This is a genomic window from Halovulum marinum, from assembly GCF_009697225.1.
Lineage (GTDB): Bacteria > Pseudomonadota > Alphaproteobacteria > Rhodobacterales > Rhodobacteraceae > Halovulum > Halovulum marinum.
In genome coordinates this window covers 1-227,853 of record NZ_WIND01000003.1, presented here as the reverse complement: position 1 = coordinate 227,853, position 227,853 = coordinate 1, and the positions used below count along the sequence as shown (strand labels likewise).

204 protein-coding genes, 2 tRNA genes and 3 pseudogenes (1 of these 209 only partly in view) are annotated in these 227,853 nt (G+C 69.3%); 121 read left to right on the top strand and 88 right to left on the bottom strand.

The genetic code is table 11. The features are described from left to right. From GE300_RS06715 to GE300_RS06655, 13 genes are all read left to right on the top strand, one after another. Positions 1-292, top strand: the 3' portion of a protein-coding gene (locus GE300_RS06715; protein ID WP_154445784.1) for an FGGY-family carbohydrate kinase. 1,214 nt of this gene lie to the left of the window's left edge; the window shows 292 of its 1,506 coding nt (coding positions 1,215-1,506); its start codon lies beyond the left edge, outside the window; it ends in the stop codon at positions 290-292. Further along, positions 289-1,350, top strand: coding sequence for a zinc-binding dehydrogenase (locus tag GE300_RS06710; RefSeq protein WP_154445783.1), 1,062 nt, complete (start codon positions 289-291; stop codon positions 1,348-1,350). Before GE300_RS06715 ends, GE300_RS06710 begins: the two co-directional genes overlap by 4 nt. Beyond that, positions 1,343-2,008 carry a class II aldolase/adducin family protein gene (locus GE300_RS06705; protein WP_154445782.1) on the top strand — a complete coding sequence of 222 codons (666 nt, stop codon included), beginning with the start codon at positions 1,343-1,345 and terminating at the stop codon, positions 2,006-2,008. Before GE300_RS06710 ends, GE300_RS06705 begins: the two co-directional genes overlap by 8 nt. 1 nt (position 2,009) lies before the next feature. Beyond that, entirely contained in the window at positions 2,010-2,993 is a 984-nt protein-coding gene (locus GE300_RS06700; protein WP_154445781.1) for a sugar-binding transcriptional regulator, read from the top strand. 225 nt (positions 2,994-3,218) lie between these two features. Next, on the top strand, positions 3,219-4,253 hold the full coding sequence (locus GE300_RS06695; RefSeq protein WP_154445780.1) for an ABC transporter substrate-binding protein: 1,035 nt from the start codon (positions 3,219-3,221) through the stop codon (positions 4,251-4,253). Between the two features lie 53 nt (positions 4,254-4,306). Continuing rightward, complete coding sequence (locus GE300_RS06690; RefSeq protein WP_233416827.1) at positions 4,307-5,035, top strand: ABC transporter permease; 729 nt, start codon at positions 4,307-4,309, stop codon at positions 5,033-5,035. Then, positions 5,035-5,790, top strand: coding sequence for an ABC transporter ATP-binding protein (locus tag GE300_RS06685; RefSeq protein ID WP_154445778.1), 756 nt, complete (start codon positions 5,035-5,037; stop codon positions 5,788-5,790). Before GE300_RS06690 ends, GE300_RS06685 begins: the two co-directional genes overlap by 1 nt. Before the next feature lie 336 nt (positions 5,791-6,126). After that, entirely contained in the window at positions 6,127-7,158 is a 1,032-nt protein-coding gene (locus tag GE300_RS06680; RefSeq protein ID WP_154445777.1) for a LacI family DNA-binding transcriptional regulator, read from the top strand. Positions 7,159-7,274: 116 nt separating this feature from the next. Continuing rightward, positions 7,275-8,576 (top strand): ABC transporter substrate-binding protein, encoded by a 1,302-nt coding sequence (locus GE300_RS06675; protein ID WP_154445776.1) that lies wholly within the window; start codon positions 7,275-7,277, stop codon positions 8,574-8,576. Positions 8,577-8,699: 123 nt separating this feature from the next. Continuing rightward, positions 8,700-9,566 carry a carbohydrate ABC transporter permease gene (locus tag GE300_RS06670; RefSeq protein WP_154445775.1) on the top strand — a complete coding sequence of 289 codons (867 nt, stop codon included), beginning with the start codon at positions 8,700-8,702 and terminating at the stop codon, positions 9,564-9,566. Between the two features lie 12 nt (positions 9,567-9,578). Continuing rightward, the gene (locus GE300_RS06665; RefSeq protein ID WP_154445774.1) at positions 9,579-10,409 is read left to right on the top strand and encodes a carbohydrate ABC transporter permease; all 831 of its coding nucleotides are present in this window, start codon (positions 9,579-9,581) and stop codon (positions 10,407-10,409) included. Between the two features lie 11 nt (positions 10,410-10,420). Continuing rightward, the gene (locus GE300_RS06660; protein WP_154445773.1) at positions 10,421-11,425 is read left to right on the top strand and encodes an ABC transporter ATP-binding protein; all 1,005 of its coding nucleotides are present in this window, start codon (positions 10,421-10,423) and stop codon (positions 11,423-11,425) included. A 75-nt stretch (positions 11,426-11,500) separates the two neighbouring features. Further along, complete coding sequence (locus GE300_RS06655; protein ID WP_154445772.1) at positions 11,501-13,015, top strand: mannitol dehydrogenase family protein; 1,515 nt, start codon at positions 11,501-11,503, stop codon at positions 13,013-13,015. Positions 13,016-13,131: 116 nt separating this feature from the next. On the opposite strand, the gene GE300_RS06650 is transcribed toward GE300_RS06655, so the two are convergent. The 8 genes from GE300_RS06650 to GE300_RS06615 form a co-directional block, all read right to left on the bottom strand. Next, on the bottom strand, positions 13,132-13,302 hold the full coding sequence (locus tag GE300_RS06650) for a hypothetical protein (RefSeq protein WP_154445771.1): 171 nt from the start codon (positions 13,300-13,302) through the stop codon (positions 13,132-13,134). Positions 13,303-13,523: 221 nt separating this feature from the next. Next, the gene (locus tag GE300_RS06645; RefSeq protein WP_154445770.1) at positions 13,524-14,675 is read right to left on the bottom strand and encodes a c-type cytochrome; all 1,152 of its coding nucleotides are present in this window, start codon (positions 14,673-14,675) and stop codon (positions 13,524-13,526) included. Beyond that, entirely contained in the window at positions 14,672-15,244 is a 573-nt protein-coding gene (locus tag GE300_RS06640) for a cytochrome c oxidase assembly protein (RefSeq protein WP_154445769.1), read from the bottom strand. Before GE300_RS06640 ends, GE300_RS06645 begins: the two co-directional genes overlap by 4 nt. Continuing rightward, on the bottom strand, positions 15,241-15,570 hold the full coding sequence (locus tag GE300_RS06635) for a hypothetical protein (protein ID WP_233416826.1): 330 nt from the start codon (positions 15,568-15,570) through the stop codon (positions 15,241-15,243). Before GE300_RS06635 ends, GE300_RS06640 begins: the two co-directional genes overlap by 4 nt. Before the next feature lie 38 nt (positions 15,571-15,608). After that, complete coding sequence (ctaD, locus tag GE300_RS06630; RefSeq protein ID WP_154445767.1) at positions 15,609-18,215, bottom strand: cytochrome c oxidase subunit I; 2,607 nt, start codon at positions 18,213-18,215, stop codon at positions 15,609-15,611. Continuing rightward, positions 18,212-19,189, bottom strand: a complete 978-nt coding sequence (locus tag GE300_RS06625) for a cytochrome c oxidase subunit II (protein WP_154445766.1) — start codon at positions 19,187-19,189, stop codon at positions 18,212-18,214. The genes ctaD and GE300_RS06625 overlap by 4 nt, the downstream gene beginning before the upstream one ends. After that, positions 19,189-19,779, bottom strand: a complete 591-nt coding sequence (locus GE300_RS06620) for an exopolysaccharide biosynthesis protein (RefSeq protein ID WP_154445765.1) — start codon at positions 19,777-19,779, stop codon at positions 19,189-19,191. The genes GE300_RS06625 and GE300_RS06620 overlap by 1 nt, the downstream gene beginning before the upstream one ends. A gap of 268 nt (positions 19,780-20,047) precedes the next feature. After that, complete coding sequence (locus tag GE300_RS06615; RefSeq protein WP_154445764.1) at positions 20,048-21,772, bottom strand: dihydroxy-acid dehydratase; 1,725 nt, start codon at positions 21,770-21,772, stop codon at positions 20,048-20,050. Positions 21,773-22,328: 556 nt separating this feature from the next. Here GE300_RS06615 and coxB point away from each other — a divergent pair. The 9 genes from coxB to GE300_RS06570 all read left to right on the top strand — a co-directional run bounded on the left by coxB (position 22,329) and on the right by GE300_RS06570 (position 31,546). After that, a complete protein-coding gene (gene coxB / locus GE300_RS06610) occupies positions 22,329-23,168 on the top strand; it encodes a cytochrome c oxidase subunit II (protein ID WP_154445763.1) in 840 nt (279 codons plus the stop codon). Between the two features lie 87 nt (positions 23,169-23,255). Further along, positions 23,256-25,043: a cbb3-type cytochrome c oxidase subunit I gene (locus GE300_RS06605; RefSeq protein ID WP_154445762.1), complete on the top strand. Its 1,788-nt coding sequence runs from the start codon at positions 23,256-23,258 to the stop codon at positions 25,041-25,043. Positions 25,044-25,048: 5 nt separating this feature from the next. Then, the gene (locus GE300_RS06600) at positions 25,049-25,738 is read left to right on the top strand and encodes a cytochrome c oxidase subunit 3 (protein WP_154445886.1); all 690 of its coding nucleotides are present in this window, start codon (positions 25,049-25,051) and stop codon (positions 25,736-25,738) included. Positions 25,739-25,748: 10 nt separating this feature from the next. Next, positions 25,749-26,465: a heme-copper oxidase subunit III family protein gene (locus GE300_RS06595; protein ID WP_154445761.1), complete on the top strand. Its 717-nt coding sequence runs from the start codon at positions 25,749-25,751 to the stop codon at positions 26,463-26,465. A gap of 24 nt (positions 26,466-26,489) precedes the next feature. Continuing rightward, positions 26,490-26,843 (top strand): cytochrome C oxidase subunit IV family protein, encoded by a 354-nt coding sequence (locus tag GE300_RS06590; RefSeq protein WP_154445760.1) that lies wholly within the window; start codon positions 26,490-26,492, stop codon positions 26,841-26,843. 403 nt (positions 26,844-27,246) lie between these two features. Further along, complete coding sequence (gene pdhA / locus GE300_RS06585) at positions 27,247-28,329, top strand: pyruvate dehydrogenase (acetyl-transferring) E1 component subunit alpha (protein ID WP_154445759.1); 1,083 nt, start codon at positions 27,247-27,249, stop codon at positions 28,327-28,329. After that, the gene (locus GE300_RS06580; protein WP_154445758.1) at positions 28,322-29,305 is read left to right on the top strand and encodes an alpha-ketoacid dehydrogenase subunit beta; all 984 of its coding nucleotides are present in this window, start codon (positions 28,322-28,324) and stop codon (positions 29,303-29,305) included. Before pdhA ends, GE300_RS06580 begins: the two co-directional genes overlap by 8 nt. Then, positions 29,302-30,378, top strand: coding sequence for a dihydrolipoamide acetyltransferase family protein (locus tag GE300_RS06575; RefSeq protein WP_154445757.1), 1,077 nt, complete (start codon positions 29,302-29,304; stop codon positions 30,376-30,378). The genes GE300_RS06580 and GE300_RS06575 overlap by 4 nt, the downstream gene beginning before the upstream one ends. Positions 30,379-30,406: 28 nt before the next feature. Next, a complete protein-coding gene (locus GE300_RS06570; protein ID WP_154445756.1) occupies positions 30,407-31,546 on the top strand; it encodes a Leu/Phe/Val dehydrogenase in 1,140 nt (379 codons plus the stop codon). A 35-nt stretch (positions 31,547-31,581) separates the two neighbouring features. On the opposite strand, the gene GE300_RS06565 is transcribed toward GE300_RS06570, so the two are convergent. Further along, positions 31,582-31,655: transfer RNA gene (locus GE300_RS06565), tRNA-Gln, on the bottom strand. Positions 31,656-31,891: 236 nt separating this feature from the next. Between GE300_RS06565 and GE300_RS06560 the strand changes: the two genes are divergently transcribed. Next, complete coding sequence (locus tag GE300_RS06560) at positions 31,892-32,488, top strand: outer membrane protein (protein ID WP_154445755.1); 597 nt, start codon at positions 31,892-31,894, stop codon at positions 32,486-32,488. 40 nt (positions 32,489-32,528) lie between these two features. Here the strand turns inward: GE300_RS06560 and GE300_RS06555 are convergent, their stop codons facing one another. Then, entirely contained in the window at positions 32,529-33,350 is an 822-nt protein-coding gene (locus GE300_RS06555; RefSeq protein WP_154445754.1) for an isocitrate lyase/PEP mutase family protein, read from the bottom strand. Between the two features lie 221 nt (positions 33,351-33,571). On the opposite strand from GE300_RS06555, the gene cysS reads away from it, so the two are divergent. The 3 genes from cysS (at position 33,572) to GE300_RS06540 (ending at position 37,587) form a co-directional block, all read left to right on the top strand. Continuing rightward, entirely contained in the window at positions 33,572-35,032 is a 1,461-nt protein-coding gene (gene cysS / locus GE300_RS06550) for a cysteine--tRNA ligase (protein ID WP_154445753.1), read from the top strand. A 144-nt stretch (positions 35,033-35,176) separates the two neighbouring features. After that, positions 35,177-36,811 carry a citramalate synthase gene (cimA, locus tag GE300_RS06545; RefSeq protein ID WP_154445752.1) on the top strand — a complete coding sequence of 545 codons (1,635 nt, stop codon included), beginning with the start codon at positions 35,177-35,179 and terminating at the stop codon, positions 36,809-36,811. Beyond that, positions 36,808-37,587, top strand: a complete 780-nt coding sequence (locus GE300_RS06540; protein ID WP_154445751.1) for a squalene/phytoene synthase family protein — start codon at positions 36,808-36,810, stop codon at positions 37,585-37,587. The genes cimA and GE300_RS06540 overlap by 4 nt, the downstream gene beginning before the upstream one ends. 181 nt (positions 37,588-37,768) lie before the next feature. Here GE300_RS06540 and GE300_RS06535 read toward each other — a convergent pair whose 3' ends face one another. Continuing rightward, positions 37,769-38,014 carry a hypothetical protein gene (locus tag GE300_RS06535; RefSeq protein WP_233416825.1) on the bottom strand — a complete coding sequence of 82 codons (246 nt, stop codon included), beginning with the start codon at positions 38,012-38,014 and terminating at the stop codon, positions 37,769-37,771. Between the two features lie 92 nt (positions 38,015-38,106). Here GE300_RS06535 and GE300_RS06530 point away from each other — a divergent pair, with 92 nt between their 5' ends. Both GE300_RS06530 and GE300_RS06525 read left to right on the top strand, forming a co-directional pair. Further along, the gene (locus GE300_RS06530) at positions 38,107-38,745 is read left to right on the top strand and encodes a DNA-3-methyladenine glycosylase family protein (protein ID WP_154445749.1); all 639 of its coding nucleotides are present in this window, start codon (positions 38,107-38,109) and stop codon (positions 38,743-38,745) included. Further along, positions 38,742-39,404, top strand: coding sequence for an alpha/beta hydrolase (locus tag GE300_RS06525; protein ID WP_154445748.1), 663 nt, complete (start codon positions 38,742-38,744; stop codon positions 39,402-39,404). The genes GE300_RS06530 and GE300_RS06525 overlap by 4 nt, the downstream gene beginning before the upstream one ends. On the opposite strand, the gene GE300_RS06520 is transcribed toward GE300_RS06525, so the two are convergent. Continuing rightward, positions 39,373-39,828: a VOC family protein gene (locus GE300_RS06520; protein WP_154445747.1), complete on the bottom strand. Its 456-nt coding sequence runs from the start codon at positions 39,826-39,828 to the stop codon at positions 39,373-39,375. The two genes, GE300_RS06525 and GE300_RS06520, sit on opposite strands and share 32 nt — an antisense overlap. Before the next feature lie 213 nt (positions 39,829-40,041). Here GE300_RS06520 and GE300_RS06515 point away from each other — a divergent pair, with 213 nt between their 5' ends. Further along, positions 40,042-40,674, top strand: a complete 633-nt coding sequence (locus GE300_RS06515) for an HNH endonuclease (RefSeq protein ID WP_154445746.1) — start codon at positions 40,042-40,044, stop codon at positions 40,672-40,674. Positions 40,675-40,748: 74 nt separating this feature from the next. Then, positions 40,749-41,414 carry a D-lyxose/D-mannose family sugar isomerase gene (locus GE300_RS06510; protein ID WP_154445745.1) on the top strand — a complete coding sequence of 222 codons (666 nt, stop codon included), beginning with the start codon at positions 40,749-40,751 and terminating at the stop codon, positions 41,412-41,414. A gap of 76 nt (positions 41,415-41,490) precedes the next feature. Here the strand turns inward: GE300_RS06510 and GE300_RS06505 are convergent, their stop codons facing one another. The 9 genes from GE300_RS06505 to GE300_RS06465 all read right to left on the bottom strand — a co-directional run bounded on the left by GE300_RS06505 (position 41,491) and on the right by GE300_RS06465 (position 49,311). Further along, the gene (locus GE300_RS06505) at positions 41,491-41,895 is read right to left on the bottom strand and encodes a hypothetical protein (protein WP_154445744.1); all 405 of its coding nucleotides are present in this window, start codon (positions 41,893-41,895) and stop codon (positions 41,491-41,493) included. Next, complete coding sequence (locus GE300_RS06500; protein WP_154445743.1) at positions 41,870-42,313, bottom strand: helix-turn-helix domain-containing protein; 444 nt, start codon at positions 42,311-42,313, stop codon at positions 41,870-41,872. The genes GE300_RS06505 and GE300_RS06500 overlap by 26 nt, the downstream gene beginning before the upstream one ends. Before the next feature lie 673 nt (positions 42,314-42,986). Continuing rightward, positions 42,987-43,148, bottom strand: a complete 162-nt coding sequence (locus GE300_RS06495; RefSeq protein ID WP_154445742.1) for a hypothetical protein — start codon at positions 43,146-43,148, stop codon at positions 42,987-42,989. A gap of 157 nt (positions 43,149-43,305) precedes the next feature. Continuing rightward, the gene (locus tag GE300_RS06490) at positions 43,306-44,358 is read right to left on the bottom strand and encodes an ABC transporter ATP-binding protein (RefSeq protein WP_154445741.1); all 1,053 of its coding nucleotides are present in this window, start codon (positions 44,356-44,358) and stop codon (positions 43,306-43,308) included. A 3-nt stretch (positions 44,359-44,361) separates the two neighbouring features. Continuing rightward, positions 44,362-45,204 (bottom strand): carbohydrate ABC transporter permease, encoded by an 843-nt coding sequence (locus GE300_RS06485; protein WP_154445740.1) that lies wholly within the window; start codon positions 45,202-45,204, stop codon positions 44,362-44,364. Continuing rightward, positions 45,204-46,139 (bottom strand): carbohydrate ABC transporter permease, encoded by a 936-nt coding sequence (locus tag GE300_RS06480; RefSeq protein ID WP_154445739.1) that lies wholly within the window; start codon positions 46,137-46,139, stop codon positions 45,204-45,206. Before GE300_RS06480 ends, GE300_RS06485 begins: the two co-directional genes overlap by 1 nt. Beyond that, a complete protein-coding gene (locus GE300_RS06475; RefSeq protein ID WP_154445738.1) occupies positions 46,136-47,392 on the bottom strand; it encodes an ABC transporter substrate-binding protein in 1,257 nt (418 codons plus the stop codon). The genes GE300_RS06480 and GE300_RS06475 overlap by 4 nt, the downstream gene beginning before the upstream one ends. Positions 47,393-47,455: 63 nt before the next feature. After that, positions 47,456-48,610: a PLP-dependent transferase gene (locus GE300_RS06470; RefSeq protein WP_154445737.1), complete on the bottom strand. Its 1,155-nt coding sequence runs from the start codon at positions 48,608-48,610 to the stop codon at positions 47,456-47,458. Beyond that, positions 48,607-49,311, bottom strand: a complete 705-nt coding sequence (locus GE300_RS06465) for a FadR/GntR family transcriptional regulator (RefSeq protein ID WP_233416824.1) — start codon at positions 49,309-49,311, stop codon at positions 48,607-48,609. The genes GE300_RS06470 and GE300_RS06465 overlap by 4 nt, the downstream gene beginning before the upstream one ends. A gap of 315 nt (positions 49,312-49,626) precedes the next feature. On the opposite strand from GE300_RS06465, the gene GE300_RS06460 reads away from it, so the two are divergent. From GE300_RS06460 to GE300_RS06445, 4 genes are all read left to right on the top strand, one after another. Next, positions 49,627-50,184, top strand: coding sequence for a helix-turn-helix domain-containing protein (locus GE300_RS06460; protein WP_154445735.1), 558 nt, complete (start codon positions 49,627-49,629; stop codon positions 50,182-50,184). 9 nt (positions 50,185-50,193) lie between these two features. Continuing rightward, entirely contained in the window at positions 50,194-52,635 is a 2,442-nt protein-coding gene (locus GE300_RS06455; RefSeq protein ID WP_154445734.1) for a GcvT family protein, read from the top strand. Between the two features lie 25 nt (positions 52,636-52,660). Next, on the top strand, positions 52,661-55,105 hold the full coding sequence (locus GE300_RS06450; protein ID WP_154445733.1) for a GcvT family protein: 2,445 nt from the start codon (positions 52,661-52,663) through the stop codon (positions 55,103-55,105). Positions 55,106-55,166: 61 nt separating this feature from the next. After that, positions 55,167-55,844 (top strand): hypothetical protein, encoded by a 678-nt coding sequence (locus GE300_RS06445; protein ID WP_325063132.1) that lies wholly within the window; start codon positions 55,167-55,169, stop codon positions 55,842-55,844. Positions 55,845-55,944: 100 nt separating this feature from the next. Here the strand turns inward: GE300_RS06445 and GE300_RS06440 are convergent, their stop codons facing one another. The 3 genes from GE300_RS06440 to GE300_RS06430 all read right to left on the bottom strand — a co-directional run bounded on the left by GE300_RS06440 (position 55,945) and on the right by GE300_RS06430 (position 59,151). After that, complete coding sequence (locus GE300_RS06440; protein ID WP_325063139.1) at positions 55,945-57,210, bottom strand: ABC transporter permease; 1,266 nt, start codon at positions 57,208-57,210, stop codon at positions 55,945-55,947. Positions 57,211-57,215: 5 nt separating this feature from the next. After that, on the bottom strand, positions 57,216-58,022 hold the full coding sequence (locus GE300_RS06435) for an ABC transporter ATP-binding protein (protein ID WP_154445731.1): 807 nt from the start codon (positions 58,020-58,022) through the stop codon (positions 57,216-57,218). A gap of 124 nt (positions 58,023-58,146) precedes the next feature. After that, positions 58,147-59,151, bottom strand: coding sequence for a taurine ABC transporter substrate-binding protein (locus GE300_RS06430; RefSeq protein ID WP_154445730.1), 1,005 nt, complete (start codon positions 59,149-59,151; stop codon positions 58,147-58,149). 87 nt (positions 59,152-59,238) lie between these two features. Here GE300_RS06430 and GE300_RS06425 point away from each other — a divergent pair, with 87 nt between their 5' ends. The 7 genes from GE300_RS06425 to GE300_RS06395 all read left to right on the top strand — a co-directional run bounded on the left by GE300_RS06425 (position 59,239) and on the right by GE300_RS06395 (position 70,325). Then, positions 59,239-60,324, top strand: a complete 1,086-nt coding sequence (locus GE300_RS06425; RefSeq protein WP_233416821.1) for a LysR family transcriptional regulator — start codon at positions 59,239-59,241, stop codon at positions 60,322-60,324. Between the two features lie 145 nt (positions 60,325-60,469). Next, complete coding sequence (locus GE300_RS06420; RefSeq protein ID WP_154445729.1) at positions 60,470-62,905, top strand: GcvT family protein; 2,436 nt, start codon at positions 60,470-60,472, stop codon at positions 62,903-62,905. A gap of 158 nt (positions 62,906-63,063) precedes the next feature. Beyond that, positions 63,064-64,275: a DegT/DnrJ/EryC1/StrS family aminotransferase gene (locus GE300_RS06415; protein WP_233416851.1), complete on the top strand. Its 1,212-nt coding sequence runs from the start codon at positions 63,064-63,066 to the stop codon at positions 64,273-64,275. A 170-nt stretch (positions 64,276-64,445) separates the two neighbouring features. Continuing rightward, positions 64,446-65,828: an aminotransferase family protein gene (locus tag GE300_RS06410; protein WP_154445727.1), complete on the top strand. Its 1,383-nt coding sequence runs from the start codon at positions 64,446-64,448 to the stop codon at positions 65,826-65,828. Positions 65,829-65,896: 68 nt separating this feature from the next. Beyond that, positions 65,897-67,375: a MocR-like pyridoxine biosynthesis transcription factor PdxR gene (gene pdxR, locus GE300_RS06405; RefSeq protein WP_154445726.1), complete on the top strand. Its 1,479-nt coding sequence runs from the start codon at positions 65,897-65,899 to the stop codon at positions 67,373-67,375. A gap of 97 nt (positions 67,376-67,472) precedes the next feature. Continuing rightward, positions 67,473-69,242 (top strand): sulfoacetaldehyde acetyltransferase, encoded by a 1,770-nt coding sequence (gene xsc, locus GE300_RS06400; protein WP_154445725.1) that lies wholly within the window; start codon positions 67,473-67,475, stop codon positions 69,240-69,242. A gap of 15 nt (positions 69,243-69,257) precedes the next feature. Next, complete coding sequence (locus tag GE300_RS06395) at positions 69,258-70,325, top strand: acetate/propionate family kinase (protein ID WP_154445724.1); 1,068 nt, start codon at positions 69,258-69,260, stop codon at positions 70,323-70,325. 318 nt (positions 70,326-70,643) lie between these two features. Here GE300_RS06395 and GE300_RS06390 read toward each other — a convergent pair whose 3' ends face one another. The 3 genes from GE300_RS06390 to GE300_RS06380 are packed head-to-tail and all read right to left on the bottom strand — an operon-like array spanning position 70,644 to position 74,042. Next, positions 70,644-71,045, bottom strand: coding sequence for a response regulator (locus GE300_RS06390; RefSeq protein WP_154445723.1), 402 nt, complete (start codon positions 71,043-71,045; stop codon positions 70,644-70,646). Between the two features lie 16 nt (positions 71,046-71,061). Further along, positions 71,062-72,528, bottom strand: coding sequence for a sensor histidine kinase (locus GE300_RS06385; protein ID WP_154445722.1), 1,467 nt, complete (start codon positions 72,526-72,528; stop codon positions 71,062-71,064). Beyond that, on the bottom strand, positions 72,525-74,042 hold the full coding sequence (locus GE300_RS06380; protein WP_325063131.1) for an ATPase domain-containing protein: 1,518 nt from the start codon (positions 74,040-74,042) through the stop codon (positions 72,525-72,527). Before GE300_RS06380 ends, GE300_RS06385 begins: the two co-directional genes overlap by 4 nt. A gap of 189 nt (positions 74,043-74,231) precedes the next feature. Here GE300_RS06380 and GE300_RS06375 point away from each other — a divergent pair, with 189 nt between their 5' ends. After that, positions 74,232-74,387, top strand: a complete 156-nt coding sequence (locus GE300_RS06375; RefSeq protein WP_154445721.1) for a hypothetical protein — start codon at positions 74,232-74,234, stop codon at positions 74,385-74,387. Positions 74,388-74,427: 40 nt separating this feature from the next. Here the strand turns inward: GE300_RS06375 and GE300_RS06370 are convergent, their stop codons facing one another. From GE300_RS06370 to GE300_RS06355, 4 genes are all read right to left on the bottom strand, one after another. Further along, positions 74,428-74,538, bottom strand: a complete 111-nt coding sequence (locus GE300_RS06370; protein WP_154445720.1) for a DUF2474 family protein — start codon at positions 74,536-74,538, stop codon at positions 74,428-74,430. Beyond that, the gene (gene cydB, locus GE300_RS06365; protein WP_154445719.1) at positions 74,538-75,542 is read right to left on the bottom strand and encodes a cytochrome d ubiquinol oxidase subunit II; all 1,005 of its coding nucleotides are present in this window, start codon (positions 75,540-75,542) and stop codon (positions 74,538-74,540) included. The genes GE300_RS06370 and cydB overlap by 1 nt, the downstream gene beginning before the upstream one ends. Positions 75,543-75,553: 11 nt before the next feature. Further along, positions 75,554-76,963 (bottom strand): cytochrome ubiquinol oxidase subunit I, encoded by a 1,410-nt coding sequence (locus tag GE300_RS06360; protein WP_154445718.1) that lies wholly within the window; start codon positions 76,961-76,963, stop codon positions 75,554-75,556. A gap of 1,161 nt (positions 76,964-78,124) precedes the next feature. Then, positions 78,125-79,090 carry a LacI family DNA-binding transcriptional regulator gene (locus GE300_RS06355; RefSeq protein WP_233416820.1) on the bottom strand — a complete coding sequence of 322 codons (966 nt, stop codon included), beginning with the start codon at positions 79,088-79,090 and terminating at the stop codon, positions 78,125-78,127. 146 nt (positions 79,091-79,236) lie between these two features. Between GE300_RS06355 and GE300_RS06350 the strand changes: the two genes are divergently transcribed. Continuing rightward, complete coding sequence (locus tag GE300_RS06350; protein ID WP_233416819.1) at positions 79,237-80,214, top strand: phosphotransferase; 978 nt, start codon at positions 79,237-79,239, stop codon at positions 80,212-80,214. Continuing rightward, positions 80,211-81,521, top strand: coding sequence for a phosphopyruvate hydratase (gene eno, locus GE300_RS06345; protein WP_154445716.1), 1,311 nt, complete (start codon positions 80,211-80,213; stop codon positions 81,519-81,521). Before GE300_RS06350 ends, eno begins: the two co-directional genes overlap by 4 nt. 156 nt (positions 81,522-81,677) lie before the next feature. Here eno and GE300_RS06340 read toward each other — a convergent pair whose 3' ends face one another. From GE300_RS06340 to GE300_RS06310, 7 genes are all read right to left on the bottom strand, one after another. After that, positions 81,678-83,174: a tripartite tricarboxylate transporter permease gene (locus tag GE300_RS06340; RefSeq protein ID WP_154445715.1), complete on the bottom strand. Its 1,497-nt coding sequence runs from the start codon at positions 83,172-83,174 to the stop codon at positions 81,678-81,680. Between the two features lie 21 nt (positions 83,175-83,195). Next, positions 83,196-83,666, bottom strand: a complete 471-nt coding sequence (locus GE300_RS06335) for a tripartite tricarboxylate transporter TctB family protein (RefSeq protein ID WP_154445714.1) — start codon at positions 83,664-83,666, stop codon at positions 83,196-83,198. A 55-nt stretch (positions 83,667-83,721) separates the two neighbouring features. After that, positions 83,722-84,693: a Bug family tripartite tricarboxylate transporter substrate binding protein gene (locus GE300_RS06330; RefSeq protein WP_233416818.1), complete on the bottom strand. Its 972-nt coding sequence runs from the start codon at positions 84,691-84,693 to the stop codon at positions 83,722-83,724. Positions 84,694-84,905: 212 nt separating this feature from the next. Beyond that, on the bottom strand, positions 84,906-85,289 hold the full coding sequence (locus tag GE300_RS06325) for a RidA family protein (RefSeq protein WP_154445712.1): 384 nt from the start codon (positions 85,287-85,289) through the stop codon (positions 84,906-84,908). Positions 85,290-85,357: 68 nt separating this feature from the next. Beyond that, complete coding sequence (locus GE300_RS06320; RefSeq protein ID WP_154445711.1) at positions 85,358-86,551, bottom strand: aminotransferase class V-fold PLP-dependent enzyme; 1,194 nt, start codon at positions 86,549-86,551, stop codon at positions 85,358-85,360. 10 nt (positions 86,552-86,561) lie between these two features. Further along, positions 86,562-87,662 (bottom strand): alanine racemase, encoded by a 1,101-nt coding sequence (locus GE300_RS06315; RefSeq protein ID WP_154445710.1) that lies wholly within the window; start codon positions 87,660-87,662, stop codon positions 86,562-86,564. Positions 87,663-87,759: 97 nt separating this feature from the next. Next, positions 87,760-88,707, bottom strand: coding sequence for a MurR/RpiR family transcriptional regulator (locus GE300_RS06310; RefSeq protein ID WP_233416817.1), 948 nt, complete (start codon positions 88,705-88,707; stop codon positions 87,760-87,762). Positions 88,708-89,006: 299 nt separating this feature from the next. Here GE300_RS06310 and GE300_RS06305 point away from each other — a divergent pair, with 299 nt between their 5' ends. From GE300_RS06305 to GE300_RS06275, 7 genes are all read left to right on the top strand, one after another. Beyond that, on the top strand, positions 89,007-90,137 hold the full coding sequence (locus GE300_RS06305) for an amidohydrolase/deacetylase family metallohydrolase (RefSeq protein WP_154445708.1): 1,131 nt from the start codon (positions 89,007-89,009) through the stop codon (positions 90,135-90,137). A 216-nt stretch (positions 90,138-90,353) separates the two neighbouring features. Further along, on the top strand, positions 90,354-91,877 hold the full coding sequence (locus GE300_RS06300; RefSeq protein ID WP_154445707.1) for an ABC transporter substrate-binding protein: 1,524 nt from the start codon (positions 90,354-90,356) through the stop codon (positions 91,875-91,877). A gap of 10 nt (positions 91,878-91,887) precedes the next feature. Next, complete coding sequence (locus GE300_RS06295) at positions 91,888-92,835, top strand: ABC transporter permease (RefSeq protein ID WP_325063130.1); 948 nt, start codon at positions 91,888-91,890, stop codon at positions 92,833-92,835. Further along, positions 92,832-93,683: an ABC transporter permease gene (locus tag GE300_RS06290; RefSeq protein ID WP_154445706.1), complete on the top strand. Its 852-nt coding sequence runs from the start codon at positions 92,832-92,834 to the stop codon at positions 93,681-93,683. The genes GE300_RS06295 and GE300_RS06290 overlap by 4 nt, the downstream gene beginning before the upstream one ends. Before the next feature lie 7 nt (positions 93,684-93,690). Beyond that, positions 93,691-94,647 carry an ABC transporter ATP-binding protein gene (locus GE300_RS06285; RefSeq protein ID WP_154445705.1) on the top strand — a complete coding sequence of 319 codons (957 nt, stop codon included), beginning with the start codon at positions 93,691-93,693 and terminating at the stop codon, positions 94,645-94,647. Further along, entirely contained in the window at positions 94,611-95,630 is a 1,020-nt protein-coding gene (locus GE300_RS06280; RefSeq protein ID WP_325063129.1) for an ABC transporter ATP-binding protein, read from the top strand. Before GE300_RS06285 ends, GE300_RS06280 begins: the two co-directional genes overlap by 37 nt. 109 nt (positions 95,631-95,739) lie before the next feature. Beyond that, the gene (locus tag GE300_RS06275) at positions 95,740-96,009 is read left to right on the top strand and encodes a hypothetical protein (protein WP_154445704.1); all 270 of its coding nucleotides are present in this window, start codon (positions 95,740-95,742) and stop codon (positions 96,007-96,009) included. A gap of 270 nt (positions 96,010-96,279) precedes the next feature. Here GE300_RS06275 and GE300_RS22875 read toward each other — a convergent pair whose 3' ends face one another. After that, on the bottom strand, positions 96,280-96,840 hold the full coding sequence (locus tag GE300_RS22875) for a response regulator (protein WP_233416816.1): 561 nt from the start codon (positions 96,838-96,840) through the stop codon (positions 96,280-96,282). 280 nt (positions 96,841-97,120) lie between these two features. On the opposite strand from GE300_RS22875, the gene GE300_RS06265 reads away from it, so the two are divergent. Then, on the top strand, positions 97,121-100,228 hold the full coding sequence (locus GE300_RS06265) for a CheR family methyltransferase (protein ID WP_154445703.1): 3,108 nt from the start codon (positions 97,121-97,123) through the stop codon (positions 100,226-100,228). Here GE300_RS06265 and GE300_RS06260 read toward each other — a convergent pair whose 3' ends face one another. Further along, the gene (locus GE300_RS06260; protein WP_233416815.1) at positions 100,229-101,407 is read right to left on the bottom strand and encodes a DNA topoisomerase IB; all 1,179 of its coding nucleotides are present in this window, start codon (positions 101,405-101,407) and stop codon (positions 100,229-100,231) included. It abuts the gene before it with no gap. A 185-nt stretch (positions 101,408-101,592) separates the two neighbouring features. On the opposite strand from GE300_RS06260, the gene GE300_RS06255 reads away from it, so the two are divergent. Continuing rightward, the gene (locus tag GE300_RS06255; protein ID WP_154445702.1) at positions 101,593-102,096 is read left to right on the top strand and encodes a YciE/YciF ferroxidase family protein; all 504 of its coding nucleotides are present in this window, start codon (positions 101,593-101,595) and stop codon (positions 102,094-102,096) included. Between the two features lie 234 nt (positions 102,097-102,330). Beyond that, positions 102,331-102,498 carry a hypothetical protein gene (locus GE300_RS06250; protein WP_154445701.1) on the top strand — a complete coding sequence of 56 codons (168 nt, stop codon included), beginning with the start codon at positions 102,331-102,333 and terminating at the stop codon, positions 102,496-102,498. Between the two features lie 33 nt (positions 102,499-102,531). On the opposite strand, the gene GE300_RS06245 is transcribed toward GE300_RS06250, so the two are convergent. From GE300_RS06245 to GE300_RS06210, 8 genes are read right to left on the bottom strand one after another with little or no spacing between them, the layout of a single operon-like run. Beyond that, positions 102,532-103,293 (bottom strand): TIGR04290 family methyltransferase, encoded by a 762-nt coding sequence (locus GE300_RS06245; RefSeq protein WP_154445700.1) that lies wholly within the window; start codon positions 103,291-103,293, stop codon positions 102,532-102,534. After that, positions 103,290-104,294, bottom strand: a complete 1,005-nt coding sequence (locus tag GE300_RS06240; RefSeq protein ID WP_154445699.1) for a UDP-glucuronic acid decarboxylase family protein — start codon at positions 104,292-104,294, stop codon at positions 103,290-103,292. The genes GE300_RS06245 and GE300_RS06240 overlap by 4 nt, the downstream gene beginning before the upstream one ends. Before the next feature lie 22 nt (positions 104,295-104,316). After that, positions 104,317-105,402 carry a CgeB family protein gene (locus tag GE300_RS06235; protein WP_154445698.1) on the bottom strand — a complete coding sequence of 362 codons (1,086 nt, stop codon included), beginning with the start codon at positions 105,400-105,402 and terminating at the stop codon, positions 104,317-104,319. Then, entirely contained in the window at positions 105,399-106,490 is a 1,092-nt protein-coding gene (locus GE300_RS06230; protein WP_154445697.1) for a CgeB family protein, read from the bottom strand. Before GE300_RS06230 ends, GE300_RS06235 begins: the two co-directional genes overlap by 4 nt. Continuing rightward, positions 106,487-107,602 carry a CgeB family protein gene (locus tag GE300_RS06225; RefSeq protein ID WP_154445696.1) on the bottom strand — a complete coding sequence of 372 codons (1,116 nt, stop codon included), beginning with the start codon at positions 107,600-107,602 and terminating at the stop codon, positions 106,487-106,489. The genes GE300_RS06230 and GE300_RS06225 overlap by 4 nt, the downstream gene beginning before the upstream one ends. A gap of 3 nt (positions 107,603-107,605) precedes the next feature. Then, a complete protein-coding gene (locus tag GE300_RS06220; RefSeq protein WP_154445695.1) occupies positions 107,606-108,712 on the bottom strand; it encodes a glycosyltransferase family 4 protein in 1,107 nt (368 codons plus the stop codon). Then, positions 108,709-110,700 (bottom strand): NAD-dependent epimerase/dehydratase family protein, encoded by a 1,992-nt coding sequence (locus tag GE300_RS06215; protein WP_154445694.1) that lies wholly within the window; start codon positions 110,698-110,700, stop codon positions 108,709-108,711. Before GE300_RS06215 ends, GE300_RS06220 begins: the two co-directional genes overlap by 4 nt. Continuing rightward, positions 110,697-111,800: an NAD-dependent epimerase/dehydratase family protein gene (locus tag GE300_RS06210; protein WP_154445693.1), complete on the bottom strand. Its 1,104-nt coding sequence runs from the start codon at positions 111,798-111,800 to the stop codon at positions 110,697-110,699. The genes GE300_RS06215 and GE300_RS06210 overlap by 4 nt, the downstream gene beginning before the upstream one ends. A gap of 345 nt (positions 111,801-112,145) precedes the next feature. On the opposite strand from GE300_RS06210, the gene GE300_RS06205 reads away from it, so the two are divergent. Together GE300_RS06205 and GE300_RS06200 are read left to right on the top strand one after the other, a co-directional pair. After that, positions 112,146-113,084 carry an MDR/zinc-dependent alcohol dehydrogenase-like family protein gene (locus GE300_RS06205; protein WP_233416847.1) on the top strand — a complete coding sequence of 313 codons (939 nt, stop codon included), beginning with the start codon at positions 112,146-112,148 and terminating at the stop codon, positions 113,082-113,084. Continuing rightward, entirely contained in the window at positions 113,075-114,106 is a 1,032-nt protein-coding gene (locus GE300_RS06200; protein WP_154445691.1) for a Gfo/Idh/MocA family protein, read from the top strand. The genes GE300_RS06205 and GE300_RS06200 overlap by 10 nt, the downstream gene beginning before the upstream one ends. 189 nt (positions 114,107-114,295) lie before the next feature. Here the strand turns inward: GE300_RS06200 and GE300_RS23845 are convergent, their stop codons facing one another. Beyond that, complete coding sequence (locus GE300_RS23845; RefSeq protein WP_407647687.1) at positions 114,296-114,580, bottom strand: catalase; 285 nt, start codon at positions 114,578-114,580, stop codon at positions 114,296-114,298. Between GE300_RS23845 and GE300_RS06190 the strand changes: the two genes are divergently transcribed. After that, the gene (locus GE300_RS06190; RefSeq protein WP_154445690.1) at positions 114,558-115,094 is read left to right on the top strand and encodes a sigma-70 family RNA polymerase sigma factor; all 537 of its coding nucleotides are present in this window, start codon (positions 114,558-114,560) and stop codon (positions 115,092-115,094) included. The genes GE300_RS23845 and GE300_RS06190 overlap by 23 nt on opposite strands. Positions 115,095-115,185: 91 nt before the next feature. On the opposite strand, the gene GE300_RS06185 is transcribed toward GE300_RS06190, so the two are convergent. Further along, positions 115,186-116,370 carry an NAD(P)/FAD-dependent oxidoreductase gene (locus GE300_RS06185; protein ID WP_154445689.1) on the bottom strand — a complete coding sequence of 395 codons (1,185 nt, stop codon included), beginning with the start codon at positions 116,368-116,370 and terminating at the stop codon, positions 115,186-115,188. A 55-nt stretch (positions 116,371-116,425) separates the two neighbouring features. Then, positions 116,426-117,052, bottom strand: a complete 627-nt coding sequence (locus GE300_RS06180) for a hypothetical protein (protein ID WP_233416814.1) — start codon at positions 117,050-117,052, stop codon at positions 116,426-116,428. Between the two features lie 172 nt (positions 117,053-117,224). On the opposite strand from GE300_RS06180, the gene GE300_RS06175 reads away from it, so the two are divergent. After that, positions 117,225-118,202: a LysR family transcriptional regulator gene (locus GE300_RS06175; RefSeq protein WP_154445688.1), complete on the top strand. Its 978-nt coding sequence runs from the start codon at positions 117,225-117,227 to the stop codon at positions 118,200-118,202. A 52-nt stretch (positions 118,203-118,254) separates the two neighbouring features. On the opposite strand, the gene GE300_RS06170 is transcribed toward GE300_RS06175, so the two are convergent. Then, positions 118,255-119,151, bottom strand: coding sequence for a phytanoyl-CoA dioxygenase family protein (locus GE300_RS06170; protein WP_154445687.1), 897 nt, complete (start codon positions 119,149-119,151; stop codon positions 118,255-118,257). Between the two features lie 122 nt (positions 119,152-119,273). On the opposite strand from GE300_RS06170, the gene GE300_RS06165 reads away from it, so the two are divergent. Next, a complete protein-coding gene (locus tag GE300_RS06165; protein WP_325063128.1) occupies positions 119,274-120,281 on the top strand; it encodes a LacI family DNA-binding transcriptional regulator in 1,008 nt (335 codons plus the stop codon). Positions 120,282-120,395: 114 nt separating this feature from the next. Here the strand turns inward: GE300_RS06165 and GE300_RS06160 are convergent, their stop codons facing one another. From GE300_RS06160 to GE300_RS06115, 9 genes are all read right to left on the bottom strand, one after another. Further along, positions 120,396-121,751 (bottom strand): NADH-quinone oxidoreductase subunit N, encoded by a 1,356-nt coding sequence (locus GE300_RS06160; protein WP_154445685.1) that lies wholly within the window; start codon positions 121,749-121,751, stop codon positions 120,396-120,398. Continuing rightward, positions 121,751-123,211: a complex I subunit 4 family protein gene (locus GE300_RS06155; RefSeq protein WP_154445684.1), complete on the bottom strand. Its 1,461-nt coding sequence runs from the start codon at positions 123,209-123,211 to the stop codon at positions 121,751-121,753. The genes GE300_RS06160 and GE300_RS06155 overlap by 1 nt, the downstream gene beginning before the upstream one ends. A 9-nt stretch (positions 123,212-123,220) precedes the next feature. Further along, complete coding sequence (locus tag GE300_RS06150; protein ID WP_154445683.1) at positions 123,221-125,119, bottom strand: NADH-quinone oxidoreductase subunit 5 family protein; 1,899 nt, start codon at positions 125,117-125,119, stop codon at positions 123,221-123,223. Next, positions 125,116-125,427 (bottom strand): NADH-quinone oxidoreductase subunit NuoK, encoded by a 312-nt coding sequence (gene nuoK / locus GE300_RS06145; RefSeq protein ID WP_154445682.1) that lies wholly within the window; start codon positions 125,425-125,427, stop codon positions 125,116-125,118. Before nuoK ends, GE300_RS06150 begins: the two co-directional genes overlap by 4 nt. Further along, positions 125,424-125,942, bottom strand: a complete 519-nt coding sequence (locus tag GE300_RS06140; RefSeq protein WP_154445681.1) for an NADH-quinone oxidoreductase subunit J family protein — start codon at positions 125,940-125,942, stop codon at positions 125,424-125,426. Before GE300_RS06140 ends, nuoK begins: the two co-directional genes overlap by 4 nt. Continuing rightward, positions 125,939-126,838 (bottom strand): complex I subunit 1/NuoH family protein, encoded by a 900-nt coding sequence (locus tag GE300_RS06135; protein WP_154445680.1) that lies wholly within the window; start codon positions 126,836-126,838, stop codon positions 125,939-125,941. The genes GE300_RS06140 and GE300_RS06135 overlap by 4 nt, the downstream gene beginning before the upstream one ends. Further along, positions 126,835-128,892 (bottom strand): heavy metal-binding domain-containing protein, encoded by a 2,058-nt coding sequence (locus GE300_RS22870; RefSeq protein ID WP_233416813.1) that lies wholly within the window; start codon positions 128,890-128,892, stop codon positions 126,835-126,837. The genes GE300_RS06135 and GE300_RS22870 overlap by 4 nt, the downstream gene beginning before the upstream one ends. Then, positions 128,889-129,251: an NADH-quinone oxidoreductase subunit A gene (locus GE300_RS06120; protein WP_154445679.1), complete on the bottom strand. Its 363-nt coding sequence runs from the start codon at positions 129,249-129,251 to the stop codon at positions 128,889-128,891. The genes GE300_RS22870 and GE300_RS06120 overlap by 4 nt, the downstream gene beginning before the upstream one ends. Positions 129,252-129,513: 262 nt before the next feature. Further along, positions 129,514-130,197, bottom strand: coding sequence for an SDR family oxidoreductase (locus GE300_RS06115; RefSeq protein WP_154445678.1), 684 nt, complete (start codon positions 130,195-130,197; stop codon positions 129,514-129,516). A 169-nt stretch (positions 130,198-130,366) separates the two neighbouring features. On the opposite strand from GE300_RS06115, the gene nrdR reads away from it, so the two are divergent. Next, complete coding sequence (gene nrdR / locus GE300_RS06110; RefSeq protein WP_154445677.1) at positions 130,367-130,846, top strand: transcriptional regulator NrdR; 480 nt, start codon at positions 130,367-130,369, stop codon at positions 130,844-130,846. A 5-nt stretch (positions 130,847-130,851) separates the two neighbouring features. Beyond that, complete coding sequence (gene ribD, locus GE300_RS06105; protein ID WP_233416812.1) at positions 130,852-131,982, top strand: bifunctional diaminohydroxyphosphoribosylaminopyrimidine deaminase/5-amino-6-(5-phosphoribosylamino)uracil reductase RibD; 1,131 nt, start codon at positions 130,852-130,854, stop codon at positions 131,980-131,982. A gap of 9 nt (positions 131,983-131,991) precedes the next feature. On the opposite strand, the gene GE300_RS06100 is transcribed toward ribD, so the two are convergent. Together GE300_RS06100 and GE300_RS06095 are read right to left on the bottom strand one after the other, a co-directional pair. Beyond that, positions 131,992-132,771: an SseB family protein gene (locus GE300_RS06100; protein ID WP_154445676.1), complete on the bottom strand. Its 780-nt coding sequence runs from the start codon at positions 132,769-132,771 to the stop codon at positions 131,992-131,994. Further along, positions 132,768-133,361, bottom strand: a complete 594-nt coding sequence (locus GE300_RS06095) for a uracil-DNA glycosylase family protein (RefSeq protein WP_154445675.1) — start codon at positions 133,359-133,361, stop codon at positions 132,768-132,770. Before GE300_RS06095 ends, GE300_RS06100 begins: the two co-directional genes overlap by 4 nt. Positions 133,362-133,475: 114 nt before the next feature. Between GE300_RS06095 and GE300_RS06090 the strand changes: the two genes are divergently transcribed. The 10 genes from GE300_RS06090 to GE300_RS06045 all read left to right on the top strand — a co-directional run bounded on the left by GE300_RS06090 (position 133,476) and on the right by GE300_RS06045 (position 145,198). Further along, positions 133,476-134,774 carry a Na+/H+ antiporter NhaA gene (locus GE300_RS06090; RefSeq protein WP_154445674.1) on the top strand — a complete coding sequence of 433 codons (1,299 nt, stop codon included), beginning with the start codon at positions 133,476-133,478 and terminating at the stop codon, positions 134,772-134,774. 147 nt (positions 134,775-134,921) lie between these two features. Continuing rightward, positions 134,922-135,575 (top strand): ABC transporter ATP-binding protein, encoded by a 654-nt coding sequence (locus tag GE300_RS06085; protein WP_154445673.1) that lies wholly within the window; start codon positions 134,922-134,924, stop codon positions 135,573-135,575. 44 nt (positions 135,576-135,619) lie between these two features. Beyond that, positions 135,620-137,233, top strand: coding sequence for a capsule biosynthesis protein (locus GE300_RS06080; protein WP_154445672.1), 1,614 nt, complete (start codon positions 135,620-135,622; stop codon positions 137,231-137,233). After that, entirely contained in the window at positions 137,230-138,084 is an 855-nt protein-coding gene (kdsA, locus tag GE300_RS06075) for a 3-deoxy-8-phosphooctulonate synthase (protein ID WP_154445671.1), read from the top strand. The genes GE300_RS06080 and kdsA overlap by 4 nt, the downstream gene beginning before the upstream one ends. 55 nt (positions 138,085-138,139) lie before the next feature. Next, positions 138,140-138,214: transfer RNA gene (locus GE300_RS06070), tRNA-Gln, on the top strand. A 415-nt stretch (positions 138,215-138,629) separates the two neighbouring features. After that, positions 138,630-138,917 carry a hypothetical protein gene (locus GE300_RS06065; protein ID WP_154445670.1) on the top strand — a complete coding sequence of 96 codons (288 nt, stop codon included), beginning with the start codon at positions 138,630-138,632 and terminating at the stop codon, positions 138,915-138,917. Between the two features lie 16 nt (positions 138,918-138,933). Next, positions 138,934-139,926 carry a TAXI family TRAP transporter solute-binding subunit gene (locus GE300_RS06060; RefSeq protein WP_154445669.1) on the top strand — a complete coding sequence of 331 codons (993 nt, stop codon included), beginning with the start codon at positions 138,934-138,936 and terminating at the stop codon, positions 139,924-139,926. 4 nt (positions 139,927-139,930) lie between these two features. Continuing rightward, positions 139,931-142,309, top strand: coding sequence for an ATP-binding protein (locus GE300_RS06055; protein WP_154445668.1), 2,379 nt, complete (start codon positions 139,931-139,933; stop codon positions 142,307-142,309). A 25-nt stretch (positions 142,310-142,334) separates the two neighbouring features. Then, the gene (locus GE300_RS06050; protein WP_154445667.1) at positions 142,335-142,709 is read left to right on the top strand and encodes a response regulator transcription factor; all 375 of its coding nucleotides are present in this window, start codon (positions 142,335-142,337) and stop codon (positions 142,707-142,709) included. Between the two features lie 2 nt (positions 142,710-142,711). Then, positions 142,712-145,198, top strand: a complete 2,487-nt coding sequence (locus tag GE300_RS06045) for a solute carrier family 23 protein (RefSeq protein WP_154445666.1) — start codon at positions 142,712-142,714, stop codon at positions 145,196-145,198. 107 nt (positions 145,199-145,305) lie between these two features. Here the strand turns inward: GE300_RS06045 and GE300_RS06040 are convergent, their stop codons facing one another. Beyond that, the gene (locus GE300_RS06040) at positions 145,306-146,931 is read right to left on the bottom strand and encodes a winged helix-turn-helix domain-containing protein (RefSeq protein ID WP_154445665.1); all 1,626 of its coding nucleotides are present in this window, start codon (positions 146,929-146,931) and stop codon (positions 145,306-145,308) included. A gap of 322 nt (positions 146,932-147,253) precedes the next feature. Continuing rightward, complete coding sequence (locus tag GE300_RS06035) at positions 147,254-149,161, bottom strand: PhoX family protein (protein WP_154445664.1); 1,908 nt, start codon at positions 149,159-149,161, stop codon at positions 147,254-147,256. A 496-nt stretch (positions 149,162-149,657) separates the two neighbouring features. Between GE300_RS06035 and aroQ the strand changes: the two genes are divergently transcribed. Then, positions 149,658-150,098 (top strand): type II 3-dehydroquinate dehydratase, encoded by a 441-nt coding sequence (aroQ, locus tag GE300_RS06030; RefSeq protein ID WP_233416811.1) that lies wholly within the window; start codon positions 149,658-149,660, stop codon positions 150,096-150,098. A gap of 102 nt (positions 150,099-150,200) precedes the next feature. Here the strand turns inward: aroQ and GE300_RS06025 are convergent, their stop codons facing one another. Further along, positions 150,201-150,593 carry a RidA family protein gene (locus GE300_RS06025; RefSeq protein WP_325063127.1) on the bottom strand — a complete coding sequence of 131 codons (393 nt, stop codon included), beginning with the start codon at positions 150,591-150,593 and terminating at the stop codon, positions 150,201-150,203. Between the two features lie 264 nt (positions 150,594-150,857). On the opposite strand from GE300_RS06025, the gene GE300_RS06020 reads away from it, so the two are divergent. Genes GE300_RS06020 through GE300_RS05975 form a run of 10 tightly spaced genes read left to right on the top strand, consistent with a single transcriptional unit; the run spans position 150,858 to position 160,895 of the window. Continuing rightward, positions 150,858-151,871, top strand: a complete 1,014-nt coding sequence (locus tag GE300_RS06020) for an ABC transporter substrate-binding protein (RefSeq protein ID WP_154445661.1) — start codon at positions 150,858-150,860, stop codon at positions 151,869-151,871. 53 nt (positions 151,872-151,924) lie between these two features. Further along, positions 151,925-152,662: an ABC transporter ATP-binding protein gene (locus tag GE300_RS06015; RefSeq protein WP_154445875.1), complete on the top strand. Its 738-nt coding sequence runs from the start codon at positions 151,925-151,927 to the stop codon at positions 152,660-152,662. Then, a complete protein-coding gene (locus GE300_RS06010; protein WP_233416810.1) occupies positions 152,659-153,555 on the top strand; it encodes an ABC transporter permease in 897 nt (298 codons plus the stop codon). Before GE300_RS06015 ends, GE300_RS06010 begins: the two co-directional genes overlap by 4 nt. A 1-nt stretch (position 153,556) precedes the next feature. Then, entirely contained in the window at positions 153,557-154,852 is a 1,296-nt protein-coding gene (locus GE300_RS06005) for a cytosine deaminase (protein WP_233416809.1), read from the top strand. Further along, a complete protein-coding gene (locus tag GE300_RS06000) occupies positions 154,825-156,222 on the top strand; it encodes an FAD-binding oxidoreductase (RefSeq protein WP_154445659.1) in 1,398 nt (465 codons plus the stop codon). The genes GE300_RS06005 and GE300_RS06000 overlap by 28 nt, the downstream gene beginning before the upstream one ends. Beyond that, entirely contained in the window at positions 156,219-156,803 is a 585-nt protein-coding gene (locus GE300_RS05995; protein ID WP_154445658.1) for an NAD(P)H-dependent oxidoreductase, read from the top strand. Before GE300_RS06000 ends, GE300_RS05995 begins: the two co-directional genes overlap by 4 nt. A gap of 3 nt (positions 156,804-156,806) precedes the next feature. After that, on the top strand, positions 156,807-157,448 hold the full coding sequence (locus GE300_RS05990) for an NAD(P)H-dependent oxidoreductase (protein ID WP_154445657.1): 642 nt from the start codon (positions 156,807-156,809) through the stop codon (positions 157,446-157,448). Between the two features lie 24 nt (positions 157,449-157,472). Then, positions 157,473-158,264, top strand: a complete 792-nt coding sequence (locus tag GE300_RS05985) for a creatininase family protein (protein WP_154445656.1) — start codon at positions 157,473-157,475, stop codon at positions 158,262-158,264. Positions 158,265-158,301: 37 nt separating this feature from the next. Next, a complete protein-coding gene (locus tag GE300_RS05980) occupies positions 158,302-159,312 on the top strand; it encodes a ligase-associated DNA damage response exonuclease (RefSeq protein WP_154445655.1) in 1,011 nt (336 codons plus the stop codon). Beyond that, entirely contained in the window at positions 159,309-160,895 is a 1,587-nt protein-coding gene (locus GE300_RS05975; RefSeq protein ID WP_154445654.1) for a cisplatin damage response ATP-dependent DNA ligase, read from the top strand. The genes GE300_RS05980 and GE300_RS05975 overlap by 4 nt, the downstream gene beginning before the upstream one ends. A gap of 3 nt (positions 160,896-160,898) precedes the next feature. Here GE300_RS05975 and GE300_RS05970 read toward each other — a convergent pair whose 3' ends face one another. The 4 genes from GE300_RS05970 to kynU form a co-directional block, all read right to left on the bottom strand. Continuing rightward, a complete protein-coding gene (locus GE300_RS05970) occupies positions 160,899-162,260 on the bottom strand; it encodes an alpha,alpha-trehalose-phosphate synthase (UDP-forming) (RefSeq protein ID WP_154445653.1) in 1,362 nt (453 codons plus the stop codon). Between the two features lie 16 nt (positions 162,261-162,276). After that, positions 162,277-162,996 (bottom strand): trehalose-phosphatase, encoded by a 720-nt coding sequence (gene otsB, locus GE300_RS05965; protein WP_154445652.1) that lies wholly within the window; start codon positions 162,994-162,996, stop codon positions 162,277-162,279. A gap of 2 nt (positions 162,997-162,998) precedes the next feature. Further along, complete coding sequence (locus GE300_RS05960; RefSeq protein ID WP_154445651.1) at positions 162,999-163,235, bottom strand: Lrp/AsnC ligand binding domain-containing protein; 237 nt, start codon at positions 163,233-163,235, stop codon at positions 162,999-163,001. 106 nt (positions 163,236-163,341) lie between these two features. After that, positions 163,342-164,535, bottom strand: coding sequence for a kynureninase (gene kynU, locus GE300_RS05955; RefSeq protein WP_154445650.1), 1,194 nt, complete (start codon positions 164,533-164,535; stop codon positions 163,342-163,344). A gap of 95 nt (positions 164,536-164,630) precedes the next feature. Here kynU and GE300_RS05950 point away from each other — a divergent pair, with 95 nt between their 5' ends. Beyond that, the gene (locus GE300_RS05950; protein ID WP_154445649.1) at positions 164,631-164,936 is read left to right on the top strand and encodes a hypothetical protein; all 306 of its coding nucleotides are present in this window, start codon (positions 164,631-164,633) and stop codon (positions 164,934-164,936) included. Here the strand turns inward: GE300_RS05950 and GE300_RS05945 are convergent. Beyond that, positions 164,933-165,451: a hypothetical protein gene (locus tag GE300_RS05945; RefSeq protein WP_154445648.1), complete on the bottom strand. Its 519-nt coding sequence runs from the start codon at positions 165,449-165,451 to the stop codon at positions 164,933-164,935. The genes GE300_RS05950 and GE300_RS05945 overlap by 4 nt on opposite strands. A 353-nt stretch (positions 165,452-165,804) precedes the next feature. On the opposite strand from GE300_RS05945, the pseudogene GE300_RS05940 reads away from it, so the two are divergent. From GE300_RS05940 to GE300_RS05890, 11 genes and pseudogenes are all read left to right on the top strand, one after another. Beyond that, positions 165,805-166,836: pseudogene (locus GE300_RS05940) on the top strand (TRAP transporter substrate-binding protein). A gap of 73 nt (positions 166,837-166,909) precedes the next feature. Continuing rightward, positions 166,910-167,683 (top strand): TRAP transporter small permease subunit, encoded by a 774-nt coding sequence (locus GE300_RS05935; protein WP_154445647.1) that lies wholly within the window; start codon positions 166,910-166,912, stop codon positions 167,681-167,683. Positions 167,684-167,686: 3 nt separating this feature from the next. Further along, positions 167,687-169,135, top strand: coding sequence for a TRAP transporter large permease (locus GE300_RS05930; protein ID WP_154445646.1), 1,449 nt, complete (start codon positions 167,687-167,689; stop codon positions 169,133-169,135). After that, on the top strand, positions 169,125-170,036 hold the full coding sequence (locus GE300_RS05925) for a hypothetical protein (protein ID WP_154445645.1): 912 nt from the start codon (positions 169,125-169,127) through the stop codon (positions 170,034-170,036). The genes GE300_RS05930 and GE300_RS05925 overlap by 11 nt, the downstream gene beginning before the upstream one ends. Positions 170,037-170,071: 35 nt before the next feature. Then, positions 170,072-170,959: a hypothetical protein gene (locus GE300_RS05920; RefSeq protein WP_154445644.1), complete on the top strand. Its 888-nt coding sequence runs from the start codon at positions 170,072-170,074 to the stop codon at positions 170,957-170,959. Between the two features lie 98 nt (positions 170,960-171,057). Further along, entirely contained in the window at positions 171,058-172,062 is a 1,005-nt protein-coding gene (locus tag GE300_RS05915; RefSeq protein ID WP_154445643.1) for an ABC transporter ATP-binding protein, read from the top strand. Beyond that, positions 172,055-173,059 (top strand): ABC transporter ATP-binding protein, encoded by a 1,005-nt coding sequence (locus tag GE300_RS05910; protein WP_154445642.1) that lies wholly within the window; start codon positions 172,055-172,057, stop codon positions 173,057-173,059. Before GE300_RS05915 ends, GE300_RS05910 begins: the two co-directional genes overlap by 8 nt. Positions 173,060-173,129: 70 nt before the next feature. Then, complete coding sequence (locus GE300_RS05905) at positions 173,130-174,827, top strand: peptide ABC transporter substrate-binding protein (protein ID WP_154445641.1); 1,698 nt, start codon at positions 173,130-173,132, stop codon at positions 174,825-174,827. A 67-nt stretch (positions 174,828-174,894) separates the two neighbouring features. Further along, positions 174,895-175,908 carry an ABC transporter permease gene (locus GE300_RS05900; protein ID WP_154445640.1) on the top strand — a complete coding sequence of 338 codons (1,014 nt, stop codon included), beginning with the start codon at positions 174,895-174,897 and terminating at the stop codon, positions 175,906-175,908. Further along, positions 175,901-176,908 (top strand): ABC transporter permease, encoded by a 1,008-nt coding sequence (locus GE300_RS05895; RefSeq protein WP_154445639.1) that lies wholly within the window; start codon positions 175,901-175,903, stop codon positions 176,906-176,908. Before GE300_RS05900 ends, GE300_RS05895 begins: the two co-directional genes overlap by 8 nt. 1 nt (position 176,909) lies before the next feature. Next, positions 176,910-177,107 (top strand): CsbD family protein, encoded by a 198-nt coding sequence (locus GE300_RS05890; RefSeq protein ID WP_154445638.1) that lies wholly within the window; start codon positions 176,910-176,912, stop codon positions 177,105-177,107. Positions 177,108-177,572: 465 nt separating this feature from the next. Here GE300_RS05890 and moaA read toward each other — a convergent pair whose 3' ends face one another. Further along, on the bottom strand, positions 177,573-178,580 hold the full coding sequence (moaA, locus tag GE300_RS05885; RefSeq protein ID WP_154445637.1) for a GTP 3',8-cyclase MoaA: 1,008 nt from the start codon (positions 178,578-178,580) through the stop codon (positions 177,573-177,575). Between the two features lie 235 nt (positions 178,581-178,815). Between moaA and GE300_RS05880 the strand changes: the two genes are divergently transcribed. The 3 genes from GE300_RS05880 to GE300_RS05870 all read left to right on the top strand — a co-directional run bounded on the left by GE300_RS05880 (position 178,816) and on the right by GE300_RS05870 (position 182,964). Further along, a complete protein-coding gene (locus GE300_RS05880; RefSeq protein WP_154445873.1) occupies positions 178,816-180,402 on the top strand; it encodes an AMP-binding protein in 1,587 nt (528 codons plus the stop codon). Then, positions 180,399-181,046, top strand: a complete 648-nt coding sequence (locus tag GE300_RS05875; RefSeq protein WP_154445636.1) for a YdcF family protein — start codon at positions 180,399-180,401, stop codon at positions 181,044-181,046. The genes GE300_RS05880 and GE300_RS05875 overlap by 4 nt, the downstream gene beginning before the upstream one ends. 94 nt (positions 181,047-181,140) lie before the next feature. Beyond that, on the top strand, positions 181,141-182,964 hold the full coding sequence (locus tag GE300_RS05870) for a cation:proton antiporter (RefSeq protein WP_154445635.1): 1,824 nt from the start codon (positions 181,141-181,143) through the stop codon (positions 182,962-182,964). A 65-nt stretch (positions 182,965-183,029) separates the two neighbouring features. Here the strand turns inward: GE300_RS05870 and glmS are convergent, their stop codons facing one another. Together glmS and glmU are read right to left on the bottom strand one after the other, a co-directional pair. Continuing rightward, complete coding sequence (gene glmS, locus GE300_RS05865) at positions 183,030-184,853, bottom strand: glutamine--fructose-6-phosphate transaminase (isomerizing) (RefSeq protein ID WP_154445634.1); 1,824 nt, start codon at positions 184,851-184,853, stop codon at positions 183,030-183,032. Further along, on the bottom strand, positions 184,853-186,205 hold the full coding sequence (glmU, locus tag GE300_RS05860; RefSeq protein WP_154445633.1) for a bifunctional UDP-N-acetylglucosamine diphosphorylase/glucosamine-1-phosphate N-acetyltransferase GlmU: 1,353 nt from the start codon (positions 186,203-186,205) through the stop codon (positions 184,853-184,855). Before glmU ends, glmS begins: the two co-directional genes overlap by 1 nt. A 126-nt stretch (positions 186,206-186,331) precedes the next feature. On the opposite strand from glmU, the gene GE300_RS05855 reads away from it, so the two are divergent. From GE300_RS05855 to GE300_RS05800, 12 genes are all read left to right on the top strand, one after another. Beyond that, positions 186,332-186,991, top strand: a complete 660-nt coding sequence (locus GE300_RS05855) for an HAD-IA family hydrolase (RefSeq protein ID WP_154445632.1) — start codon at positions 186,332-186,334, stop codon at positions 186,989-186,991. A 175-nt stretch (positions 186,992-187,166) separates the two neighbouring features. Beyond that, entirely contained in the window at positions 187,167-188,003 is an 837-nt protein-coding gene (locus GE300_RS05850) for a transporter substrate-binding domain-containing protein (RefSeq protein WP_154445631.1), read from the top strand. Positions 188,004-188,073: 70 nt separating this feature from the next. Beyond that, positions 188,074-188,874, top strand: coding sequence for an amino acid ABC transporter ATP-binding protein (locus GE300_RS05845; protein ID WP_154445630.1), 801 nt, complete (start codon positions 188,074-188,076; stop codon positions 188,872-188,874). A 3-nt stretch (positions 188,875-188,877) separates the two neighbouring features. Further along, a complete protein-coding gene (locus GE300_RS05840) occupies positions 188,878-189,561 on the top strand; it encodes an amino acid ABC transporter permease (protein WP_154445629.1) in 684 nt (227 codons plus the stop codon). A gap of 1 nt (position 189,562) precedes the next feature. Beyond that, a complete protein-coding gene (locus GE300_RS05835; RefSeq protein ID WP_154445628.1) occupies positions 189,563-190,228 on the top strand; it encodes an amino acid ABC transporter permease in 666 nt (221 codons plus the stop codon). A 17-nt stretch (positions 190,229-190,245) separates the two neighbouring features. Then, entirely contained in the window at positions 190,246-191,175 is a 930-nt protein-coding gene (locus tag GE300_RS05830) for an N-carbamoyl-D-amino-acid hydrolase (protein WP_154445627.1), read from the top strand. 1 nt (position 191,176) lies between these two features. Continuing rightward, complete coding sequence (locus tag GE300_RS05825; protein ID WP_154445626.1) at positions 191,177-191,791, top strand: flavin reductase family protein; 615 nt, start codon at positions 191,177-191,179, stop codon at positions 191,789-191,791. Positions 191,792-191,807: 16 nt separating this feature from the next. Further along, positions 191,808-192,743: a dihydrodipicolinate synthase family protein gene (locus tag GE300_RS05820; RefSeq protein ID WP_154445625.1), complete on the top strand. Its 936-nt coding sequence runs from the start codon at positions 191,808-191,810 to the stop codon at positions 192,741-192,743. Continuing rightward, positions 192,743-193,528, top strand: a complete 786-nt coding sequence (locus GE300_RS05815) for an SDR family oxidoreductase (protein WP_154445624.1) — start codon at positions 192,743-192,745, stop codon at positions 193,526-193,528. The genes GE300_RS05820 and GE300_RS05815 overlap by 1 nt, the downstream gene beginning before the upstream one ends. 10 nt (positions 193,529-193,538) lie before the next feature. Next, complete coding sequence (hydA, locus tag GE300_RS05810) at positions 193,539-195,011, top strand: dihydropyrimidinase (RefSeq protein ID WP_154445623.1); 1,473 nt, start codon at positions 193,539-193,541, stop codon at positions 195,009-195,011. Beyond that, on the top strand, positions 195,008-195,661 hold the full coding sequence (locus GE300_RS05805; RefSeq protein WP_154445622.1) for an aspartate/glutamate racemase family protein: 654 nt from the start codon (positions 195,008-195,010) through the stop codon (positions 195,659-195,661). Before hydA ends, GE300_RS05805 begins: the two co-directional genes overlap by 4 nt. Next, entirely contained in the window at positions 195,661-196,581 is a 921-nt protein-coding gene (locus GE300_RS05800) for a LysR substrate-binding domain-containing protein (RefSeq protein ID WP_154445621.1), read from the top strand. The genes GE300_RS05805 and GE300_RS05800 overlap by 1 nt, the downstream gene beginning before the upstream one ends. Before the next feature lie 16 nt (positions 196,582-196,597). Here GE300_RS05800 and GE300_RS05795 read toward each other — a convergent pair whose 3' ends face one another. Continuing rightward, complete coding sequence (locus tag GE300_RS05795) at positions 196,598-198,217, bottom strand: acyl-CoA dehydrogenase family protein (RefSeq protein ID WP_154445620.1); 1,620 nt, start codon at positions 198,215-198,217, stop codon at positions 196,598-196,600. 129 nt (positions 198,218-198,346) lie between these two features. Between GE300_RS05795 and GE300_RS05790 the strand changes: the two genes are divergently transcribed. The 4 genes from GE300_RS05790 to choV are packed head-to-tail and all read left to right on the top strand — an operon-like array spanning position 198,347 to position 201,603. Beyond that, positions 198,347-199,273 carry a choline ABC transporter substrate-binding protein gene (locus GE300_RS05790; protein WP_154445619.1) on the top strand — a complete coding sequence of 309 codons (927 nt, stop codon included), beginning with the start codon at positions 198,347-198,349 and terminating at the stop codon, positions 199,271-199,273. Positions 199,274-199,325: 52 nt separating this feature from the next. Beyond that, positions 199,326-200,159, top strand: coding sequence for a choline ABC transporter permease subunit (gene choW, locus GE300_RS05785; protein ID WP_154445618.1), 834 nt, complete (start codon positions 199,326-199,328; stop codon positions 200,157-200,159). Further along, the gene (locus GE300_RS05780; protein WP_154445617.1) at positions 200,156-200,566 is read left to right on the top strand and encodes a GFA family protein; all 411 of its coding nucleotides are present in this window, start codon (positions 200,156-200,158) and stop codon (positions 200,564-200,566) included. Before choW ends, GE300_RS05780 begins: the two co-directional genes overlap by 4 nt. Then, positions 200,563-201,603 (top strand): choline ABC transporter ATP-binding protein, encoded by a 1,041-nt coding sequence (gene choV, locus GE300_RS05775; protein WP_154445616.1) that lies wholly within the window; start codon positions 200,563-200,565, stop codon positions 201,601-201,603. Before GE300_RS05780 ends, choV begins: the two co-directional genes overlap by 4 nt. A gap of 97 nt (positions 201,604-201,700) precedes the next feature. Here the strand turns inward: choV and GE300_RS05770 are convergent. The 6 genes and pseudogenes from GE300_RS05770 to GE300_RS05730 all read right to left on the bottom strand — a co-directional run. After that, positions 201,701-201,991: pseudogene (locus GE300_RS05770) on the bottom strand (transposase); the annotation flags it as partial. A gap of 188 nt (positions 201,992-202,179) precedes the next feature. Further along, on the bottom strand, positions 202,180-202,554 hold the full coding sequence (locus tag GE300_RS05765) for a response regulator (protein WP_154445615.1): 375 nt from the start codon (positions 202,552-202,554) through the stop codon (positions 202,180-202,182). A gap of 25 nt (positions 202,555-202,579) precedes the next feature. Next, positions 202,580-207,742 carry a PAS domain S-box protein gene (locus tag GE300_RS22865; RefSeq protein ID WP_325063125.1) on the bottom strand — a complete coding sequence of 1,721 codons (5,163 nt, stop codon included), beginning with the start codon at positions 207,740-207,742 and terminating at the stop codon, positions 202,580-202,582. Between the two features lie 219 nt (positions 207,743-207,961). After that, complete coding sequence (locus GE300_RS05740; protein ID WP_154445614.1) at positions 207,962-209,305, bottom strand: nickel pincer cofactor-dependent isomerase, group 22; 1,344 nt, start codon at positions 209,303-209,305, stop codon at positions 207,962-207,964. 3 nt (positions 209,306-209,308) lie between these two features. After that, a complete protein-coding gene (locus GE300_RS05735; protein WP_154445613.1) occupies positions 209,309-210,043 on the bottom strand; it encodes a FadR/GntR family transcriptional regulator in 735 nt (244 codons plus the stop codon). Next, a complete protein-coding gene (locus GE300_RS05730; RefSeq protein ID WP_154445612.1) occupies positions 210,040-210,795 on the bottom strand; it encodes a FadR/GntR family transcriptional regulator in 756 nt (251 codons plus the stop codon). The genes GE300_RS05735 and GE300_RS05730 overlap by 4 nt, the downstream gene beginning before the upstream one ends. Positions 210,796-211,090: 295 nt before the next feature. Here GE300_RS05730 and GE300_RS05725 point away from each other — a divergent pair, with 295 nt between their 5' ends. The 3 genes from GE300_RS05725 to GE300_RS05715 all read left to right on the top strand — a co-directional run bounded on the left by GE300_RS05725 (position 211,091) and on the right by GE300_RS05715 (position 215,727). Beyond that, the gene (locus GE300_RS05725) at positions 211,091-212,044 is read left to right on the top strand and encodes a TAXI family TRAP transporter solute-binding subunit (protein ID WP_154445611.1); all 954 of its coding nucleotides are present in this window, start codon (positions 211,091-211,093) and stop codon (positions 212,042-212,044) included. 99 nt (positions 212,045-212,143) lie between these two features. Further along, the gene (locus GE300_RS05720; protein WP_154445610.1) at positions 212,144-214,012 is read left to right on the top strand and encodes a TRAP transporter permease; all 1,869 of its coding nucleotides are present in this window, start codon (positions 212,144-212,146) and stop codon (positions 214,010-214,012) included. A 23-nt stretch (positions 214,013-214,035) separates the two neighbouring features. After that, positions 214,036-215,727, top strand: coding sequence for a thiamine pyrophosphate-binding protein (locus GE300_RS05715; protein WP_154445609.1), 1,692 nt, complete (start codon positions 214,036-214,038; stop codon positions 215,725-215,727). 29 nt (positions 215,728-215,756) lie between these two features. Here GE300_RS05715 and GE300_RS05710 read toward each other — a convergent pair whose 3' ends face one another. From GE300_RS05710 to GE300_RS05690, 5 genes are all read right to left on the bottom strand, one after another. Beyond that, complete coding sequence (locus tag GE300_RS05710; RefSeq protein ID WP_325063124.1) at positions 215,757-216,410, bottom strand: SDR family NAD(P)-dependent oxidoreductase; 654 nt, start codon at positions 216,408-216,410, stop codon at positions 215,757-215,759. Between the two features lie 104 nt (positions 216,411-216,514). Beyond that, positions 216,515-217,345: a sugar phosphate isomerase/epimerase family protein gene (locus GE300_RS05705; protein WP_154445608.1), complete on the bottom strand. Its 831-nt coding sequence runs from the start codon at positions 217,343-217,345 to the stop codon at positions 216,515-216,517. Between the two features lie 19 nt (positions 217,346-217,364). Beyond that, positions 217,365-218,225 carry a carbohydrate ABC transporter permease gene (locus GE300_RS05700; RefSeq protein WP_154445607.1) on the bottom strand — a complete coding sequence of 287 codons (861 nt, stop codon included), beginning with the start codon at positions 218,223-218,225 and terminating at the stop codon, positions 217,365-217,367. Next, the gene (locus GE300_RS05695) at positions 218,209-219,162 is read right to left on the bottom strand and encodes a carbohydrate ABC transporter permease (protein ID WP_154445606.1); all 954 of its coding nucleotides are present in this window, start codon (positions 219,160-219,162) and stop codon (positions 218,209-218,211) included. Before GE300_RS05695 ends, GE300_RS05700 begins: the two co-directional genes overlap by 17 nt. A gap of 62 nt (positions 219,163-219,224) precedes the next feature. Next, complete coding sequence (locus GE300_RS05690; protein WP_233416808.1) at positions 219,225-220,511, bottom strand: ABC transporter substrate-binding protein; 1,287 nt, start codon at positions 220,509-220,511, stop codon at positions 219,225-219,227. A 173-nt stretch (positions 220,512-220,684) separates the two neighbouring features. Between GE300_RS05690 and GE300_RS05685 the strand changes: the two genes are divergently transcribed. The 4 genes from GE300_RS05685 to GE300_RS05670 are packed head-to-tail and all read left to right on the top strand — an operon-like array spanning position 220,685 to position 224,619. Beyond that, complete coding sequence (locus GE300_RS05685; RefSeq protein WP_154445604.1) at positions 220,685-221,755, top strand: LacI family DNA-binding transcriptional regulator; 1,071 nt, start codon at positions 220,685-220,687, stop codon at positions 221,753-221,755. Between the two features lie 2 nt (positions 221,756-221,757). Then, on the top strand, positions 221,758-222,495 hold the full coding sequence (locus GE300_RS05680; RefSeq protein WP_154445603.1) for an SDR family oxidoreductase: 738 nt from the start codon (positions 221,758-221,760) through the stop codon (positions 222,493-222,495). A 17-nt stretch (positions 222,496-222,512) separates the two neighbouring features. Further along, a complete protein-coding gene (locus GE300_RS05675; RefSeq protein ID WP_154445602.1) occupies positions 222,513-223,514 on the top strand; it encodes a hydroxyacid dehydrogenase in 1,002 nt (333 codons plus the stop codon). Between the two features lie 31 nt (positions 223,515-223,545). Continuing rightward, complete coding sequence (locus GE300_RS05670) at positions 223,546-224,619, top strand: ABC transporter ATP-binding protein (RefSeq protein WP_154445601.1); 1,074 nt, start codon at positions 223,546-223,548, stop codon at positions 224,617-224,619. An 81-nt stretch (positions 224,620-224,700) separates the two neighbouring features. On the opposite strand, the gene GE300_RS05665 is transcribed toward GE300_RS05670, so the two are convergent. Continuing rightward, the gene (locus tag GE300_RS05665; protein WP_154445600.1) at positions 224,701-226,221 is read right to left on the bottom strand and encodes an AMP-binding protein; all 1,521 of its coding nucleotides are present in this window, start codon (positions 226,219-226,221) and stop codon (positions 224,701-224,703) included. Continuing rightward, positions 226,218-227,501, bottom strand: a complete 1,284-nt coding sequence (locus tag GE300_RS05660) for a malonyl-CoA decarboxylase (protein ID WP_154445599.1) — start codon at positions 227,499-227,501, stop codon at positions 226,218-226,220. Before GE300_RS05660 ends, GE300_RS05665 begins: the two co-directional genes overlap by 4 nt. A 122-nt stretch (positions 227,502-227,623) precedes the next feature. Between GE300_RS05660 and GE300_RS05655 the strand changes: the two are divergent. Beyond that, positions 227,624-227,853: pseudogene (locus tag GE300_RS05655) on the top strand (fumarylacetoacetate hydrolase family protein); the annotation flags it as partial.

The following is a 227,853-nucleotide window of genomic DNA, read 5'->3' as shown; positions in this document are numbered from 1 at the left end:
GACGGGTGGCGGCGCGCGCAACGCGCTCTGGTGCCAGATCATCGCCGACGTGATGCAGGTGCCGATCCTCGTCGCCGAGGCTTCGGATCACGGGCTTTGGGGCGCGGCCTGCCTTGGCGCCGCGGCGGCGGGGCAGGGCGATGCCTGCCAACTGGCGCGGCGCGACGAGGCGACGCTGCGCTACGACCCGGACCCGGCGACTTCCGCCGCCTGTGACGCGGCTTTCGCCCGCTATCGCACGTTGTCCGACGCCTGCCGGGCGCTGTGGACCCAGCAAGAGGAAAATTCATGACCGCAACCATGAAGGCCGCCGTTTATCACGCGCTCGACGATATCCGGCTGGAGGAACGCCCGGTGCCGCAGATCGGCCCGGACGAGATCCTGCTGAAAACCCTGGCCTGCGGCCTGTGCGGCGGCGAGACCATGGCCTGGTACAAGAAGGCCGAACCGAAGGTGCTGGGGCACGAGCCGATCGGCGAGGTGGTCGAGGTCGGCGCGCAGATCACCGACTACAAGATCGGCGACCGGCTGTTCATCAACCACCATGTCGGCCGCGTCGACAGCCACCTGTCGCGGCGCGGGCATTTCACCCGCGATCCGTTCTATTCCTCGATGAAGCTGGATCCGGGCGGGGTGTGCGAATACTACCGGGTGACCGCGCAGCACCTGGCGATGGATGCGCACAAGCTGCCCGACAGCATCTCGACCGAGGCCGCCGTGACCATCGAGCCGTGGTCCTGCGTGATGTCCGGGCTGAAGGTCTGCAACATCCAGCCCGGCGATACCGTGGCCGTGGTCGGCGCCGGCTTCATGGGGCAGGGCTTCGTGCACCTGGCGCCGCTGTTCGGGGCGGGCAAGGTGATCGCGCTGGATTTCTCGGACTGGCGGCTGGAAAGGGCGCGCGAGTTCGGCGCGACGCACACGATCAACCCGAAGACCGAGGATGCGGTCGCGGCGCTGCGCGCCGCCAACAACGGCCGGCTGGCCGATACGGTGATAGTGATCGCGCCCTTCCCGCAGGCCTGGGCGCAGGCCGAGGACCTGGTCGAGGTCGGCGGCACGCTGCACCTGGGCGCGCCGCTGGCGCCGGGCACCGACTGGGTGCGCGACGGGGCGAGGGCCTATTTCGACCAGATCACCGTGACCTCGCGCTATTCCTCGGACCATACCGACACCTACAGCTATATCCGCCTGCTGGAGGCCGGCCGGATCAGGGCCGACGCGGCGATCTCGCACCGGTTCGACATCGCCGAGTCGGCGCGGGCGTTCGAGATGCTGCGCGCGGCCGAGAAGTCGTTGAAGATCGTCGTCTATCCCCACGGAATACCGAAGGAAAAAGCCCATGCTTGAGGCGTTGAAAAAAGAGGTCTGCGAGCAGAACCACGAGCTGCCGGCGAACGGGCTGGTCGTCGGCTCGGGCGGCAACGTTTCGGGGCGCGACCCGGAAACCGGGCTGGTCGTGATCAAGCCCTCGGGGGTGAAGTTCAAGAAGCTGACGCCGCAGACGATGGTGGTCGTCGACATGGACGGCACCGTCATCGAGGGGCAAATGAAGCCCTCGGTCGATACCGGGCTGCACCTCTACATCTATGCGGCGCGGCCGGACGTGTTCGGCATTGCCCACACCCATTCGCCCTATGCCAGCAGTTTTGCCGCGCGGGGCGAGCGGATCCCGGCGGTGCTGACGCCGATCACCCACATGCTGGGCCGCGACGTGCCGTGCTCGCGCTATGCCACGCCCGGCGAGGTCGATACGGGGCAGGCCGTTGTCGAGGCCGCGGACGGTGGCTATGCTGCGCTGGTCAAGGCGCATGGGGTCTTCACCATGGGCAAGTCGGCGGCCGAGGCGACCTCGTTCGCGATGTACCTGGAGGAAGCGGCCATGACCACGCACCTGGCGATGACCCGCGGCCCGGTCGACGAGCTTCCGCAGGAGGAAATCGACCGCTGCTTCAACTGGTTCCGGCAGAACTACGGCCAGTCGGGGCAGAAGAAGGTGACCGCCTGACATGGCCCGCGACGACAGCCCCGCGACCCCGTTCAGCGACAAGGACGCGCTGCTGGCCAACGTCGCGCTGCTCTACTACGGCGAGGGCCTGACGCAGAGCGAGATCGCCAAGCGGCTGGGGGTGTCGCGCCCGACCGTTGTGAACATGCTGCGCGAGAGCCGAGACCGCGGCATCGTCGAGATCCGCGTCGACGGCGAGGTGCTGGCCGCCTCGACCCTGTCGCGGCGACTGTGCGCGAAATACGGCCTGCAGGACGCCTACGTCTCGCGCTCGCGCGCCGGATCCGCGCAGGCGCCGGACCGGGCGGAGTCGCTGGCGCAGCTGGCCCGCGTCGCCGCGATGGCGGTGCTCGACGTGGTGCGCCCCGGCGATACCGTCGGCGTCGCCTGGGGCGAGACGATCAAGGCCGTCGCCGGCGCGATGCCGCGCCAGCCGGTGCCCGACGTCACCGTCTGCCAGCTGATCGGCTCGATGGTGTCGGACCGGGTCGCGGCGTCCGAGGATTGCGCGATCAGAATCGCCAACAACCTGAACGCCGATTGCTACACGCTGCACGCGCCGGCGGTGCTGTCCTCGGCGGCGCTGGCCGACAGCCTGCGGGCCGAGCCGACGATTGCCGCGCAGCTCGAGCGGCTGGAATGTCTGGATGTGGCGATCTACTCGATCGGCAACACCAACCCCGACACCCACCTGATCGCCGCCGGCATCGCCAGCGAGGCGCAGGTGGCCGAGGCGGTGCAGGCCGGCGCCAGGGGCATCGTCTGCTGTCGCTACATCGACGGGCGGGGCGCGGCCATCGACCTGCCACCCAACGACCGCGTCATCGCGGTCGAGGTCGAGCAGCTGCGCCGCGCCGACCGCAAGCTGGTGGTCATCGCCGGCAAGGACCGTCTGGACGCGGCGCTGGCGATCCTGCGCGGCGGGCTGGCGACGCACCTGTGCGTCGACGAGCCGCTGGCCGAGGAACTTCTGGCCCAAGACTGAAGGCCGGCGCGTGCGGGCCCGGTTTTACCCGAACCGGGGCGGCCGCCGGGCGTTTCCGTGGCTGCCGCATCGTTCAATTCCCTGTTCGCGCTCCGAAACACAGGCGGATAGATAAAAGACAAAATATTTGACAATTGTAAAAAACCGGCGATACTTGCACCGACAAGAAAGCGGGCGCGGGTCCGCAGGCCGGGATGAACCCGGCCCCACCAGAGGAGGAACACGATGTCCAATCCGAGCCGCACCAACCTTTCGCGCCGCGGCCTGCTGAAGGGCGGCGCCGCCGCCGCCACCGCGCTGGCCGCGCCGAACTTCTTCATCGGCAAGGCCCATGCCGCGAACGAGAAGCTGCGCGTCGGCATCATCCCGGCCTATTCCTTCGGGATCTACTGGCTGGTGCAGGATCAGGGTTTCGCGCCCGGCGTGGACATGGAATTCAGCGTCTTTCCCTCGGGCCCGCCGGCGATCGAGGCGATGGTCGGCGGATCGGTCGACGCGATCACCGTCGGCTCGGTCCCGCCGCTGGCGGCGATGGCCCGCAAGGTCGCCGACTTCCGCGAGATATCGGTTTGCGGCGATGCCTCGGGTCTGTTCACCATCGTCGGCCAGCCGGGGATGACCGAGCTTGCCGATCTCGAGGGCAAGCGCGTGGCCGTCACCTCGGGCTCGAACTTCGATTTCTTCCTCGACACGGTGCTGAAGTCGCGGGGGCTTCAGAACATGCCCATGAAGCGCATCAACATGGAGCCGATCGACGCCCAGGCCGCGCTGATCGCCGGCGCGGTGGATGCGACCGTGCCGCTGGCCACATCGCGTCAGCTGATCTTCGACAAGCTGCCCGGCGCGGCGATGCTGGCCGAGGGCGCGGCGATGCCGATCGACAAGCGGCCCAGCATCATGGACGTGTTCATGACCACGCAGCAGACGCTGGACGCCAAGGAAGAGGCCCTGCGCCTTGCCGTCGCCGCGTTCCACGACCAGGGCGTCGGCATGCTGCGCGAGGACAACGCCGCCGTGGTCGACCGCATGGTCGCCTGGCAGAAGACCATCGGTCGCGCCAGCGTCACGCCGGCCGAGGTCGAGCCGCTGCTGAACAACTACTTCTATTTCGACACCGCCGAGATCAAGGACGTCTATGCCAAGGGCATCCTGAACGAGTCGCTGCGCGTGCAGTCCGAATTCCTGGTCGCCAACGACAAGATCTCGGGCGTGCCCGATCTCGATGCGCTGGTCTCGGACCAGATCGTCAAGCAGATCTGAGCCCCATGCCGACCTGGAACACACTCGGCTCAAGACGCCTGCTTCTAGGCGTCTTGTCCGTCGCCACGGTCTTCGCGGCCTACGTCTGGGTGACCAACCTGCCGGACAACAACCCCGCGCTGCTGCCGCCGATCCGGGACATCGTGACGTCGTTCTTCACCAACCTCACGGACGGCAACCTGATCACGGCGCTGGGCGCCAGCCTGTTCCGCATCGGCATGGGGTTCCTGATCGGCACCACGCTGGCGCTGGTGCTGGGATGCCTGATCGGCTGGTACCAGACGATGGAGTACATCTTCGATCCGCTGATCGAGGCGGTGCGCCCGATCCCGCCGCTGGCCTATATCCCGATCATCATCATCTGGTTCGGCATCGGCGAGTTCAGCCGCGTGCTGATCATCACCATCGCCTGCTTCATGGTCTGCGTGGTCAACGTGATCGCCGGCATGAAGAACGTGCCGCAGGTCTACGTCGACGCCGCCTCGACCATGGGCGCGACCCGGTTCCAGGTGTTCCGCACCGTGGCGGTGCCGGCGGCGACGCCGTTCATCATCACCGGATACCGGATCGCGCTGGCCGCCGCCTGGACGACGCTGGTCGCCTCGGAACTGCTGGCGGCGCAGAACGGCCTCGGCTTCCTGCTGCAGGAGGGGCGGCGCTATTTCCTGACCGACCAGGTGATGATGATCATCATCATCATCGGCGCCTGCGCGTTCATCATGGATCGCATCTTCCGCAAGATCCAGGCGCGGCTGATGCAGTGGTCGGAGGCACGCGAGTAATGCCCGAAATCATCGTCGATCACCTGACCCACACCTTCGGCAAGGGCACGCCCGACGCGTTGACCGTGCTGGACGACATCAACCTGACGTTCGAGTCCGGCAGCTTCAACGCCATCGTCGGCACCTCGGGCTGCGGCAAGTCCACGCTGCTCAAGATGATGGCCGGGCTGTTCGACCCGTCCGACGGGCGGATGACGCTGGACGGCGACGTGATCCGCGGCACCGACCGGCGGCGCGGCATGGTGTTCCAGCAGGACGCGGTGTTCCCGTGGATGACCGTGGCCAAGAACATCAGCTATGGCCCCCGCCTGCGCGGCGCCGGCAGGGCCGAGCAGCGCGAGATCGAGGCGAAGTGGACCGAGATGGTCGGCCTGAAGGGCTTCGAGGACCGCTGGCCGCGCGAGCTGTCGGGCGGGATGCGCAAGCGCGTCGACATCGGCCGGGTCTATGCCAACGATCCCGACGTGCTGCTGATGGACGAGCCGTTCGGCGCGCTCGACGCCCAGACCAAGGAGCGGATGCAGTCCGACCTGCTGGCGGCGTGGGCGCAGTCGCGCAAGACCGTCGTCTTCGTCACCCACGACCTGGAGGAGGCGATCTTCCTCGCCGACCGGATCGTGGTGATGTCCGCCCGCCCCGGCCGCATCCGCCACATCGAGCAGGTGAGCCTGCCGCGTCCGCGCACCGACGAGATGCGCCTGACCGACGAGTTCATCCAGGTGAAACGCCGGCTGTGGGAAATGCTCGACCACTGACCGGGCCGTGGCGCCGGCGGCTTCCGGCGCGCCGCGCGTGCCTCGGGCGGCGTGCAGGGGCATCGACACTCGCGCGAAAGGCGGCGGGCCAGCCGCCGGCGCGATCCCCGCGCCGGCCGTCCGCTGGCGTCGTCCCTCACATTGCGTCGATTCTTCCCCGACCGCTGGCATCGCCGGCGGCGCATCGGTATGACGCGCCGGCTGCCGGCGCGAACCGTGATCGTTGACGCGGGCGTGTCCCGGAGGCTACGCTGCAAATTGCGCGCGTAAAGCTTGACGCCGGTCTCGACCGCCGTCCGCGCGTCCGGATCCGGCGGCAACTGGAGAGTCGAGGGGATGAAGCTGGAAAAGATCAGGACCATGGAAGAGTTCGCCGCAGTCAGCGGCATCTCCCGCCCCACCCTGTCCAAGTATTTCAACGACCCGGGCAGCGTGCGGTCCTCGACCCGCGAGCGCATCGAGGCGGCGCTCGACCGCTACGACTACCGGCCGAACATCTATGCCGTGAACCAGAACCGGCAGATGACGCGGAACATCGGCATCGTCGTGCCCTATCTCGCCGACCCGTTCTTCGCCGAGGTCGCCCGCAATCTCGAGCCGCTGTGCGCCGAGGCCGGGTTCCGGCCGATCCTGCTCAGCTCGCACGGCGATCCGGCGCAGGAAATCGAGAACCTCGAAAGCTTGCGCGCGATCAAGCCGGCGGGCGTCCTGCTGGCGCCGCTCGGGCGGCGGTCGCACCATGAGGAAGTGCGCGATTTCTGCCGCGACGTTCCGACCGTCCTGTTCGACTGCGACATTCCGGGCGCCGGCGACGCGTTCATCGGCTCGGACAACGAGCAGAGCATCCGGCTGATCGTGGAATACCTGTGCCGCACCGGCGAGCCGCCGGCGTTCTTCGAGATGACCACGCCGCCCAATCCCAACGCCAACAAGCGCCACGCGGCCTACGAGGCGGCGATGCTGGCGCTTGGCCACACGCCGCGGTTCCTCGGCGCCGAGGGCGAGGGGTGGTCGTTCGAGGAAATCGGCTACCGTGAGGGCATGCGCATGCTCGACGGGCGCGAGCTGCCGACAGACACGGTCCTGTGCAGCAACGATCGCCTGGCCATCGGTGTTCTCGCGGCGGCCTACGAGAAGGGGCTGCGCGTCGGGCTGGGACACGGCAGCGCGCTGCGGGTGGCGGGGCACGACGACCATCCCTATGCGCGCTACACCTGCCCGCAGCTGACCACCGTCGCGCAGGACTACAAAGAGATCTCCAGCCGCAGCATCGGCGAGATTCTCTCGATCATCGAATCGGGAATCCGCCGCAAGACGCGGCTGACGAAACTTTACGAGGGAACGCTGGTCATGCGGCGGTCGGCCTAATGCCCTGGTATCGTTCCAACATGTCAAAATTATTGACGCGCGTAAAATTAAGGTTGGACGCGATGTGAATTAATTGTTATTGTTTCAGGGCTTCATCCAGCACAGGGAGGAAACGGATGTACCTGAAGACGCTTCTGGGCGCTTCCAGCGCGCTCGCGCTCATCGCCACGGCGACCAGCGCCGAAACCATCACGATCGCAACCGTGAACAACGGCGACATGATCCGCATGCAGGGTCTGTCCGACGAGTTCACCAAGGCTTACCCCGACATCGAGCTCGAGTGGGTCACCCTCGAGGAGAACGTGCTGCGCTCCCGTGTGACGCAGGACGTGGCAGCCAAGGGCGGCCAGTTCGACGTGATGACCATCGGCACCTACGAGGTTCCGATCTGGGGCAAGAACGGCTGGCTGGTGTCGCTGAACGACCTGCCGGCCGAGTGGGACGCCGACGATCTGCTGCCCGCGATCCGTGGCGGCCTGACCGTCGACGGCGAGCTGTACGCCGCGCCGTTCTACGGCGAATCGTCGATGGTCATGTACCGCAAGGACCTGATGCAGGCCGCCGGGCTGGAGATGCCCGAGGCGCCAACCTGGGACTTCATAAAGGAAGCCGCGGCGGCGATGACCGACGAGGCCAGCGAGGTCTACGGCATCTGCCTGCGCGGCAAGGCCGGCTGGGGCGAGAACATGGCGTTCCTGACCGCGATGTCCAACAGCTTCGGCGCGAAGTGGTTCGACGAGGACTGGACGCCGCAGTTCGACAGCGAGCCGTGGAAGGAGACGCTGACCTTCTACATGGACCTGATGACCAACTACGGTCCTCCGGGCGCCTCGACCAACGGCTTCAACGAGAACCTGTCGCTGTTCCAGCAGGGCAAGTGCGGCATGTGGATCGACGCCACCGTCGCCGCGTCGTTCGTAACCAACCCGAACGACTCGACCGTCGCGGACCAGGTCGGCTTCGCGCTGGCGCCGGACAACGGCATGGGCAAGCGCGGCAACTGGCTGTGGGCGTGGTCGCTGGCGATCCCCGCCGGTTCTGACGCCGTCGATGCCGCCAAGACCTTCGTCGCCTGGGCGACCTCGAAGGAGTACACCGAGCTGGTCGCCTCGACCGAGGGTTGGGCCAACGTGCCGCCGGGCACCCGCACCTCGCTCTACGAGAACCCGGAGTACGCCAAGGTTCCGTTCGCCGAGATGACACTGGAATCGATCAACGCCGCCGATCCGACCAACCCGTCGGTGGATCCGGTGCCTTACACCGGCGTCCAGTTCGTCGCGATCCCCGAGTTCGCCGGCATCGCCAGCCAGGTGGGCCAGGAGTTCTCGGCCGCGCTGGCCGGGCAGCAGTCCGTCGACGAGGCGCTCGAGAAGGCGCAGATGATCACTGCCGAAGAGATGGAAGCCGCAGGTTACTGAGGCTCCTCCCAGGCCGGGCGGCGGCGCAGACCGCCCCCGGCCACCCCATGCCACCAATAATACGAAAAAGTTGCCGAAATGCGCCTCGCCGGTCATCGTGGCCGGAGCGAGAGGAGAAAAGTCATGGCCACCCAGCATTCCCGATCCGCCGCCCGCCTGATGATGGGCCCCGCCGTGGTCCTGCTTCTGGGATGGATGCTCGTCCCGTTGCTGATGACCCTGTACTTCTCGTTCAAGAGCTATCTGCCGCTGCGCGGCGGTGATCTGGGCTGGATCGGGTTCGACAACTACGTCCGGTTCGTCACCTCCAGCGCGTTCTGGCCCAGCGTGTCGGCCACGCTGATCATCGTCGGCGGCGTGCTGCTGATCACCGTGGTGCTGGGCGTGCTGCTGGCGATCCTGCTGGATCAGCCGATGTGGGGCCAGGGGATCGTGCGCATCCTGGTCATCGCCCCGTTCTTCGTCATGCCCACCGTTTCGGCGCTGGTGTGGAAGAACATGTTCATGGACCCGGTGAACGGGCTGTTCGCGCACCTGTGGAAATTCTTCGGCGCGCAGCCGGTCGAATGGCTCAGCGACGCCTCGCTGTTCTCGATCGTGCTGATCGTCTCGTGGCAATGGCTGCCGTTCGCCACGCTGATCCTGCTGACCGCGATCCAGTCGCTGGACAGCGAGCAGCTCGAGGCGGCCGAGATGGACGGCGCGCCGCCGCCGAAGCGCTTCGTCTTCATCATCCTGCCGCACCTCGGCCGGGCCATCACCATCGTGGTGCTGATCCAGACGATCTTCCTGCTGTCGATCTTCGCCGAGATCTTCGTGACCACCGGCGGCGCATTCGGCTCTCGCACGCTGACCTACCTGATCTTCCAGCGCGTGCTGGAAAGCCAGAACGTCGGCCTGGGCTCCGCGGGCGGGGTCTACGCCATCATCCTGGCCAATATCGTCGCGCTGTTCCTGATGCGCATCGTCGGCAAGAACCTGGACGCGTGAGGAGGAACTGACATGGCGCGTGCCGTCACAACGAACCGCAAGGTCATCAATACCGCCTTCGCCTGGGGAATCGGCCTGCTGATCTTCTTCCCGATCCTGTGGACGATCCTGACCAGCTTCAAGACCGAGGCCACCGCCATTGCCGATCCGCCGGTGTTCCTGTTCTTCGACTGGACGCTGGAGAACTACCAGGTCGTGCAGGAGCGCTCGAACTATGCGCGCTTCCTGTGGAACTCGGTGATCATCGCCGGCGGCTCGACCGTGCTGGGCATCATCATCGCGATCCCCGCGGCCTGGTCGATGGCATTCGTTCCGTCGCGTCGGACCAAGGACATCCTGCTGTGGATGCTGTCGACGAAGATGCTGCCGGCGGTCGGGGTCCTGTACCCGATCTACCTGATCTTCATCGAGCTCGGCCTGCTGGATACCCGCATTGGCCTGGTGATCGTGCTGATGCTGATCAACCTGCCGATCATCGTCTGGATGCTGTACACCTACTTCCGCGAAATTCCGGGCGAGATCCTGGAAGCGTCGCGGATGGACGGCGCCAGCCTGCGCGACGAGATCCTCTACGTGCTCACGCCGATGGCGGTGCCCGGGATCGCCTCGACCCTGCTGCTGAACTTCATCCTGGCGTGGAACGAGGCGTTCTGGACCCTGAACCTGACCGCCGCCAAGGCCGCGCCGCTGACCGCCTTCATCGCCAGCTACTCCAGCCCCGAAGGCCTGTTCTATGCCAAGCTCAGCGCGGCCTCGACCATGGCCATCGCCCCGATCCTGATCCTCGGCTGGTTCAGCCAGAAACAACTCGTCCGCGGCCTGACCTTCGGCGCCGTAAAGTAAGGAGCTCCGACATGGGACAAATCAAGCTTGAAAAAGTGACCAAGAGCTTCGGCGACGTCGAGGTCATCCCGCCACTGGACCTGACCATCGGCGAAGGCGAGTTCACGGTCTTCGTCGGCCCGTCGGGCTGCGGCAAGTCCACGCTGCTGCGGCTGATCGCCGGGCTCGAGGACATCAGCTCGGGCCAGATCACGATCGACGGCCAGGACGCCACCAACGTGCCGCCCGCCAAGCGCCGGCTTGCGATGGTGTTCCAGTCCTATGCACTGTATCCGCACATGAGCGTGCGCAAGAACATCGCGTTCCCGCTGCGCATGGCCAAGCTCGACCAGGCCGAGCAGGACAAACGGGTCGAGCAGGCGGCCTCGGTGCTGAACCTGACCGACTATCTCGACCGGCGTCCGGGCCAGCTGTCCGGCGGCCAGCGCCAGCGCGTCGCCATCGGCCGCGCCATCGTGCGCGAGCCGGCGGCATTCCTGTTCGACGAGCCGCTGTCCAACCTCGACGCCGCGCTGCGCGTCGGCATGCGGCTTGAGATCAGCGAGCTGCACAAGCGGCTGGCGACGACGATGATCTACGTCACCCACGACCAGGTCGAGGCGATGACCATGGCCGACAAGATCGTCGTGCTGCGGGCGGGCCATATCGAGCAGGTCGGCTCGCCGCTGGAGCTGTACCGGACCCCGCGCAACCTGTTCGTGGCCGGCTTCATCGGCTCGCCCAAGATGAACCATATCGACGGCGCCGAGGCGGCCAAGCACAGCGCCAAGACCATCGGCGTGCGCCCCGAGCACATCGACGTGGTGGACGGCGAGGGCGTGTGGCAGGGCACCGTGGGCGTGGCCGAGCACCTGGGCTCGGACACCTTCTTCCATATCCACGGCACCGGCATCGCCGAGACGCTGACCGTCCGCGCCACCGGCGAGGTCGACTTCCGCCACGGCGACCGGATCGGGCTGGTGCCGCGCGCGGACCAGATCCACCGGTTCGACGATCAGGGCCTCAGGATGCCGTGATGCGGCCGGCGGGGGCCGCGCGCCCCCGCCGACCGCGGCCTTCGTCAGACGACGCAGCAGAATGGATGGCGGACCATGGATGAACGTGACGACACCACTGGGCGGACCCCGGTCCGTCTGAGCCTGGCGACCCTCGGCGATCTGCCGGCCGACATCGCCACCCCCGGCTACCGGCGCGCGGACCTGTCCGCGGGCATCGTCCACATCGGGCTTGGCAACTTCCACCGCGCCCACCAGGCCTGGTATCTGCACCGGCTGATGCAGCAGGGCCGGGCGGTGGACTGGGCGATCGTCGGCGCCGGCGTCCGGGCCGGCGACGCGGCGATGCGCGACCGGCTGCTGGCGCAGGACTGCCTGACCACGCTGATCGAGCTGGACCCCTCCGGCATCTCGGCCGAGGTCTGCGGCGCGATGATCGATTTCCTGCCGGTCGAGGAAGGCAACGCGGCGCTTGTCGCGCGGATGGCCGATCCGGCGATCCGCATCGTGTCGCTGACGGTGACCGAAGGCGGCTACTATATCGATCCGGCGACCGGCGCCTTCGACACCGGGCACGAAGACATCCGCCATGATGCCGCGCACCCGGACCGGCCGCGCACCGCGTTCGGCGCGATGGTCGCGGCGCTGCGCCGCCGGCGCGCGGCGGGCGAGCTGCCGTTCACCGGGCTGAGCTGCGACAACCTGCAGGGCAACGGCGCGATCCTGCGGCAGGCCGTGGTCTCGCTGGCGCGGATGACCGACGGCGACCTGGCGGACTGGATCGACAGCGCCGGCGCCTTCCCCAACTCCATGGTCGACTGCATCGTTCCCGCCACCGGCCCGGCGGAGCTGGCGCTGGCGCGCGAGCTGGGGGTCGAGGACGCCGCACCCGTCACCCACGAGAATTTCCGCCAGTGGGTGATCGAGGACGTGTTCTGCGCCGGCCGCCCGCCCTGGGACGAGGCCGGGGCGACGCTGTCGGGCAGCGTGCACGACTACGAGGCGATGAAGCTGCGAATCCTCAACGGCGGCCACCAGATCATCGCCGCGCCGGGCGATATCCTGGGCATCCAGGCGATCGCCGACACCATGGCGCACCCGCTGATCAAGGCCCTGCTGCGCAAGGTCGCGACCGCCGAGATCGCCCCCCATGTCCGCCCCGTGCCGGGAATGGACCCGCTGAGCTATCTCGACCTGGTCGACCGCCGGTTCTCGAACCCGCGGATCAAGGACACCACCCGGCGCGTCGCCTTCGACGGCTCCAGCCGGCAGCCGGGCTTCATCCTGCCCTCGGTGCACGACGGGCTGCGCGCCGGCACCCCCGTCGACGGGCTGGCGCTGGTCTCGGCGTTGTGGGCACGGTACTGCACCGGCGTACGCGAGGATGGCACCGAGATCGCGCCGAACGATCCGCGCTGGGAGTCGCTGCGGCCCACCGCGCAGGCGGCGCAGGACGACCCCGGCGTGTGGCTTGCGATGCGCGACATCTACGGCGATCTGGGGGACAACCCGGTCTTCGCGCGGGCGTTCGCGCACCGGCTGGGCATGGTGCATGCGGACGGGGTCGAGGCCGCGATCCGCGACTACGTGGACACCTCGCCGGACAGCTGACGCGTCGCCTGGCGGCGGCCCGCGCCGACCGCCGGTCCGCGCCCGGGCAGACCGGGATCGAGCGGTTCAGCCACCACGGCGGCGCGGAGGAAAGGCAGCTCCGGACCGCGGCGGCGTCAGTCATCGCCGCCGGTGGTACGCACCCCGATCAGGAAGATGCCGACGCCGACCAGCAGGACCAGGTGCGCCGGCATCGTGCGCGCCGTGCCCCCGACATGCCCGGCCGGCGCCGGGCGCCGGGCGAGCAGCGCGGCCAGCGGCGCCAGACCGAACACCGGGCCCGGCACGGGCGCTAGCGTGCGGCGATGACCTCTCCGGCAAGCTGGAACGAGAACAGCACCGCGATCTTGCCGAGCATCTGACCGCCCCGGTCGCACGGCACGGCCGCATCCTGATCGGCGACTGCCGGAAATCTCGTCCGGCGCCGGTTTTCCCCCAGCTGCCGCGGGCGATGGGCGGCAGCCGGACGGGTCGGCGGGGCGTTCGGACCGGTGGCCCTCGCGCCGCATCACGGATCGTCGGCGCCGTCCCCTGGCCGCGCCTGCGCGTCCGACGGCTCCTTCGCCGGCGCCAGCGCCGCGTAGTACGCGGCCAGCGCGGCGATGTCCTCGTCGGTCAGCTCGCGCGACGCCTGGCGCATCAGCTCGGCCGCGGGACCGCCGCCGCGCTGCTCGTCGCGCCACAGCCTCAGCTGCTGCCGCAGGTAGGGCGCGTATTGCCCGGCAAGCGACGGGAACAGCGCGTTGCGCGGCTCGGGCCAGGGTCCGTGACAGGCCCGGCAGGCCGGCACGTCGGCCGCGGGATCGGCGGCATAGGCCAGATCGCGCCCGCGGGCGGCGGTCTCGGTCAGCGCGGCGCCGTCCCCTTCCGGCGTGTTCCGGGCGAAGTACGCGGCCAGCCCGGCGATCTCGGCTTCGTCGACCAGCGACATGGCTTGCTCCATGATCCCGCTGTCGCGCGCGCCGCTGCGATAGGCCAGAAGACTGCGCAGGATGTATTCCTCGGACAGGATGTCGAGACGCGGGATCCGCGGATTGTCCGACACGCCGTCGCTGTTGTGGCAGACCGTGCAGAACGCGCCGCCGCGCCCGTCGGCATCGGCAAGCTCGTCCGCGCCGGCGGGCGCGGCGGTCAGCGCCCGGTAGTCCTCCGCCGTCATCGCGTCGACCTCGAGCAGGAAGGCGACCACCGGCCAGACCTCGTCGGCCCGGTCCGAGGGCCAGCCCGGCATTCCGGTCATCTTGACCCCCTCGCGCACGATCCAGTGCAGTTCGGCGGCGTTCCACCCCTTGACCGCCTCGACGATGTGCGGCGGCTCCGGTTTCATCTCCCGCACGGTTGCGCTGCGATCCTGACCGGGGGCGGCGTGGCAGGGGGTGCAGGCCGTGGCGTAATGCCCGGCACCCAGCGCGACCATCTCGGCGCTGCGCAGGTCCGCCGGCGGCGGGTCCCCGCCCGCGCGCAACCTGACCGAGTTCTCGAAGGTCGTGGCCAGCATCCAGCTCACTCCCGGCAGGTGCCCGCGATGCGCCGAGACGTTGTAGAGGCCCAGGCCGACCACCGCCGCCGCGCCGAGCACGCCCAGCACGGCCAGCGCCGCCAGCGTCACCACCGCCGTACGCGGGTGCAGGCGCGCAATATGCCGACGCACCCACCTCATGCCGGCCGGCTCCCGAGCGCGCGCGCGACCAGTGCCAGCCCGCCGGCAAGGTAGGCCGGAGTGCCGATCGCCAGCATCAGCAGACCGCCCGCCTGCTGCCCGGCCAGATCGGCCGGGCGACCGGCCGCGGCGGCGTACAGATCGCGCGGCGCCAGCACCAGCAGCGCCCCCAGCAGGGTCATGTGCATCGAGGTCAGCAGCAGCCCGCCGGCCCCGGCCAGCGGCTCGCGCGCGGCAAGCGCGCCGGCCCAGACCAGCAGCCCGGCGGCAAGGAACATCGTCTGCTCGGCCACGAACACCGGCACGCTGCCCTGCGCGCCGGTGTGCAGCCGGGGCAGGTGCCAGCCCCATACCACCAGGAATTCGATCAGCGCCCCGGCCAGCACCGGCACCGCCGCCGCCCGCGCCAGTCCCGGCGCGGCAAGCACCAGCGCCGGGGCGGCGATCGCGACCAGGATCATGTGCCGCGCCATGAACGCCGGGAACGGCCCCGCGATCGCGCCCCAGGGCGTCAGCCACGCCGCGGCGAGGGCGAGCACGGCGACGGCGCTGGCCAGGCCCCGGGTCATCGGCAGGTCTCCACGAACACCGCCGGCAGCGTGACGTAGATCACGCCTATCGTCGAAACCAGCGACAGCAGGAAGCCGACGTGGCCGAGGAAGCGGCGGCGGTGGTTGTCGGTCGGCCGATCGTGGATGTCGTCCCAGCCGTCCAGGTAGTCCCACTGCCGCCAGGCCCCCCGGCCGACGGCGACGATCAGCGTCAGCGCCACCGCGGTCGAGGCAAAGATCGTCAGCCGGGCCAGATCCGCCGCGTCCCACTTCGCGCACAGCACCGCGGTGACGCCGTAGACCAGCACGAAGTGCAGCGCCCAGATCGTCGGCGCGAGGATCATGTGCCACAGGCTTCGGTCTCTCGGTTGCCGCCAGAACATCACAGCGCCCTCGGCAGCAGGCCGACGACCGCGGCGGTCACCAGGCAGGTGACGACGAGGAAGTGCCAGAACAGCGTCGTGTTCCACAGGTCCGCGTCGTGACGGGGGGTGAGCCTGCCGGCGAAGCTGCCGGCCAGGCAGTAAAGCTGCATGATCAGCCCGGCGCCGATGTGCGCGACGGTCCAGACCACGAGCGCCCACATGATCGCCGGGTAGACGTGGGATGTCGGGTCCATCTCCGGCAGCCGCACCGCCAGGATCAGCGCCGCGATGCCTGCCGCCGCCAGCGCCGCGCCGGCGCCCAGCAGGATGCGCGCCGCGCGGCGCAGCGTCCGGCGGTTCAGTTCGCGCGCGCCCAGCGTCGTCGCCCAGGCAAGCGTCAGCGCGGCGGCGGCGGCGGCGACCGCGCGCAGGTCGGCATGCTCGGCCCCGGCCGGCGGAAAATCCGGGCGTGCTGTCCAGTAGAAGAACACGCCGAACACCAGGCTGGCGAAGGCCGTCGCGTCGCCGAGCATGGTGATGAACACCGCCCACCACCCCGGCGCCTTCGGGCCCGAGACGTAGGTTGGCAGCCGCAGGCCCAGCCCGGCGTCCTTGGTCGGCGCCTCGGGCACCCGTGCGGTCGCGGTCCACAGCCAGTAGATCACCGTCGCAACGGCGAACGCGCCGGAGATCCCGGCCGCCAGGTACCATTTGAACGTCGGGAAGATGAACGCGCCGCCGGTGAACACCGCCGCCACCATCGGGCTCCAGCTCGGCCCGGTGATCCGCGCCACATGTTGCGGCCGCGCGTCGATCGCCGAGGTGACGATCGTCTCGCGCAGGCCCTCGGGCGCGTCGGGGATGTAGAACCGCCCGGCGTCGAGCCGCTCGAGGAAACCCGGATCGTCCCACAGCGGATAGCGCGAGCGCACATACGGCACCGAGCGCACGCCCCAGGCCTGCGCCGGCACGTCGTGCGACCATTCCAGCGTGCCGCCGTTCCAGGGGTTGCGCGCGGCCAGCGGCTGGTGGCCTTTCGGGCGTACCAGATCCCAGGCGAACACCAGGATGCCGGCGGCGACCACGAAGGCGCCCAGCGTCGAGACCAGGTTCAGCCAGTCCCAGCCGATGTCTCCCGGATAGGTGAAGACCCGCCGCGGCATGCCCTTCAGCCCGGTCAGGTGCATCGGCAGGAAGGTGATGTTGAAGCCGGTGAAGGTCAGCCAGAACGACCAGCGCCCCAGCCGCTCGGACAGCTTCTTCTTCCTGATCGACGGGTAGAAGTAGTAGACGCCGCCGATGATCGGGAACACCATGCCGCCGAACAGGGTGTAGTGCAGGTGCGCGACGATGAAGTAGGTGTCGTGGACCTGCCAGTTGAACGGCGCCAGCGCCAGCATCACCCCGGTCAGCCCGCCGGCGGTGAAGACCGCCAGCGCGCCGGCGATCCACAGCATCGGCAGGATGATCTTCACCCGGCCGACGATCAGCGTCGCCACGAACGCGAACAGCTGCACCCCGGTCGGGATCACCACCGCCTCGGAGGCAGCCGAGAAGAAGCCCAGCGACAGCATCGGCAGCCCGGTGGTGAACATGTGGTGCACCCACAGCCCGAAGCTCAGAAAGCCGGTGCCCACCGCCGACAGCACGATCCACGAATACCCCATGATCGGCCGCCGCGCGGCGGTCGGCACGATCATCGCCGCCACCGCGATCGACGGCAGGAAGATGATGTAGACCTCGGGGTGGCCGAAGATCCAGAACAGGTGCTGCCAAAGCAGCGGGTCGCCGCCGCGCTCGGGGTCGAAGAACGGCCAGTCGAACGAGCGCTGCAGCTCGAACAGGAAGTCGCCCGCGATCAGCGGCGGGAACGCGAACAGGATCATCCCGCCCACCACCAGCACGTACCAGGCATAGAGCGGCATCAGGTTGATCCGCATCCCCGGCGGCCGGCACTTCACGGTGCCGACGATCAGCTCCACCGCGGCGGCGATCGAGGCGACCTCGATGAACGACAGCCCCAGCAGCCAGATGTCCGGCCCGAGACCCTCGGCCTCGGTCGACAGCGGCGGGTACATGAACCAGCCGCCTTCGGGCGCGACGCCGAACAGCACCGAGCCCAGCACGAAGAAGCCGCCGATCAGGAAGCACCAGTAGCCATAGGCCGACAGCCGCGGGAACGGCATGTCGCGTGCGCCCAGAAGGGCGGGCAGCAGCAGGATCGAGATCGCCTCGAACATCGGCACGGCGAACAGGAACATCATCGCCGAGCCGTGCATGGTGAAGAACTGGTTGAACCGCTCGGCCGACAGGAAGTCGTTTTCCGGCACCGCCAGCTGGACTCGCATCAGCAGCGCCAGCACCCCCGCCGCCAGCATGAAGCCGAAGGCGGTCATCGAATACCACACGCCGACCTCGGTGTTGTTCACCGCCGACAGATAGCGCCAGCCCTGCGGCGTGTGCCAGGCCTGCTTCAGCCGGTCCGCCTGTTCCCGCGACAGCGCCGGGTCGACCGGCACGGCTAGCATTTCGTCGGTCGGCGGGAACGGGCCCACGGGCTCGGGCTGGGTGACCGCCTCGGGCAGCCGGCGCGCCAGGCCCGCGTCGCGGGAATGATCGGTCATTCGAGGCCCTCCAGGTAGGCGGCCAGCAGGTCCAGCCGGGCGTCGCCCAGGTGGTCGAAGCCGGGCATCCGCGCGCCGGGCTTGATCGCCCGCGGGTCGGCGATCCAGCGCTTCAGCGCATCGGCGGTCATCGGCAGGACCCCCGCCGCCAGCGTGGTGCGGCCGGCAAGGTGCGTCAGGTCAGGCCCGATCGTGCCGTCCGCCGGCGTGCCGCGCACCGTGTGGCACGAGCCGCAGCCTTCGGCCAGGAACACCGCGCGGCCGGCGCGCGCGGCTTCGGTGGCGGGCGGCGCGGCGTCGGTCGCCTCGTGCTCCAGCCACTCGCGGAAGGCCTCGGGTTCCATGACCACGGCGCCGAAGGCCATCAGCGCGTGGCTGTCGCCGCAGAACTCGGCGCATTGCCCGCGGTACTCGCCCGGCTCCAGCGGCTCCAGCGACATCCGCGTCTCGCGGCCCGGGATCATGTCGGTCTTGCCGCCCAGCGCCGGCACCCAGAACGAGTGGATCACCTCGTTCGCCCCCAGCCGCAGCTCGCTGCGGCTTCCGGCGGGCAGGCGCAGCTCGTTGGCGCTGATCACCGGCGTCTCGGCACCCTCGGGGAGGTACTCCATCCGCCACCACCACAACTCGCCGGTGACGCGGACGCTGAGCCCGGTGCCCGGCGCCAGCTGCCGGGGCATTTCCGACAGACCGTAGGACAGCAGCACGGCCAGCAGCACCGTCGGGAACACGATGCCGCCGCCGACCACCAGCAGGGTGGCGGCGCGCACCGACAGGGCGTCGCGATTGAGCCGGCTGACATAGACCATCAGCCCGTTGACCAGCAGCCACAGGATCACCGCGCCGCCCAGCATCCACCAGAACAGCTCGGCCATGACCGCGGCATCGCGCCCGGCGGGATCCAGCACCGACTGGCGCCCCTCGCACGCGGCCAGCGCGGGCACGAGCGCAAGGCAGGCGAGGCCGGCCCGCATCAGGCGAGTCTCAGCGCGACGAACAGCGCACCGCCATAGGGAACGATCGCCAGCAGCAAGAACAGCCCGTCGCGAGTCAGCAGCGCGATCGCCAGCAGCGAGACGCCGGTCGCCAGGATCGACGAGGTGAAGGGGATGAACTCGAGGAACGGCATCGCCAGACCGGACAGCAGGCAGATCACCTTGGGCAGGTAGACCATCGGTCGATGGAACATCCACGACAGGCGGCTGTGGGTGTGGCGGTCGAACCAGGCGATCACCGGCTGCGCCTTTGCCAGCGCGCGCCGCAGCGCGTCGGCGTCGATCGAACTGCGCTTCAGCCGGCGTGGCACATAGGCCTCGTCATAGCTCATCAGCATCTCGAACGAGATCAGCGCGATCAGCAGCCCGGCGACGATGGACACGCCGGGGATGCCCGACAGCGGCGTGGCGGCGATCAGCGCCGGCACCAGCAGCAGCGGCACGAAGCTGCGCGGGCCGAGCGCCTCCAGCAACTCGCCGACCGAGACCTTGTCGTCCCGGGCGGCTTCGCGGATCCGGTTCGCGACGGCTCCGAGGCTTTCCAGACTGCGCTCCGTCGTCGCCACCATTCCGGCTTCCAGTTGCCCTGCGTCCCCGGGTCCAACGCACACCGTGGCCGATGGTTCCGGACCGCCCGGCGCGGGGCGTCGCCCGCGCCGGGCGAACAATGTGGTGCACGGTAACGCGGTCCTGAATGCGCGCCACGCGCAGCCGCCGCCGGGCAGGGCGCGTCCGGGATCGCGGCGCGCGCGGACCTGTTGTGCCTCCCGGCCGCGGCCGCCGCACAGGCGGGTATCGCGCCCGGCACCCGGCCCGGCTATTCGCCGTGCGGCGGGCTCAGCCGGTACCCTTCAGGAAACCGAAATCGCAGCCCTCGTCGGCCTGCAGGATCTGCTCCTGGTAGAGCCGCGAATAGCCGCGAGCCGGCGTCGCCGCGGCCCCGGCCCCCGGGCCGGATGCCGGCGCGGCCGCGCGGCGCGCCAGCTCGGCCGCGTCGACCAGCAGCTCGAGCTTCCGGTCCTCGACGCTCAGCCGGATCCGGTCGCCGTCGCGCACCAGCCCGAACGGCCCGCCCGAGGCCGCGTCCGGCGCCACGTGCAGCACGATGGTGCCGTAGGCGGTGCCGCTCATCCGCGCGTCCGAGATCCGGATCATGTCCCGGACCCCGGCGCGCGCCAGCTTCGCCGGGATCGGCAGATAGCCGGCCTCGGGCATGGCGGCGGCGCTGGTCGGGCCGGCGTTCTGCAGGATCAGGAAATCCTCTTCCGTCACGTCCAGGTCCGGATCGTCGATCCGCGCCGCCAGATCCTCGAGCGAGGTGAACACCACCGCCCGGCCCTCGCGCTCGAACAGCGCCGGATCGGCGGCCGAGCGCTTCAGGATCGCGCCGCGCGGCGCGATGTTGCCGAACAGCGCGACCAGCCCGCCGGTCTCGCGCACCGGTTCGGCGAACGGCCGGATGAAGGCGCGGTCCACCCAGGGGTCGGCGGCCGCGATCCGGTCGCCCAGCGTCTCGCCGGTGACGGTCAGGCAGTCGAGGTGCAGCAGGTGCCGCAGCTCGCGCAGGATCGCCGGCATGCCGCCGGCGGCGTGCAGGTCCTCCATGTAGCCGGCGCCGGTCGGCTTCAGGTCGACCAGTACCGGCGTGCTGTCGGACAGCGCGTTCAGCCGCGCCAGATCGACCGGGATGTCCAGCCGCCCGGCGATCGCGGTCAGGTGGATGATCGCGTTGGTCGACCCGCCCAGCGCCAGCAGCACGCGCAGCGCGTTCTCGACCGCCTCGGGGGTCATGATCCGGCTGGGGCGGCGGTCGGCAGCGCCGATCAGCCCGACCGCGATCCGCCCGGTCTGCTCGGCCATGCGCAGCCGGTCGGAGTCGACCGCCGGAATCGCCGCAGCGCCGGCGGGCATCATCCCCAGCGTCTCGGCCAGCGCCGCCATGGTCGAGGCGGTTCCCATGACCGCGCAGGTGCCGGCGGTCGAGGCCAGCCGCTGCTCGACCGCGCCGATCTCCTCGGCGTCGATCTGCCCGGCGCGGAACTTCGCCCAGAACCGCCGGCAGTCGGTGCATGCGCCCAGCCGCTCGCCCCGGTGCCGGCCGGTGGACATCGGCCCCGCCACCAGCTGGATCGCCGGGATGTCGGCCGAGGCCGCGCCCATCAGCTGCGCCGGCACCGTCTTGTCGCAGCCGCCCAGCAGCACCAGCGCGTCGATCGGCTGGGCGCGGGCCATCTCCTCGACGTCCATCGACATCAGGTTGCGGTATTTCAGGCTGGTCGGGCTCAGGAACACCTCGCCCAGCGAGATCGTCGGGAACTCGATCGGCAGCGCACCGGCCGCCAGCACGCCGCGCTTCACCGCCTCGATCAGCTCGGGAAAATGCCGGTGGCAGTTGTTGAAACCGCTGGCCGAATGGCAGATGCCGACGATCGGCTTGTCCAGCATTTCCGAGCCGTAGCCCATCGAGCTGGCGAACGAGCGGCGCAGATAGGCGCTGAACTCGCGGTCGCCGTAGTTGGTCAGGCCGCGCCGCAGCCCCGTCTCGCCGTCATCGCTGGTCATCTGTGCCCCTTCGCCGCCCGGGCGGCGCGCAGTGCCTCGTTTCCCGGTGTGCCGCATCCTTCCTCAGCGGATCGCGCGAGACAAGGCCGATCTGGACCGCTGCCGCCGCATCCGGAGCCGCGCCGCAGGACGCCGATCCCTTCAAGGCTGCCGCCTGTCGCCGCGACAACGGCGGCACCGCTTGCGCCGGGGATGCCGGCGGCAGGGACGTGCGCCGCCCGGCCGCGCGGCGCGGTGGTCGCGGGACCCGGGAACGGGCGCGACAAGGCAGATACTGGTCCGGCACCACGCGGTCAGGCACTCGCCCCGAGCGCGAGCGACCGGACGTCCTTTCGCAAAGAAATCGGGCGGTTCAACGTCTTGCGATCATTGCCCGAATTCCGGGGCGACTACTTGCTGGCCGCGCCGGGTCGCCGGGCGTGACATTCCGATACAGCTTTACGGCCCGGTAAGGACACTTGATTTCTTGCCCATTTTTCAATTACTTTGTCCGAACGTATCCTGCCCGCAGCTGCTGCGTTTCTGCAAACGGTCGTGAGTTCGGGGTGGTTCTGACATGCGTATGGCGCTCGTCCTGGTCCTGATTGTCGTCGCTTCGGTGGCGTTCCACCTTGTCAGCCCGTGGTGGTGGACGCCGATCGCGTCGGACTGGGACTACATCGACAACACACTGGTCATCACCTTCTGGATCACCGGTCTGGTGTTCGCTGCGGTGGTGCTGTTCATGGCCTACTGCGTGTTCCGCTTCCGTCACCGCGAGGGCCGGAAGGCCGAGTTCAACCCCGAGAACCGGCGGCTCGAGATCTGGCTTTCCGTCGCCACCGGGATCGGCGTGGCGGCGATGCTGGTGCCGGGGCTGTTCGTGTGGAAGCAGTTCATCACCGTGCCCGACGACGCGGTCGAGGTCGAGGTCTTCGCCCAGCAGTGGTACTGGAGCTACCGGCTGCCCGGCGAGGACGGCCAGCTCGGCACCTCGGACCCGGAATACGTCTCGGCCGACAACCCTCTCGGCGTCAACCCGCACGACCGGTTCGGCGCGGACGACGTCATCGTCGAGGGCGATCTCTATCTGAACCTGAACCAGCCGGTGAAGGTGCTGCTGCGCTCGATCGACGTGCTGCACAATTTCTATGTGCCCGAGTTCCGCGCCAAGATGGACATGGTTCCGGGGATGGTCACCTACTACTGGTTCGAGCCGATCCGGACCGGCGAGTTCGAGGTGCTGTGCGCCGAATACTGCGGCATCTCGCACAGCTTCATGCGCGGCTTCGTGCGCGTGGTGGAGCAGGACGAATACGACGCGTGGCTGCAGGGTCAGCCCACGTTCGCGGAATATGCGGGCGCCGTGCCCGACCCGGCGCGGGCCACACGCGTGGCCGACCGCCCCGAGCCCTGAGCCCCGGGCCCGGGACGCCGCGCGCGGCGCACGCAAAAGGGCCGGCGGCCCGACCGTCGCCGGCGTCTGTGCAACAGGAGTGTGAGAATGGCAGATATCCCGCACGAGGCCGAGGCCGACCTTCCGCCGCTCGAGGTCCCCGATGTCATGCCGCCGCATGCCCACAGCTGGCTGGGCAAATGGGTGTTCTCGCAGGACGCGAAGTACATCGCCATCCAGTATTCGGGAACCGCGGTGGCGATCGGGCTGGTGGCGCTGGTGCTGTCCTGGCTGATGCGGCTGCAACTCGGCTTTCCCGGCACCTTCGACTTCATCACCCCCGAGGCGTACTACCAGTTCATCACCATGCACGGCATGATCATGGTGATCTACCTGCTGACCGCGATCTTCCTCGGCGGCTTCGGCAACTACCTGATCCCGCTGATGGTCGGCGCGCGCGACATGGTGTTCCCGTTCGTCAACATGCTCAGCTACTGGGTCTACCTGGCGGCGGTGCTGGTGCTGGTGTCCAGCTTCTTCGCGCCGGGCGGGCCGACCGGCGCCGGCTGGACGCTGTACCCGCCGCAGGCGATCATGTCGGGCACCCCGGGCGGGGCGCAGGCCGGCATCCTGCTGATGCTGCTGTCGCTGATCCTGTTCATCATCGGCTTCACCATGGGCGGGCTGAACTACGTCGTTACCGTGCTGCAGGCGCGCACCCGCGGCATGACGATGATGCGGCTGCCGCTGACCGTCTGGGGCATCTTCACCGCGACGGTGATGGCGCTGCTGGCGTTCCCGGCACTGTTCGTGGCCTGCGTGATGATGATGTTCGACCGGCTGCTGGGCACCAGCTTCTTCATGCCCGCGCTGGTCGAGTTCGGCGAGCAGCTCAACTACGGCGGCGGCACCCCGATCGCCTTCCAGCACCTGTTCTGGTTCTTCGGCCACCCCGAGGTGTACATCGTCGCGCTGCCCGCCTTCGGCATCGTCTCGGACCTGATCGCGGTGCATGCGCGCAAGAACATCTTCGGCTACCGGATGATGGTCTGGGCGATCGTGATCATCGGCGGGCTCAGCTTCATCGTCTGGGCGCACCACATGTACGTCAGCGGCATGCACCCGTGGTTCGGCTTCTTCTTCGCCACGACCACGCTGATCATCGCCGTGCCGACCGCGATCAAGGTCTACAACTGGGTGCTGACGCTGTGGCGCGGCGACATCCACCTGACGCTGCCGATGCTGTTCGCGCTGGGCTTCATCGTCACCTTCGTCAACGGCGGGCTGACCGGGCTGTTTCTTGGCAACGTGGTGGTCGACGTGCCGCTGTCGGACACGATGTTCGTGGTCGCGCACTTTCACATGGTGATGGGGGTGGCGCCGATCATGGTGATCTTCGGCGCGATCTATCACTGGTATCCGCTGATCACCGGGCGGATGCTGAACGAGACGCTGGGCCAGATCCACTTCTGGGTCACCTTCATCGGCGCCTACGCGATCTTCTTCCCGATGCACTACGTCGGGCTGGTCGGCGTGCCGCGGCGCTATTACGAGCTGGGCGAGGCATCGTTCCTGACCACGCCGGTCGACGGGCTGAACGCGTTCATCACGGTGGCGGCGCTGGTGGTCGGCGCGGCGCAGATGCTGTTCCTGTTCAACCTGGGCTGGAGCATCCGCCGGGGCCGCGATGCCGGTCACAACCCGTGGCGCGCGACCTCGCTCGAGTGGCAGACGCCCGATGTGCCGCCGCGGCACGGCAACTGGGGCGACCGGCTGCCGCCGGTCTACCGCTGGGCCTACGACTATTCGGTGCCCGGCGCGCCGGACGACTTCATCGCCCAGAACGATCCGGCCACGCCCGACCCGCAGGCCGTGCCGCACGGGGTGCGCCCGTGAGCGTGATGATCGTCTTCCTGCTGGTGCTGGCGACGATCATCGGCCTGTGGCTGTCGCGGCAGCGCCTGGCGTCCAAGCCCTGGCTCGAGACCGGCGCGCCGCCGGCCCGGGCCGAGGCGGTGGCGGTGGCCCCGGCCCGGTTGGGACTGGCGGTGTTCCTGGCGGTGGTCGGCGGGCTGTTCGCGATGCTGGGCTCGGCGTTCGTGATGCAGATCGACGAATACCCCTGGCAGCTGGTGCCGCTGCCGCGGATGATCTGGTTCAGCACCGCGGCGCTGGTGGCGGCCAGCCTGGCCCTGCACCGCGCCGCCGGCGCCGCGCGGCGGGCCGAGCCCGGCCGCCGCGACGCCGCGCTGGCCGCGGCGACGCTGGCGACACTGGCGTTTCTGGCCGGGCAGGGGCTCGTGTGGCGGGCGCTCGGCGACGGCGGCGTGGTGCTGTCGGGAACGCCGGCGGGCAGCCTCGTCTATCTGATCACTGGGCTGCACGGGCTGCATGTGCTGGGCGGGCTGGTGGCGCTGGGTCGGGTCTGGCTGCGGCAGGCGCAGCGGCCGGGTTCGGCGCAGGCGCGGGCGGCGATCGCGCTCTGCGCGATCTACTGGCATGCGCTGCTGTTCGTCTGGCTGGCCCTGATCGCGCTGTTCTCGGGCCTGGCCAACGAGGTTCTGGCGCTTTTTGGCGCCCTGCTGACATGAGGTTGCAGCGATGAGCGACGCACGAACGGGCCATGCGCCACCGGACAGCGGCGAGGGACTATCCGGGTTCGTCGCCGACTGGAGCTCGGACCAGCGCGCCTTCAAGCGCGTGTCCTGGGGCAAGGCGATGATGTGGATCCTGCTGCTCAGCGACACGTTCATCTTCGGCGTGTTCCTGGTCGCCTACATGACCGCGCGCAGTTCCACCCCCGAAGCCTGGCCGAATGCCAGCGAGGTGTTCTCGCTGCACATCGGCGACACCAACCTGCCGCTGCTGCTGATCGCGATCATGACCTTCGTGCTGATCTCGTCGTCCGGGACGATGGCGATGGCGGTCAACAGCGCCTACCGCAAGGCGCGCCGCCCGACCGCGCTGCTGATGCTGGCCACCGCACTGCTGGGCGCGACCTTCGTCGGCATGCAGGCGTTCGAGTGGACCAAGCTGATCTCCGAGGGCGTCCGGCCCTGGGGCAACCCCTGGGGGGCCGAGCAGTTCGGCGCCAGCTTCTTCATGATCACCGGCTTTCACGGCACGCATGTGTCGATCGGGGTGATCTTCCTGCTGCTGGTCGCCTGGAAGGTCTGGCGCGGCGAATTCGACCAGGACCGGCGCACCTGGCTGTGCAGCGGCAAGGGCGACTACGAGGCGGTCGAGATCCTCGGGCTGTACTGGCACTTCGTCGACCTGGTCTGGGTCTTCATCTTCGCATTCTTCTATCTGTGGTAGGGGGCGGTCGTGACGCAAACTTCGATGACGGACCAGCACGCGGCGGCGCGGCCGGCTTCGGCCCACGCCGAGGGGCAGCAGCATCCGATCAAGCTCTACCTGCTGGTCTGGGGCCTGCTGTTCGTGCTCAGCGCCGCGTCCTACATGGTCGACTACGCCGGTTTCCAGGGCTTGCTGCGCTGGGGGCTGATCCTGGCCTTCATGATGCTGAAGGCGGGGCTGATCATCGCCGTGTTCATGCACATGGCGTGGGAGCGGCTGGCGCTCAGCTACGCCATCCTGCTGCCGCCGCTGGCGGTGCTGGTGCTGGTGGCGATCATGGCGGTCGAGTCCGACTACACCGTGCTGACCCGCCAGAGCGAGTTCGCCACCCAGTAGAGGTTGGCCGGGCCCCCGCATCCGGCGCGCCTGCGGGGCGCCGGTTCCGGGTCTTCGCCCGGCCCGCGCCGCCGGCCGGATGAAGCGCGCACCAGGCGACCGTCGGCAGCGGTAGCCGGATCATCACCTCCCTCACCGATTCCGTGACCGTGTCCGCCACCCGGCGCGCGGCACGGGCGGATTCGGATCATGTCGCCTATCGGCCAGTAATCGAAACTTTATATTGCGAAAATGCCGATTTGTTTAATTTAATTACTAATCACGACCACTTAAAGAATCTTTGAAAACTTGCTTTCTGCACACGAATAGCTATATTATCAAGTGCAGAGTCATCGGTTACTGGCCCGTCGTGGCCGGCGGCCCGGCCTGTGTCGATCGCGCTCCGAAGGCAGGAGGTCAGACGATGCCCGGCACCGTCGAAACCGTCGCCAGCTTCAGCATCCGCCGCACCGCCTGTCTCGATGCGGACGGTAGGCCGCTGGGGCCGCTGCCCGAGTTCGCCGCCGACACCGATTTCCTCGCCCGGCTCTACCGCGGCATGGTGCTGACCCGGATCTTCGACGAGAAGGCGGTGGCGCTGCAGCGCACCGGGCGGCTGGGCACCTTCGCCTCGTCGCTGGGGCAGGAGGCGGTGGCCGTCGGCGCCGCCAGCGCGATGCGCCCCGAGGACGTGCTGCTGCCGTCCTTCCGCGACCAGGGCGCGCAGTTCTGGCGCGGCGGCACCCCCGAGGAATGCCTGCTCTACTGGGGCGGCAGCGAACGCGGCAGCCGCTCGGCGGCGGCGCCCGAGGATTTCCCGATCTGCATTCCCGTCGGCACCCAGTTCCCGCACGCGGTCGGCGTGGCGACGGCCTTCGCGCTGCGCCGCCAGCCGCGGGTCGCGCTGGTGATGGGCGGCGACGGCGCCACCTCGCGCGGCGATTTCGCCGAGGCGCTGGTGTTCGCCGGGGTCTGGACCCTGCCGGTGGTGTTCGTGATCGCCAACAACCAGTGGGCGATCTCGGTTCCGCGCAGCCAGCAGTGCGCCGCGCAGACGCTGGCGCAGAAGGCCATCGCCGCCGGGATCGAGGGCGCGCAGGTCGACGGCAACGACGTGATCGCGGTGCACCACGCCTGCGACCGCGCGCTTGACCGCGCCCGCCGCGGCGGCGGCGCGACGCTGATCGAGGCGGTGACCTACCGCATCACCGACCACACCACCGCCGACGACGCCCGGCGCTACCGCGACGATGCCGAGGTCTCGGCCAGTTGGAAGCGCGAGCCGGTGGCGCGGCTGCGCAATTACCTGGTGGCGCAGGGCGCCTGGGCGAAACCCGACGAGGAGCGCGTGCTGGCCGAGTGCCGCGCCACCGTCGAGGCCGCCGCCGAGGCCTACCTGGCGGCCGAGCCGGAACCGGCGACGGCGATGTTCGACGATCTCTACGCCGCGCTGCCCGAGGACCTGCAGGCGCAGCGCGCCGCGGTCCGGGAGCGCGCCGATGGGTGAGCTGACCATGGTCGAGGCGGTGGCGATGGCGCTGGCCCGCGCGCTGGACGAGGATCCGGACGTCGTGCTGCTGGGCGAGGACATCGGCCGCGACGGCGGCGTGTTCCGCGCCACCGCCGGCCTGCTCGACCGGTTCGGCGCCGACCGGGTCCGCGACACGCCGCTGGCGGAATCGGCGATCGCCGGGGTCTCGGTCGGGATGGCGGCGCAGGGCCTGCGCCCGGTGTGCGAGATCCAGTTCATGGGCTTCGTCTACCCGGCGCTCGACCAGATGCTCAGCCACGCCGCGCGGCTGCGCAACCGCACCCGCGGCCGGCTGTCCTGCCCGATGGTGCTGCGCGCGCCCTACGGCGGCGGCATCCACGCCCCCGAACACCATTCCGAAAGCACCGAGGCGCTGTTCGCCCACATCCCCGGCCTGCGGGTGGTGATCCCGTCCTCGCCGGTGCGCGCCTACGGGCTGCTGCTGGCGGCGATCCGCGATCCGGACCCGGTGGTGTTCCTGGAGCCGAAGCGGATCTACCGGGCAGTGCGCGAGGAGGTCGCCGACGACGGCGCGGCGCTGCCGCTCGACCGCTGCGCGGTGCTGTGCCGCGGCAGCGACGTCACCCTGGTGTCCTGGGGCGCGATGCTGACCGAGACGCTGGACGCCGCCGATGCGCTGTCCGCCGAGGACGGGATCGAGGCCGAGGTGATCGACGTCTGCACGCTGAAGCCGCTGGACGCGGCGACGATCCGCGCCTCGGTCGAGCGCACCGGGCGCTGCGTGATCGTGCACGAGGCCGCCCGCACCGGCGGCTTCGGCGCCGAGATCGCCGCGCGGCTGGCCGAGACCGCGCTGGTCTCGCTGCTGGCGCCGGTGGTGCGGGTGACCGCGCCCGACACCGTGGTGCCGCTGCTGAAACTGGAACGCCACTACATGCCGGCCGCCGCGGACATCGTCGCCGCCGTGCGCCGGACGATGGAGTACGCATGACCACGTTTCATCTTCCCGACCTCGGCGAGGGTCTGCAGGAGGCCGAGATCGTCTCCTGGCACGTCTCGCCGGGCGATCACGTCGTCGCCGACCAGCCGCTGCTGTCGGTCGAGACCGACAAGGCGGTGGTCGAGGTGCCGGCGCCGTGGTCCGGCACGGTCACCGCGCTGCTGGCGGACGCGGGCGAGATCGCCGCCATCGGCGCGCCGCTGGCCGAGATCGACACCGGCCCGTCGGCGGATACCGGCGCGATCGTGGGCACGCTGCCGGGCGCCGGCGGACGGGCCAGGGCCGCGCCGGCGGTGCGCCGGCTGGCGGCCGAGCGGGGCGTCGATCTGGCCGCGCTCGACGGCAGCGGCCCGGACGGCGCGATCACCCGCGCCGACGTCGAGGCCGCCGCGGACGCGGGCGGCGGCGGCGGCACCACCGCCGCCTGGCAGCCGCTGCGCGGCGTGCGCCGGGCAATGGCGCGCAACATGTCGGCGGCGCGCGACAGCGTCGCGACCACGGCGATCTTCGACGAGGCCGACATCACCGGCTGGGCCGAGGGCGCCGACATCACCATCCGCCTGGCGCGCGCGATCGCCGCCGGCTGCGCCGCCGAACCGGCGCTGAACGCCTGGTTCGACGACGCCCGCATGGCCCGGCACCTGCACCGCACGGTGGATCTGGGCATCGCCGTGGACACCGCCGACGGCCTGTTCGTGCCGGTGCTGCGCGATGTCGGCAACCGCGCCGCGGAGGATCTGCGCGCCGGGCTGCAGCGGATGCGCGCCGACATCGAGGCCCGCGCCATCCCGCGCGACGAGATGCGCGGCCAGACCATCACCCTGTCTAACTTCGGCATGATCGGCGGCCGTCACGCATTGATGACGGTGATCCCGCCGCAGGTGGCGATCGTCGGCGCCGGCCGCATCGGCGACGCGCCGGGCATCGTCGACGGCAGGGTGGCGCCGCGGCGAAAGCTGCCGGTGTCGCTGACCTTCGATCACCGCATCGTCACCGGCGCCGAGGCGGCCCGGTTCCTGACCACAATGATCCGCACCCTCGAACACGGCACCGACGGCGCCTGAGCGCCGCAGACACCGGGAGACATACCGCATGGCCCTGACCGACTTTCCCGACGACCGCGCTGCCGACGGCGCTGGCCGGCTGCAGCTGCGCGACATCACCGCCGAGGCGCGCCGGCTCGCCGCCTGGGACGGGCACGAGCGGATCGTGCTGGGCACCGACACGGGCCGCGGCCTGCGCGCCATCGTCGCGATCCACGACAGCCGCCTTGGGCCGGCGCTGGGCGGCACGCGGGTATGGCCGCACCCGACGCTCGAGGCGGCGCTGACCGACGCGCTGCGCCTGTCGCGCGGCATGACCTACAAGGCCGCCATCGCCGGGGTGCCGTTCGGCGGCGGCAAGGCGGTGATCATGGCCGACCCGGCGCGCGGCAAGACCCCGGCGATGCTCGACGCCTACGCCGAGATGCTGGCGCAGCTGCAGGACAGCTACGTCACCGCCGAGGATGTCGGGCTGACGCTGGCCGATGCCGACTACCTCAAGGCGCGGACCCCGAACGTCGTCGGCACCACCGCCGGCGGCTCGGGCAACCCGTCGCCGGTCACCGCGCACGGCGTGTTCCTCGGCCTGTGCGCCGCTGTGCGTCACCGGCTGCAGCGCGGCGATCTCTCCGGGCTGCGGGTCGCGGTGCAGGGGCTGGGCGCGGTCGGCGGCGCGCTGTGCGAGCGGCTGCACGCCGCCGGCGCCGAACTGGTCGTCGCCGACATCGATCCGGCGCGCACGCGGGCGGTGGCGACGCGCCTTGGCGCCCGCGCGGCCGATCCGCAAACCGTGCTGAGCGCGGCGGTCGACGTCGCCGCACCCTGCGCGCTGGGCGCGGTGCTGTCGCGGGCGACGATCCCGGCGTTGCGGGCGAAGGTGGTCGCCGGCGCGGCGAACAACCAGCTGGCCGAGCGCGATGACGCCGCGGCGCTTCGCGAGCGCGGCATCCTCTACGCGCCGGACTTCGTGCTCAACGCCGGCGGCCTGATCAACGTCGCCGCCGAACTGGCGCCCGGCGGCTGCGACCGCGCCGCCGTGCTGGAGCGTCTGGCGACGATACCGCAGGTGCTGTCCGAGATCTTCCGCCGCGCCGAGCGCACCGGCCGGCCGACGAATCGCATCGCCCACGCCATGGCCGAAGAGCGGCTGCGCGCCGCCGCGCCCCGCACGGCGCGGCGCGGCGCCTAGCCGCCCGGGGCGATTCGTTCCGATCTGAGGAGGGCTGGCTGGGGAACCTGGATTCGAACCAGGACCGACGGAGTCAGAGTCCGCTGTTCTACCGTTAAACTATTCCCCAACGGCTGGCGCGATCTAGACTCTCCGTCTGGCGGGCGCAACCCCCGCCGCCGCACTTCGGTGCATTTTTTTGCCGACTGTGGCCGATGCCTCGGCAGACCGCCGCCGAGACTGAGCGGGGATTTGCCGATGCAATTCATGTGACCGGTTATGTCGGCAATGTTACCCTGTTTGGGGGTGGCGTCCGGTAACGGTTCGGCTACATGAGCCTCACCCTACAACCAAGGGAGAAAGAGAATGAAACGTCATCTGATTGCACTTTCTGCAGTTTTCGCCGCCGCCACCCCCGCGTTCGCGGGCGGTCTGGCGCCGGCGCCCATCGATCAGCCGGTCATCGCGCCGGCCCCGGTCCCCGTCGCCCCGCTGGGCGTCGACTGGACCGGCCCGTATGTCGGTGCGCAGCTGGGCTACGGCTTCGGCGACGCTGACGGCACCGACTTCGACGGTGTCCTGGGCGGCGCGCAGGCCGGCTACAACTACGACCTCGGCAAATGGGTCGTCGGTGCCGAACTGGACTACAACTTCGCCAACCTCGAACTGGACGGCTCCAGCGACACGATCGACCAGATCGGCCGCCTGAAGGCGAAAGCCGGTTACGAGATCGGCAAGGCGCTGCTCTACGGTACTGCCGGTGGAGCCTACGCTGAAGCCGACGTCGGCGGCAGCACCCTCAGCGACTTCGGCTGGGTTGCCGGTGCCGGTGTCGACTACATGGTCACCGACAACATCATCGCCGGTGTCGAGTACCTGTACCACAGCTTCGACGATTTCGACGACAGCGGCGTGGACGTCGACGCCAACACCGTCGCGGCGAAAGTCTCGTTCAAGTTCTGATCCCCGGATCGGACCGTCCCGGGCCCCGTGCGGGCCCGGGTCACTGACGCGCGCCGTCCCGCAGCAGCGCGTCCACCGCGTCCCCGGCGATGCCGCCGAGGCCGGCAAACTCTCCCTTGTCGAACATCGCCCGCGCCGTCTCGGCGATTACCCGGTGCGTGGCCCGCGCCAGCGCCGAGCCCAGCGAGATACGCGCCACTCCGGCGGCGGCGAACTCGGCGCGCGTGCGGCGCGCGAAGCTGCCCGCCGCCAGCGCGTTCACCGGCACCGGCACCGCCCGGCACAGCGCCGCCAGCGCCGCCATGTCCGGCGGCAGCGGCACGTAGACCGCGTCGGCGCCGGCCGCGGCGAAGGCCAGCGCGCGCACCTGCGCCTCGTCCATGCCGTAGGCGCCGGTCATCACCCCGTCGGCGCGCGCCAGCAGCACGAAGTCGCGGGGCAGGGCGCGGGCGGCGGCGGCGGCGGCGCGGATCCGCTCGACCGCGTCGGCACGGTCATAGGCGCCGCTGCCGGGCAGGTCGGTGTCCTCGATCGAGCATCCCGCCAGACCCGCCGCGCAGGCCAGGCGCACGGTCTCGGCCACCACCTCCGGCGCGGCGCCATAGCCGTTCTCCAGATCCCCCGACACCGGCAGCGGCGTCGCCGTCACCAGCGCCTCGGCATGGGCCAGCGCCTCGTCGCGGCTGACGTGGCCCATGTCGGGCCGGCCCAGGGTGAAGGCGTGCCCGGCCGAGGTGGTGCCGATCGCCTCCGCCCCCAGCGCCGCCAGCATCCGCGCCGAGCCGGCGTCCCAGGCGTTGGCCAGGATGAACGGATCGCCCGGGCGGTGAAGGGCGCGGAAGGCGGGGCCGGGATCGTGCATGGCGGCTCTCCTGATTGCTGCCGGCAGCCTGCGCCCGGCACCGGGCGATTACAACTTGCGTTTCGGCGCCCATAGGGGCATGGTCCCGGCCCATGACGAGCCGCGCCCGCACCATCGCCGAGATCTGCATTATCCGCTGACATCCGTCCGCGGCGCGTCGTCCTTTTCTTCCCGAAGACTGGCAGGCCGCCGCGGGCCCGAACCCGCCCGGACCCCGCGCCATGACCGAGATCCAGCTTCACAACACGCTGACCCGCCGCAAGGAGGCGTTCCGCCCGCTCGACCCGGCGAACGTGCGGCTCTACCAGTGCGGGCCGACGGTCTACGACCGCGCGCACCTGGGCAATGCGCGCCCGGTGGTGGTCTACGACGTACTCTACCGCCTGCTGCGGCAGGCTTACGGCGCGGGCCATGTGACCTTCGTGCGCAACTTCACCGACGTCGACGACAAGATCAACGCGCGGGCGCGCGAGATGCAGGCGGCGGGCGATGCGCGGCCGCTGACCGCGATCGTGCGCGCGCTGACCGACCAGACGATCGGCTGGTATCACGACGACATGGACGCGCTGGGCGCGCTGCGGCCGACGCACGAGCCGCGCGCCACCGACTACATCGGCCAGATGGTCGCGATGATCGGGGAGCTGATCGCGCAGGGCTGCGCCTATGCGGCCGAAGGGCACGTGCTGTTCGAGGTTTCCAAATACCCCGGCTACGGGCGGCTCTCGGGCCGCAGCCTCGACGACATGATCGCCGGCGCGCGGGTCGAGGTCGCGCCCTACAAGCGCGATCCGATGGACTTCGTGCTGTGGAAACCCTCGGACGACGAGACCCCGGGCTGGGACAGCCCCTGGGGCCGCGGCCGGCCCGGCTGGCACATCGAATGCTCGGCGATGGCGCGCGCGATCCTGGGCGAGAGCTTCGACATCCACGCCGGCGGCATCGATCTGCAGTTTCCGCACCACGAGAACGAAATCGCCCAGTCCACCTGCGCCTGCGGCGACGGCACCTTCGCGCGCACCTGGCTGCACAACGAGATGCTGCAGGTCGAGGGCAGGAAGATGTCGAAGAGCCTGGGCAACTTCTTCACCGTCCGCGACCTGCTGGACCAGGACATCCCGGGCGAGGTGATCCGCTTCGTGCTGCTTATGACGCACTATCGTAAGCCCATGGATTGGACTAACGAAAAGGCGCAAATTGCCCGAAATCACCTAAAGCGCTGGTGGTCGCTAGTTGGGCCGCCCGAAAGTCACAATAGGAATGTGGCCGCCCCGCAAGAAGTGATCAAACACTTGGCCAATGACCTCGATACGCCAGGTGCTATGGGAGTCCTGTTCGAACTTGAAAAAGCGGGACGTATAGACGAACTGGTTTGCGGCGCGAACCTGCTCGGCCTGCTAGCGCACCAGGCAGATTATGATGCTCTCTTTGATCTGCCGTGGCTTTCCAGCGATGCTCGCGATGCGATCTATGAGGCGGTTTTCAAGTGGAGTGAAGAGAGAAGCCGGCGGAACTATGAGGCGGCCGATAAAATTCGTTCCGTGCTGCACAGCTTGGGAGTTCAGCCACTATCGAATGATCCTAACGGAGAGACTTGGAAGTTTACAAACCCGGACTTTGCGACCGATGAAGCAAATGATCGTATCATTCGCGAGATCAACGAAGCTCTAAGCGAATGGGAGTAGTGGTATCAATATCTTGCCTAGTGCTTCACTTCGATCCGGCCAAGCTCGAGGCGCTGCAATGAGCCCCCCTTCCACCGTCTCCAAATATCCCCGCCGGAGGCATCCGACGCCTGCCCCGTGCGCCTGCTTCCGAAAGGCCGCGCCATGACCCGCGAACGCCTGTACCTCTTCGACACCACGCTGCGCGACGGCCAGCAGACCCAGGGCGTCGACTTCTCGCTCGAGGACAAGACCCGCATCGCCAAGGCCCTGGACGCGCTGGGGCTCGACTATATCGAGGGCGGCTGGCCCGGCGCGAACCCCACCGACAGCGACTTCTTCGCCCAGGCGCCGCGGACCCGCGCCACCTTCACCGCCTTCGGCATGACCAAGCGCGCCGGCCGGTCGGCCGCCAACGACGAGGTGTTGGCGGCGGTGATGAACGCCGGCACGCCCGCGGTCTGCCTGGTCGGCAAGACCCACGACTTCCACGTCGAGACCGCGCTGGGCATCGGCCTGGACGAGAACCTCGAGAACATCCGCGCCTCGATCGCCCATATCGTCGCCGAGGGCCGCGAGGCGCTGTTCGACGCCGAGCATTTCTTCGACGGCCTCAGGGCCAACCCGGACTACGCGCTGGCCTGCGTCAAGGCCGCCTTCGAGGCCGGCGCGCGCTGGGTGGTGCTGTGCGACACCAATGGCGGCGCGCTGCCGCACGACGTGCGCAAGGGCGTCATGCAGGTGATCGAGGCCGGCGTGCCCGGCGAGCGCCTCGGCATCCACACCCACAACGACACCGAGAACGCGGTCGCCAACTCGCTGGTCGCCGTCGCCGCCGGGGCGCGGCAGGTCCAGGGCACGCTCAACGGACTGGGCGAGCGCTGCGGCAACGCCAACCTCGTTTCGCTGATCCCGACGCTGCTGCTGAAGGAGCCCTACGCCAGCCGGTTCGAGATCGGCGTCGATGCGGCGGCGCTGGCCAGCCTGACCCGCACCTCGCGGCTGCTGGACGACATCCTGAACCGGGTGCCGAACCGCGCCGCGCCCTATGTCGGCGCCTCCGCGTTCACCCACAAGGCCGGGCTGCACGCCTCGGCGATCCTGAAGGACCCGACCACCTACGAGCACATCCCGCCCGAGCGGGTCGGCAACGTGCGCAACGTGCCGATGTCGAACCAGGCCGGGCAGTCCAACCTGCGCGAGCGGCTCGAGGCCGCCGGGCTGCCGGTCGCGAAGGGCGATCCGCGCCTCGCCGCGATCCTGACCGACGTGAAGCAGCGCGAGGACCGCGGCTACGCCTACGACAGCGCCGAGGCCTCGTTCGATCTGGTCGCCCGCCGCCACCTCGGCCAGCTGCCGCGCTTCTTCGAGGTCGAGCGCTACCGCGTCACCGTCGACCGCCGCTACAACGCCCTGCACGAGATGATCACCGTCTCCGAGGCGGTGGTGGTGGTCAACATCGGCGACGAGCGGCTGATGTCGGTGTCGGACTCGGTCGACGAGACCGGCTCGGACCAGGGCCCGGTGAACGCGCTGTCGCGGGCGCTGGCCAAGGATCTCGGCCCGTACCAGGCGGCGATCGAGGACCTGCACCTGGTCGACTTCCGGGTGCGCATCACCAACGGCGGCACCGAGGCGGTGACCCGCGTGCTGGTCGACAGCGAGGACGCGCAGGGCCGCCGTTGGTCCACCGTCGGCGTTTCGGCCAACATCGTCGACGCCTCGTTCCAGGCGCTGGTTGATGCGATCACCTGGAAGCTGATCCGCGACGGCGTGCAGCCGGTGGCCGCGCCGCGATGAGCCTCGATCTCTGCGCGCAGCATGTCGCGCGCGCCGACTCGGACCGCTTCGCCGCGGCGATGACCGCGCCGCCCGACCGGCGCGGCGCGCTGCTGGCGCTTTATGCCTTCAACCTCGAGGTCGCCCGCGCCCCCTGGGTCACCGCCGAGCCGACGATCGCCGCCATGCGCCTGCAGTGGTGGACCGACGCCATCGCCGAGATCTACGAGGGCCGGCCGCCGCGCCGGCACGAGGTGGTCACGCCGCTGGCCGAGGCGATCGCCACGCACGACCTGCCGCGCGCGCCGTTCGACGCAGCGATCGCCGCGCGGCACCGCGACATCGCGCCCGAACCGCACGCGGACGACGACGCGCTCTGGGCCTGGCTGGATGCGACCGGCGGCGGGCTGACCTGGCTCGCGGCCCGGGCGCTGGGCGCGGACCCCGGCCTGCAGCCGCTTGCGCGCGCTCACGGCACCGCCGCCGCCGCCGCCAGCCTGATCGCCGCGCTGCCGGCGCTGATCGCCGCCCACGCCCAGCCGCTGCCGCCGCCGGGCGGCGCGGACGCGGTGCGAGCCTTGGCCGACAAGGCGCTGGAAACGCTGAAACATACGCGTAGCCAGCGCGGCACGGTGCCGGCGGCGGTACGGCCCGCCTTCCTCGCCGGCTGGCAGGCCGGCGCGACCCTCAGGGCCGCCCGCAACCGGCCCGAGGCGGTCCTGAAGGCGCCGCCCGCGCGCTCGGAATTCCGCCGCCGCGCGACGCTGCTATGGGCCGCGACCACCGGCCGCTGGTAGCTCGGGCCGAGCGCCGCACCGGGGCGAGCGCCAGCTGCGCGCCCCCTGACAGCGCGACCACGCCGGCGCAGCCCGGCAGCCGCAGCCCGGCAGCAGCAGGCCGGCAGCTGCAGGCCGGCGGCGATGGTCCGCCCGGCGCCGAACCGGGCGATCAGATGACCGGTGAAGAACGACGGCACGATCATCGCCAGCACATGCGCCGGGACCGCGCCGGCGCGCCGAACCCCGTGCCCATGATGAAGCCGAACTGCCGCCCGCGCCGCTGCATCGGCGCCGACGCCGCGGGGGCGGCGATCATCGTCGCCAGCATCGTCACCGAAGTCGGCAGCGCGGCCCGGCATTTTCTCGGGGCTCGGCAGTTGCCCGGACAGCCCGCCAGCACGAAATGCATCGGCATCTGCGCGCCCGGCACCGTCTGCGCGCCCACCAGTACGGCGACATTGCGCCGGGCGCGGCGATCTGATTGGCTCGGTCTCAATTCTTCGAACAATGCCCCTTGTCGTAAAGTTCCGCGCGCCGATGTCCGTCCCGCCCCGCATCCTGACCTGCGACGCCGAGGTCGCCCGCGGCGTCGCCTGGCTGGCGGCGCGCGAGCCGGCGCTGGCGCGCGCCGCCGAAATCGCCGGCCCGGTGCGCATCCGGCGCCGCGCCGGCGGCTTCGGCGCGCTGTTCTCGGCGATCGTCTCGCAGCAGGTCTCGGTGGCGTCGGCCGACGCGGTCTGGGCGCGGCTGTGCGACGCGGCGCTGATCACGCCGGGCGCGGTGTCGGCAGGGGGCGAGGCCGCGCTGCGGGCCTGCGGCCTATCGCGGCAGAAGATCCGCTACGCGCTGGCGCTGGCCGGCAGCGGCCTCGACTTCGAGACGCTGCACGGCCTGCCCGACGCGCAGATGGTGGCCGAGCTGACCCGCGTGCCCGGCATCGGCACCTGGACCGCCGAGATCTACGGCATGTTCTCGCTCGGCCGTCCGGACCTGTTCGCGGCGGGCGATCTGGCCCTGCAGGAGGCCGCCCGCAGCGCCTTCGGGCTCGACGCGCGGCCGTCCGAGAAGGCCCTGCGCGCGATGGCCGCGGACTGGTCGCCCTGGCGCACCGTTGCAGCCACGCTGCTTTGGCAATACTACGCGGCCCTCAGGCAACGCGAAGGAGTACGGACATGACGTTGAACGGGCCGGAACGGCGCGCGGTCTCGGGGCAGGCCGGCTCGCTGGTGATCTTCCTGCACGGCTACGGCGCCGACGGCAACGACCTGATCGGGCTGGCCGAACCGCTGGCCGAGCATCTGCCCGACACCATGTTCCTCGCGCCCGACGCGCCGCAGCCCTGCGTCGCCAATCCGTTCGGCCGGCAGTGGTTCCCGATCCCCTATCTCGACGGCTCGTCCCAGGAGCAGGCGATGAGCGGCATGGCGGCCTCGGTCTCGGCGCTGAACGACTGGCTGGACGCGGCCGAGCGGCGCACCGGCATCGGCCCCGAGCGCACGGTGCTGGTCGGCTTCTCGCAGGGCACGATGATGGCCCTGCACGTCGCCCCGCGCCGCGCCCGCGCGCTCGCCGGCGTGGTCGGCTTCTCCGGCCGGCTGCTGGCGCCCGAGCGGCTGGCGCCGGACGCCAGGACGCACCCGCCGGTGCTTCTGATCCACGGCGATCTCGACGAGGTGGTGCCGCCCTCCAGCCTGCCCGAGGCCGCCGAGGCGCTGCGCGCCGCCGGGTTCGAGGTCGGCACCCATGTCTCCAAAGGCATGGCGCACGGCATCGCCCCCGACGGTCTGGGCCTGGCGCTGGAGTTCATCCGGCGGGTGCTGCCGGCGGCAGGGTGATGCCCCACAGCCGCGGCTCGGCGAACTCGACCGAGTTGCCGGCCGGGTCGCGCACGTAGATCGAGCGCGCGCCGTTCGGCCATTCGAAATCGTCCTCGATGGCGACGCCGGCGGCCTGCAGATGTGCGCGCCAGCGGTCCAGCGCGTCGCCCGTGGCGGCGAAGCAGACATGCCCCGGCCCCTCGGCGCCATGCGCCAGATGGCCGGGCCGCGCCGGGTCGCCCGAGACCCGCGTCGCCGCCGCCCGGAACACCAGCAGCATCCCCGTGGGCAGCCGGAAAAACACGTGCCGGCCGGGCTTTGCGACCAGAACCTCGAGTCCCAGCAGATCCCGGTAGAACCGCGTCGCGGCGTCCAGATCGTCGGCATAGATCCCGGTCTCCAGGATGCCGGGGCACGGCGGGGGCTTGGTCTCGGTGCTCATGCGGCGCAGTATAGCAAGCGGGCCGTGGTCGCGCACGGCGTCACGAAACCGTCAGCGGCCCCGCCTATGGTGCCGGCAACAGTCGGCCACCCGCATCATCTGGGGGCTTGCGCGGCGTCCGGGCCGAGATATAGTCAGACTATCAGGGACGGGCGCGTCCCGTCCGCCGCAGCGTCTGATCGGGGCACGGGCAGGACAGGGAAACGACTCGCCATGCAGACCACCAACCACGCGGCCAGCCACACGGCCGGCCGGACGGGGGCCACACCGGGGGCCACACCGGAGTTCATCCGACAACCGGCGGGGGCCCGCGACCACCCGGCGCTGGTGCTGAACGCCGACTTCCGCCCGCTCAGCTACCTGCCGCTGTCGCTGTGGCCCTGGCAGGAGGCGGTGAAGGCCGCCTTCCTCGACCGCGTGACGGTGATCTCGGAATACGAGCAGGTGGTGCGCTCGCCGTCGATGACGCTGCGCATCCCCTCGGTGGTGGTGCTCAAGGACTTCGTGCGCCCCGCGCGCACCGCCGCCTTCACCCGCTTCAACCTGTTCCTGCGCGACGAGTTCCGCTGCCAGTACTGCGGCGCGCGCGGCGAGATGACCTTCGACCACGTGATCCCCCGCGCCCGCGGCGGCCGCACCACGTGGGAGAACGTGGTCGCCGCCTGCGGCCCCTGCAACCTGCGCAAGGGCGCGCGCACGCTGCGCCAGGCCCACATGTCGCTGCGCAAGCCCCCGCGCGAGCCGCGCCCCGGAGAGCTGCAGAACACCGGCCGCAAGTTCCCGCCGAACCACCTGCACGAAAGCTGGATGGACTACCTCTACTGGGATGCCGAGCTGGAGGCCTGATCGCACTGGCGTCCGCCGCCGCGCTCTCGTAAAACCGGGCCAGCACCCCCAGGTCACGCGAAGGACGCAGCCCCATGAAACGCTCGCAGATCAACCGGATCCTCACCGAGGGCGATGCCTTCATCCGCAGCTTCGGCCACATCCTGCCGCCGTTCGCCTACTGGACGCCCGAGCAGATCCGCGCCGACGACGCCGGGATGATCCGCGAGCGCGGGCTGGGCTGGGACATCACCGATTACGGCCAGGGCCGCTTCGACGAGATGGGGCTGTTCCTGTTCACCACCCGCAACGGCACGCTGGGCGATCTGGGCAAGGGCAAAGGCATGCTCTACGCCGAGAAGATCATGATCTCGCGCCGGCACCAGCTGTCGCCGATGCACCGCCACGACATCAAGGCCGAGGACATCATCAACCGCGGCGGCGCCGACCTGATCATCGAGCTTTACGCCCCGGCCGGGGACGGCGGCATCGACCGCCAGTCCGACGTGACCGTGCCCTGCGACGGCGTGCCGAGGACAGTGCAGGCGGGCGGGCGGATCAAGCTGAAACCCGGCGAATCCGTCACCCTGATGCCCGGCATCTGGCACGCCTTCTGGCCCGAGGACGGCGACACCCTGATCGGCGAGGTCTCGACGGTGAACGACGACAAGACCGACAACGTGTTCGAACAGCCCATCGGCCGGTTCGCCGACGTCGAGGAAGACGAGGCGGCGGTCCGGTTGCTGGTGTCGGATTATTGAGGGGGTGTATGTATTGCGATCTGATTTGATTGAAGTCTTGAAGATCTGATCGTCTGATGAAGACATTTCCGCGATGTTACTCTTTGGCGGGGGGCTGTGGTTCTCTAACCAACAGTTCGCCAGCGTCTATGTTCTTCCCGGAAATATAAAGTTGTGCCTTGATGAGACCTGCCTCCTTTACCACCGCGGGAATTCCTGCGGCGAACAACGATGTGGGGACATTAGGATCACTGATATCAACTTCGCCTGGCCACTCAAATTTGTGCCCGCCAGGGAAGTCTATTTCTACTTTAAACGGATGATTTCCTGATGAAATTCCAAAAAATTTGGTCCAAATACTTAGTGAAAACCGTGAGGGAAGTGTGCTAGGGATCATGTCTTCGACATACACACCTATCAAGATAGCCTTCCCGGTGTCTTCCCGGCGGATATCGTCGCAAAAAACAGTAGTTGCGCTAATTTGCAACTCTAACCCTTTCATTCCGAGGTGCGCCAGATATTGTAGATGCGGTGTTTGGCGCGCTATGCAGCGTAACTCTGTTAGATAGCGTGCTGCGAGAAATTGGCGTGGTTATATTATTGTTATGTGGTGCTGAAGTGATTGCGGGGGAGTTTGCGCCTGCGCCAGCAGGCTCTTCTACCTTGGTAAAAGTAATATCCGGACGGAGTCCAAGCGCCCAGGATAAATCACCAATGGTTTTCAGTGTCAGATTTCCTCGCCCATTCAATATTCTAGAAAGGGTCGATTTATCAATTTCCATAAGAGCGGCGATCTCCGATTGGGTTAATTTGCGTTCCTTTCTAGCCTGTGTTACAGCATTCAAAAGCGCGCGGTTCACACGGCTCTTGAACCGACCCGTCATTTTTTCTTTGGCACTGATATTTAGGCTAAAGGACATCACTAAGTTTCCCGTTAATAAACGCAGGTTCGTCTAAACCAAGGGTAGCTCGATCTTTAACGCATTGATCCCGGTACCCCGGATACAGATTGTATCGCTTGCAGCGATCTGCTTGGTCGACAGCAGAAATAACGAAGATACCTTTACGCCAGAACCACCCAAAGAAACGTAAATCCGCAGTTCGCAGTTCCCAAACTCCGCGTTCTGCGGGGCACATCACGTGTGGAGGCCATTCATTCGCAAGGTCGTCTCCAGATATAAACGCATAGAACAGGTCATCGGCTTGTTGCAGCGGTGATGGAGCATTCTCATAAAAGCCATCCGCCTCGAGCCGCTCTAGATTCGCTTGCATCCAAGCTACGCATCGCGGAACCGCAAAAAGTAATCTTTCTTCCTGTTCATGGGCCTCAAGGACGCCTACGATTTTCTGGAGTAACCCGCTAACAGCAGCGTCTCTCGGGGTTGGCATATATGTCAATCTCAAATCATCTTCAAATCACAATTTTGCATCTGCGATGAAATCTCACAACCCTGAGTTTTCGGCGTGGGGAGGCCGCGTTCTACAGCTTGCGTCAGTTTTGGCGCTGGAAGTTCCTAGTTTACACTCAATGAAGGTGTAGAATATATTGAAAACAATGAGTTAAGGGGGTTTTCACGGTGAAACCCCCCGTTTTCATGCCTTCATGGTGCGTCTCAGGCCGCCGTTCTGGCGCGTCGCCGCCGGCAGCCGGATCGGCACCAGCCCGGCCGAGAGGCCGGGCGGCAGCTGCCGGCTGATCGGCCTCGACCGGCTGGACGACGGCGACGCCGAGGCCGTGGTCGGCTGCGACCTCATCGACCGCGCACCGGTGACGCGCGCCATCGGCAAGGTCCCCGATGCGGCAGACGGGCCCATCGCCGTGCTCGTTCACCGTGCTGTTCCTCGGCGGCCTGGTCATGCGTCGTGCCGCTTTCCGACGAGCGAGCGTCTCCGGATCGATCCCGTTTCGAGGTCAGTGCATGGGCGGCAGGCGTCTGCCAGCCGCGTCGAACAGGTGGATGCGCTCCCGGATCAGCCGCAATCCGAGCCGGTCGCCCGGGCGCAGGTCGACATTGCCGTGCACCCGCGCCAGCAACGGCCCGATGCCCTCGGCCTCGGTGAAGACGTTCGTGTCCGAACCGAGCCGCTCGATCACCAGCGCCTGCGCCGTTATTTCGCCGTCCGCAGGGGCCACGACCGCAAGATGCTCGGGCCGGATGCCGAGCTGCGCCGCAGGGGCCGGTCCGAGCAGCCGCACGCCGTTGCCCAGACGCAGGCCGTCCGCGTCGGCGACGAGGTCGAGCAGGTTCATGGTGGGCGAGCCGATGAACTGCGCGACGAACCGGTTGGCGGGGCGGTCGTAGAGTTCCAGCGGGTTGCCGACCTGCTGGATCACGCCGCCGTTCATCACCACGATCCGGTCGGCAAGGGTCATCGCCTCGACCTGGTCGTGGGTGACGTAGACCGTGGTCGTGCCGAGCCGCTGGTGCAGCCGGGCGATCTCGAGCCGCATCTCGACCCGGAGCGCGGCGTCGAGGTTGGACAGCGGCTCGTCGAACAGGAAGGCTTGCGGGTCGCGCACGATGGCGCGGCCCATGGCGACCCGTTGCCGTTGACCGCCCGAAAGCGCCTTGGGAAAGCGCTCGAGCAGCCGGTCGAGCCCGAGCGTGCGCGCCGCCGCGGCGACCGGCCCCGCGCGCTCGGCCGCGGGGCGGCGGCGGATCTCCATCGAGAAACCCATGTTGCGGCCCACCGACATGTGCGGGTAGAGCGCGTAGCTCTGGAATACCATGGCGATGTCGCGGTCGCGCGGCGGCACCTCGTTCATCCGCCGGCCGCCGATCCGGAATTCGCCGCCGGTGATCGGCTCCAGCCCGGCGATCATCCGCAGCAGCGTGGACTTGCCGCAGCCCGACGGGCCGACCAGGACGACGAACTCTCCGTCGTCGATGGTCAGGTCGATGTCGTGCAGCACCTCCAGCCCGCCATAGGACTTGCGCAGCGCTCTCATCTCCATTCCGGCCATGGCCTATCCCTTCACGGCGCCAGAGGTGAGCCCCTGGACAAGGTAGCGCTGGATGAACAGGAAGAAGAGGCAGGACGGCACCAGCGCCAGAACCCCCGCGGCCATCATCTGCCCCCAGTCGACCGAGAACTTCGACACGAAGGTCAGCAGGCCGACCGGGAAGGTCATCGCGTCGTTCGAGTTGATCAGCATCAGCGCGAAGAGCAATTCGGACCAGGCGGCGGTGAAGACGAAGCCGAGCGTCGCTCCCAGACCGGGCAGGGTGAGCGGCAGGATCACCACCCGGAGCGCCTGCAGCCGGGTGCAGCCGTCGATCATCGCCGCCTCCTCCAGGTCGCGCGGTATGCCGTCGAAGAAGCTCTGCATCAGAAAGGTCGCGAAGGGGATGTTGAACGCGGTGTAGACCACGATCAGCGACGTCAGCGAGTTCAGCAGCCCGATCGCCGCGACCAGCTTGTAGATCGGCGCGATGATCATCAGCAGCGGGAACATCTGGGTCAGCAGCATCAGCGCCACCACCCAGCGCTTGCCGCGGAACGTGAAGCGCGAGAAGGCGTAGCCGGCGGCGGCGGCGATCAGCGTGGTCGCGGCCGCGGTGCTGAGCGATACGGTCACCGAGTTGCGGAAATAGGCCATGAAGTCGGACTGGAAGATCACGGTGCGGAAGTTGTCCAGCGTCAGTTCCGAGGGCCAGAGCGCGGTGCCGTCGCTGAAGATCAGCGTGTCCGGCGTCAGCGCGATCTTCAATAGCCAGTAGAGCGGGAACAGCGCGAACGCGACATAGGCCGCGATGGCGGCATATTTGCCGGCGACCAGCGCCGGCGGGGTGCGGCGAAGCGCGGCCATCAGACCCTCACCAGCTTTTCGCGGACCACCAGCAGGATCACCGCGTACACCATCAGGACCCCGAGCAGCGCCACCGCGATCGCCGAGGCATAGCCGAAGTCGAGCTTGCGGAACGCGGTGGTGAAGACGTAGGTGGCAAGGATCTGGGTCGAGTTCGCCGGACCGCCGCCGGTCATCACGAAGATCAGGTCGGCGAAATTGGCGATCCAGATGGCCCGCAGCATCACCGTGATCGCGATCATCGGCCCCAGGAAGGGCAGGGTGATCTTGGTGAAGCACTGCCAGGGCGAGGCACCGTCGATCTCGGCGGCCTCGTATAGTTCCGACGGGATCGACTGCAGCGCCGCAAGCAGGGTGATGGCGAAGAACGGCACGCCGTACCAGACATTGGCCAGCACCGGACCCCAGAGCGCGGTGTCGGGGTTCGCGAGGATGTTGTAGGGCTCGGAGAGCAGGCCGACTGCCGCGGCCCAGTGCGGCAGCGGGCCGATCACCGGGTTGAACAGCCAGGACCAGGTCAGCGCGGTCAGGAAGGTCGGAACCGCCCAGGGCAGGAACACCAGCGCCTGCACCAGGCGCTTGCCGTGGAACCGGGTCGAGAGCAGCAGCGCCAGTCCGAGCCCGAGCAGGAACTGCAGCGTCACCGAACCGAAGGTCCACCAGAACGTGTTGGTCAGCGCGGTCCAGAACCGGCCGTCGCCGGCCAGGGCCTCGAAGTTCTCGAGGCCGATGAACCCGGCGTCGAACGGGCGCAGCAGGTTGATCGACTGGAAGGCGTAGGAGATGCCGATTGCCAGCGGGATCAGCATGACGAAGCAGATCAGCAGCAGCGCCGGCGACAGGTAGAGGTAGGGCTCGACCGCGTAGCGCAGCCAGGCCCGGGCGAGGCGCGCCCGGGGCATCCCGGGCGCACGCTCTTCCTGGGTCGCGCTCATTGCGCGGCTTGCCACTTCTCGTATTCGTCGGTCAGCAGATCGGCCCATTGGTCGGCCATCTCCTGCGCCGTGATCTCGCCCAGCAGTGCCTGCTGCGAGGTTTCGAGCGCGACGCTGTCGGCGAAGTAGCCGAAGCCTTCGAGGTAGGTCGGCATGATGGTCGGAACGTAGGCCGGGTCGTTGAGTTCCTGGAACCAGCCGGCGAACTGCTCGGTCTGGAAGTATGGGTCCTGGTCGGCGCCCTCGTGGATCGGGATCACGCCGACGCGCTTGGCCCAGGTCTCGTTCTGCTCGGGGGCCGAGAGGTGGGCGATCAGCCCCCAGGCGGCGTCCGGATCCTCGGTGCTTTCGAAGGCGGCCCACCCGGCGTAGCCGATGGTGGGGAAGGCCTTGCCCGACGGGCCGACCGGCATCGGCGCGACCGCGAAACTGTCCGGGTCCATGCGCTCGGCGACGGCGATGAGCGCGTCGGGATCCTGGTCGAGGAAGGCGCAGGTGCCCGAATAGAACCCCGCCACGATCTCGTTGAAGCCCCAGCCGACGCTGTCGCGCGGCGCATAGCCGTTCTGATACATGTCGATCAGGAACTGCATGCCCGCGACCGAGCCCGGCTCGTTCAGCCGGCTCTTTCCGTCCTCGGTGAAGAACTCGTTGGTGCCGTTCATCGTGGCGGCCATCATGATCCAGCCGTTCAGGCCGCCGGGCCCGCCGCGCAGGCAGTAACCGGACTTGCCGTCGAGTTCCGAGACCGCGGCGGCGGCCTGCATGAACTCTTCCATCGTCTCCGGCGGGCCGTCGACCCCTGCCTCGGCAAGCAGGTCCTTGTTGTAGAACATGGCGCGCAGGTAGAACCCGTAGGGGATTTCGCGCATCCGGCCGTCAGCGGTCTGGCTGCCCATCGCGACGGTCTTGTCGGTCAGCGTGTCGCCGTACTCCCAGTTCGCCACGCGGTCGGTCAGGTCCATGAGCTGACCGCTGCCCGAATAGAGGGCAAGCCAGCGGTCGGGCATCTCGACAACGTCCGGCACGTCGCCGCCCGCCACCATGGTCGCCAGCTTCTCGAAGGCCTGGCCCCAGGGCAGCGATACGATCTCGACGCTGTTGCCGGTCTCGGCCTCCCAGGCCGACACCATCTTCTGCAGCGTCTCGGTGCGCTCGGGCGATGTAATCACCTCGACCAGCTTGAGTTCCGCTGCGCCGGCCGCGCCTGCGGCCAACATCGCCAGCGCCGAAGCGCCCAGCAGCTTTTTCATGTCGTCTCCTCCCTTTGTTGTCATTGCGCGACCGCCCCGGTACGGGACCGCCGCCTGGCTCGTTCAGTTCTTGGCCACCTCCAGCGCCTGCACGAAGTCCTTCCAAAGATCCTCGGCCGACTCGAGCCCGAGACTGAGCCGCACCAGCCGCGGCGGCACGCCGAAGCGCTGCGGCGCATTCTGCTCGCCGGCCTGTTTCAAGGTGATCGCGGCCGGCACGGCCAGGCTTTCGAAGCCGCCCCAGCTGACCCCGAGCCGGAACAGTCTGAGCGCGTCCGCGAAGTGCGGAATACTGATGTTCTCGGACAATTCCACCGAGAGCAGCCCGGACCGCCCGCGCAGCCCCGGCGCGGCATCGGCACCGGGCGAGCGCACCCGCGTGACCTCGGGCCGTGTCGCCAGCCGATCGACGAACAGATCGGCGGTGCCGCCATGCTGCCGCATCCGCGTCTCGAGCGTGCGCAGCCCGCGCAACAGCAGCCACGCCTCGAACGGGGCGAGCTTGGCACCGAGAAGCGGCAGCGTTAGATCGCGCAGCCGGCCGATCAGCTCGGCCGGCCCGGCCACGACCCCGGCCACCGTGTCCGAGTGGCCAGAGATGTATTTCGAAGCCGAATGGATCACCAGATCGATGCCAAGCGCGACCGGGTTGAGCAGCGCCGGGGTGGCCCAGGAATTGTCGAATACCGTGAGCGCGCCGTGGCGGCGCGCATGGCCGGCGACGACCTGCAGGTCCATCACCTCCATCATCATCGAGTTGGGGCTCTCGAGATAGGCCAGGCGCGCCCCCGCGAGCAGATCGGACTCGCGCTCGAACTGCTCGGGCGGGTGGTAGGTGATCTCGATACCCCAGGGTCGGAGCATCCGCTCCATCAGCCGGTAGCTGTCGGGATAGACGTGGGTGATGCAGGCGATCCGGTCCCCGGGTTTCACCAGGGCGAAAAGCGTTGCCGCGACCGCCGCCATGCCCGAGGCGAAGCCGACCGCGGCCTCGGTCGCCTCGAGCCGCGCGATCATCTGTTCGAAGGCGCTGACGGTAGGATTCTGCACCCTGCTGTAGAGCGGCCTGTCCGAGCGTCCCGCCATCCGGTCCTCGAACTCGGCATAGCTGGCGAAGCCGAACAGCGAACTCTGGTAGATCGGCGGGGTCATCTCGCCGAAGGTGCCGTCGTGCGGCGCGGCAAGCAGGGTGTCGAGACCCTCCATTCGCGTTGTCATGCCTGTTCTTCCCGGAAGGTGACGGCGGCGGCCGCAGCGGCCACCTCGTCGAGGATGCGCGTCATCAGGTCTGCGGCGGTCTCGGCATCGCCGGCAACGATCGCCTCGGCCAGCGGGCGGTGCAGCGGAAGCGACGCGTGCCCCAGCTGGGGCTGGCCGAACGGCGCCTCGTAGATGTCGTGGAAGGCGCGCAGCAGCTGGTTGATCAACTGGCCGAACAGCGGGTTGCCGGTGGCGGCGTGGATCGCGGCATGGAAGCGGTGATCGACCGCGCGCCAGTCTTCGCCCGCCTCGTAGACTGCCATCAGTTCAAGCATCAGGCCACGGATCTCGTGGCGCTGGCGCTCGTCGGCGTGGCGCGCGGCGATCCGCACCGCCTCGATCTCGAGCGGACGGCGTACGGCCAGCGTGCGTGCAAGGCTCTGCGCTTCCAGAGTGACCGACAAGGGCAGCTGCAGGGCGTGTCCCGAGATGTCGGTGGCCAGCACCGTGCCGGCGCCCTTGTTGCGGGTGACGATGCCCATCGCTTCCCAGGACTTGATTGCCTCGCGCACCGTGCCGCGCCCCAGCCCGAGGCGTCGCGCAAGATCGACCTCGGCCGGCAGGCGGTCGCCGGCGCCGAGACTTTCGGAGTCGATGATCTCCAGCAGGGCATCCATGACCTGGCGCTGCTTGTGCGATGCGGGGGCAATCGGGTCCATGCGGTTCCTTGGCGTCGATGCGACGATCCTCCCGAAATTGTCGGACATAGTCAACATTTATGTCCTACATAGATGGCGCCGTGACGGGTAGGTTGTCTGGCCGGCGAAGAAGGGGGCAAGCCGCGCGCCTGCGTCTGGCGATGTTCGATAAGCACGAAAATAAAAACCAAGCGATATGAGGACGCTAGTCGTTTTCGTGAAATTATTCGACGGAATTTCATTGATTTTCGGTGAAATTTTGATCCAGAATTTCATGGACTGCAGCGAACTGCGGTCGGCGGGCACGGAGCCGCGCCAGCGGGACGGGGGGACACGATGCGGGGCGGCAAGCTTCTTGGACAGGATATCCGGGCCTTGCGGAACGCGCGCAGCATGAGGCTCGAGGAACTTGCCAGAGGAGCAGGCAAATCGCTGGGCTGGCTGTCTCAGGTAGAGCGCGGCATTTCCACCCCCAGCGTGGATGACCTGCAGAACATCGCGCGCATTCTGGACGTGCCCATGTCGATGTTCTTCGGCGTGGCGGATGCCGCCGAGGACGAGCAGGGGCTGATCGTGCGCGCCTCGGCGCGGCGGCAGATCGGAGAGCGCGACAACGGACTGGTCGAGGCATTGCTGTCACCCGACCTGACCGATGACTTCGAGGTCGTCCACTCCACCTTCCTGCCGGGTGCGGCGCTTGGGCAGAACCGCCGGCGCGCGACTTCGGAAGTCGTCTATCTCATCTCCGGCAAGCTGGATGTCTGGATCGAGGACCGGCACTTCACCATCGAGGCCGGAGACAGTTTCCGCATCAAGGGCTCGGAGTATCGCTGGGCCAACCCCTATGATGATCCCGCTTCGGCGATCTGGGTCATCTCCCCCCCGGTTTATTGAGGTTCGGCCATGTCTCTTCCCTCTGTCGCGCGCGTGGTGATCATCGGTGGCGGCGTGGTCGGCGTTTCGGCGCTGTATCACCTGGCCAAGGCGGGCTGGACCGAATGCGTCCTTCTCGAGAAGAACGAGCTTACCGCAGGTTCGACCTGGCACGCCGCGGGCAACTGCCCGAACTTCGCCGCCAGCTACGGCGTGATGAACATGCAGCGCTACGGGCTGGCGCTGTATCGCGGCCTCGCGGCAGAGGTCGACTATCCGATCAACTACCATGTGACCGGCGCCATTCGCCTTGCCCACACCCACGAGCGGATGATGGAGTTCGACCGCGTGCGCGGCATGGCGGCCCACATGGGGCTGACGATGGAGATGTGCACGCCCGACGAGCTGCGGCAGCATTTCCCGTTCATGGAAACCCATGATCTGGAAGGCGGGCTCTGGGATCCGCTGGATGGCGATATCGACCCCAGCCAGGTGACACAGGCACTGGCCAAGGGCGCGCGGGCGCACGGCGGCACCATCGCGCGCTTTACCCCGGCCACCGGCGTGAGTCGCGAGAACGGCGAGTGGATCGTGCACACGGGCAAGGGCGACATCCGCTGCGAAATCGTCGTCAACGCGGCGGGCTACTACGCGGCGCGGGTCGGCGAGTGGTTCCTGCCCCACGGCGGGCGCAGGGTGCCGCTGACGGTGATGAGCCACCAGTATTTCCTGACCGAGGCCATCCCCGAGGTCGCGGCGTGGACCAGAGAGCATGGCCGCAAGCTGCCGATGCTGCGGGACGTGGACAGCTCGTACTACCTGCGCCAGGACACCCATTCGCTGAACCTCGGGCCGTACGAGCGCAACTGCCAGGCGGCCTGGGTCAGCGCCGATGCCCCGATGCCCGAGGACTTCAGCTTCCAGCTCTACCCGGACGATCTGGACCGTCTGGAGTGGTACATCATGGACGCGATGGAGCGCGTCCCGCTGCTGGGCACCCAGGGCGTGCAGCGCAACATCAACGGGCCCATTCCCTACACGCCCGACGGGCTGCCGATGCTCGGGCCGATGCCGGGCGTTGCGAATGCGTTCGAAGCGCACAGCTTCACTTTCGGCATCGCTCAGGGTGGGGGTGCCGGCAAGGTCCTGTCCGAGTGGATCATGCACGGCCACACCGAATGGGACATGTGGTCGGTCGACCCGCGCCGCTACACCGACTACACCGATCCGCAGTACTGCCTGGGCAAGGCGCTGGAAACCTACGGCCACGAGTACGCGATGCATTTCCCGCATCACGAATGGCCCGCCGAGCGTGACAGGAAGCTGTCGCCGAACCACGAGCGCCTGATCGCTGATGGTGCCCGGATGGGTGCGTACAACGGCTGGGAGCGGGCGAACTGGTTCGCCAGGGACGGCGACGACACGTCGCAGGCGGCAAGCCGGACCTGGAACCGCAATGGCCCCTGGGAGCCGCGGGTCCGGGACGAGGTCGAGGCGGTGCGCGACGGCGTCGGCGTCATCGACATGTGCGGCTTCTCGCGCTTCGCGCTGAGCGGCGCGGGCGCGGCGGAATGGCTGCGCGGGATCATCGCCGGCGGCTTGCCGAAGATCGGCCGGATGAACCTGATCTACCTGGCCGACAGCCGGGGCCGCGTGCTGACCGAGATGTCCTGCATGCGCCATGGCGAGGACAGCTTCACGCTGATGACGGCGGCCCTGGCGCAGTGGCACGACTTCGAAGTGCTCTCGCGCAGGCTGCCCGAGGGCCTGTCGCTGACGGACCGGACCGCCGAGACGACGACCCTGCTGGTCACCGGGCCGAAGGCGCGCGATCTGTTAGCGGGCCTCGGCGAGGCGGATCTGTCGCTTGGCTGGCTCACGCACCAGCAGACGACCGTGGCCGGCCGGCCGGCGCTGATGGCGCGGGTCTCGTTCGCGGGCGAGCTGGGCTGGGAGGTCCATGTCGCGCCGCAGGACGCCGCGGCAGTCTATGCCGCGATCCGCGATGCGGGCGCGACGCCGTTCGGGATGTACGCGCTGAACTCCCTGCGGATCGAAAAGGGATACCTGACGTGGAAGGGCGATCTGTCCACCGACTACACCCTGCTGGAAACCGGGCTGGGCCGCTTCCTGCGGCTCGACAAGCCGCAGGATTTCCCCGGCAAGGCGGCGCTGCAGGCCGAAGCCGAAGCGGGCTCGACCAGACGCATGGTCACGCTGGTCGTCGAGCCCGGCGAGCAGGATGCGCCCTACATGGCGGCGGTGTTCGCGAACGGCGAACGCGCGGGCGAGGTGACCTCGGCCGCCTATGGCTACCGCGTCGGCGCGGCGATCGCGATCGCGATGCTCGATGTTCGTGCCTGCGTGCCCGGAACCGAGGTGGAGGTCGAGGTCTACGGCCAGCGTCTACAGGCGATCGTGCAGGAAAGCGCAGCGCTCTGGGACCCCGAGAACATCCGGATTCGCGCGTGATCAGACGATAGAAGGACGCTGAAAAATGGCTCTTCCCCCTCAGAAAGCCCGGGTGGTCATCGTCGGCGGCGGGGTGATCGGCTGTTCCGTCGCCTACCACCTGAGCAAGCTGGGCTGGACGGATGTGGTCCTGCTCGAGCGCAAGCAGTTGACCTCGGGCACCACCTGGCACGCTGCCGGGCTGATCGCCCAGCTGCGCGCGTCGAAGAACATGACCCGGCTGGCGAAATACAGTCAGGAACTCTACGGATCCCTCGAAGCGGAAACCGGGATCGCCACCGGCTTCCGGCGCAACGGCTCGATCACCGTCGCCCTGTCCGAAGAGCGGCGCGAGGAAATCCTTCGCCAGGCGTCGATGGCGCGCGCCTTCGGCGTCGAGGCGGAGGAAATCAGCCCGTCCGAGCTGCTCCGGCGCTACCCACACGTCAATACCGACGGCGTGCGCGCCGCCGTCTACCTGGACAAGGACGGTCAGGGCGATCCGGCGAACATCGCCCTGGCGATGGCGCGCGGTGCCCGGCAGCGCGGCGCGCAGATCCTGGAGCGGGTGAAAGTCACGGGGTTTGCCACGGCCGGCCGCCGGATCACCGGCGTCTCGTGGCAGGCAGGGGGCGAAAGCGGCACGACCGCGTGCGAGCACGTCGTCAACTGCGCCGGGATGTGGGGCCACGAGGTCGGGCGGAAGATGGGCGTCAATGTCCCGCTTCACGCCTGCGAGCATTTCTACATCGTGACCGATACGGTGCCCGGCCTGCAGCAGCTGCCGACCCTGCGCGTGCCGGAGGAGTGCGCCTACTACAAGGAGGACGCGGGCAAGATCCTGCTCGGCGCGTTCGAGCCGGTCGCCAAGCCATGGGGCATGAGCGGCATTCCGGACAGCTTCGAGTTCGACCAGCTGCCCGAGGATTTCGACCATTTCGAGCCGATCCTGGAAATGGCGGTGCACCGGATGCCGATCCTGGCGGAGGCGGGCATTCACACCTTCTTCAACGGGCCCGAAAGCTTCACCCCCGACGACGCCTATCACCTTGGCCTCGCGCCGGAGATGGACAACGTCTGGGTGGCCGCCGGGTTCAACTCCATCGGCATCCAGTCCGCGGGTGGCGCCGGCATGGCGCTGGCGTCGTGGATGGACAGCGGAGAAAAGCCGTTCGATCTGGGCGACGTGGACATCGCCCGGATGCAGCCCTTCCAGGGCAACAGGAGCTATCTGTTCGAGCGGTCCAGGGAAACGCTGGGTCTGCTCTATGCCGACCATTTTCCTTTTCGCCAGAAGGCGACCGCGCGCGGCATCCGGCGCTCGCCGCTGCACGACGCGCTGAAGGCGGAAGGCGCGGTGTTCGGCGAATTCGCCGGGTGGGAACGCGCCAACTGGTTCGCCGACGAAGGCCAGGACGCGGCGTATCACTATTCGTGGAAACGGCAGAACTGGTTCGACAACGCCGCGCGCGAGCACAAGGCGATCCGCGAGAATGTCGGCATCTACGACATGTCGTCGTTCGGCAAGATCCGGATCGAGGGCCCGGATGCCGAAGCCTTCGTCAACCATGTTGCCGCCAGCAACCTCTCGGTCCCGGTGGGCAAGATCGTCTACAGCCAGTTCCTCAACGCCTCGGGCGGGATCGAGGCGGATGTGACCGTCACCCGCCTGTCCGAGACCGCCTATCTGGTGGTGACGCCGGCGGCGACGCGTCTGGCCGACCAGGCGTGGATGCGCCGCCACGTCGGCGATCATCGCGTGACCCTGACCGACATGACCGCGGCCGAGGCCGTGATCTGCGTCATGGGGCCGAATTCCCGCGATCTGCTGCGGCAGGTGTCGCCGGACGACTTCTCGAACGCGGTGAACCCCTTCGGCACATGCCAGCAGATCGAGATCGGCATGGGCACGGCCCGGGCGCACCGCGTCACCTATGTCGGCGAACTGGGCTGGGAGCTATATGTCTCGACGGACATGGCCGCGCACGTCTTCGAGGTGCTGCGCGACGCCGGGCGCGGCATGGACGCCAGGCTCTGCGGTCTGCACATGATGGACAGCTGCCGGATCGAGAAGGGCTTCCGCCATTTCGGTCACGACATCTCGAGCGAGGACCACATTCTCGAGGCCGGGCTCGGCTTTGCCGTCAAGAAGACCGACGATCCCTACATCGGCCGCGAGGCGGTGCTGAAAAAGCGCGAGGAGGGGCTGCAAAGGCGCCTGGTGCAGTTCCTGCTGACCGATCCCGAACCGTTGCTCTATCACGCCGAGCCCATCGTTCGTGACGGCAATATCGTGGGCTATCTCAGCTCGGGTGCCTATGGCCATCATCTCGGCGCGGCGGTCGGGATGGGGTACGTTCCGAGCGCCGGCGAAACGGCGCAGGACGTTCTGGCATCCCGCTACGAAATCGAGATCGCCGGGCGCCGGGTCGCGGCCACGCCGTCCCTGAAACCGCTCTACGATCCGAAATCCGAGCGGGTGAAGGTTTGACTCGGGCCGGTGGGGACAACAGCAATTCCGCATCACCGTGTCGGCGATAGGTCAAAAGCGCGTGATCGTCCCGCTGGTCGGCGAAAAACGCGCTAGTTTTCCCGCACTTGGTTGGGAGGAAATTGTCATGAAGAAATCCGCACTGGCGCTTGTCGCGCTAATTGTCGCCGCTCCGGTTTTTGCGCAGGACGCGGCGATGAGCTTCTTTATCACCAGCGAAAATCCGGGCAACGGAGCGGATCTCGGCGGTCTTGATGGTGCCGACGCATATTGTGGCGAACTTGCCGCGGCAGCAGGTGTTTCCGGGAAGACCTGGCGCGCCTATCTTTCGACGTCCGAAGTCGATGCCCGCGACCGGATCGGGTCCGGTCCTTGGGTCAACGCGAACGGCGACGAGATTGCATCGGACCTCGAGGCGCTTCACGGCGAGAACAATATCAGCAAAGACACGGCGCTGGACGAGACCGGGAATGTCGTGAACGGCCGGGGCGACGATCCCAATCGTCACGACATTCTCACCGGCTCGAACTCCGACGGCACCTTCGCCGGGCAAAGCTGCGAGGACTGGACGGCTTCGGGCGAAGGATCGGCCGTCGTTGGCCACCATGACCGGATGGGGCTGGACGAAAGCCCGCCGATGCTTTCCTGGAACTCGTCGCATCCATCGCGAGGCTGCAGCCTCGAGGCGCTGCGCTCGACGGGGGGAGACGGCCTTCTCTATTGTTTCGCGGCCGAATAGCAGGCAGCGGCCGGCTGGCAGGTTGCCTGCCGGCCGCTGCATCGGCGATCGAAGCGCCCGATTGCCGGATGGCGCCACGCAAACGGTCTGAAGCCGGTGTTCAGCTGCGGCCCTTCCAGGGGACCAGAACGTTCTCGACCTTCCGCATCAGTATGTCGATGCCGAAGCCGATCACGCCGATGAGTATGATTCCCATGAGCACGATGTCGGTCAGCTGAAACTTCGAGGCGACCATGATCATCATGCCGGCCCCTTCCGACGCGGCGACAAGTTCCGCGGCCACCACCGTACCCCAGCAGACGCCCATCGCGACCCGGGCGCCGGTAAAGATTTCCGGCAGCGAGTTGGGCATGATGACGTGACGCATGATCTGGAACTTGCTGGCGCCAAGCGAGTACGCCGCGTGGACCTTGGAGATGTTGACCCCCGACACGCCCGCGCGGGCCGCGATCGCCATGATCCAGAGCGAGGCGAGGAACAGCAGGATGATCTTGCCGGTCTCGCCGATGCCGAACCAGATGATCACCAGCGGGATCAGAGCCAGCGGCGGGACCGGGCGCATGAACTCCACGATCGGCTCGAACCAGCCCCGGAACCAGTCGGACAGGCCCATCGCGTAGCCGAGCGGGATACCCAGAAGCGCGCCCAGCAGAAAGCCCGCTATGACCCGGAACAGGGAGTAGCCCAGATGCTGCCAGAGCGTGCTGTCGCGATAGCCATCGGTGGCGATCTCGGCCATCCGCGCAACCACGTCCTCGGGCGGCGGAAGCCAGATCGGCTCCATCTGCAGCCCCGAAGGCGGCGAGAAGGTGATCGCACCCTTGTCGGTCAGCGCGAACCGGCCTGCATCTGTGCGGATCTCGGTGCCCGGACCGATGTCGACACCGTCGATCGCGGCTACGCGCGCGCCATCCTTGCGGGTGACTTCGTCGTTCCGGTCGAACAGGATCGTCGACGAGCGCGACGCGTTCATCGCGACCGCGTCGTTCTTGGCGATGCCTTCGCCCTGGTCGACCTCGAAATTCTCCGATTCCTGACCGAAGTCGGCCACGCGCACGTATACCGTTGCGTCATCGCGCTGACCGTCGGCGGTTTCCAACGTGTAGGTGAACGAGGTGTCGCCCACGAACGGTGCAGGCGCATGCAGGAAGCCCGGCACCCAGGCCGATCCGGTGAACGAGCCCCAGATCAGGAAGATCGTGAGCACCGACACGATCGAGGCGAACCGGTTCGAATTCACCGCACTTTCGTCGCCGAAGGTCACGGTCTTGAGCGAGGTGAAGTCGCGGGTCGTCTTGCGTGCAAGGAAGCGTACCGCCAGGAAAGACAAGACGAAAATCGCGATGTAGACGAGCAGGATCATGATGCCGATCATTGCTCGGTCTCCGAACGACCCATGATTTCCTCTTCCATGTTCCAGATCATCCCGAGGATCTCTTCGCGCGTTTCGGCATAGCCGTCGGCATTTTTGACTTCACGCAGATCCGCGCCGACGCCCATGTCGGCGAACGGCAGCTTGTATTCCTTGTGGATCCGGCCCGGCCGCGGGGCCATGACCAGCAGTCGTTCGCCAAGCAACAGCGCCTCTTCCACCGAATGCGTGATGAGAATGATGGTCTTGCCGGTTTCCTTCCAGAGCCGGAGCACCAGCCCCTGCATCTTTTCGCGGGTGAGCGCGTCCAGCGCACCGAGCGGCTCGTCCATCAGGATCACGTCGGGGTCGTTGGCCAGACAGCGCGCCAGCGCGACACGCTGCTGCATGCCCCCCGACAACTCGTAGATCGCCTTGTCCTTGAAATCGTTGAGCCCCGTCACGTCGAGCAGCCGGTCGACCTGCGCGCCCCAGTCGGCCTCTTTCTGTCCCTTCATCCGCGGGCCGAAGCTGACATTGGAGCGGACGTCCATCCACTCGAACAGCGCGCCCTGCTGGAACACCATGCCGCGTTCGGCGTCGGGTCCGGTAACATTGTGCCCGTTCATCACCACGGTGCCGTCGGTCGGCGCAAGGAAGCCCGCGACGATGTTGAGTAGGGTGGTCTTGCCACATCCGGAGGGGCCGAGAACGCTCATCAATTCACCTTCGTTGAGGTGCAGAGAGACGTCCTTGAGGGCCTGAACCGAGCTGCCGTTGGGCAGATCGAACCTCATGGAAATGTTTTCGATGGACAGTCCGGTCATGGCCCGCCTTTTGGTTCATGCGTGCATGTAGACCTGCCGTGCGGAGCCATCGCGGCGCGCAGCGACAGGCACTGGGGGTACAGACACCCGGGCGGCGGAACGCTCCCCCGCCCGGTCCATCGGCTTACATGCCGCCCGAGGTTTGAAGCGGGCCGGTGTTCACGGCGTTATCGTAGGTGTCGAGCGCCGAATCGATCGAGCCGGCCTCCACGAACACGTCGGCGACCTCTTTCATGTAGGTCTGCGCGGTACCGTTCAGCCAGTTCTCGCTCAGCTGTTCTTCGATGGTCGGGAATTCGAAGGTGGCGATCGTCGCCATGGTTGCATCTTCATCCATTCCCGCATCCTTGGCGATCAGCGGCAGCATCTCGGCGCGGTTCGCCTCGTCGGCCCACATGGCGTTGGCTTCGGCCGTGACCTTGAGGAATGCCGCCACCAGATCGCCGTTTTCGGCGACCCAGCCAGCCGGCCCGGAGGTCACGTCGAAGACCAGGATGCCCAGTTCGGTCTTCTCCTCGCCGCTGAGCAGCACGTTGCCATGCTCGAGCGCGCGGCGCAGGGAGCCGCCCCAGCCACAGAACATGTCGACCGCACCCTGCGCGATCGCCGCGGCGCCGTCGGGCGGGTCCATGTCGACCACGTCCATGGTCGAGATGTCGACGCCGAAATGGTCCATCTGCTTGAGGAAGCCGTAGTGCGCCGCGGTGCCGAGCGGTACGGCAACCTTCTTGCCTGCCAGCTCGTCCGCGTTCGACGCGTCGATCTCCAGTTCCGAGCGGACCACGCAGTTGTCGTTGTCGGCATAGGAAACCGCGACATCGAGGATCTGCAGATCCTGCCCGGCCGAGGTCGCGACCACGAACGGCGGCATGCCCTGGCTGACCGAAAGCTGCACGTCGCCCGACGCCATCGCCGCCGACATCTTCACGCCGCTGTCGAAGCTGACCCAGTTGATGTCGACGCCCAGGGCCTCCTCGTAGGTGCCCTTCTGCTTGGCGTACTCGAACGGCATGGGCCATTCGAGGAAGTAGGCAACGGTAAGGCTTTGGGCCACCGCCTGAGAGGCGCTGAACATCGTCGCGCTTGCCGCAAGCGCCGCGAGGGTGGTCTTGATTGACTTGGATCGCATGTTGCATTCCCTGTTTTTTAGGACGGCCGCCACTCGGTCCTCCGAGTTGGATTTGACTATGGGCCGGAGCCATCTCGCAAGGTTTCAATGAGCGAGTCCGAAAAATGCTACTTTTGCGAGAAAAATGGATTACAGTTTCGAATTATTCGAAGCCTTGCGCTGCGATTTCTGCAAACAGGTGATGGGCTGGTCATGAAGCGGACGAACCTGAGCCTGCGCGGACTGGAAATCTTCCAGCTGGTGGCGAAATCGGGATCGGTGCGGCAGGTCGCGACGGAAACCGGTCTGTCCATCAGCACCGTATCCCATCACCTGCGCGCGATAGAGGAGAGCCTGGGCGTCAGTCTGGTGGACCATACCCGGCGTCCGATGGTGCTGACGCCGGCAGGCAGCATCTTCGCGCGCCACGTGGAAGAAGGGCTTCGGATCATCCGCCGCGGCGAGACCGAACTGACCTCCGGCAATCTGGCGCAGGTGCGCGAGCTGCGTCTGGGCATCGTCGACGACTTCGACAGCGAGGTCGCGCCCGAGCTGGCGCAGTTCCTCGCGCGGGCGATGCCGAAATGCACGTTCAAGCACCACACCCGCCCGAGCCACGAGATCATCCGCCTGCTTTCGGAACAGAAGCTCGATGCCGGCCTGGCGACCCGGCCGATCTCGCAGAACACGGGACTGACCGAGTACCCCGTTCTGCGCGATCCCTTTGTCGTTGCCGTTCCGACGTCGGCCGAGGTTTCGCCGGAGGATTGCCTGGCGGACCGCGGCAATCTGCCGTTTCTGCGCTATTCGAGCCTCCAGATCATCGGCAGCCAGATCGAGGCGCATCTGCGACGGTCCCGGGTGAGCCTGCCGAATCGGTTCGAGCTCGAAAGCAATCACTCGCTTCTCGGCATGGTCGCCGATGGCAGCGGCTGGGCGATCACGACGCCGACCAGTTTCGTGCGTGCCAAACGGTTCCACGATCAGGTGGTGCTGCATCCCTATCCGGGCCGGGGGTTCGCGCGCACCTTGTCCCTGTTCGCGACCGAGCTCTATCCGCAGGCCTCTGCCGAACTTATCGCCGGCTATCTGCGCCGCCTGATCAAGCGGCATTTCGTCGACCCGATCTCGAAGAACTACACATGGCTCTCGCCGGGATTCAGGGTGCTCGAATCGAACCTGGACGACGGCTGAATGCGATCCGGCTTGCGCTGCGGCGAGGCCGGCCCGGAAGTTTCAATCAGTCTCAACCTTGTTTGGATAAAATCGCAACTGCGGAGGTCTTGTTGACGCAGGCGCCCGGTCGCTCGTTCTAGATAGGCGACAGAGGGAGAATGCGATGAAAAGTACGGCGCGAGTCGTGGTCATTGGTGGCGGTATCGCCGGGTGCTCGACGCTCTACCATCTGACCCGCGAAGGCTGGACCGATGTCGTTCTGCTCGAACGCGACGAGCTGACCTCCGGGACCACCTGGCACTCGGCCGCGCAGGTCACGAACTTCGGCATGACCCAGACGATGGTCGGGCTGAAAAGCCACTCGATCGCGCTGTACAAGGACCTGGCCGACGACGCGGATTACCCGATCAACTACCACCACGCCGACGGCGGCCTGCGTCTCGCCCAGACCGAGGCGCAGATGGACGGCTACCGCCATTTCGCCTCGATGGCGCGGGGGATGGGGGTCGATTTCGAGGTGATCGACGCCGAAGAGTGCGCCCGCCGCCACCCGCTGATCGCGACCGGCGATCTTATCGGCGGCCTCTGGGATCCGCTGGACGGCGACATCGACCCGGCGCAGCTTTGCCAGGCGCTTGTGCGTCGCGCGCGCAAGGCCGGCGCCGAGGTCTATCGCCACACGCCGGTAAGCGGCCTCACCCAGCATCCGGACCACAGCTGGACGGTGCACACCGGGAAAGGCGACATCGACTGCGAGGTCGTGGTCAACGCCGCCGGCTACCGGGTGAACGAGGTCGGTGCGATGATGGGGGTGCACCATCCGGTCGCCTCGATGGAGCACCAGTATTTCCTCACCGAAAACATTCCGGCCATCGCCGAAGCCGGCCACCGGATGCCGCTGATCCGTTGCCCGATCAGCGACTTCTATTGCCGGCAGGAAAAGCAGGGACTGCTGGTCGGGTTCTACGAACAGGATTGCCGGACCTGGGGGATGGACGGGATCGATCCGCATTTCACCAACGCGCTGTGCCCGGACGACCTGGAACGCGTAACCGACGTGCTGGAAGGGGCCATCGCCCGGCTGCCGGCGCTGGGCGAGGTGGGCATCCACACCATCATCAACGGGCCGATCACCTATACCATCGACGGCGCGCCGCTGGTCGGGCCGGTCCCGGGAACGCGCAATGCGTTCTGCATCATCGGTCTGAGGGCCGGACTTGGCGAAGGTGGTGGCCACGGCTGGCTGCTCGCCCAGCAGATCGTCCATGGCGAAGCCTGCTACGACACCTGGGTGATCGATCCGCGCAGGTTCACCGGCCACGCCAACGTGGAGTTCACCGCGGTAAAGGCGATCGAGGACTATCAGAACGAATTCCGCTTCCATTTCCCCAACGAGCACCGCCCCGCGGGACGCCCGGCCAAGACCACGCCGCTTACACCGGTTCTGGCGGCCGAGGGGGCGGAGTTCACGGTCGTGAACGGCTGGGAGCGGGTCGAGTACATCAAGCCCGCGCCGCACTTCCGGCCGACGCTCGGGTTCCGGTTCGACGAAGCCTTCGACGTTGTGGCCGCAGAGGTGGCGGCGGTGCAGGACGCGGTCGGACTGGCCGAGGTCAACGGGTTCAACCGGCTGGAGATCACCGGTGCGGATGCGCATGATTTCCTCGACCGGATGTTCTGCGGAACGGTGACGCGGCGTGCGGGGCGGGTCGGGCTCGCGTATCTGCTCAACGCCCATGGCATGTTGAAATCCGAGGCGACCATCGCCAATCTTGCGGCGTCCGACCGGGGGCCGGCGCGGGTCTGGTACGGCTCGGCGGCGGCCAGCGAATTTCACGACATGGACTGGCTCTCCGGCCACATCCTTCCGGGCGAGGACGTGCGGATCCGCAGCCTGACCAATGACCAGACCATACTGGTGCTTGCCGGGCCCAGGGCGCGCGAAGTGCTTGCCGGCGTCGCGCGCGGCGATTGGTCGAAGAGCGCCTTCCCCTGGCTCTCGGTACGCGAATGCTTCGTCGGCATCGCGCCCGCCACGGTGATGGCGGTCAGCTTTTCGGGCGAACTGGCCTACGAGATCCACCTGCCCAACGCGTCGCTCTACGCCGCCTATCTGGCCTTGCGCGAGGCCGGGGCGCCGCACGGGATGCGGCTGTTCGGGGCGCGGGCGGTCGATTCCATGCGGATGGAAAAGGGCTTCCTGCACTGGAAGGCGGACATTCTGACCGAGTTCGACCCGTACGAGACCGGCCTCGGACGGTTCGTGAAGATCGACAAGGGGGACTTCGTCGGCCGCGACGCCTTGCGACAGCGCCGCGCGGCGGGCCCGCGCCGCAAGCTCGTGACACTGGCTTTGGACTGCACTCATGCTCCGGCGCATCCGGGCGCCTCGGTGATGGCGGCGGACGAGGTTGCCGGTACGGTCACCTCGGGCGGCTGGGGGCATCGGACCGGATTGAACCTCGCCTACGCCTTCGTCACCCCCGAACTGGCCGCCCCGGATACCTCGATAGCGGTCGACCTGCTTGGCGCGCGGGTTCCCGCCCGGGTGGTCGAGCAATGCTCGTACGACCCGGACTTCTCGCGGGTTCGCGCCTGACCCGCATCGACAGAGGATATGCGCCCCATGCAGCCTGCCCGTTTGCCGCGTCCGAAGCGCCCGCACTTGTCCACGCCGCGCGGGTGGATCGACCAGCTGCCGACACAGCCGTGCCGCGCGGGCATTGCAGTCCGCGACGATCAGGGATCCGGGCGATGATGCAGACACGTTTCACCGGCAGCTTCACCCAGCAGGAGCCGATCCCCGAGGAGGCGATCGAAGCGGCGGTGGCGGCGCTGCGCGGCGCACGGTTGCACCGGTACGGCCTGAGGCCGGGCGAAGTCGGCGAAGCGGCGGCGCTGGAGCGGGAGTTCGCCGACTGGCAGGGCAGCCGCTATTGCCTTGCAGTGACCTCCGGCGGGCAGGCGATCCAGATCGCGCTCAGGGCGGCGGCGGTGGCGCCCGGCGCGCCGGTGCTGACCAACGCCTTCACCCTGGCGCCGGTGCCCGGTGCCATCCACGCGGTGGGCGCCCGCCCGGTGCTGGTGGAAATCGACGACGACCTCAGGCTCGATCTCGACGACCTGGCGCGCAAGGCCGAGGCGTCGGGGGCGCGTTGCCTGTTGCTGTCGCACATGCGCGGGCATCTGTGCGACATGGACCGGCTGATGGAGATCGCGCGCGCCCACGGCATCACCGTGATCGAGGATTGCGCGCACACGATGGGCGCGCGCTGGAACGGCGTGCGCTCTGGCAATTTCGGCCTCGCGGGCTGCTTTTCGACCCAGACCTACAAGCATTTGAATTCCGGCGAAGGCGGGCTGCTGACCTCGGACGATCCCGACTTCATGGCGCGCGCGACGATCCTTTCGGGCAGCTACATGCTCTACGCGCGCCATGGCGCCGGCCCGGGGCCGGAAAGTTTCGAGGCACCGCGCTACGAGATGCCGAACCTGTCGGCCCGCATGGATGCGCTGAGGGCGGCGGTCCTTCGCCCCCAGCTTGCCCGGCTGGAAGAGAACACGGATCGCTGGAACCGCCGGTACGAGGCCGTCGCCGCCGAGCTTGCCGGATCGGCGCGCATCACACTGCCGGACCGGCCCGAACCCGAGCGCATGGTCGGCTCGTCGATCCAGTTCCGGGTGCCGGATCTGGATGCCGCCGGCTGCCGGGACTTCGTCGCGCGCGCCGGTGCGCGCGGCGTCGAGCTGAAATGGTTCGGCAGCGCCGATCCGCTGGGCTTCACCTCGGCCCACCGAAGCTGGCGCTATGTCTCGGCTCAGGATCTGCCGCGGACCGACCGCGTGCTCGCGACGCTGTTCGACATGCGCCTGCCGCTGACCTTCTCCGAGGCGGATTGCACCCTGATCGGCACGATTCTCCGCGAGGAGGCCGGCGAGGTCGATCAACGACCTGCCGCACGCCCGTAGCGTCGCGCAGGATTGCGGCTGTCGCGCCGCCCCGACATGGCATCGTGCCCGGATCTGGATCCAGACGTTGTGCCGCTCTGGCCCTATCAACAGCTTTCAATGATGCAGATTATCTGAATTCACAGGGTATGCGGCGGGCCCGATTCCGCCTCGCCACAAGGACAGACCCCATGAACATCGCGCAAACCGCAAACGACATGTCTTCGATCGTCCACGCCGACAAGGCGCATGTCTGGCACCACCTGTTCCAGCACAGGGCGCTCGACAACGCCGACCCGCGTATCATCGTCGACGGCAAGGGCCTTCGGGTCTGGGACCAGAACGGCGTCGAGTTGATCGATGCGGTTTCCGGCGGCGTCTGGACGGTGAACGTGGGCTTCGGCCGCGAGACCATCGCCGACGCGGTGCGCGACCAGCTGCTGAAGATGAACTATTTCGCCGGCGTGCTCGGCTCGGTGCCCGGTGCGGAGTATGCGGAGCGGCTGATCGAGAAGATGCCCGGGCTCAGCCGGGTCTACTACTCGAACTCGGGGTCCGAGGCGAACGAGAAGGTGTTCAAGATGGTGCGCCAGATCTCGCACCGGCACCATGGCGGCAGGAAGTCGAAGATCCTCTTTCGCGAACGGGACTACCACGGCACGACCATCGCCACCCTCGCGGCGGGCGGGCAGCCTCAGCGTGCGGCGATGTATGGCCCGTTTCCGGACGGGTTCGTGGAGGTGCCGCATTGTCTGGAGTACCGCAGCCAGTTCCCCGGCGCCGAGGACTACGGCATCGCTTCGGCGAACGCCATCGAGGAGGTGATCCTGCGCGAAGGGCCCGACACCGTCGGCCTGCTGTGCCTCGAGCCGATCACCGCCGGTGGCGGGGTGATCGTGCCCCCCGGGGGATACTGGGAACGGGTGCAGGAAATCTGCCGCAAGTACGAGGTGCTTCTGCATATCGACGAGGTGGTCTGCGGGGTCGGCCGGACAGGTACCTGGTTCGGCTACCAGCACTACGGCATCCGCCCCGATTTCGTGACCATGGCGAAAGGTGTCGCGTCCGGCTATGCGGCGATCTCCTGCACGGTGACGACCGAGGCGGTGTTCGACATGTTCAAGGACGACGGCAGCGATCCGCTGGGCTATTTCCGCGACATCTCCACCTTCGGCGGCTGCACCGCCGGTCCGGCGGCGGCGCTGGAGAACATGCGCATCATCGAGGACGAGGGGCTGCTGGAGAACACCACCCGCATGGGCGCGCGGCTGATGGACAACCTGCGCGCGCTGATGGACAGGCACGCCGTGATCGGCGACGTCCGCGGCAAGGGCTTGTTCTGCGGCGCCGAGCTTGTGACCGACCGTGCCAGCAAGGAACCCGTGGACGAGAAGCTTGTGCAGGCGGTGGTCGCAAGCTGCAACCGCCAGGGGGTGATCATCGGCGCGACCAACCGCTCGTTGCCGGGGTTCAACAACACCCTGTGTCTGGCCCCGGCGCTGATCGTCACCGCGGACGAGGTCGACCAGATCACCGGCGCGATCGACACCGCGCTTGCCGAGGTCTTCGGCTGAACGGCGCGGTTGCGCCAGCGCCGCTACGGGCATTTGCCGGGGCTTCCTACGGGTCTATGGTCGGGACCATGGCGATCCCGGTCGAAGCCTTCTTTCTGACCCCGGACGGTGAGGGGACCCTGCAACAGCAGGTCCGCGGCATGGTGATGCAAGGCATCCTGTCGAACCTGTTTCCGGCCGGCGCACGCCTGCCGTCGAGCCGGAAGCTGGCCGAGCACCTCGGAACCAGCCGGATCACCGTTACCCTTGCCTATACCGACCTGGTGGCGTCGGATTACCTCGTCTCGCGCGGGCGATCCGGCTATTTTGTCTCGGAAAGCGCGCCGAGGAAGCCGGAGTTCCAGCTGCCCGCGACCAGTGTCGCAACCGCGACCGACTGGAGCCGCGCGATCGGCAGCAGGTTCTCGGGCAGCGAGATCGTGACCCGCCCCAGGAACTGGCGCGACTACCCCTATCCGTTCATCTACGGCCAGGCCGATGCCCGGCTTTTCGACCACCACAACTGGCGTGCCTGCGCACTGAGGGCGTTGTCGCCGCGCGAATTCGAGGCGACGACGCTGGACCAGTACGACCAGGATGATCCGAAGCTGGTGGATGTGGTGCAGCGTCACATCCTGCCGCGGCGCGGGATTCGCGCGCGGCCGGAGCAGATCCTGATCACCATGGGGGCGCAGAATGCACTGTGGATGGCCGCCGAGATCCTGCTGACGCAGCGGCGCGTGGCGGTACATGAAAACCCCTGCTATCCCGAGCAGCGGAAGATCCTCGAGCGCACGCGATGCACCACCGTCGCACTGGACGTGGACGAGGGCGGGCTCGATCCGGAAACCCTGCCGGATCGGGTCGACGTGGTGTTCACCACCGCCAGCCACCAGTGCCCGACCAACGTGACCATGCCGGTCGACCGACGCAGGCGCCTGATCGAACTGGCGGCAAGGCGCGGTTTCGTCATCGTCGAGGACGATTACGAGTTCGAGATCCCGGACACTGCTGCCCCGGCGCCGTCGCTCAAGGCGATGGACCGGGGCGGCGCGGTGGTGCACGTCGGATCGTTCTCGAAATCGCTGTTCCCCGGGCTGAGGCTTGGCTATCTCGTCGCCGACGAGGCGTTCATCCGCGAGGCGCGGTCGCTGCGCGCGCTGATCCTGCGGCATCCGCCGGGGCATATCCAGCGCACCGCGGCCTACTTCCTGGGGCTGGGCCATTACGACAGCCAGCTGAACCGCATGGCGCGGGCCTACCGGCGTCGCCGGGCAGAGATGGACGCGGCCCTCCGGGCGCATGGCCTTTTGCACGGGCCCGATCACGCGCGTGGCGGGTCCAGCTTCTGGATCGACGCCGGCGAAGGCGTCGACACGTCCGCGCTTGCGCGCAATCTGCTGGCGGACGGGGTAGTCACAGAGCCCGGCAGCGTGTTCTTTTCCGACCGGCCGGCCGGGCGGCGCTTCTTCCGGCTCGGCTATTCGTCGATCGACAGCGGAAAGATACCGGAAGGAATTCGCCGGATCGCGGCGCGCCTGGAACAATCTGGATGCACCCGACCGTAGCAACTGGCCCTATCCCGACCCGTCTTGTCGCGGCTATGACACGATGTGATCCCGAGCGACAGGGGCCGCCGAAATCGAAGATCTAGGAGAGACGCCGATGAAAATGACAACCGAAGAGGCCTTCGTCAAAGTGCTTCAGCGGCATGGGATCGAGCATGCGTTCGGGATCATCGGGTCGGCGTTCATGCCGATCTCGGACATATTCCCGAAAGCAGGGATCACCTTCTGGGACTGCGCCCACGAGGGATCGGGCGGGATGATGGCCGACGGCTATACCCGCACCACCGGCAAGATGTCGATGATGATCGCCCAGAACGGGCCCGGGATCACCAATTTCGTCACCGCCGTCAAGACCGCCTACTGGAACCACACGCCGCTTCTGCTGGTCACCCCGCAGGCCGCGAACAAGACCATCGGCCAGGGCGGGTTCCAGGAAGTCGAGCAGATGGCCCTGTTCCAGGACATGGTGGCCTACCAGGAGGAGGTGCGCGACCCGTCCCGCGTGGCCGAAGTCCTGACGCGCGTGATCGCACAGGCCAAGCGCCTTTGTGGCCCCGCCCAGATCAACATGCCCAGGGACATGTGGACGCAGGTCATCGACATCGACCTGCCGGAACCGATCGAGTTCGAACGCTCGCCGGGCGGCGAGAACGCGGTGGCGCAGGCCGCCGCGCTGCTTTCCGAGGCACGGAGCCCCGTGATCCTGAACGGGGCGGGCGTGGTCCTGTCGCAGGGCGGGATCGAGGCGGCCAAGGCCCTGGCCGAGCGGCTGGATGCGCCGGTCTGCGTGGGCTACCAGCACAACGATGCGTTCCCCGGCTCCCATCCGCTGTTCGCGGGGCCGCTCGGCTACAACGGCTCGAAGGCCGCGATGGAACTGATCAAGGATGCGGATGTCGTCCTCGCGCTCGGCACCCGGCTCAACCCGTTCTCGACCCTGCCCGGTTATGGCATGGACTACTGGCCGGCCGACGCGAAGATCATCCAGGTCGATCTCAACCCGGATCGGATCGGCCTGACCAAGAAGATCAGCGTTGGCATCGTCGGCGACGCGGCCAAGGTCGCGCGCAGCATCCTCGAGGGCCTGTCCGAAACCGCTGGCGATGCCGGGCGGGCGGAGCGCAAGGCGCGCATCTCGGACGCCAAGACCACCTGGGCGCAGCAACTCGCCGCGATGGACCACGAGGATGACGATCCCGGCACAAGCTGGAACCAGCGCGCCCGCGCCGCCAAGCCCGACTGGATGAGCCCGCGCATGGCATGGCGCGCGATCCAGTCGGCGTTGCCGCGGAACGCGATCATCTCGTCGGACATCGGCAACAATTGCGCGATCGGCAATGCCTACCCGGACTTCGACGAGGGGCGGAAATATCTCGCCCCCGGCCTGTTCGGCCCGTGCGGCTATGGTCTGCCTTCGATCATCGGCGCGAAGATCGGCTGCCCGGATGTGCCGGTGGTCGGCTTTGCCGGGGACGGGGCCTTCGGCATCGCGGTGACCGAGCTGACCGCCATCGGTCGCAAGGAATGGCCGCCGATCACCATGGTCGTGTTCCGCAACTACCAATGGGGCGCCGAAAAGCGCAACTCGACGCTGTGGTACGACGACAACTTCGTCGGGACCGAACTGGACGAGCAGGTCTCCTACGCCGGGATCGCGAGGGCCTGCGGCTTGCAGGGCGTGCAGGCGCACACGATGGACGAGCTGACGGAGGCGTTGAACGCGGCCGTCGAGGATCAGATGAAGCACGGCAGGACCACGCTGATCGAGGCGATGATCAATCAGGAACTGGGCGAGCCGTTCCGCCGCGATGCGATGAAGAAACCGGTCGAGGTGGCCGGGATCGACCCCGCCGACATGAGAAGATAGCGCGCGGCGTTGGCCATGGGCCACATCCTTGTCGTCAATGCCGGGTCGTCCTCGATCAAGTTCGCCCTGTTCGACCCGGCGCTCGAAGAGCGCCTGCGTGGCGAGGCGGCGGGCATCGGCGGTGCGGGCCTGCTGAAGGTCGCGGAACAGGTCCGGCAGGTGGCGATGCCGGACCACGCCGTTGCGCTTTCGGCGGTTCTGGGCGCGCTGGCGGCCGAAGGCATCGGGCCCGAAGACCTCGCAGGCGCAGGCCACCGGGTGGTGCATGGCGGGCAGGCGCTGACTGCGCCGGCGCGGATCGATGCCGGGGTCGAGGCCGCGATCGAGGCGGCCATACCGCTTGCCCCGCTGCACAACCCCAACGCGCTGCTCGGGATCCGGGCGCTGCGGCAGATCGTTCCCGACCTGCCCCAGGTCGGCGTGTTCGACACCGCCTTTCACGCGACCAACCCCGAGATCGCCCGCCGCTATGCGATTCCGGCCGACTACGATGCGCAAGGGCTGCGGCGGTTCGGGTTCCACGGGATCAGCTTCGCCGCCCTCGTCGAGGCGCTGCACCCGAACCTGCCGAGCCGGCTGCTGGCGCTGCATCTCGGCAATGGCGCGAGCCTTTGCGCGATCCGCGACGGCAGAAGCGTCGCCACCACCATGGGCTATTCGCCGCTGGACGGGCTGACCATGGGCACGCGCAGCGGCGCGCTCGATTGCTCCGTGGCGTTGCGCCTGGCGCGCGAGCTGGGGGCGGACCGGGCCGAATCGGTGCTGAACGCCGAAAGCGGGCTTCTCGCGCTGGCGGGCAGCAACGACATGGCCACGCTCCTCGGTCGGAAGGATGCCGCCGCGCGCTTCGCCGTCGATCATTTCTGCTACTGGGCGGCGCGGCACGCGGGCTCGATGGTGGTGGCGATGGGCGGGCTCGACGCGCTCGCCTTCACCGGTGGCATCGGCGAGAACGCGCCGGCCGTCCGCACGCAAATCGTCAACTACCTGAAATTCCTCGGCGACGTGCCCGTGCACGTGATCCCGGCGCAGGAAGAACGCCAGATCGCCCGCGACGTGGCCGCAGCCCTGAAAACCGTCTGAGCTTTGCGGGACGGTGCCGTCATGCGACCTGTGGCCACCCGCAGGCGCAGCCCAGACCGGGTCTCCCCGGCGCTCCCTTGTGCGGTCGCCCGATGCATCGTTGTTCGATGGTCGCGCTGGGCCGGCGTTGCAGGTCATCGGCGCCAGCTTGACATCAGGGCCGTCACCCGCCCTCGCGCGGCGCGGAATCCGGCGTGATTTCTCGGTGAAGGAGTTTCCTGGAGGACCCTGGTGACGTATCGACATCCGGGCGCGCGGCGCGTGGCGCGTGCGGGATCGAGAGGAGCGCGCTGGGGCGGCGGCCCCAGTAGCAAGTGATCAGCGCAGGCTGCTGGCGATATCGTTCAGCGCGCTTGCGATCCGGCCGGTCGGGTAGGGCTTGGGAAAGCACAGGCAGCCATCCGGCACGTCCATCTTCTCGATACCCATGATGCCCGACGCGAAAATGATGTGGACCGGCGGCCAGCGGTCGCGCACGTAAGCCGCCAGTTTCAGGCCGTCCATCGACCCCGGCATTTCCACGTCAGTGAACAGGATGGCGATGTCGGCGTGACGTTCCATCAGCGCGATGGCGTCGTCAGCGTTCCCCGCCCCATAGGTCGGGAACCCCGCGTCCTCGATCATGTCGATGGCTTCCATGCGGATCAGCGGCTCGTCCTCGACCACCAACACCGCGCATCTGGGTTGCCCCGATCCGCTCTTTTCTGTCTTGTCGTCCATCACATGGTGCCACCGTTCAGCGCGTCAGTCCGTCCATCGGCGCCGTGAGTTCGAAACGTAAACCGCCTGGATCGTAGGAAAGATCCGCCGTGCCGTTGAAATAGCTCGCGAGCGCCTGTTCGATCATCCGGCTGCCGAACCCCCGTCGGTCGGGTTTCCTTACCGCTGGGCCGCCGCCTTCGCTCCAGACGAAGTGCAGGTGGTCGGCGTCGTCGATGCGGCAGACCGACCATTCGACGAGCACCTTGCCGTTCTCGCATGACAGGGCCCCGTATTTCACCGCGTTCGTCGCCAGTTCATGCAGTGCCATGGTGAGCGCGAGCGCCTGCTTGGAGCCGATCGGCAGATCGGGGCCGCATATCGTGAAGCGCCCCTCGTTCGCATGATGCGGCGCCAGCGCCGTGTCGGCGACGTCCCGGATGTGCGCCTCGCTCCAGGTGGAGTTGATCAGCCGATCGTGGGCCTGCGACATCATCCCGAGCCGCGCCAGGATCGAGGCGCGCGCATCGTCGAGGCTCGCCGACTGCCGCAGCGTCTGCGACACCATCGCATGTACCATCGCGAGAGAGTTCTTCACGCGATGGTTCATCTCGGCCAGCATGAGCTGACGCTGCTCTCCGGCGATCTTGATCTCGTGGATGTCGGTGCAACTGCCATACCACCGCAGGATCTTTCCGCCCGGATCGCGAACCGGCAGCGCGCGTCCGAGAACCCAGCGGTACCGGCCCGACCGGTGCTTCAGGCGGTACTCGATCTCGTACGGCTCTCCGGTGCGCAGGCTGTGGCGCCAGATCTTCCAGGCGCGTTCCTGATCATCGGGGTGGAACATGCCGTTCCACGCCTCGCCGTCGGTCGAGCCTTCGGGTACGCCGGTGAATTCGTACCAGCGCTTGTTGTAGTAGTCGTGGAACCCGTCGGGCAGGGTGGACCAGATCATCTGATCGACCGAGTTCGCGATGGCCTGGAACTTCGCTTCGCTTTCGTAGAGCTGCTGCTCCCGAAGCTGCAGTTCCTCCATGCGCGCGCGCGCCTCGTGCTGGCGCTGGCGGGCCTTGAGCGCCGAGCGGACCGATCGGACAAGCGCTTCCGCGTGAAGCGGTCGAGAGAGCAGCACCGCGTTGCCAAGATCATCCATCCTTTGGGTGGCGGCGACAGACCGGTTGCTGACCGAGCCGTTGGCGAGGACGATGAACGGGATGTCGGACCACGGAGGTTGCGCCAGCAGCGCCCGTTTCAGGCTGTCGGAACCGGAGCCGGAGCCGGCAAGCGCCTCTTCGGTGACCAGAGCGGCACCGATCTGGTCGTCCACCAGCGCGGCCAGCCCTTCGAGCGACGACACCTCGATGGCACGAAGGCCTTCCCGCTCCAGAAGCTGGCGCGCGACCGCCGCATCGCGGCCCCGAGGCGCGAGGACCGCCACCGATGTCGACACCGCGTCGGTCAGCTCATGCCTTGCGTTGGACGGGTCCGACAGGTCGTTCATCCGATCTTGGGGTTTTCGTCAGCATTCAGGGACAGAAGGTTCCCGTCGGCGTGCGTGTAGACCGGTGCCCCGGACAGGATCCCCGAAAGATTTCGTATCGGCGGCCCGACGACGATGCCGGTTTCATCGATCGAGAATTCCCGGACGCTGCGTTCGTGATCCGACGTGCGGGTCTTGAGGATCGCGATCGACTTGCGCACCTCGCCCTCCGCCTCGAAATAGCGCAGCAGCATCACCGTGTCGGCCAGATAGCTGATGTCGAGGTCGGATCGCAGCTCGCCCGTGACCCCGTGCTGACCGAGCACCATCAGCGACACCACCCCCTGCTGCGCAAGATAACTCAGAAGTTCGTGCATCTGCAGAACGAGGAAGTTGTCGCTTGGCATGGCGTGCAGATAGGCATTCAGGCTGTCGATCACGACGACCTCGGCGTCGTTCTCCTCGACCGCGGTTCGCACGGCGCTTGCGAATTCGCCCGGCGCCAGTTCGGCCGGATCGATCTGGCGGACCGACAGCAGCCCGCTGTCAACGAAGGGCTGCAGATCCATCCCCAGGGATTTCGAGCGGATCTTCAACGTCGAAAGCCGCTCGTCGAACAGGAAATAGGCCGCCTTCTGCCCGCGCTTCAGGGCGGCAACCGTGCATTTTACCGCGGTCGTCGTCTTGCCGACGCCGGCGGGCCCGGCCAGCAACGTGTTGGTGCCCGGGATCAGGCCGTCGCCCAGCAGCGCGTCCAGTTCCGCCACGCCGGTCGTCACCGGTTCGCTGGAGAACCTGCGGTAATGCTTGGCGGCGATGAGGCGCGGGAACACGCTGATGCCGCCGCGTTCGATGGTGAAGTCGTGAAAGCCGCCGTCATACTTCAAGCCGCGCATCTTCACGACACGCAGTCGACGGCGTTCCGAGCCGAAATCGCTGGCCAGCTGTTCCAGTGACACCACGCCGTGGGCGAGCGAGTGCAACTGCAGATCGCCCGGCTCGGCCGTGCGGTCATCCAGCATCAGGACCGTGCTGTGCCGGCGGGCGAAGAAGTGCTTCAGCGCCATGATCTGGCGTCGGTAGCGCAACGGACTTTGCGAAAGCAGCCTCAGCTCGGACAGGCTGTCGAGCACGACGCGCGACGGATTGATCCGTTCGACCAGCTGAATGACACCGCGCACGGTTTCGCCAAGCTCGAACTCGCTCGGATGCAGAAGGGTTTGCTCGAATTCCGAGCCAAACTCGTTCTCTGCGACCATTTCGAACAGATCGATCCCGTCGAGCGTCCAGCCGTGCGATTTCGCGACCGCCCGAAGCTCGTTCTCGGTCTCCGACAGCGTGATGTAGAGACCCCGTTCGCCCGCGTCCCGACCGCTCATCAGGAACTGGAGCGCGAGGGTGGTCTTGCCGGACCCCGGCGTGCCCTCGACCAGATACAGCCGCTCGGGCGTCAGGCCGCCCCGCAGAACGTCGTCCAGACCGCGCGTTCCGGTCGCCATCCGTTTCTGTACGCCATCTTCCATACTGCGATTCACGGCATAGACTCCCCGACCGTTTCCGTCAGTGCACCGACCCAAGCTTCGGGCGGAAGCTGGTTGAACGGTAGCTCGCTGATGCAAAATAGGGCTGTGCACCGCGCGGAACAATGCTCATGACATTTTCGTCGGTGGCTGGCCTTTGCAATCCGGCGATCTGCGGCGCGGTTTTTTCCTGCAAATGTCGTGTTGGCGAGAATCGTTTCGGAAGGGCATTGCGGCATCCACCCGCGCCTCGGTCTGCGCGTTCGCCCGCACCGCTACGATTTTCCCGATCCGAACCTGCTCGTCGCGACGCTGGCCGCCCGCAATTCCCTGTCGCGGGTCGACGCATTGTCGATGTGATGCGCGCCAGCCGGGTCCGGCGCGGAATTGCTGCCCCCCTTCAAAGCGCAAGCTTGATGAGCAGGGCGACGATCCCGAGTGCGGCGACGCTGGCCAGCCACAGGCCGACGAACCACAGCCATTTCTTCCAGCTGCTGCTGCCGTGCGCCATCAATGGTATCCTTCGGAAGGATCCATCTTCCCGCGGAACACCCAGTAGGCATAGGCCGTGTACCCGAGGATCATCGGGACCAGCACGACCGCGCCGACCAGCGTGAAGGCCAGGCTCTCATCCGGTGCGGCGGCTTCCCAGATCGTCAGCGTGGGTGGCACCATCATCGGATAGAAGCTGATGCCGATGCCGATGAAACTCACCACGAAGAACCCGAGCGCCGAGAGGAACGGCTGCAGATCCTTCTGGTCCTTCAGCCCGGTGAAGAACGCCCAGATCAACGCGAGCATCACCAGCGGCACCAGCATCGTCCAAAGGCTTCCGGGCAGATTGAACCAGCGCTCGAAATAGACCGCATCCTGAAACGGGGTCATGATGCTGACGACGCCGATCAGGCCGATCGTTCCGGACCCGAGCCACCGGGCATAACGGCGCATCTGCACCTGGATGTCGCCCGCGGTCTTGTAGACCAGCCACGTCGCCCCGAGCAGAGCGTAGCCGACCACGACGGACAGGCCGGTCAGGATCGAGAACGGCGTGAGCCAGTCGAACCAGCCGCCGGCATAGGCGCGATCCGTCACCTCGATCCCCTGGACAAGCGCCCCCAGCGCGATGCCCTGGGCGAACGCGGCGATCACGGAGCCGCTGAAGAACGCGATGTCCCAGACGCCTTTCCAGCGCTTCGTGCGCCAGCGGTACTCGAACGAAACCCCGCGAAAGACGAGGGCCAGCAGCATCAGCGTAATCGGCATGTAAAGGGCCGGCATGACGACGGCATAGGCCAGCGGGAACACCGCGAACAGACCGCCGCCGCCCAGCACCAGCCAGGTCTCGTTGCCATCCCACACCGGCGCGACCGAGTTCATCATCAGATCCCGGTCGCCGTCCGACCGGCCGAACGGAAAGAGGATGCCCAGGCCGAGGTCGAAGCCGTCGAGGATGACATAGGTCAGGACCGCGAAGGCGATCAGGCCGGCCCAGATGAACGCAAGGTCGAAAGGCATTTTCGGGCTCCTTATTTGCCGGGGACGACATCGCGTTCGATCTGCGACGCGGGCGTGACGCCCGCCGTCCGGATCGGTCCGTCGCGCAGGCCGAGTTTCGGCGTGGCGGGCCGCTTGTTCATCATCCGCAGGATGTAGAACGTACCCGCGCCGAATATGAAGAAGTACACGATGATGAAGGCGATCAGCGACGCGGCGACGGCGGGCGCGTCGATCGGGGCAAGGCTGTCGCCGGTGCGCAGCAGCCCGTAGACGGTGTAGGGTTGCCGGCCCACCTCGGTCGTGATCCAGCCCGCCAGAACCGCCACGAAACCGGTCGGGCCCATCAGCACCGCCGCACGGTGCAGCCACCGCGTCTCGAACAGCTGTCCGCGCCAGCGCGCCCAGAGGCTCCAGCCGCCCAGACCCAGCATGGCGAAGCCCAGACCGACCATGATGCGGAAGCTGTAGAACACGATCGCCAGCGGCGGCTCCTCGTCGTCCGGGATCGTGTCCAACCCGTCGAGCGGCGCGTCCAAGCGGTGCTTGAGGATAAGCGAGCTGGCATAGGGGATCTGAACGGCGTAGTCGATGCGCTTCTCGTCCGGGTTCGGAATTCCGAACAGGATCAGCGGTGCCCCGTCCGGGTAGCTGACGTAGTGCCCTTCCATCGCCATCACCTTGGCCGGCTGGTATTCCAGCGTGTTCAGCCCATGCAGGTCGCCGGCAAAGATCTGCAGCGGCGTCACCAGCGCGGCCATCCACATGGCCATGGAGAACATGCGGCGCGCCTCCGGGTCCGTGCGGTCGCGCAGCAGGTGGATCGCACCGACGCCGCCGACGACAAGCGCGGTCGTCAGATAGGCGGCCAGCACCATGTGGATCAGACGGTAGGGGAACGACGGGTTGAACACGATCGCCCACCAGTCCTCGGGGGCGAACTGGCCGACGTCGTTGACGCTGTAGCCCGCGGGTGTGTGCATCCAGCTGTTCACGCTGAGGATCCAGGTGGCGGACAGCAGCGTGCCGAAGGCGACCATGCCGGTGGCGAACATGTGCAGCTTTTCGCCCACGCGGTCACGTCCGAACAGCATGATGCCCAGGAACCCGGCCTCGAGGAAGAAGGCCGACAGAACCTCGTAGGCCATCAGCGGCCCGACGACCGGTCCGGCCTTGTCCGAGAACACCGACCAGTTCGTGCCGAACTGGTACGACATCACGATGCCCGAAACGACCCCCATGCCGAAGGCGACCGCGAAGATCTTCTTCCAGTAGTCGAACAGCGTCAGATAGGTCCGGTCGCGCGTCCACAGCCACATGCCGTTCAGTACCGCCAGAAAGCTGGCGAGCCCGATGGAGAAGGCGGGAAAGATGATGTGGAACGAGACGGTGAACGCGAACTGCATCCGTGCCAGGGTCTCTGCGGAAAAGCCGTCGAGCATGGGTGCCTCTTCTGTCTACGCAGCGTCCGGGGTGGCCGTCATCAAATACGGGCGGATCGGGGAAGGGCCCCGCCCAACCCGCGCCGTCGCGTCGGCTTCGCAGCTTGGTGGAAGACAGACCGCAGCGGCGGCATTCGTCAAGAAGGGCTGGGCCCCTGCCTGTTGTCCGCCTGGCATGATCGAGCAGGTCGGCGGGTCCGCGGCGAAGTCGGAAAGGAAGGATCCGCAAGGCTGGGGCATGGTGATTTCCTTCCGTCGGTGACTTGCGCCTTGTTCGTCGTCAGATGACCTGCGCCACGGGTCCTGGCCGGCAGCTCAAGATCCGGCTCGTTCATGCTTCAGCCTATGCCGCCGTCTGCCGGTGCGGCAAGCGGCCCCATCCGAAGGCCGGTCCCCGCGTCGGCTTCGACTTTCGAAATGCCTTCACAACTTCCAAGGTAGGAAATCAGACAGAGTTGCCCAGGAAATTGTGGCAGCGCCGATTGTCGCAGCGCCCGACGCGGGCGCCGCGAGCTTCCGGTGATGATGGCGCTTGTGCGCGCAACCGTCGCCAGCACATGGCCGGTTCGACGGCTCCGGGTGTGGGCCGGGCGATGCGGGGCCGGGTGCTCTTTCCGCTTTCGGCGGATCAGCGCCGGCGGATGCGACCGGTCGGATCGAGGTGCGTCCCGGTCATGCCGGTTCGGACGGGCTACACCTCCGGCAGATCACCGATGAACTCGATCCCGAAGTCGCGGGAGATCGCCATCACCTGGACCGGTCGACGCGAAGCCGGGGCGGCTGCCCGTCCGCGACCGCCGGAAACGAGATGGCGCGGTAGAAATCGCCGTGGCGCGCTGTCGTCAGGATGAGGTAGCGGGCGGTCTCGGAGGCGATCCGGAACCCATGCACGGCGCCACCCGGCACATGCAGAAATGCCTGTGGGCCGGCGCTGGTCGCCGTTTGACCGCCCAGGTAAACCGACTTCCCCCGCGAGCACGAAGAACGACTCGACGTGACGGTGCAGCGGCACGGTCTCGCCGAGTTATGCCGTCTCGTCGACCCGGCAGAACCGGCGGCCCGTCGTCTGGCCGGTTGCCAGGAAACGCGTGCGGGTTTGCCCCATCCATCGCACCTCGCCGGCGGCGGGGCGTGAAATGCGCGTCGGCCGGGGGCGGGTGGTCATCGCGCGCTGCCGCGCACCACGAACTCGGCAACGAAACGGTGGGCCGGTCCGTTCGGGGTGCTTTCGTCGGTCAGCAGGGCGGCAGTGCATTCGGCAAGCGCCTCGACCGGGACCGAGACCGCGGCAACGCCGTCGCGGATCCAGGGATAGGCGGCAACGTCACCATAGCCGACGAAGCCGGTGTTCCTGTCGCTGCCCGAGCGTTCGAGCCAGATCGTCAACGCGCCGGTCGAGATCTCGAAGCCTCCGCATACCAGCGCGGTCGCGCCTGCATCGAAAATCCGGCTGGCGCCGCTGCGACCAAGGTCCGGCGTCGGCGGGCCGGTTGCCTCCAGCAAGGGGTCCGCGACCAGCCCTGCGCGCGCCAGTCCGGCACGGAAGGCCGCCCGGCGGCTGCGGCCCGAGGACAGGCCCGGATCGGCGCCGACATAGCCGATGCGCCGGTGCCCGGCGCCGGCAAGCTGCGCCACCGCGTCGCCAAGCGCGGCGGCGTCGTCGACCAGCACCGCCTCGGCGTCGGCGCGGCGGCGGATCAGCTGGATCGCACGGATGTCCCGCGGCAAGGTAGGTGCGTCCGTGCCGGGTGCGGGCACCATGACCGCGCTGCCGGCCTGCACCTCGCGCAGGCGGCGCAGCGCCTCGGACTCGCGGCGGATGTCGTCGTCCGTCAGGTGGATGATCAGATGCAGCGCGCGGCGGTCGCATTCCAGCGCCAGCGCGTTGGCGTAGCGGGCGTAGAACTCGTTGGTGATGTTGGGCAGCAGCAGGCCGACGATGCGGGTATCGTCGCCGCGTATCGCCGCGGCGGCGGAACTGCGGACATAGCCCAGTTCCTCGGCCCGTTTCCGCACTGCTTCGCGGGTCTCCCTCAGCACGTTGGGATGGTTCGACAGCGCCCGCGACACCGTCATGTGCGAGATCCCCAGATCCCTCGCGATGGACTTGATCGTGACGCGCGCCATTCGGCCCTCTCTCCCGGTTCCGTCCCGGCAGAGGATACGGCCCATGACAGGCTTGACAGGAATCCCGCGCCGCCGGTAGTTGTTCACGTGAACATACCGTCGGAGCCTGAATCGTGCAAACGGAATTGCATCAACGCGCGGCGCGCTTGCTGACCGAAATCGGCCTTGCCGCGCCGGAGGACATCCGCGCGGTCGTGCCGCTGACCGGCGGCGTCGCCAGCGATATCGCCCGCGTCGACCTGCCGGGGCGCAGCGTCGCGGTGAAGTTTGCGCTGCCGAAGCTGAAGGTCGCCGCCGACTGGCACGCGCCGGTGCATCGAAACCGGGCCGAGTACGAATGGCTGCGGGTCGCGGCGCAAGCCGCGCCCGGCATCGCGCCGAAGTTGTATGGCCGGTCCGAAGCGCTGCACGGCTTTGCTCTGGAATTCATCGCGGGCGATGACGTCTGGCTGTGGAAGGCCGGGCTGCTAGAGGGGCGGCGCGACGCGGGGCAGGCGGCTTCGGTCGGGGATCTGCTGGGGCGGGTCCATGCGGCCTCGGTCACGCGTGGGTTCGACCGGGAACCGTTCGCGAATCGCGACGATTTCCACGCGCTGCGGCTGGAGCCCTACCTGCTATACACCGCGCAGGCGCATCCGGGTCAGGCCGAGCGGCTGACCCGGCTGGCGGCGGACCTGTACCGGGCGGAAACCGTTCTGGTGCATGGCGACGTCAGCCCGAAGAACATCCTGTTCCGGGACGCGGGTCCGATCCTGCTGGACGCCGAATGCGCCACCATGGGCGATGCCAGTTTCGATCTGGCGTTCTGCCTGAACCATCTGGCGATCAAGGCGCTGCATCTGCCCCAGACGCGTGCCGATCTGCTGGCCTCGGTGCTGCGGCTGTGGGGGGCGTATCGCCCGCATGTCACCTGGGAGGACGCCGCCGCGCTTGAGGCGCGGGTCTGCGCCCTGCTGCCCGCGCTGATGCTGGCGCGCGTCGATGGCAAGTCGCCGGTCGAATACCTCGATGACGCAGGGCGCGATCGGCTGCGGGCGATTTCGCTGACGCTGCTGCCGGCGCCCCCCCGGTCGCTTTCAGAATTCACCGAACAGTTTGCCCACCGGCTGGAGGACCCGTCTTGACCGAAATCCAATCCATCACCGCCCGCCGCGTCTGGGACAGCCGCGGCCGGCCCACGGTCGAGGCCGACGTGCGGCTGGCCAGCGGCGTGCTGGGCCGGGCCATCGCGCCGGCCGGGGCGTCGCGCGGGACCCGCGAGGCGATCGAGCGGCGCGACGGCGGCGTGCGCCTTGGCGGGCGCGACGTTCAGGGGGCGCTGGCCTCGGTGCGGGAGGTGATCGCCCCGGCGCTGACCGGCATGGAGGCCGGCGACCAGGCGGCGGTCGATGCGGCGATCCTGGCGCTGGATCCTTCTGCGCTGAAGGACACGCTGGGCGGCAATGCGACGGTCGCGGTCTCGCTGGCGGTGCTGCATGCGGCGGCGGCGGACGCGGGTCTGCCGCTGTGGTGGCACGTTGCGCAGCACTATGGCTGCATGCCCAGCCTGCCGCTGCCCGAGATCCAGATATTCGGCGGCGGCGCCCACGCCGGGCGCCGGGTCGACATCCAGGATTTCATGATCATGGTTCCGGGCGCCTCCAGCTTCGACGAGGTGATGGAAGTGACCTCCGAGATCTATTTCGCCGCCGGGGACATCATGGCCGCGAACGGCCGCGCCGCCGGGGTGGCGGACGAGGGTGGCTGGTGGCCGGTCTTCGACAGCAACGAGGAGGCGCTGGAAACCCTGGTCGCCGCGATCGAGAAGGCAGGCGAGCAACCGGGCGAGCGGGTGGTGATCTCGCTGGACATCGCGGCCTCGGAATTCGGCAAGCAGGGTCGTTACCGGCTGGCGCTGGAGGATCGCGAGATGGACAGCGCGGGGCAGATCGACATGCTGGGTCGCTGGCTGGACGCCTATCCCATCGCCTCGATCGAGGATCCGCTGGCCGAGGACGACCCCGCTGGCATGGCCGAATTCACCCGCCGTTTCGGGGACCGCGTGCAGATCATCGGCGACGACTACCTCGTGACCAACGCGAAATTGGTTCGCGAGGCCGCCGCGCAGGGCGCCTGCAACGCGGTGCTGATCAAGGTGAACCAGGCCGGGACGGTCAGCGAAAGCGTCGAGACCTTCCGCGCGGCGTGCGAGCTTGGCTTCGGCAGCATCGTCTCGGCGCGCTCGGGCGAGACCGAGGATGTCTCGATCAGCCATCTGGCAACCGGGCTGGGCGGCGGCCAGCTGAAGGTCGGCTCGTTCACCCGGTCCGAGCGGATGGTGAAATGGAACGAATGCCTGCGGATCCAGGACGAACTGGGGGCAGGTGCTTTCGTCGGCGGCGCGCCCCTGGCGCGGACATGGTGGGGCGCGAAACGCAAGGAAACCGCATGAAGCCGACGCGCTGCGGTGACCGCTATGGCGCCTAAACCCCAGCCACGCGCACCGCGTCTTCTTGTGCGTCCAGCTCGGCGGTGAAGCGCAACGGCTTCCGTGAATTCTTTGAGCCCGTCGCGAAACCCGGTCCCCGGTCGCCGGTGCAGCGTGTCGTCAACTCTCTTCGGCCGGCACTGATGCCTTGCGACGGCGGGCCAGCATCCGGATCAGCGGGATCGCCCACAGCAGCAGCGTCGCCGCGCCCAGCCCGGCCGCGATCGGGCGCTCGAAGAACGCCAGCAGGTTGCCGTCGGCCTTGATCATCGAGGTGATGAAGTGCTTCTCGATCATCGGGCCGAGCACGAGGCCGAGAATCGCCGGGGCCAGGGGGATGTCGTTCTCCTCCATCAGGAAGCCCGCGACGCCGAACGCCAGCATGATGATGATGCCCGCGGGCGAGTTGTTGATGGCGAAGGCGCCGACCATGCAGAACACCAGGATCAGCGGCATAAGGATGCGCTGCGGCGCCGACAGCAGCCGGCCCGCGGCGTGGATCGCCACCCAGCCGATCGGCAGCATCATCAGGTTCGCCAGGATGAAAACCATGAAGATCGCATAGATCATCTCGGGCTGCTGGATGAACACCATCGGGCCGGGATTCAGGCCCTTCACGAACATCACGCCGATCACGATCGCGGTGATCGTGTCGCCGGGGATACCGAAGACCAGCGCCGGGATCCACGCGCCCGAGACCGCGCCGTTGTTGGACGAGCCGGCTTCGACCAGCCCCTCGACATGGCCGGTGCCGAACTTCTCGGGCTGGCGCGAGAATTTCTTGGATATCGCGTAGGACACCCAGGCGGCGATATCGGCGCCCGCACCGGGCAGCGCGCCGATCAGCGTGCCGACGCTGGCCCCGCGCAGGGTCTGCTTGGGATAGCGGCGCAGCAGCGCGAACTGCGGGCGGAAGATCGGGCCCCGCACCGGCGGGATCTTCGCGTCGACCGAACGCTTGGTGTAGGAGCGCATGATCTCGGACACCGCGAACAGGCCGATCATCGCCGGGATGAACTGGATGCCGGCCAGCAGCTCGATCGAGCCAAAGGTGTAGCGCGCCGCGCCCGACGGGTTGTCCTGTCCGACCAGCGAGGCGGTCAGGCCGATGAACAGCGACACCAGCCCCAGGACCGGCGAGCCGGCCGAGACGAACACGGCGCTGGACAGCCCCAGCATCACCAGCCAGAAATACTCGAAGGACGAGAATGCCAGCGCGATCTCGGCCAGTTGCGGCGCGGCGAAGCTGAGCACCAGCGTTCCGAGGATCCCGCCGATGGCCGAGAAGAACAGGCACGCGCCCAAGGCCTCGTTCGCGCGACCCGCCTGGCTGAGCCGGTGCGCATCCTCGACATAGGCGGCCGATGCGGGGGTGCCGGGCATCCGCATCAGCGTGCCCGCGATGTCGCCGGCAAAGATCGCCATGCCGGTCGCCGCGACGATCGAGGCGATGGCGGGCACCGGGTCCATGAAGAAGGTGATCGGCACCAGCAGCGCCGTCGCCATCGAGGCGGTCAGGCCGGGGATCGCGCCCACGAACATGCCGAAGCACCCGGCAAGAAAGACGGTCAGCAGCACGTTGGGCTGCGCGACGATGGCGAACGCCTCTCCGATCATGTCGCGGCTCCGGTCATGTGGTTACCACAGCAGGCTTTCCAGCGGCCCGCCGGGCAGCGGCACCAGCAGGAAGCGGCTGAAGACGACGTAAACGGTAACCGAGGCGATCACCGAGACCACCACGGCCGGCAGGACGCGCACCCGGCCCAGCAGCATCAGCACCACCAGCAGCGTGCCCGCCACCGGGATGAAGCCGATCGCGCCGGCGGCAAGAATATAGACGACCACCGCCAGCAGGACGGCCAGCACCGCCAGCCCGCGTCTGTCACGCGCCCAGTCGGCGCGGGCGAAGCGTTGCCGCGCCGCGCCCTGCCGCCAGCCCTGAACCAGCAGTGCAAGACCCAGAAGGATGCCGAAGCTGCCGACCACGCGCGGCATGGTGCCTGCGCCATAGGCTTGCCCCGGCAGCGATGCATATTCGAAGGACGACGCGATCAGCGCGACGCCGACCAGCACGATCAGGAGGCCGAGAAACAGCCTGTCCGCTTTCATCTCCGGTAATCCGTTCGATGCGGCGCGCCCTCCGCAGAGGACGCGCCCGTCCTGTTTACTTGACCAGACCGGCGGCCTTCAGCACTTCGCCGAACGAGGCGTCGGACCTGGCGACGAACTCTTGCGCCTCATCGGCCGGAAGATAGATGGCGCCCAGCCCGCGGTTGGCCATGAACTCCTGGTACTCGGCGCTGTTGAACGCCTTTTCCACGGCTTCGGCCAGACGCTGCTTCACGTCGTCGGGCAGGCCCTTGGGCGCGAACACGCCGCGCCAGGCGGCCAGGGTCCAGTCAGCGCCGGTGGCCTCTTTCAGGGTCGGAACGTCGGGATAGGCGGGGTGACGCTCGGTCCCCATGGTCGCCAGCGGCACGATGCGGCCGGCCTCGATCATCGTCTGGCCCTCGGGCAGCGAGGCGGTGACGATGTCGACGCCGCCCGCGACCATGTCGGTGATCCCCGAGGCCGCGCCGTCGCTGGGCACCCATTTCACCTGGCCGGCATCAAGACCCTGCGCGACCATCCAGCCCGCAAGCGCCACATGCCAGATGCCGCCCTGCGCCGTGCCCGAGGCCGAGAACGTGCCCGCCGGCTCGGTCTTGATCGCCTCGTTCAGCGCCTCGATGCTGTCGTAGTCCGAGTTGCTCGAGACCATGATCCCCGCCGGGTCCTGGTTGACCAGCGCGATGATGTCGTAATCCTCGTAGGTCAGGTCCGTCAGGCCCTGCCAGTGCATCATCGTGATCTCGACCGTGGCCAGGCCGATGGTCAGACCGTCCGGCTCGGCGGTGGCGATGGCCGAATGGCCGACCACACCCGATCCGCCGGTGCGGTTCACCACGTTCACCGGCTGGCCGAGGTCCTGCTGCATGACCGTGGCAAGGATCCGCGCGACCGCGTCGGTGCCGCCGCCGGCACCCCACGGCACCACCATGGTCATCGGGCGCGACGGAAAGTCCTGCGCAAGAGCCGTGCCGCCAAGCATCAGCGCCAGCCCGAAGGCCGCCGCGGTTCTGTTGTAGGGATTCATCATTTCCTCCTTCAGGGTCCGGCGTTTATCTTTCCGCCACTTCGCGCAATCAGTCGGCCATCCGCAATCGGCCGGGCGCCGTTCACGTGAACATTCACAGCTTCGTGACCTAGGGTCAAGCGGGTTCACCGATCGGCACCGGCTCTGGCCAGTAACGCCAGGCTTTCGCCGTTGCCGCCGGAGGGACCAGCGGCCGCAGGGGCGCGGCGGCGTCACTTGCGCTTGTAGGCGACGCAGTCGACCTCGACCTTGCAGTCCACCATCATCCGCGACTGCACGCAGGCGCGAGCCGGTGGATGCGCCCCGAAATACTCCCTGAAGACGCCGTTGAACGACCAGAAGTCCCGCGGATCGTCCAGCCAGACGCCGATCCGCACGATGTCCTCAACGCCGTATTCCGCCTCGTGCAGGATGGCGATCATGTTCTCGATGGCGCGCCGGCTTTCGGCGACGATGCCGCCGCCGACGATCTCGCCATCGTGCATGGCAACCTGGCCCGAGACGTAAAGCCAGCCGTCGGCCTCGACGGCGCGGGCAAAGGGCAGACCCTGCTTGCCGGCGCCGGTCTCGCCCGTGCCGTATCTTTTCAGTGTCATCGGTTCTTCCTCCTGTTTCGAAAAGCATCGGTGCCGCGCTCGCGATCGCCAAAGGTGCGCATCGCGCGCTATCGCCGCGAAAGCGCCGCGATCAGGGGCGGGATGTCCGCCGGGCGCAGGCAGATCGGGTTGACGGTCACGACCTCCGGCCGGAACGGATCGTGCCGGGTGTGGACCGGGATCGCGCCGGCCGCCAGCCGGGCGCGAAGCTCGCTCGCGGCGGCGTCGGTCGCGCAGCGCAGCACGAGAACCGGAACGCGATCGACCGCCTCGGCGCCCTCGACCGCCGTCTCGACGCCATGCGGACAGATCAGTCCTGCCGCCAATTGCCGACAGGTGGCAAGCCACCGCGCATGCCGCGCGGCATCCCCCTCGGCGACGAACCGGTCGAGTGCGGCCAGCAGCCCGAAAATCTCGTGCTTGCCCGGTTTGCAGGACCGGCCGATCCCCTGGCGGGGCAGCCCCGCAAGCCGCGCCTTGTCGATCAAGTCCGCCGGCGGGTGCCAGGCGGACCATTCCATGTCCATGTCCAGGAACTGCAGCGCCGCGGACGCGATCAGCTCGCGCCGGCCGCACAGGATCCCGGTTCCGGCCGGGCCGCCGAGCACCTTGCCGCCGGAAAAGACCACCAGATCGGCCCCTTCCGCCACGAAGCGGCGAAGGTTCGCGGCGGGCGGCAGTTCGGCGGCGGCGTCGACGATCAGCGGCAGGTCGTTCGCGCGCGCGACCGCCGCCACCTCGGCCAGCGGTGGTCGCGCGCGGCCGCCCGCGACGTAGAGGATCGCGGCGCTGCGCGGCCCGACGGCGGCCTGATATTCCCACGGTTCGGCGTCACGAATGCCGGCGCCGGCCAGTGCTTCCGCCAGTCCGACCTCGACGAGGCGGGCGCCGGCGGCGCGACAGGCGTGGTCATAGCCGTTGCGCTGGCCCCTCGCCACGATGACCTGGTCCGGGCCATCCGTGTCCGGCAGCGCGTCCATGCGGCCGATGTCAAGTCGCGCCAGGCAGGCGGCGGTGGCGAGCAGCAGCCCTGCGGCCGCGCCGCAGGTCACGACACCCGCCTCGGCCCCGGTCGCGCCGGCGATGGCGCGGGAGGCATGGGCCTGAAGCTCGAACATGTCGAAAGATGCGGCCTCGGCCGCGGTCATCGCCTCCAGAACGCCTTCGGCCAGCGGCGCGCCGGCCAGCCGGGTGAGCGGCCCCGCGGCGTTGATGATGGTCGGGCATCCGCGCAGGCCGGCGCCGTCCGCATGCTGTCGCATCGGTCCGCGCCTACCAGACCAGGCCGCGCGCATCGACGCGGGTCAGGCCGAGCAGTCTGCCGCTCCGCGCCAGGGCGACACGGTCGTAGAGATTGCTGACCGGACAGGCATGGTTGGGAAGGACGCGCACCACGTCGCCCACCGCCGGCCGGTCGGCCATGACGGAGATGTCGACGTGGCCATGCTCCTCGTTGACCTTGTAGACGCGGGCGTCCGCCAGATCCGGAAGACTGCCGAAATCGTCCTGACCGACCAGATCGCTGGTCAACGCCTTCGATCCGGCATCGATGATCGCACGATCCGGCGTCGGCACGCTGACGATCGTCGCATGAACCGTCAAGGCGCAGTCCGCCAGGGTGCAGGCCCCGGCTGCAACCAGCGCGCGGTCGTTGTAGATGTAGGTTCCGGCCCGGTACTCCGTCGCCACCTCCAGGCCCTCGTCGTTCCACATTTCCGGCGATCCGCCGGTGCTGATCACGTTCGTCCCGATGCCCGAGGCGGCGATCCGGTCGCGCGCCTGGGCAAGGAAGGCGGCGGCGGTGGTTCGCATCCCCGCTGCGGGGTAGGTCATCAGCCCGCCGTAGCGCACGCCGTCTGTGGCTTCGATCAGCCCGGCAAGCTCGGCCGCGGCTTCCGGGGACTGCACGCCGTTGCGGGCCGCGCCGGTGTCGCACTCGACAAGCACGCCGATCTCGCGGCCCGCGTCACGGCCGGCGCGCGCCAGCCCGTCGACGACCGCGGTGTTGTCGGCCACGACCGAGATCGCCGTGCGCCGCGCCAGCGCAGCCAGCCGCCGGAGCTTGGGCGCCCCGACGATGTTGAACGTCATCAGCAGGTCGGTGATGCCGCCGGCGGCCATCACCTCGGCCTCGCCCAGCTTCTGGACGGTGATCCCCTGCGCGCCGGCGGCAAGCTGAAACCGCGCCAGGCCGACCAGCTTGTGGGTCTTGATGTGCGGCCGGTTGGCCAGTCCCAAGGCATCGCAGCGCTCCTGCCAGCGCAGGACGTTCCGCGCCACCACGTCGAGGTCGATCACCGGAACCGGGGTCTCCAGCTGCCCTTCCTCGACGGGGTCGATCCGGAAGAAGGTCGCGATGTCGGGGATGCTCATTCGTCTGGTCCTTCCTGCGCCGGCGGGCGACGCGCACTGCAAATTCTCGCGTGCCTGCAGCGGGGTGACCTCGCGGTCACCTGCGGGCGGGATCGCTTCAATCCCCCAGCGGCTCGAGCACGTCGCCGGCGCGGTGCCGGAGGGCGGTGTACTTGATCCGGCGCAGGCTTTCCCTGGCCTTCGGCCCCAGCGCGTATCCGGTCGCCGCGGACAGCAGGTCGGTGACCGCGAGATAGGCATATCGGACCGAGGTCGGCGTGAGCGTGTCGCGGGTCTCGGCGACCGAGACGGTCAGCGGATGATCGACCGCCTCGGCAAGCGGCGTCGCCGTGGCCGTAACGGCGATCGTGGTCGCGCCGTAATCCCGCGACAGGCCGACCGCCTCGATCAGTTCCACTGTCCGGCCCGAGCCCGAAAACGCGATCACCACGTCCTCGGGGCCGAGCGTGGCGGCCTTCATGCGCATGAAATAGGCCTCGGGGCAGCACGAGACGTTGACGCCGTAGCGAAACAGCCGGAACCGGGCCTCCTCGGCCAGGATCGCGGCGCTGCCGCCCAGACCGAAGGTGACCACCTGCCGGGCGCCGGCGATCGCCTGCGCCGCGGTCCGGATCGCGGCCGGGGAAATCTGCCGCTCCACCTCGCGCAGGGCGCCGTGCGCGTCGCCCAGCACCGGTTTCCAGTACCCCGGAATATCGGCGTCCGGCGGACTCGGCTCGGCCTCGGCGTTCAGGTAGATCTCTCCGACGACAAGGCTTTGGGCCAGCTTCAGCTTGAATTCCCTGAGCCCCTTGCACCCGATCGCCCGGCAGAAGCGGGTGACCGTCGGCTCGCTGACCTCGGCCCGTCGCGCCAGCTTGGCGATGCTTTCCTCGGCGGCGCGGGGAACGTCGGCCAGCACGGTGGCGCCGACCTTTCGTTCGGCCGGGCTCAGCGAGCCGAGCTGGTCCTTGATGCGCCCCAGGACATCGAAGATCCGGTCGCGCCGTGCCGCGTCCGGCGGGCGCACGTTCGCGGCTTCGGGGTCTGTTGCTGGGGCGCTCATGCTGGCTCCTGAGTTTCGCGCAATGGTCGCCGAGCGCACCGCTGGCGTCAAGGAAGTAGGATAATCACACGGATCAAATTGGCATAACCACCTGAAAGAGCGCCAAAAAAATGGAATGAAATGCTTTCCTTGACAGCTATGTAATGAATTTACACAGTGGAGTGGCCGCAGGATTCTCTGCCGGGAAAGCGACGGGGGCGCAGTCATCGGGATGTCGGTCAAGGGTGCTCAGGGCAGCAACGCCGGGTCGGATCGCAGGGCCGGGCGGCGGTCGGCGCAAGCGTCGGAGAGGTGCGGCGATGGGCGGTGATCTGGTCCTGCGCGGCGGACGCGTGATCGATCCGGCCGAGAACGTCGACCGGATCGCGGATGTCGTGATCGCCGGCGGCCGGATCGCCGGGCTGGATGCGGACGTGCCGGCCGGCGCCGAGACTGTCGACGTGTCGGGGGCGATCGTCACCCCGGGCCTGATCGACCTTCATACCCATGTCTACTGGGGCGGCACCTCGCTCGGCGTGGATCCCGGCGCATACGCGCTGAAGTCGGCGAGCACGCTGCTGGTCGACGCCGGCAGCGCCGGGCCGGGGAACTACCGCGGGTTCGCGCGCCATGTCATCGCGCCGGCGTTCCCGCGCGTGCTTGCCTATCTGCACGTCAGCTTTGCGGGGATCTACGCCTTCTCCTCGCGGATCATGGTCGGCGAAAGCCACGACATGCGGCTGATGGCGGCGCGCGACGCCGCGGAGGTGGCGCTGGAGCACGCCGATACCGTCGTCGGCATCAAGGTCCGGGTCGGCGCCAATGCAAGCGGGCCGTCGGGGATCGCACCGCTGGACGTGGCGATGGACGTCGCCGCGGAAACCGGCCTGCCGCTGATGGTCCACATCGACGAGCCGCCGCCCAGCTACGCCGAGGTCGTCGCGCGGCTGCGCCCGGGCGACGTGCTGACGCACTGTTTCCGGCCGTTTCCAAACGCGCCGGTGGACGGGCAGGGCCAGATCCGCCCCGAGATCCTTGCGGCGCGCGAGCGCGGCGTGCTGTTCGACATCGCCCACGGCAAGGGTTCATTCTCGTGGAAATCGGCGCGGGCGATGCTGGCGAAGGGGTTCCGGCCCGACGTCATCTCTTCGGACGTGCACGCGCTGAACATCGACGGCCCGGTGTACGACAACCTGCACGTGATGACGAAGTTCCTCGCGCTGGGCTGGTCGCTGCCCGAGGTGGTCGAGGCGGCCAGCGCGGCACCGGCGCGCGCGCTGGGCCTGACCGAGTTCGGCCACCTGCGGGCCGGGGCGGCAGGCGATGTGAGCGTGTTTCGCGAGGCCGGGGGTCCGATCGAACTTGAGGACGTGCGCGGCGATCTGGTGCCGTTCGACCGCCGGCTGTCGCCAGTGGGCATCGCCGTCGGCGGGGAATGGCGCGCGGCATGACGCCGCCGCCGGCCATCATTGCGCTCGCCGCGCGCCTCGGGGGAACGGCATGAGCTGTTGCCCAGACCTATCCGGACAGCGCGCCGTCGTCAGCGGCGGCAGCGCAGACGGTCTATTTCGCGTCCGACGCGGCGCGGGTCATGACGGGCGCCAGCCTGGTCATCGACGGCGGCCAGACCTGCCGCTGACGCAAGCAGAACAAAGGGAGGAAGTGCGATGAAGCTGACGAAATTCCTGAGTGGCGCCGCGGTCCTGGCGTTGATGGCCACGCCACTGTCGGCGCAGACGCTGCGCTACGCGACGATCGGCGAGCCGCCGAGCCTGGACTCGCAGATGGGCACCGCCACCCTGGCCTCGACCATCTCGCAGCACATGTTCGAGACGCTGTACGCGTTCGATGCGTCGAATGCGCCGCAGCCCTACCTGGTGACCGGCGAGGAAATTTCCGAGGACGGCAAGACCATCACGCTCAACCTGCGCGAGGGCGTGCTTTTCCACGACGGCGACACGATGACGGCCGAGGACGTCGCCGCCTCGCTGACCCGATGGGCCGAGTATGGCTCGCGCGGCAAGCTGCTGGGCCTGGAAAGCGCCGAGGCGACGGGCGAGCTGGAGGTGACGCTCACCCTGTCGGCGGTGAACGGTGCGTGGAAGAGCATCCTGGCGTTCGTCAACGGCGGGCCGGTGATCTATCCGGCCGAGATCGTCTCGGAAGCCGGGGGCGAGCCGATCGCGGCAGAGAACTACATCGGCACCGGGCCCTACAAGTTCGGCGAGCTGCGTCCGAACCGCCACGTGGAACTGGTCCGGTTCGACGACTTCACGCCGAACGAGGCCGAAAGCGACGGCGCCGCGGGCAAGCGCGTCGCCAACTTCGAGGCGCTTCGCTTCATTCCCGTGCCGGACGTCGGCACCCGCGTTAGCGGGGTGCAGGCCGGCGACTACGACTATGCCGAATACATATCGGGCGACCTGTACGGGATGGTCAGGGACGACGACTCGATCCAGGTCAAGATCAGCGCCGCGCCGATCTTCGGGCTGATGTTCATGAACTCCGAGGAAGGGCCGCTTGCCGAAAACATCAAGCTGCGGCAGGCGATCATGGCCGCGCTGGACAACGAGCAGGCGCTGCAGGTCTCGGTCGGCGAGCCGGAGCTGTACGAGGCGACCGGCGCGTTCTTCGCCGAGGGCAACATCTGGCACACCAAGGCGGGCACCGAGGCCTACAGCCAGGGCGACCCGGCGAAGGCCAAGACCCTGGCCGAGGAAGCCGGCTATGACGGCACCCCGATCAAGCTGCTGGTGTCGACCAACTACAAGGCGCATTTCGACGACGCCAGCGTTTTCACCCGGCAGCTGGCCGACGCCGGCATCAACGTGCAGATGGTCGTCGTCGACTGGGCGACGCTGCTGACGCTGCGGGGCCAGCCGGCCGAATGGGACATGTTCATGACCCACCACGGCACGGTACCGGACCCGGTGCTGCTGACGGTGATGAACGACAGCTATCCCGGCTGGTGGCAGACCGACGAGAAGCGCGACCTGGTGGCGGAGTTCACCGGCACCTCGGATCTCGCGGCGCGGCAGGCGACCTGGGAGAAGCTGCAGGCGCTGATCTACGAGCAGCTTCCGGTGATCAAGGTCGGCAACCTCTACTCCTTCGACATCGCCTCGCCACAGCTGACGACGCAATGGGAGCAGGCCCCGGCATTCCCGTACTTCTGGGGCGCCTCGAAATAGGTCCGGACAGGTGGGACGATACGTTCTGAGAAGGACCGGCGCGGCGATCGCAACCCTGATCGCCGCGTCCATCGTCATCTTCGCCTTCATCCACCTGATCCCGGGCGATCCGGTCTACGTGATGCTGGGTGACGGCGCCACGCCCGAGCAGGTGGCCCGGTTGCGCAACCGTCTCGGCCTCGACGAGCCGCTGGTGTTCCAGTACCTGATCTGGGCCGGCAGTGCCCTACAGGGCGACCTGGGACAGTCGATCTTCTTCGAGACGCCGGTGACCCAGGTGATCGCGGAAGGCGCGGAAACCTCGATCCTGCTGGCGGTGATCACGATGTTCTGGATCGTGGCTTTCGGGGTGCCGGTGGGCATCCTCGCCGCGATCCGCCAGGGGACCTGGATCGACCAGGGGCTTTCGGGGCTTGCGATGCTGCTGGCGTCGGTGCCGACATTCTGGGTCGGGCTGTACCTGATCCTGATCTTCGCCGCCGGCCTCGGCTGGTTTCCAAGCTCGGGGTTTCCGTCGGTGTTCGACGACGGCGGCCTTTACAACCTGCGGTACCTGATCCTGCCCAGTCTCGCGCTGGCCGCGCCGAATGCCGCGCTGATCCTGCGCCTGACGCGCGCCTCGATGCTGGATGTCGCGCGCGAGGACTACGTGCGCACGGCACGGGCGAAGGGCATACCGCCGTACCGCGTGGTGCTGCGCCACATCCTGCGCAACGCGCTGCTGGCGGTGGTTTCGGCCTTCGGCTTCACCTTCGCCGCGCTGATCTCCGAGGCGGTCGTCACCGAGACGGTGTTCGCGCTGCCCGGTATCGGCCGCACCGTGGTGCAGTCGATCCTGCGGCGCGACTACCCGGTGATCCAGGGGGTGATCCTGGTCATCGTGTGCCTCTACCTGATCATCAACCTGCTGGTGGACCTGTCCTACCGCTTCCTCGATCCGAGGGTGGAACTGGAATGAGACAGTTGCTGCTCACCTGGACGCGCCCCGCCGTCTCGCGGCCGATGACCGCGGTCGGCGTGCTGTTCCTGCTGACGATCGTGATCTTCGCCGCAGCCTCGCCGTGGATCGCGCCCTACCCGCCGGACCTGATCGACCCGGTCAACCGTCTGCAGCCTCCCGGTCCGGGTCACCTCCTGGGCACCGATCACTTCGGCCGGGACACCTTCAGCCGCATCGTCTACGGCGCCCGCCTGGCGCTGCTGATCGGCGTCGGCGTGGTCCTGTTCGCGCTGGCGACCGGCGTGCCGATCGGCGTGCTCTCGGCGCTGTTCCCGGCGCTGGGCGTGGTGCTGATGCGGATGGTCGACGTGCTGATGTCGTTCCCGTCACTGCTGCTGGCGCTGGGCCTGATCGTGATCCTGGGGCAGGGCGTGTTCAACGCGATCCTGGCGATCGGCCTGATCTACCTGACGACGACCGCGCGCATCGTCTACGGCGTCGCGTTGCGCCTGAAGGCCGAGCCGTACGTCGAGGCGGCGCGCAGCGCGGGCGCCGGCACCTGGTGGATCGTCACCCGGCACATACTGCCCAACATGATCTCGCCGCTGCTGGTCCAGGCCAGCTTCGTGTTCGCCTTCGCGCAGCTTGGCGCGGCGTCGCTGGACTTCCTGGGGCTGGGCGCACCGCCGGAGATCCCGTCCTGGGGCAACATGCTGGCGGAATCGCGGATCTACATCACCCGCGCCTCGTGGCTGCTGCTCTGGCCGGGGCTGATGATCGTGCTGACGGCGTTCTCGCTGAACCTCGTCGGCGATGCGCTGCGGGACCGGATGGACCCGCGGTTCCGCGAAATGATGCGCAGGTGAGGCCGCAATGCTGAACGTCGACAACCTCGTCGTGTCGCTGCGGAACGGCCCCCAGATCCTGCGCGGCGTGTCGTTCGGGATCGAACCGGGAGAGATCCTTGCCCTGGTGGGCGAGTCCGGTTCGGGCAAGAGCATGACCTCGCTGGCGCTGATGGGGCTGCTGCCGCCGGCGCTGGCGATCACCGGCGGCACCGTGTCGCTTGGCGGCACCGAGATCACGCATCTGGCGCCGCACCAGCGCGTGCGCCGGAACTGCGGCAAGGTGGCAATGGTGTTCCAGGAGCCGATGACCTCGCTCAACCCCGTGCTGCGCATCGGCGAGCAGATCGGCGAGGCGGTCCGCGTGCACGACCCGGACGCCGTGCCCGCGGACCGCGCGAAGGAACTGCTGGACATGGTCCGCATCCCCGACGCCGCGCACCAGCTTTCGGCCTATCCGCACGAGTTGTCGGGTGGCATGCGGCAGCGGGTGATGATCGCGATCGCGCTGGCCTGCCGCCCGCAGATCCTGATTGCCGACGAGCCGACGACGGCGCTGGACGTGACGGTGCAGCGCCAGGTGCTCGGGCTGATCCGCGACCTGTGCGACCGGCTGGGGGTGGGCGTGCTGTTCATCACGCACGATCTGGGCGTGGTCGCGCAGATGGCCGAGCGGGTGGCGGTGATGTACGCCGGCATGCTGGTCGAGCGCGCCGACGTCGGCCCGTTGTTCCGCGCGCCGCTGCATCCCTATACCGCGGGACTGATGGCCTGCCTGCCGGATCCAGAATCGGACGATCCGCTGCTGGCGACGATCCCGGGCGCCGCGCCGCGCGCCGGCGCCGTGCCCGACGGCTGCCCGTTCGCGCCCCGCTGCGTGCGCGCCGCATCGCGCTGCCGGTCCGGCGCCCTGCCGCTCGTGCACGGCGGCGAGGGGCATTCGGCGCGGTGCCACTTCCCGCTGACGGCGGCGGCAAGCGCATGAGTTCGGGCGACCGCATGAGCCCCGACCACGATCTCGTTCTCGACATCCGGGACCTGCGCAAGGTCTTCCGGGTCCGGCGCGGCGGCGCGGTTCACCCGGTGCACGCGGTCAACGGCATCTCGCTGGACGTGCGCCGGGGCGAGACGCTGGGCATCGTCGGCGAATCCGGCTGCGGCAAGTCCACGCTGGCGCGCGTGCTGCTCGGGCTTTCGGGCGCCGATGGCGGCAGCGTCGGCTACGAGGGGCAGGATCTGCTACGGCGGTCCCGGCGGGAGTTGACCGCCGTCCGCACCCGGATCCGCATGGTGTTTCAGGATCCGTATGCCTCGCTCAACCCGCGCCGCTCGGTGGGCGATTCGGTGGCCGAAGCCGGCGATCTGCACCGCATCTTCAAAAGCCGCCGAGAGCGGGCCGAGAAGATCGCCGAGGCGCTGGAGCGGGTGGGCCTGGGCGCGGACTTCGCGCGGAATTATCCGCACGAGCTGTCCGGCGGGCAGCGGCAGCGCGTCGGCATCGCCCGCGCGATCCTGCCGGAGCCGGACGTGGTGATCGCCGACGAGCCGGTCTCGGCGCTGGACGTCTCGATCCAGGCGCAGGTGCTCAACCTGCTGGCCGAGCTGAAACAGCGCCTGGGATTGACGCTGATGTTCATCAGCCACGACCTGGGCGTGGTTGCCAAGATCTCGGACCGGGTCGCCGTGCTCTACATGGGCGAGGTGGTCGAGATCGGCCCCGCCCGCGAGCTGTTCGTCGCGCCGCGGCACCCCTACACCGAGCTGCTGATCTCGGCGATTCCGCGTCCCGACCCGTCGATGCGGATCACCGGGGCGGTCGAGGTGAGCGAGCCGCCGAGCCGGCTGCGCCGCCAGGCCGGCTGCCCGTTCCGCGACCGCTGCCCGCGCGCGACCGGGCTGTGCGCCGATACGGCGCCCGAGTTGCGCAGCGTCGCGCCCGGGCGCCGCGTGTCCTGTCACCACGCCTGACGTCGGAGGGGGGCGCCTGCGCCCCGGAACCAGCGCAGCGGTCCTGCCGTTGAGGTCCTGAACGCGGGCCCTCGGGTGCGCCCTTACAGGTTGTCAAAGGAGAACGGCGATGACCACATCGCAGAGCACGACCGATCACGACACGATCCGCTCCTGGGCCGAAGAACGCGGCGGCAAGCCCGCCCGCGTCGAAGGCACCGACCCCGGTGGCATCCTGCGGATCGATTTCGGCGAACCGGAAGAACGGCTTGAGCCGATCGAATGGGAGGAATTCTTCCGCATCTTCGACCAGCGCAAGCTGGCGTTCCTGTACCAGGACAAGACCGAGTCGGGCGGTACAAGCCGGTTCAACAAGCTGATCGACCGCAACGGCAGCTGATGTCGACGCGCCGCGGGTGCGAAGACGCTGCCGATCGATCCGCGATTCTGGCCGGTGGGTCGGCCCCGCGCGGATTGCCGCGCTGTGGCGACCGGGTTTGGCACATTCCTTGCTGGCGGTGATGCGGGCGCGGCACGTTCGGAGCCGCTGCCAGCCTGATCCCGTCGGGTTCCCAGGTGCGGGAAACACGCGCCGGACAGTGGTCGCCGCAACCGGCGATCGACAGTGTGGTCAGTCTGACAGGAAAATGACCGGAGATGCGGCAGACCGCTAGCAGCGCGCTCGCGAACCGTCTTCTTCGTGCGCGATCTGCATCATCAGGCCGATCAGCCAGACCGGGGCCGAGACCCGCCGCGGCCGTTCCGCGTGCCGCGCGATCGCGGCCTCGAGCGTCCGTTCGACCAGTCGGTCGGCGGCCTCGACGCCGTGACGCAGCAGGCGCGCCGCCAGGCGCAAGTTCGGCAGGTGCTGGTAGACTTCGCCGCCATCGGCCGCGACGTAGAGCGACGCCGGAAGCGGCTTGGACAGCTTTTCGGCGATCTGGAACCGGTCCGGAAGGTTCTCGCAACCGTAGCCGGTGTAGAACACGAACGGAACGTCGATCCGCGTGAACAGGTCCGCCAGCGGGAAGACCTTCCGCCCGCGAAGATTCACGTCCAGCACGGCCGCGTCCGCATATGCGGCGTGGGCCAGCGCCCGTTCGAGCGTCGGGAACGGTCCCACGATCCTGGCGCCGGCTTCCGAGAAGAACTCCGCAAGATCACTGGCGAGGATGAAGTCATCCTCGGCGATCAGAAGGCGGTGCCCCCGAATATCGGTGAGCTTGTTCACGGGTCTGCAATGCATGTGCATGTAACGTGCTGCGTCCGCGGAAGTTCCCGCAGGCGAAAGTGAAGGCTTGTGCGCGGGACCAACTACGGCCGATCTTCGCCGACCGCCGGGGCGCCGGGATTTCCGGCGGCACTGTCGGGCCCCAGCACTGCCGCCGAACGACGGCCGGCACCGCCGCGCAGGCAGCCGGCACCTGCCGCGAACGCGCCGCACGCAGGCATCGCCTCGGGTCCCGAAACAACCAATTGTTGAGCCATGTTGACGCGCGTATGCTCCGCGAATGACATCGCAGAATCGCCTCGTCGTTGGCATTGGCGCATCGGCTGGAGGCATCCCGGCACTGGAAGGCTTTTTCCACGCGCTGCCCGGCGACAGCGGGATGGCGTTCGTCATCGTCACGCACCTGAGCCCGGACCGCAGAAGCCAGTTGCACGAGATCATCGGCCGGCTCGCGCCCATCCCGGTCCGTGCGGCCGAAGACGGTGCGCAGGTGCGGGCGGACCATGTCTACGTGATGCCGGAAGGCAAGGTGCTGACGATCAGCGGCGGGCGGCTGTGCCTGAGCGATGACGATCCGATGCAACGTGAACGCAAGCCGATCGACGTGTTCTTCGCCTCGCTGGCCGAGGATCAGCGCGAACATGCCGTGGGGATCGTGTTGTCGGGCGGCGACTCGGACGGCACGCTCGGGGTGAAGGCGATCAAGGCGCGCGGTGGCATCACCATGGCGCAGGTGCGCGACGGATCCGGGCCGCGCAACCCGCAGATGCCGGAAAGCGCCCTGGCAAGCGGGTTCATCGACTTTGCCGAGCCGGTCGAGCACATGGCCGAGCGGCTGCTGCAGATCCAGCGCGGCGCCGATCCGCTGGTCGCGCTTGCCGACGGCGCCGGCGACCGGCAGGCGGATGAGATCGAGGAGCTTGCCCAGGCAACGATCTCGCGGCTGCTGCACAGCCAATCGGGCCACGACTTTTCCGGCTACAAGCGGCGGACCTTCATGCGGCGCGTCGCCCGGCGGATGAAGGTGGTGCAGGCCGGTACGCTCGACGCCTATGTCCAGAAACTTCGCGAGGAACCCGCCGAGGTGCTGGCGCTGTTCCGCGACATGCTGATCAGCGTCACCGATTTCTTCCGCGACTGCGAGGCGTTCCAGGCGCTCGACACCAGCGTGCTGCCCCGGCTTTTCGAGAGCCGCGGCGCCGGCGACACGATCCGCGTCTGGGTGCCGGGCTGCGCCACCGGAGAAGAGGTGTATTCGCTGGCCATCCTGCTGCGCGAACGGATGGACGGGCCGGACCCGGCGCCGAACGTGCAGATCTTCGCCACCGACATCGACGAGGAAGTGCTCGCGGTGGCGCGCGCCGGACGTTACCCCGAGGCGTTGCTGAGAAACGTCGCGCCCGAGAGGCTGGAGCGTTTCTTCCGCCGCGAGGGCGGCAGCTATGTGGTCCGCAAGGAGATCCGCGACCTGTGCGTGTTCGCGCCGCACAGCGTGATATCCGACCCGCCGTTCTCGCGCATCGATCTGGTCTCGTGCCGGAACCTGCTGATCTATCTTGGCGGCACGCTGCAGAACCAGGTGATCCCGACCTTCCACTATGCGCTCAGGCCCGGCGGTTTCCTGTTCCTGGGCACCTCCGAAGGGGTCAGCCGGCACGACGATCTGTTCGCCCCCGTCGACAAGAAGCACCGCATCTTCCAGAGTCGGGATCACGGCGGCCGGCTCAGGCGGCTGCCGATCGCGATCAACCGCGCCGAGGACCGCTCCGGCGTGCAGCCCGCGGGCCGGGAACGGCTCGACCGCGCCGGGCTGCGGCTGCGCCAGCGGATCGAGGCGCAGGTGCTGGAGCGGCATTCCCCGGCCCATGTCGTGGTCGCCCAGGACGAGGAAATCGTCTTCTTCTCGTCGAACACCGGGCGCTATCTGACCATGCCCCGCGGCGCGCCGCACCGGAAACTGTTCGACCTGGCGCGGCGCGAACTTCGCGCGGACCTGAGGGCCGGGCTGCGCCAGGCGTTGGAGACCGGGCTGCCGGCAAGGCGGCAGGTGCCGATGTTCGAGCGCGAAGGCGACGCCGCCGGCCTGGTCGATCTGACCGTCGAGCCGCTGTCCGGCCACGGCGGCAGCGAGGCGCTGTATCTGGTGCTGTTCACGCCGCTGGGGCAGGGACGGCCGCCGGAGCCGGACCCGGCGCGCGATCCCGACGCCGCCTCCCGGGACGCCAGCGCAGCCGAGACGGAAGAACTGCACGGTCTTCGCGACCGGCTGCAATCGACGATCGAGGAGTACGAGACCGCGATCGAGGAACTGAAGGCCTCGAACGAGGAACTGGTTTCGGTGAACGAGGAGGCGCAATCGAGCAATGAGGAACTCGAGGCCTCGAAGGAGGAGATGCAGTCGCTCAACGAGGAGCTGACGACGATCAACGCCGAGCTGGCCACCAGCGTGGACGAACTGGACCGCGCGAACACGGATCTCACGAACCTTTACGCGGCGACCGAGATCGCGGTGGTGTTCCTCGACCGGGATCTGGTGATCCGCAATTTCACCCCGGCCGCGGCCCGGTTCTTCAACATGCGCGAGGCGGATATCGGCAGGCCGCTGACGGACCTTTCCGGCGCGCTGCAGTTTCCGGATCTGGAAGAGCAGGTCCGGCAGGTGTTCACCTCCGGCCAGCGGCAGGAGCACCGCCTGTCACCCGACGGCGACGGCCGGCACTGTCTGGTACGGCTGATGCCCTACCGGACCCGCGACGAAGGCGTCGGCGGCGTCGTCGTCACCATCGTCGACATCTCCAGTCTTGCGTGGGCGGAAGAGCAGCAGCAGGTCCTGATCTCGGAGCTGAACCACCGGGTCAAGAACATGCTTTCCGTGGTCATCAGCATCGTCAACAACACCCGCCGGATGACCAGCAGCCCCGAGGAATTCTCGGACACGTTGATCAAACGCCTGCACGGCATGGATCTGGCCTATTCGCTTCTTGCCCGGTCGGACTGGACGCAGGTGTCGATCGACGCCCTGATCCGAACACAGGCCGAGATCTACGGCGCGCAGCGGGTCCACGCACGCGGCCCCGATGTCACGCTGGCGCCGCAGCAGGCATTGTCGCTTGGCATGGTGGTCCACGAGATGACGACGAACGCCGCGAAGTACGGGGCGCTGTCGAACGAAAAGGGCCGCGTCGACATCGTCTGGTCGGTCGAGGACGGCCAGGTGCATCTTGCGTGGACCGAAACCGGCGGGCCCGAGGTGCGCGCGCCGGTCGACAAGGGCTTCGGATTCATCCTGATGGAAGGGCAGACGAAGTTCCAGATGGACGGCGATATCGACATCGACTTTCCGCCAGAGGGCGTCGTGCTGAAACTGAATTTCCCGATCGGCGGCTGATCAACGGCCGCCGCCGCGTTCGAGAAAGGCGATCAGCCGTCCCTCGTGCGCGCGCAGCCCGCTCAGTTCCACCGGTCTCAACCGGTCGAGGCGCGTCACGCGATCGCCCGCGGACATGTCGGCGAGCGCGATCACGGCGGGATGGATATAGCTGTTCCGCGCGACGGTGGGCGTGTTTCCCAGGCGCTCGGACGCGGCTTCGGCAAGCTCGGCGATGCCGATTTCCCCCGCCGCCATCGCCGCGAGGAAAGCGGCGTAGGTGCCGTTCCACGTGCGGAAGGTCTTGGCGGTGACGCCGTCGCCGCAGATCTCCTCAAGGGCTGCATTCACTTCCTCGGACCGGACCGCATGGCAGGCGCCGTCCTCTGCCTGCCACGAGATCAGTCCGGCGCCAGGCAGATCCTGGACCTTGTGCAGCGCCGCCTGCAGGCGCGAGCCGTGCAGGCGGCAGACGACAGGCTGCCCGCCCTTGCCGGGAAAATCCAGTTCCACACCGTTGCCGTCGAAGCGCGCGTGCTTGCCCAGCAGCGTGGTCGCACCGAAGCTCCTGTTCTCGCGCGCATAGGCGGCGCTGCCGATACGGATCGCCGCCCGGTCCAACAGGGCCAGCACCGCCGCCAGCGCCAGCTCGCGCGATCCGCCGTCGGCCTGCAGCCCGGCCGTGATGCGGGCGCGCAGCCGGGGCAGGTTGCGACCGAAGCTTGCAAGTCCGTCGTACTTGCGCTGTGCGCGCATCGCCTGCCACGCCTCGTGGTAGCGGTACTGCTTGCGCCCGCGGGCGTCGCGCCCGGTGGCCTGCAGATGCCCGAGCGGCTTCGGCGTGATCCAGACCGATTCATATGCCGGCGGAACGGCGATCGAGGCGATCCTTGCCCGTTCCTGCGGGTCCCGGATCAGAACGCCGGTCGGAGAATAATAACTGAAGCCCTTGCCACGGCGGCGCCGCGCGATACCGGGGCGATCGTCCGGATAATAGACCAGCTCGGGAACCCTACGGGCCATCAGCCGCGCCCCCGGTATCGGGCGCCGTCGCGCCCGCGCTCCACGCTCTTGCCGCGCTTCGGCTGCGTCGCTGGCCATTCCGATCTCACCGCGGTCGATGTCCCTGCTCGTTTTGCCGATGCCCCGTGCCCGCCATCGGCAAAGCACTGGCGGCGGGCGCCGGCGCAATGCCGGCATCGAAACCTGGAGCCGCCAGCGTCTGGCGAAGTTCCCGCGCCGGCCTGTCAGCGCGGTTCCCCGGTCCGGGACGGGGTGCGGTCGCGGCCGCCGGAATATTCCCGGGAGCGGCTGGAACCTCTGACAGGCTGCGTTGTTTGCGGGGTTGTGCGCATCGCACATCAACGCTTTCAAGGAGACTGGACATGGCACTGCAAAATGGTGAGATCACCGATCTCAACGCGCTTTTCGTCCACACGCTGCGCGACATCTACTACGCGGAGAAGCAGATCGAGAAGGCGCTGCCGAAGATGATCGACAAGGTCAGCGCGGAACCCCTGCGCGAGGCGTTCCGGTCCCACCTCGAGGAAACCCACGAGCATGTCGCGCGGCTGGAGAAGGTATTCGACCTGATCGGCACCGAGGCGAAGGGCGTCGACTGCCCGGCCATCGACGGCATCATCGAGGAAGCGGAAGAGCTTTCCGGCGACGTCGGCACCTCCGAGGTGACGGACGCGGCGCTGGCCGCCGCCGCACAGGCGGTCGAGCACTACGAGATCTCGCGCTACGGGTCGCTGATCTGCTGGGCCAAGCAGCTGGGCGAGAGTAACAGTGCGGACGTTCTGAAAAAGACGCTTTCCGAAGAAAAGGCCGCCGACGACAAGCTCAACGATCTGGCGAAGGATCAGCTGAACGCTGCGGCGGCATGACGTAGCGGGCGCGGGCTGCCAAACCGCGGCTGCCCTTGCGCCGACGGCATTGCAGGTCCCGGGGGGCGGCCCGTTCCCCCGGGGCGCTCTGGGCCCGGTCTCGGCGGCCGGCTGGTCCTGCGCGGATCGCCGCCCTAAAATCGGCGGATTCCTCCGGCAGATCGACTCTGTCCGTGCGAAGCGGAGGCAGCGGTGATAGGAGACCTCGGTCGAAAGATCGGGCGAGGGCGGAAGATGATAGAGAAACAGACAATCGAGCCGCGGCAGACGGACGAGTTGGACGCGGCACTTGATCGGCAGCTGCGCGCAATCCAGAACGAAACCGTTCCCGAGCGACTGACGGATCTGGCGTTGGAGCTGCAGCGGCTGCTTCGTCTGCGGGCAAGTTCGCCGATCAAGTGAGCCGGCCGGCCTGACCCGCCGGCGCCCGGTCATCTAGCCCGCGATCCTGGGCGGCGCGGCGACCGTTTCGGGACGGACGGTCCGGGCGCACAGGTAGACCTCGCGCTCCGGCCGCTCGAGGATTTCGAACCCGGCGCTGCGCAGCATGGCTTCGACGGCCGCGGCGTTCGGGATGAACCAGTTGGTCGGATCCTGCGCGTAGCGGTGCTCGACGAAGTGCAGCTTGGGCCAGTCCGGGCGCTCGAAGACGCTCCATTCGCCGAAGGGATAGTCGGACCGCACCGGAGCCGCACCGTTCGCGCCGCGCTGCATGGACTGGAACAGAAGCCGGTCGGCGACGACATGTTCGTGCAGCAGGTCCAGCGCCAGCAGCGGGTGTCGCAGGTGGTAGAAGACGCCCATGAAGATCACCAGATCGAACCGCTGCCGCAGCTGGCCGACCTGATAGACGTTCAGTTGCTGGAAGTGGATTCGCCGGCCGACTTCGCCCGCCATCTCGGCCGCGAGCCGCGCCTGCTGCAGGTAGCGCGGGTCGCTGTCGATGGCGACCACCTGCCCGGCGCCGCGGCGGGCCATCTCCAGGCTGTAGAAGCCGGCGTTGCAGCCGATGTCGAGCACGCTGGCGCCCCCGAGGTCGTCGGGCAGAACATGGGCGAAGCCGCGCCACTTGAATGCCGGGTAATCCCCCAGGGGGTGGTCCGGTGCGGTCTCGATCCCGGCGATGCGCAGGTTGTGGAACCAGGGGCCCAGCGCGGCGATCCGCTGGGCGAGCCCGTCATCCGCGGGCCGGTTCATTCCGCTGCCGGCAGCGACTGCGCCGCGCCCTCCGGCGCCGCCGGAAACAGCTGGCTCTCGAACCAGGGGATGGTCTGGCGCAGCCCGTGTTCGAGCGCCACCTGCGGCCGCCACTCCAGCAGCTGCCCGGCAAGGGAGATGTCCGGCCGCCGCTTGCGCGGATCATCCTGCGGCAGCGGCCGGAACACCGGCTTGGCCGTCGTCGGAACCAGCCGGCGGATCAGGTTTGCCAGCTCCATGACCGTGAACTCGCCGGGATTGCCCAGGTTGACCGGCGTTTCCGGCGGCGCGGCACGTTCCATCAGCCGGATCAGCCCCTCGACCATATCCGAGACATAGCAGAAGCTGCGCGTCTGGCTGCCGTCGCCATAGATCGTCATCGGCCGGTTCTGCAGCGCCTGGCAGATCAGGTTGGACACGATCCGCCCGTCGTCCGGACACATCTGCGGGCCATAGGTGTTGAAGATCCGCGCCACCCGCACGTCCGCCGCGCCGGCGCGCAGGTGGTCGAAGCACAGGCTTTCGGCGGCGCGCTTGCCCTCGTCATAGCAGGCGCGGGTCCCGGTGCAGTTGACGTGGCCGACGTAGTCCTCTTTCTGCGGATGCATCTGCGGATCGCCGTAGACTTCGCTGGTCGAGGCCTGCACGAAGCGTGCGCTCTTGTCCCGCGCCAGCGCCAGCAGGTTCCTCGTACCCAGCACGTTGGTCAGCATCGTGTGTTCCGGGTCGGCCTGGTACTGCGGCGGCGAGGCCGGCGAGGCCAGGTTGTAGATCTGGTGCAGCCGCCCGTCGACGTGCAGTGGCTGCGCCACGTCGTTCTCGATCAGCCGGAATGCCGGATCGTCCAGAAAGCGCGCGATGTTGCCGCGCCGGCCGGTCAGGAAGCTGTCGACGCAGATCACCCGCGCCCCGCGCCCGAGCAGCTCGGCGCAGAGATGCGAGCCGATGAAACCGGCGCCGCCGGCGACGAGAACGGTCTTGCGAAACAATGACATTTCCATTCGTGCTCTCCAGCTTGGCCGCTCAGGCCGTGACTTGTGCGGGTTCGGTCATCAGTGCTGCCGCCAGCGCCCGTGCCCGTGCCTGGCCCGTGTGCTCGCGCAGCACGCGCGTGCGCGCCGCCTGTGCGATGTCCGACCGGCGCCGGCCCGGGATCTGCGTCAGCGCCGCAAGCGCGTCCGCGGTGCCGTCGGCGATGACGATCGCCTCGCCCTCGGGGAACAGCTCGTCCAGCCCCTGCCAGCGGTCCGACAGGATCGCGGTGCCACAGGCGGCGGCCTCGAACAGGCGGACGCTGGGCGACCAGCCCAGCCGGCGCATCGCGTCGCGGGTGATGTTGAGCGTGAAGCGCTGCGCGCAGTAGAAGGCGGCGTGTTCTTCGGGCGGCAGGTGGTCGATCCGGTCGACGTTGGCGGGCCAGTCGATGTCGCGCGGATACTGCGCCCCGGCGACGACGAAGCGCAGGTCCGGCCGCTGCCGCGCGGGCTCCAGCAGCAGCCGCTCAAGCCCCGGCTGGCGATCCGGACTGTAGGTTCCCAGATAGCCCATGTCCCAGCGGATCGGCGTCTCGACCGGCCTATAGCGCTCGGCGTCGACCGAACAGTACAGCGCCCGCGGCCGCCGCGCGCCGTACTGCCGGTGCAGCCGGTCCAGCACCTCTCCGCCCGCGAACGAGAAATAGCTGTCGAACAGCGGCACCTGCCGGCGCGCCAGATGCGCCTCGTCGCCGCGGTCCAGCAGGTCCATCGTCACCGGCGTGTCGATGTCGTAGAAGCACAGCTGACGCAGATCCCGCGCCGCCAGCGTGTCGATCAGCTGCCGGCCCTCGGGCACATAGGAGCCGACGATCACCGCGTCGGCGCGGTCCAGCGCCGCGCCGTGGCGCGCCAGCATTCCGGGGATGTCGTCGTAAAGCTCCAGCCGGCAGAAATCCGGCTCCGGCAGGTCGCGATGGTCGGCGTACCACGGCACGTCGCGTTCCAGGAACAGTACCCGGTGGCCTTCGGCGGCCAGCCCGCGCAGCAGCGCACGATAGGTGGTGGCATGCCCGTTGCCCCAGGACGAGGTCAGCGACAGGCCGAGGATCGCGATCTCCAGCGGTCGGGTCATGATGCGTGCTCCGTCTGCCGGATGCGGTTCTTCAGGATGCCGTGCACCAGGGCGGCGCGGTCCGTATAGGTGTGCTCGGCCAGCACCCGCGCCTGCGCCCGTGCGCCGATCTCGCCCGCGGCGTCGGCCCCGGTCGCGCGCAGGTGCCGGATCACGTCGTCGCCGTCCTGTGCCACCAGCACCTCGGCCCCGGGTTCGAGGAACATCTCGATACCTTCCCAGGCGTCGGTGATCAGGCATGCGCCCGCGCCGGCGGCCTCGAACACCCGCGTTGCGGGCGAGAAGCCGGTCTGCGCCATGCTGTCCCGCGCCACGTTCAGCACCATCCGCGGGGTGACGTTGAAGGCATTGTGCTCGCGCGTGGGCACATGCCCCAGAAGGCGGACGTTGCGCGGCAGTGTTGCCTCCTCCCAGCCCGAGCCGCCCAGCACAAAGCGCATCTCCGGCAACGCGCGGGCCGGGCGCAGGAAGAATTCCTCGACCCGCGCTTCGCGGTCCGGCAGGCGGTTGCCGAGGAAGGCGAGATCGGCCTCGAAGCGCGGGTCGGGCGCGGTGCGGAAATGGCTTTCGGGATCCAGCGCGTTGTAGATCGGGATGCAGTCGCGCGCCCCCAGCGCGCGGTAGGCCGCGACCACCGGCGCGCCGCCGCCATAGGTCAGCACGAGGTCGAGCGACGGCAGCAACCGGCGCAGCCGGTCGTCGGGATCCGCCTGCATCGCCGCCAGCGTCGCCGGCGCGTCCACGTCCCAGAAGATCCGCAGGGCGCCCGGCCGTGCCGCACCCATGACCTCCTGCAACAGCGTGTCGTCCTCGTAGCCGACGCCGCTGGCCTTGATCACCACCTCGGCCTCGGCGGCGCGGGCGGCGGCCCGGGACAGCCCCCTGGCGCTGGCCTCCCAGACGACGACGCGGGCCCAGCCGGGCGGATCGATGTCCCGATGCGCCTGCCGGTCGAAGGCGTCGGGCTCGTAGAACGAGATGTCGTGCCCGAACATCGCCAGCGCCTGCAGCAGCCCGCGATAGTAGGTCGCCGCGCCGTTCCAGTAGCTGGACAGCAGGCTGGAGCCGTAGAACGCGATCCGGGTCATGTGGCGGCCTCCTTCTGCCGCGACCCGGCAAGGCCGAGCCGGCCGACGATCGCCAGCAACTCGTCCGCGCGGTGGCCGCAGGTGTGCCGCGCCAGCACCGTCTCGCGCCCGGCGCGGGCCTGCGCGGCCGCCGCTTCGGGGTCGCGCAGCAGCTCGGTCAGGTGGCCGCACATCTCGTTTCCGTCGCGGGCGACGCGGAAGTCGCCGGGGCGGAACAGCCCCTCGGCGTCCTGCCAGGGCGCGCTGACCAGCGGGATGCCGCAGGCCAGCGCCTCGAACGGGCGGATCGTGGGAATGCCGGGCAGGTGCCGGACGTAGGGCCGGCGCGGGACGTGCACGGTGACCCGGTGCCGGGCAAAGGCGACAGGCACGTCGGTGTTGGCGATCGATCCGGCGTAGTCGATCCCGGCGCCGCGCAGCCGCGCCAGGGCTTCGGCCGGATAGCGCACGCCGTGAATGCGCGCGCGCAGGCGCAGCCGCTCGCACGGCGCGATCAGGAAGGTCTCCAGCTCGCGCGTGCGCTCGCCGTCGCCCCAGTTGCCGATCCAGACCAGATCGCCCGATTCCGGGCCGACATCGAGCGGTCGGAACACCGAGGTGTCTGCGGCCTCGTGCCAGGTGAACACCTGCCGTCCCCAGCCGGCCGACAGATAGTGCTCGCGCAGCGACTCGCCGAACGCAAGCACGCCGTCGAAGCCGTCCAGGTCCAGCCCGGCGATCTGCTGGCCCGCGCTGATCGCCCGGTGGTGGGTGTCGTGGAACAGCAGCAGGAACCGCCCGCCAGCCCGCCGCGCGCGGCCGATGCGCGCCACCAGTGCAGGCTCGGTCCATTCGTGGACCACCTCCACGTCGGCGTCGTCCAGCGCCGCCTCGTGCACGAAATCCGGCCCGTAGGTGCGGCTGTCGAGGTCGGGAAAGCTGCGGGCGAAGGCGTCCAGCGCGCCGGGCCCGCGGTCGGCCAGCAGGTTCTCGCGGCTCCAGCCGTCCGCCGGTTCCAGCGCCGTCGTCTCGTGGCCCCGCGCCTGCAGCGCGCGCATCACGCCGCGCAGGAAATGGGCGTTGCCGTGGTTCCAGTCCGAGGCGAGCGAATGGGTGTAGAACAGGAAACGCATGGCTCACTCCGCCGCGGTCAGGGCGGGACGGGGGCCGGCGGTCGCCGCCCGGTACAGTGCGCGCATCCCGTCTATCTGTCTTTGCAGGCCGTAGGCGCACGCCCGCGCCCGCGCTGCGGCGCCCATGCGCCCCGCCAAGGCGGGATCGTCGATCAGTCGCCGCAGCCGGTCCCGTAGCGCATCCGCATCGCCGGCGGGGAAGAACAGCGCCGCGCCCTCCCACAGCTCGCAAAACGTGGGGATGTCGGACAGCACCAGAGGCGCGCCGCCCTGCGCCGCCTCGAGCACCGCCAGGCCGAACGGCTCGTAGCGCGAGGGCGAGACGAAGATGCCGGCGCCGGCGATCCGGCGGCGGGCGGCCTCGGCGGGGATCGGGCCGCAGGCGTCGGCATGGCGGACGCTGGCGGCGGCGCCGTTCGGCCCGTCCAGCGGACCGATCATGCGCACCGACCAGTCCAGCCGCGCGGCGGCGGCGTCCAGCACGGCGGCGTTCTTGCCCTCGTCCCACCAGCGGCCGGCGGCGACGACCTCGGCGCGCCGCCTCGCGGCTGCCGGCCGCGGCGGCGCGCCGTTGTGCACCACCTGAACCTGCCGATCCAGCCGGTAGCAGCGCGCCAGCGCGTCGGCATGGCTGCGCGACGGCGCGACGGCGACGTCGGCGCGCGCCAGCCCCCGCGCGGTCAGCGTCGGGTGCCAGCGCAACGCCGGCGGAACGCCCGTGCCGCGCACCGCGGCGAACCAGCTTGCCAGACAGGAATGCGAGACCGCCACCACCCGCGGCGCGCCCGGCATCGGCGGCAGGTCCGCCGCCTGCGACGGCAGGTTCAGATGCAGATGCGTCGTCCGGTGCCGGTAGGCCAGATCCGCCAGCCAGGGTCCGACGCCGGACAGCGCCTCGGGGCCGTCGGCCAGCCAGTCCAGCGGCGCGCCGCCCCATTCCAGCGGTCCGATATCCGCGGCCTCGGCCCGCTGCGCCGCCGAGGGCGCCGGGCCCAGCCCGGCCAGGATCACCGTGTCGCCCGCCGCGCGCAGCCCCCGCGCCAGGTCCAGCGCATAGCGCCAGACACCGCCGACCGCATCGAGCGTCATCAGGATCCGCGCCGCGCTCATGCGGTCTGCCTTTCCGGCAGCAGGTCCAGGCCGCGGTCTTCCGCCAGCCAGTGCGCCAGCCCGCGCAGGCCCCTGCGCCAGCCGACTTTCGCGGTCCAGCCCGTTGCCCGGGTCAGCCGGCGGGTGTCGGCGACGAACCAGGGCTGGTCGCCCTGCCGCCAGTCGGCCTGCGTGACCTGCGGCGCGCGCCCGGTCACGGTCTCGATCTCGCGCAGCACCTGGCGCAGGCTGACGGCGTTTGCCGGCCCCCCGCCCAGGTTGAAGGCGCGACCCGAGAGCACGCCGATCCGCGCCATCAGCAGCCGGTAGGCGGCAATCGCGTCCGAGACGTCCAGCACGTCGCGCACCTGCCTGCCGGTGCCGAAGACGGTGATCGGTCGTTCCTCCAGCGCGCGGATCAGGAAATGCGCCACCCAGCCCTGGTCCTCGGTGCCGAACTGGCGCGGCCCGTAGATGCAGCTCATCCGCAGCACCGCCGCCGGCAGGCCGTAGCTTTTGGCGTAGTCCAGCACGTACTGGTCGGCGACCCCTTTCGAGCAGCCGTAGGGGGTGCAGAAATCCAGTGGCCGGCGTTCGTCGACGCCACGGTCAAACGAGGCCTCGACGGGGCGGCAGGCGTCGGCGGTCTGCTCGACCTTGATATCGTCCAGCGCGCCGTAGACCTTGTTGGTGCTGGCGAACACCACCGGCACCTTGCGGCCGGTCGCGCGCAGCGCCTCGAGCAGGTTCAGCGTGCCGCGCGCGTTGACCTCGAAGTCGTCGATCGGCTGCTCCAGCGAGGTGGTGACGGCGGTCTGCGCCGCCAGGTGGAACACCGCCTCGGCGTCGGCCACCGCGGTGCGCAGCGCCTGCTCGTCGCGCAGATCGTCCGAGGCGGCATGCACCCGCGCCCCGTGCCGGGTACTGAGCCAGTGCAGGTTCCGCTCGACCCCCGGCCGGCTGAGATTGTCGTAGATTACCACCTCGCGCCCGTCGGACAGATAGCTGTCGGCGAGGTTGGCGCCGATGAAGCCGCTGCCGCCGGTGATCACCACCGGCCGCGCCCGGCCGCCGATCCGCGGCGCCGCCAGCCGGATCGCCTCGCGCACACGCGGCACGCCGCCTTGCGTCAGGAACCGCGCCAGCAGCTTCGGACGGTTCGTCGCGTCGACCACGCCCAGGTGGTAGTGCCGGGGATCGAACCACAGCCCCTCCTGGACCGCGACGTGCTCCGGCAGGTCGCGCCAGGCGTACCAGTAAAGCCGGTCCGCCCCGGCATCCAGCGCCTCGACGAAGCGCCGCGCCTGGGCCATCTCGTCGCGCCGCCAGGTGGAATAGCCGGTTTCGGTGATCCACATCTCGGCCTGCGGGTTGTACCGATCGAGGATCGCGCGCATCTCGGCCAGATTTGCCGGCCAGCCGCGCCAGCTGCCCTCTTCGCTGTCCCAGGTGCCGGGAAAGCCGTGCATGCCGACCGCGTCCATCTTCGCCAGCAGGCCGCGTTCGCCCATCAGGTTCAGCCAATAGGCGTCAAACGGCGCGGGGCCGCCCAGCACCGTCTTCCATCCCCGCTGCTGCACCCAGTGCGCGGCGCCGGCGACCATCTCGGCGAACAGCGCGAAGTCGGTATCCTCGCGCCAGTCCCAGTCCAGCAGGTTGTTGGGCTCGTTCCACAACTCGACATGGGTGAAATGCCTGCCGTGACGTGTCAGCAGCATGTCGATGAAGTCCGCGTAATCCTTCAGTACCCGCGGCGCGCCGGACGAGCGCCCGGTGCGCGACAGCGACGGCGGCGTGTAGTGCACGCACGGCAGCACCTCGAACTCTTCCGCCAGCCGCGGCAGCAACCAGTCGTACCACTCCGCGCCGCCCTCGGCGTGATAGTCGGCCCAACTGACATGGGTGCGCAGCCACCGCGCGCCCGAAGCGGCGATCCCCGGCAGCACGGTCGCGACCCTATCGTGGTCGCCGGGACGAAACCATTCGACGAAACCGAACGTCTCGCTCATGCCACCAGCCCCCGCTGTTCCAGCTCGCGGCGCATCTGGGGGCCGCGGTCGGTGAAGGGGGCGGATTGCACCCATTCCACGAACGGCCCGAGGTCGCTTTCGAGCGAGAAGCGCGGCTCGAACCCCAGCAGGTCGCGGGCCTTGCCGATGTCGGCAAAGCAGTTGCGGATGTCGCCCTTGCGCAGCTTGTTCAGGATCTCGGGCTGCAGGTCCGACCGGCCCATCGTCTCGGCGAGCAGTTGCGCCACCCGGGCGATGGAATAGCTTCGGCCCGAGCCGATGTTGATCACCTCGCCCGCGGCGCGATCGCTCTCGAGCGCCAGCCGGAAGGCGCGGGCGACATCCTCGACGTGCACGAAGTCGCGTTTCTGCGCACCGTCCTCGAACACCGTCGGCCGCTCGCCATTGGCCAGCCGCGAGGCGAAGTTCGCCAGCACCCCGGTATAGGGGTTCGACAACGCCTGACCGGCGCCGAACACGTTGAACAGGCGCAGCGCAGTCGCCGGAATGTCGTACGCCTCGCCGAAGATCAGCACCGCGCGTTCCTGCGCGTACTTGGTCAGCGCGTAGATCGAGGCCAGCTCGACCGGCTTGGTCTCGTCGGTGGGGACCGGGACCAGCGCGTCGCCGTCGGCGCGCGGCTCCCACAGGCCGCGGGCCAGATCGTCCGCGCGCCGGCGGGCGGACTCGACGGTGCGCCCGCCCTCGGTGCGATAGCGCCCCTCGCCGTAGACGCTCATTGACGAGGCCAGCACCAGACGCTCGACCGGGTGTGCGGCGATCGCCTCCAGCAACACCGCCGTTCCCAGGTCGTTGGTGCCGACGTAGCGGGCGATCTCGTACATCGACTGGCCGACGCCGACCTCGGCGGCCAGGTGCACCACCCGGCCCGCGTCCTTCACTGCCGCGCGCAGCGGCTCGGGGTCGCGGATGTCGCCGCGCAGCAGCCGCGCGCCTTCGGGCAGGGCCACCTCTGCGCCGCCGTGCACCTGATCCAGCAGCGCGTCGTACAGCACCACCTCGTGGCCCGCGTTCAACAGCTCCCGCGCAAGATGGCGTCCGATGAATCCGCACCCTCCGGTGATCAGCGTCCGCACCATGGTTCCGCCTCCTGCTGTTGATGCATCCAACGGTGGCCGAGAACAGGCGATCGGGCCGAATGTTCCCGGGTTTTCTCAATGCCCTCGTGTGTCCGGGCGCGACCGCGGCTTCTTCGGCATCGACCGCAGCATCTTCTGCAGCATGAACAGCAGCTTCTTCCGCCCGCGCAGGAACAAATGCCGGGGCCCACGGTTTCCGGATCCGGCAGGGCGGGTCCGCCCAGGGCCCGGGCAGACATTTCAGCCGACAGGATGTTACGCATGAAGTATCTGGACGATGCCACGGACCAATCCTCCGAATGGGGCGCGGCAGACGCCGCAGGCCGCCCGCGCGCGGCCAGGATCATGGCGCCGGGCAAGGTGGTCGTGAAAAGGATCGCGCCAGCCGACCCCGCAGCGGGCGAGGTGCGCATCCGGCTCGAGGGCTGCGGCGTCTGCGCTTCCAACCTCGGGCCCTGGTCGGGGCCGGATTGGATGTCCTTCCCGCTGGCGCCCGGCGCGCTCGGCCACGAGGGGTGGGGGCGGGTCGAGACATGCGGCGCTGGCGTCACCGGGTTCGCGCCGGGCGATCGGGTCGCGCACCTGGGCACGCACGGCTTCGCCACGCACGAGACAGTCGCCGCCGACCGGGCGCTGAAGTTGCCGCCGGAGCTGGACGACATGCCGTTCCCTGCCGAGCCGCTGGGCTGCGCGATGAACGTCTTCGCGCGCAGCGACATCCGCCCGGACCAGGACGTGGCTGTCATCGGGATCGGATTTCTCGGGGCGCTGCTGGTGCGGCTGGCGGCGCAGGCGGGGGCGCGCGTGATCGCGATCTCGCGCCGCGACAGCTCGCTGGCTCTCGCGCGCCAGATGGGCGCGGCGGAAACCATCCGGATGGACGATCACTGCCGCATCATCGATGCCGTCGCGGCACTGACCGGCGGCGCGTTCTGCGCGCGGGTGATCGAGGCGGTGGGCGCGCAGTGGCCGCTGGATCTCGCCGCCGAACTGGTGTGCGAAGGCGGACGGCTGGTGATCGCCGGCTACCACCAGGACGGACCGCGGCAGGTCAACATGCAGCTCTGGAACTGGCGGGGATTCGATGTCGCCAACGCCCACGAGCGGGACCCCGGCGTGCAGATGCGCGGCCTGCGCGAGGCGGTCGCGGCGGTCGTCGGCGGCCGGATCGACCCGCGGCCGCTGTTCACCCACGTCTACCCGCTGCAGGGCCTCGGCGCGGCGCTGGATGCGACCCGCGACAAGCCGGGCGGCTTCGTCAAGGCGCTGATCCGATGCAGCTGACGCGAGAGCCGTCTTCGCGCACCGTCGCGCGGCGTCCGCGCCTCGGTTTTGTCGGCCTCGGCTGGATCGGGCGCCACCGGATGCAGGCGCTGGCGGAATCGGGGCTGTGCGAAGTGGTCGCGGTGGCCGATCCCAGCGCCGAGGCACGGGACGCGGCGCTGCAGGTCGCGCCAGCCGCGACCGGCGCGGCGGAACTGGACGCGGTCCTTGCGCAGCGGCCGGACGGCGTGGTCATCGCCACCCCCAGCGCGATGCACGCGTCGCAGACCATCGCGGCGCTGGACGCCGGCGCCGCGGTGTTCTGCCAGAAACCGCTGGGCCGGAACGCCGAGGAGACCGCACGGGCGGTGGCGGCGGCACGCAGTGCCGACCGGCTGCTGGCGACGGATCTCAGCTACCGCCACGCGGCGGCGTTCCGGGCGGTGCAGGACCTTGCCCGGTCCGGCGCGCTGGGCGAGGTCTTCGCCGTCGATCTGGTGTTCCACAACGCCTACGGACCCGACAAACCCTGGTTCCGCGACCGCGCCCGGTCCGGCGGCGGCTGCCTGATCGACCTTGGCATCCATCTGCTGGACCTGGGTCACTGGATGCTCGGGGACACCGACCTGCGCTGCCGCAGCGCGCATCTGCGCAGCGCCGGGCGGCCGGTTGGCGGCAGCGGCGCGGTCGAGGACTTCGCCACCGCCACGCTGGAGTCGACTGCGGGCGCGATCGTCCGGCTGGCCTGCTCGTGGAACCTGCCGGCGGGGCAGGACGCGGTGATTTCGGTCGATGTCCACGGCACCGGCGGTGGCGCCGCGGTGCGCAATGTCGACGGCTCGTTCTACGACTTCACTGCGTTCCGCCACCACGGCACGGCGCGAGAGTGTCTGGTCGTCCCGCCTGACGACTGGGGCGCGCGCGCGGCGCTGGCGTGGGCGGCGCGACTTGGGCGCGACGGCCGCTGCGATCCGGACTGCGCGCAGCTGGTGAGCCTGGCCAGCGGACTGGACGAGATCTACCGCATGGCCGCGTCCGGGTGAGCGGGCGGTTCTGACTCTGGTGCCGTCAGGATCGTGGAAACGGTCGGTCGGACATGATCCAGATGACCATGTGCAAGGGTTAGGGCCTCAGCGAGATGAAGTCCGGAAACTGTCGCGGCCAGGAAGATAGACGGCGAAGCCGCGTAACTCGCGGGCAAGGCCGGCTGCGCCCTTGGCTCGCGCGACGGTCTATGACCGCGCGAACGCCGGATCCCTCCGCGCCCGCTGGAACAGGTCGGCGCGGGTGAGATCGGAGAGCGACTCGCAGATCTCCGAACAGCCGTGGGCGCCACAGCCCCGCGCGTGGACCACGCGCACGGGGATGCGTTCGCGGGGGAAGGGGAGGATCTTCTCGCGGAAAGCCTGTGCGCGCCGCCGAGCCGGAACATCCGGCCGTGGCCACGCGTTGATGCGGAAGCGAACCGGGCGAGCCGGCGGGGGATCCGCGCAGATGAGAGTTGAAGACGAAATCATCGAACTGATGCCGGCGCTACGGGGCTACGCCTGGGTACTCACCAGAACCGGTCAGGACGTAGATGACCTCGTCCAGGACACGTTGCTCAAGGCGATCGCGAAGGTCGACCATTTCAAACCCGGCACCAATCTGCGCGGCTGGCTGCTGACCATCATGCGCAACACCTTCTTCAACCAGGTCAGCCGCACCTCGCGGATGAGGACCGGCGCCCAGGATTGCGTTTCGGGAACGATCTCGGTTCCGCCGACGCAGGAATGGCACGTCCGTGGCAACGAGCTGCTCGACGCCGTGGCCCGCCTGCCGGTGCATTATCGCGAGGTTCTGGTGCTGGTGGTGATGCTGGGCGAAAGCTACGAGTCCGCGGCCGAGATCTGCGGCGTGGCGATGGGCACGGTGAAAAGCCGCGTGAACCGCGCCCGGGCGATGGTGGTCGAGGATCTGGAGACCGGCAAGCACGTCGGGCCCGGCACCGCAAATCCCGACGGCGTCACCTGGATCTCCGCCTGCCGGTAAGGCGGTGCGGGAGCAAGTTGGCGAATGGACCGATGGCTCCCGGCGCCGTCTCAAGCGACGGCGCCGGTGAACGGACCCTTCCCGGGGCCTGTCACGCAGCCCTTTCCGCCGCGGGGCCGAAGATTTCCTCGGGCGCGACGCTGCCAGCCATCACCCCCAGGAAACGCCCGGCGGCAATTGGATCCCCGGCCATCGCGGCCATCTCCTCCTGCGCTGCCGGGGGTGGCGGAACCAGCCTTGCCAGATCGGCCGTGACCCGGTGCATCGGAAGCGCGCGCCGGTCCCGCGCCTGGACATAGTCGCGCAGCGCCGCGTCCAGATCGCGGCCGCCGCCCAAGCCCGCGAGCACCGCGGCCGCCAGAAGTTCCGCGTCGAGCAGCGCGTCGGTCATGCCCTGCGCGGTGATCGGATCCTTGTGGTGGCCGGCGTCGCCGACCAGCGCCCAGCCCGGACCCGATGCCGTCCTGAGGAAGCTGTCTAGATCGCCGGTGCCGATGTAGCGCTCGGCCGGACGGCCGGCGCCGAACCGCGCCGCGAGCCAGGGGATGCCGGCGACCGCGGTTCGGGTGGCGGCGTCGATGTCCCGGCGCACCTCGGCAAAACGGTGGCGCGGCCACTGCAGCGCAAGGAAGGTCCGCCCTTCGCCACAGGGCACCGCCACGGCGAACAGCCCGTCTCGGACCAGAAGCCGGGCCGAGGCGACGGCGGCGCCTTCCCAATATGTGTAGTAGGCGCAGGTTCGCGCCGGAGCCGTCTCGTAGCTTTCGGCGCCGACCGTCCGCGCGACGCGGGAACGCTTGCCGTCGGCACCGACGACCAGGCGGGCGTGAACATCGTTTGTGCGCCCGCCGGCGGACGTGCGCAGGCCGATCACCCGGCCGTCGCGCAGCAGCGGCTCGACGAAGCTCGTCGCTTCCCGAAGCTCGGCCCCCGCCGCCACGGCGGCGTCGGCCAGCATCGGGTCGAACCGGTGCCGGCGCGGCGCGTAGGCGACAGCGGTCCCGTCCGGCATCGGCGCCGGGCGGCCGGCCACGACGGTCCGGCCGAAGTCGACCGAAATGGTCTCCTGCGGCGGATAGCCCAGCGCGGCGAGACTCTCGATCAGCCCCAGCCGGCGGAGGCATGAAATGCCGGCTGGCTGGATATAGTGCCCCGACATCGTGTCGCTCGGGAATGTCGTGCGGTCGATGACGAGAACCTTTGCCCCGGCACGCGCAAGCATCAGGGCCAGGGCCGAGCCGGCGCAGCGCGCGCCGACGATGGCGACGTCGTACATTGGGTGTATCCTTGTTCCGGAATTGCCACCGCCCACCGGCGGGCGGTGGCGGCGGTCAGTTTCCGTGGGCGTCCTGCCCGCCGGAATGGTCCGTGCATGTCACCGCCGGATTGAACTGCGCGAACATGCCGCCGGGATTGTCGCGGTGCAGCCAGACATGGAGGTCGTAATGCGGCTCGAACGTGTGGGCCTCGTCGACCTCGGTGGCCGGATCGTCCTCCATCAGGTCGTAGGGCACCCCGTGAAAGCGCGGCGGCTCGGCATTTCCCGCCGCCTCCCAGGCGGCCTTGAACACCAGGTTCTCGACCGCGACCAGGTCCAGCGAGCCGTCGGCCTGGGGCTCGTAGATCAGCACCGCGGGCGTGAGGAAGTCGGTATGCGTACCGGTGCCGTCCACGCGCGGGTCCGGCGGCCCCGAAATGCCAAGCAGGTCGGGCCGGAAAAAGTGGATACCCATCGCGCCGTCCGCCGCGGGCCGGCCGGTCGAAGCGGCGGTCTCGCAATGGTTCGACGGGTCGCTGACATAGCCGTCGGCAAGCGCGGCCTCCACGTCCATGAACCGCGCCGTCGCCGCGCGGACCTCGGCCAGCGTCGGTTCGCCGGCGCCGGGCTGCAGGGCGTGCGCTGTGCCGGCGGTGGCCAGCAGCGCCGCGGCTGCGAGGATCTTCTTCTTGCAAGTCATCGTCTTACCTCTGATACCGAATGTGGGACAGCAGCGTCGGGCAGCGTCCGGGACGGGCTTTCCGCCGCCGGACCGGCAGCTCTCGATGTCGCTGCTGGCTCCCGGGTTTTGCTGCTCCGGGAATGCGATGGATCTATACTCGCGGGGCGACTCGCGGAAATCGAATGACCGTATGGAGGGTATCCGGCTGGTGAATTGGGCGGCGGTGGATCTCAACCTGCTGCGGGTGTTCGACGCGATGATGCTCGAACTCAACACCACGCGCGCGGGCGACCGGATCGGGCTGAGCCAGCCCGCGGTCAGCGCGGCGATCGGCCGGTTGCGCCACATCACCGGCGATGCGCTGTTCGTGCGCGAGGGCAACCGCATGGTGCCGACCGCCCGTGCGCAGCAACTCGCCGACCCGATCCGGACGGCGCTGCGGCAGATCGAGGACGCTCTGGCGACCGTCGCCGGCTTCGATCCGGCGACAGCCACCCATGTCTTCCGCATTCTCGGGTCGGATTACTTCTCGACGCTGCTGATGCCGCCGCTTGCCGATGCCATCTGCCGGACCGCGCCGGGCATCACCCTGCAGATGCTCGACCATCCCAGCGCTTCGGTGGCGCCGCTACTCTCGGATGGAACCGTCGACATGGCGGTGGATTCGCGGATCGAGACGCCCGACTGGGTCCGCGGCCATGTGCTGTACGAATCTTTCATCGTCACGGTGGCGCGGGCAGACGACGCGGCCATCGCCCGCGCTGGTGTGCCGCCGGGCGCGCGCCTGCCGGCCGCGCTGTTCTGCGAGTTGCCGCAGGTGCTGATGTCGATGGACGGCGGCCGCACCGGGACCATCGACCGCGCTCTCGCGGCGCAGGGGCTGCGTCGGCGCGTGGCGCTGACGGTGCCGCACTTCCACGCGGTGGCGCTGGCGGTGGCCGAGGCGGGGATCCTGGGCAGCCTGCCGGTCCATTTCGCCAACCGGGTCGCGCCGCTGCTCGGCCTTGCCATCTACCGCCCGCCGATCGAGCCGCCGCGCCTCGACGTGATGCTCTACTGGCACCGCCGCCACGATGCCGATGCCGCGCATGCCTGGCTCAGAAACCGGATCATCGACGCCATGTCGATCGATCTGTGCGCGGATTCCGTCACGGCGGTACCGGGTTGAGCGTCGGCGCGTCGCGTGATGCCCCGGCGCGCCGGCAGGCCGGGGCGGGAGGTCAGCGGGCGAAGGCGGACTTGGCGCCGGCGCTTTTCTGAAGCTGGAAGATCGAGCTGACATCCGGGGCGGGGGGCATCGGCAGCCGGACGGGCACCTGTTCCAGCCGGGGCTGCAGCACCGGCTCGCCGATCACCACCCGGTCCAGCAAGTCCTGCCACTGTTCGGCCTGCGGCAGCCGTTGCAGATAGGCCGAGCCACCCATCAGCGGCCAGGCATCGGCGGCGCAGCATTCGTAGAACAGCATCAGCCGCGCGCGGTCAGACACGTTGGGCGCCGAGCCGTGCAGCGTGCGCGCGTGGTGGACGGACATGCTGCCGGCGCGCCCGGTGATGGTCACGGCGCGGTCGAGGTGGAATTCCGGATCGTCGGGATCGACCGCGCCGCAGAAGATGCCGTCGGCATTGTTGTGGCTGAGGATCGGCCCCCTGTGCGAGCCCGGGATCACCTGCAGCGGGCCGTTTTCCGGCGTCACGTCCTCGAGCATCACGCCGAAGGCCAGCATGTCGTCGTTGGTGTGCGGATAGAACGCCCAGTCCTGGTGCCATTCCACCGCCGCCCCCCCGCCGGGTGCCTTGGTGTTCAGCTTCGATGTCTGCAGCAACACGTTCGCGCCCAGAAGCTGGCGCATGACCTCGGTGATGCGCGAGTTTTTCAGCACGTTCCAGAAATAGGGGTGTTGCTTGTGGGGCAGCTTGATGCGGGTCAGCTTGGGCTGCTCGGGGGAATGCCCCTCGTCCAGATCGTAGACGTCATCGCTTGTCGTCACCTGGCGCGACCTGTCGATCAGATCGCGAGCGATATCCTGCATCTTGCCCAGTTCCGCGGGCGTCAGCACATCCTCGACCAGCAGGTAGCCCTGCGTGGTATAGAATTCGATCTGATCGGTCGTGAGCATCTGATCCTCCCTGGTTGCTTATGGTATCGATACCATGCCGCATTGTGGTATCGATACCATTTGCCTCGGCTTCGGGTCAAACGTATTCTCGCGCCCAGGGTTTGGCGGGCGGGGTCGCGCAGGTGAGCAGGCACAGATGGGTGACGATGGGCGAGGTGGCCGCCCGCGCAGAGGTGGGAAAGATCACCGTTTCCCGCGTCATCCGTACGCCGGACAAGGTTGCGCCCGAGACCCGGCGCCGGGTGCAGGCCGCGATCCGCGAACTGGGCTATGTGCCGGACAGGACCGCCGGCGCGCTGTCGTCCATGCGCAGCGGCGTGATCGGCGCGCTGGTCTCGACCCTTGGCGATTCCGTCTTCGCGTCGACCATCGACGGTCTGTCGCAGCGCCTGCGCGGCGCCGGGCACGAGCTGCTGCTGACCAGCACCGACTACGACCCCGCGCTCGAGGAGGAGGCGGTGCGCACGTTGCTGGGACGGCGCCCGGACGGGCTGGTGCTGACCAGCACCGCGCACACCGCGGACGTGCGCCGGATGCTCGCCGCGTCCCGGGTGCCGGTCGTCGAGATCTGGCAGATGCCGGACGATCCGGTCGGTCATGTGGTGGGGTTCTCGAACCGCGCGGCTGGGCACGCGCTGACCGAGTACCTGATCGGATCCGGGCGCCGAGCGATCGCCTTCCTGGGCGGCGACCGGCCAAACGACAGCCGGGGCCGGCGCCGGGCCGAGGGCTACGCCGCCGCGCTGGAGGCGGCGGGGCTGGGCGCGCCGCGGCCGGTGTCGCGGGGCGCCGGCGATCTTCCGAACGCCGAGTTCGGCGCGCGGGCCCTGCGCGAAGCGCGCGTGCGCTGGCCGGATCTGGACGCGGTGATCTGCGTCAGCGATCCGGTGGCGGTCGGCGCGCTGTGCGAAGCCCGCCGCACGGGCCTGTCGGTGCCGGACGGGCTGGCGGTGGCGGGGTTCGGCGGGCTCGAAGTCGCTTCCGAGGCCGCGCTCGACCTGACCACGGTGGCTTTCCCGGGCGCCGAGATCGGCCGCCGCACCGCCGAGATCCTGTTGCATCCCCGTGATCATACCGCACCCCAGATCGTCGATCTGGGGTTCCGCCTGATACGCCGCGCGACCGCCTGAAGGCATGTTTGCACTTTCGCGCTTCAGAAGGACGTCGAGCATGGCGGCATGACAGCCACAAGCCGATGGTGCGGAACAACGTCCTTGACCGCGATCGATCAGCCGAATTCGGCATCAGGGCAGAAACATGCCCGCCAGCACGCCAAGGCCCAGTGTCGCCCCCGCGGTCGCGGCGATGACCGTGGCAAGCGGCAGCCCGGCCGGGTCCGGCGCGCCCGCCTCGGCTGTGCGGTACATCGGCACCACCATGCGCAGATAGACCCCGAGCGCGAGGACCGAGTTCAGGATGCCGATGACCGCCAGCCACAGGAACCCCGCCTCGACCGCGGCCATGAACAGGTAGACCTTGCCGACAAAGCCGAAAAGCGGCGGAATACCGGTAAGCGACAGAAGAAACACCACCATCGCGACCCCGAACCAGGGGCGCGACCGGCCGATACCTTCAAGATCGGCGAGCGACCGGCCGGCCACCATGATCACGGCAAACGCGCCGAGATTCATTGCCACATAGGCCGCCGCGAAGATCAGGATCGCCGGAACCGCGATCGGGCTGACGCCCAGGGCGACGACGCCCATGAGCAGGTATCCCGACTGCGCCACCGAGGAATAGGCGATCAGCCGGACGAGGTTGGTCTGCACCAGCGCCGCGAGATAGCCGTAGGTCATCGTCGCCGCCGAGATCAGCGCAAGCGCGACGGGCCACCCCGCCTCGCGCGGCAGGTCGCGCAGCACCTGCGCGAAGGCGAAGAAGGCCGCGGCCTTGGTGATCACCGAAAGATAGGCCGCGACCGAGACCGGCGCGCCGTCATAGGCATCGGGCGCCCAGAAATGGAACGGCACCAGCGCCGCCTTGTAGCCAAGGCCTGCGATCACCGCGATCAGCCCGGCGATCAGGACAAGCGTCTGCCCCCGAAGCTGGCCCAGTTCCGAAAACAGTGTCGAGCCGGCGCCGCCGAACCAGAAGGTCAGCCCGTAGATCATCACCGATCCGGTGACCGAGCCGAACACCAGGTATTTCATCCCCGCCTCGGTGGCGGCATCGTCGCGCGGGTAGGCCACCAGCGCGAAGGATCCCAGCCCCGTCAGCACCACGCCGATGACCAGAACCATCATGTCGCCCGCGCCCGACAGCATCAGCGCGCCCAGCGTCACCAGCACGATCAGCGCATAGACGCTGCCTTCGCGGTCGCGCCCGGCGATCTCGGCCCGTGCCATCAGCAGTGCCAGCGCCGTTCCCGGCAGCAGGATCAGCTTGGCCCATCCGGCGATGGCGTCGATCCGGTAGGTGCCGCCAAACACGCTCGTCTCGGCGTCGAGCATGGGCAACGTCAGCGCCGTCGACAGGGCAAGCGCCGTCAGTCCGATCGCGAGCACCAGCCGCGCCGCGCGGGCCATTTCGGCCACGATCATCAGCATCGCGGCCCCGGCCAGCAGCAGTTCCGGACCAAGAAGGGCGAGGTCGCGTCCCATCAGCCGCCAATGCGCGTCATGGTGGTATGGATCATGTCGATCAGCCAGCCCGGCGCGATGCCCACCAGCACTGTCAGGATCAGCAGCGGCACCACGACCAGCTTCTCGCGTCGGTCAAGGTCGGGCATGTCGGCCCATTTCGGGTTCGCCTCGCCCAGAAACACCGCCGCGATGGCCCGCAGATACAGCGCCGCAGTCACCACGATGGCCAGGATCGCGACGATGCCCCAGGGCATGCCGTTGAGGGTGGCGAGGAAGATCTGGAACTCGGCCGGAAAATGCGCCAGCCCCGGCAGCCCCAGCGAGGCGAAGGCCGACAGGACGAAGGCCCATCCCAGCCACGGAACCCGGCCCAGAAGCCCGCCGAAATCGGCCATGCCGCGACTGTGCGCGCGGTCCTGCAACATGCCGACGAGGAAGAACAGCGCACCGGTGACAAGCCCGTGGCTGACCATCTGCAGGGTCGCACCGTCGAGCCCGATTGTGCGCGTGCGCGGGTCACTCGCCAGCGCCGCCACGGCGACGCCCATCACCACATAGCCCATGTGGTTGACGGACGTGTATGCGATCATCTTCTTCAGATCCGTCTGCGCCAGCGCCGCGAAGGCGCCGTAAAGCGCGCTGACCACCCCGAAGGCCAGGATCACCTGACCGGCCCGCGCAAAGGCCTCGGGTGTCATCAGGTAGGCGAAGCGCACCAGCCCGTAGGTGCCGAATTTCAGCATCACGCCGGCAAGGATCACGCTGCCCGCCGTCGGCGCCTGCACATGCGCCGCCGGCAGCCAGGTATGCACCGGAAAGGCCGGGATCTTGACCGCAAAGGTGAACAGCATGGCGATCAGCGCCAGCATGGCGGCGATGCCCGTCAGCGGTGGCGCGTCGATCCAGGCGCGCATGTCGAAGGTGCCCGAGCCGAGGTAAAGCCCGATGATGGCCAGCAACAGTGGCAGCGACCCCAGCAGCGTATACAGGAAAAACATCAGCGCGGCGCGTTGCCGGTCCTCGTAGCCCCAGCCGGCGATCATGAAGTACATGCCCACCAGCGAGACCTCGAAAAAGACGTAGAACAGAAGCCCGTCCAGCGCCATGAAGGTGCCCAGCGCGGCGGTCTCCAGCATCAGCATCAGCACGACGTAGGACGCCGCGCGCTCGCCGATGCGGGCCGAATAGATCGCCGAGAGCAGGAACAGCACCGAGGTCAGCAGCACCAGTGGCAGGCTCAGCCCGTCAAGGCCAAGTCGGTAGGCCGCGCCGATGGCGCGGATCCAGGCGATCTCCTCGACCTGCGCAAAGCCGTCGGGGCTGATGCCGCGCGCCCAGATCGCCAGCGTGATCAGAAAGACGGCCCCGGTCGCCCCGATGGAGACGCGATGCGCGATCCGGGCCGAGCGGTCCGGCAGGACCATGAGCGCGAGTCCGGCAAGGATCGGCAAGAAGGTGGCGATGGTCAAAAGCGGCATGTACGGTCCTCAGAAGTAGATCGGGGCGGCGAGCAGCAGGCCGATGACAAGGGCGATTCCGGCAAAGGTCAGTGCCATTTCCCGGTGAATGAAGCCGCTTTGCAGCCGGCGGGCGCGGGCGCCGAGCGCGATCGTCCGGTCGACCAGCCCGAAGATTGCGCCATCGATGGTGTCGCGGTCTGTGCGGCGGCTGAACCGGCCCAGGGACAGGTTGATCCGGCCGATCGCGCGCACGGCTTCCAGCAGGCGAGTTTCGACGGCTTCGACCATCGCGGCGAGCGCGCGGGCCCCGCCGGCCACGCCGCCGAGCACGACAGTGCCGATGAGAAACTGGTCGATCCGCTCGCAAGCGGCGGCCAGCGCCAGCGCCGGGCGGGCGACAAGTGCCTGCATCCCGCCGGCGATTTCGAACCCGCCCGACGCCGGTCCGAACAGCGGGCCGAGCAGCCGCGTCGGCGCGAGGACCCAGCCCAGCGCCAGCCCGCCCAGGCCCACGGCAAGCCCCATCGCCGGGATGATCCAGGCCGGCTCCGGCAGGGGCGCGCCCAGCATCGCCTCAAGCGGCTTGAACCCGAAGCCCAGCGTCGCAGCCAGCACCACCAGACCGCCCATGCCGGTGGCCATCAGCGGCACCGCGTCGGTGGGCCTGTCGGCGGCCCCGCTCCACAGCACCTTCAGCGCGCGGGCCATGTAGGCCCCGGTCAGCCCCGATCCCAGCAGGGCCAGCGGCAGCAGCCAGACGGCGGCAGGACTGTCCAGCGCGGCGGCGAGGATCGCGTCCTTGGAAAAGAAGGCCGCCATCGGCGGCAAGCCCGCCAGCGCCAGCGCGGCCAGTGCGAAGCCTGCGAAGATGCCGGGACGGGCCCGGCCCGCGCCGGCCAACGCGTCGAGATCGGTGCTGTCGCGGTCATGCTGAAAAACGCCCGCGCCCAGAAACAGCGCCGACTTGATCGCTGCATGGGCGATCAGGTGCAGCAATGCGGCGACCGGGACCCCCGCGCCGAGCGCCACCAGCATCAGCCCGTACTGGCTGGCGGTTGAGGCGGCGAGCAGGCGCTTGAGGTCGCTTGCCGCCAGCGCCATCAGCCCGGCCGCAACGGTGGTGATCCCGCCGACAAGGCCAATCGCCAGCAGCGCGCCGCCCGGCAGCATCGGGGCGGTGCGGATCAGCAGGATCGCGCCCGCCGCCACCAGCGTCGCGGAATGCAGCAGCGCCGAAACCGGCGTCGGCCCGGCCATCGCCCGCATCAGCCAGTCCTGCATCGGCACCTGTGCCGACTTGCCCGTGGCCGCGCCCAGCAGCAACAGCCCGGCGATCAGCGCCGGGGTGCCGGTGGTGGCGAGCGTGGCGGAAATCTCCGATGTGCCGGCCACGCCGATCAGCAGGAAGGCGGCGATGTAAAGCCCGAGATCGGCCGAGCGGGTGTATAGGAACGCGCGCGTTGCCGCGCCGGGCACACCGTCGCGGGTATGCCAGAAACCGATCAGCAGGTAGGACGCGAAGCCGATCATCTCCCATGCCGCCAGAAGCGTGATCCAGTCGCCCGAGAGCACCAGAAGCTCCATCGCGGCGATGAACATCAGCATGGTGCCGAAAAAACGCACCCGCTCGGGGTCATGGGCCATGTAGCCCGCCGCATAGACCAGCACCATCGCCGCCACGGTGGCGACCACCAGCGCCAGCGTCGCGGTCAGCGGGCCGGCCAGCAGCCGGATCGGCAGATCGGGCAGGAAGGGCAGTGCGGCCGTCACCGCGGCGCCGCCCGGGGCCCCGGCGAACAACCCCAGCGCGCCGATCAGACCCAGCCCCGCCCCGGCCAGCGCGATGGCCGCGGGCGCGCGCCGCAGCGCAAAGACCGCAAGCGCCGCCCCCAGCGGCGCCAGAAGCACGAGCGCCAGCCAGATCATCCCTTGAGCTCCCGCGCTTCTTCCATCTCGACCGACCCGCGCGCGCGGAACCGGGCGACGGCGATGCCGAAACCCACCGCCATTTCCAGCGCCATGACCGCCATGACGATCAGCACATACATCTTGGCTGCCGTCACGTCCGGGTGCAGATAGCGCCAGAAGGCAACCGTGTTCACCAGCGCGGAGGCGAGCACCAGCTCCACCCCCATGAGGATCATCACCAGGTTGGTCTGGCTGAGCGCACCGTAAAGCCCGACGCCGAACAGCGCCGCCCCCACCGAGAGCGCGATCATCAGTTCCGGGATCATGGCCGGTCCCTTTCCTGCGGTGCGACGGCGACCATGGTCGCGGCGATCATCGCGGTCAGGATCATCAGCGCGGCGCTTTCGAAGATGAACATCGAGCGCCCCAGAATCTCGCGCCCCAGCATCCGGGCCTGTTCGTCCGCGCCCGGAACCTCCGGCACCGGACCCTGCCAGCCGGCCGTCCAGATCACCACCAGCGCCGCGACCAGCCCGATGCCGCCCGCCCGGAGCGACAGGCGCTTCTGGTGGGTCATGTCCATCTTGCCCATGCCGCCCGGGTCCATCATGAACATCACCATGAAGATCGCCATGACGCTCATCTCGGTGGCCATCATCATGATCTGCAGCACGCCCAGAAATTCGGCCTGCATGACCAGGAACATCGCGCCGACCGAGGTTTGCGAGAACAGCAACGCAATCGCCGAGCGCACCATCGACTGGGTGCGGAACACCACCACGCCGAACCAGATCGCCGCGATGCCGAAGAAGGCGAGGAACAGGACAGGGCCAAGGCTCATATCGGCACCAGCAGGGCGATGACGCCGACAAGGAAGATGTTGGCCAGGGCCAGGGAAATGCCCAGTTTCCAGCTGACGGCAAGATAGCGTTCCTCGCGCAGCCGCGGCAGGTGGCGGCCCAGCGTCAGCATCGCCGCCGCGACGGCCACGGTCTTGAGCGCCGTCCAGGCCCAGCCCGGCAGCCACGGCCCGAGCCAGCCGCCGAAGTAGAAGGTGACCGTCGCGCCCGACAGCGCCACGACAATCACCAGCCGCGCCAGTCGCCAGACGGCCAGCCGCGCGCCGGTATATTCGGCCTCGACCCCGCCGGCCAGATCGCCGCCGCCGGTGGGCAGATCGATGGGCGGCAGCCAGGCGACGCCAAGGGCCGCGATCACGAACAGGACAAATCCGATCGGTTGGTAAACGACGTTCCAGAGCGCCGCCTGCGACAGGACGATCTGGGTGGTGGAAAGCGACTCGGCGCGCATCGCCACCGCTGTGATCGGCATGACGATCAGCATCGCATAGGCGATGAACTGCCCCAGGAACCGCCAGCCGCCGACCATCGCGTAGGCCCCGTTCGGCCCCCACCCGGCCATGATCAGCGCGACCAGCACATAGGCCAGCGCGGCGTTGAGAAACAGCGCGCCGATGGCCAGGTCGGTGATGATCAGCCCCGGCGCCAGCGGGATCACCGCCACTGACAAAAGCCCCGCTACAAGCAGCAGGATCGGCCCCGTTTCGAAAAACAGCCGGTCGGGCGTGCGCGGCAGGATCTGTTCGCGCCCCAGCAGCGCCAGCGCCGAGATGGCGGGCCGCATCAGGCTGAACCGGCCGTGGACGGCCCAGCCTTCGAACACGGCCACCAGGTAGCAGCCGATGGCAAGCGCAAGAAGGACAAGAACGATGCTCATGCGTCGACCCCCCAGGGGTCGAGGTCGAGCGAGGCGATGGCGGTGAGCGCCTCGGCCAGTTCCATCTGCCGCGTCATCGGCTCGACCAGCGCCGCAAGCGCCGCGAAGGGCGTCGTCAGGTGCACGGTTCCGGCCGAGCCGTCCTTGAGGATCAGGTGCAGGGTCGCCTTTCCGCGCGGCGTTTCGAGAGAGGCCATGCCGTGCCCGTCGCGCGGCAGGGGCGCGGGCGCCTCGGGCAGGGCGATGGCGCCGGCCCGCGCGATCAGATCGAGGCTTTGCCCGATCTCGGCCAGGCGTTGCGACAGACGCGCCCACGCATCGCCGCTGGTCTGCGTGAGGGTGGCGAAGCCAAGCTCGGCATAGGCGGGATCGTCGGCTCGGGCATCGGTCGCAAGCCCGGTGGCGCGCGCGACGGGGCCAACGATACCTTCGGCACCGGATGTGCCGATCCGTCCGATACCGGCCAGCTTGTCACGCAGGAGCGGGGTGCGGCGCACCCGGCCTGCCAAGGCGCGGATCGCCGGGGCGCGGCGGGCGATCTCGTCCGTGCCGGCCGCGCGCAGGCCCTGATGCAGGGCGGCGGCGCGGCGCTCCAGCCACGAAAGCCCGGTCTGCCGGGCGAGATCGGCGAGCCAGTTAAGGTGGCTCGCCACCCGTTCGCGTTCGACGGCCGCGGCGCGGGCGGTGGCCGCGTCCGGGCCGGGCGCGATGCCCGAGACCGACTCCAGCGCGCGACAGGCCAGTTCCCGCAGCGCGCCCGGCGCCAGCGGCGAAAGCGCGGCCAGACGGTCGGGCAGGTCTTTCGCCGCAAGGTCGGGCGCTGGCGGTCCCGAGGCGTGGCTGGAGACCGCGGCCCGCACCACGCTGTCGCCGTCAAGCGTCAGCGTCAGCCCCAGCCCCCCGGGCAGGCCCGGAAAGAAAGGGCCGAAGGGGGCGTCGATCCATTCCATAACAAGGCCGTCGGGGCTGACCGGTTTGCCCTCGGTCAGCCCGACCATGGACATGAAATGCGGCTCGATACCGGGAATGTCCGGGGCGGATCCGTGGCCGCCATGTTCCTCGTGTCCGCCATGGCCGCCGTGATCCCCGTGGCCGCCATGTCCAGCGTGGCTGCCATGTCCAGCGTGGCTGCCATGCCCGCCATGTCCGGAATGTCCCCCGTCGCCGTGTTCCCCGGCCTGGCCCCGGGGCACGAGGTCCATCCCGCATTTGGGACAGGAGCCGGGGCGGTCGGAGGTTACCTCGGGGTGCATCGGGCAGGTATACGTCGCCGGTTGCTCCGGCGCATGGACGGCATGGGCCGAGTGCCCGGTGTTTTCGGCTTGCGCCGGACGCTCGGGCGATTTTTCATGGCCTTCATGGCCTTCATGGCCTTCATGGCCTTCATGGCCTTCATGGCCTTCATGGCCTTCATGGCCTTCATGGCCTTCATGGCCTTCATGGCCTTCATGGCCTTCATGGCCTTCATGGCCTTCATGGCCTTCATGGCCTTCATGGCCTTCATGGCCTTTTTGCGCCGCGCCCGAAACCTCGCGTTCCACCAGAACCATGCCGCATTTCGGGCATTTGCCGGGCTCGTCCGAGATCACCTCGGGGTGCATCGGGCAGGTGTATTCGATCTGCGTCGTCAGCGCCGGTGCCTCGAAGTCGGCAACCTGCTCCGCGAAGGCCCCACCGACGAAGGCGCGGCGCAAATCGGCAAGGCCCGCCACCAGCCCATCCTGTGCCAGCACGCCTGCCGCATCGGGAGCGGGCAGGGGGGCGATATCGCCGGCCTCCAGCGCCAGGATCGCGCGGGGCCGGGGCATCTGGGCCCAGACCACGCTGGCGGCCTCGACCAGCGCGGGCGTCACCGGCCCGGCCACCAGCAGCACATTCGCATGGCGCGGCGTGTCGGTGCGGTGCAGACCGGCCGCGCCGACGTCCAGCCCGCGCGCCCGCGCCACATCCGCACCCGGCACCACGAAAGCGCACAGATCGCGCGCCATCGCCCGGGCGATCAGGCCCCGCAGACCCGTGATCGCCCCTTCGCGCGCGCCCGACAGCACCGTCATTGCCGCCTCAGCGCGCCTTGGGACCAGCCATAGAGAAGCCCGAGAAACAGAATCGCCAGGAACACGCCCATGTCGAGAAGCGCGACCAGCCCTTCCTCGCGGTAGACCACCGCCCACGGGTACATGAAAGCCATTTCCATGTCGAAGGCGAGAAACAAAAGCGCATAGCCGTAATACTTGGCGTGGTAGCGCACCCAGACCGGATCGCGCGACAGCGAGCCGGCGGCCGCGGGTACGTCCTTGGCGGGCTCGGCACGGCTTTGCCCGATGACCCGCGCCAGCGCATGAAGGCTGAGCACCAAGCCCAGAACACCGACCGTGAGGCCGAACAGGATCGCGTATTGGGCAAGTTCGCTCATTGGATCTCGCTCTCGGCAGCGGGCGTTTGGTCAACCTAGTGCGGCGACCTGACATTGACAACTTGGCTCCCGCGCGGAAAGCCTCGGAAATTTTGTACTGAGGGCGGGCGTTTACCAGCTGGGTTGCGAGCTGGGCACCTGGCAGGGCATCTACCTGTGGGAGATCCGGCACGCCCCGCATCGCCAGCGTGCTGCGCTGCACCTGTCGCCCCGAGCCCGTCGCCCCGAGACCGGCGCCCTGTCACGGGGGCGACGGCGCCGCTCAGCCCGCTTCGGGGTTCGGCATCAGATAGACCTCGCCGACGTTGACCGACGCCGGCTGCTGCAGCGCCCACACCACGCCGCGCGCGACATCCTCGGGGCGCAGCGCCTTCGGCTTCTTCTCGTCGAAGAACTCGGTGTCGACCATGCCGGGGGCGACGACGGTGCAGCGCCCGCCCCATTCGCGCATCTCCTCCAGCAGGTTCGCCGCCCAGCCGTGGATGAACCACTTGGTCGCGCCGTAGACCGAGCCCTTGATGACCGATCGCCCGGCGCGCGAGCCGGTGACCAGGAAATGCCCCCGTGTCTTGCGCAACTCGGGCAGCGTCGTGCGCGCGGTGACCAGCGCGCCCCACAGGTTCACGTCCAGCATCTGCCGCCAGCTGTCCAGATCGCCGCCCTCGGTTCCCGGCGCGCCGGCGCCGATGCCGGCGTTGGCGAAGGCCGCATCGAGCCGGCCGAAGCGCGCGACCAGTGCGGCAACCGCGCCCGCCTGGGCCTCGGGGTCGGCGACGTCGCCCGGCAGCGGCAGCGCCGCATCGCCCAGCTCGTCCGCCAGTGTCTGCAGCTTGTCGGCCGAGCGGGCGAACAGGCCCACCGCCCAGCCGGCCTCGACCGCCGCGCGGGCGGTGGCGGCACCGATGCCGCTGGAGGCACCGGTCAGTAACAGGGTTTTCGTCGTCATCAGCGGCTCCCATGTTGCCTGCCGGCAAAGTAGTGCCCTGCCGGGGCCGTCCATCGTGTGTCCTTGCTGCAAGGCTGGCAAGTGATGCGCCAGCGCCACGATGTAGTGGCTTTACCAATGCACTCCGCTAAGGCTAGATGCAGGGAAGGGAGATTGAGGGAGCCCGCCCATGCGTTGCCCGTTCTGCGGAAATGTGGATACCCAGGTGAAGGACTCGCGCCCGGCCGAGGATCATGTGGCGATCCGGCGGCGGCGCTATTGCCCGGCCTGCGCCGGTCGCTTCACCACCTATGAACGGGTGCAGCTGCGCGACCTGGTGGTGATCAAGAAGCAGGGCAAGCGCGAGGCGTTCGACCGCGACAAGCTGGAGCGGTCGATCCGCATCGCGCTGCAGAAACGCCCGGTGGACCCGGAGAGGGTCGACCAGATGATCTCGGGCATCGTGCGCCGGCTGGAGAGCATGGGCGACAGCGATGTGCCCTCGGACAAGATCGGCGAGATCGTGATGGAGACATTGGCCCGGATCGACACCGTCGCCTACGTCCGCTTCGCCAGCGTCTACAAGAACTTCCAGGCCGCCGACGATTTCGAGGACTTCGTGTCCGAGCTGCGCCCGACCGAAGCCGCCGACGGCGACGGCAAGTCCTGACCGGCATGGCCGGCGCGGGACCCGGTGACGGCGCCGACGCGCGCTGGATGGAGCGCGCGCTGGACCTGGCCCGGAACGGCCTGGGCAACACCTGGCCGAATCCCGCCGTCGGCTGCGTGCTGGTCGCCGCCGACGCCGTGGTCGGCGAGGGCTGGACCCGGCCGGGCGGTCGGCCACACGCCGAGACCGAGGCACTGAGCGCCGCCGGCGCGCGCGCCCGCGGCGCCACCGCCTATGTCACGCTGGAGCCCTGCGCGCACCGCGGCCAGACCGGCCCCTGCGCCGTGGCGCTGGCCGAGGCCGGGGTGGCGCGGGTCGTCGTGGCGCTGCACGATCCGGACCCGCGCGTCTCGGGTCGCGGCCTCGAGATCCTGCGCAAGGCGGGGATCGCGGTCGAGACCGGGCTGCACGGAGAGCGCGCCGCGCGGCTGAACGCCGGCTTCCTGCACCGGCTGCGCAGCGGGCGGCCGCGGCTGACGCTGAAACTGGCCAGCACCCTCGACGGGCGCATCGCGCTGGCCAACGGCCAGAGCCGCTGGATCACCGGGCCACAGGCGCGCGGCTTCGTGCACGGGCTGCGCGCGACGTCGGACGCGGTGCTGATCGGCGCCGGCACCGCGCGCGCCGACAACCCGCGTCTCGACGTGCGCGAGGGTCACGAGACGCCGCGCCCGCCGGTGCGCATCGTCGCCGACCCCGGCCTGTCGCTGCCGCTGACCGGGCATCTGGCCGAAACCGCCGGCACGCAGCCGCTGTGGCTGCTGCACGCCGCGCACGACCATGACCCGGCCCGCGCCGAGGCGTTGCGCGGCATCGGCGCCCGGCTGCTGCCGGTGCCGCGCGACGCGCGCGGCGCGCTGGAGCTGCCGGCCGCGCTGCGCGCGCTGGGCGACGCCGGGCTGACCTCGGTACTGTGCGAGGGCGGTGGCCGGCTCGCCGCCGGGCTGATCCAGACCGGCCTCGTCGACGAGCTGATCCTGATCACCGCCGGCAAGGTGATCGGCGCCGAGGGGGTGCCCAGTGTCGGGCCGCTCGCGCTGACGGATCTGGGCGCCGCGCCGCGCTTCCACCCGGTCGAACATCGGCTTCTGGGCGAGGACGTGCTGACCCGCTGGGAACCCCGCCCGCAGGGCTGAGGCCGCCGCTCAGCGCAGGTTCGGCGGCCGGTCCGGATCGGCTCCGGGGATCGCCGGCGCCGGCCCGGGCAGGTCCAGCACCAGCGCATGCGGCGCCATCCGGCCGGCCAGCGCGGCGCCGGCATCGAGAAACACCAGGTCCAGCGCCTGCGCGGCGTACCCGGCCAGGCCCAGCGCCTCGGCCAGCGCGGTGCCGCAGCCGGCGCGGGCGGTCTCGGGCACGCCGACCAGCGCCAGCAACGGCCCGCCGGCGCCGTCGGTGCGCGCGGCATGCACCAGCAGCGCGCGCTGCGGGCGTGCCGGCAGGCGCGGCAGCGCCTCGGCCAGCGCCGCGGTGAACCCGCCGGGCAGGCCGCGCGGCGCCGAGATCCCGGCCACGCTCGCCGCCGGCACCTCGGCGGCGACCGCCACCGCCTCGGCCAGCCAGGACATCGCCTCGGCCGGCAGCAGCATCGCGGACGGCGCGGCGGACAGGTTCAGCCCCAGGCCCAGACCCCGCCCCGCCAGCAGCGCCGCCAGCTCGCGCCCGGGCAGCGCCGCCATCGCCGCCGGACCCGCGACGAAGCCGGCCAGCCGGTCGGCGGTGTCGAACGCCAGCACCACCGGCCCGGCCTCGCTGTCGACGGTCAGCGGGCGCACCCGGTCGCTGCCGGCCGCCGGTTCCTCCTCGAGCAGCACGCACAGCTCGGCCGCGGCCAGCGCGGCGAAGAAGCCGCGGCGCGCGGCCTCGGTCTCGCCGGCGGCGAGCATCCGCGCATGCGCCCGGTCGAGCGCCGTCGCCGCGGTCACGCCAGCACCTCGGCGACGCGGGCGCGCAGCCAGGGCACAACCTCGGCCTCGAACCAGGGGTTGCGCTTCAGCCAGCCGGTGTTGCGCCAGCTGGGATGCGGCAGCGGCAGCACTTCGGGGATCGCCTCGCGCCAGCGGGCGACGCGCTCGGTCACCGGCATCCGGCCGCCCAGATGCCACTTCTGCGCGTAGCCGCCGATCAGCAGGGTCAGCCGCACCTGCGGCATCGCCGCCATCGCGCTGTCGCGCCAGGTCCGGGCGCAGACCGGCGGCGGCGGCAGGTCGCCGCCCCTGGCGTCGTAGCCGGGAAAGCAGAACGCCATCGGCAGCACCGCGACCCGGCTGCGGTCGTAGAAGGTCTGCTCGTCGATGCCCATCCAGTCGCGCAGCCGCGTGCCCGAGGGATCGTCGAACGGCCGGCCGCGCTGATGCACCTTCAGACCCGGCGCCTGCCCGGCGACCAGGATCGGCGCGCGGTCGGACAGCCACGGCACCGGACGCGGCGCGTGGCCGCTGGCGGTGGCGGCGAACCGGCCCGCGCACAGGCGGCATTCCGCGATCCGGCGGCCGAGGGCGGCGACATCTTCCATGTGACGGCATGTAGCAACGCCGCGCGCCCCGCGCAAACCCGCGCGGCCCGTTCGTCTTGCGAGCCCGGTTTCCATCGCATAGACAGGGCAAAATTTTGCCGGAGGCCGCCACTGATGTACCGTGTCTGGAACTATCTTACGGAGTATTCGCTGCTTCTGGTGATCGGCGCGGTGACCGCGCTGTTCTGGGCGAACATCGATCCTTCCGGGTATCATCACTTCGTCGAGACGCCGCTGTGGCCGAACAATCTGGTTGGCGCGGACTACGACTATTGGGTCAAGTCCTACGGCGAGAACGCCAAGGAACTCGTGCCGCCGGGCCCGACGAAGGTGCTGAGCCTGCACTATCTGGTCAACGACCTGCTGATGGCCTTCTTCTTCGCCATCGCCGGCAAGGAGGTCTGGGAGGCGCTGGCGCTGGAATCCGGCAGCCTGCGCGGGCGCAGGGCGCTGACGCCGCTGATCGCGACCTCGGGCGGCATGTTCGGCCCGATCGCCGTCTATCTGGGCCTGGCGCTGATCATGGGCTCGGACACCTATTCCGCCGTCGCCAACGGCTGGGCGATTCCGACCGCCACCGACATCGCGTTCTCGTACCTGGTCGGCCGGCTGATCTTCGGCGCCGGCCATCCGGCCGTGCGCTTCCTGCTGCTGCTGGCGATCGCCGACGACGCGGCGGGGCTGATCATCCTGGCGGTGTTCTACCCGTCGGGCGAACTGGCACCGGTGTGGCTGCTGTTCTCGCTGGCGGTCGCCGTGGGCGTGTTCGTGCTTGCGAACTGGCTGCCGAGAAGGCTGGACCGGGGCAAGCAGGACCGCCCGTACTCGACCTGGATGCGCGACAAGGCGGGCTTCTGGCCCTACCTGATCGCCGGGGCGCTGTGCTGGTACGGGTTCCAGGAATCGGGCATCCACCCGGCGCTGGGTCTGCTGCCGATCGTGCTGACGATCCCGCACGCCGACCGCGCCTTCGGCATCTTCGCCGCGGCCGAGGAGCATCTGACCGATCTGCTGAACCGCATCGAGCACGCGCTGAAACAGCCGGTCGAGGTGATTCTGCTGTTCTTCGGCCTGATGAACGCGGGGGTGTCGTTCTCGGCCATGGGCGACGCGACCTGGCTGGTGCTGGCGGGCCTGGTGGTCGGCAAGCCGCTGGGGATCCTGTTCATGGGCTGGCTGGCGGCGTACCCGATGCGCCTGGGCCTGCCCGAGGGCATGCGCACCGTCGATCTGTTCATCCTGGGCTGCATCGCCGCCATCGGCTTCACCGTGTCGCTGTTCATCGCCTCGGTCGCGTTCGACGCCGGTCCGGTGCAGGACGCCGCCAAGATGGGCGCGCTGTTCAGTTTCGGCGCCGCCGCGCTATCGTTCTTCGTGGCGCGCGTGATCGGCGTGGAAAAGCAGGATAGCTGATGGCCGGGACCCGCCGCCGCGGGGAAACACCCTTTATTTACCTGACTTGCCCGATATAGTCTCGGGCAAGTCAGACCGTCGGCGACTGCGCACCCGCGCGGACCGCAGCCGGCGCGCGCGGCACGTCCGGCGCATGAACGGATCGAGATGATCGAATTCAGGAACGTCAGCAAGTCCTTCTGGACGGGCAAGACCCGCAAGGTGATTCTGGACCAGGCCACGTTCCGGGTCGAACTGGGCCGCAGCCTCGGCATCCTTGCGCCCAACGGCACCGGCAAGACCACGATCATCAACATGATGGCGGGGCTGGAGAAGCCGGACGAGGGCAGGATCGTCCGCACCTCGAAGATCTCGTTCCCGCTGGGCGTGGTCAGCGGCATCAACAAGGCGCAGACCGCGCAGGAGAACTGCCGCTACATCGCCCGCCTGTACGGTCTGGACCCGGATCATGTCGAGGCGTTCTGCCGCTATCTGTGCGGCATCAAGGAATACTTCGACATGCCGGTGGCGACCTTCAGCCAGGGCATGCGCTCGCGTTTCATGTTCGCGCTGATGCTGAGCCTGGAATTCGACATCTACCTGATCGACGAGGGCATGCCCTCGACCATGGACGCCGAGTTCAACCGCAAGGCGGGCGAGATCCTGCACGAGCGGCTGATGACCTCGACGGTTGTCATCGTGTCGCATTCCTCCCGCATCCTGGAACGGTATTGCACCTCGGCGGCGGTCCTGCTTGACGGCCGGCTGCACATGTTCGACACGCTGGCCGAAGCGAAGGCGATGTACAACTATGACAGCTGACACGGCCATCCCCGATTGCCGCCCGCAACCCACGGAGCGACCGCATGGCAGATGACGGAACGCCCTCGGACGAGTCCGCACCGCGCGCACGCGACAGGGCGAAGAAGGGCAAGCTGCAACCGACGCCCGGAGACCTGGGCGCGCCGATCCGGGAGTACGGCAAGGGCGCGGGCAGGCTGGACCTGGACGATCCGGATGCGTTGCCGCCCTATGTCGATCCGCACGGGCGCACGATCATGCCGCGCCACAAGCGCCAGGCCCTGCGCACCGCGCGCGAGATGAACCTGCGGCCGAAGGGCCACAACCACGCGATGCACCTGCTTGCGGCACGCGACATCGATTTTCTCGAGGACGAGGATTCGATGCTCAGCCTGGCCGACAAGGCCGGCCGCGGCGGGCAGAGCGACAGCCTGACGGTGCTGCAGAACCCGGACACCGAGAATCTTCTGGCCGAAGACGCAGGTACGGCCGGCCGCCGGCAGCTGGCGATCAGCGATGCCCAGACCAGGCGCGAGGCGGCCGTGACCACGATCCAGCGCGACCTGGTCCGGCGCCGGCGCCGGCGCCTGTTCGCGATGCTGCTGCGGCTCGCGGTCTTCGTCTTCATCCCCACGGCGGTTGTCGCCTGGTACTATTTCGACATCGCCACGCCAATGTTCGAGACCGAATCCGAATTCGTGATCCAGACCTCGGACAACGCCGCCTCGGCCGGCGGGCTGGGCGGGCTGCTGGCGGGCACGGGCTTTGCGACGTCGCAGGACAGCATCGTGGTCCAGGGCTTTCTCGGCTCGCGCGAAGCGTTCCTGCGGCTGGACCGCGACCACGATTACGTCAGCCATTTCCAGGACCCGGCGATCGACCGGCTGCAGCGCCTGCCCGAGGACGCGACGCTGGACGAGGCCTATGCCTATTTCCAGGACAAGGTCACCATCGGCTACGACCCGACCGAAGGGATCGTCCGCATGGGCGTGGTCGCCGCCAGCCCCGAGGCGTCGCAGACCTTCTCGGAAGCGCTGGTCGGCTATGCCGAGGAGCGCGTCGACGGCCTGACCCAGGAGGCGCGCGGCGACCAGCTGCAGACCGCCACCGAGAACTACCTCGAGGCCGAGGCTAAGATGCTCGAGGCCGAGCAGCGGGTGCTGGACCTGCAGCAGCAGCGCGGCGTGCTGTCGGCGGATGTCGAGCTGCAGTCGCAGATGAGCATCATCAACTCGCTGGAGCTGGAGCTGGAAAGCAAGCGCCTGGCGCTGGCCGAGATGAAGGACAACGCCCGCCCGAACGAAAGCCGCGTCTCGGTTCAGGAGCGGGAGATCGAGCGTCTTGCCGCCCGCATCAAGGAATTGCGCGGCGACCTGACCCAGACCAACGACAGCTCGGTCTCGCTGGCGCGGATCAGCGGCGAGCTGCGCATCGCCGAGTCCGATCTGGCGACCCGGCACACCATCCTGCAGCAGGCCATCGCCTCGATGGAAACCGCGCGCCTGGAGGCGTCCCGGCAGGTGCGTTACCTGTCGATGGGCGTGGCGCCCGTGGCACCGGTCGAGCCGACTTTCCCGCGCAAGATCGAGGGTACGATCCTGGCCTTCGTGCTGTTCGCGGGCATCTACATCCTGGCCTCGCTGACGGTATCCATCCTTCGCGAACAGGTGAGCGTATGACGGACCCCGCCCAGACCGCAGTGGACCTCCCCGGCTCGGACGTCGTTTTCGGCAACGACGCGCCGCTGACGGTGATCGCCGGTCCCTGCCAGCTGGAAAGCCTGGACCACGCGCTGATGATCGCGCGGCGGATGGCCGGGATCTGCGCCGCTGCCGGCGCCGGCTATGTGTTCAAGGCCAGCTACGACAAGGCGAACCGGACCTCGCTGACCGGCAGGCGCGGACTGGGGATGGACCAGGGGCTGGAGATCCTGGCCGAGGTCCGGGCGCAGGTGGGTTGCCCGGTGCTGACCGACGTGCATGGCCCCGAGCAGTGCGCGCAGGCGGCGCGGTCCGCCGACATCCTGCAGATCCCGGCGTTCCTGTGCCGCCAGACCGACCTGCTGCTGGCCGCCGGCGAGACCGGCGCCACGATCAACATCAAGAAGGGCCAGTTCCTGGCGCCGTGGGACATGGACCACGTCGCCGAGAAGGTCGCCGCGACCGGCAACCGGCGCATCATCCTGACCGAACGCGGCACCAGTTTCGGCTACAACACGCTGGTCGCGGACATGCGCGGGCTGCCCCGCATGGCGCGCACCGGCTGGCCGGTGGTGATGGACGCGACCCACTCGGTGCAGCAACCCGGCGGACAGGGCGGCGCCTCGGGCGGGCAGCGGGAATTCGCGCCGGTGATGGCCCGCGCCGCCGTCAGTCTCGGCATCGCCGGCGTGTTCATCGAAACCCACGAGGATCCCGACAGCGCGCCGTCGGACGGGCCGAACATGATTCCGCTCGACCGGATGCCTGCGCTGATCGAGTCGCTGATGCGTTTCGACCGGCTGGCCAAGGCCGATCCGCTGCGGGTCTGAGCCGCAGTTTCGACTTGCACCCGCCCCGGCACCTTGGCTAAACGAGGCCTGCCGTTGGGGTGTAGCCAAGTGGTAAGGCAGCGGTTTTTGGTACCGTGTACCGTAGGTTCGAATCCTACCACCCCAGCCAGACACCCGAATGATCCTGCGTTTCCTGGACGCATCGATCGGAATCGGGCCGCGATAGGCCTCGTTCCGCGTCAGCATCGCCCAGATGCCGCGCACCATCTTGTTCGCCAGCGCGACGGCCACGACCGGATCGGCCTGCGCTTCGGTACCCGGCAAGGGACGGCGCCAGGCGAGACGTTTTCGAATACATTGAGCTGTTCTATAATCTGAGGCGGTAACGCACGAACAACGGCCTGCTGTCGCCCGTAGATTTCGAGACCAGGCAGCAGAAATTGAACAAGGCAGGTGTCCGGGGAAATCAGGGGCACGTCCCGACCAGGTCTGGCAGACCGACTTCACCTGTCTGACGATCATCTGGTGGGGCATTCCACAAGGGCCTCGGCAACTTCTCGGCGGCTCCGAGCGTCATCTGCGCGATGAACCGAGCCGCGGCTGCCCGTCTTCCGCTTGCCCGCGCCGACACCGGCCGCCGGCGCGGGCCCGGCGGCGGCATCTGCCCCGAGCAGGGACGCGATCCGCGCAACGTCGGCTTGGCGCGGCTGCACCTGGTGGCAAACGCCCGCTTCCTGCGCGACGCCGGATTTCGGCTGCCGGTCGCGGCCGTGCCGCACGGTATCGTTTCCCTGACCGCCACACACCACGGCCCCATCCGGTCCGTCCCAAACAATTTTGCAACAATCCGGGCCGATGGTCTGCGGACGTGAACAGCAGGAGCCCGGAATGAAACTCCTCTTTCTTGCGTTCGTGGCCCTGCCGGGATTGGCGGCCGTCGGCGCCGCCCAGGAGCTTCGCCTGTTCTCGATCGGCACCGGCGGCACCGGCGCGACCTATTATCCGCTGGGCGGCACCATCGCCAACGCCATTTCGAACCCGCCGGGCTCGCGCCCCTGCGACGAGGGCGGAAGTTGCGGCGTCGAGGGACTGATCGCCGTGGCGCAGAGCTCGAAAGGATCGGTGGACAACGTCCAGGGCATCGTGTCCGGGCGGTTCGATTCGGGCTTTTCGCAGTCCGACGTGGCGTATTGGGCCTGGTCCGGCACCGGGCTTTTCGACGGCGAACAGCCGCTCGACACGCTGCGCGTGATCGCCGCGCTCTACCCCGAGCATATCCAGCTGATCGCCCGCGCCGATGCCGGCATCTCGGGGATCGCGGGGCTTGAAGGCAAGCGCGTGTCGCTGGACGAGAAGGGCTCGGGCAGCTACGCCAACGCCAGCCAGATCCTGAAGTTCTACGGGCTGACCGAAGGCGATCTCGAGCCCTTCTACCTGAAAACCGCGCCGGCCGCCGAGGCGATCATCGCCGGCCAGATAGATGCCTTCTTCATCACCGCCGGCTATCCGACGAACGCGATCATCGAACTGGCCGAGCGCGCCGACATCACCCTCGTGCCGATCGCCGGGGCCGATGCCGACAGGATCGTCGAGGCGTTTCCCTTCTACAGCCGGGACACGGTGCCTGCGGGCACCTATCCCGGCATCGGCGCCACCCGGACGCTGGCAGTGGGCGCGCAGTGGGTCACCGACGAACGCGCGGATCCCGAGCTGATCCACGCAATCACCCGGGTGCTGTGGAACGACAAGAGCCGGGCGCTGCTCGACGTCGGGCACGCCAAGGGCGCCGAGGTGACGTTGGAAAGTGCATTCGACGGGGTGGCGATCCCGTTGCATCCCGGGGCGGAGCGGTTCTATCGCGAAATCGGCGCGATCGACTGATCCGATGGCGGCAGCGGGCGACATCATGGTCCCGTCGGCACCGGCGGTGCGCGCGTCCTCCGGCGGTTTGCGGCGCAGGCTGCTGCTGGCATTCGTCGGACTGAGCGCGCTGGTGGTGATCGCCGCCGCCATCGCCGTCCTGTCGCTCTGGCTGAACCGCGAGAGCCACGACCGCATCTCCAACCAGTCGATCCCGATCGCGACCACCGCGCTGGACCTGACCCGCATCGCCCAGGAGATCGTCGAGACCGTGCCGGAACTTGTGGCGGCCCGGGACGTCGCGGCGCAGACCGCGCTGACCTCCGCCCTCAGCACGCGGGTCGAGGAACTTGCGGCGCTTCTGGACCAGATGCGGACCTACGACATCGAGTCGCGGTCGGCGGCGTCGATCGAGCGTTCCGCCTCGCTGTTCGCCGCCAACATCGAGGCGATCAACCGCATGGTCAGCGGCCGGATCGCGGTCGAGACCGAACTCGACCGCCAGAGCGCGGCCGGGCAGGCGGCGGTCGCGGACATACTCGGCCTGCTCGACAGCTATACCGAGGATCGCGGCGAGGGACTCGCGCGGGTGCTGGAGGCGGATTCGTCGATCATCTCGCAGCGGCTCCGGTTGCTGCGCGCCCGCTCGGAAGCCCGGGAAATCGGGCTGCTGTTCGGCACCATCGCGGACCGCGGCGCGGGCGAGGCGACGGCGCTGGTGCGGTCCGCGCTCGAGGACATCCGCGCCGTGATCGACGACGTCCGCCCGGCCGATCGCGACCGGCTGTCCGAGCGGATCGCGGTCCTCGACGAGGTGTTCATGGGCGGCAACAGCCTGGCGCGGCAGAGCGCGTTCCAGGAACAGCTTGCCGCCGCCGCCGCCCAGGCGCTGGGCGAGAACGCGGACCTGGCGGACCGCTTCGGCTCGGCCGTCGACCGCATGATCGCCGAGGCGAAGGCGGATGTCGCCGAGGCCAATTCCCGGGCCGCGGACATCCAGCGGACCGCGTTCTGGCTGCTGCTTTCCGTCGTGATCGCCACGCTGCTGTCCTCGTACCTGATCGTCCGCTTCTACGTGCACAAGAACATCCTTGCCCGGCTGACGGCGCTGACCGACTCGATGATGGCGATCGCCGGCGGCAACCTGTCGGCAGAGATCCCCGAGCCGTCCCGGGACGAGCTGGGCTCGATGGCCACGGCGTTGAACGTGTTCCGCGACACCGCGATCGAGTTCCGGGATTCCAACCTGCGCGAAATCCGCGAGACCCGCAGCCGGCTGCACCACGCCATCGAGAACATCCAGGAAGGCTTCGCGCTTTTCGACGGCGAGGACCGGCTGACGCTGGCCAACGCGCGGTTCCCCGGCCTCCTGCTCGGGGAGGGGGCCAGCCTGGGGGTCGGGACGCGCTTCGACGCGCTGCTGCGCCGCATGAAGGAGGCGGGCGTCGTCCGCGACCCGGACGGCAGCTGGCTCGACGCCGCGAAGGCGAACCACCACACGCCGGAGGGCACCCAGGTATGGGAGCTTGCCGACGACAGGTGGGTCGGCCTGGCCGAGCGCCGGACCGACGACGGCGGGCGGGTGGTGATGGTCACCGACCTGACCGCGATCAAGCGCCACGAGATCGAGCTGGACGGGCTGGTCGCACAGCTGCAGAAGGCCAGCGCCGCGAAATCCAGCTTCATCGCCAATGTCAGCCACGAGCTGCGCACGCCGCTGACCGCGGTGCTGGGCTTCGCGCAGATCGTGCAGAGCCGGCTGGAAAGCGTGATCTTCCCGGCGGTCTCGGGCGACGCGCACAAGACCGACCGCGCGATGGGCCAGATCCGCGAGAACATGGGGATCATGATTCAGGAAGGCCAGCGGCTGACCAAGATGATCAACGACATCCTCGACCTCGAGAAGATCGAGGCCGGGAAGATGGTCTGGCAGATCGAGGCACTCGACATGGGGTCGGTGATCCGGCAGGCGGCGGCGGCGACGAACAGTCTGTATGTGTCGAAGGGGCTCGCCTTCCACATCGACGTGGCCGAGGACCTGCCGCCGGTGATGGGCGACCGGGACCGGCTGGTGCAGGTCGTCATCAACCTGATCTCGAACGCCGTGAAGTTCACCGTCCGCGGCCACGTCGCCTGCACCGCGCGGCGCGGCGCCGGCCCGTTCGTCCAGGTCAGCGTCATCGACACCGGCATCGGCATCGCCCCCGAGGACCAGGACGAGGTGTTCGACAAGTTCCGGCAGGTCGGCGACACGCTGACCGAAAAACCGTCGGGCACCGGGCTGGGTCTGCCGATCTGCCGCGAGATCGTCGAGCATCTCAACGGCACCATCACCGTCGAAAGCATGCCGGGTTACGGCAGCACCTTCACCTTCCAGCTGCCGGTCGCCGAGGCCGGCGCGTAGGCGATTCAACCCGAACGGAGGTCCCATGCAGCGGAAAGTCGTGATCGCTGAGGACGAGGCCTATCTGCGCCTCCTGATCCAGCAGTCGATCGAGGAACTGGAGGACGAGGGGGTCGAGATCATCGCCACCGAGGATGGTCCGAGCGCGCTTTCCGCGATCGAGCGCGAACAGCCGGCGCTCATCCTTCTGGACGTGATGATGCCGGGCATGAACGGGTTCGAGGTCTGCGAGCGGGTCCGCGCCAATCCCGCCCTGAAACAGCCCTACATCATCCTGCTCACCGCCAAGGGCCAGGAATACGACAGGGTGCGGGGCGCGGAGGCGGGCGCCGACCGGTACATGACCAAACCCTTCAACCCCGACGACCTGCTCGACGCGGCCCGCGCCGTCCTGTTCTAGCCATGCTGGACAAGGCTCACCCCGATTCCGCCGGCGGCGGCCGGGTCGACCGGTCCCTGCGGCGGCTGCTGAAGAAGCCGGAAGTCGCGCGCAATGTCCTGCCGCTGCTCGAAGACCCGCGCCGGCCCCGTGCGGTGACAGACAACGCCGGCCAGGTGCTTGCCGGGGATCCGGCCGCCAAGTCCGGGCCGTCGACCCGGATCTCGCTGGGCGACGATACGCTCGGCTTCGCATGGGGCGACGGCTCGGACGACATCGCCCGCACGTTCGGCGCGCTCGCCGCCCAGGACCGCGAGATCCGCGCGCTGGGCCGCGAGTCGCTCGAGAAGTATCGCGAGATCACGATGCTCTACTCGCTGGCCGAGAAGATCATCGGCGCACCGGATCCGACACGGATCGCGAACATCGTCTGCGAGGAGGCGCTCAGGTTCCTGCGCTGCGATTCGGCGGCGCTGCTGATGCTGAACCCGGCGACGAACCGGCTCGAGATCATCGCCAACCGCGGAAAGTCCTTTCATGATCGCGCGACGCGCGACGTCGGCGACGACGTCATCGGCCGCATCCTCGGCACGGGCATGGGCGAGATCGTCAACGAACTCGGTGCCGCGGCCCCGCTCGAGGCCACGAACGCCCTGACCTCGGTCGTGGTGGCGCCGCTCCGAACCAACGAGAAGACCTTCGGCGCGCTGGTCGCCGGAAGCGAGGTCCAGCGCCATTTCAACGCCAGCGACCTTCAGGTGCTCAACGCCGTCGCCGCGCATGCCGCCGCGGCGATCGAGGTCGACCGCCTGAACCGCGACCTGGCCGAGACCGAACGCAAGCCGCCGGACCTGATCTACGGCGTCAACGAGGTGCCGCCGCTGGGCACCAGCCTGCTGCTGGCCGCCCAGCACGCATTCGTGGCGATGCTGTCGCTCAGCTACCCGGTGCTGATCGTGCTCGAGGCGGGTGGCGACCGGATGACCGCGGCGTCGGTCGTCAGCATGACCCTGATCGGCATGGGCATCGGCACGCTGCTGCAGGCCCGGATCGGCCCGCCGCTGGGCTCGGGGCTGTTCGCGCCGCATGTCCCGTCCTCGATCTACGCGATCCCGGCGATCCAGGCGATGCGGCTTGGCGGGACCGGGCTGCTGGCGGGGATGATCATGACCTCCGGGGTGTTCTCGCTGGTGTTCTCGCGCGTGCTCAGGCGGTTCCGCTGGCTGTTTCCGCCCGAGCTTTCGGGGGTGATCGTGCTGATGGTCGGCCTGTCGCTGGCGCAGCTCGCCGCGCCGATGTTCGTGGGCCTCTCGCCAGGCGACGCGGTCTCGACACGGGGCGAGATCGCGGTCGCGCTGCTGACGCTGGGCACGATCATGGTGTTCACCGTGGCGCCGGTCGGGCGTGCCCGGCTCTATGCCCCGGCGATCGGTTTCGTTCTCGGCTATGGCGCCTCCGCCTGGCTGGGCCTGTTCGACGACCAGAGCTTCGGCATGCTCGGCGATCTGCCGCTGTTCGGCCTGCACGTTACCGCGTGGACCCTGCCGCGCTTCGACGTCGCGCTGCTGCTGCCGTTCCTGGTCGCGGCACTGGCGACCAACATCAAGGACGCGGGTTTCGTGATCTCGGTGCAGAAGACCAACGATGCCAACTGGACGCGGCCCGACACCCGGTCGCTGTCCGCCGGCATCGTCGCGACCGGGCTGGGCAACATGGCCGGCGGCGCGATCGGCGGGGTGGCGACGACCGTGTCGGCGTCGAACGTCTCGCTCGCGTCGGCCACCGGGGCCACCTCGCGCCACCTCGGGCTCTACGTGGCGCTGATGTTCTTCGTCATGGCGATGCTGCCGAAGTTCAACGCGATGATGGCGCTGGTTCCGATCCCGGTCCTGGGCGCCGGGCTGGTGTACTTCGCCAGTCACCTGATCTCGTCGGGATTCTCGCTGATCGCCTCGCGCATGCTCGACGCCCGGCGGAACCTGGTGGTGGGCATTCCGCTGCTCGCCGGGGTCGGCCTGATCGCGCGTCCCGACCTTGTGGCCGGCGCGCCGGATTGGGTGGCGATCGTCGCCTCCAGCCCGCTCGCCCTGGCCACGTTGATCGCGCTCGCGCTCAACATCCTGCTCAACGCGGGCGTGTCGAACCACGCCTCCACCGGGCTGCGGTTCGACGAGACGCTGGCCGAATACGTCAACCGCTTCGTCTCGCGGCAGGGCGCAAGCTGGGGCGCGCGCGGCGAGGTGGTGCGCCGGGCGGCACCGGCGATCACCGACTGGTGCGAGGAACTGCGCCAGACGCTCGGCAGCGACAGCGCCGCGCTCGACCTGCAGTTCGACGATTTCCGGCTGACCGCGACCATTCGCGACCTGGACGAACACGGCGGCCGCGCCGCCGCCGAGAACGAGACCCTGGGCGCGATCGACCGCGCGGCGCGAAACATCTCGCGGCGCTACGGCTGCGGCGTGAAGCTGAACACCGTGCGCGAGATCGTCTTCGACTTCGAGCACTGAAAGCGGCTGGCGGGCGTGAGGCGAGGCGCGCCGCCGGCCGCGGCCAGACAGGGGTTTCTGACCGCTTTGCGACCGTCGCCGGCGGCAGTTGCAGACATGCTCGCCCGTCAGGCCCGTTCCGAGGAAAGCCCGGGGAAGGCGCCCTGCACCTCGGGCGGCACGATCTGCGCCCCGAACCGGTCGGTCAGAAGCCGCGACAGCGACAGCAGCGTGTTCCGTCCGGCCTGGGCATCGCGAAACCGCCGCGCGAACAGGTAGTGGCAGAACAGCAGCATCGCCGCCGCCTGCCGCCGCGGCAGTGCCTGCACGAGCCGGCGCGCCGAAGGCGTCGGCTGGCAGGGATCGGTGTACATCGGCTCAAGCGGCAGGCCGGTGTTCCGGCAGACGATGTCCAGCTCGGTGCACGCGACGCGCAGCACGTCCCAGCGCGCCGCGGCGGCCAGCGCCTGGCACTTCAGCGCCGTTGCGAAAGTATGGGCGCTGGTGCCGGGCGCGGACAGGTCGATCGCCTGGTTCAGGCAGACCAGCGCGGCGTCGGTCTCGCCGGCGAACGCCCGCAACTGCCCGACCACGGCCAACCCGCCGGCCGAGTACAGCTTGTCGAGGAACGCGCTTTCCGCAAGATCGCGCGCCAGATCCTCGTAGCCGCGGCCGATGAAGTGCAGCAGTTGGGCGGCGACCACCGCGTGCTCCGAATTCGCGCGAACGTAGGGCAGGGCCTGGGTGACCAGCAGCTCGATCTCGTCCTCGTCGCGGGCGCGGGTGTCCTCGCCGTCGGCGAACATCGAGACGCCGCAGGTGGCATACCGGCTGAAGATGTTGGCGGCGAGCAGCAGCTTGGCGTTCGCATCGTCGGCATCGTCCGCCAGCAGCGCACGAAGCTGCGCGTCGTTCCGCGCCGCCAGGGCCCGGTTCCGCCGGTCCGCCGCGCCCTGGAAGGCGACGATTTCGCGGATATTCGCGGCGGCGCCGGCCTCGGCGACATACTCTTCGTCCGCGGCGCCGATCAGCAGGGCCAGCGCCAGGGGCGCATGGCGCGGCGGGCTGGACGCCCGGTCGCAGAGAAGTTCACCGATCAGAAGGCGGGCGAAGCGCACCAGATCGACCCGGCCGCTTGCCAGATCGTCGAGCGTCGCACGGCGCACCGCGATGACGCGGCCGCTGGTGAACTCGCGCAGGCAGACGATGCAATAGGCCTTTGCGCCGTCGCGGTAGAACGTCAGTTCGGCCGCGTGGTCGGGCCGGGCGCCGTCGAACTCCGCCGCCGGCGGACAGTCCGGCGCGAAGGCGACATCGCCGTCCGCGAACTCGGCCGCCACCGCCGCGTACAGCGCGCGGGCCACCCGACGCCGGTCGTCGTGCTGCCGAAGATCGCCCAGCCCGCGCAGCGGACCGACCACGAACTTTGCCCTGGCCAGACGCTGCCTGGCGCAGCCCTCCTCGCCGACCCAGACATAGCCTTCGCCATAGCGCGTCGCGATATAGCGCGGGGCGCGGGCATCGTCGACCAGCTTGCGCCGCAGGCGGTTGATCAGAAAATCCACGTTGCGGTCGCGCTTGTCCGAGCCGGGTTCGGAAACCGCATCGAGGATCTGATCGCGGGTCATGATGCGTTTCGGATTGGCCATCAGCAACGCCAGCGCGCGCCGCTCGGACGCGGTCAGTGTGACGCGCTGTCCGGCCGGCAGGTCGACATAGCCCAGCTCGGATTCGAACTTCAGTTCCGACGGCATCGGAGATCCTCCCGGGCTGCGCGATCCCGAGAATAGGCGCCAGCGTTCAAAAGTATACAAGATCCCGCATGAGGCGCGCGCGGCGCCGGCAGTCCCTGCAGGCAATGATCAACCGCATCGAACGCCCGCATCGCGCGAACAACGCCATCGGGGGGCCGGAATTCCGGCGCCGCCCCGGTCGCGCGGCGATCCGTACCGGTCGCGGCATCGCCCTGCCGCGACCGCGGCGCGAGCGCCGGCAGCAGAGGCCGCCGATCCGCGCTACCCGGGCGGCAGGCGGGCCCCGGATCCGTCCGGAGCCCGCCCTGAGCGATTGGCGCGGTCAGCCGACCAGGCCGCCGTCGTCGCGCCAGACGGAGATCACCGAGGAGCGCGGCAGACCCGTCCCGTCGGGCCACGAGCCGCCCGGATGCTGGATGCCGACGAACATCGTCCTGCGGTCCGCCGACCAGCACAGCCCGGTGACCTCGCAGCCGTTCGGGCCGGTGAGGAACCGATGGATCTCACCCGACGCCGGATCGCCGGCGAGCATCTGGTTGTTGCCCTGGCCCGCGAATTCGTCCTCGTTGGAATCGTCTCCGTCGGTCTGGATCCAGAGCAGCCCCGAGGTGTCGAACATCATCCCGTCGGGCGAGTTGAACATGTTGCCCTCGGTGACGTTGGCCGAGCCCTTGTAGGCGCCTTCGGCGGCCTTCGGATTGCCCGCCATGACGTAGAGATCCCAGCGGAACGCGTCGGTGCCGTGGTCGTCGTTCGCCGGATACCACCGCACGATCTGGCCGAAGTTGTTCAACTCGCGCGGGTTCGGCGGGTTCACCGTCATCGGCACGCCGCCGGCGTTGGTACGGGGCGTGCCGTCGTCGTTCGTCGCCCCCCGGCGCGAGTTGTTGGTCAGCGCGCAGTAGCCTTCGGCCGCGATCGGGTTCACCTGCACCCATTCGGGGCGATCCATCGTCGTGGCGCCCACGGCCGTGGCCGCGTCGCGGGTGAAGATCAGGATCTCGGCGGCGTCCATGCCCGTCGCCTCGGGCGTCAGCGCCAGCCACTCGCCGGTGCCGTCCCAGTTGAACTTCGCGGCATAAAGCTGCCCGTCGTCGAGCAGGTCACCCGCCGGCCCGCCGGGCACATAGACGCCGTTCGAGACGAACTTGTAGAGATGCTCGCCGCGTTCGTCGTCGCCCATGTAGACGACCACCCGGCCGTCGGGCGCAAGCGTGCAGGCGGCGTTCTCGTGCTTGAACCGGCCGAGCGCGGTGCGCTTCACCGGCGTCGACTCGGGGTCGGCGGGGTCGATCTCGGTCACCCAGCCCTGGCGGCGCGGCTCGGCGGGGTTCTTCGAGACGTCGAAGCGCTCGTCGAACTTGTGGTAGTCGTAGCCCCAGCCCTCGTGGCCGATGCCGTAGCGCTCGTAGTCCTCGGGCAGCTCGAACGCCTCGTCGGTGGAGCCGAAGTAGCCGTTGAAGTTCTCCTCGCAGGTCAGATAGGTGCCCCAGGGCGTCGGCCCCGAGCCGCAGTTGTTCATCGTGCCCAGAGGCTTCATGCCCTCGGGATCGGCCGCGGTCTGCAGCAGCTCGTGCCCGGCCGCGGGCCCGGAGAAGCGCGTCTCGGTATTGTGGTCGATCCGGCGGTTGAAGGGCGAATCGACGACGATGCCGTAGGTGTCTCCGTCCTGGGGCGCCACCTCCATGATCGTCACGCCCTGGATCCGCTGGAACATCAGCACGTCGTCGAGGCTCTGCGGCACGCCTTCGGATTGCGGCAGGTTGGTTTCCTGGTTGGCGTATTCGTGGTTGACCGCGATCAGCTCGCGGCCGCCGACCTGGAAAAGCCACATGCCGTCGGTGTTCTCGCCGAACACGTGCTGCGCGGCTTCCGCGTCATGCCCCGTCTCGGGATCGAACGCGCCGTCGCCCTGCGAGACGAGCGGATCGCCCCAGCGCGCCAGCGGCGCCCAGCTGTATCCCTCGGGAACGTGGATGTCGAAATCGGTCGCGATCCCGATCGGCGAGAACGCGAACCGTCCGGCGGCCTGCGCCTCGGCCGAGGTCGAGGACAGCAATCCCGTGCCCATCGCCGCCGCGCCCGAGCCGAACGCCAGCACGCCGCCCATGAACCCGCGGCGCGAGATCGCTTCCTCGACCACGGCGTCGAAATCGTTCCGGTGCGGCCGAGGATGCTTGACCTCGTCCCATTCATCCATCGTCAGATTATGATTTTTCGGGTTTTTCATTGTTGTCCTCCCTGTTTCGGCACGATCTGCACGTCGAGCCGAGTCAAAAGCGTACACCAGAGATCGCACCGGGCGCGAGTCGTTATGGAACGACACTCCATTCGCGCCCGGGCCGGCGCGGCATCCGCCACGGGAGCGGCCCGCCTCGGCGATCGGCAACGCCGACCCGTGCCGCGCGGCCGGCCGGTCCGGCGCAACTTGACAGCGCCGCCACGTCCGTCTCGGGCGTCTGCGCCGCAGACTTCAGCCCCTGCATCGTGGTCAGCTGGGGCACGATCATGTCGCCAAGTTCCTCGCCAGACCGACCCTCGACGCCAGCGCGGCGGTCTGCGAAGCCGCAGCCAAGCGCCCGGCGGCGACCGGGACCGCCCGCCACAGCGGCGGGCCTTGTCCGTGACCGGCGCATGCCGCGTGCCCCCGGCGCGGCGGCGGCGGCTTGCGTGCGGCGGCGCAGCGGCTAGGCTGCGCGGCAGCGAAGCGAAGCGAGGAGATGCCGATGCCCACCGTCCTGGTCCTGAACGGGCCCAACCTGAACCTGCTGGGCACACGCCAGCCCGAAATCTACGGCGCCGAAACCCTGGCGGATGTCGAGCGGCTGTGCGCCGCGGCGGGTGACGCGGCGGGGCTGGAGGTGGACTTCCGGCAGTCGAACCACGAGGGCGAGCTGGTCGGCTGGATCCAGCAGGCGCGGCAGTCCGCGGCGGGGATCGTGATCAACCCGGCGGCCTACAGCCACACCTCGGTGGCGATTTTCGACGCGCTGAACATGTTCGACGGGCCGGTGGTCGAGGTGCACATCTCGAACATCCACAGGCGCGAGGCGTTCCGGCACCATTCCTTCGTCTCGTCCCGCGCCGACGCGGTGATCGCCGGGGCCGGAACGCAAGGCTACCGGTTCGGGATCGAGCGCGTCGCGGCGCTGCTGGCCACGGGCTGAAAACTGCGTCGGCCGCGGGCGATTTCACCGTGAAAACCCCCTCAACCTGCTGAAATCGTTCAGGAACGGATTCTGAACGCCGGGTCAACGCCGCGATCCGGCTCAGGCCGGGACGGCGGCGAGGGCCTCGACCTCGACCAGGAATTCGGGGCGGGCGAAGCCCGAGACGATCATCAGCGTCGAGGCCGGCGGCGGGTTGATCTGTGCCAGATAGCGGTCGCGCGCCGCCATGTAGGCGGCCAGGTGCGCGCGCCCGGTGACATAGGCGTTCAGCCGCACGATCGCGCCGCGGGTGCAGCCGGCCTGCGCCAGGATCGCCTCGATGTTGGCGAAGCACAGTTCGGCCTGCGCGCCGGCGTCGGCGGGCACGCTGTCGTCCGGCGCGATGCCGAGCTGGCCCGAGAGCACCAGCAGGCTGTGGCCCGGCGGCACCTCGACGGCGTGCGAATAGCGGGCGAAGGGCGGGCGGATGCCGGCGGGGGTGTGCGCTTTCACGGGAATGCTCCTTTCGGTCGGCTGTCGCCGCAGGCTTGCCCGGAACCGGGCGCGGGCTCAAGTGCGGGCGCAAGCGGGGGGCCGGGTGGATCGCGGCGCTCGGCGATGTTGTGCCCCGGATCGGGCACCGGCGTTGATCAAACGGTCAATTCCTGTGCAGGCCGGAATTCCCGCCGCCGCGCGCCGCGAAACCCTTGTGTTCGGTTTCGGCTTTGGTGACTGTGCCCCCAGCCTGACCGCACCGGACAACACGGAGGGATCCCCATGAAACGCAGTCTCGTAACGGCCTCGGCGCTGGCACTCGTCGCCGTCCTGCCGGCAACCGCGCAGGAGCTGACAAAGGTCAGCTTCGGCACCAACTGGATCGCCCAGGCCGAGCACGGCGGCTATTACCAGGCGGTGGTCGACGGCACCTACGAGGCCTGCGGGCTGGACGTGACCATCGTTCCCGGCGGACCGCAGGTGAACAACCGCGCGCTGATGCTGGCGGGCAAGATCGACTTCCACATGGGCGGCAACCTGCTGCAGGCCTTCGCCGCGGTGAAGGAGGGCATCCCGCTGAAGGTGGTCGCGGCGCATTTCCAGAAGGAACCGCAGGTCATCCTGACCCATCCCGGCGCGGTGTCGAGCTTCGAGGAGCTGAAGACGCTGGATACGCTGTTCATCGGCGACAACGGTTTCCAGAGCTTCTACCAGTGGATGATGGCGGCCTATGACTTCCCCGCCGAGATCCGCCGGCCCTATACCTTCAACCCGGCGCCGTTCATCGCCGATCCGCGCTCCGGCCAGCAGGGCTATGTCACCTCCGAGCCGTTCGCGGTCGAGCGCGAGGCCGGGTTCACGCCCGACGTCTACCTGATGGCGGACCACGGCTTCACCACCTATGCCACCACCGTCGAGACCATGCAGGCGACCATCGACGAGACGCCCGAGGTGGTAAGATGCTTCGTCGAGGGTTCGGCCATCGGCTGGGCGAACTTCCTCTACGGCGACAACGCCGCCGCGCTGGAGGCGATCAAGGCCGACAACGCCGAGATGACCGACGCGCAGCTGGCCTATTCGATCGAGGCGATGAAGGAGCATGGCATCGTCGACTCGGGCGACGCGCTGGAACTGGGCATCGGCGCGATGACCGAGGCGACGTTCAAGGACTTCTACGACAAGATGGTCGCCGCCGGCGTGGTCGAGGAGGGCATCGACGTCGAAAAGTCCTACACGCTGGAGTTCGCCAACTCGGGCGCCGCGCTGGACGTGAAGAAGAAACTGGTCGGAGAGTGAGCTTGACCGAGGCGACGATCGCGAAGGCCGGATCCCGGCCTTCGCTGCTGCAGATGCAGGGCGTGACCAAGGTGTTCGGCGGCGACGTCGTCGCCCTGCGCGGCATGGACCTGGACGTGCGGCTGGGCGATTTCATCAGCCTGCTGGGCCCGTCCGGCTGCGGCAAGTCCACCGCGCTCCGGCTGATCTCGGGGCTGACGCACCCGACCGCGGGGCGGATCCGCTGGGACGGGCCGCACGGCACCGACGATCTGGGCGTGGTGTTCCAGGAGCCGACGCTGATGCCCTGGGCGACGGTCGAGGACAACGTGTTCCTGCCGCTGCGCCTGAAGGGCAAACGCAAGGCCGAGGTGCAGGCCGCGATCGACGCGGCGCTGGCGCTGGTGGGGCTGGACGCGTTCGCGGGCGCCTACCCGCGGGAGCTGTCGGGCGGCATGAAGATGCGGGTGTCGATCGCGCGGGCGATGGTGACCCGGCCGAAGCTGATCCTGATGGACGAGCCGTTCGCCGCGCTGGACGAGATCACCCGCTTCAAGCTGAACAACGACCTGCTGGCGATGCGGCAGGCGATCGGCTGCACGGTCATCTTCGTGACGCACTCGGTCTTTGAAAGCGTGTTCCTGTCGGACCGCATCGTGATCATGGCCGCGCGCCCCGGCCGGGTGATCCGCGAACTGCAGGTCGACGCGCCCTATCCGCGCACCGAGGAGTTCCGCACCTCGGCCGAGTACGCTGCGCATTGCCGCGCCGCATCCGACGCGCTGCACGAGGCGATGGGAGACGCGGCATGAGCACGATGACCGACCCCGCCGTGACCGCCGCCACCGATCTGCGCGACGACGAGGAACTGCGCCGCGCGCGGGGCCGCCGGATCAACGGCATCGCCCGCTGGGTGCTGCCCATCGCGCTGCTGGCGCTGACCCTGTTCTGGTGGCACTGGGTCGTCACCGTGAACCAGATCCCGCACTACGTGCTGCCCGGCCCGATGCTGGTGGCGCAGACCCTGGTCGAGGATTTCGCGACCCTGGCGGGCAGCTGGTGGATCACCATCCAGGTGACGTTCATGGCGCTGTTCCTGGCGGTAACCGTCGGCGTCGGGCTGGCGATCCTGTTCAACCAGTCGCGGCTGGTCGAGATGTCGTTCTTTCCCTACGCCGTCGTGCTGCAGGTCACGCCGATCATCGCCATCGCGCCGCTGATCTTCATCTATGTCGTCGACATCAACCTGGGGCTGTTCACCATCGACGCGCAGCTTGTCGGGCTGCTGATCTGCGCCTGGATCGTCGCCTTCTTCCCGATCCTGTCGAACACGACGCTGGGGCTGAACTCGGCCGATCACAACCTGCGCGACCTGTTCTCGATCTACGGCGCCACCCGCTGGCAGAAGCTGCGCTATCTGCAGCTGCCCTCGGCGCTGCCGTATTTCCTGGGCGGGCTGCGCATCGCCGGCGGGCTGAGCCTGATCGGCGCGGTGGTGGCCGAGTTCGTCGCCGGCACCGGCGGTGTCGGCTCGGGGCTGGCGTTCCGCATTCTCGAGTCGTCCTACCGGCTGCAGATCCCGCGCATGTTCGCGGCGCTGTTCCTGATCGTGCTGACCGGGGTGGCGATCTATCTGGCGATCACCTGGCTGACGCATGTATTGCTGCACAAGTGGCACGAGAGCGCGATCAAGCGGGAGACCTGATTTGGATTTCGTCGCATTGCCCGGAACCGGACGCTACCGGCTGGAGAACCTGGTCGCCCCGGCCTGCCTGATGGGCCAGCCGGGGGCCGGCTTCGTTCCCGCGCCGGTGACGGTCGCGGACGGGCGGATCGTCGACGGCCCCGCCGAGACCGTGCTGGACATGGGCGGGCGCATCCGCCTGCCGCTGGGCGTGGACATGCACACGCATCTGGACAAAGGCCACATCTGGCCGCGTGCCGCCAACCTGGACGGCAGCTTCGACGGGGCGCTGGCGACCGTGGGGGCGGACCGCGCCGCGAACTGGTCGGCCGAGGACGTGCGCGCCCGGATGGAGTTCAGCCTGCGCTGCGCCTGGGCACACGGCACGCGCGCGATCCGCACGCATCTGGACAGCCTGGCGCCGCAGGACGCGATCTCGTGGCCGGTGTTCGACGAGGTGCGCGCCGACTGGGCCGGGCGGATCGCGCTGCAGGCCGCCTGCCTGGTGCCGGTCGACATGGTCGAGGACGGCGGCGAGTTCCGGGTTCTGGCCGACCGGGTGCAGACATGCGGCGGCGTTCTGGGCTGCGTCGCCTTCCCGGTGCCGGACCTGGACCACCGGCTCGACGCCTTCTTCCGCATGGCGATGGCGCGGGGGCTGAAGGCCGATTTCCACGTCGACGAGACGCTGGATCCGGACAGCACCGCGCTCGACGCGATTGCACGATCAGTCCTGCGCACCGGCTTCGGGCCGGGCGTGGTCGTCGGGCACTGCTGCTCGCTGTCGACGCAGGACGCGGGCGTGGCCGAGCGCACGCTCGACCGCGTGGCCGAGGCCGGGATCGCCGTGGTCAGCCTGCCGATGTGCAACCTCTACCTGCAGGACCGGCAGCGGGGCCGGACGCCGCGCTATCGCGGCATCACCCTGGTGCACGAGATGCGGGCGCGGGGCATCCCCGTGGCCTTCGCCAGCGACAACACCCGCGATCCGTTCTACGCCTACGGCGACATGGACCTGCTGGAAGTGCTGCGCGAGGCGACGCGGATCGGGCACCTTGACCATTCGCGCGGCGACTGGGCGGCGACGGTCAGCGCCGCGCCCGCCGACATCTGCGGCTTCGCCCCGGTCGAGATGACCGCCGGGCCCGCCGACTTCGTGCTGCTCAACGCAAGATCCTGGACCGAAGCCTTCGCCCGCCCCCAGGCCGACCGGGTGGTGGTGCGCCGGGGCCGGGCCATCGACCGTACGCTGCCGCAATATTCCGAGCTTGACGCATTGATGGAGACGACATGCCAGCCGACATCGCAGGCGCGATAGCCGCCCTTTCGCATCTGGAGATCGACCGGAAGCCGGCCTCGGTGAAGGCGAAAAGCCGGGACTTCTTCTGGTACTCGCCGGTGCTCAAGGCGCGGATGGACCATCTGCAGGCGGATTTCGTCGTCTCGCCCCGGTCCGAGGCCGAGGTGATCGAGGTGCTGAAGGTCTGCTATGCCCACGACGTGCCGGTGACGACGCGCGGCGCGGGCACCGGCAACTACGGCCAGGCGATGCCGCTGGCCGGCGGCTGCGTGCTGCACATGCGCCACATGGCGGCGGTGAAGGAAGTGCATCCGGGCCGGGTGATCGTCGAGCCGGGCTGCCTGCTGAAGGATCTCGACGCGCATTGCAAGGCGCATTCGGGGCAGGAGATCCGCATGTTCTCGTCGACCTGGGCGACGGCGACCATCGGCGGCTTCATCGCCGGCGGCTCGGGCGGCGTCGGCTCGTGCCGCTGGGGCGCGCTGCGCGATCTGGGCAACATCATCCGCCTGCGCGTGGTGACGATGGAGGAACAGCCCCGCGTGCTGGAATTCCGCGGCGAGGAACTGCCCCGCGTCAGCCACGCCTACGGCACCAACGGCATCATCACCGAGATCGAGATGCCGCTGGCCCCGGCCTATGACTGGGTCGAGATGTTCGTCGCCTTCAAGGATTTCATGGCCGCCGTCGAATACGCCCGCGATCTGACCGACGAGGCCGGCATCCTGATCAAGCTGGCGACGCCGATCCAGGCGCCGATCGCGCACGACTATTTCCAGCGCGTGAAGCCCTATGTCGCGCCGGGCGACAACCTTGTCGCGCTGATGGTCGCGCCGCATTCGATGGACGGCTTCCTGACCTTTCACGCCCGGCGCGATGGCAGGATCATCTATCGCTCGGACGACAACGACTGGGCGAAGAACCCCGGCCCGGTGTTCGAATACGGCTGGAACCACACCACGCTGCGGGCGCTGAAGGTGGACCCGGCGATCACCTATCTGCAGGTGCGCTTCGCCGGCGACGACATGCTGGAGAAGATCCGCAAGGTGTCCGCGATCTTCGGCGACGAGGTGCTGCAGCACCTCGAGGCGATGAAGGAGGGCGGGCGCACCATGTTCGCCAGCCTGCCGCTGATCCGGTTCACCACCGAGGCGCGGCTGGACGAGATCGTGCACATCCACGAGGATCTCGGCTGCATGGTGTTCAACCCGCACCGCTACACGCTGGAGGAGGGCGGCCGGCAGACCGTCGACGACCGCCAGCTGGCGTTCAAGCGGCAGGCCGATCCGAAGGGGCTGCTGAACCCCGGCAAGATGATCGCCTGGGACGATCCCGACTGGGGCTACGACCGGATGTACGCCTATCCCGGCATGACGGCGGCGGAATGAACCGCGCGCTGGTGCTGTTCGCGCACCCGCTGGCCGAAAGCTTCTCGGCCGCGGTGCATCGGACCGCGGTCGAGACGCTGCAGCGGAACGGGTGGCAGGTCGACGACTGCGACCTCTATGGCGAGGGCTTCGATCCGGTGCTGTCCCCCGACGAGCGGCGGCACTATCACGACGAGGCGGTCAACACCGTGCCCGTCGCCGGCCATGTCGAACGGCTGCGGGCGGCCGAGGCGCTGGTGCTTGTGTTCCCGGTCTGGAACTTCGGCTACCCGGCGATCCTGAAGGGCTATCTGGACCGGGTGTTCCTGCCCGGCGTGTCGTTCGGGATGACCGACGGCAGGGTCGGCGGCTGCCTGCACAACATCCGCAGGCTGGCGGCGGTAACGCACTACGGCACCACGCGGCTGCGCGCCGCGGTGCTGGGCGATCCGCCGCGGCGCAGCGTGACGCGGCACCTGCGGGCGGTCGTTCACCCCCGCGCGAAAACGCGCTACCTTGCCTTGTACGACATGAATCGGGCCGACGACGTGCGCCGGCGCGCCTTTCTCGGCCGGGTCACCCGACAGATGGAGAGCTTCTGAGCCATGCGCGCACTGGTCGTCTACTGCCACCCCAGCCCGCAGAGTTTCACCGCCGCCGTGCGCGACCTGGTGGTCGGGCGGCTGGCCGGGGCGGGGGCCGAGGTGCAGGTGATCGACCTCTACGCCGAGCGGTTCGAGCCGGTGCTCAGCCGGCGCGAGTGGGAGGCGTATCTCGACGGCCCCGAGACCGGCAGCCCGCTGGCCGGGCACATCTCGGCGCTGCGTTCGGCCGACACGCTGATCTTCGTCTACCCGACCTGGTGGTACGGCCAGCCGGCGCTGCTGAAGGGCTGGCTGGATCGGGTGCTGCTGCCCGACGTGGCGTTCCGGCTGCCCGAGACCGGCGACATCATCCCGACGCTGACCCACATCAACCGGCTGGCGGTGTTCACCACCTGCGGCGCCAGCTGGTGGCTGACGCGGTTCATCGGCGCGCCCGGGCGGCGCACCATCCTGCGCGGCATCCGGCTGCTGTGCGCGCGGCGCTGCCGCACCGCCTACGCCGCGCACTACCGGATGGACGCGTCCACCCCCGAGACCCGCGCCGCGCACCTCGAGCGGGTCGGGCGCGCGCTGGACGGGCTGATAGGCGGCGACCGCTCCGCCAGCCCCGGCGAGCCGTCCGCCGCCGGCGCCAGCAGCTGAACACCCCAAGCCAGGAGAGCCGAGATGCGTCGCCACTGGGCGGAATACCGCACGACCGAATACGCCGACATCGATCCGGGCCGGACCATCGCCATCCTGCCCACCGCGGCGGTCGAGCAGCACGGCCCGCACCTGCCGGTGGGGGTCGACGCGATGATCGCGCAGGGCATGCTGGACCGGCTGGTGGCGGACGCGCCCGGGGACCTGGATTTCCGCATCCTGCCGGTGCAGGCGGTGGGCAAGTCGAACGAGCACCTGCACGCGCCCGGCACCCTGACCCTGGCCGCCGACGTGGCGATGGAGGCCTGGATCGACATCGGCCTGTCTGTGGCGCGGGCGGGGGTGCGCAAGCTGGTGATCGTGAACTCGCACGGCGGCAACACCGACATGATCGGCGTGATCGCGCGCGAGTTGCGGGTACGCGCCGGCATGCTGGCGGTGAAGTGCCACTGGGGCGCGTTCGGCCACCCCGAGGGCATGTACCCGCCCGACGAGCTGGCCTACGGCATCCACGGCGGCGACATGGAGACCAGCCTGATGCTGCATTTCCGCCCCGAGCTGGTGGACATGGCGCAGGCGCGCGATTTCCGCTCGAGCGCGCAGGACATGGACGGCTTCGCCCGGCTGCGGCCCACCGGGCCGGCGGCCTACGGCTGGATCGCCTCGGACCTGAACGCGGCGGGAACGGTGGGCGACGCCTCGGCCGCCACCGCCGCCAAGGGCGCGGCGACCTGCGCGCACCAGGTGGCCGGCTTCGTCGAGCTGCTGCGCGACGTGGAGCGGTTCGATCTCGGCACCCTGGGCAACGCGCCCTGAGGCGGGACAGCCGCGCCGGTGCGCCTATATTGGGGGAATGACGCCCGACGATCTGCTGCACCCGCGGCCCGAGGGGCTGTATTGCCCGCCGGGCGACTTCTACATCGATCCGGTGCGCCCGGTGGCGCGCGCGCTGATCACCCACGGTCACGCCGACCACGCGCGCTCGGGGCACGGCGCGGTGATGGCGACGCGGCGCACCCTCGACATCATGGCGCTGCGCTACGGTGCCGGGTTCGCCGACGCGACGCAGCAGGGCAGCCGCGCGCCGGTCGACGTCAACGGCGTTTCCGTGTCGTTCCACGCCGCCGGGCATGTGCTGGGCTCGGCGCAGATCCGGGTCGAATGGAAGGGGCTGTCGGTGGTCGCGGCGGGCGACTACAAGCGCGGCGCCGACCCGGCATCCGAGCCGTTCGAGCCGGTGCGCGGTGACGTGTTCATCACCGAGGCGACCTTCGGCCTGCCGGTGTTCCGCCATCCCGACCCGATGCAGGAAATGGCCAGGCTGCTGAAATCGCTGCATCTGTTCCCCGAGCGCGCGCACATGGTCGGGGTTTATGCGCTGGGCAAGGCGCAGCGCGTGATCCGGCTGATCCGCGCGGCGGGCTATACCGACACGCTTTACATCCACGGCGCGCTGAAGACACTCTGCGACTATTACCAGGCCGAGGGCGTCGCGCTTGGCCCGCTGGAGCCGGCGACGGACGCGGGCGGCGACAAGGCGCGGTTCGCCGGCAGGATCGTGCTGGCGCCGCCCTCGGCCTTCGCCGCGAAATGGGCGCAGCGCTTCCCCGAGCCGCTGATCGCCTTTGCCAGCGGCTGGATGCAGGTGCGGGTACGGGCACGCCAGCGCGGCGTCGAGCTGCCGCTGGTGATCTCGGACCATTGCGACTGGCCCGAGCTGACCCGGACCATCGAGGAACTGGACCCGCAGGAGGTCTGGGTCACCCACGGCCGCGAGGAGGCGCTGGTGCGCTGGTGCGCGCTGAACCGGCGCCGGGCGCGGCCGCTGCACCTGGTCGGCTACGAGGACGAGGCGGTGGAATGAGGCGGTTCGCCGAACTGCTGGAACGGCTGGCCTTCACCCCGCAGCGGCTGGGCAAGCTGCGCCTGCTGCGCGATTATTTCGCCGCGGTGCCGGACCCGGACCGGGGCGTGGCGCTGGCGGCGCTGACCGGCGATCTGGACATCCGCGGCGCCAAGCCCGCGATGCTGCGCGCGCTGGTCGCCGAGCGGGTCGACGAGGAGCTGTTCGCGCTCAGCTATGACTACGTCGGCGATCTGGCCGAGACCATCGTCCTGATCTGGGAGCCGCAGGGCGCGCTGGCCGATCCGGGCCTGTCGGCGACTGTCGGGCGGCTGAACGCCGCCGGGCGCACCGGCGCGCCGGCGGTGGTGCGCGACCTGCTGGACGCGCTCGACACGCCGCAGCGCTACGCGCTGCTGAAGCTGGCGACGGGCGGGCTGCGCGTCGGCGTCAGTGCGCGGCTGGCCAAGCAGGCGCTGGCCGATTTCGGCGGGGTCGAGGTGACCGGGATCGAGGAGCTGTGGCACGGGCTGGCGCCGCCCTACACCGAGCTGTTCGCCTGGCTGGAGGGGCGGGCCGAGAAGCCGGTGCAGGCGGCGCTGGCGCCGTTCCGCCCGGTGATGCTGGCCACCCCGCTGGACGAGGCCGAGCTTGCGGCGCTGGACCCGGCCGCGTTCGCCGCCGAGTGGAAATGGGACGGCATCCGCGTGCAGGCCACCGGCGAGGGCGGCGAGCGGCGGCTGTATTCGCGCACCGGCGACGACATCTCGGGCGCGTTTCCGGATGTGCTGGCGCAGCTGGATTTCGACGGCACGCTGGACGGCGAGCTGCTGGTGCGCGGCGCCGACGGCGGCACCGCGGCGTTCGGCGACCTGCAGCAGCGGCTGAACCGCAAGACCGTCGGCAAGGCGCTTATGGGCAGGCACCCGGCGTTCGTCCGCGCCTACGACCTGCTGCAGGCGGGCGCGAAGGACCTGCGCCCCTTGCCCTTCGCCGAGCGTCGGGCGCGGCTGGAAGAGTTCCTGACGGGTCTCGACCCCGAGCGGTTCGACCTGTCGCCGCTGCTCGCGTTCGACGACTGGGATGCGCTGGCGAAGCTGCGCGCCGAGCCGCCGCACCCGGTGATCGAGGGGTTGATGCTGAAGCGGCTGGACAGCGCCTATGTTCCCGGCCGCCCGAAAGGGCCGTGGTTCAAGTGGAAGCGCGACCCGTTCCTGATCGACGCGGTGCTGATGTACGCCCAGCGCGGCCACGGCAAGCGGTCGAGCTTCTATTCCGACTACACCTTCGGCGTCTGGACCGAGGACGAGACGCTGGTGCCCGTCGGCAAGGCCTATTTCGGCTTCACCGACGAGGAGCTGAAGCGGATCGACAGGTTCGTGCGCGACAACACCGTCGAACGCTTCGGCCCGGTGCGCTCGGTGCGCGCCGAGCCGGCGTTCGGGCTGGTGCTGGAGGTGGCGTTCGAGGGGCTGAACCGTTCCGGCCGGCACAAGTCGGGGGTGGCGATGCGCTTCCCGCGCGTGCACCGGCTGCGCTGGGACAAGCCGCCGGCCGAGGCCGACCGGCTGCTGACGCTGCAGGCGATGCTGCCGCCGGAATAGCGTTCAGGCCGGGATCGGCTGCCGCTCCAGCGCCGACAGGAACCGCTTCGACCACCAGCGCACGTCCTGGGTCTGCACCACGTGCATCAGCCGCTCCCAGCGGCGGCGGCGTTCGGTGCGCGGCATGTGCAGCGCCTCGGCCATCGCCAGCGCCAGCTCGCACGGGTCGTGCGGGTTGATGATCAGCGCCTCGCCCATCATTTCGGCGGCGCCGGCGAAGCGCGACAGGATCAGCACGCCCGGATCTTCGGGGTCCTGCGCCGCGACGTATTCCTTCGCCACCAGGTTCATGCCGTCGGCCAGCGGCGTCACCAGCCCGATCGCCGCCTGCCGGTACAGCCCCGCCAGCGTGTCGCGCGGCAGCGGCCGGTGGATGTAGCGGATCGGCGTCCAGTTGATCGTCGCGAACTGGCCGTTGATCCGGCCGGCCAGATGCTCGGTCTCCTCGCGGATCACCTGGTAGGCGGAAATCGCCTCGCGGGTGGGCGGGGCGATCTGCAGGAACGCGATCTTCTCGTGCAGGTCCTCGTGCTGCTCCAGCAGTTCCTGAAAGGCGCGGAAGCGCTGCGGGATGCCCTTGGAATAGTCCAGCCGGTCGACGCCGATCATCAGCTCGGCCCCGGTCAGCGAGCGCAGCCGGTCCTCGCGCGGGGCGTCGCGGGCGGCGGCGGCGAATTCCTCGGCGTCGATGCCGATCGGGCAGCTGGCGATGCGCATGTGGCGGCCGTTGACCTTCAGCCGGCCCTTGCCGAAATCCTCCAGATTGCCCAGCTGCCAGGCGCAGTCCAGGAAGCTCAGCACGTCGCGGTCGGCCTGCAGGCCGACCAGGTCGTAGCGCGACAGCCAGTCGATCACCTCGGCGCCGTTCGACAGTGCCGAAAGGTTGTGCACGTCGGGGAACGGGATGTGCAGGAACAGCCCGATCGGCGCCTCGACCCCCAGCCGGCGCAGTTCCTGCGCCAGCGGCAGCAGGTGGAAGTCGTGCACCCAGATCCGGTCGTCGCGGCGCAGCCGCGGCGCCAGCTGGCGCGCGATGCGCGCGTTCACCGCGCGATAGGTCTCAAGATGTTCGGGGCGGATGTCGCACAGATCGGCGCGGCCGTGGAAGATCGGCCACAGCTCGGAGTTGGCGTAGCCGCGGTAGTAGCCGTCGAATTCTTCCTGCGTCAGATCGAACGCGGCGCGCTCGAACGGTGCGCCGGGCAGGTCGATCAGGCTGTCGGAAGGCGTCTCGGTCACCTCGCCGCGGTAGCCGACCCAGAGCCCGCCGGTTTCGGTCAGCGCCGATTTCAGCGCGACGACGAGGCCGCCGGCGGGGTTCGGCCCCAGGGGCAGGCGGTTGGAAACGCAGACCAGTCTCGACATGGCTGTTGCCCTCACATCAGGCAGCGTTCTCCAGCCAGCGGAGAAGCGCCGCCGGGTCCGGCAGCCGATGCATGGCCACGCTGGACCCCTGTCCAATCTTGATGCCGACCCCGCCCAGATCCTGGACCACGTTCATCGCGGCTTCGTCGGTGGCGTCGTCTCCTACATATATAGGAATTCGATCTGTAAAAGGATCGAGCCCCAGCAAACTGCGGACGGCGCGCCCCTTGTCGGCGAATCCCGGCCGAAGCTCCCAGGCCATCTTTGCCTGCTGGACAGCGAAATCGGGGTGGCGCTCCGCCAGTTCGCCCATGAAACGCGCGACTTGCGGCCCCAGTTCCGGCGCCTGGCGGAAATGCAGCACGACGCCGTGAGCCTTGGGCTCCAGCAGCAGCGCGGGGTGCTTGGCGGCGAAGTCTCGCACCGCCTCGCGAATCGCCTCCAGTCCTTCCAGCGCGGCCGGCGGCGCGGCGGTCCGGCCCGGCTCGGCGCGCTCGGCGCCGTGGCTGCCGATGATGGTGCCGGGGAACTCCGGCAGGTAGCGGCGGATGTCCGCGACCTCGCGTCCCGAAACCAGCGCCAGCGCCCCCGACAGCCGCCGGTGCAGCGCCGCCAGCAGCGCCGGCAGCGCCGCGGGCACGGTGATCGCGTCGGGCCGCGGGGCGATCTCGACCAGGGTACCGTCGAAATCCAGCAGCAGCGCGGTCCGCTCCGGGTGCAGCTCGGGCAGGGACATGTTCAGAACGCCTTGAAGGTCAGCGTGGTCAGCGACCGGTCGATGTGCGGGATCGTCAGCACCTGGTCGTTGATGTACTTGCCGATGTCGACGCCGTCCTCGATGTAGAGCTTCATCAGCAGGTCGTACTCGCCCGAGGTGGAGTAGAGCTCGGACGCGATCTCCTTGTCGTAGAGCGCATCGGCGACGTCGTAGGTGCGGCCGGGCGTGCAGCGCAGCTGGACGAATACGCAGTGCATGGGAACTCCTTGCGGTCAGGTTTCGCCGCGAAGGTAGCCCGCGCCCGCCGCGGTTCCAAGCCTGCGGACGCCGCCGCCCGCCGCCGGAAAGCGGGCGGGTCCGCGGTCAGGTCACCGCCGCGCGGGCGTGGTACTCGGGCCGGTCCCAGGCGCGGGTGTCGAGGATCTCGGCCAGGATCGCCACCGCCGCGCGCACGTCCTCCGCCGACAGGTAGAGCGGCGTCAGCCCGAAGCGCAGCAGGTCCGGGGCGCGGAAGTCGCCGATCACGCCGCGCGCGATCAGCGCCTGCATCACCGCGTAGCCCTGCGGGTGCGCGAACGACACCTGGCTGCCGCGCGCCTGCGCATCGCGGGGCGAGGCCAGCGTCAGCTCGGGGCAGCGCGCCGCGACCTCGGCGATCAGCAGATCGGCCAGCTCTTGGCTGGCGCGGCGCACCGCCTGCAGCGACACGCCCTCCCAGACGTCCAGCGCGGCGTCGAGCGCGGCCAGCGCGATCACCGGCGGCGTGCCGACCCGCATCCGGGCGCGGCCCGCGGCGGGGCGGTAGCCGGGCTCGAAGGCGAAGGGCGCGGCATGGCCCATCCAGCCCGACAGCGCCGGTCGGGCGCGGTCCGTCAGGCGCGGCGCGATATGAATGAAGGCCGGCGCGCCGGGGCCGCCGTTGAGGTACTTGTAGGTGCAGCCGACGGCGAAATCGGTGTCGCAGCCGGACAGGTCCACCGGCAGCGCGCCGGCCGAATGCGCCAGGTCCCAGACGGTGATCGCCCCCGCCGCCCGCGCCCGGTCGGTCAGCGCCTTCATGTCGTGCAGCCGCCCGGTGCGGTAGTCGACCTGGGTCAGCATCAGCACCGCGACCTCGTCGGTGATCGCCGCCGCGACCGCCTCGGGGGCGACGACGCGCAGCTCGTGGCCCCGGCCCAGGCTGCGCAGCAGCCCCTCGGCCATGTACAGGTCGGACGGGAAGTTGCCGCTGTCCGACAGCACCACGCGCCGGTCCGGCACCAGGTCCAGCGCCGCGGCCAGCGCCTGGTAGACCTTGATCGACAGCGTGTCGCCCACCGTGACGCTGCCGGGCTGCGCGCCGATCAGCGGCGCGATGCGCTCGCCCAGGCGCTCGGGCAGGGTGAACCAGCCGGCGCCGTTCCAGCCGCGGATCAGCTGCGTGCCCCATTCCTCGGTCATCACCCGCGCCACATGCGCGGCGGCATGGCGCGGCAACGGCCCGAGAGAGTTGCCGTCGAGGTAGATCACCCCCTCGGGCAGGTCGAACAGGGCGCGGGTCCTGGCGAAATCGGTCATGCCGCCGATCTAGCGCCGTTCGGGCGCGGGGGGAAGGGGCGCTAACCGCCTGTTAACCCTGTGCGCGGCAGGCTGCGGCGAAAGCCGGAGGTGCCATGCCCAGAATGTCGATGCTCGCGCTGCTGCTGCTGGCGGCGGGCTGTTCCTCGCCCGCGCCGCGGTTCATGGGCGTCTCGCCCCAGGTGACACGGGTCGGGCCCTATGTCTTCGACGTCTACGCGCTGGACGGCGAGGCGCAGGTGATCCGCACCAACATGGTGGCGTTGCCGGACACCGCCGAGGTGATGGCCGCAGCCAGCGTCGCCGCCGAGCAGGCCACCGGCTGCCGGACCCGCAAGGGCGGCGTCAGCGGCGACGCGGCGCTGGTCGCGGTACGGCTGGCCTGCGGCGCCGGCGGCTAGCGCAGCACCGGCGTGCGGGCGGTCTCGTCGATCGCGCGCACCTCCAGGATCTGGTGGTCCCAGACCGTCACCCCGGTGGTCTCGGGCATGTTGCGGAAGCTGAACACCGCCTCGAAGTGGCGCGCCTGGCCCGGCGGCACGTCGACCCGGGCGATGCCGTCGTCCTGCGCGATGACCACGCAGTCGGGCAGCGCGCTGTCCGCGTCGGGGCAGTCGTGCACCGTGGTGCGCATGCGGAACTCGCGCAGGCGGAACCGTTCCGAGGTGTTGGCGGCCCGGCCCGAGACGCGGACGAAACGGGCGTCGCTGGCGACCTGCAGATCGTCCAGCTGCAGCTGCTCCAGCGTCATCCGCGGCGGCAGCCGCCCGCCGCGCAGCCACTGGTCCCAGACCACGTAGGCCAGCAGCGCCGACATCACGATCGCGAACAGGATGGCGACGGGGCGCAGCTGGCGGTCGGCGACGGCGACGATCAGCGCGCCCGCGAGGGCGACGAAGAAGATGGCGATGGGCATTGGCGTCCTTCGTCTGTCGATCCCCGTCCTAGATAGGCGGTCCGGGAGGTGATTTCACCCGATGAATTGCGGCCGCGTGTTCCGGAGGCGATTCGCGCGAACAGTTTTCGGTCGTCCTCGACGCTTCCTTTGCAATATTAGAATGTGGACGCCGGTTTTCGTATCCTTCCGCGGAACAAAGCTTCGCCGGCGGCGGGTTTGTCGAAACATTAGGCAAGCTGCCACCGCCGCGGCGATTTTTGCCCGCACGGCCCCGCTTTGGTCTTGGGCGATTCGCGCCGCTGTGGTTACGGTGCATCCGACACCAACGAGTTGTCGAACCAACAGGGAAGGGAATCCGCATGTACAAGAGGATGCTGACCGGCACGATCCTGGCCGGCGCCGTGGCGCTGCCGGTGCAGGCGCAGGAACTGTTCGAGATGACCTCGGGCTACTCGGCGAACCTGCCGATCCTGGGCACCGCGAGCGTCGCCTTCGTCGAATAGATCAACGGCATTTCGGAAAGCGTGGAGTTCGAGCACTTCAACCCGGGCGAACTGGTGCCGGCGCTGGAGATGCTGGACGCGGTCTCGAACGGCTCGGTCGATGCGGCTTATTCGACCTCCGGCTACTGGCAGGGCAAGATGCCGGCCGCGGGCCTGTTCGCCGCCGTGCCCTTCGGCCCCGAGCCGGGCGAGATGCTGGCGTGGATGCTGTACGACGACGGCATGACGCTGTTCTAGCGGCTCTACGACGACAACGGCTACAACGTGAAGGTGCTGCTGTGCGGCATGTACGCGCCGGAGACCTCGGGCTGGTTCAAGAAGGAAATCACCTCGCTCGAGGATCTGCAGGGCCTGAACATGCGTTTCTTCGGCCTCGGCGCCGAGGTGATGGAGAAGCTGGGCGTGTCGACCTCGCTGCTGGCGGGCGGCGACATCTTCCCGGCGCTGGAGCGCGGCGCGATCGACGCGTCCGAGTTCTCGATGCCGGTGGTGGACGCGAACCTGGGCTTCTACAACGTGGCGAAGTTCAACTACTTCCCCGGCTGGCACCAGCCGGCGACGATGTTCGAGCTGCTGATCAACAAGGACCGCTGGGAGAGCCTTGACGAGCGGGCGCAGACGCAGATCAACATCGCCTGCATGGCCAACCTTGCCGACAACTTCGCCGAGGGCGAGGCGAAGAACTTCCCGGCCATGGTCGAGAACGTCGAGAAGCACGGCGTCACCATCAAGCAGTGGGACCAGGAGTTCCTGGACGCCTTCGAGGCCGCCTGGCTCGAGGTCGCGGACGAGCTGGCCGCCGAGGACGAGTACTTCGCCGAGGTCTGGGCCGACCTGCAGGAGTTCCGCGAAGGCTACAAGACCTGGTTCAACAGCATCTACCTGCCGCGTCCGCGGTAAACCGCACCGGTGAACTTGCAGGCCCCGGCCGACACAGCGGCCGGGGCCCCCCTTTTTTCGGCGGACGGACTGCATGGAAAAACCCGAAGAGATGATCGTTATCTCGGATCCCGGCATGGTCGGCCGCGCCGAGCACAACACCGGCGACCGCGCCGTGGTGGTCGTCGCGAACCTGTTCGCCTGGATCTTCCCGGCGCTGATCATCGCCATCGTCGCCCAGGTCGTGCTGCGGCAGTCGGGGATGAACCAGGCCTGGCTGGACGATCTGCAGTGGTGGCTGTACGGCGCGTCGATGATGATCGGCATCGGCTATGCAGTCACCACCAACAGCCACGTCCGCGTCGACATCTTCTTCGCCAACTTCAGCCGCAAGCGGCAGACGCGGGTCGAGATCTTCGGCCTGGTCTGGCTGTTCCTGCCGTTCGTGATCCTGTCCTGGGACCTGACGCTGCACTACGCCATCGCCTCGATCCAGGCGCGCGAGGGTTCGGACAGCCCGAACGGGCTGCACATGCTGTACCTGCTGAAGACCTTCGCCAACCTCAGCTTCGTGTTCATCGGCATCGCGGTCTGGGCCGCCTATGTGCGCTTTCTGGGCAAGCTGACGCATCCGGCGCTGTGGAAGCAGCTGCTGTTCGCCTTCCCCTCGACGATGTTCCTGACCAACCTGGCGGTCTACTACGCGCTCTACTGGTGGGTGTTCCTGACCGGGCCCGAGGACCTGAACCCGCGCCAGATCCCCAACGAGCCGGTGTTCGCCTACACCGTCACCGCCGCCGCCGTGGCGACAGTTCTGCTGATCGCGCTGGCCTGGCTGCTGCGCCGCAAGACCCTTAAGGACGCCTGACCGATGCAGATCCTGGCATTCCTGGGTCAGTACCTGACCCTGAACGAGCTTGCCGTCGCGGCGATGTTCCTGACCTTCATCGTGATGCTGTTCCGCGGCGTGCCGGTGGCCTTCGCACTGGTCGGCGTGGCGCTGATCTTCTCGCTGGTGGCCGAGCTTCTGCTGGACCCGAACCGCCAGGCGTTCCGCGACATCATCGCCTTCGACCGCACCGGCATCGACTACCGGCGGCTGGGCACGCTGGGCGGGCGGCTGTTCGGCTCGATCATCAAGAACCCGGTGCTGGTGGCGCTGCCGATGTTCATCTTCATGGGGCTGATGCTGGACCAGTCCGGCGTCGCGCAGCGGATGATGCACTCGATGCAGCGCCTGTTCGGCGCGCTGCGCGGCGGGCTGGCGCTGACCGTGCTGCTGATCGGCATCATCCTGGCGGCCTCGACCGGGGTGATCGGCGCGTCGGTGACGCTGCTGGGGGTGATGGCGCTGCCGCAGATGCTGCAGCAGAACTACCAGACCTCGATCGCCACCGGCACCATCGCCAGCGCCGGCACGCTGGGCATCCTGATCCCGCCGTCGATCATGCTGGTGATCATGTCGGACCAGCTGGCGATCAGCCTGGGCGACCTGTTCATGGGCGCGCTGTTCCCCGGCCTGCTGCTGGGCGCGCTCTACATCGTCTTCATCGTCGTCTACGGCCTGCTGAACCCGCACGCCATGCCGCTGCCCGAGAAGCACGAGCATGTCGGCTGGCCGGTGGTGCGCGAGGTGCTGCTGTCGGTGGTGCCGCCGATGTTCCTGATCCTGCTGGTGCTGGGTTCGATCTTCATCGGGCTGGCGACGCCGACCGAGGCGTCGGGGCTGGGCGCGCTGGGCGCGACGGTCCTGGCGCTGCTGAACCGCCGGCTCGACTACACCGTCCTGAAGGAGGTGTCGCGCTCGACGCTGAACACCTGCGGCTACATCGTCGGCATCTTCCTGGCGGCGAACTTCTTCGCCTTCATCCTGCGCCGCTACGGCGGCGACGAAATCGTCGAGGCAATGGTCACCGCCGCCTTCACCGAGCCCTACATGATCGTGATGTTCATCCTGTTCATCATCTTCCTGCTGGGCTTCCTGCTGGACTGGATCGAGATCACGCTGATCGTCATGCCGCTGATGCTGCCGATCATCCTGAACCTGGGGCTGGAGATCGACGGCTACGGCGTGGTGCGCAACCCCTCGGTGGTGTGGTTCGCGATCCTGGTGGCGGTGACGCTGCAGACCTCGTTCCTGACGCCGCCGGTCGGGTTCGCGCTGTTCTACCTCAAGGGCGTGTGCCCGCCGCAGGTCAGCCTGGCGCACATCTACCGCGGCATCGTGCCGTTCGTGATCCTGCAGCTGATCGGCCTGGCGATCGTGTTCCGGATCCCGTCGCTGGTCACCTGGCTGCCCTCGGTCGCCTATGGCAACTGACGCGCCGCCGGCGGTGGCGGTGCATCTGGGGGCGCAGAAGACCGGCTCCACCTGGCTCTATCAGGTGATGGCGGCGAACGCCGCGGCGCACGGCGCCGCCGGCGTCCGCCTGCTGGACCGGGACCGGGTGCGGGCGCGGATCACCCGGCCGCTGCTGGACCGCAGGACGCACCGCGCCGGCCGCGCGCTGGCGGCGCTGCGCGCGCGGCGCTGGCTGGCGGCCGAGGCCCGCGGCGCCGGGCGGCTGGTGATCTCGGACGAGAACATGATCGGCGGCATCACCGAGGTGCTGCGCAACGGTGCGCTCTACCCTTCGGCCGGACGGCGGATGACGACGCTGGCGGCGCTGCTGGGCGACCGCCCGGTCGAGCTGTTCCTGGGCATCCGGGCGCAGGACCGGTTTTCCTCGTCGCTGATGGCCGAGGCGGTGCGGATCGGCGCGGCGAAACGGCAGACGCCGGACAGCGTCGCCGCGCGCTGGTGGGAATGCCGGCCGCGCTGGACCGCGCTGGTCGCGGCGCTGCTGCGCGCGGCCCCGCAGGCGTCGCTTACCGTCTGGGACTTCGACGCGCTGACCGGTGCGCCGGCGGGTGCGGTGAACCGGCTGGTGGGGCTGCCGCCCGGCACCAGGGTCGTGGTGCGCGCGAAGTTCCGCCGCGAGGGGCTGTCGGCGCGCGCCATCGACGAGATCCTGCGCGTGCGTGCCGCGCAGGGACCGCCCGCCGCCCGCGCCGCCGAGCCGGACATCCGCGCCCGCTATCCGCGCGGCGAGGCGTGGCCGGCGTTCAGCCTGTGGGACGCGGGGCGCGCGGCGGCGTTGCAGGCGGACTACGTCGCCGACCTCGAGGCGCTTGCCCGGATGCCGCGGGTGCGGCTGGTCAGCGCCCGCGAACTGGCGTAGGACCACGGAAAACGGGCCATTTTCGGGACAGCTCGATGAAGATCGCATTGCACCTTGGCGTGCACAAGACCGCCTCGACCTTCATGCAGGACGCCTTCGCGGCCGAACGCGGGATGCTGGCCGGGCGCGGCGTGGCGCATGTGCCGACCGAGGAATTCCGCAAGACCGTCACCCGGCGGCTGCGCCCCGCGGCCGCGGACGAGGCCGGCGCCGGAGCGCGGCAGGCGAAGGCCGCCGAGGCGCTGGCCGGGATGCTGGCCTCGGCCGGCGCGGCGCGGCTGCTGCTGTCCGACGAGAACCTGATCGGCACCCCGCGCGAGATGGTCGAGAGCCAGCGGCTCTATCCCACCGCCGCGGCGCGGCTGGCGGCGCTGGCGCCGCTGCTGGCCGGGCACGAGGTCGAGGTGTTCGTGGCGCTGCGCCATCACGGGCAGTTCGCGCGCTCGGTCTACGGCGAAAGCCTGCGCGGCAGCCTGCGCCGGTTCGTCGGACCGGAGGAGTTCCGCGCCGGCTGGCTGCAGGGCGGTCCGAGCTGGGTGCCGCTGCTCGAGGCGGTGCGCGCGGCGTTTCCGCAGGCGCGGCTTGCCGTCTGGAACTTCATGGAATTCAAGCAGGATCCGCAGCGGTTCCTGAACCTGGTCGCCGGGCTGGATCCGGCGGCGGGTTTCGACACCGCCGGCGCCAGCCACCGCCCCAGCCTGAGCCATGACGCCATCGAGGCGCTGATCGCGATCGGCGCGGCCGAGGGCGCCGAGGCGATGCGCGAAGCCCGCGAGGCGGTCGCCCGCGACCATCCGCGCACCGACGGCAACTGGCAGTACCGGATGTGGAGCGTCGAGCAGGAGCGCGCCTTCAACCGCGCCTTCCGCCGCGACCTGACCCGGATCGCGGAGCTGGACGAGCGGGTGCGCGTGGTCCGCTGACGCGGCGGAAGCCGCACCTGTAACGTTGCTTCTCCAATGGCTTGCTGCTTAGGTTCCGCAGGGTCCGAAGTTGTCGCGGACCAACCGGGGAGTGACAGATGCCGGACGGCGCCGCGCCGATCCTGGAAGTGCGCGATCTTGCAGCGGTATACCGCACGCGCGATGCCGTGGTGCACGCGGTCAACGGCGTGTCGTTCACCCTGGGCCGCGGCGAGGTGCTGGGCCTGGTCGGCGAAAGCGGCGCCGGCAAATCGGCGGCGATGCTGGCGCTGCTGGGCCTGCTGCCCGCCAGATCGGCCTCGGTGGTCGGCGGCCAGGTGCTGTTCGACGGCGACGACCTTTTGCGCGCCACGCCCGAGCGGCTGCGGCGGCTGCGCGGCAGCGAATTCGGCTACGTGTTCCAGGATCCGGCGACCTCGCTGAACCCGGTGCTGAGCATCGGCCACCAGCTGGCCGAGCCGTTGCGCGTGCATCGCGGCCTGTCGCGCCGCGCCGCGCGCGCCGGCGCCGCCGAGCTGCTGGCGCTGGTCGGCATTCCCGATCCGAAGCGGCGGCTTGAGCAGTATCCGCACCAGTTCTCGGGCGGGCAGCGCCAGCGGGTGATGATCGCCATGGCGCTGGCCTGCAAGCCGCGGGTGCTGATCGCCGACGAGCCGACCACCGCGCTGGACGTGACCGTGCAGGCGCAGATCCTCGAGCTGCTGCGCGATCTGCGCCGGCAGCTGGGCATGGCGGTGATCTGGATCACCCACGATCTGGGCGTGATCGCCGGCATCGCCGACCGGGTGATCGTGATGTACGCCGGACGCATCGTCGAGCAGGCGCCGGTGCGCGCGCTGTTCGCCGATCCCCGACATCCCTACACCCGCGCGCTGCTGGCGGCGCTGCCGCGGCCGGACGGCCCGCGGGAGGCGCGGCTGCGCGCGATCCCGGGCCAGCCGCCGCGGCTTGAGACGCTGACCGGCGACTGCCCGTTCCGGCCCCGCTGCGCGCGGGCGTTCGACCGCTGCGCCGGGCCGCGGCCGGAGTTGCGGCCGGTGGGCCCGGAGCATCGCGCCGCCTGCCACCTGGTGCCCGATCCGGCCGAGACCGCGCATGCCTGACGGCGCCCTCGGGGATGCGGGCGGGCCGCTGGTCCGCGCCACCGGCCTGGCGAAGCATTTCCGGCTGCGCGGCGGCCTGCTGCGCGGGCGCCGCGCCATCCTGCGCGCCGTGGACGGCGTCGACCTGGAGATCGCCGCCGGCGAGACGCTGGGCCTGGTCGGCGAAAGCGGCTGCGGCAAGACCACCGTGGGCCGCACGCTGCTGCGCCTGTACCGCCCGACCGCCGGGCGGATCGAGCTGGAGGGCCGCGACATCTCGGGGCTGAGCGCGGCGCAGCTGCGGCCGCTGCGGCCGCGGATGCAGATGATCTTCCAGGACCCGATGGCCAGCCTGAACCCGCGGCTGACGGTCGAGGAGATCATCGCCGAGCCGCTGCGCGAGCACCGCCCGATGCGCCCGGCCGAGCGCCGCGAGCGGGTCGCCGGTCTGATGCGCGACGTCGGGCTGGACCCGGACCAGGCGCGGCGCCATCCGCACGCGTTCTCGGGCGGGCAGCGCCAGCGCATCGGCATCGCCCGCGCATTGGCGCTGGAGCCGCGCTTCGTGGTCTGCGACGAGCCGGTGGCGGCGCTGGACGTGTCGATCCAGGCGCAGGTGGTGAACCTGCTGGAGGATCTGCAGGCGCGGCTGGGACTGACCTATCTGTTCATCAGCCACGACCTGTCGGTGGTCCGGCACATGGCCGACCGGGTGGCGGTGATGTATCTCGGCCGGATCGTCGAGTCCGGCCCGCGCGCGGCGATCTTCGACAGCCCGCGGCATCCGTACACCCAGGCGCTGCTGTCCGCGATCCCGCGCCCCGACCCGGTCGCCGAGGCCGCCCGCCGCCGGATCCTGCTGCGCGGCGAGGTGCCCAGCGCCGAGCGGCCGCCGTCGGGCTGCCGGTTCCGCAGCCGGTGCCCGCTGGCGGCGGAGATCTGCGCCGCCCGCGAGCCGCCGGAGATCAGCGTCGGGCCGGGGCATCGTGCGGCTTGCCATATGCTGCACAGCCCGTAGCATGAGCCGCGTTCGGTCCGCCGCGAGTATCGGCCTTAACCACCCCCAGCGTGAGAAACAGGAGCCATTGATGCGACTCGAGACTATTCTGGCCAGCGCCGCCGCATTGAGCATTGCCGCCACCGGCGCACAGGCAGAGCGCGGCGCGGACGGTCAGCTGAACCTGCTGTACTGGCAGGCGGCGTCGATCCTGAACCCGTATCTGTCCGGGGGCACCAAGGATCTCGAGGCCGCTTCGCTGATCCTCGATCCGCTGGCGAACTACGACGAGGCCGGCAACATGGTGCCGGTGCTGGTCACCGAGATCCCGACCATCGAGAACGGCGGCGTGTCCGAGGACCTGACGACGATCACCTGGACGCTGCGCGATGACATCCTGTGGTCCGACGGCACCCCGCTGACCGCCGAGGACGTGAAGTTCTCGGCCGAGTACTGCATGCACCCGGACGGCGGCTGCAACTCCGCCGCCAAGTTCACCGACGTCGAAAGCGTCGAGGCGGTCGACGTGCAGACGGTCAGGATCACCTTCTCGGTGCCCAAGCCGTTTCCCTACGGCCCGCTGGTCGGGGCGATGTCGCCGGTGATCCAGAGGGCGCAGTTTGCCGACTGCCTGGGCGAGAAGGCCACCGCCTGCACCGAGGCGAACTTCAACCCGATCGGCACCGGCCCGTTCCGGGTGACCGAGTTCAAGGCCAACGACGTGGTCACGCTCGAGGCGAACCCGAACTACCGCGACCCGGACAAGCCCGCCTTCGCCACCGTGGTGTTCAAGGGCGGCGGCGACGCCGCCAGCGCCGCCCGCGCGGTGCTGGAGACCGGCGAATTCGACTATGCCTGGAACCTGCAGGTCGAGCCCGAGATTCTCGACGCCATGGCCGCGGCGGGCAAGGGCACGGTGGTGTCGTCCTTCGGTCCCGCGGTCGAACGGCTGGTGGTCAACCTGTCGGACCCGGACCCGAGCCTGGGCGAGGCGCGCTCGACCGTCGCCCATCCGCACCCGTTCCTGACCGATCCGGCGGTGACCCGGGCGCTGAGCCTGGCGATCGACCGGCAGATCCTGGTCGACGCCGGCTACGGCAGCGCCGGCAAGGTGACGTGCAACATCCTGCCCGCGCCCGAGATGATGGTCTCGACCGCCAACGACTGGTGCATGACGCCCGACGTCGACGAGGCGAACCGCCTGCTGGACGAGGCCGGCTGGGTCCGCGGCGCCGACGGCGTGCGCGAGAAGGACGGCGTGCGGCTGTCGATCCTGTTCGTCAGCTCGGTCAACTCGGTGCGGCAGGGCACGCAGGCGCTGGTCAAGCAGATGTGGCAGGCGATCGGCGTCGAGACCGAACTGCGCAGCATCGACGCCTCGGTGTTCTTCGGCAGCGATCCGTCCAGCCCGGACACGATCCAGAAGTTCTATGCCGACATCGAGATGTACACCAACACCTTCGACGGCACCGACCCCGAAAAGTACATGGCCAACTGGCAGTGCGGCGAGATCCCGTCGCCCGAGAACCAGTGGGTCGGCTCGAACATCCCGCGCTTCTGCAGCGAGCAGTACGATGCGCTGGTCGCCGAGATGGGCAAGACCGCCTCGCTGGAGGAGCGGGCGGCGCTGGCCAGGCGGATGAACGACCTGCTGATCGCGGCCGGCGCGTTCATCCCGCTGGTGCACCGCGGCGACGTGTCGGCGCACGCCGCGTCGATCCGGGGCGTGCGCATGAACTCCTGGGACAGCGAGCTGTGGAACGTCGAGGACTGGACACGGGCGCAGTGAGCGGCCGCGCGCCGGACACGCCCGCGCCCCCCGCCGCCGACGCGGCGGCGGGGCGGCGGCCGCGGGGATGTTGAGCTACACCCTGCGCCGGCTGGCGTTCGCGGTCCCGACGCTGCTGGCGATCAGCTTCATCGTCTTCGCGATCCTCGACCTGGCGCCGAACGACCCCACCGGCAGCCTGCCGCTGACGATCCCGCCCGAGGTGCGTGCCGACATCCGCCGCCAGCTGGGCCTGGATCAGCCGATGCCGGTACGTTACCTCAAATGGTGCGTGCAGTTCTTCTGGAACGAGCCGCTGGCGCTGCTCGAACGCTGGACCGGGGTCAGCCTCGGCGCGGCCGAGGGCCGGCTGCGGGTGATCAGCTGGAGCACCCGCGCCCCGGTGCTGGACCTGATCGTCGAGCGGCTGCCGCAGACGCTGTGGGTGATCGGCATGTCCTATGTGATCGGCGTGCTGATCGCGCTGCCGATCGGGGTGATCTCGGCCTATCGCCAGTACAGCTGGTTCGACCAGCTCGGCACCTTCGTGTCGATGGTCGGATACTCGGTGCCGACCTTCTTCACCGGCCTGCTGCTGATCGTCGCGTTCTCGATCAAGCTGCAGTGGCTGCCGTCGGTCTACGACACCGGCCACCGGGTCACCGACTGGGACAGCTTCTGGTTCCAGGTGCGGCAGATGCTGATGCCGGTGGCGGTGCTGGCGCTGTACAACGCCGCCCAGATCAGCCGCTTCCTGCGCGCCTCGATGCTGGACAACATGGACCAGGACTATGTGCGTACCGCCCGCGCCAAGGGCCTGCGCGAGCGCGCGGTGGTCTGGGTCCACGTGCTGCGCAACTCGCTGATCCCGGTGGTCACGGTGATCGCGCTGGGCTTTCCGCAGGCGCTGGGCGGGGCGGTCATCACCGAGCAGATCTTCCGCATCAACGGCATCGGCCAGCTGCTGATCCAGGGCGTCTACAGCGCCGACATCCCGCTGGTGCAGACGCTGACCTTCCTGTTCGCGGTGATGATCGTGCTGTTCAACCTGGTCGCCGACCTGCTTTACGCCGTGCTGGACCCGCGGGTGCGCTATGACTGAGCCGCTGCCGGCGATCCCGCCACGGCGCCGCGGCGGGCGCGGCGCCGTGGCGGCGCGGTTCGCGGCGCACCGCGGCGCGGTCGCAGGCCTGCTGGTGCTGGCCGCGATCGTGGCGCTGACGCTGTTCGGCCCGCTGCTGCACCGGATCGATCCGCAGTACCTGGACTATCTTGACCGCAACCAGGGCATGTCCTGGAAGCACCCGCTGGGCACCGATAACCTGGGCCGCGATCTGCTGGCGCAGGTGCTTTCCGGGGGCAGGGTGTCGCTGGCGGTCGGCACCAGCGCGATGCTGCTGGGGCTCGCGCTGGGCACGCTGGTGGGAGTGCTGGCCGGCTTCGTGCGCTGGCTGGACGGCCCGTTGATGCGGCTGGTCGACCTGTTCCTGGCGCTGCCGCTGCTGCCGCTGCTGCTGGTGGTGATCATGCTGTTCCGCGACAGCCTGCGCGCCGCCTTCGGCCCCGAGACCGGGATCTTCCTGCTGATCGTCTTCGTCATCGGCGTCACCAGCTGGATGCAGACCGCGCGCATCGTCCGCGGCGAGGTGCTGGCCCTGCGCGAACAGGAATACGTGCTGGCCGCACGCGCCATCGGCACCCGGCCGCGGCGGATCGTGACCCGCCACATCCTGCCCAACGTGCTGTCGCCGATCGTGGTTTCGGCGGCGCTGGGCGTGGCCAACGCGATCCTGCTGGAAAGCGCGCTGTCCTTCCTGGGTCTGGGGTTTCCGTCGGATTTCCCGACCTGGGGGCGGCTGCTGTTCGACGGCGTGAACTTCATGTCGCTGCACCCGACGCGGGTGATCTGGCCCGGGCTGGCGATCTCGCTCACCGTGCTCAGCGTCAACTACATCGGCGACGGGCTGCGCGACGCGATGGACCCGCGCGGCGATCTGCCGCCGATCGCCGGCGGCGCGCGGAGGAACCGACGCGGGCGGCTCGGCGTTCTGCTAGCGACACGGCGGAACGGCCGCCGGGTCCTTCAAGGCAAGGGGGAATGAAATGAACAACGATCAGATGCAGGGCAACTGGAAGCAGTTGAGGGGCAAGGTGCAGGAAGCCTGGGGCGACCTGACCAACGACGATCTCGACCGCATCGAAGGCCAGCGCGATCAACTGGTCGGCGCGATCCAGAAGCGCTACGGCAAGGAGCGCGCCGAGGCCGAGCGCGAGGTCGACGACTTCCTGTCGCGGCACTGATCCCGCGGCAGCATCGCGGATCTCCGGCCCCGTGACGGGGCGCGGAACAGGACGGGCCTTCGCGGACAGACCGCGGGGGCCCGTTCGTCATCGGAGCCCTTGCCTCGGGGGCCGGCCCCGAGCGGCTGGACCTGAGCGGCCGCTTCCGGAACCGGTGCTGCTTCATCCCGGGTCGGGAGGGCGATAGCCACCGGGAAACCCGACGCGTCGCCGGGGACGGATTCGATCCTGCAGCGCAGGCATCCGGCGGTCTGCCCGTCGTCGAGCCCTTGCTCGACCTCGGCGGCCGAGCAGGTTCCCAGGCGATGAATGCGTTCGTGAACGCGGCCGGCTTCGGTCGCGGCGCGGTGCAGGCTGAAATGCGTGTGGGCGAGACCGACATCCTGCGTCGTCGACGGGTCATTCCGGCTCTTGCGTGCCGCGCCGCGCCGCGGCGGCCAGATCCGCCGGGGCCAGCCGCCGGAGTCAGCCGCCGGTGTGGCTCATGTGCCGGGTCATGGTGCCGGCGACCTTCTGCCGCGAATAGTCGAAATCGTGGCCCCTGGGCTTGCGGTCGATGGCGGCGCGGATCGCGGCGTCCAGTGCCGCGTCGTCGTCGCTGTCGCGCAGCACCCGGCGCAGATCGGCGTCGTCCTCCTGGCCGAGGCACATGTACAGCTGGCCGGTGCAGGTCAGACGGACGCGGTTGCAGCTTTCGCAGAAATTGTGCGACAGCGGCGTGATGAAGCCGATCCGCTGGCCGGTCTCCTCGACCCGGACGTAGCGCGCCGGACCGCCGGTCGACAGCGGGATGTCGGTCAGCGTCCAGCGCCGGGCCAGGTGCGCGCGCACGTCGTCCAGGCTCCAGTACTGGTCCAGCCGCAGCCCGTCGCCCATGTCCTCGCCCATCGGCATGACCTCGATGAAGGTCAGGTCGAACCCGCGCCCGGCGCACCATTCGACGAAGCGGTGCGCCTCGTCGTCGTTGACGCCCTTCAGCGCGACGGCGTTGATCTTGACCCGGATCCCGGCCTCCTGCGCGGCGTCGATCCCGTCCATCACCTGCGCGAACCGGCCCCAGCGGGTCACCGCCCGGAACTTGTCCTCGTCCAGCGTGTCCAGCGAGACGTTGACCCGGCGCACGCCGCAGTCGGCCAGCGGCCGCGCGAAGCGGCGCAGCTGGCTGCCGTTGGTGGTCAGCGTCAGCTCGTCCAGAGCGCCCGAGGCCAGGTGCCGCGACATCGCCTCGAAGAAGGTCATGATGCCCTTGCGCACCAGCGGCTCGCCGCCGGTGATGCGCAGCTTGCGCACGCCCAGCGCCACGAAGCGCGAGCACAGCCGGTCCAGCTCCTCCAGCGTCAGCAGGTCCTTCTTCGGCAGGAAGGTCATGTGCTCGGACATGCAGTAGACGCAGCGGAAATCGCAGCGGTCGGTGACCGAGACCCGGAGATAGGTGATCGCGCGCGCGAAGGGATCGACAAGCGGTTGTGTCATGCCGCCGACGTTACTGCGGACGGCTGGGGCCCGCAAGGCGACCTGTCGCGCATGTGAAGCCGGCCGGCGATGGCGGCCGGCTCTGCTTGCGCCCTACTTGCGCCGTCCCGGTGGAAATGGAACTGTGACGCCAGCGCGGGCCGCCGGGTCCGCGCGCCGGCAGGGGTTTCGCGGAAGGCACGGCAGCGTGAACGACAGGATCAGCCTCGTGCCGCGCGCCGGCGACTGGGACGCGATGCGCGCCGCGTTCCGCTGGCCCGCGCCGACGCGGCTGAACATCGCCGAGATCGCCTCCGAGCGCTGGGCCCGGGCCGAGCCCGACCGCCGCGCGCTGACCCTGCTGCGCCCCGAGGGCGAGACCCGGCATTACAGCTATGCCGAACTCAGCCGCGCCGCCGGCCGCTTCGCCAACGTGCTGCGCGGGCACGGGGTCGGCCGCGGCGACCGCGTCGCGGTGCTGCTGCCGCAGACGCCCGAGACGCTGATCACCCATCTGGCGGCCTACAAGCTGGGTGCGATCGCGGTGCCGCTGTTCACCCTGTTCGGCGAGGACGGCCTGCGCTTCCGGCTGTCCGACAGCGGCGCGCGCGCGCTGGTCACCGACCGCGCCAACCTGGACAAGGTGCAGGCGATCCGTGCCGATCTGCCCGATCTGGCCGAGGTGTTCTCGGTCGACGGCACCGGCAGCGGCGTGCATGCCTTCTGGCAGGAGCTTGGCCGCGCCGCCGACGCCTGTCCGACCGCCGACACCGGACCGGACGATCCGGCGCTGATCTGCTACACCTCGGGCACCACCGGCCCGCCCAAGGGCGCGCTGCACGCGCACCGGGTGCTGCTGGGCCACCTGCCGGCGGTGGAACTGCACCACGAGTTCCTGCCGCAGCCCGGCGACCGGCTGTGGACACCGGCCGACTGGGCCTGGATGGGCGGGCTGATGAACGTGGCACTGCCGGCGCTGGCGCTGGGCGTGCCGCTGGTCGCGCACCGCAGGGCCCGGTTCGACCCCGAACACGCCTGGTGGCTGATGGACAGGCTTGAGGTGCGCAACGTCTTCCTGCCGCCCACCGCGCTGAAGCTGATGCGTCAGGTGCCGCCCAGGGTGATGCCCACGCTGCGCTCGGTCGCCTCGGGCGGCGAGGCGCTGGGCGCGGGGATGCTGGAGTGGGGCCGCGCCACCTTCGGGCGCGACATCAACGAGTTCTACGGCCAGACCGAGTGCAACCTGGTGCTGTCGAACGCCGCCGGGGTGCTGCCGCCGAAGCCCGGCTCGATGGGCCGTGCGGTGCCGGGGCACGAGGTCGCGATCCTCGGCGACGACGGCCGGCCGCTGCCCGCCGGCACGGCCGGCGAGATCGCCGTGCGCCGGCCCGATCCGGCGATGTTCCTGGAATACTGGGGCCGGCCCGACAAGACCGCCGAGAAGTTCGCCGGCGACTGGATGCGCACCGGCGACGTGGCGGTGATGGACGACGCGGGCTACGTGTTCTTCTCGGCGCGGACCGACGACGTCATCACTTCGTCCGGCTACCGCATCGGCCCGACCGAGATCGAGGACTGCCTGACCGGCCATCCCGACGTCGCCATGGCCGCCGCCGTCGGCGTGCCCGACCCGATCCGCACCGAGGCGGTCAAGGCGTTCGTGGTGCTGCGCCGGGGCGCGGCGACCGAGGGCCTGGCAGAGGCGCTGATCGAGCGGGTGCGCAGCCGCGTCTCGCCGCATGTCGCGCCGCGCGAGGTGGCGTTCGTCGACGATCTGCCGATGACCGCCACCGGCAAGATCATGCGCCGGTCGCTGAAGGACCCGGCAGAGGGCGGGCGGTGATCCTGCGCCCGCTGCTGCTGGTTGCCGCCGGGTTCGGCGTCGCGCTCGCCTTCGTCTCGCTCAGCGCGCTGTGGCAGGCCCGCGGGCGGCTGCCCGAGCGCGCCGACGTGATCCTGGTGCTGGGCGCCGCGACCGAGATCGACGGCACGCTGGGGCGGGCGGCGGTGGCGCGGGTCGAGACCGGCGTCGCGCTGTGGCGGCAGGGCCGGGCGCCGAAGCTGCTGTTCACCGGCGGTCCGGCGCTGCCCGGATTCCGCGCGCACGGCGCGCTGATGGCGGATCTGGCGCGCCGGCTGGGCGTGCCCGAGGCGGCGATCATCGTCGAGGACGGCGCCCATTCCACGCTGCAGAACGCGCTGCTCAGCCGGCCGCTGATCCCCGGCGCCGAGGTGCTGCTGGTCACCCACGGCTACCACATGGCGCGCGCCCGCCTGTCGCTGGCCTGGGGCGGGATCCGGGTCACCGGCTACGCCACGCCGGGGCCGTTCACCGGCGTACGGGATCTGCTGCGCGAGGCGCTGGCCACGCCCTACAACGCCGGCCGGGTGGCGGCGTGGCATGTTCTGGGCTGGGCCGGGGTCGGCGCGGACCTGCGGTTGCGGATGCTGGCGCAGGCGCCGGGTAAGCGGCACCACAGGGGCTGAGGCGCGGGATTTAAGTACGGGGCTGAGGCACGGGGCCGCGGAACGCAGTGCGCGGCGCCGGGGCGGACGCCAGGGGTTGAACGGAGGGCACGGCATGGAGCCGGTGACGATCTTCGCCATAATCGGCGGTCTGGGCATCGGCGCGCAGTGGCTGGCCTGGCGGCTGCAGATGCCGGCCATCGTGCTGATGCTGGCCGCGGGGCTGGTGGCCGGGCCGATGACCGGCCTGCTCGACCCCGAAGCCGCCTTCGGCGAGCTGCTGCGCCCGGTGGTCGCGGTCGCGGTCGCGGTGATCCTGTTCGAGGGCGGGCTGACGCTGAACCTGCACGAGTTGCGCGCCACCGGCCCCGCCGTGCGCCGCATGGTGCTGGTGGGCGCGCCGCTGGGCTGGCTGTTCGCGACGCTCGCCAGCCGCTACGGCGCCGGTCTGGACTGGGCCAGCGCCACGGTGTTCGGCGGCATCCTCGTCGTCACCGGGCCCACGGTGATCATCCCGCTGCTGCGCCAGGCGCGGCTGAAGTCCCGACCGGCGCAGGTGCTGCGCTGGGAGGCGATCGTCAACGACCCGGTCGGCGCGCTGTGCGCCGTGCTGGCGTTCGAGGTGATCGCCGCGCTGGCCGGGGCCGGAACGCTCGCCAGGGCGGCCGAGGATTTCGCCCTCGGCGTCGGCGTCGCCGCGCTGGCCGGCCTGGCCGTCGGCCGCGCCATCGCCTGGGCGTTCCGGCGCGGGCAGGTGCCCGAATACATGAAGGTGCCGGTGCTGTTCGGCGCGGTGCTGGCGGTCTACGCCTCGACCGACAGCCTGCTGCACGAAAGCGGGCTGCTGGCGGTCACCGTCATGGGCGTGGTGCTGGCCAATGCCCGGCTGGAATCGTTCGAGGAACTGCGCCGGTTCAAGGAACATGTCACCGTGATCCTGGTGTCGGGCGTGTTCATCCTGCTCGCCGCCGCACTCGATACCGAGCAGCTGGCGCAGCTGGACTGGCGCGCGGTGCTGTTCATCCTGGCGATCGTGCTGGTGGCGCGGCCGCTGGCGGTGTCGATCGCGCTGGCCGGCACCGGTCTGCCCTGGCAGGAGAAGCTGATCACCGCCTGGATCGCGCCGCGCGGCATCGTCGCGGTGGCGGTGGCGGGGCTGTTCGGCGCCCGGCTGGTCGAGCTGGGCTTCGAGGACGGCGCACGGCTGCCGCCGCTGGCCTTCGCGCTGGTGGCGGCGACGGTGGTGCTGTCCGGTTTCTCGATCCGGCCGGTGGCGCGCGCGCTGGGGCTGGTCTCGACCGACGTGCCCGGGGTGCTGATCGTCGGCGGCAGCCCGTGGACGGTGGCGCTGGCCGAGCGGCTGCGCGGCGCCGAGCTGCCGGTGCTGGTCGCGGACCGCAACTGGCACCGGCTGGCCGCGGCGCGGGCGGCGAAGCTGCCCTATTACCATGGCGAGATCCTGTCCGAGGCGGCCGAGCATCACCTCGACATGAACGCCTACGGCACGCTGGTCGCCGCCACCGACAACGACGCCTACAACACCCTGGTCTGCACCGATTTCGCGCCCGAGTTCGGCCGCAGCAACGTGTTCCAGCCGGGCCGCGCCGAGGCCGACGGCAACCCGCGCGGCCTGCCGGTGACGCTGGGCGGGCGGCCGTTCGGCGGCGGGCTGACCCATGCCGAGCTGGCGCGCCGCGGCACCGACGGCGACGGCTTCCGGCTGTCGGAACTGGACAAGGAGCAGGCCGACTGGGACGCCTGGCGCGCCGCGCATCCCGGCGCGTCGCCGCTGGCGGTGCTCAGCGGCGGCGAGATCGGTTTTCTGGGCCGGACCGACCCGCCGCGGCTGCGCGCGGGGGACCGGCTGCTCTGGCTTGCCGCCGCCGACGCGCCGGCGCCGCCGCCCGGCGGAAACGACGCGCCCGACGACGAGGACTGAGGCGGCCCCGTTCGCCCCGGTCCGCCCCGTCCCGGGCTACCGGCCGGCAGACCGCGCGCGCGGTGCTACTCGACGGTGACCGACTTCGCCAGGTTGCGCGGCTGGTCCACGTCGGTGCCCTTGGTGACGGCGGTGTGATAGGCCAGCAGCTGCGCCGGCACCGCGTACAGGATCGGCGCCACGAACGGATCGACCGGCGGCAGGCGCAGCGACTGCCACAGCCCCTCGGACGCCCGCGACAGCCCGGCCTGATCGGTGACCAGCAGGATCCGCCCGCCGCGCGCCATCACCTCCTGCATGTTGCTGACGGTCTTGTCGAACAGCGCATCCGACGGCGCCAGCACGATCACCGGCACGGTCTCGTCGATCAGCGCGATCGGGCCGTGCTTCAACTCGCCGCTGGCATAGCCTTCGGCGTGGATATAGCTGATCTCCTTCAGTTTCAGTGCGCCTTCCAGCGCCAGCGGATACATCGCGCCGCGGCCCAGGAACAGCACGTCCGACGCCTTCGACAACTCCCAGCAGAGCGGGCCGTAGACCTCCTCGTGCGCCAGCACCTGCGCCATCGCCGCCGGCACCGATTCCAGCGCCGAGACCAGCTCCGCCTCGCGCGCGGCGTCGATCCGGCCGTTCTGCCGCGCCGCCAGGATCGCCAGCGCCGCCAGCACCGTCAGCTGACAGGTGAACGCCTTGGTCGAGGCGACGCCGACCTCGACCCCGGCGTGGATCGGGAACACCAGGTCCGATTCGCGCGCGATCGAGCTTTCCAGCACGTTCACCACCGCCGCGATCGCCGCCGCCCTGCCGCGCATGTAGCGCAGCGCGGCCAGCGTGTCGGCGGTCTCGCCCGACTGGCTGACGAAGATCGCCAGCGTGCGCGGCGCGACCGGCGGCTCGCGATAGCGGAACTCCGAGGCGACCTCGATCTCGACCGGGATCCGGGCCAGCTGCTCGAACCAGTACTTCGCCACGTGGCAGGCCAGGTGGGCGGTGCCGCAGGCGACCATCACCACCCGGTCGAAACCGGTGAAATCGACCGCGATCCCCGGCAGCGCCACCGCCGCCCGGTCGGCGGCGGTGTACTGCGACAGCGCATAGGACATCACCGTCGGCTGCTCGTGGATCTCCTTGGCCATGAAATGCTTGTGCACGCCCTTGTCGGCATAGGCGTTGGCGGCGGCGACGATGGTGCGCGGCCGCTCGACCGGCGCGTTGGCCTCGTCGAACAGCTGCACGCTGTCGCGGCGCACCACCGCCCAGTCGCCTTCCTCGAGGTAGGTCAGCTCGCGCGCCAGCGGCGCCAGCGCGACCGCGTCCGAGCCGACGAACATCTCGCCCTCGCCGTGCCCCAGCGCCAGCGGCGAGCCGCGGCGGGCGGCCACCAGCAGATCCTCCTCGCCCTCGAACAGGAACAGCAGCGCGAAGGCGCCGTCGAGCCGGGCCAGCGTCTCTTGCGCGGCCTCGACCGGCGTGCGCCCCCCGCGCAACTCGCGTGCCGCCAGATGCGCCACCGCCTCGGTATCGGTGTCGGTGTCGAAGGTCACGCCATCGGCCTCGAGTTCGGCGCGCAGCTCGCGAAAGTTCTCGATGATGCCGTTGTGCACGACGGCGACCGGCCCCGAGCGGTGCGGGTGCGCGTTGGCCTCGGTCGGCGCACCATGTGTCGCCCAGCGGGTGTGGCCGATGCCGACATGGCCGCGGATCGGATCCTGCACCAGCAGGTCGGACAGCGCCCACAGCTTTCCGGTCGCGCGGCGCCGGTCCAGCCGCCCCTCGTTCACCGTGGCGATGCCGGCGCTGTCGTAGCCGCGGTATTCCAGCCGCCGCAGCGCGTCCAGAATCAGCGGTGCCACCTCGTGCTGGCCGAGGATCCCGACGATACCGCACATCAGCCTGTTCCCTTCTGCTTCAACGCCTTCAGGCGGGCCACCATGCGCGCGCCCAGCCCCGGCTTGTTCACCTGCCGCGCCCGCGCGATCGCCAGATCGCCCGCGCCCACGTCGATGGTTACCACCGAACCCGAGGCGACATAGCCGCCATCGGCGATGCGGACCGGCGCCACCAGCGCGCTGTTCGAGCCGATGAAGGCGCCGGCGCCGACCGCGGTGCGGTGCTTGAACACGCCGTCGTAATTGCAGGTGATCGTGCCGGCGCCGATGTTCGCGCCGGCGCCGACGCTGGCGTCGCCGATGTAGCTCAGGTGGTTGACCTTGGCGCCCTCGGCGATCTCGGCGGCCTTGACCTCGACGAAATTGCCGATCCGCGCCCGCGGGCCGACCTGCGCGCCGGGCCGCAGCCGGGCATAGGGTCCGACGACGGCGGCTTCGGCGACGTGCGCGCCCTCAAGGTGGCTGTAGGCGCGGATGCGGGCGCCGTCGGCGACCGTCACGCCAGGGCCGAAGGTGACGAACGGCTCGACGGTGACGTCGCGGCCCAGCCGCGTGTCGTGGGCGAGGAACACCGTGTCGGGCGCGGTCAGCGTCGCGCCGCCGGCCATCGCGCGGGCGCGGGCGGCGGTCTGGAACGTCGCTTCGGCGCGGGCCAGGTCGGCGCGCGAGTTCACCCCCAGCGTTTCGGCCTCGTCGCAGGTCACGGCGCGGCAGCTCAGACCGCGGGCGCGGGCGATCGCGACGATGTCGGTCAGGTAGAACTCGCCCTTGGCGTTGTCGTTGCCGACCGCCTCGATCAGCCCGAACAGCGTCGGCGCGTCGGCGCAGACCACGCCGGAATTGCACAGCCGGATCGCCCGCTGCGCGGCGCTGGCGTCCTTGTGCTCGACGATCGCCTGCAGCGCGCCGTCGGCGCCGGTGATCAGGCGGCCATAGCCGGAGGGATCGGCGGCCTCGAACCCCAGCACCACCACCGCCGCGCCGTCGGCCCGCGCGGCCCGTATCGCCTGCAGCGTCTCGGGGCGCACGAACGGCGTGTCGCCGTAAAGCACCAGCGCGTCGCCGGCGAAGCCGTCCAGCGCCGGGCGCGCCTGCGCGACGGCGTGGGCGGTGCCCAGCCGCTCGGCCTGCAGGGCGGTTTCGGCCCGCGGGTCCAGCGCGCGCGCGGCGCCGGCCACCGCCTCGGCGCCGGTGCCAACGACCACCACGGTCCGCTCCGGCGCCAGCGCGGCGGCGGCGCGCAGGACGTGGTGCAGCAGCGGCGCGTGCGCGACCTCGTGCAGGACCTTGGGCCGGTCCGAGGCCATGCGGGTACCCTGGCCGGCCGCCAGAACGATGATCGCTGTGCTCATTCCGCCCGTTCCTGTCGTCGTTTCCGGCCTCATAGCAGGCCGCCCGCGAGGCGCAAGGCGGTGCGGCATCAGAAATGGTTTCAGCGCCTGTCCCGCTGTGGCATCACGATCCCGGAAGGGGGCGCGATGCGCACGGCGATCTTCGATCTGGACGGCACGCTGGCCGATACCTCGGCGGACCTGATCGCGGCGGCGAACGGGGGCTTTTCCGCGCCGCTGCTGGACCCGGTCGCCGACAGCCTGGTGGCGTTTCACGGCGGGCGCGCCATGCTGCGGCTGGCGCACGCGCGCACCGGCACCCCCGAGGCCGAGATCGAGGCGGCGATCGAGGCGGCGCTGCCCGGCTTCCTGTCGCGATACGAGGCCGGGATCGACACCCACACGCGGCTCTACGACGGCGCCGCGCGGGCGCTGGACCGGCTGGCGGGGCAGGGCTGGGCGCTGGGGGTGTGCACCAACAAGCCGGTGGCGCTGGCCGAGCTTCTGCTGACCCGGCTGGGGATCCGCGACCGATTTGCCGCGATGCTGGGCGCCGACAGCCTGCCGGTGCGCAAGCCCGACCCGCGCCACCTGCTCGAGACCATCGCCCGCGCCGGCGGCGACGCCGGCCGGGCGGTGCTGGTCGGCGACACCGAGACCGACGTGCTGGCCGCCCGCGCCGCCGGCGTGCCCTGCGTGCTGGTCGGCTTCGGCCCCGAGGGCGCCGGGGTGGCGCGGCTGGGCCCGGCGGCGGTGCTGGCCAGCTACACGCACCTGCCCGAGATCCTGGAGCGGCTCGATCTCTGAGCGGCGATCGCGTCGGCACCTCGTGCGCGAGTCGTGCGCGGGCGGCACGCTGCCTATAAGCTGAACTTATATGCAAATCGTATATTAAATAAACTCGCCCGGTGTTTTTCCTGTGCATCATGGCGTGAAACTTATAATTTTGCGATGCAAAACAAAACCAACAGGGATCATGACCATGCTTGCACGGACTCTGACGGCCGCAATCGCCGCGGCGCTGGTCGCCGCGTCGGCGGCGCAGGCGCAGGACACCACCTACAAGGTCGCGCTGGATGGCACCTTCGCGCCCCACGCCATGCCCAAGCTGGGCGGCGGCATCGAGGGCTTCAACGTCGATCTGGCGAACATGATCGGCGAGCGCCTCGGCGCGAAGATGGACATCGTCGCCACCCAGTTCTCGGGCATCCTGCCCGGGCTGCAGGCCGGCACCTACGATTTCGTCGTCGCCCCCACCACGATCACCGAGGAACGCGCCGCGAACGTGCTGTTCTCGGAAGGCTACCTGAACACCGACTTCCAGTTCGTGGTGCGCAACGACACCCCCGAGATCACCGACATGGACGGCTTTGCCGGGCAGGTGATCGCGGTCAACAAGGGCTCGGTCTATGACAGCTGGGCGCGCGATCTGGCGGCCGAGACCGGCTGGACCGTCGAAAGCTACGGCACCAACACCGACGCGGTGCAGGCCGTGGTCTCGGGGCGGGCGTTCGCCAACGTCGCCGGCAACACCGTCTCGGCCTGGGCGGCGAAGCAGAACCCGAACGTCAAGCTCAGCTACCTGTTCTCGACCGGCAAGGTCTGGGGAATGCCGTTCCGCAAGGGCGACGAGGAGCTGCGCGCGACCGTCGAGAATGTCATCGAGTGCATGAAGATCGACGGCACCATCGCCGAGCTGCACGAGAAGTGGTTCGGCACCGCGCCGGCCGAGGGCTCCGCCGCCGTCACCCCCGTCGCCGGATACGGCGAGCCCGACTTCGAAGGCTATGTCGATGACGGTCACGAGCCGTCCTGCTGAGGCCCCGCGGCCCGGCCCCTGGCGCCTGCCGCGCGCCAGGGGCCTGGCCCGAACCGGAAGGAGCCGTGGCATGATCGATCCCCGCGCCGCCCGAACGGCGGACCCGACCGCGCCCGCCGCCGCGCCGGCGGCCGGCCGGCCCGCGCTGGAGATCGCGGCGCTGCACAAGTCGTTCGGCGCCACCACCGTGCTCAGCGGCATCGACCTTGCGGTCGCCCCCAGCGAGCTGGTGTTCGTCCTCGGCCCCTCGGGCAGCGGCAAGTCGACGATGCTGCGCTGCTGCAACCGGCTGGAGGAGCCGGACTCGGGCACGATCCTGCTGAAGGGCACGCCGGTGACGGGGGCAGGGGTGAACCTGAACCAGATCCGCCAGCGCATCGGCATGGTGTTCCAGGCCTTCAACCTCTACCCGCACCTGACCGCGCTGAAGAACGTCACGCTGGCGCTGCGCAAGGTGCGCGGGCTGTCCCGCGCCGAGGCCGAGGCCCGCGCGGTCGAGGCGCTGACCCAGGTCGGGCTGGCCGACAAGGCCGGCAACCACCCGGCGGCGCTGTCCGGCGGCCAGCAGCAGCGCGTCGCCATCGCCCGCGCGCTGGCGCTGGAGCCCGAGGTGATGCTGTTCGACGAGCCGACCTCGGCGCTGGACCCGGAACTGGTCGGCGACGTGCTGGCGGTGATGCGCGACATGAAGTCCGCCGGCATGACCATGCTGGTGGTCAGCCACGAGATGAAGTTCGCGCAGGAGGCCGCCGACCGGGTGATCTTCATGGACGGCGGCAGCATCGTCGAGCAGGGCCCGCCCGAGCGGATCTTCGGCGCGCCCGAGCACGAGCGCACGCGCGCCTTCCTGTCGCGCGTCACCGGGGGCTGAGCGATGACCCCGCTGGAGCGGTTCCTCGACACCTTCTTCAATGCCGCGGTGCTGGCGAAATACGCGCCGGCGATCCTGCAGGGCGTCTGGGTGACGGTCGAGCTGTCGGTGCTGATCGTGCTGTCGGGCATCGCGCTGGGCGGGCTGCTGGCCTGCGTGCGCGCCTACCGCGTGCGGCTGCTGTCCTTCGGCATCGTGATCTTCGCCGACATTTTCCGCGCGCTGCCGCCGCTGGTGCTGATCCTGATCGTTTATTTCGGCCTGCCGAACGCGGGCATCTTCCTGTCCAGCTTCGTCGTGCTCTACGCGATCCTGACGCTGATCCTGGCCGCCTTCGCCGAGGAGATCCTCTGGGCCGGCATCACCTCGGTCGCCAAGGGCCAGTGGGAGGCGGCGCGCTCTACCGGGCTGGGGTTCACCCAGGCGCTGCTCTGGGTGGTGCTGCCGCAGGCGGTGCGGCTGGCGATCCCGCCGCTGACCAACCGCGCCATCGCCATCACCAAGATGACCGCGCTGGGCACGGTGATCGGCGTGCCGGACATCCTGAACCAGGCCACCACCGCGCAAAGCTTTTCCGGCAACGCCTCGCCGCTGATGCTGGCGGCGGTCGCCTATGTGCTGCTGTTCATGCCGTTCGTGGTGCTGTCGCGCTGGCTGGAAAGCCGCTTCGCCTGGCGGAAGGTGTAGCATGGAAAAGTTCGCCGAGCAGTTCCTGAACCTCGAGATCATGGCCGCCGCGTGGCCGACGGTGGTGCAGGGCCTGTGGGTCACGCTGCTGATCTGTCTGGTGGTGATCCCGATGGGTATGGCGGGCGGCCTGCTGGCGGCGCTGGCGTCGCTGTCGCCGCGGCGCGCGGTGCGCTGGCCGATGATCGCCTTCGTCGACTTCTTCCGCGCCATCCCGCCGCTGGTGCTGCTGATCTTCGTCTACGCCGGCCTGCCGTTCGCGGGTCTGGACATCAGCCCGTTCACGGCGGTTGCCGTGGCGTTTTTCCTCAACAATTCGGCGTATTACGGCGAGATCTTCAGGGCCGGCCTGCTGTCGGTCGGCACCGGGCAGGCCGAGGCCGCGCGCTCGACCGGGCTGACCGCCGGGCAATCGCTGGCGCATGTCGTGCTGCCGCAGGCGGTGCGCAACGTGCTGCCCGACCTGATCTCGAACACGGTCGAGGTGGTCAAGCTGACCTCGCTCGCCTCGGTGGTGTCGCTGGGCGAGATGCTGCACCAGGCGGATCTGGCGCGCTCGGTCACCTACAACGCCTCGCCGATCGTGCTGGCGGCGGGGATCTACCTGGCAATCCTGTGGCCCTGCGTCCGGCTGATCAGCCGGTTCGAGCGGCGCATGGCAACATAATCTACCGGAGGAACGAGATGCGGGAAATCGTGATCGGGGGCGCGCAGATGGGCCCGATCCAGAAGGCCGACAGCCGCGCGGCGGTGGTCGCGCGGATGATCGCGCTGCTGGACCGGGGGGCCGACGGGGGCTGCGATCTGGTGGTGTTCCCCGAGCTGTGCCTGACCACCTTCTTTCCGCGCTGGATGATGGAGGACCAGGCCGAGGTCGACCGGTGGTTCGAGCGCGAGATGCCGAACGGCGCCACCGAGCCGCTATTCGCCCGCGCGCGAGAGCGCGGCATCGCGATCAGCTTCGGCTATGCCGAGCTGACGCCCGAGGGCCGGCATTTCAACACCTCGATCCTGACCGACCGGACCGGGGCCATCGTCGGCAAGTACCGCAAGGTGCACCTGCCGGGGCATGCCGAATACGACCCCGACCGCGCCTTCCAGCACCTGGAAAAGCGTTACTTCGAGCCGGGCGACCTGGGGTTCCGGGTGTGGCGCAACATGGACGCGTGGATGGGCATGTGCATCTGCAACGACCGCCGCTGGCCCGAGACCTACCGCGTCATGGGCCTGCAGGGGGCGGAGCTGATCACCCTGGGCTACAACACGCCCTCGGTGAACAGCCAGATGTCGGACGAGGGTCCCGAGCAGCGGCTCTATCATTCCGAGCTGTCGATGAAGGCCGGCGCTTATCAGAACTCGGCCTGGGTGGTGGGCGTGGCCAAGGCCGGCGACGAGGACGGCCACCCGCTGCTGGGCGGCAGCGTGATCGTCGATCCCAACGGCTTCGTCGTCGCCCGCGCCGAGACCGAAGCCGACGAGCTGATCGTCCACGCCTGCGACATGGACGCCTGCACCTTCGGCAAGGAGACCATCTTCGACTTCAAGCGCCACCGCCGGATCGAGCATTACGGCCGGATCTGCAGCCAGACCGGCGTCGAGCATCCGGGGGATTGAGATGCACCTGGACCTCGACGCGCTGTCCCCCCGCGACCGCTACAAGCTGCTGACGGCGGTGGTGATCCCGCGCCCGGTGGCGTGGGTGACGACCGCAAGCGTTGACGGCGTGGTGAACGCGGCGCCGTTCTCGTTCTTCAACGTGTTCGGCGAGGATCCGGCGACGGTGATCCTGGGGCTGGAGCATCGCGCGGGCGGCGCGCGCAAGGACACCACCCGCAACATCGACGCCTCCGGCGAGTTCGTCGTGAACATCGCCACCCCGGCGCTGACCAAGGCGATGGTTGCGACCGCCGCCGCCTACGGCGCCGACGAGGGCGAGCCGGCGGCGCTGGGCCTGGCCACCGCGGCCTCGGTCAAGGTGCGCCCGCCGCGGCTGGCCGATGCGCCGGTGGCGATCGAGTGCCGCAAGATCGTCGCGCTGGCATTCGGGCCGGGGCGCGAGGTCCTGGTCGGGCAGGCGGTGGGGCTGGCGGCGCGCGACGGGCTGATCGACGCCGACCGGCTGCACGTCGACTGGGGCGGCGACTGGCCGGTGGCGCGGCTGTTCGCCGACCGCTATGCCCGCCTGGAAGAGATCGACCGGCACCCGATCCCGACCGTGCCGGCAAAATGACCCAAACGGAGACAACATGAGCAATCTGATCCACCGGGAGTCCGACGGCGTGTTCGTCATCGCCGCGACCCCGTTCGCCGAAAGCGGCGCGCTGGACCTGGAAAGCACCGACCGCATGGTCGACTTCTACCTCGATGCCGGCGTCACCGGCATGACCATCCTCGGCATCATGGGCGAGGCGCCGAAGCTGGCCGGGGACGAGGCGCTGACCTTCGCCCGCCGGGTTCTGGACCGCGTCGCCGGCCGGGTGCCGGTGATTGTCGGCGTTTCCGGCGCCGGGCTCGACAACATGGCGCGGCTGACCGGCTCGGTGATGGACGCGGGTGCCGCCGGGGTGATGGTCGCGCCGCCCCCGGGGCTGACGCCAGAGGACCGGCAGAAGGGCTATTTCGCGCAGGTTTGCAAGGCCTTGGGTGGCGACGTTCCGATCTGCCTTCAGGACTATCCGCTGACCCTGAACACCTGGTTCTCGGTCGAGACGATCCTGCAGCTGACCGTCGAGCATCCGCAGATCGTGATGCTCAAGCACGAGGACTGGCCGGGTCTGACAAAGCTGTCCCGCGTGCGCGCCGAAAGCGGCACCGGCGACGTGCCGCGGCTGTCGATCCTGACCGGCAACGCCGGCCTGTTCCTGCCGATGGAGATGGCGCGCGGCGCCGACGGCGCGATGACCGGCTTTGCCTACCCCGAGATGATGGTGCAGGTCGTGGCGCGCCACAAGGCGGGCGATCTGGACGGCGCCGAGGACCTGTTCGACGCCTACCTGCCGCTGGTCCGCTACGAGCAGCAGCTGGGCATCGGCCTGGCGATCCGCAAGCAGATCCTGCACCGCCGCGGCGTGCTGGCCGCGCCGACGGTGCGCGCGCCGGGGCCGAAGCTGACCGACACCGACCTGGCCGAGCTGACTCGGCTGATGACCCGCCTCGAGCGGCGACTGAAGGAGCTGGGCTGATGGATCTGGGACTGAAGGACAAGCGCGCGCTGGTGATGTCGTCGAGCCGGGGCCTGGGCCTTGGCATCGCGCAGGCGCTGGCCGCCGAGGGCGCCGAGGTGCTGCTGACCGGGCGCTCCGAGGACAAGCTGCAGGCGGCGGCCGAGGCGATCAACGCCAGGGGGCAGGGCCGTGCGCGCCGGGTCGCCTGCGATCTGAACGACCCGGCCTCGGTCGACGTGCTGGCGCAGGCTGCCGCCGACATGGGCGGGGCGGACATTCTTGTCGCGAATACCGGCGGGCCGCCGCCGGGGCGGATGGCCGACGCCGACCAGCAGGTGCTGGAGGCGCAGATGCAGGCGATGGTGTTCCGGGTGACGGCGCTGGCGGCGAAGCTGGTGCCGCACATGCAGGCGCGGGGCTGGGGGCGGATCATCGCGATCGGCAGTTCCGGCGTGATCCAGCCGATCCCGACGCTGGGGCTGTCGAACATGATCCGCTCGGCGCTGGTCGGCTGGTCCAAGTCGATGTCGAACGATCTGGCCGCCGACGGCATCACCGTGAACATGCTGCTGCCCGGCCGGATCCACACCGAGCGGGTGGACGAGCTGGATGGCGCCGCCGCCAAGCGCACGGGCAAGGACCTGGACGCGGTCCGCGCCGCCAGCCGGGCGACGATCCCGGCGGGCCGCTACGGCACCGTGCAGGAGTTCGCCGACGTCGCCGCATTCCTGGCCAGCGAACGCGCATCCTATGTCACCGGCAGCCTGGTGCGCTGCGACGGTGGCCAGATCCGCGCTGTCTGAGGGGGGAGCCATGGAGTTCGATCTCGTCATCCGCGGCGGCACCGTCGCCACCGCCTCGGACACGTTCCGCGCCGATATCGGCATCCGCGATGGCCGCGTCGTTGCACTGGCCGAAGGGCTGGAGGCCGCGGACACGATCGATGCCACCGGCAGGCTGGTGCTGCCCGGCGGGATCGAGGCGCATTGCCACATCGCCCAGGAAAGCGCGACCGGGGGCATGACCGCGGACGACTACCGCTCGGGCTCGATCAGCGCGGCATTCGGCGGCAACTCCTGCTTCGTGCCGTTCGCCGCGCAGCACCGCGGCATGGGCGTGACCGAGACGCTGGATCTTTACGACAGCCGGGCGCAGGGCGCGTCGGTGATCGACTACGGCTACCACCTGATCGTCGCCGACCCGACGCAGAAGGTGCTGACCGAGGAATTGCCGGCGGCCTTCGCGCGCGGCGTGACCTCGTTCAAGGTGTTCATGACCTACGATCTGATGCGGATCGACGACAGCCAGTTCCTGGATATCCTGACCGTCGCGCGCGAGAACGGCGCGCTGACCATGGTCCACGCCGAGAACAACGGCATGATCAAGTGGATGTCGGACCGGCTGCTGGCCGGCGGGCACTCGACCCCGCGCTATCACGCCGTCAGCCATCCGGCGCTGGCCGAGGCCGAGGCGATCAACCGCGCGATCATGCTGGCGCGGCTGGCCGACGCGCCGCTGCTGATCGTGCATGTCTCGACCCCCGAAGGGGCGGGGCTGGTGCACGACGCACGGCTGGCCGGGGCCAAGATCTTCGGCGAGACCTGCCCGCAGTACTTCTTCCTGACCCGGGACGATCTGGACCGGCCGGGGATGGAGGGGGCGAAGTTCATGTGCTCGCCCCCGGTGCGCGATCCGGCCACGCAGCAGGTGCTGTGGCGGCACCTGCAGGCGGGCACCTTCAGCCTGTTCTCGTCCGACCACGCCCCCTATCGCTTCGATGACAGCGGCAAGCTGTCGAAGGGGCCGGACGCCACGTTCAAGCAGATCGCCAACGGCATGCCGGGGCTGGCGGTGCGCCTGCCGCTGCTGTTCAGCGAGGGCGTCGCCGCCGGGCGGATCACCCTGCAGCAGTTCGTGGCGCTGTCCGCGACCAACGCCGCGAAGATCTACGGCATGCACCCGCGCAAGGGGACCATCGCGGTCGGCGCGGACGCCGACATCGCGATCTGGGACCCGGACCTGACCCGCACCGTGCGGCTGCAGGATCAGCACGACAACATGGACTACACCCCCTACGAGGGGCGCGAGCTGACCGGCTGGCCCGTGACCGTGCTGTCGCGGGGCGAGCGGGTGATCGACGGCGGCGCGCTGGTGGCCGAGCCCGGGCGCGGCAAGTTCATCAAGCGCGACCGGATCGATCTGACCGGGATGCCCGGGCACCGCGCGCCCGAGACCGACCCCGCGCGGAACTTCGGCGCGCGCATCCTGCCGGAGGGCCCGGCATGACCGGCCACGTCGTCGTCATCAACCCGAACTCGAACGAGGCGGTGACCGAGGGGCTGCGCGCCGCGCTCGCCCGGTTCGCGTGGCCCGGCGGTCCGCGGATCGACTGCGTGACCCTGGCCGAGGGGCCGTTCGGGATCGAAAGCCAGCTCGACAGCGACAGCGTGGCGCTGCCGCTGGCACGGCTGGTTCGGGCGCGCACCGACGCCGCCGCCTTCGTCATCGCCTGCTATTCCGATCCCGGCATCGACGCCTGCCGCAGCGTGACCGCCGCGCCGGTGTTCGGCATGCAGGAGGCCGGGGTGATGACCGCGCTGGCCCGCGGCGACCGGTTCGGCGTCATCGCCATCGCCGAGGCCTCGATCCGCCGCCACCTGCGCTACCTGCGGCGGCTGGGCGTCACCGGCCGGCTGGCGGGCGAGCGGCCGCTGGGCATCAGCGTCGACGAAAGCGCCCGCGGCGCGGGCACGTTCGACCGGCTGGTCGAGGTCGGCAGCGCGCTGAAGGGCGACGGCGCCGACGTGATCCTGCTGGGCTGCGCCGGGCTGTCGGCGCACCGCGCGCGGCTCGAGGCCGCGCTGTCGGTGCCGGTGATCGACCCGACCCAGGCGGCGGTGGCGATGGCGCTGGGCACGCTGCTGGCGGCGGGCTGATGCGGATCGACCGGCGCAACGATCTGTCGCTGCGGCTGCTGGAGATCTTCGGCACGATGATGCTGCGCCAGACCACGGTCGATGCGGCCGCCGATCTGGGCATCTCGCAGCCGGCGGTGTCGCTGGCGATCAAGCAGCTCGAGGGCCAGCTCGGTTTCCAGCTGTTCGAGCGCCGCAGCCGCCGCCTGCAGCCGACCGAGGAGGCGCGCAGCCTGTTCGCCGAGATCGAGCCGATCTTCCTGCAGCTGCGCGCGGTCGAGGGCCATGTCCGCGACCTGCGCAAGGGCACCGCCGGCAAGCTGCGGGTGATCGCCACGCCGCCGCTGGGCCATTCGGTGATCCCGGTGGTGCTGCGCAATTTCCTGGCCGAGCGCCCCGGCGTGTCGGTGCAGTACGACGTGCGCCGCCTGGAGCATGTGATCGAGGAGGTCGAGACCGGCGCGTCGGAACTGGGCGTGGTGCTGGGGCTGAACAGCCACCCGGCGGTCGACGTGCGGGTGCTGCGCAGCGATCACATGGTGGCGCTGGTGCACCGCGACCACGCGCTGGCCGGGAAACGGGTGCTGAGCCCGCAGGACTGCGCCGCGCATGGCCACATCGGCCTCGACAGCGCCTCGCGGCTGGGGCTGGCGACGCAGATGTCGTTCGAGAAGGCCGGCGTGCCCTACCAGCCGCGGGTCGAGGTGCGCTACTGCCACACCGCGGCGGTGCTGGCGAACTCGGGCCTCGGGGTGGCGGTGGTCGACAGCTACACCGCCGGCTTCCTGTCGCACCTGGAGCTGTCGGTGCACGCGTTCGCGCCCGAGATCTCGGTCGGCGCCTGCCTGCTGACCCGCCGCGACGCGACGCTGTCGCGGCTGGCGCAGGGGTTCGTGGCCGAGATCGAATCGGTGCTGGGGCTGGTGCCGCCCGCCGGCTGACCGCGGGCCGCAGGGCCTAACCGGGCGGCGCGATCCGGTCCAGGATGCCGGCGAGGTCCAGCCCGGCGACGCTGCCGGCGATCTGCCCGCGCTGGCCGGCGACGCGGCTGGCGACGAAGCCGTCCGCCACCGGCGCCGGGGCCGAACGGATCAGCACCGAGGCGGTCAGCAGCGTGGCCAGGCTTTCGGCGAACCAGCGCGCGCCGGCCTCGTCGGGCATCGTCGGCCAGCGCGCCCGGTGCGCCTTCAGCCCGGCGTCATAGGCGCGGTCGGCGCCGCCGGCGGCGTCAAGTTCCGCGTCCAGCGCCGCCGCCGCCTCGGGGGCGCGGGCCAGGGTGCGCAGGATGTCCAGACAGATCACGTTGCCGGCGCCTTCCCAGATCCCGTTCAGCGGCGCCTCGCGGTACAGCATCGGCAGCGGCGTCTCCTCGACGTAGCCGATGCCGCCCAGCGCCTCCATCGCCTCGGCGATCACCGGCCCGCAGCGCTTGTTGTTCAGGAACTTGGCCAGCGCCACCGCGATCCGGGCCAGCGCACGCTCGCCCGGATCGTCGAAGGCGCGGGCGCAGCGCAGCGCCAGCGCCAGCGCGCCCTCCCAGTCCAGCGCCAGGTCGGCCAGCACCGCGCGCATCAGCGGCTGGTCGATTAGCCGCTTGCCGAACGCGGTGCGTCCGGTGGCCCAGCCGTGCGCTTCGGCCAGCGCCGCGCGCATCAGCCCGGCGGGGGCCATCGCCGTGTCCAGCCGGGTGTGGTGCACCATCTCGATGATCGTGCGCACGCCCGCGCCCTCGTCGCCCAGCCGCCAGGCCAGCGCGCCGGCGTACTCGATCTCGGCCGAGGCGTTGGCGACATTGCCCAGCTTGTCCTTCAGCCGCAGCAGGTGGATGCGGTTGCGGCCGTCCTCCAGCCAGCGCGGCACCAGGAAGCAGGTCAGCCCGCCGGGCGCCTGCGCCAGGGTCAGGAAGCCGTCCGACATCGGCGCCGAGCAGAACCACTTGTGCCCGGTCAGCCGGTAGGCGTCGCCGTCGGGCTCGGCCCGGGTCGTGTTCGCGCGCACGTCCGAGCCGCCCTGCTTCTCGGTCATCGCCATGCCCAGCGTGACGCCGCGCTTGGCCGCCACCGGCATCGCCGCCGGCTCGTACAGCCCCGAGATCAGCCGCGGGCGCCAGATGGTCTCCAGCTCGGGCGCGGCGGCCAGCGCCGGCACCGCGGCATAGCTCATCGTCATCGGGCAGCACACCCCCGGCTCGAGCTGGCTGAACAGGTAGACCAGCGCCGCGTGGGTGACGTGCCCGCCCGCCGCGCCGTCCCAGGGCAGCGCGGCATAGCCCAGGCCCAGCCCCTCGTGCAGCAGCCGGTGATAGCCGTCGTGAAAGCGCACCTCGTCCAGCCGCGCGCCGCCGCGGTCGTGGGTGACCAGCCGCGGCCGGTCGCGCCGCGCCTCCTGCGCCGCGTGACGGATGTCGGCGGCCGCCAGCACCGCGCCGGCGCGCTGCAGCACGCTGTTGCGGCCGCCCTGGCGCCCGGCGTGCGCGCGCAGCGCCGCGTCCTGCGCCCACGGGTCCGGCGCCGCGGCCGCCGGCTGGTTCTCGACCGCATGGGTATCCAGATCGCGCCGGCCCGGCAATTCGGCCATGGGATCGTCCCCCGGTTGACGGAAAAATCGTACAGCACCGCGCGTCGCGGCGAAAGAACCCCAAGCGGGGGTTGCAAGACCGCCACCGCGCCGCGTTAACTGTGCCATCGAGGCCAAATCACAGGGAGAATGCACATGAGAACCGCGATCACCGCAAGCGCGCTGACCTTGGTGGCGGGCATGGCGGCCGCGCAGTGCGAAACCGTCACCTTTTCCGACGTGGGCTGGACGGACATCACCGCCACCACCGCGGCGACCACCGTGGTGCTGGAGGCGCTGGGCTACGAGACCGAGGTCAAGGTGCTGTCGGTGCCGGTGACCTACACCTCGATGGCCAAGGGCGACATCGACGTGTTCCTGGGCAACTGGATGCCGACGATGGAGGGCGACATCGCCCCCTACCGCGACGACGGCAGCGTCGAGACCGTGCGCGAGAACCTGGAGGGGGCGAAATACACGCTGGCCACCAACGCCGCCGGCGCGGCGCTGGGCATCGGCGACTTCGCCGACATCGCCGCCCATGCCGAGGCGCTGGACCAGACCATCTACGGCATCGAGCCGGGCAACGACGGCAACCGGCTGATCATCGACATGATCGAGCAGGGCGCGTTCGGGCTGTCCGAGTTCGAGGTCAAGGAAAGCTCGGAGCAGGGGATGCTGGCGCAGGTCGACCGGGCCAGCAAGCGCGACGAGCCGGTGGTGTTCCTGGGCTGGGAGCCGCACCCGATGAACGCGAACTTCGATCTGACCTACCTGACCGGCGGCGACGACTTCTTCGGCCCCGACCTGGGCGGCGCCACGGTCTACACCAACGTCCGCGCCGGCTATGTCGAGGAATGCCCGAACGTCGGCCAGCTGCTGCAGAACCTGAAGTTCACGCTGGAGATGGAGAACGAGATCATGGGCGCGATCCTGAACGACCGCGAGGATCCGCAGGACGCGGCCCGCGCCTGGATGGCGGCGAACCCGGACATGGTGATGGGCTGGCTCGACGGCGTCACCACGCTGGACGGCGGCGACGGCAAGGAAGCCGTCAGCGCCGCGCTGGGGCTGTGATCCCGCGCCCCCGCCGCCCCCGGCGGGGGCGGCCTGAAGCAGAAGGACGTCCATGGACTGGCTGACCGAGAACAAGATCCCCGTCGGCGACGCCGCCGCGCGGCTGTTCGACTGGCTGCAGGCGAACGGCGCGTGGTTCTTCGACGGGCTCGCCGAGGGCATGGAGGCGCTGATCGACGGCATCCTGTGGGTGCTGCAGACGCCGCATCCGCTGCTGGTGGTCGCCGCGTTCGTGGCCCTGACCTGGGCGCTGCAGCGCAACTGGCGCACCTGCCTGCTGGTCGGCGCCGGGTTCCTGTTCATCCTCAATCAGGATTACTGGGAGGAGACCACCGAAAGCCTGACGCTGGTGCTGTCGGCCTGCGTGATCTGCATGGCGATCGGCGTGCCGATCGGCATCGCCGCCGCGCACCGCCCGGCGCTCTACAAGGCGATGCGCCCGGTGCTGGACCTGATGCAGACGCTGCCCACCTTCGTCTACCTGATCCCGGCGATCGTGTTCTTCGGCATCGGCATGGTGCCCGGGCTGATCGCCACGGTGATCTTCGTGCTGCCGGCGCCGATCCGGCTGACGCACCTGGGCATCAGCTCGACCCCCAAGGCGCTGAAGGAGGCGGTCGAAAGCTTCGGCGCGACGCCGTCGCAGGCGCTGTGGAAGGTCGAGCTGCCCTACGCCCTGCCGCAGATCATGGCCGGGCTGAACCAGACGATCATGCTGTCGCTGTCGATGGTGGTGATCGCGGCACTGGTCGGCGCCGACGGGCTGGGCGTGCCGGTGGTGCGGGCGCTGAACTCGGTCGATACGTCTCTGGGCTTCGAGAGCGGCATCATCATCGTCGTCGTCGCGATCCTGCTGGACCGCATGCTGCGGATGGAGGGGAAATGAGGCTGAACGGCGCCTGCCACTGCACGGCGGTGCGGTTCACCGTCGAGCTGCCCGAGGGGCTGGCCGGCGCGCGCCGCTGCGACTGCTCGTTCTGCGCCATGCGCGGCGCGGTCGCGGTGACCGCGCCGCTGGACGGGCTGACGGTGACGCACGGCGCCGACCGGCTGACGCGCTACACCTTCAACACCGGCACCGCGCAGCACCATTTCTGCGCGGTCTGCGGCATCTACACCCACCACCGGCGGCGATCGAACCCGAACGAGTACGGCGTCAACCTCGCCTGCCTCGAGGGGCAGACGCCGTTCCTGCCCGAGGTGCAGGTGATGGACGGCCGCGCGCACCCCTCGGACGGCGGTCCGGACCGGGTCGCGGGGGTGCTGCGCTTCACCCCGGCGGAGGCAGGATGAGCCGCCCCGCCGTCACCTTCGATCGGGTCTCGATCGTGTTCGGCGACGCGCCGGACACGGCGCTGCCGCTGATGGACAAGGGGCTGGACCGCACCGAGGTGCAGCAGCGCACCGGCCAGGTCCTGGGCGTGCACGACTGCTCGCTGCGGGTCGACGAGGGCGAGATCGTCGTGCTGATGGGGCTGTCCGGCTCGGGCAAGTCGACGCTGCTGCGTGCGGTCAACGGGCTGAACCCGGTGGTGCGCGGCGGCGTCACCGTGCACGACGGCGACTGGTCCTGCGTGCCCGGCCAGTGCAGCCCGCAGGACCTGCGCCGGCTGCGCCGCGAATGCGTGGCGATGGTGTTCCAGCAGTTCGGCCTGCTGCCCTGGCGCGACGTGCGCGACAACGTGGTGCTGGGGCTGGAGCTGGCCGGGGTGCCGCGCGCCGAGCGCATCCGCCGGGCCGATGCGCAACTCGAGCTGGTGGGCCTGTCCGACTGGGCCGACCGCAAGGTGGCCGAGCTGTCGGGCGGGATGCAGCAGCGTGTCGGGCTGGCGCGCTCGTTCGCGACCGAGGCGCCGATCCTGCTGATGGACGAGCCGTTCTCGGCGCTCGACCCGCTGATCCGCACGCGGCTGCAGGACGAGCTGATCGAGCTGCAGCAGAAGCTGCAGCGCACCATCGTCTTCGTCAGCCACGATCTGGACGAGGCGTTCAAGCTGGGCGACCGGATCGCGATCATGGAGGGCGGGCGGATCGTGCAGGCGGGCACGCCGCAGCAGATCTATTCCGATCCGGTCAGCGAGTATGTCGCCGATTTCGTCGCCCACATGAACCCGCTGGGGGTGCTGACCGCCGCCGACGTGATGCAGCCCGTAGCCGGCCCCTGCGCCGGCGCTGTGCCGGCGCGCGCCACGATCCGCGAGGTGATGCGGCGCCTGACCGGCAGCGACGCGCCGCTGCGGGTCGAAAGCGACGGCCAGCCGGTCGGCATGGTCACCCGCGACGGGGTGATGCGCAAACTCTCCGGCGCGGACCAGGATGCGGATGCATAATCCCTCACCCAGAGGCGTGAACAGGCGATGATGACTGTGGCCGGCTAGCTTCGGGTGGTTTTCTCATAGCGCGTGGCGAGCCGTCGCCTGCTGGTGGGCGGATGATCGGTGAGTCGATGACCTGCATGCTGTCCGGAGACTTTTCAGCAAGCGTTTCAAGCACATGCATCCAGACACCGGCCTTTGCCCACCGGTTGAACCGGTTGCAGGCGGTGGTGCAGGGGCCGTACCGCTCAGGCAGGTCCCGCCACGGAGACCCGGTCCTGAGAACCCGGAAAATCCCGTTCAGAACCCGCCTGTCATCCACCCGTGGAACGCCTCTCGGCTTGTTCGGGAGAAGCGGTTGGATCAGTGCCCATTCCACGTCCGTCAGATCACATCGTGCCATCCCTGCCTTCGGACTCGGAGACAGTGAGTCACGCCGTCCGCGTATCGCGAATCCCGTTCATGAGTACGGATCCCGGGCGCCGCACGCGACGGCATCGACGGCATCGACGGCGGGGCCGGGCGATCCGCGGGCGGACGGGTCTGTCGGAAATCGGCGCGAAGGCGCGGGCCAGGCCGGCCGCGCACCGGTCAGCCGTCGGGATCGGCCACCAGCCGCGCGGCGAGCACCTCGGGCGCGGTCGGCTTGCCGAACACCTCGACGTCGGGAAAGGCCTGCCGCAGCGGCTCGGGCAGGCCCACGCCGGTATGCACCACCACCGGCACGTCCGGGCGCAACCGCTCCAGCACCGGGCCGATGGTGCCGTCCGGCAGGTCGACGTCGACGATCGCGCCGTCGACCTGTTCCCGCTCCAGAATCCTCAGCGCCTGCGCGACGGTGCTGGCCGGGCCGACGGGGGTGCCGCCGACCTGCTCGACACCATAGGCGATGTCGAGGGCGATGAAGGGCTCGTCTTCCACGATCAGGATGCGCGCGCCCCGGAGGTCACAGACGACTTCTGACATTCTCGGAATGGTCCACCATGTTGCGTCAATGGGCAAGGCGGTCGTTCGCCGCCGAAAGATATATCTTCACGCCGTCTCTCGACCACTCGTAGTCTATTGTCCCGCCCAGCTGGCCCGAGGCACTCAGCCGTGCCAGCTGGCTGCCGAACCCGCCACGCACCGGCTCGCCCTGCACCGCGGGGCCGCCGGTCTCCGTCCAGGTCAGGCGCAGGCCGTCGCCGGTGTGCTCCCACGCGATGGCGACGGACCCGGTGGCCGACGACAGCGCACCGTACTTGGCGGCGTTCGTCGCCAGCTCGTGGAAGATCAGCGCGAAACTGGTCGCCGCCGACGGCCCCACGGGGACCGGCGGGCCGGACAGGTGCATCGCGTCCGGCCTGCCGCCGACATGCGGCGTCATGATCCGCTCGATCAGCGGCGCAAGCTGGGTCGGCGCGGAATGCGACCGGTTGGCCGAGATCGACGATCCGATCAGCTCGTGTGCGCGGGCAAGCGCCAGCAGCCGGCCGTGCAGCGACGCGGCCATCTCGTCGACGCTGCCCGCCCGGCGCGCGGTCATGTTCACCATCCCGGCGGTGATCGAGAACAGGTTCTTGACCCGGTGATTGAGCTCGCGCAGCAGCAGCTGCCGGGCCTCCTCGGCGCGCTTGCGCTCGCTGATGTCGGCGAAGTTGCAGACCGCGCCCTGCAGCTCGCCCTGCCAGACCACCGGCCGCACCCAGTACTCCACCGGGAACGACGAGCCGTCGGTGCGGAAGAACACCTCGCTGTCCACATGGGCCGGCTCGCCGGTGCGGGCGGTGCGGTAGATCGGGCAGGCGTCGGCCGGGTAGTGCGTCCCGTCCGGGTGCGAATGGTGGATCTCGTCGTGCAGCTTGCGGCCCAGCAGCTCCTGCTCGCTGGCGAAGCCCATCATCCGCAGGAACGCCGCGTTGCAGCGCGTGGCGCGGCCCTCGGTGTCGACGGCGTAGAACCCTTCGGCGGTCGCGTCGAGCAGCAGGGCGAGGTCCGCCTCGCGCTTCTGCAGGTCGGTCTCGATCTGCCGGCGCTGCTCGATGTCGATCAGCACGCCGGGAAAGCGCGTGGGGTTGCCGTCGTCGTCCAGCTCGCACCGGCCGTTGGCCTCGACCCAGCGGTAGGTTCCGTCGGCGTGCCGGACCCGGTACTCGGCGCGGTAGGAACCGCAGTCCTGCAACGTCTTCTCGATCAGCCGCTCGACCGCGTCCCGGTCGTCGGGATGGATCGAGGCCGCGGCCTCGGCGATGGTGATGCCATCGTGGCAGCGCTCCGGATCCAGGCCGAACGCCCTGGCAAAGCGCTCGTCGGCGGTGAACGTGTCGCTGGGGATGTGCCAGACCCAGGTGCCGATGATCGCCCCCGCGGCCAGCGCCAGTTCCATCCGTTCGCGCGCCACCTCCAGGTCGTTCTGCGTGCTGCGCAGCGCGCGCTCGGTGAAGCGCCGTGCCTCCAGCTCGTGCCGGGCCGACTGGTACAGCCGGGCGTTGTCGATCGCAATCGCCGCCTGCGCGGCCACGCCGGCCATCAGCTGTTCGTGGTGGGCGGTGAACCGCGCGACGTCCTCGTGCCCGAAGAACAGCCCGCCGATGACCTCGCCGGAGCGGGACACCACCGGCACCGCAAGATAGCTGCGCACCGGCAGGTGCCCCTCGGGCATGCCATGGTACGGCGCGTTCTGGCCGTAGCGCGGATCCCTGGTGATGTCGTCGGAGTGGATGATGCCGGTGCCGTCGAAGGTCGGCCCGAACACCCTGGTCTTGCGCGGCATCGGGAAGGTCTCGAACGCCTCCTTGTCCACGCCCGACAGGCTGTAGAGCGTGTAGCTGTCGCCGCGCGCGTCGGTGACGTTGTAGAAGAACGCGCCGAACTGCGCCCCGGTCAGGTCCACCCCCGCGTCGGTCACCAGCTGCACCAGCGCATCCAGGTCCAGCTCGCCGGCCAGCCCGGCGCCGGTGCGGTTCAGCGTCTCCAGCAGGCGGCGCTGGTCGTCCAGCGCCTGCCGCACGTCGTACCGCTCCAGCACCAGCGCCGCGGTCTGCGACACCAGCTCGAGAAAGCCTTCCTCCCGCGGCGACGGCTCGCGCGCCTCCACCGCGTAGATCGCGAAGGTGCCCAGCACGTTGCCGTGGCTGCCCAGGATCGGGCGCGACCAGCACGAGCGGAAATCCAGCTGCGCGGCGAGGCTGCGGAAATCCTGCCACAGCGGATCGGCGGTGATGTCGGCGACATGCACCGGCGTCTTGCGGTAGGCGGCGGTGCCGCAGGATCCGGCGCGGGGGCCGATCTCGATGCCGTCGACCGCCTCGGAGTAGGCCTCCGGCAGGCCGACCGCCGCGCCGTGGCGCAGGCGCCGCCCCCGCGGGTCCGCCAGCAGGATCGAGCAGGCGGTGTCGCGGCCCAGCGACCCCTGCAGCGAGCGCACCAGCTCGTCCAACACTTGGTCGAGCGGCTGATCCTTGAGCGCCAGCTCCAGCAGCGTGTTCTGCAGCGACTGCAGCGCCTCCTGGCGCTTGTGCGCGTCGATGTCGAGCACCGAGCCGACGTATCCCAGGAAGGTGCCGTCGGCGCCGAACCGCGGCGCCGCCGCGTCGATCGCCCAGCGATAGCTGCCGTCCCGGTGCCGCAGCCGGTACTCGAGCCGGAATGCCTGCTGCCGGGAATTCGCCTCCCTGAACCTGCGTTCCGACCAGTCCCGGTCGTCCGGATGCACCGCCGTGAGCCAGCCGAAGCCCTCGGCCTCTTCGCGCCGCTGCCCGGTGAACTCGTACCAGGACCGGTTCAGGTAGGTGCACCGACCGTCGGGCCCGGTGACCCACATCATCAGCGGCGAATGATCGGCGATGTTGCGGAACCGCGCCTCGCTCTCGCGCAGCGTCTCGCCGGCCTCGCGCCGCACCCGGTACAGCGAGATCAGCGAGTCCACGCGGGCGACCAGCTCGCGCGCCGAAAACGGCTTGGTCAGGTAGTCGTCGGCGCCGGCGTCGAGCCCGGCGACCCGCGACTCCTCGCCGGCGCGCGCCGACAGCAGCAGCACCGGCAAATCGCCCAGATCGGGGTCCGCCCGCAGCGCCTGCAGCAGCTCGAAGCCGTTCATCCGCGGCATCATCACGTCGCTGATCACCAGCGACGGCCGCTGATCGCGCACCGCCCGCAGCGCCGCCTCGCCGTTCGCGACCGCGATCACCTCGTGCCGGTCCGCTTCCAGCAGCCGGGTCAGGTACAGCCGCAGGTCCGCATTGTCGTCGGCCAGCACGATCCGCGCGCCGGTGCGTTCCGGCGCCGGCGCGCGTGGCAACTCGTCGGCGTCGGCGATGATCTCGCTCGCCAGCCGCTCGGCGCCGGGCGCGGTCTCGTCGGGCAGCCAGCGCAGGGCTTCCTCGACGAACGGCTGGCGCAGGTTCGCATCCCCCGGCGCGGACGCGGCCGCCGCGATCCGTTCTGCCGGCAGGTGCGCGGTGCCCAGCGGAATGGCGACGGTGACGGTGGTGCCGACGCCCTCGTCGCTGGCGACGTCGATGGTGCCGGAATGCTGTTCCACCAGTTCCCTGACCAGCGACAGGCCGATCCCGGTGCCCTCGAAGGACCGTCCCTGCGCCCCCTCGACGCGGTGGAACCGGTCGAACAGGCGCGGCAGTTCGGACGCGGGGATGCCGGTGCCGGTGTCGCGGACTGTCAGCACCGCGCGCCCGTCCTGCGCGGCCAGCCGCACCGCGATCCCGCCGTCCAGCGTGAACTTGAACGCGTTCGACAGCAGGTTCAGGACGATCTTCTCCCACATGTCGCGGTCGACATGGACGGGTTCGGGCAGCGCGTGCTCGACGGTCAACGCGATGCCGGCCCGGTCGGTCGCGGCGCGGAACGACGACACCAGGTCGGCGGTCAGCGCGCCCAGGTCGGTCGGCTGGTAGCACGCCCGCACCCGGCCCGATTCGATGCGGGCGAAATCCAGAAGCGAGTTCACCAGCCGCAGCAGGCGCTGCGCGTTCCGCTGCGCCATCCTGAGTTGCCGGTGCTGCTCGGGCGCGATCGACTGCGGCTGCCCCAGCACGTCCTCGAGCGGGCCCAGCATCAGAGTCAGCGGGGTCCGGAACTCATGGCTGACGTTGGAAAAGAACACCGTCTTGGCCTTGTCGATCTCGGCCAGCGCCGCGGCCCGGCGCCGCTCGGCCTCGAACGCCTCGGCCTTGGCGATGGCAGATCCGACCTGGCCGGCAAGCAGGGCCAGAAACCCCTCGTAGCTTTCGTCGAGCGTGCGGTACGGGTTCAGCCCGGCGACCAGCACGCCGCGCGGCGCGGTGCCGTCGGTGCCGGCAAGCGGCAGCACGAGCGCCTGCGCCGGCGGCAGCGGCCAGGGGCCGGTCGGCAGCGGCGCCTCGCCCGCCACCCCGGCAAGATCGACCGACACCGCTTCGTCCAGCTCCAGCACCGAGGCGAACGGCCAGACCAGGTGGCGGCCCGTATCGACCCGGTCCGGAAACAGACGCCGGTCCCCGTCGGGCAGTCCGGCGACCGCGGCGCGTTCCAGTCCCTCGTTCTCCTGCAGGTAGATGGCGGCGAAGGGGACGTCCTGCGGGATCGCGGCCAGCGCCCCGGCGGCGCGCCGGCAGGCATCGCCGGCATCGGTCGCGTCCACGGTTTCCGCCGCCACCTCGCGCAGCAGCGCAAGCTGGCGCTTGCCAATGATGCCCGGCGTGTCGTCGGTGCTCGCGCAGATGATGCCGCCGACACCGCCGTCGTCGTCCGGTATCGGGCTGAACGAGAAGGTGTAGTAGGTCTCCTCCGGATAGCCGTTGCGCTCCATGATCAGCATCTGGTTCTCGACGTAGACGCCCTCGTCGCCCTGCATCGCGGTGGCCAGCAGCGGCTTGATCTCGTCCCAGATCTCGGGCCAGACCTCGCGGATCGGCCGGCCCAGCGCGGCCGGGTGCCGGCCGCCGATCACCGACTTGTAGGCGTCGTTGTAGAGATAGGTCAGGTCCTTGCCCCAACCGATCCAGATCGGCTGGCGCGACGTCAGCATGATGCGGACGGCCGTCTTCAGGCTTTGCGGCCACCGGTGCGCCGGGCCGAGCGGCGATGCGGACCAGTCGTGCGCCCGGATGGCTGCGCCAAGTTCGCCGCCGCCCTTCAGGAAGCCCGACCCGTCGAGGGTCTGATCCGGATTTCTCACGATGCTCCCTGGTTGCCCCGCTCGCCGGCTGTTGGATGCGCTGGCGGTCCATATATCGCGGGTGCGCGCCCCGGCCAGCGCGTTCTCGCCGGCGCGGCGTTCGGTGCGCCATGCGCGAACGATCGCGGTCAACCCTGTTTCAGGAAATGATTGCCGTTTTATTCTAATGTCTTAAAGGGTTTACACGGTGAAATTCACGAAATCACGGTGTAATCCGTGTCACGCGGCCGGTTCCGGCCACGGGTCGGCCAGCAGACCGTCGCGGAACCGCATGTCCTGCGGCGGGCCGATCACCTGCACGTTGCCGCGCGCCTCCAGCTCCGGCAGCATCGCCTCGGAGGCGTAGAAATGCTCCAGGTGCAGCGTGTTCGGAATGCGCAGCAGCCGCGGGCGCGACAGGTCGGCCGCGCCGCAGGTCCGCACCGCGGTCTGGATCGCGGTGCGGTCGTCGGGCATCACCATCGGCATCTTCGCCTGCACCAGCACCGTCGAGGTCAGCGCGTTGGCATAGACCGCCTCGCGGTCGAACGCCGCCTCCAGCCGTGCGGTCACCACGTCGGCGCGCGCCGCGCCGTTGCCGTTGCCGTTGCTGCGCGGCGACAGCTCCAGCGCCGCCAGCCGGGCGATGTGCAGCGTCGCCGTCATCTTCGGCGACGAGAACCGGTGGGTGATGTTCGGGTCCATGCCGGTGCCCGAGAATTCCTTGCCGATCTGGTCCACCACCAGCACGTCCAGCTGCCCCTCGGCCATCGGCGCGTCGACCGGCCCCAGCGGCAGCCGCGGCATGTTCGCCATCGCCTGCCGCAGCAGCGGCTGTTCGGCCTCGATCAGCCCGGCGCTGTCCAGCACCGCGATGTGGCCCAGCTGGTCGTAGGCGTTCTCGACCGTGCCGACGCCGAACAGCACCTTGCAACGCTCCAGCTTCATCCGCGCCATCGCATCGATGTAGACCGGCACCGCGTCGATGCCGCGGGCGTGGCAGTTCTCGGCCCCCGACTGCTTGCCGAGACCGATCGCCAGCATCTTCGCCAGCCCGCTCTCGTTCGGCGCCCGGAACGAGGTGTGCGGCTTGATCCGGTTGAACAGCACGATGCCGTCGGCCTCGTGCGCCAGCCGGTCGATGCGCACCGACATGCCGTTGTCGAGCCGGCCGACCTCGACCGTGTCCATCGACGAGCGGATCGCGCAGCCGATGCTGGCCTCGGTGACGCCGAGACTGGCCAGCAGCCGGGTCTGGCCCTCGGCGGTGGCGCCGCCGTGGCTGCCCATCGCCGGCACCACGAACGGCTGCGCGCCGCGCGCGCGCAGGTCGGCGACGATGCCGCGCAGCAATTCGGGGAAGGCGGCGATGCCGCGGCTGCCGGCGGTGACGGCGACCGTCATGCCCGGATGGATCCTGGCGGTGCAGGGCGCCTCGGCCAGCGCCCGGCGCAGCGCGGCGACCGGATCGTCGATCCGCGTGGCCGCAAAGCTCTGCCGGCACAGGGCGACGCGGGGCAGGGGCGTGTCCTCGACCAGCCGGACATAGGCCGGGCGGGCGGTCGCGGTCGAAGCTTGGGTCATGGGCTATTCCTCGCGGGCGTGGTCGGTGATGCGCTGGCGCGCCTGCAACAGGTGGTAGGCCATCGCCAGCCCGGCGGCGTCGGCGTCGCGGCCGGCGATGGCGTCGAAGATCTGGCGGTGCTCGCGCATCACCCGCTCGATCCGCGCCTGCGAGCCGCCGCGGGTGATGCTCTGCGCGACCTCGATCGCGCGCTCGGTCGACTCGCGGGTGGCGTTCAGCATCGTCACGAAGGCCTCGTTGCCGCTGGCCTCGGCCACCGCCAGGTGGAAGGCGAAGTCGGCGTCCCGCGACGGCGCGCGCGCCCGCATGCTGGCCTCCAGCGCGATCAGCGCCGCCTCGATCCGGTCGATCTGCTCGGCACCGGCGCGGATCGCGGCATAGCGCGCGGTGGCCTTCTCGACCGTCATCCGCGCCTCGATCGCGCGCATCAGCCCGGCGACGCTGTCGGCCGGGGCGAACTGGATCAGCCCCTGCGGCGGACGGCGGCGCACGAACGAGCCGACGCCGCGCCGCGCCTCGATCAACCCGTCGTCGCGCAGCTTGCGCAGCGCCTCGCGCACCACCGGGCGCGACACCGCGAAGGCGTCGCAAATCTGGTGCTCGGACGGCAGTTTCTCGCCCTCCTTCAGCGCGCCGGACACGATCTGCTCGAGGATCTGCCCGTACAGCTGGTCGGTCAGCGTCACCCGCTTGCGGATCCGCAGCGTCGGCAGGCCGCCGTCGCCCGCGCCGATCATGACCGGCCCCGGCCGCGGTCGCGCAGCTGCCCCAGCAGGCGGTCGCTGGCGTCGGTCAGGTGGCGGCGCATCTGCGCGCCGGCGGCGATGGCGTCGCCCGCCTCGATCGCGTGCAGGATGCCGTCGTGCTCGGCGGCGGCGGCGCGGCCGGCGCCGCCCCGCCTTATCGCCTGCTGCCGGCCGGCGGCGACGGTTTCCCTCAGGCTGGCGGAGAGACAGGCGAACAGGTCGATGTAGTAGTCGTTGCCGGTGGCCGCGCAGATCGCGCGGTGAAAGCGCAGATCCGCCGCGACGCCCGCGCGGATGTCCGGCGCGGCGGCGGCGGCGGCCTGCCGGAACGCATCGCGCGCGGCGGCGATCTCGGCCAGGTCGCGCGCGCCGCGGCGCCGCGCGGCAAGGGCCGCCGCCTCGACCTCGAGGCCGAGGCGCAGCTCGAGGATCTGCGACAGCTTGCGAAGGTTCGCCATGTCGTCCGCATCGATAGCAAAACCGCGGCGCGGGCGGTCGCTGGCCACGACAGTCCCGCGGCCCTGGCGGCTGGACAGCAGTCCCTCTGCCTTCAGCCGCGACACCGCTTCGCGGATCACGGTGCGGCTCACCTGCATCTCGCGCGCAAGCGCGGCCTCCGACGGCAACCCTGTGCCCACGGGCCAGGCGCCGTCGGTGATGCCGTCGCGCAGCGCCCGGGAAACCTGGTCGCTGAGCGTCGCGCCGCGGGCAAGCGGATCGCCGATGGCGGGATTGTCATCCATACGGACCCTTATCGCAGCAAGCGGGACGATTGTATGACAACCTGACGTAAAATGCGCCCCTCCGGAGAACACGATCCTTGCCCATACGCGGCGAGTCACTGTTGAAGCACGCGATACGGGTTATGACAAGTCCCCCTTTGACCCGCCTCTGCTGTATTAATTATTGACAAGTAGCGATGGCCTCCGGAAGCTGGCGGCGGGTCGCGGCGCGGGGCGTCGCCACGGCGGCGGCCCATCCGGCGCGACCGGGGCCGGCGGCGCATAAGCGCCGAAAACAAATGTTGGGAGGAAACTCATGTTCACACTGAAACTGGCCGCTCGGGCAGGCGTTCTGGCCATCGCCATGGCCGGCGGAGGCGCGCAGGCGCAGGAGTTCGTGTTCGCCACCGGCTCGCAGGGCGGGTCGTGGTTCCCGGTGGGCGGGGCGATCAAGGCGGCGGTCGAGAAGGCCAACCCGGACGTCACCATCACCGTCACCCCGGGCGCGGGCGTCGCCAACGTGGTCGGCGTCGACAGCGGGCGGTTCCCGATCGCCTTCGCCAACTCGATCTCGACCGTCGACGGGCAGACCGGCAAGGAGCCGTTCCGCCAGGCGACGGAAAACGTCTGCAACCTGGGCGTGCTGTACCCGCAGTACTTCCAGATCATCGCCCTGGACAGCGCCGGGATCGAGACGCTGGCCGACTTCAAGGGCAAGCGGCTGACCACGCAGCAGAACGGCCACACCGGCGAGCTGCTGACCAAGGCGGCGCTGGCCTCGGTCGGGCTGAGCTACGACGATCTGGACGACGTCAGCCACGTCTCGTACTCGGACAGCGCGTCGATGATGAAGGACGGCCATGCCGACGTGTTCACCCTGGGCACGGCGATGCCGGCCGGCGCGGTGATGGACATCGCCTCGTCCCGCGACATCGACGTGGTCGGCATCGACGAGGAAACCTTCAGGATGTTCAAGGAACAGAACGCCGCCTTCCAGCTGCGCAAGGTGCCGGCCGGCGCCTATCCCGGCGTCGACGAGGAGGTGAACGCCGTCACCTACGACACCCACATGATCGCCGACTGCGACTTCGACGGCGCGATCGTCAAGCAGGTGCTGTCGGCGGTGCTGGACAACCTCGACTCGATGGCCGCGATCAACAAGAGCATGTCGAACCTGACCGCCGAGGAGATGGCCACCGACATCGGCGTGCCGATGCACCCGGCGGCGAAGGAGTTCTACGAGGAACGCGGCATCTCGTTCGACGGCTGAGCCCCCAGCCGGCCCGGGGCCGTTTCCGGGCCGCGCGGGCGGCGCCTGTCCCGGCGCCGCCCGTTTTCCGCTACCTGCGCCAGCTCTCCGGAGGACTTCATGCGCCTGTCGATTTTCGCGGACGACATACCGCTGCTGGCCCGGCTGGCGCGGATCACGCTGGTGGGGATGGCGCTCTGGCATCTCTACGTCGCCTTCGTCGGCACGCCCGGCCCCTATGTGATGCGCGGCACCCATGTCGCGCTGGCGCTGCTGCTGATCTTCATCACCGTGGACCGCCGCGGAATGCTGACCAGCCGCACCGCCTGGTACGACATCCCGCTGGCGGTCGCGGGCCTTGCGGCCGCGCTCTATCCGTCGCTGAACCTCGACTACCTCTACAGCCGCTTCATCTACGTCGACCCGCTGACGCCGGTCGACCTGGCGGTGGCCGTGGTGCTGGTGCTGCTGGTGCTGGAGGCGACGCGGCGGATGCTGGGGCCGGTGCTGCCGCTGACCGCGATCGCCTTCCTGGCCTACGGCTTCTTCTTCACCTCGACGCTGCCCAGCGTGATCCTGGAGCAGCTGATGATGACCACCGAGGGGATCTTCGGCATCCCGATCGCGGTCTCGGCGACCTACATGGTGCTGTTCATCATCTTCGGCAGCCTGGTCGAGCGCATGGGCGTCGGCCAGCTGTTCATGGACTTCGCCGTGGCGCTGACCGGGCGGCAGGCCGGCGGGCCGGCCAAGGTCGCCTGCGTGACCTCGGGGATGTTCGGCTCGGTCTCGGGCTCGGCGGTGGCGAACGTGATGACCACCGGCACCTTCTCGATCCCGCTGATGAAGCGCATGGGCTTCACCCCGGCGTTCTCCGGCGCGGTCGAGGCGGTGGCCTCGACCGGCGGGCAGATCATGCCGCCGGTGATGGGCGCCGCCGCCTTCGTGATGGCCGAATACCTGGGCGTCGGCTACCTGACGGTCGCCACCTACGCCATCGCGCCGGCGATCCTGTTCTACGTCGCGCTGTTCGCGGCGGTGCATTTCGAGGCCAAGCGCCGCAACATCGGCTCGATCCCCAAGGAGGACCAGGTGCCGATGGGCCTGGTGCTGCGCGAGCGCGGCCACCTGTTCCTGCCGCTGGCGGTGATCGTCGGCGTGCTGCTGATGGGCTATTCGGCGCCGTTCTCGGCGCTGTGCGGGATCCTGTCGGTGGTGCCGACCGCCTTCCTGCGGCGCACGACGCGGCACTACGTGACGCTGGACAACATCCTTCTGGCGCTGGAGAACGGCGCGCGCAACGTGCTGTCGATCGCCGCCGCCAGCGCCTGCGCCGGGATCGTGGTCGGCGTGATCGACATCACCGGGCTGGGGCTGACGTTCTCGAACTTCGTGATCTCGGCGGCCGAGGACAAGCTGCTGATCGCGCTGCTGCTGTCGATGGTGGCGGGGATCATCCTGGGCATGGGGATGCCGACGACGCCGGCCTACATCGTGCAGGTGGCGCTGCTGGTGCCGGCGCTGGTCAAGCTGGGGGTGCAGGTCGAGGCGGCGCACCTGTTCGTGTTCTACTTCGCGATCCTGTCGGCGATCACGCCGCCGGTGGCGATGGCGGTCTATGCCGCCAACACCCTGTCCAAGGCGCGCATCGTCGAGGCCAGCGTGGCGGCGGTGAAACTGGGCGCGACCGGCTTCATCGTGCCGTTCATGTTCGTCTACGAGCCGGCGATCCTGATGCAGGGTGACACCGTCCGGGTGATCGTGGTGGTATTGCAGGCGACGCTGGGGGTGATCCTGCTGGCGGCGGCGCTGCAGCGCTATTTCTTCGGCCGGCTGCGGATCTGGCAGGCGATGATAACGTTCGCTGCGGCGCTGCTGCTGATCTATCCCGACTGGCGGCTGACGCTGGCGGGGCTGGCCTGCGCCGGGCTGGTCCTGGCGCGGCAGGCGACGCGCCCCGCGGCGCCGGCGCTGTCGACCGGCGAGTGAAGGTTCGAGAAGGAGACAACAGGATGCTGAAACGGTCGGAGCCCGGCGCGCGCACCGGCGGACAGGTGCTGGTCGACCAGTTGCTGCTGCACGGCGCCGACACCGCGTTCTGCGTGCCCGGGGAAAGCTATCTCGAGGTGCTGGACGCGCTGCACGACACCGGCGATCGCTTCGCGCTGATCAACGCCCGGCACGAGGCCGGGGCGGCGAACATGGCCGAGGCCTACGGCAAGCTGACCGGCCGGCCCGGCATCGCCATGGTCACCCGCGGACCCGGCGCCTGCCACGCGGCCATCGGCGTTCACATCGCACAGCAGGACAGCACGCCGATGATCCTGCTGGTGGGGCAGATCGCCCGCGACACCACCGACCGCGAGGCGTTCCAGGAGATCGACTATCGCGCCATGTTCGGCACCGTCGCCAAGTGGGCGACGCAGATCGACGATGCCGCGCGCATTCCCGAGTACATGGCGCGGGCGTTCCGCGTCGCCACCTCGGGCCGGCCGGGGCCGGTGGTGATCGCGCTGCCCGAGGACATGCTGACCCAGACCGTCCGGGTCGCCGACAGCCGCCCGTTCGTGCCGGCGCAGGCCACGCTGTCGCCCGAGGCGGTCGACGCGGTCCGCGCCGAGCTGGCGGCGGCCGAGCGGCCGCTGCTGCTGGTCGGCGGTTCGGGCTGGGACGCGGCGGCCTGCGCCGACATCACCCGCTTCGCCGAGCGCAACGGCATCCCCGTGGCCTGCTCGTTCCGGCGCCAGGACATCGTCGCCGCCGCCTCGCCGGTGTTCGCCGGCGATTTCGGCACCTCGACCGTGCCCTCGCTGTATTCCCGGCTGAAGGAGGCCGACCTGCTGCTGGTGATCGGCGCGCGGCTGGGCGAGATGACCACCCGCACCTACGAGACCATCCGCCCGCCCGAGCCGGGCGTGCGGCTGGTGCACGTCTATCCCGACCCGGACGAGCTTGGCCGGGTCTACGCGCCGGACCTCGGCCTTGTCAGCACGCCGGCGGCGGCGGCGCGCCGCCTGGCGGACCTCGACCTGGGCCGGGCAGGGGCCTGGGACGGCTGGTGCCGGGCCTTGCACGCCGAGTATCTGGCCGACACCGAGGTGCCGGCGCACGGCGCCTGGCCGCTGGACATGGGCGTGGCGCTGGCGCAGCTGCGCGACGGGCTGCCGGCGGACACGATCGTGACGCTGGATGCGGGCAACCACACCGGCTGGGCGCAGCGGTTCCTGCGCTTCGGCCGTCCGGGGCGCGAGCTGGGCTCGACCTGCGGCGCGATGGGCTACGCGGTGCCGGCGGCGGTGGCGGCGGCGCTGAAGCACCCCGACCGGCTGGTGCTGGGCTTCGTCGGCGACGGCGGCTTCATGATGAGCGGCAACGAGCTGGCCACCGCCGCGCAGTACGGCGCGACCCCGATCGTGCTGCTGTTCAACAACGGCATGTACGGCACCATCCGCATGCACCAGGAGCGGGACCACCCCGGCCGCGTCTCGGGCACCAGCCTGGGCAACGGCGATTTCTGCCGCATGGCCGAGGGCCTCGGCGCCCATGCCGAACGCGTCACCCGGACCGGGGACTTCGCCCCGGCGCTGGAGCGGGCGCGGGCCAGCGGCCGGCCGGCGGTGATCGAACTGCTGACCGATCCCGAGCAGATCTCGTCGCGCACCACGATCACGAAACTGCGCGAGGCCGCCGCCGGGCGTGGCTGAGACCGTGCGGCGCCGCAACCGGCGCCGCACTACGAGAACAGCGTGCCGCCGTTGATGTCGACGCAGGCCCCGGTGATGAACGCGGCGCGGTCGGAGGCCAGGTAGCAGGCCAGGTTGCCGACATCCTCGGAGGTGCCCTCGCGCTTCAGCGGCGTGTTCCCGGCAGTCTTCCGGCGCGCCTCGGGCTGCGAGAACACGTTGTGGAAATCGGTGTCGATCATGCCGGGGCAGATCGCGTTCACCCGCAGCTTCGGCCCCAGTTCCTTGGCCATGGCGCGGGTCATGCTCATCACCGCGCCCTTCGATGCGCCGTAGGCGACCGCGCCCGTGCCGCCGCCGTCGCGGCCCGCCTGCGAGGCCAGCGCGACGATCGCGCCGCCGTCGTTGAAATGCGGCAGCGCCGCCTGCACCACATGGAGCAGCGAGGTGACGTTCAGGTCCATCACCGTCTGCCAGTGTTCGGCGGTGATCTCGGGGATCGGCTTGCGCGCCACCAGCCCGCCAGTGACGTGCACCAGCGCATCGAGGCTGCCCCAGCGCTCGACGGCCGCGGCGATCAGCGCGGCGGCGTCCGCGGCGCGGGTCATGTCGCCCTGCAGCGCCAGGGCCTCGCCGCCCGCCGCCTCGATCTCGGCGACGGCGGTTTCGGCCCCCGCGCCGCTGCTGTGGTAGTTGATCGCCACGCGCGCCGGCCTCGGCCAGCGCCATCGCGGTGGCGCGGCCGATGTCGCGGCCACCGCCGGTGACGACGGCGGTCTTGCCCTGCATGTCCATGGTCCCTCCGGGCTCAGCCGTAGATGTCGTCGATGAGCGCGCGCAGATGCGCCAGGTCGTGCCGGAGCAGCGGCAGCGGCGCATCGCCCATGCGCTGCTTGCCCTCCACTCCGAACGGCGGCGAGTACTCGGCGGGCATGCAGAACGTGCCCTCGAAGCCGATCTTCCGCAGCTCCTGCACCAGCGCGCGCCAGGAATAGCCGCCGTGGTCGTGGGTGGTCCATTGCACGCGGAAGCGCGCCTCGTCCTCCTCGGGGCCGGTGACGCGGTGGTAGTAGGCGCTCTTGAAGTTCACCAGCCCGTTCATCCTGTCCTTGACGATGTCCACCGCCATGTCGACAGGCTCGCCGTCCAGCGCGCAGTGCGCCATGTCCAGCACCGCGCAGACCTGGCGCGGATCATAGCCCTCGAGCATGTGGCGCAGGCCGATGGCGCTGCCGACGTTGTGGCCGTGATGGTTCTGCACGCCGATCGCGACGCCGTGCTTCTCCAGCGCCGGCAGGGCGGCGTCGAACGCGCGCCGGTAGGCGTCGACCGAGGCCAGGTAGCCCTTGGCCATGTCGATGCCGGCGCAGATGCGGATCACCCCGACGCCGGCCTCGCCGCAGGCGGCGATGGTGGCCTCGTCATAGCCGCTGGCGATGCTGGGCACGGTCAGCCCCGACTCGGCCAGCCGGGCGGCGGCGCGGGGCAGGTCGCGGGACACGGTCTCCGGCACCACCTGGTAGCCGGGGCGGACGGCCAGTTCGACGCCGTCCACGCCCAGCGCGGCCAGCTTGTCGGCCATGGCCCCCAGATCCTCGGTCCAGGGCTTGGTGAAGACGGTGATGGCGGGTCTTGGCATTGATATCCTCGGAAAGTGTTCAGCCCTTCAGGCCGGTGGTCGCGATGCCTTCGATCAGGCGCCGCTGGAACAGGAAGAAGATGACGAACAGCGGCACCAGCGACAGCAGCGACATCGCCAGCATCGGGCCCCAGGCCGACACCCCGGTCGAAGCCATGAACAGGCGCAGCCCCTGCGGCACGGTGTAGTTGTCGATCGAGGTCAGGTAGACCAGCGGCGTCAGGAAATCCTCGTAGGTCCAGAGGAACGAGAACACCGCCGTGGTCACCAGCGCCGGCGACAGCAGCGGCAGGATGATCGAGACGTAGATCCGGATCGGCCCGGCGCCGTCGATCGCCGCCGCCTCGTCCAGCTCGCGCGGGATGCCGCGGATGAACTGCACCATCAGGAACACGAAGAAGGCGTCCACGGCCAGGAACTTCGGCACCACGATCGGCAGGATGGTGTTGATCCAGCCCAGCCCGTTGAAAAGAATGTACTGCGGGATCAGCGTGGCGTGCAGCGGCAGCATGATCGTCACCAGCATCAGCGCGAACAGCGTTTTCTTGAACGCGAATTCGAGCCGCGCGAAGGCATAGGCCACGAGGCTGCAGGCCAGGGTGTTGCCGATCACCGCAAGCGTGGCGATCAGGAAGCTGTTGGCGAAGAATACCCCGAACGAGTTCGCGGCGCCGTGCCAGCCCTCGACGTAGTTCTGCAGGCGGATCTCGCCCGGGATCAGGCTGGGGTCCGAGAAGATCAGTGTCGAAGGCTTGACCGAAGCGCTGGCCAGCCACAGCAGCGGGTAGAGCATGATGAACGCGCCGGCCACCAGCGCGGCGTGCAGCATGAACCGGCGCGGGCGGAACGCCCGCCCGGGGCTGTCAGTCTTCGTCGCCATAGTGCACCCAGTACTTTGCCGAGAGGAACGAGATCGCCGTGGCCGAGGCGATGATGCCGACCAGGATCCAGGCGATCGCCGAGGCATAGCCCATGCGGAAGTTGGTGAAGCCCTGCTCGTAGAGGTAGAGCGTGTAGAACAGCGTGCTGTCCGCCGGTCCGCCGGTCCCGTTCGAGATGATGTAGGACGGCGTGAACGCCTGGAACGCGCCGATCAGCTGCATCACGAAGTTGAAGAAGATGATCGGCGTCAGCATCGGCAGCGTCACGAAGAAGAACTTGTGCAGCGGCCCGGCGCCGTCGATCGCGGCGGCATCGTACAGGTCCTGCGGGATCTGCTTCAGCCCGGCCAGGAAGATCACCATGGGCGAGCCGAACTGCCACACCGCCAGCGTGACCAGCGTGTACAGCGAGTAGTCCGGATTCGAGATCCAGCTCGGCCCGAAGATGCCGAACTGCTCCAAGATCCGGTTGATCACCCCGTCGTAGGAGAAGATCTGCCGCCACATGATCGCGATCGCCACGCTGCCGCCCAGCAGCGACGGCAGGTAGTAGATCGAGCGGTAGAACCCCAGCCCGGCGAGGCCGCGGTTCAGCAGCATCGCCACGCCCAGCGCGAAGGCCAGTTTCAGCGGCACCGACATCGCCACGTAGCGGAAGGTGACCGACAGCGACTGCAGGTAGCGCTCGTCGTCGAAGAACAGCTTGCGGTAATTCTCCAGCCCCAGCCACTGCGGCGCGTTGAACAGGTCGTACGAGGTCATCGACAGGTACAGCGACGCCAGGATCGGGCCCAGCGTCAGGCACAGGAAGCCGACGATCCACGGCGACAGGAACAGATAGCCGACGACGTGCCGGTTGCGCAGCAGCCCGCGGCGGCGCGGCGTGCGCACCGCCGCTCCGGGCGCGGCGAGGGTATCGAGATCTTGTGCGGTCATGTGGCCTCGGGCCGGGAAGGGGTTGCGGCGGGCCCGGCGCCTGTGCGACGGGCCCGGCCCGGTTACAGTTTCGCGCCGGCTTCCTGCATGAACTGGCGCGCGGCCTCGTTCGGGGTCATCTTGCCGAAGGCGACGCCCTCGTTGGCGCGGCTCAGCATGCCGCTCATGCCGGGCACGCCGGGCAGGCGCGGCGGCGCGGGGTTCTTCTCGAGCACGTCGAGATAGGCCACGATCGCCTTTTCGTTCTCGTCGCCCTCGGCCGCGAGCGCGTCGCGCCCGGCCTTCGAGGCCGGCACCATGCCGCTGCCGCGGTAGTAGATCTCGATCCCCTGCGGGTCGAAGTGCATGAAGCGGATGATGTCGATGACCCGCTCGTGGTGCTCGCTCTGCGACCACAGTGCGGTCGAGTTGCCGGCATAGGCGTAGTGGTGCTGCTTCAACTCATCGCCCTCGAAACCGTTCGGCATCAGGTGCAGCTGGATCGGGTCGGTCATCAGCGACTGCAGCCCGGCGAACGAGTCGGTCAGGGTCAGGTACATCGCGGTGCGGCCGGTGACGATCCCGGTCTGGCTGGGATCGCCGGTCGACAGCGCCTGGATGTCGCCCGGCGGGACGCCGCCGCGCTCGCGCAGGCCGGCCCAGTAGGCGTACCAGGCGGCCAGGTCGTCCTCCTCGAAGCCGAAGGTGTGCTCGGGGGTGAACATCGACTTGCCCATCGAGCGCAGGAAGATGTCGCAGGGGATGTAGTTGCCGCCGTTGTCCTCGATCCCCCACACGCGGGGGCCGAGCGCCTCGTGCACCGCGACGGCCATGTCGCCGAGCTGTTCCCAGGTCCACATGTCGGGCGGGATCTCGACCCCGGCCTTTTCGATCATCGCGGTGTTCATCATGCATGCCGGCGCGATCGCGTCGTTGGGGATGGCGAACAGCTGCCCGTCCCGCGACACCGCGCGCACGGCGCCGTCCAGGTAGTCGTCCAGGTTCAGCGGATCGGGCACGAACTCGTCCAGCGGGCGGATCACGCCGCGCTTGGCGTATTCGGCCATCAGGTCGACGTTGACGCTGAAGAAGTCCGGCGCGTTGCCGCCCGCGGCCTCGGTCGCCAGCTTGTCGGTGAACGCGCTGAAGTTGGTCAGCTCGGCGACGATCTCGACGTCCTCGTGGGCCTCGGAATATGCCTCCCAGACGGCGAGGGTCTGGCGCAGCTGTTCCTGGCTTTCGACATAGCCGCCGGCACGGATGCGCGCGACCTGCTGCGCCAGCGCGGGCATGCCGGCAATGGCGACGCCGCCGGCCAGCGCCGCGCCGCCGCGCAGGAAGCCGCGTCTCGAAGTGGGTTTGGTGAGCATGTTTCCCTCCACCGTCGTGATTTTGTGTTGTTGCGGTAAAACGTTAAACGTGATTACGATTGAATCGCAAGACAGATTTTTACAAAAGCAGCTAAGACGATGATTATCTGTATGGAAATGCATAGGCAATCCGTGTAGACAAGGTAAACCGTATAACCGACCGGGCAGAATTCATGGCTGGAATCAAGGACGTCGCGCAGGAGGCCGGGGTGTCGGTGGGCACCGTCTCGAACGTGCTGAACGGCCGCAAGGGCCGCACCAGCACCGAGACACGGGCCCGCGTGCTGGCCGCCGTCGAGAAGCTGCAGTACACGCCCAACGCCGCCGCGCGGCAGCTGAAATCCGGGCTGACGCAGACCCTTGGCCTGGTCGTGCCGTCGGTCGCCAACCCGTTCTGGGGCGCGGTCTCGCACCATGTCGAACGCGCGGCGCTGGAATTCGGCTACAAGGTGCTGGTCTGCAATGCCGAGCGCGAGGTCGCGCGCGAGGCGACCTATGCCGAAGACATGCTCGGCTCGTCGATTCGCGGCGTGATCTTCGGCTCGTCGCCGGTGTCGATGGACCACCTGCGCGATCTGGCCGCCCGCGGCCTGCGCGTCGCCGCCTTCGACCGCCGCAGCCGCGGCGCCAGCGGCGTGGTCGCCTGCTCGGTCAGCATCGACCAGGAACTCGGCGGCCGGTTCGCGGCGCGGCACCTGATCGGCCTGGGGCACCAGCGCATCGCCTTCGTCTCGGGGCCGATCTCCACCTCCAGCCGCATCGGCCGCCTCGCCGGGCTGCGCGCGGCGATGGAGGAGGCGGGGCTGGTGCTGGAAGATCGCCACATCTGGCAGGGCGCCACACGGCCCGGCTTCGGCGACACCGAGGGGGCCCAGCTTGGCCGTGCCGCGGTGCGCGAGCTGCTGGCGCAGCGCGATCCGCCGACGGCGATCTTCACCGCCAACGACATGTACGCGCTGGGCGCCTACGCCGGGGCCCGCGACATCGGCGCGCGCGTGCCCGGCGACATCTCGATCGTCGGCTTCGACGACATCGTCTTCGCCGAGATCATGCAGCCGCCGCTGACCACGATCCGCCAGCCGATCGGACGGATGTCCGAGATCATCGTCCGGCGCCTGATCCACGATCTCGAGGACGGCCGGCGCGGCGATGCGGGCGGCGGGGCGCATGTCGACATCACTCCGGAACTTGTCGTGCGCGCCTCGACCGCGCCGCCACCCGATCACGGAAGGGGGAACAGCTGAACATGACGACCGAACTGGCCGACCTGAGCGGACGCACCGTGCTCGTCGCGGGCGCAAGCAGCGGCATGGGGGCGGCGACCGCCGCGCTGGCCGCGCGCTGCGGCGCCGGACTGATCCTGCTGGCGCGCGATGCGGACCGGCTGGACGAGACCGCCCGGACCTGCCGTGCGCAAGGGGCAGGCGCGGTCCGGCAGGTGCTGCTGGACGCCGCCGCGCCGGACGCGGCCGGGGCGCTGGCCACGGACCTCGCCGACGCCGGCCGGATCGACGTGCTGGTCAACTGCATCGGCATGAACATCATGCGGCGCGCCTTCGCGGAACTGGCCGACGCCGACTGGCAGCAGATGCTGCGGGTCAACCTCGATGCCGCCTACAACCTGACGCGGGCGGTGCTGCCGGGCATGCGCGCCGCCGGCGGCGGGCTGGTGATCCACGTCTCGTCCACCGCGGCGGTGCGGCCCGACCCCTCGGGCGCCGCCTACCAGGCCAGCAAGGCCGCGGTGCGCGCGATGAGCCACGCGATCATGGAAGAGGAATGGCCGAACGGCATCCGCATGACCACGGTGATGCCGGGCATGACCGACACGCCGCTGCTGGACCGCCGGCCGACGCCGGTTCCGGCCGAGAAGCGCGCCGCCGCGCTGCAGCCCGAAGACGTCGCACGCACCTGCGTCTACGTCATGGGCCTGCCGGCGCGCGCCCATGTGGCCGAGATCCTGCTGCAGCCCGCAATCCGATGACGGAGGACAACCAGCCGATGACCGACAAGCCGAAAGTGGCGCTGATCATGCCCGAGGAAACCCGCGCCAAGGTCCTGGACCCGGTCGACCTTGCCCGGCTGGAGAGCTTCGCCGAGGTGATCCGGCCGCCCGACGCGCAGCTGACCACCGAGGGGCTGGCGCCGGTGCTGCAGGACGCGGTCGCCGCGATCACCGGCTGGAAGACGCCGCCGCTGCCGCTGGGGCAGGCCGGCAAGCTGCGCTTCGTCGCCCATTCCGCCGGCTCGGTGCGGCCGCTGGGCATCACCGAGGCGATCGCCGCGGGCACGCTGCGGGCCAGCAATTCGGCCGCGGTGATCGGCGGGGCGGTGGCCGAATTCACCGTCGCCCACATGCTGGCGCATCTGCGGCGGCTGGAGGTGCTGGACCGGGGCATGCACGCCCGCGAGGGCTGGCCGCAGCTGAAAAGCGGCCAGCTGGGCCAGATGCTGCAGGACCAGACCGTGGGGCTGGTCGGCGCCGGCCATGTCGGCCGGCTGGTGATCGCGATTCTGCGCGCTTTCGGCCCGCGGGTGATGGTGTTCGACCCCTACCTGTCGGCCGAGGGCGCCGCCGATCTGGGCGTCGAGCGGGTCGATCTGGACACCATGTTCGCAGGCTGCGGCATCGTCTCGCTGCATGCGCCGGTGATCCCCGAAACCCGGCACATGATCAAGGATGGCCACCTGTCGCGGCTGGCGGACGGCGCGCTGCTGATCAACACCGCCCGCGCCGCGATCATCGATGAGGCGGTGCTGATCGAGCATCTGCGCCGCGGCCGGTTCACCGCCGCGCTGGACGTGTTCGAGAACGAGCCGCTGGCCGACGACAGCCCGCTGCGCGACATGCCCAACGTGAAGCTGTCGCCGCATGCCTCGGGGCACAGCCGCGGCAGCTATCTGCGCCAGGGGCGCAACGCCATCGACGAGGTCATGCGTTTCGTGAACGGCGCGCGGCTGCACCACGAGATCGCCCGCGAAAGCGTGGCGCTGATCGCCTGACGGCGGTCCGGAAACAGGAAAGGGAAGGGCCATGGGTTCGGTAGACCTGATCGGAGTGAAGAAGTCCTTCGGGGCCGCGACCGTCATCCACGACATCAACGTGTCGATCGCCGACGGCGAGTTCGTGGCGCTGGTCGGCCCGTCGGGCTGCGGGAAGTCGACGCTGCTGCGGATGATCTCGGGTCTGGAGAGCGTTTCGGGCGGGGAAATCCGCATCGACGGCGCGCCGGTGAACGAGCTGAACCCGCGCGAGCGCAACATCGCCATGGTGTTCCAGAACTACGCGCTCTACCCGCACATGACGGTGGCGCAGAACATGGCCTTCAACCTGCGTCTGTCGGGCCTCGGCCGGGCCGAGCGGCAGCGCAAGGTCGAGGACGTGGCCCGGCTGCTGAAGATCGACGAACTGCTCGAGCGCCGGCCGGGGCAGCTGTCGGGCGGCCAGCGCCAGCGCGTCGCCATGGGCCGCGCCATCGTCCGCAATCCCGAGGCGTTCCTGTTCGACGAGCCGCTGTCGAACCTCGACGCCAAGCTGCGGGTGCAGATGCGGGCCGAGATCAAGGCGCTGCACCAGAAGGTCGGCACCACCTCGATCTACGTCACCCACGACCAGATCGAGGCGATGACCCTGGCCGACCGGATCGTGGTGCTGAACAGCGGCCGGATCGAGCAGGCGGGCACGCCGCTGGAGCTGTACAAGCGGCCCGCGAACACCTTCGTTGCCAGCTTCATCGGCACGCCGTCGATGAACTTCCTCGAAGCGGTGGTCGAGCCCGGCGACGCCGGACCGGCGGCGCGGCTGGAAGACGGCGCGCTGCTGCCGCTGCCGGAGGGCGTGCGCGCCGCCCGCGGGCAGCCGGTGACGCTGGGCATCCGCCCCGAGCACATCCTGCCCGATGATGCTGGCGGCAGCCTCGTCGGCCAGACCTCGATCATCGAGCCGACCGGCGCGCAGACCATCGTGCTGGTCGACATCGCCGGCGTGACGGTGACAGCGCTGCTGGACGGCGAGCCGCACTACCGCCCCGGATCGCGCTTCGCCGGCAGCGTCGAGCGGGGCAACCTGCACGTCTTCGACAAGGAAAGCGGCGACTCGCTGCGCTGAGCGCATCGCCGCCTGAACCCGGCCCACCGGCCCACCGGCCACGCCGGGTTCAGGCGGTGTCGGGTTCAGGCGATGCCGGGTTCAGGCGGTGCCGGTGGCCGATCGCGCCGTCCAGTCTTCCCGCAGCTGAGCCTTCTGCACCTTTCCCATGGCGTTGCGCGGCAGTGCCTCGAGCATCCAGTAGTGGCGCGGGTGCTTGAACCGGGCCAGTGCGGCGCCGACCGCGTCGCGCAGCGTCTCTTCCGGCGGCGCGGTGCGGTCGGCGGGCACGACGGCGGCGACGATCGCCTCGCCGAAATCGGCGTCGGGCACGCCGAACACCGCCGATTCGGCGATGCCGGGCAGGGCGTTGAGCACCGTCTCGATCTCGCCGGGATAGACGTTGTAGCCGCCGGTGATGATCAGGTCCCTGGCGCGGCCGACGATCGACAGATAGCCGTCGGCGCTGTGCTGGCCCAGATCGCCGGTGATGAAGAAGCCGTCGCTCCGCAGTTCGGCGGCGGTCTTCTCGGGCATGTTCCAGTAGCCCTTGAACACGTTCGGGCCGCGCACCTCGATCATGCCGACCTCGCCCTCGGGCACCGGGTTGCCGTCGGCGTCGGTCAGCCGCACCTCGACCCCGTCGAGCGGCTGGCCGACGGTGCCGGCCCGCCGCGCGCCGTCATAGGGGTTCGAGGTGATCATGCTGGTCTCGGTCATGCCGTAGCGCTCGAGAATGCGGTGCCCGGTGCGCGCGGCGAAGGCGTCGTGGGTCTCGGCCAGCAGCGGCGCGCTGCCGGAGACGAACAGGCGCATGTTGGCGCAGCGATCGGCATCCAGCCGCGCGTCGGCCAGCAGCCGGGTGTAGAAGGTCGGCACCCCCATCATCAGCGTGTGCGCGGGCAGCGCCTCAAGGATGCGGTCGCGGTCGAACGTCTCCAGGAACAGCATCTCGGCGCCGGCCAGCAGCGCGGTGTTGATCGCCACGAACAGGCCGTGGGTGTGGAAGATCGGCAGCGCGTGGATCAGCCGGTCGGCGCGCGCGATGCGCCACAGCTCGACCAGCGTGCGGGCGTTGCTCAGCAGGTTGTCGTGGGTCAGCATCGCGCCCTTGGACCGGCCGGTGGTGCCCGAGGTGTAGAGCAGCGCCGCCAGGTCGTCCGGCGCGCGCGCCACCGTCGCGACACCGGCGTCCGCGGCGTCGGCGCGGGTCTGCAGGCTGCCGGCGCCGCCGCGCTCGAGCGTCAGCAGCGCGGCCCCCGCGGCCGCGGCGATCGGCGCCAGCCGGTTCTCGGCCGCGGCGTCGCAGACCACCAGGCCCGGCGCGGCGTCCGAGATGAAATAGCTCAGCTCGGCCTCGGTGTAGGCGGTGTTCAGCGGCAGGAACACCGCGCCGCACTGCAGCGTCGCGGCATAGAGCGCCAGCATGTCCGGATGCTTCGGCGCCTGCACCACGACCCGGTCGCCGGCGCCGACGCCCGCGCCGGTCAGAACGGCGGCGATCTGCGCCGCACGGGCGACGAAGGCGCGGTAGCTGATCGCATCGCCGGCGCCGGTGCGCAGGAACACGGCATCGTTGTCGCGGTGCGGCGCGAACAGCGCGTCGTAGAGGTGGTTCGTCATTCGGCAGCCTCCTGCGGGTGGTTCTCGGGCGCGGACGCCTTCTGGCGCACCGCCTTTTCGGCGGCGATCTTGCCGTGCAGCACGAAACCGGCGTGGTTCGCCTCGATCCGGGCCAGGTCGTAGAAATAGTTCACCATCGCGCCGCAGGACTGGCGGCGGCCGTTCCCGGTGGTGTCGGCGTCGGCGTGCACCGCGTGGACATGCGCGCCGTTGCCGAGGTGGAAGCGGGCGACCGGGTCCAGCGGCTCGCCGTCCTCGGTGCGCGCGTGCAGCAGGTAGCGCGCGGCCATGGCCTCGACCTCGTCGCGGCCGGCGGCGCCGCGCAGGATCCGCGCGGCGCGGGGGATATGGCGCACCTGCGCCAGCCAGCGGCTGAAGCCGGGCATCGGCGAGAGCGTGACGAAGGTGTCGAGCTGCGGCAGCTCGGCGCCGAGCTCGGCCACCACCTGCTTGATCAGCAGGTTGCCGAACGAGATCCCTTTCAGCCCCTTCTGGCAGTTCGAGATCGAGTAGAACACCGCCGTGGTCATCTGCTCGGGCCGCAGCGGCGTGCGGTCCTCGGCCAGCACCTGCTGGATCGAGCCGGCGACGCCGGCGGTCAGCGCCACCTCGACGAAGATCAGCGGCTCGTCGGGCATGGTCGGGTGGAAATAGGCGAAGCAGCGCCGGTCGGGCGGGTACAGCCGGCGGCGCAGGTCGTCCCAGTCGTCGATCGCGTGCACCGCCTCGTAGGCGACGATCTTTTCCAGGATGCTGGCCGAGGTCTCCCAGGTGATCGGCCGCAGCACCAGGAAGCCGCGGTTGAACCAGCTGCGCAGCAGGTGGATGAAATCCATGTCGGTCCGGCGCAGCTCCGGCGCCTCTCTCAACAGCTCGAGCAGGTCGGCGCGCATCCGCACCAGCTCGGCGGTCGCGCCGCCGGCCTGGTTCAGGCGGCGCAGCAGTTCCTGCCGCGGCGGCTCGGCGGCGGCGGTCAGCGCGCGGTAGGTCTCGACGTCGGGGCTGTCGGCGTAGCGCGCCGCCAGCCCGGCGATGCGTGCCGGGTCAAGCTCGAGCGCGTCGTTCAGGAAGTCGAAGAAGCCGCGCTTGCCGGCGCCGTCGAGCCCGGCGTAGCGCGACAGGATCGCCCTGGAAAGTTGAATCCCCGACACCATGCCCTCGGACGACAGCAGCGCGCGGCACATCGCCTCGATCGGGCGCGGGTCGCGGCTGTCGGCGGCGACGCGGCGGCGCTCGAACAGCGTCGTGAGCAGATCGCCCAGAAAGCTTGTCTGTTTCATGTCTCGTCGCCTCGCGGCTTCCGGCCCGCGTCAAGAAAACGGCCGCGTCAAGAAAATCGATTTTATTTGACACAGGACAGCAATATCGTCAAAAACGGGCAAAAGCAACGAGGAGTTTTGCGATGAGATTTCTGATGGGCGCGCGTGCGGGCAGGCAGGCGGTGTATCTGCTGCGGGACGATCGGGCCCATGACCTGACCGCGCGGTTCGACGGCGTGGGCCCGGACCTGGAGGGACTCATCGCGCAGCCCGAGCTGCTGTCGCGGATCGCGGGGACGCCGGATCCGGGCGCCGCGGTGCCGGTTGCCGAGATCACCCCGGCGCTGCCGGTCGGCCGCCCGCCCAGCATCAT

Excerpts from the sequence above, each read along its gene's own strand:
- GE300_RS05980 (WP_154445655.1), top strand. The coding sequence starts at position 158,302 with ATGACGCCCGACGATCTGCTGCACCCGCGGCCCGAGGGGCTGTATTGC.
- GE300_RS06615 (WP_154445764.1), bottom strand. The coding sequence starts at position 21,772 with ATGACCAGCGATGACGGCGAGACGGGGCTGCGGCGCGGCCTGACCAAC.
- GE300_RS06255 (WP_154445702.1), top strand. The coding sequence starts at position 101,593 with ATGGCACTGCAAAATGGTGAGATCACCGATCTCAACGCGCTTTTCGTC.
- GE300_RS05995 (WP_154445658.1), top strand. The coding sequence starts at position 156,219 with ATGAACCGCGCGCTGGTGCTGTTCGCGCACCCGCTGGCCGAAAGCTTC.
- GE300_RS05900 (WP_154445640.1), top strand. The coding sequence starts at position 174,895 with ATGTTGAGCTACACCCTGCGCCGGCTGGCGTTCGCGGTCCCGACGCTG.
- kynU (WP_154445650.1), bottom strand. The coding sequence starts at position 164,535 with ATGACCGATTTCGCCAGGACCCGCGCCCTGTTCGACCTGCCCGAGGGG.
- GE300_RS06475 (WP_154445738.1), bottom strand. The coding sequence starts at position 47,392 with ATGAAAAAGCTGCTGGGCGCTTCGGCGCTGGCGATGTTGGCCGCAGGC.
- GE300_RS05845 (WP_154445630.1), top strand. The coding sequence starts at position 188,074 with ATGATCGATCCCCGCGCCGCCCGAACGGCGGACCCGACCGCGCCCGCC.
- GE300_RS06200 (WP_154445691.1), top strand. The coding sequence starts at position 113,075 with ATGCAGCTGACGCGAGAGCCGTCTTCGCGCACCGTCGCGCGGCGTCCG.
- GE300_RS06370 (WP_154445720.1), bottom strand. The coding sequence starts at position 74,538 with ATGGCGCACGGCAGCAGCAGCTGGAAGAAATGGCTGTGGTTCGTCGGC.
- GE300_RS06620 (WP_154445765.1), bottom strand. The coding sequence starts at position 19,779 with ATGGTGGCGACGACGGAGCGCAGTCTGGAAAGCCTCGGAGCCGTCGCG.
- moaA (WP_154445637.1), bottom strand. The coding sequence starts at position 178,580 with ATGACACAACCGCTTGTCGATCCCTTCGCGCGCGCGATCACCTATCTC.
- GE300_RS06570 (WP_154445756.1), top strand. The coding sequence starts at position 30,407 with ATGGCCCTGACCGACTTTCCCGACGACCGCGCTGCCGACGGCGCTGGC.
- GE300_RS06090 (WP_154445674.1), top strand. The coding sequence starts at position 133,476 with ATGTACCGTGTCTGGAACTATCTTACGGAGTATTCGCTGCTTCTGGTG.
- GE300_RS06285 (WP_154445705.1), top strand. The coding sequence starts at position 93,691 with ATGCTGAACGTCGACAACCTCGTCGTGTCGCTGCGGAACGGCCCCCAG.
- GE300_RS05790 (WP_154445619.1), top strand. The coding sequence starts at position 198,347 with ATGCACATGAGAACCGCGATCACCGCAAGCGCGCTGACCTTGGTGGCG.
- GE300_RS05690 (WP_233416808.1), bottom strand. The coding sequence starts at position 220,511 with ATGCTCACCAAACCCACTTCGAGACGCGGCTTCCTGCGCGGCGGCGCG.
- GE300_RS05935 (WP_154445647.1), top strand. The coding sequence starts at position 166,910 with ATGGAAAAACCCGAAGAGATGATCGTTATCTCGGATCCCGGCATGGTC.
- GE300_RS06260 (WP_233416815.1), bottom strand. The coding sequence starts at position 101,407 with ATGCCGGCATTGCGCCGGCGCCCGCCGCCAGTGCTTTGCCGATGGCGG.
- GE300_RS06035 (WP_154445664.1), bottom strand. The coding sequence starts at position 149,161 with ATGAAAAACCCGAAAAATCATAATCTGACGATGGATGAATGGGACGAG.
- glmS (WP_154445634.1), bottom strand. The coding sequence starts at position 184,853 with ATGTGCGGTATCGTCGGGATCCTCGGCCAGCACGAGGTGGCACCGCTG.
- glmU (WP_154445633.1), bottom strand. The coding sequence starts at position 186,205 with ATGAGCACAGCGATCATCGTTCTGGCGGCCGGCCAGGGTACCCGCATG.
- GE300_RS06415 (WP_233416851.1), top strand. The coding sequence starts at position 63,064 with ATGCAGACACGTTTCACCGGCAGCTTCACCCAGCAGGAGCCGATCCCC.
- nrdR (WP_154445677.1), top strand. The coding sequence starts at position 130,367 with ATGCGTTGCCCGTTCTGCGGAAATGTGGATACCCAGGTGAAGGACTCG.
- GE300_RS06310 (WP_233416817.1), bottom strand. The coding sequence starts at position 88,707 with ATGAGCGCCCCAGCAACAGACCCCGAAGCCGCGAACGTGCGCCCGCCG.
- GE300_RS06665 (WP_154445774.1), top strand. The coding sequence starts at position 9,579 with ATGGCGCGTGCCGTCACAACGAACCGCAAGGTCATCAATACCGCCTTC.
- GE300_RS05725 (WP_154445611.1), top strand. The coding sequence starts at position 211,091 with ATGTTCACACTGAAACTGGCCGCTCGGGCAGGCGTTCTGGCCATCGCC.
- GE300_RS06290 (WP_154445706.1), top strand. The coding sequence starts at position 92,832 with ATGAGACAGTTGCTGCTCACCTGGACGCGCCCCGCCGTCTCGCGGCCG.
- GE300_RS06495 (WP_154445742.1), bottom strand. The coding sequence starts at position 43,148 with ATGAGGTCGCAGCCGACCACGGCCTCGGCGTCGCCGTCGTCCAGCCGG.
- GE300_RS06530 (WP_154445749.1), top strand. The coding sequence starts at position 38,107 with ATGTCCGTCCCGCCCCGCATCCTGACCTGCGACGCCGAGGTCGCCCGC.
- GE300_RS06700 (WP_154445781.1), top strand. The coding sequence starts at position 2,010 with ATGGCCCGCGACGACAGCCCCGCGACCCCGTTCAGCGACAAGGACGCG.
- GE300_RS06465 (WP_233416824.1), bottom strand. The coding sequence starts at position 49,311 with ATGGACCCGATTGCCCCCGCATCGCACAAGCAGCGCCAGGTCATGGAT.
- GE300_RS06190 (WP_154445690.1), top strand. The coding sequence starts at position 114,558 with ATGAGAGTTGAAGACGAAATCATCGAACTGATGCCGGCGCTACGGGGC.
- GE300_RS06085 (WP_154445673.1), top strand. The coding sequence starts at position 134,922 with ATGATCGAATTCAGGAACGTCAGCAAGTCCTTCTGGACGGGCAAGACC.
- cimA (WP_154445752.1), top strand. The coding sequence starts at position 35,177 with ATGACCCGCGAACGCCTGTACCTCTTCGACACCACGCTGCGCGACGGC.
- xsc (WP_154445725.1), top strand. The coding sequence starts at position 67,473 with ATGAAAATGACAACCGAAGAGGCCTTCGTCAAAGTGCTTCAGCGGCAT.
- GE300_RS06525 (WP_154445748.1), top strand. The coding sequence starts at position 38,742 with ATGACGTTGAACGGGCCGGAACGGCGCGCGGTCTCGGGGCAGGCCGGC.
- GE300_RS06225 (WP_154445696.1), bottom strand. The coding sequence starts at position 107,602 with ATGCGTTTCCTGTTCTACACCCATTCGCTCGCCTCGGACTGGAACCAC.
- GE300_RS06500 (WP_154445743.1), bottom strand. The coding sequence starts at position 42,313 with ATGTCCTTTAGCCTAAATATCAGTGCCAAAGAAAAAATGACGGGTCGG.
- pdxR (WP_154445726.1), top strand. The coding sequence starts at position 65,897 with ATGGCGATCCCGGTCGAAGCCTTCTTTCTGACCCCGGACGGTGAGGGG.
- GE300_RS05670 (WP_154445601.1), top strand. The coding sequence starts at position 223,546 with ATGGGTTCGGTAGACCTGATCGGAGTGAAGAAGTCCTTCGGGGCCGCG.
- GE300_RS06410 (WP_154445727.1), top strand. The coding sequence starts at position 64,446 with ATGAACATCGCGCAAACCGCAAACGACATGTCTTCGATCGTCCACGCC.
- GE300_RS06080 (WP_154445672.1), top strand. The coding sequence starts at position 135,620 with ATGGCAGATGACGGAACGCCCTCGGACGAGTCCGCACCGCGCGCACGC.
- GE300_RS06600 (WP_154445886.1), top strand. The coding sequence starts at position 25,049 with ATGATCGTCTTCCTGCTGGTGCTGGCGACGATCATCGGCCTGTGGCTG.
- GE300_RS06660 (WP_154445773.1), top strand. The coding sequence starts at position 10,421 with ATGGGACAAATCAAGCTTGAAAAAGTGACCAAGAGCTTCGGCGACGTC.
- GE300_RS05895 (WP_154445639.1), top strand. The coding sequence starts at position 175,901 with ATGACTGAGCCGCTGCCGGCGATCCCGCCACGGCGCCGCGGCGGGCGC.
- GE300_RS06590 (WP_154445760.1), top strand. The coding sequence starts at position 26,490 with ATGACGGACCAGCACGCGGCGGCGCGGCCGGCTTCGGCCCACGCCGAG.
- GE300_RS06010 (WP_233416810.1), top strand. The coding sequence starts at position 152,659 with ATGAGCACGATGACCGACCCCGCCGTGACCGCCGCCACCGATCTGCGC.
- GE300_RS06645 (WP_154445770.1), bottom strand. The coding sequence starts at position 14,675 with ATGAGGTGGGTGCGTCGGCATATTGCGCGCCTGCACCCGCGTACGGCG.
- GE300_RS05720 (WP_154445610.1), top strand. The coding sequence starts at position 212,144 with ATGCGCCTGTCGATTTTCGCGGACGACATACCGCTGCTGGCCCGGCTG.
- GE300_RS05970 (WP_154445653.1), bottom strand. The coding sequence starts at position 162,260 with ATGTCGAGACTGGTCTGCGTTTCCAACCGCCTGCCCCTGGGGCCGAAC.
- coxB (WP_154445763.1), top strand. The coding sequence starts at position 22,329 with ATGCGTATGGCGCTCGTCCTGGTCCTGATTGTCGTCGCTTCGGTGGCG.
- GE300_RS06595 (WP_154445761.1), top strand. The coding sequence starts at position 25,749 with ATGAGCGACGCACGAACGGGCCATGCGCCACCGGACAGCGGCGAGGGA.
- GE300_RS05990 (WP_154445657.1), top strand. The coding sequence starts at position 156,807 with ATGCGCGCACTGGTCGTCTACTGCCACCCCAGCCCGCAGAGTTTCACC.
- GE300_RS05680 (WP_154445603.1), top strand. The coding sequence starts at position 221,758 with ATGACGACCGAACTGGCCGACCTGAGCGGACGCACCGTGCTCGTCGCG.
- GE300_RS06325 (WP_154445712.1), bottom strand. The coding sequence starts at position 85,289 with ATGACACTGAAAAGATACGGCACGGGCGAGACCGGCGCCGGCAAGCAG.
- GE300_RS05700 (WP_154445607.1), bottom strand. The coding sequence starts at position 218,225 with ATGGCGACGAAGACTGACAGCCCCGGGCGGGCGTTCCGCCCGCGCCGG.
- GE300_RS06480 (WP_154445739.1), bottom strand. The coding sequence starts at position 46,139 with ATGAGCGCGACCCAGGAAGAGCGTGCGCCCGGGATGCCCCGGGCGCGC.
- GE300_RS05890 (WP_154445638.1), top strand. The coding sequence starts at position 176,910 with ATGAACAACGATCAGATGCAGGGCAACTGGAAGCAGTTGAGGGGCAAG.
- GE300_RS06640 (WP_154445769.1), bottom strand. The coding sequence starts at position 15,244 with ATGACCCGGGGCCTGGCCAGCGCCGTCGCCGTGCTCGCCCTCGCCGCG.
- GE300_RS05840 (WP_154445629.1), top strand. The coding sequence starts at position 188,878 with ATGACCCCGCTGGAGCGGTTCCTCGACACCTTCTTCAATGCCGCGGTG.
- GE300_RS06340 (WP_154445715.1), bottom strand. The coding sequence starts at position 83,174 with ATGATCGGAGAGGCGTTCGCCATCGTCGCGCAGCCCAACGTGCTGCTG.
- GE300_RS05820 (WP_154445625.1), top strand. The coding sequence starts at position 191,808 with ATGAGCAATCTGATCCACCGGGAGTCCGACGGCGTGTTCGTCATCGCC.
- GE300_RS06555 (WP_154445754.1), bottom strand. The coding sequence starts at position 33,350 with ATGCACGATCCCGGCCCCGCCTTCCGCGCCCTTCACCGCCCGGGCGAT.
- GE300_RS06050 (WP_154445667.1), top strand. The coding sequence starts at position 142,335 with ATGCAGCGGAAAGTCGTGATCGCTGAGGACGAGGCCTATCTGCGCCTC.
- GE300_RS06320 (WP_154445711.1), bottom strand. The coding sequence starts at position 86,551 with ATGCGACAGCATGCGGACGGCGCCGGCCTGCGCGGATGCCCGACCATC.
- GE300_RS06020 (WP_154445661.1), top strand. The coding sequence starts at position 150,858 with ATGAAACGCAGTCTCGTAACGGCCTCGGCGCTGGCACTCGTCGCCGTC.
- GE300_RS06220 (WP_154445695.1), bottom strand. The coding sequence starts at position 108,712 with ATGAGCGCGGCGCGGATCCTGATGACGCTCGATGCGGTCGGCGGTGTC.
- hydA (WP_154445623.1), top strand. The coding sequence starts at position 193,539 with ATGGAGTTCGATCTCGTCATCCGCGGCGGCACCGTCGCCACCGCCTCG.
- GE300_RS05660 (WP_154445599.1), bottom strand. The coding sequence starts at position 227,501 with ATGAAACAGACAAGCTTTCTGGGCGATCTGCTCACGACGCTGTTCGAG.
- GE300_RS05975 (WP_154445654.1), top strand. The coding sequence starts at position 159,309 with ATGAGGCGGTTCGCCGAACTGCTGGAACGGCTGGCCTTCACCCCGCAG.
- GE300_RS06065 (WP_154445670.1), top strand. The coding sequence starts at position 138,630 with ATGAACCGAGCCGCGGCTGCCCGTCTTCCGCTTGCCCGCGCCGACACC.
- GE300_RS06560 (WP_154445755.1), top strand. The coding sequence starts at position 31,892 with ATGAAACGTCATCTGATTGCACTTTCTGCAGTTTTCGCCGCCGCCACC.
- GE300_RS05950 (WP_154445649.1), top strand. The coding sequence starts at position 164,631 with ATGCCCAGAATGTCGATGCTCGCGCTGCTGCTGCTGGCGGCGGGCTGT.
- GE300_RS06430 (WP_154445730.1), bottom strand. The coding sequence starts at position 59,151 with ATGCGATCCAAGTCAATCAAGACCACCCTCGCGGCGCTTGCGGCAAGC.
- GE300_RS05735 (WP_154445613.1), bottom strand. The coding sequence starts at position 210,043 with ATGATCGGCGCGGGCGACGGCGGCCTGCCGACGCTGCGGATCCGCAAG.
- GE300_RS06580 (WP_154445758.1), top strand. The coding sequence starts at position 28,322 with ATGGGTGAGCTGACCATGGTCGAGGCGGTGGCGATGGCGCTGGCCCGC.
- choW (WP_154445618.1), top strand. The coding sequence starts at position 199,326 with ATGGACTGGCTGACCGAGAACAAGATCCCCGTCGGCGACGCCGCCGCG.
- GE300_RS06140 (WP_154445681.1), bottom strand. The coding sequence starts at position 125,942 with ATGAGCCTTGGCCCTGTCCTGTTCCTCGCCTTCTTCGGCATCGCGGCG.
- GE300_RS06520 (WP_154445747.1), bottom strand. The coding sequence starts at position 39,828 with ATGAGCACCGAGACCAAGCCCCCGCCGTGCCCCGGCATCCTGGAGACC.
- GE300_RS06175 (WP_154445688.1), top strand. The coding sequence starts at position 117,225 with ATGGAGGGTATCCGGCTGGTGAATTGGGCGGCGGTGGATCTCAACCTG.
- GE300_RS05930 (WP_154445646.1), top strand. The coding sequence starts at position 167,687 with ATGCAGATCCTGGCATTCCTGGGTCAGTACCTGACCCTGAACGAGCTT.
- GE300_RS06390 (WP_154445723.1), bottom strand. The coding sequence starts at position 71,045 with ATGGACGACAAGACAGAAAAGAGCGGATCGGGGCAACCCAGATGCGCG.
- GE300_RS05795 (WP_154445620.1), bottom strand. The coding sequence starts at position 198,217 with ATGGCCGAATTGCCGGGCCGGCGCGATCTGGATACCCATGCGGTCGAG.
- GE300_RS06135 (WP_154445680.1), bottom strand. The coding sequence starts at position 126,838 with ATGAGCATCGTTCTTGTCCTTCTTGCGCTTGCCATCGGCTGCTACCTG.
- GE300_RS06305 (WP_154445708.1), top strand. The coding sequence starts at position 89,007 with ATGGGCGGTGATCTGGTCCTGCGCGGCGGACGCGTGATCGATCCGGCC.
- GE300_RS05705 (WP_154445608.1), bottom strand. The coding sequence starts at position 217,345 with ATGCCAAGACCCGCCATCACCGTCTTCACCAAGCCCTGGACCGAGGAT.
- GE300_RS06115 (WP_154445678.1), bottom strand. The coding sequence starts at position 130,197 with ATGACGACGAAAACCCTGTTACTGACCGGTGCCTCCAGCGGCATCGGT.
- GE300_RS06215 (WP_154445694.1), bottom strand. The coding sequence starts at position 110,700 with ATGAGCGAGACGTTCGGTTTCGTCGAATGGTTTCGTCCCGGCGACCAC.
- GE300_RS06205 (WP_233416847.1), top strand. The coding sequence starts at position 112,146 with ATGGCGCCGGGCAAGGTGGTCGTGAAAAGGATCGCGCCAGCCGACCCC.
- GE300_RS05800 (WP_154445621.1), top strand. The coding sequence starts at position 195,661 with ATGCGGATCGACCGGCGCAACGATCTGTCGCTGCGGCTGCTGGAGATC.
- GE300_RS05850 (WP_154445631.1), top strand. The coding sequence starts at position 187,167 with ATGCTTGCACGGACTCTGACGGCCGCAATCGCCGCGGCGCTGGTCGCC.
- GE300_RS06095 (WP_154445675.1), bottom strand. The coding sequence starts at position 133,361 with ATGGAAGATGTCGCCGCCCTCGGCCGCCGGATCGCGGAATGCCGCCTG.
- GE300_RS05830 (WP_154445627.1), top strand. The coding sequence starts at position 190,246 with ATGCGGGAAATCGTGATCGGGGGCGCGCAGATGGGCCCGATCCAGAAG.
- GE300_RS05695 (WP_154445606.1), bottom strand. The coding sequence starts at position 219,162 with ATGACCGCACAAGATCTCGATACCCTCGCCGCGCCCGGAGCGGCGGTG.
- GE300_RS05905 (WP_154445641.1), top strand. The coding sequence starts at position 173,130 with ATGCGACTCGAGACTATTCTGGCCAGCGCCGCCGCATTGAGCATTGCC.
- GE300_RS06505 (WP_154445744.1), bottom strand. The coding sequence starts at position 41,895 with ATGAAAGGGTTAGAGTTGCAAATTAGCGCAACTACTGTTTTTTGCGAC.
- GE300_RS05825 (WP_154445626.1), top strand. The coding sequence starts at position 191,177 with ATGCACCTGGACCTCGACGCGCTGTCCCCCCGCGACCGCTACAAGCTG.
- GE300_RS06120 (WP_154445679.1), bottom strand. The coding sequence starts at position 129,251 with ATGAGCGAACTTGCCCAATACGCGATCCTGTTCGGCCTCACGGTCGGT.
- GE300_RS06355 (WP_233416820.1), bottom strand. The coding sequence starts at position 79,090 with ATGGCGCGCGTCACGATCAAGTCCATCGCGAGGGATCTGGGGATCTCG.
- GE300_RS05765 (WP_154445615.1), bottom strand. The coding sequence starts at position 202,554 with ATGTCAGAAGTCGTCTGTGACCTCCGGGGCGCGCGCATCCTGATCGTG.
- GE300_RS05805 (WP_154445622.1), top strand. The coding sequence starts at position 195,008 with ATGACCGGCCACGTCGTCGTCATCAACCCGAACTCGAACGAGGCGGTG.
- GE300_RS05715 (WP_154445609.1), top strand. The coding sequence starts at position 214,036 with ATGCTGAAACGGTCGGAGCCCGGCGCGCGCACCGGCGGACAGGTGCTG.
- GE300_RS06300 (WP_154445707.1), top strand. The coding sequence starts at position 90,354 with ATGAAGCTGACGAAATTCCTGAGTGGCGCCGCGGTCCTGGCGTTGATG.
- GE300_RS06510 (WP_154445745.1), top strand. The coding sequence starts at position 40,749 with ATGAAACGCTCGCAGATCAACCGGATCCTCACCGAGGGCGATGCCTTC.
- GE300_RS06695 (WP_154445780.1), top strand. The coding sequence starts at position 3,219 with ATGTCCAATCCGAGCCGCACCAACCTTTCGCGCCGCGGCCTGCTGAAG.
- GE300_RS06335 (WP_154445714.1), bottom strand. The coding sequence starts at position 83,666 with ATGAAAGCGGACAGGCTGTTTCTCGGCCTCCTGATCGTGCTGGTCGGC.
- GE300_RS06360 (WP_154445718.1), bottom strand. The coding sequence starts at position 76,963 with ATGCTCGACGGCTTTTCCGCAGAGACCCTGGCACGGATGCAGTTCGCG.
- cydB (WP_154445719.1), bottom strand. The coding sequence starts at position 75,542 with ATGCCTTTCGACCTTGCGTTCATCTGGGCCGGCCTGATCGCCTTCGCG.
- GE300_RS06240 (WP_154445699.1), bottom strand. The coding sequence starts at position 104,294 with ATGGAAATGTCATTGTTTCGCAAGACCGTTCTCGTCGCCGGCGGCGCC.
- pdhA (WP_154445759.1), top strand. The coding sequence starts at position 27,247 with ATGCCCGGCACCGTCGAAACCGTCGCCAGCTTCAGCATCCGCCGCACC.
- GE300_RS06275 (WP_154445704.1), top strand. The coding sequence starts at position 95,740 with ATGACCACATCGCAGAGCACGACCGATCACGACACGATCCGCTCCTGG.
- GE300_RS06210 (WP_154445693.1), bottom strand. The coding sequence starts at position 111,800 with ATGGTGCGGACGCTGATCACCGGAGGGTGCGGATTCATCGGACGCCAT.
- GE300_RS06150 (WP_154445683.1), bottom strand. The coding sequence starts at position 125,119 with ATGATCTGGCTGGCGCTCGTGCTTCTGGCGCCGCTGGGGGCGGCGCTT.
- GE300_RS05665 (WP_154445600.1), bottom strand. The coding sequence starts at position 226,221 with ATGACGAACCACCTCTACGACGCGCTGTTCGCGCCGCACCGCGACAAC.
- GE300_RS05835 (WP_154445628.1), top strand. The coding sequence starts at position 189,563 with ATGGAAAAGTTCGCCGAGCAGTTCCTGAACCTCGAGATCATGGCCGCC.
- GE300_RS06710 (WP_154445783.1), top strand. The coding sequence starts at position 289 with ATGACCGCAACCATGAAGGCCGCCGTTTATCACGCGCTCGACGATATC.
- GE300_RS05855 (WP_154445632.1), top strand. The coding sequence starts at position 186,332 with ATGCGCACGGCGATCTTCGATCTGGACGGCACGCTGGCCGATACCTCG.
- GE300_RS06485 (WP_154445740.1), bottom strand. The coding sequence starts at position 45,204 with ATGGCCGCGCTTCGCCGCACCCCGCCGGCGCTGGTCGCCGGCAAATAT.
- GE300_RS06625 (WP_154445766.1), bottom strand. The coding sequence starts at position 19,189 with ATGCGGGCCGGCCTCGCCTGCCTTGCGCTCGTGCCCGCGCTGGCCGCG.
- GE300_RS06180 (WP_233416814.1), bottom strand. The coding sequence starts at position 117,052 with ATGACTTGCAAGAAGAAGATCCTCGCAGCCGCGGCGCTGCTGGCCACC.
- GE300_RS06315 (WP_154445710.1), bottom strand. The coding sequence starts at position 87,662 with ATGAGCATCCCCGACATCGCGACCTTCTTCCGGATCGACCCCGTCGAG.
- GE300_RS06670 (WP_154445775.1), top strand. The coding sequence starts at position 8,700 with ATGGCCACCCAGCATTCCCGATCCGCCGCCCGCCTGATGATGGGCCCC.
- ribD (WP_233416812.1), top strand. The coding sequence starts at position 130,852 with ATGGCCGGCGCGGGACCCGGTGACGGCGCCGACGCGCGCTGGATGGAG.
- ctaD (WP_154445767.1), bottom strand. The coding sequence starts at position 18,215 with ATGACCGATCATTCCCGCGACGCGGGCCTGGCGCGCCGGCTGCCCGAG.
- GE300_RS05880 (WP_154445873.1), top strand. The coding sequence starts at position 178,816 with ATGCGCGCCGCGTTCCGCTGGCCCGCGCCGACGCGGCTGAACATCGCC.
- GE300_RS06330 (WP_233416818.1), bottom strand. The coding sequence starts at position 84,693 with ATGAATCCCTACAACAGAACCGCGGCGGCCTTCGGGCTGGCGCTGATG.
- GE300_RS05960 (WP_154445651.1), bottom strand. The coding sequence starts at position 163,235 with ATGCACTGCGTATTCGTCCAGCTGCGCTGCACGCCCGGCCGCACCTAC.
- GE300_RS06040 (WP_154445665.1), bottom strand. The coding sequence starts at position 146,931 with ATGCCGTCGGAACTGAAGTTCGAATCCGAGCTGGGCTATGTCGACCTG.
- kdsA (WP_154445671.1), top strand. The coding sequence starts at position 137,230 with ATGACGGACCCCGCCCAGACCGCAGTGGACCTCCCCGGCTCGGACGTC.
- GE300_RS06160 (WP_154445685.1), bottom strand. The coding sequence starts at position 121,751 with ATGGGACGCGACCTCGCCCTTCTTGGTCCGGAACTGCTGCTGGCCGGG.
- GE300_RS06460 (WP_154445735.1), top strand. The coding sequence starts at position 49,627 with ATGCGGGGCGGCAAGCTTCTTGGACAGGATATCCGGGCCTTGCGGAAC.
- GE300_RS23845 (WP_407647687.1), bottom strand. The coding sequence starts at position 114,580 with ATGATTTCGTCTTCAACTCTCATCTGCGCGGATCCCCCGCCGGCTCGC.
- GE300_RS06170 (WP_154445687.1), bottom strand. The coding sequence starts at position 119,151 with ATGCTCACGACCGATCAGATCGAATTCTATACCACGCAGGGCTACCTG.
- GE300_RS05685 (WP_154445604.1), top strand. The coding sequence starts at position 220,685 with ATGGCTGGAATCAAGGACGTCGCGCAGGAGGCCGGGGTGTCGGTGGGC.
- GE300_RS06655 (WP_154445772.1), top strand. The coding sequence starts at position 11,501 with ATGGATGAACGTGACGACACCACTGGGCGGACCCCGGTCCGTCTGAGC.
- GE300_RS06235 (WP_154445698.1), bottom strand. The coding sequence starts at position 105,402 with ATGACCCGACCGCTGGAGATCGCGATCCTCGGCCTGTCGCTGACCTCG.
- GE300_RS05925 (WP_154445645.1), top strand. The coding sequence starts at position 169,125 with ATGGCAACTGACGCGCCGCCGGCGGTGGCGGTGCATCTGGGGGCGCAG.
- aroQ (WP_233416811.1), top strand. The coding sequence starts at position 149,658 with ATGCCCACCGTCCTGGTCCTGAACGGGCCCAACCTGAACCTGCTGGGC.
- GE300_RS06490 (WP_154445741.1), bottom strand. The coding sequence starts at position 44,358 with ATGGCCGGAATGGAGATGAGAGCGCTGCGCAAGTCCTATGGCGGGCTG.
- choV (WP_154445616.1), top strand. The coding sequence starts at position 200,563 with ATGAGCCGCCCCGCCGTCACCTTCGATCGGGTCTCGATCGTGTTCGGC.
- GE300_RS06015 (WP_154445875.1), top strand. The coding sequence starts at position 151,925 with ATGCAGGGCGTGACCAAGGTGTTCGGCGGCGACGTCGTCGCCCTGCGC.
- GE300_RS06420 (WP_154445729.1), top strand. The coding sequence starts at position 60,470 with ATGAAAAGTACGGCGCGAGTCGTGGTCATTGGTGGCGGTATCGCCGGG.
- GE300_RS06245 (WP_154445700.1), bottom strand. The coding sequence starts at position 103,293 with ATGAACCGGCCCGCGGATGACGGGCTCGCCCAGCGGATCGCCGCGCTG.
- GE300_RS06425 (WP_233416821.1), top strand. The coding sequence starts at position 59,239 with ATGAGCGAGTCCGAAAAATGCTACTTTTGCGAGAAAAATGGATTACAG.
- GE300_RS06250 (WP_154445701.1), top strand. The coding sequence starts at position 102,331 with ATGATAGAGAAACAGACAATCGAGCCGCGGCAGACGGACGAGTTGGAC.
- GE300_RS06060 (WP_154445669.1), top strand. The coding sequence starts at position 138,934 with ATGAAACTCCTCTTTCTTGCGTTCGTGGCCCTGCCGGGATTGGCGGCC.
- GE300_RS05675 (WP_154445602.1), top strand. The coding sequence starts at position 222,513 with ATGACCGACAAGCCGAAAGTGGCGCTGATCATGCCCGAGGAAACCCGC.
- GE300_RS06230 (WP_154445697.1), bottom strand. The coding sequence starts at position 106,490 with ATGACCCGGATCGCGTTCTACGGCTCCAGCCTGCTGTCCAGCTACTGG.
- GE300_RS05815 (WP_154445624.1), top strand. The coding sequence starts at position 192,743 with ATGGATCTGGGACTGAAGGACAAGCGCGCGCTGGTGATGTCGTCGAGC.
- GE300_RS06055 (WP_154445668.1), top strand. The coding sequence starts at position 139,931 with ATGGCGGCAGCGGGCGACATCATGGTCCCGTCGGCACCGGCGGTGCGC.
- GE300_RS05915 (WP_154445643.1), top strand. The coding sequence starts at position 171,058 with ATGCCGGACGGCGCCGCGCCGATCCTGGAAGTGCGCGATCTTGCAGCG.
- GE300_RS05945 (WP_154445648.1), bottom strand. The coding sequence starts at position 165,451 with ATGCCCATCGCCATCTTCTTCGTCGCCCTCGCGGGCGCGCTGATCGTC.
- nuoK (WP_154445682.1), bottom strand. The coding sequence starts at position 125,427 with ATGATCCCGGAACTGATGATCGCGCTCTCGGTGGGGGCGGCGCTGTTC.
- GE300_RS06045 (WP_154445666.1), top strand. The coding sequence starts at position 142,712 with ATGCTGGACAAGGCTCACCCCGATTCCGCCGGCGGCGGCCGGGTCGAC.
- GE300_RS06705 (WP_154445782.1), top strand. The coding sequence starts at position 1,343 with ATGCTTGAGGCGTTGAAAAAAGAGGTCTGCGAGCAGAACCACGAGCTG.
- GE300_RS06605 (WP_154445762.1), top strand. The coding sequence starts at position 23,256 with ATGGCAGATATCCCGCACGAGGCCGAGGCCGACCTTCCGCCGCTCGAG.
- GE300_RS06685 (WP_154445778.1), top strand. The coding sequence starts at position 5,035 with ATGCCCGAAATCATCGTCGATCACCTGACCCACACCTTCGGCAAGGGC.
- GE300_RS06435 (WP_154445731.1), bottom strand. The coding sequence starts at position 58,022 with ATGACCGGACTGTCCATCGAAAACATTTCCATGAGGTTCGATCTGCCC.
- GE300_RS06455 (WP_154445734.1), top strand. The coding sequence starts at position 50,194 with ATGTCTCTTCCCTCTGTCGCGCGCGTGGTGATCATCGGTGGCGGCGTG.
- GE300_RS06470 (WP_154445737.1), bottom strand. The coding sequence starts at position 48,610 with ATGACAACGCGAATGGAGGGTCTCGACACCCTGCTTGCCGCGCCGCAC.
- GE300_RS06680 (WP_154445777.1), top strand. The coding sequence starts at position 6,127 with ATGAAGCTGGAAAAGATCAGGACCATGGAAGAGTTCGCCGCAGTCAGC.
- GE300_RS05870 (WP_154445635.1), top strand. The coding sequence starts at position 181,141 with ATGGAGCCGGTGACGATCTTCGCCATAATCGGCGGTCTGGGCATCGGC.
- GE300_RS06000 (WP_154445659.1), top strand. The coding sequence starts at position 154,825 with ATGCCAGCCGACATCGCAGGCGCGATAGCCGCCCTTTCGCATCTGGAG.
- GE300_RS06385 (WP_154445722.1), bottom strand. The coding sequence starts at position 72,528 with ATGAACGACCTGTCGGACCCGTCCAACGCAAGGCATGAGCTGACCGAC.
- GE300_RS05730 (WP_154445612.1), bottom strand. The coding sequence starts at position 210,795 with ATGGATGACAATCCCGCCATCGGCGATCCGCTTGCCCGCGGCGCGACG.
- otsB (WP_154445652.1), bottom strand. The coding sequence starts at position 162,996 with ATGTCCCTGCCCGAGCTGCACCCGGAGCGGACCGCGCTGCTGCTGGAT.
- GE300_RS05780 (WP_154445617.1), top strand. The coding sequence starts at position 200,156 with ATGAGGCTGAACGGCGCCTGCCACTGCACGGCGGTGCGGTTCACCGTC.
- GE300_RS06575 (WP_154445757.1), top strand. The coding sequence starts at position 29,302 with ATGACCACGTTTCATCTTCCCGACCTCGGCGAGGGTCTGCAGGAGGCC.
- GE300_RS05985 (WP_154445656.1), top strand. The coding sequence starts at position 157,473 with ATGCGTCGCCACTGGGCGGAATACCGCACGACCGAATACGCCGACATC.
- GE300_RS06450 (WP_154445733.1), top strand. The coding sequence starts at position 52,661 with ATGGCTCTTCCCCCTCAGAAAGCCCGGGTGGTCATCGTCGGCGGCGGG.
- GE300_RS06675 (WP_154445776.1), top strand. The coding sequence starts at position 7,275 with ATGTACCTGAAGACGCTTCTGGGCGCTTCCAGCGCGCTCGCGCTCATC.
- GE300_RS06540 (WP_154445751.1), top strand. The coding sequence starts at position 36,808 with ATGAGCCTCGATCTCTGCGCGCAGCATGTCGCGCGCGCCGACTCGGAC.
- GE300_RS06155 (WP_154445684.1), bottom strand. The coding sequence starts at position 123,211 with ATGCCGCTTTTGACCATCGCCACCTTCTTGCCGATCCTTGCCGGACTC.
- GE300_RS05920 (WP_154445644.1), top strand. The coding sequence starts at position 170,072 with ATGAAGATCGCATTGCACCTTGGCGTGCACAAGACCGCCTCGACCTTC.
- cysS (WP_154445753.1), top strand. The coding sequence starts at position 33,572 with ATGACCGAGATCCAGCTTCACAACACGCTGACCCGCCGCAAGGAGGCG.
- GE300_RS05910 (WP_154445642.1), top strand. The coding sequence starts at position 172,055 with ATGCCTGACGGCGCCCTCGGGGATGCGGGCGGGCCGCTGGTCCGCGCC.
- GE300_RS22870 (WP_233416813.1), bottom strand. The coding sequence starts at position 128,892 with ATGACGGTGCTGTCGGGCGCGCGCGAAGGGGCGATCACGGGTCTGCGG.
- GE300_RS06635 (WP_233416826.1), bottom strand. The coding sequence starts at position 15,570 with ATGATCCTCGCGCCGACGATCTGGGCGCTGCACTTCGTGCTGGTCTAC.
- GE300_RS06185 (WP_154445689.1), bottom strand. The coding sequence starts at position 116,370 with ATGTACGACGTCGCCATCGTCGGCGCGCGCTGCGCCGGCTCGGCCCTG.
- GE300_RS05740 (WP_154445614.1), bottom strand. The coding sequence starts at position 209,305 with ATGACCCAAGCTTCGACCGCGACCGCCCGCCCGGCCTATGTCCGGCTG.
- GE300_RS06265 (WP_154445703.1), top strand. The coding sequence starts at position 97,121 with ATGACATCGCAGAATCGCCTCGTCGTTGGCATTGGCGCATCGGCTGGA.
- GE300_RS06395 (WP_154445724.1), top strand. The coding sequence starts at position 69,258 with ATGGGCCACATCCTTGTCGTCAATGCCGGGTCGTCCTCGATCAAGTTC.
- GE300_RS06515 (WP_154445746.1), top strand. The coding sequence starts at position 40,042 with ATGCAGACCACCAACCACGCGGCCAGCCACACGGCCGGCCGGACGGGG.